The sequence below is a fragment of the Ningiella algicola genome, assembly GCF_028401415.2.
Lineage (GTDB): Bacteria > Pseudomonadota > Gammaproteobacteria > Enterobacterales > Alteromonadaceae > Glaciecola.
Map to the genome: position 1 here is coordinate 4,477,672 of NZ_CP171821.2, position 230,686 is coordinate 4,708,357.

203 protein-coding genes, 3 tRNA genes and 3 pseudogenes (2 of these 209 running past the window's edge) are annotated in these 230,686 nt (G+C 44.2%); 104 read left to right on the forward strand and 105 right to left on the reverse strand.

What is annotated here, in order from left to right; translation table 11 throughout:
• Nucleotides 1-1,106: the 3' portion of a GGDEF domain-containing protein gene (locus tag PN836_RS19560; RefSeq protein WP_395341620.1), read on the forward strand. Its footprint begins 655 nt before the window's first position; only the last 1,106 of its 1,761 coding nucleotides appear in the window; its start codon lies beyond the left edge, outside the window; the stop codon is at nt 1,104-1,106.
• A 113-nt stretch (nt 1,107-1,219) separates the two neighbouring features.
• Here PN836_RS19560 and PN836_RS19565 read toward each other — a convergent pair whose 3' ends face one another.
• From PN836_RS19565 to PN836_RS19645, 17 genes are all read right to left on the reverse strand, one after another.
• Entirely contained in the window at nt 1,220-2,944 is a 1,725-nt protein-coding gene (locus PN836_RS19565; protein ID WP_395341623.1) for an SLC13 family permease, read from the reverse strand.
• 186 nt (nt 2,945-3,130) lie between these two features.
• Nucleotides 3,131-4,537, reverse strand: coding sequence for a sulfate adenylyltransferase subunit CysN (cysN, locus tag PN836_RS19570; protein ID WP_395341625.1), 1,407 nt, complete (start codon nt 4,535-4,537; stop codon nt 3,131-3,133).
• Between the two features lies 1 nt (nt 4,538).
• The gene (gene cysQ, locus PN836_RS19575; protein ID WP_395341627.1) at nt 4,539-5,336 is read right to left on the reverse strand and encodes a 3'(2'),5'-bisphosphate nucleotidase CysQ; all 798 of its coding nucleotides are present in this window, start codon (nt 5,334-5,336) and stop codon (nt 4,539-4,541) included.
• Nucleotides 5,333-5,929, reverse strand: coding sequence for an adenylyl-sulfate kinase (cysC, locus tag PN836_RS19580; protein ID WP_395341629.1), 597 nt, complete (start codon nt 5,927-5,929; stop codon nt 5,333-5,335). Before cysC ends, cysQ begins: the two co-directional genes overlap by 4 nt.
• The gene (cysD, locus tag PN836_RS19585) at nt 5,930-6,844 is read right to left on the reverse strand and encodes a sulfate adenylyltransferase subunit CysD (protein ID WP_395341630.1); all 915 of its coding nucleotides are present in this window, start codon (nt 6,842-6,844) and stop codon (nt 5,930-5,932) included.
• A gap of 427 nt (nt 6,845-7,271) precedes the next feature.
• Nucleotides 7,272-8,636, reverse strand: coding sequence for a right-handed parallel beta-helix repeat-containing protein (locus PN836_RS19590; RefSeq protein ID WP_395341632.1), 1,365 nt, complete (start codon nt 8,634-8,636; stop codon nt 7,272-7,274).
• A 218-nt stretch (nt 8,637-8,854) separates the two neighbouring features.
• The gene (locus tag PN836_RS19595; protein ID WP_395341634.1) at nt 8,855-10,948 is read right to left on the reverse strand and encodes a polysaccharide biosynthesis tyrosine autokinase; all 2,094 of its coding nucleotides are present in this window, start codon (nt 10,946-10,948) and stop codon (nt 8,855-8,857) included.
• A gap of 1 nt (nt 10,949) precedes the next feature.
• The gene (locus PN836_RS19600; protein WP_395341637.1) at nt 10,950-11,477 is read right to left on the reverse strand and encodes a polysaccharide biosynthesis/export family protein; all 528 of its coding nucleotides are present in this window, start codon (nt 11,475-11,477) and stop codon (nt 10,950-10,952) included.
• 161 nt (nt 11,478-11,638) lie between these two features.
• Nucleotides 11,639-13,492, reverse strand: a complete 1,854-nt coding sequence (locus PN836_RS19605; RefSeq protein ID WP_395341639.1) for a polysaccharide biosynthesis protein — start codon at nt 13,490-13,492, stop codon at nt 11,639-11,641.
• Nucleotides 13,492-14,667 (reverse strand): DegT/DnrJ/EryC1/StrS family aminotransferase, encoded by a 1,176-nt coding sequence (locus PN836_RS19610; protein ID WP_395341642.1) that lies wholly within the window; start codon nt 14,665-14,667, stop codon nt 13,492-13,494. The genes PN836_RS19605 and PN836_RS19610 overlap by 1 nt, the downstream gene beginning before the upstream one ends.
• A 20-nt stretch (nt 14,668-14,687) precedes the next feature.
• A complete protein-coding gene (locus PN836_RS19615; protein ID WP_395341644.1) occupies nt 14,688-15,329 on the reverse strand; it encodes an acetyltransferase in 642 nt (213 codons plus the stop codon).
• Nucleotides 15,326-15,943, reverse strand: coding sequence for a sugar transferase (locus tag PN836_RS19620; RefSeq protein WP_395341647.1), 618 nt, complete (start codon nt 15,941-15,943; stop codon nt 15,326-15,328). The genes PN836_RS19615 and PN836_RS19620 overlap by 4 nt, the downstream gene beginning before the upstream one ends.
• Nucleotides 15,940-17,145, reverse strand: coding sequence for a glycosyltransferase family 4 protein (locus PN836_RS19625; protein ID WP_395341649.1), 1,206 nt, complete (start codon nt 17,143-17,145; stop codon nt 15,940-15,942). Before PN836_RS19625 ends, PN836_RS19620 begins: the two co-directional genes overlap by 4 nt.
• Complete coding sequence (locus tag PN836_RS19630; RefSeq protein ID WP_395341651.1) at nt 17,142-18,317, reverse strand: glycosyltransferase; 1,176 nt, start codon at nt 18,315-18,317, stop codon at nt 17,142-17,144. Before PN836_RS19630 ends, PN836_RS19625 begins: the two co-directional genes overlap by 4 nt.
• Before the next feature lie 30 nt (nt 18,318-18,347).
• On the reverse strand, nt 18,348-19,736 hold the full coding sequence (wzy, locus tag PN836_RS19635; protein ID WP_395341653.1) for an O-antigen polysaccharide polymerase Wzy: 1,389 nt from the start codon (nt 19,734-19,736) through the stop codon (nt 18,348-18,350).
• Nucleotides 19,737-19,743: 7 nt separating this feature from the next.
• Entirely contained in the window at nt 19,744-20,844 is a 1,101-nt protein-coding gene (locus tag PN836_RS19640; RefSeq protein ID WP_395341655.1) for a glycosyltransferase, read from the reverse strand.
• On the reverse strand, nt 20,813-22,123 hold the full coding sequence (locus PN836_RS19645; protein ID WP_395341657.1) for a hypothetical protein: 1,311 nt from the start codon (nt 22,121-22,123) through the stop codon (nt 20,813-20,815). Before PN836_RS19645 ends, PN836_RS19640 begins: the two co-directional genes overlap by 32 nt.
• Before the next feature lie 313 nt (nt 22,124-22,436).
• Here PN836_RS19645 and PN836_RS19650 point away from each other — a divergent pair, with 313 nt between their 5' ends.
• Together PN836_RS19650 and PN836_RS19655 are read left to right on the forward strand one after the other, a co-directional pair.
• Nucleotides 22,437-23,507: an acyltransferase family protein gene (locus PN836_RS19650; protein ID WP_395341659.1), complete on the forward strand. Its 1,071-nt coding sequence runs from the start codon at nt 22,437-22,439 to the stop codon at nt 23,505-23,507.
• A gap of 75 nt (nt 23,508-23,582) precedes the next feature.
• On the forward strand, nt 23,583-25,319 hold the full coding sequence (locus tag PN836_RS19655) for an outer membrane protein assembly factor (RefSeq protein ID WP_395341662.1): 1,737 nt from the start codon (nt 23,583-23,585) through the stop codon (nt 25,317-25,319).
• On the opposite strand, the gene PN836_RS19660 is transcribed toward PN836_RS19655, so the two are convergent.
• The 4 genes from PN836_RS19660 to putP are packed head-to-tail and all read right to left on the reverse strand — an operon-like array spanning nt 25,302 to nt 29,820.
• Complete coding sequence (locus PN836_RS19660) at nt 25,302-26,027, reverse strand: hypothetical protein (RefSeq protein WP_395341664.1); 726 nt, start codon at nt 26,025-26,027, stop codon at nt 25,302-25,304. The genes PN836_RS19655 and PN836_RS19660 overlap by 18 nt on opposite strands.
• A 10-nt stretch (nt 26,028-26,037) precedes the next feature.
• Entirely contained in the window at nt 26,038-27,021 is a 984-nt protein-coding gene (locus PN836_RS19665; RefSeq protein ID WP_395341666.1) for a polysaccharide deacetylase family protein, read from the reverse strand.
• Nucleotides 27,022-27,065: 44 nt separating this feature from the next.
• Complete coding sequence (locus PN836_RS19670) at nt 27,066-28,286, reverse strand: EAL and HDOD domain-containing protein (protein ID WP_395341668.1); 1,221 nt, start codon at nt 28,284-28,286, stop codon at nt 27,066-27,068.
• 7 nt (nt 28,287-28,293) lie between these two features.
• The gene (gene putP, locus PN836_RS19675; protein ID WP_395341670.1) at nt 28,294-29,820 is read right to left on the reverse strand and encodes a sodium/proline symporter PutP; all 1,527 of its coding nucleotides are present in this window, start codon (nt 29,818-29,820) and stop codon (nt 28,294-28,296) included.
• A gap of 301 nt (nt 29,821-30,121) precedes the next feature.
• Here putP and PN836_RS19680 point away from each other — a divergent pair, with 301 nt between their 5' ends.
• Together PN836_RS19680 and PN836_RS19685 are read left to right on the forward strand one after the other, a co-directional pair.
• Complete coding sequence (locus PN836_RS19680; RefSeq protein WP_395341673.1) at nt 30,122-30,313, forward strand: hypothetical protein; 192 nt, start codon at nt 30,122-30,124, stop codon at nt 30,311-30,313.
• Between the two features lie 425 nt (nt 30,314-30,738).
• The gene (locus PN836_RS19685; protein ID WP_395341675.1) at nt 30,739-31,263 is read left to right on the forward strand and encodes a hypothetical protein; all 525 of its coding nucleotides are present in this window, start codon (nt 30,739-30,741) and stop codon (nt 31,261-31,263) included.
• Between the two features lie 352 nt (nt 31,264-31,615).
• On the opposite strand, the pseudogene PN836_RS19690 reads toward PN836_RS19685, so the two are convergent.
• The 3 genes and pseudogenes from PN836_RS19690 to PN836_RS19700 all read right to left on the reverse strand — a co-directional run.
• Nucleotides 31,616-31,894: pseudogene (locus tag PN836_RS19690) on the reverse strand (ISAs1 family transposase); the annotation flags it as partial.
• Nucleotides 31,895-31,949: 55 nt separating this feature from the next.
• Nucleotides 31,950-32,651, reverse strand: a complete 702-nt coding sequence (locus PN836_RS19695; RefSeq protein WP_395341677.1) for a DUF3379 family protein — start codon at nt 32,649-32,651, stop codon at nt 31,950-31,952.
• Nucleotides 32,644-33,156, reverse strand: a complete 513-nt coding sequence (locus PN836_RS19700) for a sigma-70 family RNA polymerase sigma factor (RefSeq protein WP_395341679.1) — start codon at nt 33,154-33,156, stop codon at nt 32,644-32,646. The genes PN836_RS19695 and PN836_RS19700 overlap by 8 nt, the downstream gene beginning before the upstream one ends.
• Nucleotides 33,157-33,784: 628 nt before the next feature.
• Between PN836_RS19700 and PN836_RS19705 the strand changes: the two genes are divergently transcribed.
• The gene (locus PN836_RS19705) at nt 33,785-36,814 is read left to right on the forward strand and encodes a choice-of-anchor Q domain-containing protein (RefSeq protein ID WP_395341681.1); all 3,030 of its coding nucleotides are present in this window, start codon (nt 33,785-33,787) and stop codon (nt 36,812-36,814) included.
• A 43-nt stretch (nt 36,815-36,857) separates the two neighbouring features.
• Here the strand turns inward: PN836_RS19705 and PN836_RS19710 are convergent, their stop codons facing one another.
• Entirely contained in the window at nt 36,858-37,322 is a 465-nt protein-coding gene (locus PN836_RS19710) for a hypothetical protein (RefSeq protein WP_395341684.1), read from the reverse strand.
• 164 nt (nt 37,323-37,486) lie between these two features.
• Here PN836_RS19710 and ltrA point away from each other — a divergent pair, with 164 nt between their 5' ends.
• Nucleotides 37,487-38,755, forward strand: coding sequence for a group II intron reverse transcriptase/maturase (gene ltrA, locus PN836_RS19715; protein ID WP_395341189.1), 1,269 nt, complete (start codon nt 37,487-37,489; stop codon nt 38,753-38,755).
• Nucleotides 38,756-38,844: 89 nt separating this feature from the next.
• On the opposite strand, the gene PN836_RS19720 is transcribed toward ltrA, so the two are convergent.
• The 7 genes from PN836_RS19720 to PN836_RS19750 form a co-directional block, all read right to left on the reverse strand.
• On the reverse strand, nt 38,845-40,725 hold the full coding sequence (locus PN836_RS19720; RefSeq protein WP_395341687.1) for a DUF885 domain-containing protein: 1,881 nt from the start codon (nt 40,723-40,725) through the stop codon (nt 38,845-38,847).
• 26 nt (nt 40,726-40,751) lie between these two features.
• Entirely contained in the window at nt 40,752-42,518 is a 1,767-nt protein-coding gene (locus PN836_RS19725; protein ID WP_395341689.1) for a BatD family protein, read from the reverse strand.
• Entirely contained in the window at nt 42,518-44,551 is a 2,034-nt protein-coding gene (locus tag PN836_RS19730) for a vWA domain-containing protein (protein ID WP_395341692.1), read from the reverse strand. Before PN836_RS19730 ends, PN836_RS19725 begins: the two co-directional genes overlap by 1 nt.
• Nucleotides 44,523-45,581: a vWA domain-containing protein gene (locus tag PN836_RS19735; RefSeq protein WP_395341695.1), complete on the reverse strand. Its 1,059-nt coding sequence runs from the start codon at nt 45,579-45,581 to the stop codon at nt 44,523-44,525. The genes PN836_RS19730 and PN836_RS19735 overlap by 29 nt, the downstream gene beginning before the upstream one ends.
• Nucleotides 45,574-46,116 (reverse strand): DUF4381 domain-containing protein, encoded by a 543-nt coding sequence (locus PN836_RS19740; protein WP_395341697.1) that lies wholly within the window; start codon nt 46,114-46,116, stop codon nt 45,574-45,576. Before PN836_RS19740 ends, PN836_RS19735 begins: the two co-directional genes overlap by 8 nt.
• Nucleotides 46,113-47,141, reverse strand: a complete 1,029-nt coding sequence (locus tag PN836_RS19745; protein ID WP_395341699.1) for a DUF58 domain-containing protein — start codon at nt 47,139-47,141, stop codon at nt 46,113-46,115. The genes PN836_RS19740 and PN836_RS19745 overlap by 4 nt, the downstream gene beginning before the upstream one ends.
• Before the next feature lie 97 nt (nt 47,142-47,238).
• The gene (locus tag PN836_RS19750) at nt 47,239-48,207 is read right to left on the reverse strand and encodes an AAA family ATPase (RefSeq protein WP_395341702.1); all 969 of its coding nucleotides are present in this window, start codon (nt 48,205-48,207) and stop codon (nt 47,239-47,241) included.
• Nucleotides 48,208-48,566: 359 nt separating this feature from the next.
• On the opposite strand from PN836_RS19750, the gene fadI reads away from it, so the two are divergent.
• Both fadI and fadJ read left to right on the forward strand, forming a co-directional pair.
• Nucleotides 48,567-49,877, forward strand: coding sequence for an acetyl-CoA C-acyltransferase FadI (fadI, locus tag PN836_RS19755; protein ID WP_395341703.1), 1,311 nt, complete (start codon nt 48,567-48,569; stop codon nt 49,875-49,877).
• A complete protein-coding gene (gene fadJ / locus PN836_RS19760; RefSeq protein WP_395341706.1) occupies nt 49,877-51,985 on the forward strand; it encodes a fatty acid oxidation complex subunit alpha FadJ in 2,109 nt (702 codons plus the stop codon). Before fadI ends, fadJ begins: the two co-directional genes overlap by 1 nt.
• A gap of 342 nt (nt 51,986-52,327) precedes the next feature.
• On the opposite strand, the gene PN836_RS19765 is transcribed toward fadJ, so the two are convergent.
• Nucleotides 52,328-55,036 (reverse strand): family 78 glycoside hydrolase catalytic domain, encoded by a 2,709-nt coding sequence (locus PN836_RS19765; RefSeq protein ID WP_395341709.1) that lies wholly within the window; start codon nt 55,034-55,036, stop codon nt 52,328-52,330.
• Between the two features lie 194 nt (nt 55,037-55,230).
• Complete coding sequence (locus PN836_RS19770; protein WP_395341711.1) at nt 55,231-57,984, reverse strand: insulinase family protein; 2,754 nt, start codon at nt 57,982-57,984, stop codon at nt 55,231-55,233.
• A gap of 104 nt (nt 57,985-58,088) precedes the next feature.
• Here PN836_RS19770 and sixA point away from each other — a divergent pair, with 104 nt between their 5' ends.
• Both sixA and PN836_RS19780 read left to right on the forward strand, forming a co-directional pair.
• The gene (sixA, locus tag PN836_RS19775) at nt 58,089-58,589 is read left to right on the forward strand and encodes a phosphohistidine phosphatase SixA (protein WP_395341714.1); all 501 of its coding nucleotides are present in this window, start codon (nt 58,089-58,091) and stop codon (nt 58,587-58,589) included.
• Nucleotides 58,590-58,621: 32 nt separating this feature from the next.
• Nucleotides 58,622-58,795 carry a hypothetical protein gene (locus tag PN836_RS19780; protein WP_395341717.1) on the forward strand — a complete coding sequence of 58 codons (174 nt, stop codon included), beginning with the start codon at nt 58,622-58,624 and terminating at the stop codon, nt 58,793-58,795.
• A gap of 24 nt (nt 58,796-58,819) precedes the next feature.
• On the opposite strand, the gene PN836_RS19785 is transcribed toward PN836_RS19780, so the two are convergent.
• Nucleotides 58,820-60,118 carry an HlyC/CorC family transporter gene (locus PN836_RS19785; protein WP_395341719.1) on the reverse strand — a complete coding sequence of 433 codons (1,299 nt, stop codon included), beginning with the start codon at nt 60,116-60,118 and terminating at the stop codon, nt 58,820-58,822.
• Between the two features lie 42 nt (nt 60,119-60,160).
• Nucleotides 60,161-60,961, reverse strand: a complete 801-nt coding sequence (locus tag PN836_RS19790) for a cytochrome C assembly family protein (protein WP_395341721.1) — start codon at nt 60,959-60,961, stop codon at nt 60,161-60,163.
• 154 nt (nt 60,962-61,115) lie between these two features.
• On the opposite strand from PN836_RS19790, the gene ffh reads away from it, so the two are divergent.
• Nucleotides 61,116-62,489, forward strand: a complete 1,374-nt coding sequence (gene ffh / locus PN836_RS19795) for a signal recognition particle protein (RefSeq protein ID WP_395341724.1) — start codon at nt 61,116-61,118, stop codon at nt 62,487-62,489.
• Nucleotides 62,490-62,771: 282 nt separating this feature from the next.
• On the opposite strand, the gene PN836_RS19800 is transcribed toward ffh, so the two are convergent.
• The gene (locus PN836_RS19800; protein ID WP_395341726.1) at nt 62,772-62,996 is read right to left on the reverse strand and encodes a PGPGW domain-containing protein; all 225 of its coding nucleotides are present in this window, start codon (nt 62,994-62,996) and stop codon (nt 62,772-62,774) included.
• Nucleotides 62,997-63,257: 261 nt separating this feature from the next.
• Between PN836_RS19800 and PN836_RS19805 the strand changes: the two genes are divergently transcribed.
• The 7 genes from PN836_RS19805 (at nt 63,258) to rplS (ending at nt 68,560) form a co-directional block, all read left to right on the forward strand.
• A complete protein-coding gene (locus PN836_RS19805) occupies nt 63,258-64,280 on the forward strand; it encodes a YncE family protein (RefSeq protein ID WP_395341728.1) in 1,023 nt (340 codons plus the stop codon).
• An 18-nt stretch (nt 64,281-64,298) separates the two neighbouring features.
• Nucleotides 64,299-64,973 (forward strand): SDR family oxidoreductase, encoded by a 675-nt coding sequence (locus PN836_RS19810; protein WP_395341730.1) that lies wholly within the window; start codon nt 64,299-64,301, stop codon nt 64,971-64,973.
• A gap of 12 nt (nt 64,974-64,985) precedes the next feature.
• On the forward strand, nt 64,986-66,431 hold the full coding sequence (locus PN836_RS19815; RefSeq protein ID WP_395341732.1) for an MFS transporter: 1,446 nt from the start codon (nt 64,986-64,988) through the stop codon (nt 66,429-66,431).
• A gap of 140 nt (nt 66,432-66,571) precedes the next feature.
• Nucleotides 66,572-66,820: a 30S ribosomal protein S16 gene (gene rpsP / locus PN836_RS19820; RefSeq protein ID WP_395341735.1), complete on the forward strand. Its 249-nt coding sequence runs from the start codon at nt 66,572-66,574 to the stop codon at nt 66,818-66,820.
• Between the two features lie 45 nt (nt 66,821-66,865).
• Nucleotides 66,866-67,393, forward strand: a complete 528-nt coding sequence (rimM, locus tag PN836_RS19825) for a ribosome maturation factor RimM (protein WP_395341738.1) — start codon at nt 66,866-66,868, stop codon at nt 67,391-67,393.
• A 1-nt stretch (nt 67,394) separates the two neighbouring features.
• Entirely contained in the window at nt 67,395-68,180 is a 786-nt protein-coding gene (gene trmD, locus PN836_RS19830; protein ID WP_395341740.1) for a tRNA (guanosine(37)-N1)-methyltransferase TrmD, read from the forward strand.
• A gap of 20 nt (nt 68,181-68,200) precedes the next feature.
• Nucleotides 68,201-68,560, forward strand: coding sequence for a 50S ribosomal protein L19 (gene rplS, locus PN836_RS19835; protein ID WP_395341741.1), 360 nt, complete (start codon nt 68,201-68,203; stop codon nt 68,558-68,560).
• 74 nt (nt 68,561-68,634) lie between these two features.
• Here rplS and PN836_RS19840 read toward each other — a convergent pair whose 3' ends face one another.
• Together PN836_RS19840 and PN836_RS19845 are read right to left on the reverse strand one after the other, a co-directional pair.
• Nucleotides 68,635-69,942, reverse strand: coding sequence for a hypothetical protein (locus PN836_RS19840; protein WP_395341744.1), 1,308 nt, complete (start codon nt 69,940-69,942; stop codon nt 68,635-68,637).
• 42 nt (nt 69,943-69,984) lie between these two features.
• Nucleotides 69,985-70,848, reverse strand: coding sequence for a hypothetical protein (locus tag PN836_RS19845; protein ID WP_415926381.1), 864 nt, complete (start codon nt 70,846-70,848; stop codon nt 69,985-69,987).
• A 352-nt stretch (nt 70,849-71,200) separates the two neighbouring features.
• On the opposite strand from PN836_RS19845, the gene PN836_RS19850 reads away from it, so the two are divergent.
• On the forward strand, nt 71,201-72,040 hold the full coding sequence (locus tag PN836_RS19850; protein WP_395341748.1) for a PEP-CTERM sorting domain-containing protein: 840 nt from the start codon (nt 71,201-71,203) through the stop codon (nt 72,038-72,040).
• A gap of 83 nt (nt 72,041-72,123) precedes the next feature.
• Here PN836_RS19850 and PN836_RS19855 read toward each other — a convergent pair whose 3' ends face one another.
• The 8 genes from PN836_RS19855 to PN836_RS19890 form a co-directional block, all read right to left on the reverse strand.
• The gene (locus tag PN836_RS19855) at nt 72,124-73,065 is read right to left on the reverse strand and encodes a glycosyltransferase family 2 protein (RefSeq protein WP_395341751.1); all 942 of its coding nucleotides are present in this window, start codon (nt 73,063-73,065) and stop codon (nt 72,124-72,126) included.
• Between the two features lie 4 nt (nt 73,066-73,069).
• Nucleotides 73,070-73,543 (reverse strand): FKBP-type peptidyl-prolyl cis-trans isomerase, encoded by a 474-nt coding sequence (locus PN836_RS19860; RefSeq protein ID WP_395341754.1) that lies wholly within the window; start codon nt 73,541-73,543, stop codon nt 73,070-73,072.
• 127 nt (nt 73,544-73,670) lie between these two features.
• Complete coding sequence (locus PN836_RS19865; RefSeq protein ID WP_395341757.1) at nt 73,671-74,543, reverse strand: substrate-binding periplasmic protein; 873 nt, start codon at nt 74,541-74,543, stop codon at nt 73,671-73,673.
• A gap of 143 nt (nt 74,544-74,686) precedes the next feature.
• A complete protein-coding gene (locus PN836_RS19870; protein WP_395341758.1) occupies nt 74,687-77,866 on the reverse strand; it encodes an efflux RND transporter permease subunit in 3,180 nt (1,059 codons plus the stop codon).
• Nucleotide 77,867: 1 nt separating this feature from the next.
• A complete protein-coding gene (locus tag PN836_RS19875; RefSeq protein ID WP_395341761.1) occupies nt 77,868-78,947 on the reverse strand; it encodes an efflux RND transporter periplasmic adaptor subunit in 1,080 nt (359 codons plus the stop codon).
• Between the two features lies 1 nt (nt 78,948).
• Nucleotides 78,949-79,440, reverse strand: coding sequence for a GbsR/MarR family transcriptional regulator (locus tag PN836_RS19880; protein WP_395341763.1), 492 nt, complete (start codon nt 79,438-79,440; stop codon nt 78,949-78,951).
• 130 nt (nt 79,441-79,570) lie between these two features.
• On the reverse strand, nt 79,571-80,023 hold the full coding sequence (locus tag PN836_RS19885) for a hypothetical protein (protein WP_395341765.1): 453 nt from the start codon (nt 80,021-80,023) through the stop codon (nt 79,571-79,573).
• Nucleotides 80,024-80,151: 128 nt separating this feature from the next.
• Nucleotides 80,152-81,108, reverse strand: coding sequence for a chemotaxis protein CheV (locus PN836_RS19890; RefSeq protein ID WP_395341767.1), 957 nt, complete (start codon nt 81,106-81,108; stop codon nt 80,152-80,154).
• 107 nt (nt 81,109-81,215) lie between these two features.
• On the opposite strand from PN836_RS19890, the gene PN836_RS19895 reads away from it, so the two are divergent.
• The 7 genes from PN836_RS19895 (at nt 81,216) to PN836_RS19925 (ending at nt 85,164) form a co-directional block, all read left to right on the forward strand.
• On the forward strand, nt 81,216-81,704 hold the full coding sequence (locus tag PN836_RS19895) for a sugar O-acetyltransferase (protein ID WP_395341769.1): 489 nt from the start codon (nt 81,216-81,218) through the stop codon (nt 81,702-81,704).
• Between the two features lie 356 nt (nt 81,705-82,060).
• A complete protein-coding gene (locus PN836_RS19900; RefSeq protein ID WP_395341771.1) occupies nt 82,061-82,285 on the forward strand; it encodes a class IIb bacteriocin, lactobin A/cerein 7B family in 225 nt (74 codons plus the stop codon).
• An 80-nt stretch (nt 82,286-82,365) separates the two neighbouring features.
• Nucleotides 82,366-82,545, forward strand: coding sequence for an IS66 family insertion sequence element accessory protein TnpA (gene tnpA / locus PN836_RS19905; RefSeq protein ID WP_395341772.1), 180 nt, complete (start codon nt 82,366-82,368; stop codon nt 82,543-82,545).
• Between the two features lie 93 nt (nt 82,546-82,638).
• Nucleotides 82,639-82,974 carry an IS66 family insertion sequence element accessory protein TnpB gene (tnpB, locus tag PN836_RS19910; RefSeq protein WP_395338414.1) on the forward strand — a complete coding sequence of 112 codons (336 nt, stop codon included), beginning with the start codon at nt 82,639-82,641 and terminating at the stop codon, nt 82,972-82,974.
• 23 nt (nt 82,975-82,997) lie between these two features.
• Nucleotides 82,998-84,581, forward strand: coding sequence for an IS66 family transposase (gene tnpC, locus PN836_RS19915; RefSeq protein WP_395341774.1), 1,584 nt, complete (start codon nt 82,998-83,000; stop codon nt 84,579-84,581).
• A gap of 7 nt (nt 84,582-84,588) precedes the next feature.
• The gene (locus PN836_RS19920; RefSeq protein WP_395341776.1) at nt 84,589-84,924 is read left to right on the forward strand and encodes a hypothetical protein; all 336 of its coding nucleotides are present in this window, start codon (nt 84,589-84,591) and stop codon (nt 84,922-84,924) included.
• A 69-nt stretch (nt 84,925-84,993) separates the two neighbouring features.
• Nucleotides 84,994-85,164: a hypothetical protein gene (locus tag PN836_RS19925; protein ID WP_395341778.1), complete on the forward strand. Its 171-nt coding sequence runs from the start codon at nt 84,994-84,996 to the stop codon at nt 85,162-85,164.
• Between the two features lie 101 nt (nt 85,165-85,265).
• Here the strand turns inward: PN836_RS19925 and PN836_RS19930 are convergent, their stop codons facing one another.
• From PN836_RS19930 to PN836_RS19950, 5 genes and pseudogenes are all read right to left on the reverse strand, one after another.
• A complete protein-coding gene (locus tag PN836_RS19930; RefSeq protein ID WP_395341781.1) occupies nt 85,266-85,898 on the reverse strand; it encodes a hypothetical protein in 633 nt (210 codons plus the stop codon).
• 40 nt (nt 85,899-85,938) lie between these two features.
• Nucleotides 85,939-86,670, reverse strand: coding sequence for a hypothetical protein (locus PN836_RS19935; RefSeq protein ID WP_395341783.1), 732 nt, complete (start codon nt 86,668-86,670; stop codon nt 85,939-85,941).
• A 346-nt stretch (nt 86,671-87,016) separates the two neighbouring features.
• Nucleotides 87,017-87,187, reverse strand: a complete 171-nt coding sequence (locus PN836_RS19940; RefSeq protein ID WP_395341785.1) for a hypothetical protein — start codon at nt 87,185-87,187, stop codon at nt 87,017-87,019.
• Entirely contained in the window at nt 87,184-87,615 is a 432-nt protein-coding gene (locus PN836_RS19945; RefSeq protein WP_395341787.1) for an Lrp/AsnC family transcriptional regulator, read from the reverse strand. The genes PN836_RS19940 and PN836_RS19945 overlap by 4 nt, the downstream gene beginning before the upstream one ends.
• Before the next feature lie 77 nt (nt 87,616-87,692).
• Nucleotides 87,693-88,553: pseudogene (locus PN836_RS19950) on the reverse strand (IS982 family transposase).
• A gap of 199 nt (nt 88,554-88,752) precedes the next feature.
• Here PN836_RS19950 and PN836_RS19955 point away from each other — a divergent pair.
• Together PN836_RS19955 and PN836_RS19960 are read left to right on the forward strand one after the other, a co-directional pair.
• Entirely contained in the window at nt 88,753-89,079 is a 327-nt protein-coding gene (locus PN836_RS19955) for a hypothetical protein (RefSeq protein WP_395341789.1), read from the forward strand.
• A gap of 1 nt (nt 89,080) precedes the next feature.
• Nucleotides 89,081-89,251: a hypothetical protein gene (locus PN836_RS19960; protein ID WP_395341792.1), complete on the forward strand. Its 171-nt coding sequence runs from the start codon at nt 89,081-89,083 to the stop codon at nt 89,249-89,251.
• Between the two features lie 94 nt (nt 89,252-89,345).
• On the opposite strand, the gene PN836_RS19965 is transcribed toward PN836_RS19960, so the two are convergent.
• Entirely contained in the window at nt 89,346-89,777 is a 432-nt protein-coding gene (locus tag PN836_RS19965; RefSeq protein ID WP_395341794.1) for an Lrp/AsnC family transcriptional regulator, read from the reverse strand.
• Between the two features lie 145 nt (nt 89,778-89,922).
• Here PN836_RS19965 and PN836_RS19970 point away from each other — a divergent pair, with 145 nt between their 5' ends.
• The 5 genes from PN836_RS19970 (at nt 89,923) to tyrA (ending at nt 95,914) form a co-directional block, all read left to right on the forward strand.
• Complete coding sequence (locus PN836_RS19970) at nt 89,923-90,663, forward strand: tryptophan 2,3-dioxygenase family protein (protein ID WP_395341796.1); 741 nt, start codon at nt 89,923-89,925, stop codon at nt 90,661-90,663.
• 1 nt (nt 90,664) lies between these two features.
• Nucleotides 90,665-91,822: an aminotransferase class V-fold PLP-dependent enzyme gene (locus tag PN836_RS19975; protein ID WP_395341798.1), complete on the forward strand. Its 1,158-nt coding sequence runs from the start codon at nt 90,665-90,667 to the stop codon at nt 91,820-91,822.
• Between the two features lie 60 nt (nt 91,823-91,882).
• A complete protein-coding gene (locus tag PN836_RS19980; protein ID WP_395341799.1) occupies nt 91,883-93,421 on the forward strand; it encodes an AbgT family transporter in 1,539 nt (512 codons plus the stop codon).
• Between the two features lie 273 nt (nt 93,422-93,694).
• Nucleotides 93,695-94,780 (forward strand): 3-deoxy-7-phosphoheptulonate synthase, encoded by a 1,086-nt coding sequence (locus PN836_RS19985; RefSeq protein WP_395341802.1) that lies wholly within the window; start codon nt 93,695-93,697, stop codon nt 94,778-94,780.
• A 57-nt stretch (nt 94,781-94,837) separates the two neighbouring features.
• Nucleotides 94,838-95,914 (forward strand): bifunctional chorismate mutase/prephenate dehydrogenase, encoded by a 1,077-nt coding sequence (gene tyrA, locus PN836_RS19990; protein ID WP_395341804.1) that lies wholly within the window; start codon nt 94,838-94,840, stop codon nt 95,912-95,914.
• A 39-nt stretch (nt 95,915-95,953) separates the two neighbouring features.
• On the opposite strand, the gene pheA is transcribed toward tyrA, so the two are convergent.
• From pheA to yciH, 3 genes are all read right to left on the reverse strand, one after another.
• Nucleotides 95,954-97,150, reverse strand: a complete 1,197-nt coding sequence (gene pheA / locus PN836_RS19995; RefSeq protein WP_395341806.1) for a prephenate dehydratase — start codon at nt 97,148-97,150, stop codon at nt 95,954-95,956.
• An 88-nt stretch (nt 97,151-97,238) separates the two neighbouring features.
• Nucleotides 97,239-98,045, reverse strand: coding sequence for a response regulator (locus PN836_RS20000; protein ID WP_395341807.1), 807 nt, complete (start codon nt 98,043-98,045; stop codon nt 97,239-97,241).
• Nucleotides 98,046-98,079: 34 nt separating this feature from the next.
• The gene (yciH, locus tag PN836_RS20005; RefSeq protein WP_395341809.1) at nt 98,080-98,403 is read right to left on the reverse strand and encodes a stress response translation initiation inhibitor YciH; all 324 of its coding nucleotides are present in this window, start codon (nt 98,401-98,403) and stop codon (nt 98,080-98,082) included.
• 310 nt (nt 98,404-98,713) lie between these two features.
• On the opposite strand from yciH, the gene PN836_RS20010 reads away from it, so the two are divergent.
• The 19 genes from PN836_RS20010 (at nt 98,714) to PN836_RS20100 (ending at nt 114,408) form a co-directional block, all read left to right on the forward strand.
• Nucleotides 98,714-99,694, forward strand: a complete 981-nt coding sequence (locus PN836_RS20010) for a Fe(3+) ABC transporter substrate-binding protein (protein WP_395341812.1) — start codon at nt 98,714-98,716, stop codon at nt 99,692-99,694.
• Nucleotides 99,695-99,742: 48 nt separating this feature from the next.
• Nucleotides 99,743-101,410 carry an ABC transporter permease gene (locus PN836_RS20015; RefSeq protein WP_395341814.1) on the forward strand — a complete coding sequence of 556 codons (1,668 nt, stop codon included), beginning with the start codon at nt 99,743-99,745 and terminating at the stop codon, nt 101,408-101,410.
• Nucleotides 101,403-102,464, forward strand: a complete 1,062-nt coding sequence (locus PN836_RS20020; protein WP_395341816.1) for an ABC transporter ATP-binding protein — start codon at nt 101,403-101,405, stop codon at nt 102,462-102,464. The genes PN836_RS20015 and PN836_RS20020 overlap by 8 nt, the downstream gene beginning before the upstream one ends.
• A 179-nt stretch (nt 102,465-102,643) precedes the next feature.
• Complete coding sequence (aspS, locus tag PN836_RS20025; RefSeq protein ID WP_395341818.1) at nt 102,644-104,440, forward strand: aspartate--tRNA ligase; 1,797 nt, start codon at nt 102,644-102,646, stop codon at nt 104,438-104,440.
• Nucleotides 104,441-104,447: 7 nt separating this feature from the next.
• Nucleotides 104,448-104,915 carry a dihydroneopterin triphosphate diphosphatase gene (gene nudB / locus PN836_RS20030; protein ID WP_395341819.1) on the forward strand — a complete coding sequence of 156 codons (468 nt, stop codon included), beginning with the start codon at nt 104,448-104,450 and terminating at the stop codon, nt 104,913-104,915.
• Complete coding sequence (gene ruvC / locus PN836_RS20035) at nt 104,912-105,433, forward strand: crossover junction endodeoxyribonuclease RuvC (RefSeq protein ID WP_395341821.1); 522 nt, start codon at nt 104,912-104,914, stop codon at nt 105,431-105,433. Before nudB ends, ruvC begins: the two co-directional genes overlap by 4 nt.
• A gap of 56 nt (nt 105,434-105,489) precedes the next feature.
• A complete protein-coding gene (gene ruvA / locus PN836_RS20040) occupies nt 105,490-106,125 on the forward strand; it encodes a Holliday junction branch migration protein RuvA (protein WP_395341823.1) in 636 nt (211 codons plus the stop codon).
• A gap of 88 nt (nt 106,126-106,213) precedes the next feature.
• Nucleotides 106,214-107,218 (forward strand): Holliday junction branch migration DNA helicase RuvB, encoded by a 1,005-nt coding sequence (gene ruvB, locus PN836_RS20045; protein WP_395341825.1) that lies wholly within the window; start codon nt 106,214-106,216, stop codon nt 107,216-107,218.
• A gap of 274 nt (nt 107,219-107,492) precedes the next feature.
• Entirely contained in the window at nt 107,493-107,897 is a 405-nt protein-coding gene (gene ybgC, locus PN836_RS20050; protein ID WP_395341827.1) for a tol-pal system-associated acyl-CoA thioesterase, read from the forward strand.
• A complete protein-coding gene (gene tolQ / locus PN836_RS20055; RefSeq protein WP_395341828.1) occupies nt 107,887-108,567 on the forward strand; it encodes a protein TolQ in 681 nt (226 codons plus the stop codon). The genes ybgC and tolQ overlap by 11 nt, the downstream gene beginning before the upstream one ends.
• A 31-nt stretch (nt 108,568-108,598) precedes the next feature.
• Nucleotides 108,599-109,018 carry a protein TolR gene (gene tolR / locus PN836_RS20060; protein WP_395341831.1) on the forward strand — a complete coding sequence of 140 codons (420 nt, stop codon included), beginning with the start codon at nt 108,599-108,601 and terminating at the stop codon, nt 109,016-109,018.
• Between the two features lie 59 nt (nt 109,019-109,077).
• A complete protein-coding gene (tolA, locus tag PN836_RS20065; protein WP_395341833.1) occupies nt 109,078-109,848 on the forward strand; it encodes a cell envelope integrity protein TolA in 771 nt (256 codons plus the stop codon).
• Nucleotides 109,848-111,212 (forward strand): Tol-Pal system beta propeller repeat protein TolB, encoded by a 1,365-nt coding sequence (gene tolB, locus PN836_RS20070; RefSeq protein ID WP_395341835.1) that lies wholly within the window; start codon nt 109,848-109,850, stop codon nt 111,210-111,212. The genes tolA and tolB overlap by 1 nt, the downstream gene beginning before the upstream one ends.
• Before the next feature lie 29 nt (nt 111,213-111,241).
• Complete coding sequence (gene pal / locus PN836_RS20075) at nt 111,242-111,817, forward strand: peptidoglycan-associated lipoprotein Pal (protein ID WP_395341838.1); 576 nt, start codon at nt 111,242-111,244, stop codon at nt 111,815-111,817.
• A 19-nt stretch (nt 111,818-111,836) separates the two neighbouring features.
• Entirely contained in the window at nt 111,837-112,712 is an 876-nt protein-coding gene (ybgF, locus tag PN836_RS20080; protein ID WP_395341840.1) for a tol-pal system protein YbgF, read from the forward strand.
• A gap of 121 nt (nt 112,713-112,833) precedes the next feature.
• Nucleotides 112,834-112,909 (forward strand) — tRNA-Lys (locus PN836_RS20085).
• A 35-nt stretch (nt 112,910-112,944) separates the two neighbouring features.
• Nucleotides 112,945-113,020 (forward strand) — tRNA-Lys (locus PN836_RS20090).
• 134 nt (nt 113,021-113,154) lie between these two features.
• Complete coding sequence (gene nadA / locus PN836_RS20095; RefSeq protein ID WP_395341842.1) at nt 113,155-114,195, forward strand: quinolinate synthase NadA; 1,041 nt, start codon at nt 113,155-113,157, stop codon at nt 114,193-114,195.
• A 122-nt stretch (nt 114,196-114,317) separates the two neighbouring features.
• Nucleotides 114,318-114,408 (forward strand) — tRNA-Ser (locus tag PN836_RS20100).
• A gap of 460 nt (nt 114,409-114,868) precedes the next feature.
• Here PN836_RS20100 and PN836_RS20105 read toward each other — a convergent pair.
• Nucleotides 114,869-115,000, reverse strand: a pseudogene (locus tag PN836_RS20105) (IS5/IS1182 family transposase); the annotation flags it as partial.
• 229 nt (nt 115,001-115,229) lie between these two features.
• Between PN836_RS20105 and PN836_RS20110 the strand changes: the two are divergent.
• The 3 genes from PN836_RS20110 (at nt 115,230) to PN836_RS20120 (ending at nt 117,635) form a co-directional block, all read left to right on the forward strand.
• Entirely contained in the window at nt 115,230-116,021 is a 792-nt protein-coding gene (locus tag PN836_RS20110; RefSeq protein ID WP_395341843.1) for a hypothetical protein, read from the forward strand.
• Nucleotides 116,022-116,571: 550 nt separating this feature from the next.
• Nucleotides 116,572-117,141, forward strand: coding sequence for a type II toxin-antitoxin system MqsA family antitoxin (locus tag PN836_RS20115; RefSeq protein ID WP_395341846.1), 570 nt, complete (start codon nt 116,572-116,574; stop codon nt 117,139-117,141).
• The gene (locus PN836_RS20120) at nt 117,141-117,635 is read left to right on the forward strand and encodes a hypothetical protein (RefSeq protein ID WP_395341847.1); all 495 of its coding nucleotides are present in this window, start codon (nt 117,141-117,143) and stop codon (nt 117,633-117,635) included. The genes PN836_RS20115 and PN836_RS20120 overlap by 1 nt, the downstream gene beginning before the upstream one ends.
• Before the next feature lie 127 nt (nt 117,636-117,762).
• On the opposite strand, the gene PN836_RS20125 is transcribed toward PN836_RS20120, so the two are convergent.
• On the reverse strand, nt 117,763-118,404 hold the full coding sequence (locus tag PN836_RS20125) for an acetyltransferase (RefSeq protein WP_395341848.1): 642 nt from the start codon (nt 118,402-118,404) through the stop codon (nt 117,763-117,765).
• A 111-nt stretch (nt 118,405-118,515) separates the two neighbouring features.
• Here PN836_RS20125 and PN836_RS20130 point away from each other — a divergent pair, with 111 nt between their 5' ends.
• The 4 genes from PN836_RS20130 to PN836_RS20145 all read left to right on the forward strand — a co-directional run bounded on the left by PN836_RS20130 (nt 118,516) and on the right by PN836_RS20145 (nt 124,454).
• Nucleotides 118,516-119,388, forward strand: a complete 873-nt coding sequence (locus PN836_RS20130) for a DUF7281 domain-containing protein (protein ID WP_395341850.1) — start codon at nt 118,516-118,518, stop codon at nt 119,386-119,388.
• 64 nt (nt 119,389-119,452) lie between these two features.
• A complete protein-coding gene (locus PN836_RS20135; RefSeq protein ID WP_395341851.1) occupies nt 119,453-122,338 on the forward strand; it encodes a hypothetical protein in 2,886 nt (961 codons plus the stop codon).
• A 24-nt stretch (nt 122,339-122,362) separates the two neighbouring features.
• The gene (locus PN836_RS20140; RefSeq protein ID WP_395341852.1) at nt 122,363-123,868 is read left to right on the forward strand and encodes a hypothetical protein; all 1,506 of its coding nucleotides are present in this window, start codon (nt 122,363-122,365) and stop codon (nt 123,866-123,868) included.
• Nucleotides 123,861-124,454 (forward strand): condensin complex protein MksE, encoded by a 594-nt coding sequence (locus PN836_RS20145; protein WP_395341854.1) that lies wholly within the window; start codon nt 123,861-123,863, stop codon nt 124,452-124,454. Before PN836_RS20140 ends, PN836_RS20145 begins: the two co-directional genes overlap by 8 nt.
• 173 nt (nt 124,455-124,627) lie before the next feature.
• Here PN836_RS20145 and PN836_RS20150 read toward each other — a convergent pair whose 3' ends face one another.
• The 3 genes from PN836_RS20150 to hrpB all read right to left on the reverse strand — a co-directional run bounded on the left by PN836_RS20150 (nt 124,628) and on the right by hrpB (nt 128,218).
• Nucleotides 124,628-125,230, reverse strand: coding sequence for an AAA family ATPase (locus PN836_RS20150; RefSeq protein ID WP_395341856.1), 603 nt, complete (start codon nt 125,228-125,230; stop codon nt 124,628-124,630).
• Nucleotides 125,214-125,645, reverse strand: a complete 432-nt coding sequence (locus tag PN836_RS20155) for a TA system antitoxin ParD family protein (RefSeq protein WP_395341858.1) — start codon at nt 125,643-125,645, stop codon at nt 125,214-125,216. Before PN836_RS20155 ends, PN836_RS20150 begins: the two co-directional genes overlap by 17 nt.
• A gap of 80 nt (nt 125,646-125,725) precedes the next feature.
• Nucleotides 125,726-128,218, reverse strand: coding sequence for an ATP-dependent helicase HrpB (gene hrpB / locus PN836_RS20160; protein ID WP_395341860.1), 2,493 nt, complete (start codon nt 128,216-128,218; stop codon nt 125,726-125,728).
• A gap of 195 nt (nt 128,219-128,413) precedes the next feature.
• On the opposite strand from hrpB, the gene PN836_RS20165 reads away from it, so the two are divergent.
• On the forward strand, nt 128,414-129,559 hold the full coding sequence (locus PN836_RS20165) for a PQQ-dependent sugar dehydrogenase (protein ID WP_395341862.1): 1,146 nt from the start codon (nt 128,414-128,416) through the stop codon (nt 129,557-129,559).
• A 68-nt stretch (nt 129,560-129,627) separates the two neighbouring features.
• On the opposite strand, the gene PN836_RS20170 is transcribed toward PN836_RS20165, so the two are convergent.
• Complete coding sequence (locus tag PN836_RS20170; protein ID WP_395341863.1) at nt 129,628-130,155, reverse strand: YkvA family protein; 528 nt, start codon at nt 130,153-130,155, stop codon at nt 129,628-129,630.
• Nucleotides 130,156-130,303: 148 nt separating this feature from the next.
• Here PN836_RS20170 and PN836_RS20175 point away from each other — a divergent pair, with 148 nt between their 5' ends.
• The 14 genes from PN836_RS20175 to PN836_RS20240 all read left to right on the forward strand — a co-directional run bounded on the left by PN836_RS20175 (nt 130,304) and on the right by PN836_RS20240 (nt 146,258).
• Nucleotides 130,304-131,332, forward strand: a complete 1,029-nt coding sequence (locus PN836_RS20175; protein WP_395341864.1) for a hypothetical protein — start codon at nt 130,304-130,306, stop codon at nt 131,330-131,332.
• Between the two features lie 87 nt (nt 131,333-131,419).
• On the forward strand, nt 131,420-132,517 hold the full coding sequence (gene proB / locus PN836_RS20180; RefSeq protein WP_395341865.1) for a glutamate 5-kinase: 1,098 nt from the start codon (nt 131,420-131,422) through the stop codon (nt 132,515-132,517).
• A gap of 26 nt (nt 132,518-132,543) precedes the next feature.
• Nucleotides 132,544-133,596 (forward strand): purine phosphorylase, encoded by a 1,053-nt coding sequence (locus PN836_RS20185; RefSeq protein ID WP_395345760.1) that lies wholly within the window; start codon nt 132,544-132,546, stop codon nt 133,594-133,596.
• A 35-nt stretch (nt 133,597-133,631) separates the two neighbouring features.
• Nucleotides 133,632-133,793 (forward strand): hypothetical protein, encoded by a 162-nt coding sequence (locus PN836_RS20190; protein WP_395341868.1) that lies wholly within the window; start codon nt 133,632-133,634, stop codon nt 133,791-133,793.
• 69 nt (nt 133,794-133,862) lie between these two features.
• Complete coding sequence (locus tag PN836_RS20195; RefSeq protein WP_395341870.1) at nt 133,863-135,563, forward strand: hypothetical protein; 1,701 nt, start codon at nt 133,863-133,865, stop codon at nt 135,561-135,563.
• A gap of 522 nt (nt 135,564-136,085) precedes the next feature.
• Nucleotides 136,086-137,024 (forward strand): DUF4143 domain-containing protein, encoded by a 939-nt coding sequence (locus PN836_RS20200; RefSeq protein WP_395341873.1) that lies wholly within the window; start codon nt 136,086-136,088, stop codon nt 137,022-137,024.
• 102 nt (nt 137,025-137,126) lie between these two features.
• Nucleotides 137,127-138,887 carry an ABC transporter ATP-binding protein gene (locus tag PN836_RS20205; protein WP_395341875.1) on the forward strand — a complete coding sequence of 587 codons (1,761 nt, stop codon included), beginning with the start codon at nt 137,127-137,129 and terminating at the stop codon, nt 138,885-138,887.
• Nucleotides 138,888-138,950: 63 nt separating this feature from the next.
• Complete coding sequence (locus tag PN836_RS20210; protein WP_395341878.1) at nt 138,951-139,226, forward strand: HPr-rel-A system PqqD family peptide chaperone; 276 nt, start codon at nt 138,951-138,953, stop codon at nt 139,224-139,226.
• Between the two features lies 1 nt (nt 139,227).
• Nucleotides 139,228-139,686 carry a lasso peptide biosynthesis B2 protein gene (locus PN836_RS20215; protein WP_395341881.1) on the forward strand — a complete coding sequence of 153 codons (459 nt, stop codon included), beginning with the start codon at nt 139,228-139,230 and terminating at the stop codon, nt 139,684-139,686.
• 277 nt (nt 139,687-139,963) lie between these two features.
• The gene (locus PN836_RS20220; RefSeq protein ID WP_395341884.1) at nt 139,964-141,205 is read left to right on the forward strand and encodes an outer membrane beta-barrel protein; all 1,242 of its coding nucleotides are present in this window, start codon (nt 139,964-139,966) and stop codon (nt 141,203-141,205) included.
• Nucleotides 141,206-141,327: 122 nt separating this feature from the next.
• Nucleotides 141,328-141,819: a polysaccharide biosynthesis/export family protein gene (locus PN836_RS20225; RefSeq protein WP_395341886.1), complete on the forward strand. Its 492-nt coding sequence runs from the start codon at nt 141,328-141,330 to the stop codon at nt 141,817-141,819.
• 23 nt (nt 141,820-141,842) lie between these two features.
• Nucleotides 141,843-144,071, forward strand: coding sequence for a GumC family protein (locus PN836_RS20230; RefSeq protein ID WP_395341888.1), 2,229 nt, complete (start codon nt 141,843-141,845; stop codon nt 144,069-144,071).
• Between the two features lie 137 nt (nt 144,072-144,208).
• Nucleotides 144,209-144,895, forward strand: coding sequence for a hypothetical protein (locus PN836_RS20235; protein ID WP_395341890.1), 687 nt, complete (start codon nt 144,209-144,211; stop codon nt 144,893-144,895).
• The gene (locus tag PN836_RS20240; RefSeq protein WP_395341893.1) at nt 144,885-146,258 is read left to right on the forward strand and encodes an O-antigen ligase family protein; all 1,374 of its coding nucleotides are present in this window, start codon (nt 144,885-144,887) and stop codon (nt 146,256-146,258) included. The genes PN836_RS20235 and PN836_RS20240 overlap by 11 nt, the downstream gene beginning before the upstream one ends.
• A 51-nt stretch (nt 146,259-146,309) precedes the next feature.
• Here PN836_RS20240 and PN836_RS20245 read toward each other — a convergent pair whose 3' ends face one another.
• From PN836_RS20245 to PN836_RS20315, 15 genes are all read right to left on the reverse strand, one after another.
• A complete protein-coding gene (locus PN836_RS20245; RefSeq protein ID WP_395341895.1) occupies nt 146,310-147,863 on the reverse strand; it encodes a glycosyl hydrolase family 28-related protein in 1,554 nt (517 codons plus the stop codon).
• A 154-nt stretch (nt 147,864-148,017) separates the two neighbouring features.
• Nucleotides 148,018-149,205, reverse strand: coding sequence for an O-antigen ligase family protein (locus PN836_RS20250; protein ID WP_395341898.1), 1,188 nt, complete (start codon nt 149,203-149,205; stop codon nt 148,018-148,020).
• Between the two features lies 1 nt (nt 149,206).
• Nucleotides 149,207-150,223: a hypothetical protein gene (locus PN836_RS20255; protein WP_395341901.1), complete on the reverse strand. Its 1,017-nt coding sequence runs from the start codon at nt 150,221-150,223 to the stop codon at nt 149,207-149,209.
• Complete coding sequence (locus PN836_RS20260; protein ID WP_395341903.1) at nt 150,223-151,206, reverse strand: glycosyltransferase; 984 nt, start codon at nt 151,204-151,206, stop codon at nt 150,223-150,225. Before PN836_RS20260 ends, PN836_RS20255 begins: the two co-directional genes overlap by 1 nt.
• Complete coding sequence (locus tag PN836_RS20265) at nt 151,199-152,413, reverse strand: hypothetical protein (RefSeq protein ID WP_395341906.1); 1,215 nt, start codon at nt 152,411-152,413, stop codon at nt 151,199-151,201. The genes PN836_RS20260 and PN836_RS20265 overlap by 8 nt, the downstream gene beginning before the upstream one ends.
• On the reverse strand, nt 152,414-153,388 hold the full coding sequence (gene murB, locus PN836_RS20270) for a UDP-N-acetylmuramate dehydrogenase (RefSeq protein WP_395341908.1): 975 nt from the start codon (nt 153,386-153,388) through the stop codon (nt 152,414-152,416).
• A 3-nt stretch (nt 153,389-153,391) separates the two neighbouring features.
• The gene (locus PN836_RS20275) at nt 153,392-154,669 is read right to left on the reverse strand and encodes a UDP-N-acetylglucosamine 1-carboxyvinyltransferase (protein ID WP_395341910.1); all 1,278 of its coding nucleotides are present in this window, start codon (nt 154,667-154,669) and stop codon (nt 153,392-153,394) included.
• 9 nt (nt 154,670-154,678) lie between these two features.
• Nucleotides 154,679-155,425 carry a WecB/TagA/CpsF family glycosyltransferase gene (locus PN836_RS20280; protein ID WP_395341913.1) on the reverse strand — a complete coding sequence of 249 codons (747 nt, stop codon included), beginning with the start codon at nt 155,423-155,425 and terminating at the stop codon, nt 154,679-154,681.
• Nucleotides 155,422-155,919 carry a glycosyltransferase gene (locus PN836_RS20285; RefSeq protein WP_395341916.1) on the reverse strand — a complete coding sequence of 166 codons (498 nt, stop codon included), beginning with the start codon at nt 155,917-155,919 and terminating at the stop codon, nt 155,422-155,424. The genes PN836_RS20280 and PN836_RS20285 overlap by 4 nt, the downstream gene beginning before the upstream one ends.
• Nucleotides 155,916-156,353, reverse strand: coding sequence for a hypothetical protein (locus PN836_RS20290; RefSeq protein ID WP_395341918.1), 438 nt, complete (start codon nt 156,351-156,353; stop codon nt 155,916-155,918). The genes PN836_RS20285 and PN836_RS20290 overlap by 4 nt, the downstream gene beginning before the upstream one ends.
• A gap of 94 nt (nt 156,354-156,447) precedes the next feature.
• Nucleotides 156,448-157,446: a nucleotidyltransferase family protein gene (locus PN836_RS20295; protein ID WP_395341921.1), complete on the reverse strand. Its 999-nt coding sequence runs from the start codon at nt 157,444-157,446 to the stop codon at nt 156,448-156,450.
• A 127-nt stretch (nt 157,447-157,573) separates the two neighbouring features.
• Nucleotides 157,574-158,980 (reverse strand): undecaprenyl-phosphate glucose phosphotransferase, encoded by a 1,407-nt coding sequence (locus PN836_RS20300; protein ID WP_395341923.1) that lies wholly within the window; start codon nt 158,978-158,980, stop codon nt 157,574-157,576.
• A gap of 72 nt (nt 158,981-159,052) precedes the next feature.
• A complete protein-coding gene (locus PN836_RS20305; protein WP_395341925.1) occupies nt 159,053-160,108 on the reverse strand; it encodes a hypothetical protein in 1,056 nt (351 codons plus the stop codon).
• 40 nt (nt 160,109-160,148) lie between these two features.
• Nucleotides 160,149-160,304 (reverse strand): lasso RiPP family leader peptide-containing protein, encoded by a 156-nt coding sequence (locus PN836_RS20310; protein WP_395341927.1) that lies wholly within the window; start codon nt 160,302-160,304, stop codon nt 160,149-160,151.
• A gap of 27 nt (nt 160,305-160,331) precedes the next feature.
• Nucleotides 160,332-160,997 (reverse strand): hypothetical protein, encoded by a 666-nt coding sequence (locus tag PN836_RS20315; protein ID WP_395341929.1) that lies wholly within the window; start codon nt 160,995-160,997, stop codon nt 160,332-160,334.
• Nucleotides 160,998-161,324: 327 nt separating this feature from the next.
• Here PN836_RS20315 and PN836_RS20320 point away from each other — a divergent pair, with 327 nt between their 5' ends.
• Nucleotides 161,325-163,274 (forward strand): asparagine synthase-related protein, encoded by a 1,950-nt coding sequence (locus PN836_RS20320; RefSeq protein ID WP_395341932.1) that lies wholly within the window; start codon nt 161,325-161,327, stop codon nt 163,272-163,274.
• Between the two features lie 102 nt (nt 163,275-163,376).
• On the opposite strand, the gene PN836_RS20325 is transcribed toward PN836_RS20320, so the two are convergent.
• A complete protein-coding gene (locus PN836_RS20325; RefSeq protein ID WP_395341934.1) occupies nt 163,377-164,084 on the reverse strand; it encodes a tyrosine-protein phosphatase in 708 nt (235 codons plus the stop codon).
• Between the two features lie 554 nt (nt 164,085-164,638).
• Here PN836_RS20325 and PN836_RS20330 point away from each other — a divergent pair.
• Nucleotides 164,639-165,601 (forward strand): GGDEF domain-containing protein, encoded by a 963-nt coding sequence (locus tag PN836_RS20330; RefSeq protein ID WP_395341936.1) that lies wholly within the window; start codon nt 164,639-164,641, stop codon nt 165,599-165,601.
• Between the two features lie 20 nt (nt 165,602-165,621).
• Here PN836_RS20330 and PN836_RS20335 read toward each other — a convergent pair whose 3' ends face one another.
• From PN836_RS20335 to PN836_RS20355, 5 genes are all read right to left on the reverse strand, one after another.
• Nucleotides 165,622-166,848 (reverse strand): threonine/serine ThrE exporter family protein, encoded by a 1,227-nt coding sequence (locus PN836_RS20335; RefSeq protein WP_395341938.1) that lies wholly within the window; start codon nt 166,846-166,848, stop codon nt 165,622-165,624.
• A gap of 13 nt (nt 166,849-166,861) precedes the next feature.
• Complete coding sequence (cheB, locus tag PN836_RS20340; protein WP_395341940.1) at nt 166,862-167,998, reverse strand: chemotaxis-specific protein-glutamate methyltransferase CheB; 1,137 nt, start codon at nt 167,996-167,998, stop codon at nt 166,862-166,864.
• Nucleotides 167,991-170,345: an efflux RND transporter permease subunit gene (locus tag PN836_RS20345; protein ID WP_395341942.1), complete on the reverse strand. Its 2,355-nt coding sequence runs from the start codon at nt 170,343-170,345 to the stop codon at nt 167,991-167,993. The genes cheB and PN836_RS20345 overlap by 8 nt, the downstream gene beginning before the upstream one ends.
• Nucleotides 170,346-170,503: 158 nt before the next feature.
• Nucleotides 170,504-173,686: an efflux RND transporter permease subunit gene (locus PN836_RS20350; protein WP_395345762.1), complete on the reverse strand. Its 3,183-nt coding sequence runs from the start codon at nt 173,684-173,686 to the stop codon at nt 170,504-170,506.
• Between the two features lie 25 nt (nt 173,687-173,711).
• On the reverse strand, nt 173,712-174,884 hold the full coding sequence (locus PN836_RS20355; protein ID WP_395341944.1) for an efflux RND transporter periplasmic adaptor subunit: 1,173 nt from the start codon (nt 174,882-174,884) through the stop codon (nt 173,712-173,714).
• Nucleotides 174,885-175,213: 329 nt separating this feature from the next.
• Between PN836_RS20355 and PN836_RS20360 the strand changes: the two genes are divergently transcribed.
• Nucleotides 175,214-176,143, forward strand: a complete 930-nt coding sequence (locus tag PN836_RS20360) for a hypothetical protein (protein ID WP_395341946.1) — start codon at nt 175,214-175,216, stop codon at nt 176,141-176,143.
• A gap of 102 nt (nt 176,144-176,245) precedes the next feature.
• On the opposite strand, the gene asnS is transcribed toward PN836_RS20360, so the two are convergent.
• Nucleotides 176,246-177,643 (reverse strand): asparagine--tRNA ligase, encoded by a 1,398-nt coding sequence (gene asnS, locus PN836_RS20365; RefSeq protein WP_395341948.1) that lies wholly within the window; start codon nt 177,641-177,643, stop codon nt 176,246-176,248.
• 50 nt (nt 177,644-177,693) lie between these two features.
• On the opposite strand from asnS, the gene PN836_RS20370 reads away from it, so the two are divergent.
• The 5 genes from PN836_RS20370 to PN836_RS20390 all read left to right on the forward strand — a co-directional run bounded on the left by PN836_RS20370 (nt 177,694) and on the right by PN836_RS20390 (nt 182,375).
• Entirely contained in the window at nt 177,694-178,146 is a 453-nt protein-coding gene (locus tag PN836_RS20370; protein WP_395341950.1) for a hypothetical protein, read from the forward strand.
• A 346-nt stretch (nt 178,147-178,492) separates the two neighbouring features.
• Nucleotides 178,493-178,801: a hypothetical protein gene (locus tag PN836_RS20375; RefSeq protein WP_395341952.1), complete on the forward strand. Its 309-nt coding sequence runs from the start codon at nt 178,493-178,495 to the stop codon at nt 178,799-178,801.
• 204 nt (nt 178,802-179,005) lie between these two features.
• Entirely contained in the window at nt 179,006-180,406 is a 1,401-nt protein-coding gene (locus PN836_RS20380; RefSeq protein ID WP_395341954.1) for a sensor histidine kinase, read from the forward strand.
• Nucleotides 180,407-180,408: 2 nt separating this feature from the next.
• Entirely contained in the window at nt 180,409-181,017 is a 609-nt protein-coding gene (locus PN836_RS20385; RefSeq protein WP_395341956.1) for a hypothetical protein, read from the forward strand.
• A 2-nt stretch (nt 181,018-181,019) separates the two neighbouring features.
• Nucleotides 181,020-182,375 (forward strand): sigma 54-interacting transcriptional regulator, encoded by a 1,356-nt coding sequence (locus tag PN836_RS20390; RefSeq protein ID WP_395341958.1) that lies wholly within the window; start codon nt 181,020-181,022, stop codon nt 182,373-182,375.
• A 42-nt stretch (nt 182,376-182,417) separates the two neighbouring features.
• On the opposite strand, the gene bioA is transcribed toward PN836_RS20390, so the two are convergent.
• A complete protein-coding gene (gene bioA, locus PN836_RS20395; protein WP_395345764.1) occupies nt 182,418-183,692 on the reverse strand; it encodes an adenosylmethionine--8-amino-7-oxononanoate transaminase in 1,275 nt (424 codons plus the stop codon).
• A 128-nt stretch (nt 183,693-183,820) separates the two neighbouring features.
• Here bioA and bioB point away from each other — a divergent pair, with 128 nt between their 5' ends.
• The 7 genes from bioB (at nt 183,821) to PN836_RS20430 (ending at nt 190,651) form a co-directional block, all read left to right on the forward strand.
• Nucleotides 183,821-184,939, forward strand: a complete 1,119-nt coding sequence (gene bioB / locus PN836_RS20400) for a biotin synthase BioB (protein ID WP_395341960.1) — start codon at nt 183,821-183,823, stop codon at nt 184,937-184,939.
• A 72-nt stretch (nt 184,940-185,011) separates the two neighbouring features.
• Nucleotides 185,012-186,265, forward strand: coding sequence for an aminotransferase class I/II-fold pyridoxal phosphate-dependent enzyme (locus PN836_RS20405; protein WP_395341962.1), 1,254 nt, complete (start codon nt 185,012-185,014; stop codon nt 186,263-186,265).
• A complete protein-coding gene (locus tag PN836_RS20410; RefSeq protein ID WP_395341965.1) occupies nt 186,259-187,293 on the forward strand; it encodes a methyltransferase domain-containing protein in 1,035 nt (344 codons plus the stop codon). The genes PN836_RS20405 and PN836_RS20410 overlap by 7 nt, the downstream gene beginning before the upstream one ends.
• A 42-nt stretch (nt 187,294-187,335) precedes the next feature.
• Nucleotides 187,336-188,043 carry a dethiobiotin synthase gene (gene bioD / locus PN836_RS20415; protein ID WP_395341968.1) on the forward strand — a complete coding sequence of 236 codons (708 nt, stop codon included), beginning with the start codon at nt 187,336-187,338 and terminating at the stop codon, nt 188,041-188,043.
• A gap of 133 nt (nt 188,044-188,176) precedes the next feature.
• Nucleotides 188,177-188,647 carry a low molecular weight protein-tyrosine-phosphatase gene (locus tag PN836_RS20420; RefSeq protein WP_395341970.1) on the forward strand — a complete coding sequence of 157 codons (471 nt, stop codon included), beginning with the start codon at nt 188,177-188,179 and terminating at the stop codon, nt 188,645-188,647.
• 23 nt (nt 188,648-188,670) lie between these two features.
• A complete protein-coding gene (locus PN836_RS20425; RefSeq protein WP_395341972.1) occupies nt 188,671-189,702 on the forward strand; it encodes a FecCD family ABC transporter permease in 1,032 nt (343 codons plus the stop codon).
• A gap of 163 nt (nt 189,703-189,865) precedes the next feature.
• Nucleotides 189,866-190,651, forward strand: coding sequence for a hypothetical protein (locus PN836_RS20430; RefSeq protein WP_395341974.1), 786 nt, complete (start codon nt 189,866-189,868; stop codon nt 190,649-190,651).
• Between the two features lie 173 nt (nt 190,652-190,824).
• Here PN836_RS20430 and glpK read toward each other — a convergent pair whose 3' ends face one another.
• Complete coding sequence (glpK, locus tag PN836_RS20435; protein WP_395341977.1) at nt 190,825-192,318, reverse strand: glycerol kinase GlpK; 1,494 nt, start codon at nt 192,316-192,318, stop codon at nt 190,825-190,827.
• A 76-nt stretch (nt 192,319-192,394) separates the two neighbouring features.
• Here glpK and PN836_RS20440 point away from each other — a divergent pair, with 76 nt between their 5' ends.
• The 3 genes from PN836_RS20440 (at nt 192,395) to PN836_RS20450 (ending at nt 195,559) form a co-directional block, all read left to right on the forward strand.
• On the forward strand, nt 192,395-193,273 hold the full coding sequence (locus PN836_RS20440) for an ATP-binding cassette domain-containing protein (protein ID WP_395341980.1): 879 nt from the start codon (nt 192,395-192,397) through the stop codon (nt 193,271-193,273).
• Between the two features lie 262 nt (nt 193,274-193,535).
• Nucleotides 193,536-194,042 carry a YcxB family protein gene (locus tag PN836_RS20445; RefSeq protein WP_395341983.1) on the forward strand — a complete coding sequence of 169 codons (507 nt, stop codon included), beginning with the start codon at nt 193,536-193,538 and terminating at the stop codon, nt 194,040-194,042.
• Between the two features lie 170 nt (nt 194,043-194,212).
• Nucleotides 194,213-195,559: a class II 3-deoxy-7-phosphoheptulonate synthase gene (locus PN836_RS20450; protein WP_395341986.1), complete on the forward strand. Its 1,347-nt coding sequence runs from the start codon at nt 194,213-194,215 to the stop codon at nt 195,557-195,559.
• 46 nt (nt 195,560-195,605) lie between these two features.
• Here the strand turns inward: PN836_RS20450 and PN836_RS20455 are convergent, their stop codons facing one another.
• Nucleotides 195,606-197,390 (reverse strand): ABCB family ABC transporter ATP-binding protein/permease, encoded by a 1,785-nt coding sequence (locus tag PN836_RS20455; RefSeq protein WP_395341989.1) that lies wholly within the window; start codon nt 197,388-197,390, stop codon nt 195,606-195,608.
• 193 nt (nt 197,391-197,583) lie between these two features.
• Between PN836_RS20455 and PN836_RS20460 the strand changes: the two genes are divergently transcribed.
• Nucleotides 197,584-199,602: an EAL domain-containing protein gene (locus PN836_RS20460; RefSeq protein WP_395341991.1), complete on the forward strand. Its 2,019-nt coding sequence runs from the start codon at nt 197,584-197,586 to the stop codon at nt 199,600-199,602.
• Between the two features lie 24 nt (nt 199,603-199,626).
• Here the strand turns inward: PN836_RS20460 and PN836_RS20465 are convergent, their stop codons facing one another.
• The 11 genes from PN836_RS20465 to dnaK form a co-directional block, all read right to left on the reverse strand.
• Nucleotides 199,627-200,085: a hypothetical protein gene (locus PN836_RS20465; protein WP_395341994.1), complete on the reverse strand. Its 459-nt coding sequence runs from the start codon at nt 200,083-200,085 to the stop codon at nt 199,627-199,629.
• Nucleotides 200,085-201,272 carry a hypothetical protein gene (locus tag PN836_RS20470; RefSeq protein ID WP_395341997.1) on the reverse strand — a complete coding sequence of 396 codons (1,188 nt, stop codon included), beginning with the start codon at nt 201,270-201,272 and terminating at the stop codon, nt 200,085-200,087. Before PN836_RS20470 ends, PN836_RS20465 begins: the two co-directional genes overlap by 1 nt.
• Before the next feature lie 11 nt (nt 201,273-201,283).
• Nucleotides 201,284-201,733, reverse strand: a complete 450-nt coding sequence (locus PN836_RS20475; RefSeq protein ID WP_395341999.1) for a hypothetical protein — start codon at nt 201,731-201,733, stop codon at nt 201,284-201,286.
• Nucleotides 201,733-202,917, reverse strand: a complete 1,185-nt coding sequence (locus tag PN836_RS20480) for a hypothetical protein (protein ID WP_395342002.1) — start codon at nt 202,915-202,917, stop codon at nt 201,733-201,735. The genes PN836_RS20475 and PN836_RS20480 overlap by 1 nt, the downstream gene beginning before the upstream one ends.
• Before the next feature lie 182 nt (nt 202,918-203,099).
• Nucleotides 203,100-203,960, reverse strand: coding sequence for a 3-keto-disaccharide hydrolase (locus PN836_RS20485; RefSeq protein WP_395342005.1), 861 nt, complete (start codon nt 203,958-203,960; stop codon nt 203,100-203,102).
• A gap of 11 nt (nt 203,961-203,971) precedes the next feature.
• Entirely contained in the window at nt 203,972-204,607 is a 636-nt protein-coding gene (locus PN836_RS20490) for a gluconate 2-dehydrogenase subunit 3 family protein (RefSeq protein WP_395342007.1), read from the reverse strand.
• The gene (locus PN836_RS20495) at nt 204,604-206,286 is read right to left on the reverse strand and encodes a GMC oxidoreductase (RefSeq protein ID WP_395342010.1); all 1,683 of its coding nucleotides are present in this window, start codon (nt 206,284-206,286) and stop codon (nt 204,604-204,606) included. The genes PN836_RS20490 and PN836_RS20495 overlap by 4 nt, the downstream gene beginning before the upstream one ends.
• Before the next feature lie 194 nt (nt 206,287-206,480).
• Nucleotides 206,481-206,807, reverse strand: coding sequence for a chaperone modulator CbpM (locus tag PN836_RS20500; protein WP_395342013.1), 327 nt, complete (start codon nt 206,805-206,807; stop codon nt 206,481-206,483).
• 3 nt (nt 206,808-206,810) lie between these two features.
• A complete protein-coding gene (locus PN836_RS20505) occupies nt 206,811-207,770 on the reverse strand; it encodes a DnaJ C-terminal domain-containing protein (protein ID WP_395342016.1) in 960 nt (319 codons plus the stop codon).
• A gap of 82 nt (nt 207,771-207,852) precedes the next feature.
• Nucleotides 207,853-210,453, reverse strand: coding sequence for an ATP-dependent chaperone ClpB (gene clpB, locus PN836_RS20510; RefSeq protein ID WP_395342019.1), 2,601 nt, complete (start codon nt 210,451-210,453; stop codon nt 207,853-207,855).
• A gap of 135 nt (nt 210,454-210,588) precedes the next feature.
• Nucleotides 210,589-212,496, reverse strand: a complete 1,908-nt coding sequence (gene dnaK, locus PN836_RS20515) for a molecular chaperone DnaK (RefSeq protein ID WP_395342022.1) — start codon at nt 212,494-212,496, stop codon at nt 210,589-210,591.
• 605 nt (nt 212,497-213,101) lie between these two features.
• On the opposite strand from dnaK, the gene PN836_RS20520 reads away from it, so the two are divergent.
• On the forward strand, nt 213,102-213,842 hold the full coding sequence (locus PN836_RS20520; protein ID WP_395342025.1) for a Crp/Fnr family transcriptional regulator: 741 nt from the start codon (nt 213,102-213,104) through the stop codon (nt 213,840-213,842).
• Between the two features lie 165 nt (nt 213,843-214,007).
• Nucleotides 214,008-215,426: a phospholipase D family protein gene (locus PN836_RS20525; protein ID WP_395342028.1), complete on the forward strand. Its 1,419-nt coding sequence runs from the start codon at nt 214,008-214,010 to the stop codon at nt 215,424-215,426.
• A gap of 11 nt (nt 215,427-215,437) precedes the next feature.
• Here PN836_RS20525 and PN836_RS20530 read toward each other — a convergent pair whose 3' ends face one another.
• Complete coding sequence (locus PN836_RS20530; RefSeq protein WP_395342031.1) at nt 215,438-216,841, reverse strand: MBL fold metallo-hydrolase RNA specificity domain-containing protein; 1,404 nt, start codon at nt 216,839-216,841, stop codon at nt 215,438-215,440.
• A gap of 130 nt (nt 216,842-216,971) precedes the next feature.
• Here PN836_RS20530 and PN836_RS20535 point away from each other — a divergent pair, with 130 nt between their 5' ends.
• Nucleotides 216,972-217,403, forward strand: a complete 432-nt coding sequence (locus tag PN836_RS20535) for a hypothetical protein (RefSeq protein WP_395342034.1) — start codon at nt 216,972-216,974, stop codon at nt 217,401-217,403.
• Here the strand turns inward: PN836_RS20535 and PN836_RS20540 are convergent.
• The 5 genes from PN836_RS20540 to PN836_RS20560 all read right to left on the reverse strand — a co-directional run bounded on the left by PN836_RS20540 (nt 217,390) and on the right by PN836_RS20560 (nt 221,581).
• Nucleotides 217,390-218,454: a M35 family metallo-endopeptidase gene (locus PN836_RS20540; RefSeq protein WP_395342037.1), complete on the reverse strand. Its 1,065-nt coding sequence runs from the start codon at nt 218,452-218,454 to the stop codon at nt 217,390-217,392. The genes PN836_RS20535 and PN836_RS20540 overlap by 14 nt on opposite strands.
• Nucleotides 218,455-219,223: 769 nt before the next feature.
• Nucleotides 219,224-219,367 (reverse strand): hypothetical protein, encoded by a 144-nt coding sequence (locus tag PN836_RS20545; RefSeq protein WP_395342039.1) that lies wholly within the window; start codon nt 219,365-219,367, stop codon nt 219,224-219,226.
• Between the two features lie 557 nt (nt 219,368-219,924).
• Nucleotides 219,925-220,464: a serine hydrolase gene (locus PN836_RS20550; RefSeq protein WP_395342041.1), complete on the reverse strand. Its 540-nt coding sequence runs from the start codon at nt 220,462-220,464 to the stop codon at nt 219,925-219,927.
• Nucleotides 220,361-221,161, reverse strand: a complete 801-nt coding sequence (locus tag PN836_RS20555) for a prolyl hydroxylase family protein (protein WP_395342043.1) — start codon at nt 221,159-221,161, stop codon at nt 220,361-220,363. Before PN836_RS20555 ends, PN836_RS20550 begins: the two co-directional genes overlap by 104 nt.
• A gap of 108 nt (nt 221,162-221,269) precedes the next feature.
• A complete protein-coding gene (locus PN836_RS20560; protein WP_395342045.1) occupies nt 221,270-221,581 on the reverse strand; it encodes a TraR/DksA family transcriptional regulator in 312 nt (103 codons plus the stop codon).
• A gap of 449 nt (nt 221,582-222,030) precedes the next feature.
• Here PN836_RS20560 and PN836_RS20565 point away from each other — a divergent pair, with 449 nt between their 5' ends.
• A complete protein-coding gene (locus tag PN836_RS20565) occupies nt 222,031-222,399 on the forward strand; it encodes a DUF3718 domain-containing protein (RefSeq protein ID WP_395342047.1) in 369 nt (122 codons plus the stop codon).
• A gap of 96 nt (nt 222,400-222,495) precedes the next feature.
• On the opposite strand, the gene PN836_RS20570 is transcribed toward PN836_RS20565, so the two are convergent.
• Nucleotides 222,496-223,347 (reverse strand): hypothetical protein, encoded by an 852-nt coding sequence (locus tag PN836_RS20570; RefSeq protein ID WP_395342049.1) that lies wholly within the window; start codon nt 223,345-223,347, stop codon nt 222,496-222,498.
• A gap of 222 nt (nt 223,348-223,569) precedes the next feature.
• On the opposite strand from PN836_RS20570, the gene PN836_RS20575 reads away from it, so the two are divergent.
• The 6 genes from PN836_RS20575 to metH form a co-directional block, all read left to right on the forward strand.
• On the forward strand, nt 223,570-224,694 hold the full coding sequence (locus PN836_RS20575; RefSeq protein ID WP_395342052.1) for a sensor histidine kinase: 1,125 nt from the start codon (nt 223,570-223,572) through the stop codon (nt 224,692-224,694).
• Nucleotides 224,687-225,457 carry a LytR/AlgR family response regulator transcription factor gene (locus PN836_RS20580; RefSeq protein WP_395342054.1) on the forward strand — a complete coding sequence of 257 codons (771 nt, stop codon included), beginning with the start codon at nt 224,687-224,689 and terminating at the stop codon, nt 225,455-225,457. The genes PN836_RS20575 and PN836_RS20580 overlap by 8 nt, the downstream gene beginning before the upstream one ends.
• Nucleotides 225,458-225,595: 138 nt before the next feature.
• Complete coding sequence (locus PN836_RS20585) at nt 225,596-225,832, forward strand: TIGR02647 family protein (RefSeq protein ID WP_395345766.1); 237 nt, start codon at nt 225,596-225,598, stop codon at nt 225,830-225,832.
• 1,043 nt (nt 225,833-226,875) lie between these two features.
• Nucleotides 226,876-227,796 (forward strand): homoserine O-acetyltransferase MetA, encoded by a 921-nt coding sequence (metA, locus tag PN836_RS20590; protein ID WP_395342057.1) that lies wholly within the window; start codon nt 226,876-226,878, stop codon nt 227,794-227,796.
• Between the two features lie 46 nt (nt 227,797-227,842).
• A complete protein-coding gene (locus PN836_RS20595) occupies nt 227,843-228,895 on the forward strand; it encodes a homocysteine S-methyltransferase family protein (RefSeq protein WP_395342059.1) in 1,053 nt (350 codons plus the stop codon).
• 28 nt (nt 228,896-228,923) lie between these two features.
• Nucleotides 228,924-230,686, forward strand: partial view of a methionine synthase gene (metH, locus tag PN836_RS20600; RefSeq protein ID WP_395342062.1) — the 5' portion only. Its footprint extends 874 nt past the window's final position; the window shows 1,763 of its 2,637 coding nt (coding positions 1-1,763); the start codon lies at nt 228,924-228,926; its stop codon lies beyond the right edge, outside the window.

The window sequence follows — 230,686 nt, forward strand, 5'->3', positions numbered from 1 at the left end:
GTTGCGATTTGGCCGGTGAGGGATTTGCGGCACTCAATATTGAAAATCAATTAGCCACGTATTACTTTAAGCAAGGCAACCCTGATAGAACGCTGGATATTCTAAACGCTAATCTTGATGCCATTACAAGCAGCAGATATAAGCCGCTGATAGACGAGTCTTATATGTTGTTGAGTCAGGCTTATTTCGAGCAAGGGGACTTTGAATTAGCAAGTGAATTTGCCAGTCTAATTGTCGAAAATAAGCAAGAAGTGAGTCTGCTATCTGTGGCTGATACGGTCGGGTATAAGGTTTTACAAAAAATTGCGGAAAAGCGGCAAAACTTCGAACAGGCACTCGAATATCATAAAAAATACTCTGACGCTAAATCTCGCAACATTACCAGCGATAACGCGAAAATGCTGGCTATCCAGAAAGCACGGCAAGACAGTGAACAGAAAAGCAATCAAATTGCATTGTTAGACGCTGAAAACTCTCTATTGAGAACGCAAGCTCAGCTAGATCAAGAAGCCGCGAACAACCGGCTGCTTGTAATTGTAACGATGACTATGCTGCTGCTGTTTATTTGCTTTTGGATATATAAGAAGCGCAGCAATTATCTAAAATTCATGGAAATATCGCGCAAGGACAGCTTAACTGGCATTGCGAATCGCCATTTTTTCACTAGTTCGGCTCATGAGTCAGCTCAAAAATGCAGTAGCGAAAATATACCCATGAGCCTAGTACTGTTTGACTTAGATGACTTTAAACAAATAAACGATACTCATGGACATGCGGTGGGTGACGATGCGCTTAAAAAGGCTGTTGACGCAAGCAAACTAGGCTGCAGAACAAATGATCTTATCGGTCGCCTCGGTGGTGAAGAGTTTGGAATTATCTTAGAGGGCTGCGCCATGGATAAAGCCTTGCTGATAGCGCAAGCTTGCCGCAAGGAAATTGACCGAACAAACGCTTCTAGTGAACAAGACTACACATTGACAGCCAGCTTTGGAGTAGCAAGCTCTGAAGGATGCGGATATAGCTTTGATAAGCTATTTGATGCCGCTGACAAAGCCTTATATCAAGCTAAGCTCAAGGGTAAAAATGGTGTTGAACATCAGCGTTAGAAGACCTCGATGTTAATCTAACAAGTTCCGTTACACACATCAAAATTGAGCATACGGTTACTTATCCAGTACTTCATAATGTTCATTACCTCAATCTTTTGCAGCAACAAGCTCTATAGATATACGAATGTGAGTAAACTCAGCACCACCGCGCCATATAAGAATGATACTGGCAGACCCATGCGTATAAAGTGAGAAAATTTATACTCAGACGCACTGAAAACAAGCAGGTTTGTTTGATAACCATATGGTGATATGAAGCTAGCGCTGGCAGCAAATGCAACCGCTAATGCAAAGGGCATGATGGGCAAGTTCATGGCAATGACCAAGCCGTAGGCAAACGGAAACATCAGGGCCGCAGCGGCGTTATTGGTAACAAATTCAGTTAACAACACTGTCATTACGTATATGCACACTAGAGCATAGGCAGGATGCATGTCGTGCAGTAGTGGGCTTATATGTGCGGTAACACTGTCTATAACGCCTGAGTTTTCCAGCGCTGAAGCCAGCGACAAAGCGCCGACAATAACAATGATGAGATTCAGCGGAAGATTACGTTTAATTTCAGAGATTGAAGATATCTTTACGATCGTCAGCGCCGCTGCAAAGAACAAAAGACCAAGTGCGAGCGGTATGATTGACATGGCGGCGAGTGCAACCACACTAATAAAGCCCGCTAATGTGAAGTACTCTTGCCACGAAAGAAGCTTTCTTGTGAGTTTTTGCTCGGATACTACAAAGAAATGGCGAGAAATATTTTCGCGCCTTTGAAAATCACTGCCAGTGGCGAGTAATAAAAAGTCACCCGCTTGCAGCTTCAATTCACCCACTTTTCCGGAAATTGATTCCCCATCTCGGCGAATTGCCACTACAGCTGCGTCGAAAAGCGCGCGAAACCCGACTTGTTTTAAAGTCTTGTTAATAATTGGAGCACGATTTGAAACAATCACTTCGGTGAGGTTTTCACTCAATAAACCATCTGCTTCAGCAAACATTGTGAGCCCTTGAATATGCTCCAGGCTATCCAGTTTTTTCACGTTGCCGGTAAATATGAGCTTATCATGGGCTTGAATCATAAATTGAGGGGAGACAGGGGAGATGACTTTGTTGTCTCGCACGACCTCTATCAGAAATAACTCGGGCAAGTTTCGAAGGTGATTTTGCTCAACCGTTTTGCCAATCAATTCCGACTCTTCTTCTACATCCGCTTCAATCAAGTAGCTGTTATAATTAGATTCTGAAGCGCCAAGGTTTGGCAACAGTGGGGTCATTAAAAAAAGCAGTACACCGCAAATAAGACCGGCGCTTAAGCCAAACAGAGTAAAGTCGAAAAAGTTAAACCCGGGGTGACCGTGCTCAATTAAGAAACTATCCACAATCAAGTTAGTTGAAGTCCCAATTAGGGTAACCGTGCCGCCTAAAATCGCAGCGTATGAGAGTGGAATGAGTAATTTTGACGGCGCATGCAGAGTATTTTGTTTTATTGGCCCTATTAGGCTTGCGACGACAGCGGTGTTATTCAGTAAAGCGGAAGAACTAAAGGTGATGGCAAACATCTTGATAAAGCTTCGTCGATAAGAAGGAGTAACAATTGCCCGTCCTAAACGCTTTATAAACGCCGTTTTGTCAATAGAGTGACTAACGACTAACAGCAATACGAGTGTGATAAGTCCTGTATTGGTAGCATTCGCTAGCACGCCATCAAAATCGACTTGACCTGTGAGTAGCAGCATCAAGGTCGAGACCGCAAATACGCCTGATGGACGTTTGTTGGTAAATATCAGTGTAACAATCGTCGCAAAAAAAATAGCGATGACGGTGAGTTGAGATAATGGCATTTATTTTTGTTGTTACCGTGTTGGCATTGCTTAACCGTGAGCGTTTAGACTAAAAGTAAATCTCAACTTAGTCTACCAAAAAAGATTACGCTCGAAGCAGTCTCACAATGCATAGCGCCCAGCATGAAAGGTCCAACAATAAAAAAGCGCAGAAAAATCGCGCTTTTTTATTGCTAATACGATTACTCAAAGTTTTGTAATGTCAGCTGCGCCCCAATGTGGGAAATGTTTCCTCACCAGAGCATTGAACTCAAGCTCAAAGTCTGAATAGTTGCTTTGTTCACCAGCATGCGCATTTTCGCTAATCACCATGCCTGCGCCAACGGTGCCGTTGGTCAGACGATCTATAACAATAAATGCGCCAGTTGCGCGATTGTCAGTATATGCATCGCACGCAACTGCCTGTGTTAAGCGAATGTCTACTATGCCGATTTCGTTGAGATTAAGGTGAAGGGCATCACTTTTTTCAAGCGTGTTTACGTCAATGTTGCAGTCGATGTTAGAAATACTGCCGCTGACCATTTTGGTAGCAAACTTAAAGCTGTATTGCTTATTTGGGATCATCGCATCTTCAGACATCCACACCATATGCGTTTTATACTGATTGCCATGCAGTGGGTTACTGCCCGTTTTTACAATCATGTCACCGCGCGAAATATCAATTTCATCTTGGAGGGTAAGTGTTACCGCGTTGGGAGCCTCGCCTACAGATAAGTCGCCATCAAATGTGGTAATTGTTTTTACTTTTGAGGTTTTGCCCGAGGGCAGCACCTTAATCTGATCACCTACAGAGACCTCACCGGACACAATAGTGCCCGCAAAGCCTCTAAAGTTCAGATTAGGGCGATTAACATACTGAACAGGAAATCTAAAGTCTTCCGTTCTTTGCGGCGTAATTGCAATGTCGTTAAGCAAATCCATTAATAGCTCACCTTTAAACCAAGGTGTTTTTTCGCTTCGATTGACTACGTTGTCACCTTCAAGCGCTGACAGTGGAACAAATCGAATATCAGGAATATCAAGCTCTTCACTAAATTTGGTGTAATCAGCCTTTATCGTCTCATATACATCTTCGCGATAGTCCATTAAATCCATTTTGTTGATTGCTACAATCACGTGCTTTATGCCCAGCAGTGAGACTAGGAAGGAATGGCGTTTTGTTTGGGTCTTAACACCTGCACGCGCGTCAATCAGTATAATCGCTAAATCGCAGGTTGATGCGCCAGTGACCATGTTTCGAGTGTACTGCTCGTGTCCAGGGGTATCGGCAATGATGAACTTGCGTTTATCGGTACTAAAGTAGCGATACGCTACATCAATAGTAATGCCTTGCTCTCGCTCTGATTGCAGACCGTCGACCAAAAGCGCCAAATCAACCTTTTCGCCGGTAGTTCCCACTTTTTTACTATCTTTAGTGATGGCGGCAAGCTGGTCTTCATAAATCATTTTAGAATCGTGAAGTAGGCGGCCAATGAGGGTACTTTTCCCATCATCTACGCTGCCGCAGGTTAAAAACCTTAAAAGGTCCTTTTTCTCGTGCTGCTCCAAATATTCTAGGATATCGGTTTTTAAAAGTTCGTTTTCGTTGTTCATATCAACTGCTTACCATGAAAAAGGGATTTAATACGGATTCTTTTTGGTTATATCGAAGCGGATGTGCATCAGCGTCAAGCGGCTTGTCCACATTGAGCACGGTGACTTTTCCACCTGCCGCAAGCACTACCGCGTGGGCAGCGGCTGTATCCCATTCGCTAGTTGGGCCAACGCGCGGATAAACGTGAGCAGTTCCATCGGCAACGCAGCATAGCTTGAGTGAGCTGCCCATGGCGATAAGTTCGCTGCTTCCACCTAATGCTTCTAGCACTTTGTTAATTTCTGGACTTTGATGGGAGCGACTGCCGACTACTTGCCAAGTATCACCCGCTTGATGGGGCTTGCAGGCAATTTCAGAACGAGCGCTCTGTTCTAGTTTGTATGCACCTTGGCCCACCCAACCAACGTAGGTACGCTCAAGCACGGGCGCATGAACCACACCTAAGGTTGGCTCACCATACTCAACCAGTGCAATATTTACCGTAAACTCTCCGTTTTTCTTGATGAATTCTTTGGTGCCGTCAAGTGGGTCAACGAGCCAGTAACGTGTCCACGATTTGCGCGTTTCCCAGCTAATGTCCGCAGACTCTTCGGAAAGAATCGGAATATCGCTCACTTTGCCAAGGCACTCTACAATGTGTAAATGCGCCGCTAAGTCAGCTTCGGTTAGTGGAGAGGCGTCATTCTTCTCATAAATTTCAAAATCTTTTGAGTAGATTTCCATAATGCGGTCGCCCGCCTCTTGACATACTTTCACCACGTCATCGACCAGCCCTTGTGTTATTGTAAAATTGCTCATGACACATATCCTTGTTGCTTTAGCAATTCGTACAAGCGCTCAGCGGTTTTTTCAGGCGCCTCATCAACATATTCCAAGTGAACCTCAGGTGACTCCGGTACTTCGTAGGCTGAATCAATTCCAGTGAAATGCTTAATATCGCCCTGCCGCGCTTTTTTATATAGACCTTTGGGATCGCGCTGTTCGCACACCGCTAATGGGGTGTCTACAAACACTTCAATAAACTCGCCTTCTTGCACTAATGAGCGGCAAAAACGTCTGTCATCTTTAAATGGAGAAATGAATGCGGTAAGCACAATTAAACCAGAATCTACAAAGAGCTTTGCGACTTCGCTGATGCGGCGAATGTTTTCAACGCGGGCTTTATCATCAAAGCCCAGATCGCCACACAAGCCGTGACGCACGTTGTCACCATCTAACAAGTAAGTGTGATGTTGCTTCTCAAATAGCTTTTTTTCTAGCAGGTTAGCCAGCGTTGATTTACCTGAACCGGATAAACCCGTGAGCCAAATGATGCTGGGTTTCTGACCGAGCGCTTTTGCGCGTTCAGCTTTATCAATAGTGTGTTGATGCCATACGACGTTCTCAGACATTTAGAAATATCCTTCCATTTTTTTCTTCTCCATTGAGCCAGAAGAATCGTGATCAATCACGCGCCCTTGGCGTTCGGAGGTTTTGGTTAATAGCATTTCTTGAATAACTTCAGGAAGCGTATCAGCGGTTGACTCAACTGCGCCCGTAAGCGGATAGCAACCAAGTGTTCTAAAGCGTACCGACTTCATCATCGGTTCTTCGCCTTCATTGAGCGGCATGCGATCATCGTCAACCATAATCAACACCCCGTCTCGCTCCACAACTGGGCGAGGTTTGGCTAAGTATAACGATGGGATCTCAATATTTTCCATATAAATGTATTGCCAAATATCGAGTTCAGTCCAGTTCGACATGGGGAATACACGTATGCTCTCGCCTTTGTCAATTTGCGAATTATAGATATTCCAAAGCTCGGGTCGCTGATTTTTAGGATCCCAGCGATGATTTTCGTCCCTGAATGAATAAACTCGCTCTTTGGCACGTGACTTTTCTTCATCACGACGCGCACCGCCAAAAGCGGCATCAAATTTGTACTTGTTAAGCGCTTGCTTGAGCGCGCCTGTTTTCATGATGTCGGTATGTTTCGCACTGCCTACAGAAAAGGGATTGATGCCCTTTTCTACGCCCTCTTGATTGGTGTGCACGAGCAAATTTAGATTGTGCTGTTTCGCCATACGGTCGCGAAATTCAATCATTTCCCTAAACTTCCACGTGGTGTCAACGTGTAACAGCGGAAACGGAATAGTGCCTGGAGAAAAAGCCTTACGCGCTAAATGAAGCAGCACGGATGAGTCTTTTCCAACCGAGTAAAGCATGACTGGGTTATCGAATTCTGCGGCAACTTCACGGAAAATATGAATACTCTCCGCTTCAAGTTGCTTTAGGTGAGAAATAATAGCGGCGTCTGCGCTCATTACAGCAAGTTCCTTTTGTTATATTGAAAGTGAATAGCGTTACAACTGAATAGCATAGAACTTTAACACAATAAATCATTGCGAATTATGACAAATTGGTATTGTTAATTACTAATTGATAACTAATTATTCGGTTTTGTTATAAGCATGTTAAAAACAAAAATATCGACTCATCTTCGCCTTAGTTCGCGCTTATTAGATGTGATTTCAGATGAGCTAATAATATTCTCGCGTATCAAATTGGAATACACTAAGTCGAGATAAGTTTTTGTTTGACAACCTTCGGTTTTTTCCAAGTCATTGATAGATATAAATATGTTTCAGACCGCTAGACATAGCGCTTTCAGAAAACTTTCCATTCTTGGAGAGTAAGGTGCTACACATAAAGCCATTTGACATTGGCTTTATGTGCGGCGCAAGTAACACGCTAGGGTGTGCAGCCAGTTGTTGCCTGCAGGTTGTCGGAAACAATCGTGTTAGTTCCAGAAACGGTTATCTGCGAAGAGGTATTGCAACGTAAAAAGTTATTCTTAAATATCCCGTCAACTATCTTAGTAGCGTAAATCCCAAAACGAGTAGATGGATTAGGGAGTTCGTTATCGTTACCGATTGTATTGCCTGTAACGATTGCGCCGTGAACACCTAACAAATACAAACCAATTGAGCTACCTGCTGTTTCGACGCCATTATTGATCAATGTATTGCCTGTTACGTGAATACCTGCGACTGTGCCATCCGATTGTCCTGAGCGAGTTTGCACTGTGATTCCTCGAGCCTTATTAGAGCGAATTTGGTTATTTGCGATGGTTAGATATTTAACCGCACCTTTTGCCCATATCGCTGCATCTGCAAAGGACGCATTCCGCACAGCACCTTCTATAATATTGCTTTCAACTATGATTGAGAAATTCGCTTCACCGGTGTCCAGATTTCCATGCAGTACGATCGCACTGAAAAAGGTATCGCTGATATGATTATTTGCAATAATAATGCTGCGCGAGCCTAGATTTGACGAGTCAGGAGATACACCTTTTATGTCAAAACCGATACTTTCGGTACCGCGTACAATATTGTCAGTAATAACGAGTCTTTGACCGCTCCATTGCGTGTCTATAGCGTCTTGCGTTTCGGTTGACTGAACACCATTTCCAACGTTAATAAATTGGTTTCCAGAAATAAGCACATAGCCATCATTCTCGCGCAGACGGATAGCATCTCGCAGTGAATTACTAAGTATGTTGTTACGAATATTTACATTATCTGTCGAGTGTAGAAAGATAGGCCTGACGTAACCGTTAAATGTATTGTCATTAATCATAATACCGGTAGCAGGGATGACGTGTGGCTGCCCGCCAACTGCTGTATCATTCGCACCGCAAATCGCGCTATATGTATTACCTTCAAAATGATTTGATTCAATTCTTACATTACGACTGCCGTCGGCTAATTTAACATCACAGTTTGGTTGGCCAGACACCATTTCAGGTCGGAAGGTCACATCTTCGATTCGAACATTATTGCCCTTTACGATCAGTCCATAAGTCGAGCTTGCCGCTTTGCAGATCGTACCTTTACCTAAAATCGCTTCGTTATCAAACAATTCGAGTTCATCGACGCGCCACGTTTGCCCAGCCGGAATTTCTGCAACTCCATCAACGTCGAGCATCGCACGAAGATTTGCAGACTGATCGTTCAAGGAACTACAAGCAGGATTAGCCCGCGCGATTGACGTAATGCTTGCTATCAAAACACAAATAGCGACGACTGCACTGGCCGAAAATAACGTATTCAAATTGTTTCTCCTAAAAAATGGCACGCAACAATATCAGTTGTCCTTCACTGACGACAAGGTCAAATGAGTATCGCTTGTTGATAAAGGGTATATCCTAGAGCACATGAAAGCGCATGTATTGTTTGTGCGATTATGACGTAATGGGTTTACCGTGGAGCGACTGGTTAATTATTAGATAAATATACCTTAAGATAGCATTTACATTTTCACCATGCGATTTACCTCAACCCTCTAACCTTCGTCAGGACTACACCCAGAAGAGGAATATCGGCATCTTTTATTTGCCTGATAGCGTCCACCATATCGGCGATTTCTGTTTTTTCAATATCGCATTCTAATACTAATCCATGCGTATTTTTTGCAATTACAAGCGCATCTAAAAATTGAGTGATAGAAGGTGCGCAGAGAATAAGTCGGTCAAAGGCTTTTTCCAGACGATTTAAAACACGGTCAAAACGTGGTTTTGACACATAATAAGTGGGATCTTCTTTTATCGATCCAGTCGGCATGATCATCAATGAGAGTTTTTCGACAACTTTTATGCATTTTGAAAACTTTGTTTGATTGTCAATTAAATTGGCTATCCCCATATGATTATCAGGCATATCGTAAGCCTTAGCCAACCATGGCTGACGAAAGTCTAGGTCAGTAAGTAGTGTTCGCTCTTGTTTGGCAAATGATTCTGCAAGATACTTTGGCAGAGTAGAGGCTTGTTTCGACTCACCTATTCTGGTGATTGTAATGGTGCTGATCGCTTTCTCTCCGGATCGTATCATTAACGATGAACGCAGTGACCTAATAGATTCTGAGAAAATATATTCTTTGCGACTTTGTCGATAGAGCCGTCTGGTCAACTTGCCATGGTGCGGGCGAGGCTCTCTTGGAACCGTCGCGAGTACCGGGACTTTCAGCCTGCGCAGTTTTTCAATCATTCGTGTCTTTTTGTCGCTTATAAGATGCAATAACAATAGCACGGAAAAACTTAACAAAGCGGCTAAAACGGTTAAAACCGTCATTAAAAGTGAAATTCTTGGTTTCGCGGGGCTCATTGGTCGACTTGCAAAATCAACCACGTGGAAATTATCTTGTTCGCCCAAATCTTTCATCAGTTCAGTTTCTTGTAGACGAGACAGAAAGACCTCGTATAGCTTTTGCGTTGACTCCAATTTCCGCTTTAGTTTGTCGAGTTCTAGCTCATGCTGACCTAACGCGCTATGAGCTTCATTCGCCAGTTGAGCCTGAGCGGCTAATTCATCATTTTCTTGTTTTGCGACTCGGTACGCCTCTTCAAGGTTAGCGCTCAGTTCTAACAGTAAGGCGTTGTATTTTGTCTCAATCTGATCTAGCTTGGCCAGCGCAGCTTTGTATGCGTGATGCTTTTCTTTATATCTTTTGGTGAGTGCCACAAAAGCCTGTCGTTCAGCAAGGCGTTGCCGTCTGAGTTCCCGTGCCAAAGTATTTTGTAATATCCAATCAACGTTAGACAGTTTGTCAGGGTCGCCATCGGCAGCCTCTACTTGTTGCAATGACGACGAGAGTGCAAGCAAGGCTTTATCACTATTTAGTTTTTCGCGGTTAATTGCAGATATCTCTATTCTTGCCAGTTCCATTTGGCTGTTGAGGTCGACAATTCCGTTTTCCTTTAAAAAGCGTTGCAGCTCGTCCTCAGCGTTTTTCAGGGAGCGTTGAATAACAGCCAATTGCTCGTTGAGCCACAGCGATGCATTGTCGGCTTTGTCTTTGTTTTTCTCTTTGTGAAAGTCAAAAAATGCTGGGCCAATGCGGTTTGCTATTTTTTCAGACAATTCGGGAGATGAGCTTTCAAAGCTTACACGTAACATACTTGTTCCGGTAACTTTGCGTAGACTTAATCTTCGTTGAAACTGGCTTGCAGCATACTTTATTCGTTCTTCTTCGTATGCGCGTGCATCGTCGTATAGGGTGTCTGAATCTGATGATAGCTTGATGGCAGACGGTGTATCTATCCAGAAGTCTAACTTGTATTCTAAGCCTAAATCCGTTACCACCTTTTTGGCAAACTGATGCGAACGCAGAAACTCAATGTGCGTATCCATCTTGTCTTCTTTGCGAGCAGGAGAAAGTAGGTCTGCTTGTAAGGTGAATTTATTGTCTGACTCTTCAAGGAGAAGTGTTGCCGTAGCGATATATGTTTTGGGAATATTCAGAATGAAATAGCTGCCAAGCAATATCATCAATAAAGTACTCAACAGCAGTTGAAACTTTTTGTGCCATAAAAAAGATATTAAGTCCGCAAGTGAAAACGGAGAGGGTTGGAAATCTTTGTCGTCCATCTTAAAAGAAGCTTTCCCCAACTTCGACGACATCGCCAGGCATAACCAAGGTGTCTTTATTTGCTTTTATCCGTTCGCTTTTGCCCTCTCTGAGTATTAGCCACTGATTTTTAGACGCCCGTTCTGACAAGCCTCCAGCGATGGCAAACGCTTGCTCCACCGTCATACCGAAGCTGAATGCGTATGCGCCGGGTTGGTTAACCCAACCTCGGATATAGAATGGACGAATCGACTCAACTACGACTGATACACTTGGATTGACTAAATAGCCATCGTAGAACATAGCTTCAAGTTCGCTGCCTACTTCTTTCGCGGTTTTTCCAATAACTCTGATATCACCCACCAAGGGCAATTTGATCAAGCCAGAGCTTCCGACCTTTGCGTTTACAGATAGGTCAGGCTCGTTGTATACCGCAATCGCAAGTTCGTCACCAACTCCGATAGCAAACTCGTCGTCGTTTGCAGATACGTCACATGAAGCAACACCGAGAATCAGTCCAAAAACAAAGTGAATGAGTGCATTTCTCATAAAAGTCAACACAGTTACTCAAAGCAAGTATGGTAAAGGTGGTGTGGCGCAAGAAAGATGAAAAGTACCTTAAAACTCGCGCAACATGTGACCATATACCATTGTTAATCGTTACAATAGATATCGGCCATACAGTAAAAATCTGAACGTTCTTTGAACTTTCAGTTGTGCATTGCTGGAGCGTAGGCGAGGGGGGCTTCTTGTAGTAGTTCGATGGAGCGCTCTGTGTTATTTCCTAACAATTCAATATTTAACTCCGCCAATAAGCTAACCACCTCCGAAAACGGAATCTTCTTCTCATCAGCGGCAATAATTCTCGGGTGCTGCGTTTCGGTGTCGCAATCGCTGATTAAAAGTTCTTCATAGAGTTTTTCGCCAGGTCTCAAGCCACTGAATGCTATGTTAATATCGCCATCAGGTTGTTCATCGGTAATAACTCTTTTGCCCATAAGGTGCGCCATTTTTATCGCTAAATCGACAATTTTAACTGGCTCACCCATGTCTAGCACAAACACCTCGCCGCGCTTGCCCATTGCGCCAGCTTGGATCACTAGCTGTGAGGCTTCTGGGATTGTCATAAAATAACGCGTTATTTCGGGATGCGTCACCGTGATTGGCCCACCAGCTTCGATTTGTCTTTTAAATAAAGGCACAACGGAGCCTGACGAGCCTAGTACGTTTCCGAATCGAACAATCGCAAATTCAGTTTTAGGGTTAAGCTCAGCGATACCTTGTATGTATAACTCCGCTAGCCGCTTAGTCGCTCCCATGATATTAGTGGGCCTGACGGCTTTATCCGTGGAGACCAATACGAACTTGTCGACTTCGCACTCCGCTGCAACTTGCGCAACATTTGATGTGCCAAAGGCATTATTTCGAATACCGATAATTGGGTTGGCTTCAATCATCGGAACATGCTTGTATGCAGCAGCATGGTATATGGTTTGTACTTTATGCTGTTTAATCGTGTCGCGCACTGAGTATATATTCAGGATAGTCGAAAGTACTGGCACAATGTTGAGGTCGGGGAAATTGCGTGTCAATTCGTTTTCGATTTGATAGAGGTTGAACTCTGACACTTCAAACAAGATCAATTTGTTTGGTTTGCCCTTAGCAATTTGTCGACAAAGCTCACTTCCTATTGAACCGCCGGCGCCGCTGACTAGCACGTTTTTATTGAGCACATTCTTATTCAGGAGCTCATCAATAGGGGGAACGGCTTCTCGGCCAAGCAGCTCCTCAATTTTTATCTCGCGCAGTTCATCAATCTTGTGTTTGCCAGAAATTATGTCAGCTATGTTTGGCACACTTAAAATTTCAATTGCATAGGGCTCTAGTGCACTAAGCAGTTCTTTGCGTCGTTCAATGGAGCTATTATTCACCGCGAATAATAGTTTGGTGACACCGTGTCGTTCTATAATCGCTGCAATATCCTCGCGTTTTCTTACTGGGATACCCGCAATCTCTTGCCCGTGATATCGGCTTTTATCATCTATGAAGGCCACAGGCACCAAGTCTCGCCCCTCCAACAGACCAATCGCAAGTGCTCTGCCAGCCTCCGCTGCCCCAAAAATTATGCACTTTTCTCTGTTTCGGTAACTATGCGACTGAACCCCTAGTTGCAAAACAAAGCGAGGGACAGTGAGTGATAAAAATGCGATCCCCCAAAAGATAAATGGGACACTTTTGGGAATAAATGCAAGCCCAAGTAAATCTGCAACGAACAAAAACAAACTTGCTGCAAGCAGAATAGCTGCAACCTTATAGGTTTCTTTATGTCCGATGTGGCGCACGATTTGGCGATAGTATCCATCTAACCACAAAACAGAAATAACAAACCCAGTGATCGCAAGACTTAGCCACCATTGTTCCTGTTTGAAATGGATCCCCTCTATACCCGAACGAATGATGTAAGCGAGTATTAACGCAAGCATTATGGAGCATGAGTCCCACAAAAGGCTTAAAAACAGCTTGCTTTTACTGGTGAGTAAAAATAGCTTTTTTGTCACGTTCATCAGACGCAGGCCTCTTGAAAGACTTCTTCAATTACGCGACAGGTTTTTTCTATTTCCTTCTCAGATAGGGTGGGGTGAACCAGAAACATCAGTGAGGTCTCTCCCAGCTCTTTTGCGATGGGTAGCGATTTTTTCGGTCGAAACGGAGTGTTATCGAACGCTTTTTCTAAATAGACTTCTGAACATGATCCCGAAAAACAGGGTACGCCACGCTCGTTAATACTCGCCATTATCTTATCGCGATCCCAGCCATCCCGAAGGTGTTTTTGTTCTACGAATACATAGCATTTGTAAAATGCGTGCACCACGTACTTGGGGACGTCGGGAACCCGTATTGCTGAGTATTTGCGCGCTACGTCAAGTATCGCCGTTGCGTAATGCCTTCGCTTTGTGGTCCAGTCAGGCATTTTTTGCAGTTGAATACGTCCAACTGCGGACTGGATTTCAGTCATACGCCAGTTTGTCCCGAATGACTCATGCAACCATCGAAATCCTGGCGGATGCGATTTCTCATAAACAGCAGAATATGACTTCCCATGGTCTTTATATGACCAAATTGTTTCCCACAAGGATTTATCATTTGTGGTAACCATTCCGCCTTCGCCAGCAGTAGACATTATTTTATCTTGGCAAAATGACCATGCTCCTATATCCCCAAAGCTGCCCACTGAGCGACCTTTATATTTGGCACCATGAGCTTGTGCACAGTCTTCAACCACGAACAAGTTATGGGCTTTAGCTAACTCTAATATATCGTCCATTTCACACGGCCAGCCTGCCAAGTGAACACACAAAATACATGCCGTTTTTTCGCTGATGCATTGCTGAATGGTATCGTAAGTCACGTTTTGTGAATCCCGCGAAATATCCGCGAATACGGGCACGTAACCAGCTAAAACAATTGAAGAAACGGATGCCAAAAAGGTACGGGAAGTGACAATGATTTCTGAGCCAGGGGGCATATCGAGTGCCTTCCAAGCAAGATCAAGTGCTACGCTGCCATTTGCTACGGCAACGGCATAATTTGTATTAGCGAAGTGAGCAAATTCCTTTTCAAACTCTCTGCCGGCCGTGCCAGTCCAATAGTTCACTTTGTTGGAGTCAAGAATCGCCATCACTGCATTTTTTTCTTCATCACAGTAAGATGGCCAAGATGAGAATGGTCCGTTGAGCATAGTCTTTTCCTAAGAATAAATTACCTTAATGTTTTTGCAGGGGTTCCAACTACTGTTGCATTTGGCGCTACGTTACTGATAACGGTCGCACCCGCGCCAATTGTTGCGCTTGCACCTAGCGATAGATTCGGGAGTACTGATGATCCTATTCCGATTAAACATTCGTTACCTATATCTACCCCACCCGCGACATTGGCACCTGGTGCAATATGAACAAAATCACCGAGGCGGCAATCATGATCAACACTTGCATTTGTGTTAATAATGCCGCCATGACCGATACTTGAAAACCCAATCACTGATGCATTCGCGCAAATCAAACAACCATGTCCCAACTCAGTTCTATCACTCACATAAGCGCTAGGATGAACGAGGCTGGCAATCGGCAGTGAATATGACTGTAAAAGCTTGAACATATCGCGACGTGCTTCATTGCTGCCAATCGCAATAAAGAAATCAGTATGCTTTGACGAATACTTCATACAGTCCTTCGGCGTACCCACTATTGGCCATTGTTCTACGCATTGTTGCTCTGGGCATGATTTAGCGTCTGCCAACTTGTCAAAGAAGACAATATCGCTATAACCACCCATTTCTATAGCGGTAACCGCGGCCACTTTTCCGTGCCCGCCAGCACCGACAATGCAAAGTCTGCGTTTCATTGTTTATTTTCGCTATAAGTGATATCTGTGCCGGTAAACCGTGTCATCGTGCCTGTCTCACCTTCATTTATATCGGCGCGTTTTATCACTTTGTATACCGTCAAAAATAAAATCTTAAAATCTACTGCTATAGACTGGTTATCGACATACCAGACATCTAACTTAAACTTTTCTTCCCAGGAAACGGCATTTCTACCATTTACTTGTGCCCAGCCCGTAATGCCGGGTCGCAGTTCGTGTCTTCTTTGTTGAAATGGTGTATACAAAGGCAAGTATTCGACCAGCAATGGTCTGGGGCCAACCAAACTCATGTCTCCCTTAATAACGTTTAAAAGGCTTGGTAATTCATCCAAACTAGTGCTTCGCAAAAAGCGTCCAAAGCGGGTAAGTCTATGCTCATCAGGAAGGAGCTTGCCGTTGGCGTCCCGGTGGTCAGTCATTGAGCGTAATTTAAGCAAATTGAAAATAACGCCATTTTTGCCGGGCCGCGCTTGCTTGAAGAACACAGGAGAGCCCAGGTTGACTTTCACCAGTATCAAGACCAGAACAAGCAGGGGTGACAAAACAAGCAAGGCTAAAAGGCTAATAAAAAGATCTATGAGTCGTTTAGTCATATCGATTTATTCCTATAATCGCATAGTACATGCTGATAGAAGTCGAGTACTTCTTTAGCATTATGTTCAACGTTCATTACTTCTTTTACTTTTACAAATCCCTTCGTCGCAAAATCGCGCAACTTATCCTGATTCTCGATGGCATATATAATTTTTTCAGCCAGTGCCTCTGGATTTTTCGCAGGCGCTAACAAACCTGTTTCGTTATCGCAAATAAGGTCAGGAAATCCTCCCACATTACTCGCAAGGGTAGGCGTTTTCGCATACATAGACTCCACTGCGCCACCTACATTTTCTGAGTGAGAGGGATGCACCGCAAGGTTAAGCTGAGGATAAATTGTTGGTACGTCAGTACGGACTCCAAGAAATACGCATGCCTCTGGCGCCACCTTTTGAGCGTATGCCTTGACCTTTTCAAAATAGCGCTGAGCAAAAGCCCATGGACCGCCGACAAACACACACTTGGTTTTGGGATAGGTGCGACAAACGATGGCCATGGCATCAATAAGATCTTCATGACCTTTTAATCCTCGCCGTTGGCCAAGATAGGGTTTAGGTGCATAAAAGTATGCAATCATTCCAATTAAAAAGCTTTCATCATCAATATTAAGTTCTTTCCTTAGCGAAAGAGTCGTGGGTTCGGGTGCTGTGAAGTCGCCCTCGTTCACGCCGTAATATGCAAGGCCAACGCGCGCTTTATTAACGCCATAACTGCGGTAGGCATTCTTCGTCCATTTACATGAGGCTAGCCAGTAGTCTTGGGCAGTGGCTGCTGATAAGTACTTTGCAGATAAAAGGTCAAGCTGTCTAAATATAAGATGCTCAAGGTGTAAGGGACCTGGCACGTGGAAGATGCGTGGAATATCCAATTTGCGCAAAGACCAACGCATGAGTAGCGTTGTCGCTACAAAATGGCTGTGAATTATATCAGGTTGAATGTGCTCTACCAGATTGCGAAGCATCGCAGAACGAGCCCGATTGCTAAAAATAGATGTGACTGAAAATGAGGGATCAAACACATGCGTGACCACACCCGCTTGCTCGTACTTTTTAACCATTGGACCTTCGGGCAACACGATATGCACCTCGATACCCAGCGCAATAAGCTCTCGCGTTTGCCTCAGAGCCCAACCGGCCCCAATTGAGGTTTTGATAAGATGCAATACTCTAATGTTTGACTTACTTTTATTCGATAACTTCACGATTGGCTTTGCTCATAAATGGTTTGATACATTCGCTTCCGTCTGTCTTGCAGCGCAGTGTCCTCATACTCTTTTGCCTTTAAGTAATTGCGATTTGCAATCTCTAGACGCTCATTCTCGCTAAGCGCATACATGCCAAGTAATTTTTCGCGTAAGGCTTCAATATCGTCTCGCTCAATAATGAAACGCGGATCTAATAACTCTTTTACCCCACCCACATTTGTGGCGATGCATAGTCTTGATCGCGCCATAGATTCAATTAACACGCGTGGAAGTCCCTCTTGTCTTGAACTCAGCACAAACACATCGGCACTATCAATAAGCGCACTAATGTCTGCCCTCTCGGCAACGTTGCCCATGAAATCAACGGCCTCAGATACATTTAATTTCTTTGCCAAAGTTTGCATTTCATTTAGCAATGCGCCCCCGCCCACCCATTGAAGTTTGGCCTTGAGAGAGTCTTTGTTGATAAGTGCCAAGCACTTAAGCATTGCATCACAGCCCTTGTAAGGTTGTGATAAATTGCCAATGCATATAATTTTCATAGGTGATTGGAGTGAGTAGCTGTCAACAGAGTTAAAGTCGTCATCCAGCAACTTGATTGATGAATAGTGCGTTGAAAACCTTCTGGGGTGAGGTGGATAACGCTCCTGAAGACTTAATTGGGTCACGTAGCTCGTGGCATCTGCCTCTAAGCATTGCTTCTTTAACAAACGGGTGAAAAAATGGGCAATAAAAGGGCGCAAGGGATGCTTGCTTGCCGTTGCTGAAAAAGTGTCTAGAGGATCGCCTACTATCTCTGCGGCAAACGCTTGCCCGCGTTGCATTGCAAAAAATTGATACATTAGCGAAAGAATACCGGGCACCCTAAGCACGACAGCGCGCTGTATTGAACGTCGCTGGCAGAGTCTTCGATAAATCGTTGGTATGTTTCGAATAAAACCGAGGGGGCCAATGTATATGGGAAGCTCATGAAAAGACACTCTGTCGCCATCCACTCTATGCCACTCTTTGTTTGGCTTATCTACGTGCGAGACACGAGCCACAATAGCAACGGCTTGAAATACTAATAAGTACCTGGTCCAAAATGCGTAAGAAAAGGCGTTTTCTGTCCAATAAAAGTGATTAGAGCAACGATAAAACCGCTGTTCTATAACGACATCAACCAACACTCAGCGTTCTCCTTAAAAAGTGTTTCAAAGCTATCTAAACCGGCCAAAAGCAAATATTGCCGCGTGATAAAATAACCATGGAATTCCCACGTGCCATAGAATAAACCTCCCCACGCCGAGCACCTCGCCTCGAGGCCATAGCATTAATCCTATAAAGCAGGCAAAACAAAATGCGGTATTAATGGGATTGGTTTTTACGATGGCCAATCGCGTTGTAAAATATCCAACAACAAAAAGTGCGAGCATGCCAAACCAATTAAAATTTAAATACATCTCGGCAAAAATTGAAAAGCCATATCCACCTCCAGCTTCAGCTATCCAAGGGTTTACCTCATGTACTAGCCATTTTGCCAAGCTGCCTTCTTTTGCTGGGTGAACATCCCAAAAAAAGTTGGGCATCGCGGTTGTGAGGGCCAGATAGAAGCTATGGCCATAGAGAAAGTCGTAGTCGGTGGGTACTCTTTGAATTGTCCATGCCAAGGGGCCGATGCTGTCAGACATTTCTTTGATGATATTGAACAGTCCGGAACCTGATTCATGTGGGGTTGTAGCTTCTCCAACGCCCGTTCTAAACACCGAAAGCGCGGGAAAGACTATGCTTATCATGATAGCACTGGTTGCATATATGAAGGTACGATTAAGACGGCGTATCGTTACATCCCAGAGGCTCATTAAAACAATAAACGGAATTAAGGCATTAAGCCTTCCACCCATCGCTAGGCGAACCAGCGTGTAAATTACCGCAAAAATGATTATTGCGTATACCAAAGCTTTGTTTTTTCGAAATGCAATAATGCTTATAAAAAGTGAAGGAAATAGAAAATACGAGAGCACTTTAACAATACCCGCAGCACCATAAGTTTGCTCCGTGCTGTAGAGTGCGAAGTAACCACCTTGTAGCACAAGCAGCAACATTGCTTGCAGGTCTATGATTGCAGCGGGGACGGAAACGAGCATAAATACGCCCCCTGTTAATTGCGCAGCAAAAAGCTGGATATTGGTAGGTGCGACCTGTTGAGGCGCTTTAGTATATTGCGTCAGCAACATCGCAGATGAAAGCACCAGCATCCCCACCAAAGAATATTCAGAAGCTTGCACGATTAGCTGATAATCGTTTTCGTTAAAAAAGGTGAAGAAGGATATGCTTGAAAACGGATAGAACACGAACAACAGTGACTTGCCGCAATTGAATATAAACACCATTAGGAAAAACACATATGCGAGGGACAAGTCGCCGCCGCCCTGTCGAAACCATGCTGCAGAATGAGTAAGCACAAGGGTGAGCGCAACGACGCTTTGGGCTAAGAGAACATTATGTAGATTATCGCCACCGTCCAAGACACGAAAGAATATAACCGCTGCACACATGGCGATATTAAAACTGATAACGAATACTGTTCCTGCTCTTACCAGAAGCATGCGTGCCTCAATCTGTGCTATATAAGTCTTTTAGCTTTTGTAGATGATTGGGCATGTAGAAATCGGTTTGTTTGTACAAACTAGTATCAGGTGATTTCACCTGCCGTGCCGACTTAATAATGCGTTGAGCCCAAATATCTACTGTGTCGGAGTGGGACAAATAACGGACTTTTGTGTTATCAAATATCGCCTCCTTGGTAAGGTTGTCGGCCATTACAACAGGAACTCCAGCAGATTGTGCTTCAACAACCGTTAAAGGCAGGCCTTCATATAGAGATGGAAAAGGCATAACGTCGAAAAGTGAAGCCATGATATCTACAGCGTCGTTTCTGGCGCCTAGCATCAATACTTTATCTGCAATGTTTAATTCCTGAATTTTTTTCACTATTTCGGATTTAAGCTCGCCATCTCCAATTAGCACCAGGTGCGCATCGGTTTTTTGTAAAATTGCACCGAAAATATCGAGTAAAAAGCTGTGATTTTTTGGCACGGACAGGCGACCGATGTGCCCCACAACTATTCCTTTGTGAGTCAAATTGAAATCGTCCCGAATGAATGCTTTTCGGTCGATTTTATCTAGATGGCCAATACCGCAATAGAGTATCTGGATACTTGGTTTCGACACAACAGAACCAAACAAAGAGAAGCTTGCCTCTTGGCTCACGGCAATATAATTCGTTGCAAACCAGCGTATCAAGAACTTCATTGCTTTTAGATACCAAGCTCTGACGCCAGTTTGAGGTTCAATTTGTGAGCGATTGCTGTGACTATGCGCAATTCTCTTTTTTACGCCTGACATCCAAGCTATGAATAAGACCAAGCCACTAAAATGATGTACATGACTATGAACAACATTGTAGTTGCCTTTCCTTAAAGCTTTAAACAATCGCAATGAATAGACAAACGGATTTTTGCTATGTTTGCATACTACAATGTTTGAGCCACATTGTTTAACTAAGGCATCATACTCGCCCGACTCTTCGCTGTGCACCAACACATCTGTTTTGATGTCTGAATCAGCGAGCGCTTGCACGACACCCACTAACCACCTTTCTACGCCCCCTGGATTAAGGCGATTAACTATGTGAATGACGCGTGGTGAGTCCATTTCCTATCTCTCTGAAAACCTTGATTGAAAAACATATTGCTGTAAAAAAAGCAACGACAGCACATGCGAGCATCGCAGCAATCGTCAATGGAAATTGCATATCTGTATGCTCAACAATCAGCGGACGATGCCCTATAAATAAAACGCTTATTGCAATGCACAAGAGCGCAGAAAAACTCATGATTTTCAATTGCCAAGCAAATAAGCCTTTAGCGGTTAAAATAATTCCGCCAACCGACTGAATGGCTAAAGCCATATTTAATGTGGCAGCGGCGATAACAAGCGAATGCGTGTCAATAAAGGCATTACCATATAGCAGCACTGTCACAGACTCTCCAAAAAAGTAAGCGATCATGATGCCGATAACACCGTATGCCAGTGCAAAAGCATATGACCTTGCGCTAAGTTTCTTCAAATTGCGAAATGAGGACTGCTGAAAATAGCGCAAGAATAGCGGTGACAGAACCTGCAATAAAGATTGAAGCAGTAAGCTGGCAGCAGTCACATAGTAAAATACAGAAGAGTAGATACCTAAAGACGTATCGTTTGCATATTCCCCCAGCATAAAAAGAGGAAAACTGACCGTGAAAACAAGAAGCACAGAGCTTATTCCCATCGGATAGGACTGCTTTACGATATGAAAGCCATTTTTAAGATAATGCCCGAGGTCTGTTTCCAGTTTGGACGCTTTATTTCCGGAAGAAGGTATTTGTTTGCGCGGAAGCGAAGGGATGAGCTTTGTATCAACAAGTAAAAATACGATGACCCACGCTAGCACAATTGCTAACGCAGCAATTGAAATATTCCCAGTCAATGTGTATGCCAAGATGAACAAAGTGGGGGTTAAAATAGACCGAATTATCCGAGAGATTGCTAAGTCTGTGTTTTTAAATGATCGAAGTGCAAAACCGTGTGCAATATCTGATAAGTTCTCAAAATACTTAGCTAATCCCAGTATTAACACCAGAGTTATGAGGGCGATATCAATCGTAAATGTAGAGATGATCGCCAAAATAAACAACGCCAGGAAAGAGGTAATCACTCGGGTAGGGAACACAAATTGCTCGTCAGCTTTGGACATGCGGTCGGACATGAGGTACTGCCTAAGTCCCACATGGCCGAGACTTAAAGCTAGACCAGCAAGCGCTAGGGAATAAGCATATCTTCCGACATCATCTACATTTCCGCTTCGATTGAGCCACGCGATGACAGCCCATTGGGATAACGCCATTGCAATATTCGCAATCAGAGTAATGCTAACCCCATGCTTAAGATTCATTCAGCATTACCGATTCTTGACCGCAGGCGTACGCAGATTTGTTCAGATGAAGAGCAAGCGTATTTGTTAAGAATACGCAGCATTTTTAACTCTTTGTTTGTCATTGAGCATTTTTACAAGTTTAATAATTATTGAAACTATGTGATCTTATCGGCCAAAATCATCTAAAGTTAGTTTTTTTAGTGGTTAAAAACTAAAAAGTTCTCGTAAATCGTGTTGACGGTGTATCCGTTTTAATTATGCAAGCGGTGTTTCTTATAAGTGGCGGATAAAAAGGAGGAGTAGTGTGGATAAGACGCTAAGCGCAACGCTTATGGCGATTAATTTGCTTGCAACCATCATGGTCGTGGCTATTCATTATAACTCCAAAGCCTTTATTGATGTTTCCAGCGGCTACGGTATCAATTACCTTCTGCAAGAATTTTTCGTAAACGGCATCAGTCGAATAGCCGTTCCAATTTTTGCTTTAGTATCCGGTTTTATTATCTGGGAAAAACTTTCAACAAAAAACACGTATTTTTCATTGCTTAAAACCCGAATTAAGTCGCAGCTGTTGCCTTACCTAATTGCTTCATTCTTCATTTTTGTTTCGTACAGCCTCATCACGTATGTGTTCAAGCCTCAAGAGTTTATCCCAATAGACTTCAATGTGATCCTATATAGAAGTGTCGTTTCACCGCTATCCCCGCAACTTTGGTTCCTCCGAGATTTGATGTTTCTCGTTTTGCTTTCACCGATATTGTTATACAGAGAATTTTTCATTCACTCTGCTCTTGTTTGCGCTTTCGGCGCTTTGTGGCTGCTAAATGCACAGGTCTTTCCAATTGTAGGTGACTATTATTTGATGAACATCGAAACGGTTTTTTTCTTTAGTTTGGGTGGTTTGCTCGCGCGTAAAAGTTTAATAGTAATGTGGCTTCTCAATTTACAGAAGAACGCTAAATTAGCTGTCCTTACGGCATGGAGCTCATTAATTTTGATTCGGATATATATCGACCCAACTATCGACCTTTGGTATGTCGAAAATTACACCTTAAGCTCTTTATTGCTTTACAAGCTTTCTATTATTATTGGATTGGTGGCGATCTTCAGCTTGTGTAAACCTCTAGCCTTTAATAGAACGGTCGTCTATTGCTCGGGGCTGACGTTCTTCGTTTTTATGTATCATCTCGTTCCGCTTTCGTATTTCAGAATTCTTACTGAGAAATTATTTACAAAAGAGCTCTCATTTTTCCTTAATTTTCCTATTGCATTAGTGTGTAGTTTTTATGCGGCGCACGTTACAGCTAAATATTTTCCAAAAGTTTTTGCAGTGTTGAGTGGTGGTCGGAATCCAGATAAGGCTCTGATGCGCGCCGATGCCTTAAACAAAACGAGTTCATAATATGTTCATAAATTCTCTTACTCTTAGCGTTTGGCGCAATAAATTTGATAGTCATTTAGGGTTGTCACTCCTGTAATGAAGACAAGCACATACTCATCTGCACATATCGGCTTTGTAATTGCTTTATTGGCGCTTTGCTTCTTCGCTTCTGGGTCTCCAAAACTGGACGCTGACGCAAAAGGTTCATTCAACGCAAAAGTAAATGAATGTACTCCTTCTCTTAGCGAAGACTCGCGGTTTACCGTTGGAAAGATTGTTATCAACCCACAGCCAATTTTCAACGAAGAGGCATCCGACGCAATCGCTTTGCACAGATGGGCCAATGCGCTGCACATTATCACAAAACCTTTTGTTGTGGCCGAGCGTTTACCCTTTGATGAAGGGGATAAAATAACGCCCGCCGATATTGTTGAGGCAGAAGCCTTGCTGCGACGTGAGCGATATATCGCAAATGCTGATATTAAAGCTGAGTTTGACTGTGCATCACAGATGGTGGACATACAGGCGACGACATACGACAACTGGTCTCTGATCCCAACGCTTTCTTTCAGCAGAAGCGGCGGAGAAAATAGCACCATCGTAGGCGTGAGGGAAGACAACTTGCTGGGTCTGGGGATCCGCAGCACCTTGCGTTATAGTAAAGATGAACAGCGTTCAGGTTATCAATTATCGCTGCGCTCTGCCTTTCCATGGGTCAGACACTCCAACATTTCGCTGGGTCTTGCAGACAACGACGATGGAGAAGCCTACTTTTTAGCTTTTGATAAACCATTTTATCATTTAGCCAGCAGCTACAGCGTGTTGGCGCTTGCCGAAAATAATGAGCGAATTGACGATATTTTTCAAAATGGTGATACGCGCAATAGCCTTTTAATTGATGAATTAAATTTGCGCGCTGCATATGGTATACAACTTAGCTCAAATAACCAAGAGACACAGCGCTTGCGTTTAGGCCTTCATCGTGAACGGCTCGTGTTTTCATCAGGCCCCGATACGCTAAATGAGCAAGCTGAGTTTTTTGAAAACACCGCGCTTATGGATGGTGTAATGCGGGCCGAAGATAAGCTCGCCTTTGTTCCTCAGTCGCGTGACTTTATTTATCCATGGATTGGCTACGAATTCGTGCAAAGAAACATTCAGGTTATGCAGGATATTTATCTGATCAAGCAACCGGAAGATATTAATTTGGGCTGGGAGTTTTATGCCCAGTTAGGCCTTGAGCTTAATGACGAAGCAGGTGGCTTAGGCACACACACTCAATTGCGCCTGAGAAAAGGCGCTTATTTAGGCGAGGGGTTGATACTGCTCAATGCAGACCTACAAGCCATTCTGAACACAGACATTGCGGATTACATGCGCATAAATGGCCAGGCCGAATACTTTTACCGTGCATCCCCATTGCTTGGCATGTACGCGCGATTTTCCGCTACATTATCCGACAATCCCTTTCGTGATCGCCCCATTGTCATTGACGATGACAATGGCGTGAGGGGATATCCGCTTCAGTACCAACATGGTGATAATCGATTCTCTGCAAGCTTAGAAACCCGTTTTTATACAGGCTATAGTTTTTATCAATTATTTGAACTGGGTTTTGCAGCCTTTGCCGATGTAGGAAGAGCATATGGTGGGGAATTTTCTGATTTGAACGAAGATGGCGATATTCTGGCAAGCGCGGGAATCGGTGCGCGCCTATATTCCAACAAAGCAAGCAATCCGGGGGTGGTGCATATCGATATTGCGAAACCCTTAGGGGAGGGTGAAAGTGTCAATACTTGGGAATGGAGTATTCAGCTACGGCGCGGTTTTTGATAATTTTAACGATACATCAAAGCCCGTGGCCTGCCACATTTTAGCAACCTGATAAAACATGGCTACCATGAATACCGAAAACCACCATTCATATGCATTCTCCCAGTTATCCCAGCCTTCATCCCAAAAGAAACCAAGTAGTGCGCTAACAATTGCGGTGCTCACTAAAATAAAACAAATCCATGTTAAACGCTTTTGATAAAGCGATATACAAAGTGAGACGGTATCGAGTTTTTCCAGGTGGCGCAGCAAAATAAGGTGAGCGAAAGCAGTGAATGCAAAATAAAAAATGACACCTATTCTTCTTGCTAATGCGTATGGCTCTCCCTCAGCACCGAGCGTTACGGTATAGACAATCAAGGCAAACGCTGCAAACAGTCCCATGATCGTAATTGACCTAGGCTTAATCATCCCGTTGCTGATACTTTTCAGCCAATAGTTAAGCAACAGCCAATAGGCAGCCATGAACACCGCAGTAGGAATAAGCAGGCCTTTAAAAAAGAAAAATTCGGGGTATTGACGGCCAGTTGCACTGATGGAGTGGCATTGCTCCCAATAAGGCATGCAAAGACTCAAATTTTGAAAATAAACCGATATTGCAAAGGTTAAATGGACTGATAAAAAAGGCAATAAAACGCATATTAACGCAACGATGTAAGGCAGATTAGCACTGGGCGCAGAGCTTATTGGCTTTTTTGTAGCAAGCATAACATCCCGCTTAGTCTTCTAACACCATCTCATAAAATATTGTATTCAGACCTTCTTGGGTTAAAGAGGTTCGCGCGGGCCATATGTTTATGCCTCTATCTAGCGCAATTTCATCAACTCTGCCAGGGTTAAAATCGTAATAAGCTGGCGTTTTATAGTTTGAAATATCGTCTGTGTAGGCTTCTTCATTGGAGATGATTGTCCAACCTTTTGCACGTAAGGCATCCGCTAAATCGCCAGTGAACAAGGCGGCAAGGTCGGTTTCATGCATTAACAGTAGATGTTTGGGGGAACGATTGAGAACCTTCAATGCTGCTTTATAGTCTTGTTCTGCGCCATCCACAATGGTCTCAACGTAAAAGCGTTTCACTCGCTCTAAATCAAGCTGAGGGTTCTCTTTTATCGCTTGTTGAAACAGCGACTCCATATACCAATCATATGTGTCTATGGTGGTATAGCCGTTAATGTAGCCTAAAGACGCAAGGTGCTTGCGCACAGCGTCGCGCTTTTGAAGCGTGTTACCTTCGCGTAAATAGGGAAATCGAAACCAGGGTTTGAAGGTATCAAATTGGCGCAGAATTTGGTCTGCTTTATCAATTTCTTTAATAAAGTCTTGTGCGCTTGTCTCATTAAAATTTGCGTGCGAATGAGTATGATTGGCAATGATATGTCCCGCATCGCTATAGCTTTGCAAGCGTTTCATGCCTTCACCATTTGGGTCATCAAGCTCAAAGGTATTCGAAAAGAACACCACGCGACCGATGTCATGATCTTCTAACTCCGCAATCAAGCGTTTCGCGCGGGTGGGGCCGTCCATGAATCCGCGCGCAAAGCGCGGTGAGTCATCGAAACTAAACGCAATTTCTTTTTTGTGTACCTTCGTTGGATTTGTATCATCGCTTGCTGAACTGGCAATGGAAAATGATGGTAAGCAAACAAGGACTATGCAGAGCAGCACGCCATTATAAAAGCGATTGAATACTAATTTATACATTGGACATATTCCTCTACGAATTTGCACAGTAGATATTCGCGCGTCTAGCTCAGCATTTGCATACGCTGTTCAGACCATTTAATTGCTTCATCGAAGTCGGTGAGCATAGTTTCATAATCTATTGAGTATTTATCACAGCCTGCGCGCATAGCTTCCCAATTCGCTAGCTCAAATTGTTTACTTAGCGCAATGCAGTCTGCTAGCCAACCTTGCTCTCTCACCAAAGCAATTTTTATTTCTGCTGATAAAGGCAGTTGACTGATCACGGATGCCAAATTGGCATCTAACATCGCGTCAAGTAACGATAGCATGCCAACCAGAAAGGCAGAAGATAGCTTGCCTTTATGCGGCGTTTTATCCGCAAATATTTCACAAAACTTCGCACGTTGTAAAGAAAGGCGAATGAGTTCGTTAGGTTTATTTTCACCAAAAGTCGCTGCAAATAAGAGGGTGATAAATCGCTCAAGCTCTCGTTTACCTAACATGACGACTGCTTGGCGAATGTTCTCTATTTTTTTATTTCTCTGAAAATACGGGGATTGGGTGTAGCGCAATAGCTTAAATGAGAGTCCCGGATCAAGCTCAAACAATTTTACAATTTCATTAAAGTTAGGCTCTGGCTTACTAATTTCGCTGAGTAGAGAGTTCAGCAGCGTTTGTGAGGATGATAAAGAGACGCTTTTGATCACTTCAGGTTTGCTAAAAAAGTAACCTTGAAACAAGGTAAATCCGAGTGCCTTATATTTCTCAAATTCTTCGATGTTTTCCACCTTTTCGGCCAATAACTGAATGTGAGGATGGCGTTTTGGGATCTGTACCACTGCATCAAGCTCGATTTCGCTAATGGCCAAACAGTCTATTTTGATAATGGATATTAGCGGATAAAAGCGCTCCCAAGGCGTTGAATGGACAAAGTCGTCCAACGCCAGAGTATAACTTCGATCCCTCATTTGCTTGAGGCATGTGTAGACCTGATCAGTGGGCTCAACACTCTCAAGCACCTCGACGACAATTTCTTGGTTGGGCAATAGCGCTGGATGGCCTTCAAGTATGGATGCTTTGGTAAAGTTGATAAACGCGAGTTTGTCAGAAGCAATTCTGTCTAAACCCAAATCAAGGTACAAACCCTCGATCATTTTGGATGTCGCCTTCTCTTCGTCGACGTTCGGGAATGCGTTTTCCATACTATTTCTAAACAGCAGTTCATAACCGTAAAGTACTTTGTTGAGGTCGAGGATTGGCTGCCTGGCAGCGAAAAAAGCCATTTATATCTTACTTGTTTCCAAATTCAGTGTTCTTTAACTCATTTTTATAATTTGCATAGAGCGCTTCCACTTGTTTATCAGTGCATGGTGCAAGCATGCTTAAGGCATAAATAGCAATAGAACTGATCACAAAGCCTGGAATAATGGCGTACATGGTATTAAATATGCTCTGCGGGTCATCGCTAATAGGAACATATATCCATATCAACACAGTAGCCGCGCCTGAGGCTATTCCGCCAATTGCTGCTCTTTGCGTCATCTTTGACCAGAATAAAGAAAATAGCACTAAAGGACCAAAAGCTGCGCCAAATCCAGCCCATGCATGACTCACCAGAGACAATATTGTTTGATTTTCTCCGAACGCTAAAGCAATGGCCGCTACTGCAACCACCAACACTGAAATACGGCCTACTAAAACTTGCGTTTTCTCAGAAGCCTGAGTATTCAAAAAGCTAACATAAATATCCCGCGTCAGGGAGCTTGAAGTCACTAAAAGCTGTGAGGAAATGGTACTCATAATTGCAGCCAAAATGGCAGCGAGTAAAAAACCACCTATCAGTGGATGAAAAAGCAGTTGCGACAGCACAATGAAAATCGTCTCGCTATCGTCCAGATTTGTGTTGGTTTGGCTGATATAGGCAAGGCCGAAAAGCCCTGTCATTGCCGCACCAAAAAGCGATACTATCATCCAAGACATGCCTATACGTCTGGCAACAGGTATTTGTTTTAAGGAGTTGATTGCCATAAAGCGAACAATAATATGCGGCTGACCAAAATAACCTAAACCCCATGACATTAAAGATATTATGGCAACGAAGCCAAGTGTTTCACCGGTACTGGCATTGGTAAAGAGTTTCAGTAAATTCGGATCGATGCTTGATAAGGCGTCTAGGGTAGAGTTAATACCGCCAAGCTCAAACATCACCACCGTTGGCACCATAACCAATGCGATAAACATGATACAGCCTTGGATAAAGTCGGTTAGGGAAACTGCCATAAACCCTCCGACTAATGTGTACGCGACAACTACACCCGCGGTGATGAATACGCCCCAATAAAAACTGAGTCCAAACGAGCTTTCAAAGAGCTTTCCGCCAGCCACTACGCCTGATGATGTGTACACCGTAAAGAAAATAATAATGACGACGGAGGCCACGATACGCAGTACGTGAGAGTGGTCAAAAAAGCGGTTTTCAAAGAAATCCGGAAGCGTAATTGAGTCGTTTGCCACTTCAGTAAACACGCGAAGACGCGGCGCAACCAGTAAATAGTTAAACCATGCACCGATGCATAAGCCAAACACAATCCAAAGTGATGAGGCGCCGGACAGATACATTGCACCGGGCACGCCCATGAGCATCCAACCACTCATATCGGATGCACCAGCCGATAGCGCTACCACAGGCGCAGAGAGCTTTCGCCCTCCTAATAAATATCCAGACGCACTTTCTTCATTAGTGCGATAGGCATACAGCCCGATGCCAAGCATGGCGATGAAATAAAGCGCGAGAGAAATGTAAGTACCAAACTCCATTAAAACCTCATGTGTTTAGGTGTTTTATTATTCGATCAGTTTTTGCCTGCGGTATGGTAACAGCTTGAGTATAAATCTAAAGGATAGTTAGGAAATCTTTATTTAAAATTAAGGGCTTGTTTTGACTTGTGTCTGATAACCATGCACTGCGGACTTAGCGGAAATTTCTCAGGGTGTAGTATTACATCATCTATAAGGTTTGACATAGTCTTCGCTTCGACCGCGAATGTCTGCTTTGTACAATATATGCGATATGTGGAAATGCGAACATATCATTTTGATGATTCCAATATGAGGTGACATGATGGCGAAAGTCGAACAGACTTTGACTATCAATCGCGCTCGAATCTTGCTTGTTGAAACTTCCGGTTTACCTGAGTACCAATTAACCAGAAATTTCTATCCAAAATGCGGATATACACAAGTTGCTGTGATCCCGGAGTATTACGACGAGGGAGACGATAAAGTAGTTTTTTGGAAATCACTGAAATAATGACCTAGCTACAATCGAGCGGACACTTTTTGATGTCCACTTTGTTCTAATGTAGCGCGTCAACGCAAATCGAAACCTTTGCGCCAATGTGTCAGATTAAATATAAGCGACTACACTCTATTTTGTTAACACCAAGCGACTTTGTCGTATCTTAATTACCAAGCGATTCTGTCGTAATCGCTAATTACCAAGGGCTGATAGATAAGCCTGAGCATTTACCCTCATAGCATCAAATACCCTAGCAATTCACAACTATGAGTAGATCACTAGACCGCGGCTGCAGCAATCCTACTTGTTCTTAATATGTCGGGAGTTTTTACAACTTCACGTGTTGCATTTTTAAGTCTATGATTTTTATTGATTTTAAATTTGGCATAGCTTATGCAAACAGACCCACCAAGTGAATAACGACAAACGAGATGAAAATGAAAGCACTAAAATTTGCTACCTTCGCACTTACCTTTTTAATGTTTAGCAGTGCACAAGCCGCCCTGATCAAGTTTAATGCTACCGGTGTAGTTGGCGTATCTGGATTCGTAGAATTCGACGATAGCACCTTTGATGGTTCAAGCGATCAGTTTTTGTCTAATACCGCCATTACTGACCTGAGCCTGAATGTCTTTGGAGAGGTATTTTCTTTAGCTGACGTTGCTACAGGTGATTCTACTATTATGGATTCAAGCGGCCTATTTCCCATTATTGTAAACGGGGCAGGCAACTTAGCCGACAACGGTAACCTTTCTATCGCATTCTTCCCAGATGGATTTTCAGGCACTGCTTCCGATGGTGATGCGTCATTGAGTACCGGTCCAGGTGGTGCTTTTGCTGATGATGAGTTCTTTGCAGTTAAGTGGGAATTAGACGCGGCTGAAGTTTCTGCACCAAATGCACTATTGCTGCTTGGAAGTGGTCTGTTGTTTCTTTGTGCTAGACGCACCAGAAAAGCGTAAGACAAAAGCCAAACCCTACATAGTGAAAAACGCCTGAAAGCTTTATGCTTTCAGGCGTTTTTTTGCGCTAACTGTTTGCTCTAAAGCTTCGACTGGCGGTGCTCTGGTATTGTTGGCAGTGAAGGGTGAGCCTTGTTTGTCTAGATATGACATTTTTCACATTCGGTAATATCTATGTTAGAGACCCGCTCTTACTAGCCGGCTACCGGCCGCTAAGCCCAACTCATGCCTCTTGCATGATAGGGTTTATCAGACGGTTGTTCCTTATCTGCGAGATCTGCCAGTTTAGGGCTATTTTTTCCACGTTGCGATGCAGTCACCTTCGATTATCGTGCTCGGTGTGCGCACATTTTTCTCGTTCTACTTTGTGGAAATAGGCTTTCACCTCTTTATGCAAGCCGCTCTGATTGCCTTTAAGGGCAATCACATAGTCCGCCTTTTTCGCTGTAATAGTCTGAGTGATAGTTTTTTGGCAGCCCATTTCATCTAGCGTAATGCAGCCGTCTTCGATATCTAATAACTCAAGCAAAGCGGGAATAGCCGTGATCTCATTCGACTTACCGTCGACTTTTTGCTGCCCTAATACCAAACTATGCTCACAGCTCCACGCACTAACCATATGAAGGGAATTACAAAAAAGCCCCCTTAATCTGATTAGCAGGGGGCTAATATTCTTACTGCGAAGCTTAGATAGAGAACGAAAGCAAACGCTGCGCTTTTTCTTTCAAAGACGTGACTTGCTCACTATCTTCACCCACAACAATGACTTTTGCAGATTCTAGGAAAAACGAAGCACCTGAGTATTGTTCATTACTGAATGATTCATCAACTGTTTCTGTGATTTGTGACGGCAAAACAAACAGGCTTGAGAGTCCGTTTTCGCCTTTAATAATTAAATGCAGGCTCTTTATGGAATCAAGGTAGCAATAATTGGCTGAAACAATGTCGCCCATACCTTCTTCCACACTGCCATTGTAGGTCGCTAGTTTGTCATTCACCATCGCAAGATCAACTGGCGAATCACCCTTCACTTCATACTCTACATGAGACATGTGTGCGAAAACGTCAGCGGTCAAGTCACTGTCTGACTGCGTCACAACGCCTACAGTGAGCAGGCTTGCTAATACAACCGACGCGGCCATTGCAAAATACCAAGGTCTGCGCTGTTTTTGTTCTTTGTAGTCTTTCATCGACTGACGCAAAATAAGTTTATCCGCTAAGTCATCAGGTACAGGCACGTCCATTGCCTGCTCTAAAGATGCTTCCATTGCTCTTATTTCTTCCCAAAAAGCTTGCTTCTTTGGATCTTGCTTGGCGGCCTCAACAACCTCTGGGTCTTGTGTGTAAGGGTCAGCATAAATAGTACGTCTAAATGTAATCTCATCCATTTGACTGCGCTCCGAAACGGGTGTCTTTTGTCATAATCTCTTTAATTTGACTGCGCGCTCTAAACAGGCGAGTCATTACCGTATTTTTGTTTAAGTCTAGTTGCTGGGCAATTTCATCGCCGCTAAAACCCATAATCACTTGCATAACTAAAGGCTCTCGATATTCGTCACTTAAAGAAGCAATAGCCCGACGTAAGTCTCTGTTTTGAGCATTTCCATCGCTCGTTGCGACCGGGTCTGCTACGCTAACATCGTCTATATCGACTAAATCAAATTGTTTGCGCTCAAAGCGCCTAGCGTTTTCGCGCCTTAGTATGGTGATTAACCACGATTTAGCGGCCGATTCGTCCTGTAGTGAGTCTAATGATTTCCATGCGCGAAGGAAGGTCTCTTGTACCACGTCTTCGGCGATGGCCCTGTCTCTAATAAGCCAAACTGCATAGCGAAATACATCAGCGTGCAATGCTTTCACTAAGGCTTCATATCTTCGTTGTTTTGTCATCATATCTGTAGAGACCGAGGACTCAGTGTTTTTATTTCCCAACATTTTTAAAAAACTCACTTTTCTTGTGAAATATCTCACGCGAAATACTGGCATCGCTGAATATTAATCCCAATAGATTCTGCTAAGTATAGGTGTAATGCCTAGAATGTATATCTCAAATTGCTTCTTAAAAGGTGCCCAAGCATGACCTGAGGCAAGAAACAGAACAAAATTCCTTATGCAATTGTAAACGCACGATATAGTCTGCTGAAATAGCTCGCCTGCTTAATATAAACAAATAATTATTGTAATAGCCTCATCGCCGCAATAAGTTTAGACAAAAGCAAAACTCTTATCAGTACGTAAATATTGACCTACTACTCAAGTATGAGTCATGGCGACAACAAAATTCCATAAAGTCAGGATAATCAAAAATAATACAACGCCGAAATAATTATAGAAATTAGCGATATTTTTATAGCAGCACCACTAAGTCCTGTATACAGTTTATTAACATTTATTTTACGTTGGCCGCTTTGATACATTGTGCGCCATAAATAAGTGATGAGATGAGTCGCTTTACGCCTTAAGCCCTCATATTAATGACATAAAGTTTAGCCTCTAGTTTCTAAGGGCTTTGGATACTTACATGAACACGCCAAAAACCACCTCACTCAAAGTATTGCTTTGTTTATTTTTAATTTGTTGTTTATCTCCTTTGCAGGCCTCAAACCGTGGCCCGGTAATTTGGGATGAAGCGAACGAAACCATCACTACCGACACTGGCGAAGCCTTTATCGGCGTAGACTTTTTTATTGATATTTATGATATCGCAGATATGAAAGCCAAAGAGAGCGACTATGAGGCATACCTGAAAGACCTCATCACTGAAAACGACGCTAATGTTGTTCGCATAGCGCCCTGGATGGGATACTGGGAAGATATCGATAGCAGCTCTTATTGGTATGATACTCATTTAAATGATTTGAGCTACGCGATTGGTAAAGTGGTGCAGTGGGCGGATGAGCTTAACGCATATGCTGTCATCTCTTATGGGCCAATGTCTGACTATGTGCGTGCAAACGCTTTTTTTGACGATGTAGCAGTGGGATATAGTTCAGATACACACGTTTTATTTGAAGTCACGTCCAATCCTGATATTAGCCTTTCTAGACTCAAGCTCGACAGAGTTGATTCACATTTAGCAAACGTGGCGCCCAATACTCACGTAATTTATGAACCAACGCGTCAGTGGGAGAGAAGGCGTCAGGCCGATCAGTTCAGAAAATACGGCGCGATTACGTTTCCAGAGCGGGTGGCAACTGCAGGTGCTGTGGCCGATTATATTGACAGTTTAGTTCCCGCTATTGACTACGTCATTGAAACGACATTACCCGCAACCACGTCTAACCGTTGGGACAGTGTTTCGGGTGTAGCCTTAGATGAAACCTTATCAACAGCTGACTTTGACAGCCTTACGTTTGAAATTAAGGCGCAAATACCGCAAAGCTACTGGGTCTATTTACGTGATTCAGGTAATAACGATTTGGGTGCACACTACAACACCTATACTGGAGACGCGTGGAATACGGTTACTTTAAATAGCAGTGATTTTGGCACTTTGGGCAGCGGTGAAATTGCTAGCGTGCAGTTCTTTATTGGAAACGATCCAAGTTACGATGATCATTCGGGTAACGTATTCTATTTTGATAATTTGTCACTTTCCGACGGCTCTGTGCAATATAGCGAAGCGCTAGGCGCGGTAGATGAAGCAGGAAGCGGTTGGACAAGCGTTGGATATAATCAAGACTCGGTCAGTATTACCCGCGAGTTAGCCGATAATCCGGTAACGATTGGTTATGCATACAAAGCAGAACTAAACGTTGCTAGCCCAGCGAACCGTTGGGATAGTGTACCGGCGCTTATATTGGAAAATTCATTCGCGCGTGATGATTTCGAAAGCATTTCGTTTGATGTGAAAGCTGATACAAATCAAGGCTTCTGGGTGTATTTGCGAAATGGCAACAGTAAAGACGCCTTAAACCATTTCAGCACTTACGCATTTGAAGAGTGGACGCGTATTACACTTTCAAAATCAGACTTTGGCGAATCCAGCGGCTGCACAGATGACGGCGATTGCAATATATCAGAGCTGCATTTCTTTATTGGGTATGATGCGAGTAATGACTCTACACCAGAAAACGCTTTCTACTTCGACAATATTGTTGTCACAAGCTCAAGTGGCGAAGAGCAGGGCGAACGCGGCGCAACAGATGCAGTAGGCACAGGCTGGTTTGAAAAGGGTTATGGCATTACTGGAAGTATTGTTGAGCGCATAGAAGAGGGCGATAACACCACTCCCCCTCTCACCGAAGTGCTCTATGACATTGAATATGCGCGAATCGGTGGCACAGACTATTACGTCTCTCCTGAAGGTAACGATAGCAATGATGGTCTTACTATTGAAACTGCGGTTTTAACGCCACAAGTAGGCGCAGATAAGCTTAGCGCTGGCGACAAACTTATTGTAATGCCTGGGGAGTATTACACGCCAGGTTACGGCACAAGTATCAGCATTAGTGAGTCAGGTACACCCGATAATTGGATCAGCATTGAAGCCTTCGAACCCGGCACGGCTCATTTCATTGTGAGAGGACCCTACGGCGTCGTCGCAGATGGTGCAGCTTATCTTCGTGTGAAAGGACTCAAAATAAGCGGATTGGCAGATACCTTGACGCCCGATGAAGCTGAGGCGCTTCGTGAGGTCAATTGGTACGCCGAGGGCTTAGTAGGTGTGGGTATTGGCACCGAGTCGCGAGAAGTCGACGGTACTTATTATTATCCACACCACTTGATCATTGAAGATAATCACATTTTCAATATGTCTGCCGGCGGCATTGCAATGAAACGTGCGGACTACATTTTGATCAAAGGCAACTTGGTGCATAACAACGCCTATTACAATGTTTGGGCGCCAAGCGGCATTTCGGTATGGGAAAACCACAATCATGACGACGCGACAGACAAGTATCGTACAGTAATTACGGGCAATATATCGTACGGCAATTACAACTACTTTAATTTCTACGCAAGTAGTTCGCCTGAACTCCAAGAAACGGTCACCGACGGTAATGGCATTATCATCGATGCCCTTGCCATTGACCAAGGTTACACTGGCGATGGTTTGGTGGGTATTTACAGTGGACGTACATTGATTGAAAACAACATCACTTACAACAACGGTGGTCGCGGTATCAATCTGTATGCCTCTGACAATATCGATATTATTCACAACGTGAGCTATAACAATTCTCAGCATCCGGATATTGGCAGCGAATCGGTCTTCGGTAATGTGAAGAATGTGCGTATGTACAATAATATTCTGTACGTAGATGCAGGTGAAAATACCTTTGAAGAATACTTATCATCGAACATTGATGTTAGTCACAACATCATTGTCAAAGACGGCGAGTTTACTGACGACGATCGTCTAGGTTTGGCTTCAGACACCATTTACGACTCTGCGCAGTTTGTTGATGAACTTAACTTTGATTTTAATCTTATGCCAAGTTCACCAGCAATTGATGCGGGCACGGATATCTTGAAGTCTTTTGAGGATATCAACGGTATACCACGCCCGCTCGGTGGAGCTGCAGATATAGGTGTGTACGAGCAGTAGTCCTTACTGGAAAGCTTAGTCTTCCTGGGTTTTCAGTGTATGCTCATAAAAAAGGCTTAAGCAATTTGCTTAAGCCTTTTTTGTGGTGCGCCAAGTATGGCGCGTAGCGCCTTAATGGTGCTGTTCTGATACGCATGGTGGCGATCAGATGACTTGGTGGTGAAAGTCCACTATTAGCCCGACAAGGGGAATAATTAGCTGAACGGCAAGGGTGTTCATCGTGAGGTGAAATCTGAAGAAAGCCGAAAGCAAAGCACTGGCCTGACGAACAGGAATCGTATATGAGGCGGTCGCAGTGGGTGAGAAGGCCATTATCTTCAAAGCCCAATACTTGTCCAGAAACTGCGGACGTAGATACGGCGGGCATAAGTGTGAAGGTCACGCGCATTACCTTGGGAGGTCTGTTTATCTGCCACTGGCTATTAATATCGAGAGGTATTGAGATGGGTAAACAGAAGTCAGCCGAGGCCATAGTAGGTTGATTGCCGTCAACTGAAGGGCTGAACATGTTAAATGGTTTGAGAGCCAAGTGCTCGATGAGGGTAGAAGGAGCAGAAACAGCTACTGAGATATAGCTGATTATCGCCAAGGGGTGCAGACAGTATCTGCAAGAGTAGGTGAATAAGGCTTCAAGCCACGCGGCGCACAAGGATTTACTCTCATGAGGAGACGATGACCTTACTCGAAAAGATACTATCAAGACCTAATATGCAAGGTGCTTATCAGCGAGTTATGCGCAATAAAGGGGCGGCAGGAGTTGACGGTATGAGTGTAGATGCGCTTAAAGCGTATCTGCAAACACGCTGGCAAGACCACAAAGCCGATTTATTGGCAGGGCGTTATTGTCCACAAGCGGTGCTTAAGGTGAGTATTCCTAAAGCAGGCGGTGGGCAACGCGAATTAGGCATCCCAACGGTGTTGGACAGATTGATTCAGCAAGCGATACATCAGGTATTAAGTCCTATATTTGAGGAGCAGTTCTCAGAGAATAGTTATGGATTTAGGCCGCATCGCGATGCAGGGCAAGCTGTTCAACAAGCGCGAGCCTATATCGAGGAAGGTTATAGATGGGTGGTCGATATCGACTTGGAGAAGTTCTTCGACAATGTTAATCACGACATATTGATGTCGAGAATAGCGCGCCATGTCAAGGATAAAGCGGTGCTTAAACTCATTCGTGCTTATCTGAGGGCAGGTGTGTCACAGAATGACAAAACCAGTCAACGGGTGATGGGGACACCTCAAGGTGGACCATTATCGCCGTTACTGTCGAACATCATATTGACCGACTTAGATAGAGAGCTTGAGCGCCGAGGGCATAAGTTCTGTCGCTATGCTGATGACTGTAATATCTACGTCAAAAGCGAGCGTGCAGGACATCGTGTATTGAAAAGCGTGACGAGTTTCTTAGAGAGCACCTTAAAATTAAAGGTGAACAAAGAGAAAAGTGATGTGGGTCGACCGTGGCAACGAAAGTTCTTGGGGTATAGTGTCTGTCATCGCAAGCAAAATGTTCGATTGCGAATAGCGCCTGCGGTGCAAATGCGTTTTAAAAAGGACGTAAAACATACACTGCGCAGTGCAAGAGGATGGTCAATTCACCGTACGGTGGAAAAACTGAACCTGAAACTGCGAGGCTGGATAACTTACTTCCGACATATAGACGTCAAAAAGGTACTTCTTGACTTGGATGGCTGGCTTCGCCGACATCTACGCAAGATTTTATGGCGTCAATGGAAACGTGTTCACACACGCATTAAGAGACTAATCGCATTGGGTATTGATGAAGCGAGGGCGGCGACAAGCGCGACGAATGGCAGAGGACCTTGGTTCAACTCAGGGGCTTCTCACATGAATCAAGCACTACCTAAAAAGTTCTTCGACAGCCTAGGTTTAATATCATTAATGGACTATTATCATCGTCTCAAGTATTTAACATGAACCGCCGTGATACGGAACCGTACGTCCGGTGGTGTGAGAGGACGGAGAGTGTAAACTCTCCTCCTACTCAATTCTTCTGATAAATCAACTCATGCTTGGTTTTCAGCAACCCACTGGTCTATTTTTTCTTCAAGAATGTTCAATGGAATAGGGCCGTACATCAATACTTGGTCATGAAAACCTGCATAGCTAAAGTTATCGCCTAGCTGTGCTTTAGCTTTGTCACGTAATTCCATGATTTTTAGCTTGCCAATCATATAAGCCGTAGCTTGACCGGGTAGTGCAATATACCGCTCTATGGCCTTTACAGCATCATTTTCGGGATTGGGTGTATTGGTAATCAAGTAATCAATCGCCTTTTCTCGTGACCACTGCATATCATGAATGCCAGTATCGACCACTAACCGACAAGCACGCCATAATTCCATTGCGAGGCGTCCAAAGTCAGAATATGGGTCTTGGTAAAAGCCCATATCTTTGGCCAGCTCTTCGGTGTAGAGTCCCCAACCTTCGGTATACACGGTAAACGAAACATACTTTTGAAATTCAGGAATGCCCTCTAGCTCTTGCGCGATTGCGCGCTGCATGTGATGCCCTGGAATACCCTCATGATAGGCAAGCGCCTCCATTTGATAGGTAGGCATGCTGCGCATATCGTACAAATTTGCATAGTATGTTCCGGGCCTTGAGCCATCTCTTGACGGAGATTGATAAAATGCTTTGCCAGCCGATTGTTCTCTAAATGCTTCGACGCGTTTGATAATCATATCGGCTTTTGGGGTAAGTCCAAAGTACTCTGGAATTTTCGCTTCCATGATATCAATGTATTCTTTCGCTTCGCGCATGTAGCGCTGACGATCTTCCTCGGTGTTTTGGTAATAGAACTGGTCGTCCTCTCGCATAAACACAAAAAACTCTTGCAGGCTGCCTTCAAAATTTACCTGTGTCATGATTTCACGCATTTGCTCGTGAATTCGCTGTACATGTTCAAGCCCCAGTTTATGTACCTCAAGCGCGTTTAAATCAGTCGTAGTAAACCATTCTAGGCGGTTTTGATACCATTGCTTTCCTTTCGCTAAACGCCAAACTCCATCACCTTCGGGCGACAGCTTTTGTTGTTCGCTAAGCACTTCTATAAGCTTCTCATAGGCGGGCTTGACGCTTTGGTTCAGGGCATCTTCGGCACGAGCAACCAGGCCGCTGATCTCGGCATTGGATATCCCTAGCGCATCTAATTTGGATTTGAAATCCGCAAGGATGCTGGAATCTTCAGATGATTCAGCAAAGGGATTGCCTTTAATCACGTTGTCTGCGGCTTGAATCATCTGGTCATATGCCCAGCGAGGTGGAAATGTGCCCGCTTCTTCACGCAGTTTTAATTGTGCAAAAACCTGCTCAAACAGCGGCTTCACTTTCTCTAATCGCGAAATGTAATCCTCCGCATCCTCAATTGAATTGATGCGATGAATATTTATGAGAAAACTCGGCACGCCTGTATGCCAACCGCGAAATTGGTTCATCACGTAAGTGTTAAGACGAAATTCATCATTTGCCAAGCGTCTGTTAAGGTCAGTTTGATAAATGCGCAGGCTTAAGCGCTCTTGCTCAGACAACTCGTCGAGCTTAAACACCTTAGAGCGCGCTAGCCGCTCTTTCATCAGTGCAACTCTGGCCTCCTGCGCTTCGGGTGACACATCATCCCATTTATCATAATCCCATTTAAGCCCTAAACGGCTTTGTCGCATGGGAGACATTTCAAGATCTTGCTGAAATGAGTCTTCAAAAAACTTGGCTAGCTTTTGTGATTCGCTAGCGTTTTCATCCAATACTGTTTCGCGTTGCACTTGCTTAGAACCGCTAGCTTGTTTGCCTTGAGTTGCCGTGTCGTCGTTTTGCTTTGTGCATGCGCCCAATGTCATCGAGATGGCAATGCAGGCCGCTGATAGTATAAATGCTTTGTTACTTCTCATATCGTTCCCAAGATTTTTGCTTATCGTCAGTGGATAGGATACATACTAGTATGCTTTTGCATATCACGCGTGTTTTGGAGCTTATCTCTTACTGCATTCAGTTGCGTTTTGAAGTCTTGTATTGAGTCGGGATGGCTGTCTTTGCTTTGTGAATATTGTGACGCAAGCGTTTCATTGTAGGTCCTTGCGGCATCCTCAGCTTTTAGCTGTCTAAATGCTGCGTTGATTGAATGGATGTCTTTGTTAAGTATCAAGCTCAACCAATTGCGCAAACACAGCTGCAGCCGTGCATGGTTATTGCTATCTATTGCATCGCCAAGCTTCAACCATGCATCCTGTTCGTTAGCGACCAGCGACACCTTTGCAGCACTTTGTTCTTCGACGGGGGGAGTATTTCTTCGGTATTGATATGCGTTTCGCATGTAAAGCATTATCAGCGACAGTATTACAAGTGCCAGCATGAGAATGATATGCAAAAGGTCTAAGCCAAATAGCACAATAGGGAAGCGCGATGTGTCTGTATAACCTCGTTCGGTTCCCGAGCCTGTTTGTATCGCTTCATCAAATACCGATGCACTCATATCTTCGTTCATAATGTCGGGTGTTGTGACGCCAACTGTTGCAGCCGGGGCAACTACATTTATTGTACGAGCGGGTAGGGTGGCAAATCGCGTTTCTCCTGAATTGACATCAAACCAGGGTACCGATATTTCTGGAAGAACAAAGCTTCCCACTTCGCTTGGGATAATTGCTGTGCTCTGCACTAGTTGGGCAATCAATCGATTGTTTCTTTCCACGGTGGCTTTTTCAGCCTGCTCGGGATAGGTTTTAAAACTGGGGTGGTAACGTGGCTCAATCATAGGCAACTGCTCTTCAATCAAGCCAAGCGCAGTTAGTGTGACCGTTCGCGTAATCGGCTCTCCCTGAACGAAATTATCGTTTGAACCTTGCCATTCTTCGTCGATTTGCACTTGCTCACTGGGAAGCCATGTGTATTGGTAGCTCTCTGGTATCGGTTTTACAATAATGTTTTGCGGCGGCGCGACTCGGCTAATCGTTTTGCTACGATTAAAAAATGCAAAGCTCTGACGCGTATTGCTCAATACCTCAGCTTGGAATACCGGACCATCAATGGTGTATACACCACTGGCTTGAGGAAGCACCGCAAAATTGCGTTCAATGACGCGATATCGTACACCGTTTAATAATTCTTGATATTCGCTGTCTTCACCAAGCTGTTCAATCACGGCGCCATCTAGCACCGGCTCAGACAGGCTACCGCGCTGAATATCCCCGGCAAGATAAATTTTTACCGTGTAAAGCACCTGCTGTTGTAAAAATACTTCATCTGATGTCACGCTCGTAGTAACGAAAAAATCGCGCGGTTGAGCTTGTGTGGCTTGACCTACAGGCAAGACATCCATAATGATTGGTGCGCTCGCCTGACCATCTATAGCAAAGCTAGGAATGGTCAGCTTGCCCTCTCTTCGCGGGAATAATTGCAATGTCCAACTGATGGTTTGGGTGCGGTTAAAATTGATGATTTGAGTCGATTGACTCACTGAAGGCTGACTGACTCTAAAATCTTGTGTCAATACAGAAAAGTCAATTGCGTCTCTGTCGGCGTCTCCGGTGGCGCTAACTTGCAAAGTGACCGCTTCATCGGCAAGAATTGGATTTTTGCTCACAGACGCAGTTAGTTCGCTTACTTGCGCAAGAGCATGCCAAGTGCTGAAACAAAACATCAATGCAGTAAGTTGTAAGACTCGATTAAATGTAAGTGATGTGTACATTACCATTCCTGCTCTTGGGTTTGAGGCGGACCATATTGCTTGCGTCTTTGAGCCTCAATCATCATTTTTCGTTGTAATAAAAACGCCGGATCATCGGGCACTTTGTTCATTAGCATTTGCATACGCTGCATTTGTTCTCGTTCTTCTGGTGTCAGGTCACTCTCTCTGATTGCCTGCACACTACCTGTCTCAGCGTCCTGCTCTTGTTCTTCCGCTTGTGCATTTTGCTCCCCGGAAGATTGACTTTCCTGTTGCTCCTGATCTTGTTCCTGCTCGCCAGCTTCCTCGTCATCAGGACTGCGCTCAGCGTTAGATTGCTGTTGGTCAGCTTGTTCGTTTTGCCCAGTTTGGCTGTCATCGTTTTGTTGAGCATCCGATTCGCTTTCGCTTTGTTGGTTTTGTTCTTGCTCCTGCTCCAGTTGAGACTGCTCACCGTCTTGGGACTCACCACTGTTTTGCTGGTCCTGTGACTGTTGCTCTTCGGATGATTGGTCTTGTGATTCTTGATCCTGGTTTTGCCCATCTTGCTGTTGATTTTCTTGCTGCTGCTGTTGCTCCAGTAAATCCTCCACAATGGCTTTGTTGCGGGCCGCATCTTCATGATCAGGGTTTACGTTAAGCACTTTGTTATAGGCATCAATTGCTTTTTGGAATTGACCAAGTTTTGCCAGTGCATTGCCTTGATTATAGATGCTGTCGAGCCCATCGCTTTGTTGATACAGGGATAAAGCGCTTTCATAATCACCTGCTTTATATGCCGCCGCAGCCCGCCAGTTCGTATCGCGAAACAGGCTTTGCGCCTTATCAAATTCTGCAGATTCATAAGCCCGTTTAGCCCGTTGGTCTTGATTTAAAAACGCATCACGAAAGGCTCTACCCAAAGCGCTGCCCGCACTTTCTTGAGGACCTTTTGTATTTGCGCTTTGCCCTACAGAAGTATCCGTTTCTTGCGCAAGCGCACTGTTGTGCGGTGGCATCGTGAATAGGAAAACACTGAGGCACAGCGAAAACAAAAGGCCTTTTCTGAATAATAAGGCGCAAATAGGCAGCAATAGGAGTACCAAATAGATGCCCGCATCCTCATATGCATCTCCCGTGCTCTCTTGCGTTTGTTCCTGCCTTACTTGTTCCAACCGATTACTGGTTAACAGCATAGACTCTATATCGCTTGCGTTAATACTCATGCGAGTAAACCTCGCGTTTGAGGGACTGAGCGCTTGTCTAAGTTGAGCAGCGTCAAGCTGAGGAATGACAATTGCGCCTCGATTGTCTTTCAATAGACTACCGTCGCTAAGTCGAATCGGAGCACCTTCTTCGCTGCCAATTAACAACGCAGAAAATTCAAATGGACTGTCATTGATGAAGTCGCGAATTGGCTTAACATCGATATTCTCAATGCCGTCGGTTATCCAATAAATATGCCCATACTGATAGCCAGCGCCTTCGAGTAAGGCTTGAGCTTGCTGTAAACCGGCGATGGGATTGCTGCCATCGCTTGGCATGATCTCAGGGCTTAGTGCGGGAATGAGATTTTCTAAATTGCTAATATCTTGGGTCAACGGACTGATGGTGAAGGCGTCAGATGCATAGGCAACCAAACCCACTTCACCGTCGTTAACTTCCTGAATTAAATCAATGGCTTTAAACTTTGCACGGGCTAGGCGACTTGGACTTACGTCGGTGGCGCGCATGGATAGAGACATATCCATAACTAGAACGCGGCCAGAGTCGGTTTGATACACTGGTTGCGGTAACTTCTGCCAAGCGGGACCCGCTAAGGCAAAACAGCCAAGTGTCAGGGCAATCATGAGCCAAATATAGGCTTGTTTGCTTTGTTTATTACCCTTTGACGCAATTAAAACGCTATGTAAATGAGCGGGTAAGATATGTTGCCATCGGCTGTTAGCCATTTTGACTCGCATCCATATATAGCTCACTGCAATAACCAGCGGTACCATCACCAGTGCCCAAGGTCGAATGAAGTGAAACGATGTCATGATCCCGTCAAGCATAATCACCTCGTTTCTTGTCATTGGGTGAGGGTTTTTGTCCTGTCGGCTTCTGGGTGTTTTTTAAACTTAAGACTTTCCTTTTCAACACACTGGCGAATATCGCAGTAAGCACAATAGAGATGGCAGCGCCTAAGGGGTAATAAAATAGTGCAGTTTGAGGCCGCATTTTCTGAGAGCTTCCTTCGACAGGCTCCAGACTATCCAGCAATTGGTAAATACTAACAAGCTCCTGAGTGTCGCGTGCTCTGAAGTACTGCCCTCCGGTTTCTCTGGCAATGTTGCTTAACATGCGCTCGTCCAAATCTTGTGATGGGTTAATCACTCTGCTGCCAAACAAGCTGCTTACTACCTGCTCATCAGCCCCTACACCAATGGTATACACGGTGACTTTATTGGCCTTTGCTAATGAAAGTGCTTGCTCGGGAGTGATGTTTCCGGCTGTGTTTTGGCCATCAGTTAGCAAAACAAGCACGCGGTTAGACTCTTCTTTTTCGCTAAACCGCTTTACGGCAAGCCCAATTGCGTCACCAATGGCGGTGCGCTCACCCACTAATCCAATGACGGTTTCGTTTAAAAGCGTTCGAACCGTTTCTCTGTCGTAAGTCAGGGGTGCTTGAAGATATGCGGTATCAGCAAATAAAATCAATCCAAGCCGATCGCCAACGCGTCTTTCGATAAAGTCTTCGAGCACGTATTTGATCATCGTGAGACGGTTGACTTCACGAGCGTTTATGCGCATATCAGCCTGCTTCATACTGCCAGACAAATCCACTGCAATCATTAAGTCTCGGCCTTCATTAGGAATTGCAACCGCGTCACCTAACCACTGCGGACGTGCAGAAGCGCTCACAATAAGCACCCAAATGAGGTAAGCAAGGATACTGATGGCCACACTGGGTTTTGCGCTGCGTTTTTGCGAATAAGATAGACTGTGCAATGCGGGCACTTTTAGTGCAGCCGACTGGTTACCCTGTTTTGCAGGCAACAAATAGCGTAATAAAAAAGGCAGCGGCAGCAACAAAAAAGCTAAGGGCCAAACGAATTCAAACACTGTTTGCCTCCTTAGCATTTACCGCAGGATTCTTCATATTCTTTGTGACTATTGCCTGCGCTTTTGGTGGTAAGCAAAGTGCCATCCATTCCATCGCAGCATTATGTATTAACTGATTATCAGGCAAGTCAATTCGTTGATCATATTGCCAATTCGCTAGCGCGATAAGCGTCTCAATTGTCTCGTTAGAAGCGCTTCGTTTTTTCCTCAAAGAATATTGATCATGAATAAAGTCCTGCCATGCCGTTGACGACATTTGCAATACGTTTTCTTCAGGGAGGTAAGCTTGCACCGACTTTTTCAGCACTTGATGGATTTGTGCTTTGGCGTTCGCATCTTTGAGATCAATGGACGCCATGGTTACTAAACTGTCCTTTTTAGCCGCAAGTCGTCGCTTCCGGCGCATTATTTGCCATAGCGTCAGCGCAAGGGCAAGGATAATCAGCGCCGCTGCAATCCAGTAACCCATCGCCAGCGGCCATACGGAAATGTTATCTGGCGTTCGAATATCGGCGAGTTGGTCAAGCGGGTTCATATTACTTCCCCCACTTCGAAACCTCTTTTGTGAGCAACTAACTGCTTATCAAGCGCTACTCCTGCGCTTACTAAGCGTGGTTTGATACGGGCTTTTGCAAAGTTATTTTTAAGAAAGTCGAGTCGAGAACGGTGTTGCTGCTCGTAGTGTTTGCCGTAGTCGGCGTCACCAAGCAGCACGCTGCCTTTACGCTCACCGTCGGTAACATTTAAGCTTTGCACAGACTCAGTGTGCGGTAGCGATTGCTCGAATGAATCTTGCACTAAGCTCACTTTAATTTCGCAATGGCGACTAATATCACCCATTAATGCAAAATGTGACTCAGTAAGCTGGCTTCCGTCAGTGATAATGTGAATGAGGCTGCCGGGTTTGGCTAAAAAATGCATGCGTTGGAGTGCAGACATGCATGCCGATTCAGCACTTGCCTTATCGGTGTCATTTATTTGTGTGGAATCTGTATTCATAAATTCGCGCGCGATGTAAGTATTTTGTACTTTAGACACTGAATGTAAAAAATGGAGCGCATTTTTGGTTTGAGCCCGTGGTTTACACTCAACATCTTGATAGTTGTTAAATACAATGCCACCCAGTTTGTCGCCACGACCAACCGCTGCCCATGCAACCAACGCTGCAATATGCGCTGCCTGAACGGCTTTAAATAAAAGCTCAGTACCAAACTGCATGCTTGGCGACAAGTCTACAAACAAAAATACCGGGCGCTCTCGCTCTTCTCGAAAAATTTTTGTGTGGGTGCGACCAGTGCGCGCCGTGACACGCCAGTCGATACTGCGAATGTCATCGCCCGGTTGATAGTGCCGAGCTTCGTCAAACTCCATTCCGCGCCCTTTAAACAGCGAACGCTCAGCACCTGCCAATTGACTCATGGCACGTGAGCTTGGAGACAAAGAAACCATATGCGCAAGGGATTTAAAGCGCACCAATTCCGGCATTGACACATGAATACCATCGCTTTTTAAATGTGCCAATCTGGCTTGCACTGAATCGTCTGTTTGCGTTGTAATCATGACTCGTTAATTAACATAAGTATAAAAGAGCTATCATCTTTGTGGTTAAAAGTGTCGTCTCACATCTTTTGTATTGAACACTGCAAATAAACATTAATTAGGGGATCGGCACCAGTTGCATGATTTGTGCAATTACCTTATTGGCATCAATACCTTCTGCTTGGGCCTGGTAACTTAATATCAGTCGATGACGCAGCACGTTAAACAGCATGGCTTGCACATCTTCTGGTGTCACAAAATCACGTTCGTTCAACCAGGCATGTGCTCGTGCGCAGCGCTCCAGAGCAATCGTTGCACGAGGGCTAGCTCCAATTTCTATCCATTCTCGTAACTGTTCTGAGTAGGCTTGCGGTTTACGCGTTGCCATAATGAGTTGAACAATATAGGTTTCAATCGCTTCTGACATGTGAATTTCGAGGATGGATTTGCGAGCTGACATAATGTCTAGCTGCGAGAGTTTCTCAATGTCTTTTGGCAAGGCGTGATTCATGTCATCAAGCGATTCGCCTCGGTTGAGTTTGAGAATTTTTAGCTCGGTGTCTGCATTGGGGTAGTCAATTTCAATGTGCATTAAAAATCGGTCGAGCTGCGCCTCTGGTAAGGGATAAGTACCCTCTTGTTCAAGCGGGTTTTGCGTTGCCATTACCAAAAATAGCTGAGGGAGATTATAGGTTTTACTGCCTACAGTGATTTGACGCTCGGCCATGGCCTCAAGCAAGGCAGATTGTACTTTGGCTGGAGCACGATTAATTTCATCTGCGAGCACGAGGTTATGAAATAAGGGACCTTGTTGGAATACAAACTCTCCGGTTTCTGGTCGATAAATATCGGTACCGGTCAAGTCAGCAGGCAACAGGTCTGGGGTAAACTGTACGCGATGGAAATTCGCATCTATACCATCGCTAAGTGCATTGACTGCTCGAGTTTTGGCCAGGCCGGGCGGGCCTTCAACCAATATATGACCATCTGCTAACAGCGCTACAATAATACTTTGCGTTAATTCGCTTTGCCCAATCACCTGCGAATTCAAGTGATTTAACAGCTGCTTGATTTGATTCACTGCCATGTATTGACCTACACCTATACAATTAACAAAAGAAGTGGCGTTTATCGCCCATTTTCATTCGGCATTCAGATGCCATAACTCGATATCTTGGATATAAGGCTTATGCGCATTTATTCAAGTTTTACATTTTGCGCTATTGATGGACTCTTAAAATGTATAAGGGTTCGATTTTACAAAGATCAACTTCCAATCGCTTCTTAAAACTTTACCTTGCGCTTTGTGTAATCATTTGTGACAATTCTACTGCGTGGTCTGACCAGATGAGTGTGCCTGTTTAAGTTTTGACCCGTAGCTTTATTGACAAAGCACACCTATAGTAAACGCATTAGTCTTAATTAGCGCGCAATCGAGGAATATATATGTCGAATAAACAGAATTTAGTCACAGGCTCTGGTGACCGAATCGCTATTGTTGCAGGGCTGAGAAGTCCTTTTGCTAAAATGGCGACTTATTTTCATGGTGTGCCGGCCGTTGATATGGCAAAAATGGTCGTTAATGAACTTATTATTCGAAATGACCTCGATCCTGCCTTGGTTGAACAAGTGGTATATGGACAAGTAGTACAAATGCCTGAAGCGCCAAACATTGCAAGAGAAGTGGTGCTTGGCACCGGCATGAGAGTGCATACTGATGCCTACAGCGTATCTCGTGCTTGTGCCACCAGCTTTCAGTCTGCAGTGAATGTGCTTGAATCTATGATGGTAGGAAATATAGAAGTAGGCATTGCGGGTGGCGCAGATTCTACTTCGGTTTCTCCCATTGGCGTGTCCAAAAAATTAGCTCGCGCTTTGGTAGATTTACAAAAAGCTAAAACCATCGGCCAAAAATTTAATATCTTTAAGAAACTGGGCATGAAAGACCTGCTTCCAGTGCCGCCAGCCGTGGCTGAATACTCAACAGGTTTATCGATGGGGCAAACGGCCGAACAAATGGCAAAAACTCACGGTATCTCTAGAGAAGATCAAGATGCGCTAGCGCATCGCTCCCATTCCCGAGCCGCCGAAAACTGGGAAGCTGGCAACCTAGATAATGAAGTGATGACTGCCTACGCGGAACCGTATAAAGGGGCGCTTTCTCGCGACAACAATGTTCGCTTTGACTCTACCTTAGAAGGCTACGCTAAATTACGCCCTGTTTTTGACAAAAAGCATGGTTCCGTGACCGCCGCCAATGCGACGCCACTTACCGATGGGGCATCTGCGGTGCTGATGATGACTGAAAGCAAAGCAAAAGCACTCGGCTACAAACCCTTAGGATTTATTAAAAGCTATGCCTTTGCGGCAATCGATGTATGGGAAGACATGCTAATGGGGCCATCCTACGCTACCCCAATTGCGCTTGAAAGAGCAGGTATGAGCTTAAATGATCTCACCCTTATCGAAATGCACGAAGCCTTCGCCGCGCAAACCCTTGCTAATGTGAAAATGTTTGCCAGTGATAAGTTTGCAAAAGAAAAGCTTGGCCGAAGCAAAGCTACGGGTGAAATAGACATGGATAAGTTCAATCAAATGGGCAGCTCCATCGCTTATGGGCATCCCTTTGCTGCAACAGGCGCGCGAATGATAACGCAGATGCTAAACGACCTAAATAGAAAAGGAGGGGGCACAGGATTGTTAACCGCATGTGCCGCTGGTGGCTTAGGTGCAGCAATGATTGTGGAGACCGAATAATGAGCGCATTTACACTAGAGAAACGTGAAGACGGTATCGCCATTTTAACGATGGATGTGCCCGGTGAATCAATGAACACCCTCAAAGCTGATTTTGGTGATGAGATTGTCGCGATTTTGGACGAGATTGACCAAGACAGTGCCGTCAAAGGTGTTGTGGTAGCAAGTGGTAAAAAAGACTCATTTGTAGCAGGCGCTGATGTATCAATGCTTGCTGCCTGCGAATCTGCACAGGACGCTCAGGCCCTAGCAACTGGCGGTCAGGAAGTATTTGCTCGCATAGAAAGGATGACAAAAACCTTTGTCGCTGCCATTCATGGTCCAGCGCTGGGCGGTGGACTTGAGCTTGCGCTGGCTTGTCATTATAGAGTGTGCTCCGATAGTAGCAAAACCCAACTTGGTTTGCCGGAAGTTCAACTTGGACTGCTTCCCGGTAGCGGCGGTACTCAACGTTTGCCAAAACTAATTGGTGTGCAGCAAGCGATGAAAATGATGCTGACGGGCTCACCTGCGCGAGCCAAGCAAGCGAAAAAATACGGCATAGTGGATGATATGGTGCCCGAGTCTATTTTAATGGATGTAGCGATTAAGTTGGCATCAACACCCATTAAAAAACGTGAGAGCAGCAAGTCAGTCACAAACAAAGTGCTTGAAGATACGGGCTTTGGTCGCAAAATCATGTTCAAAAAAGCCCGTGAAGCAACCCTGGCGAAAACGAAAGGCAATTACCCAGCGCCTATGTACATCATTGATAGTATTGAAGCGGGCTTGGAAAATAGTCATAAAGGCTACGAGACTGAAGCGCGACTTTTTGGCAAGTTGGTGATGAGCAAAGAGTCAAAGCAGCTTAGAGAAATCTTCTTTGCCACCACAGAAATGAAAAAAGAAAATGGCGTAGAGGGCGTAACACCGCTACCGATAAAAAAAGCTGGCGTGCTTGGCGGCGGATTAATGGGCGGCGGGATTGCCTTTGTCACAGCTACTAAAGCGAAAGTACCTGTGCGCATTAAGGACATAAGCGAAAATGGTATTGCAGGCGCAATTAAATACAGCTACGACATTTTGAATAAAAAAGTAAAACGAAGGTTTATGCGTAAGTCTCAGATGCAGCAGCAGCTTTCTTTAATTACTGGTTGTTTGGATTACAGCGGTTACAAGACTAACGATATTGTGATTGAAGCGGTATTTGAGAACGTAGAGTTGAAGCAACAAATGGTGGCAGATGTCGAAAAGCAGTGCCATAAGAACACCATATTCGCCTCTAACACGTCTTCCATTCCCATTGGGGAAATAGCCGCAAAAGCAAAACGTCCAGAAAATGTAATTGGTCTTCATTATTTTTCACCAGTAGATAAAATGCCTTTAGCAGAGGTGATTCCGCATGAAAGTACATCGGATGCGAGTATTTCAACGACGGTTGAGTTTGCAAAAAAACAAGGTAAGACACCCATTGTAGTGAAAGACGGTGCCGGGTTTTATGTTAATCGAATCCTTGCGCCTTACATGAGTGAGGCAGGTTACTTGGCGATGGAAGGGCAACCGGTCGACGCCATTGATAAGGCGCTTGTTAAGTTTGGGTTTCCAGTGGGTGCATTTAAGTTACTTGACGAGGTGGGTATTGATGTAGGGACAAAAATAATTCCTATCTTAAAAGCACAGTTTGGAGAGCGTTTCAGTGCGCCGGATGCCTTTGATAAGTTGCTTGAAAATGATCGAAAAGGTAAGAAAAACCAGTCTGGTTTTTACGATTATCAGGGAAAAAGCAAAGGTAAAGATGTAGATGAGTCTGTATATGACTTATTAGGTATATCGCCGGTTACAAAGTACACAGATGCGACGGTAGTGGAGCGTTGTGTGTTGCTCATGCTAAACGAAGCGGCTCGGTGCCTAGAAGAGGGGGTGGTTCGTAACGCAAGAGATGGTGATATTGGTGCAATATTTGGTATAGGCTTCCCGCCATTCTTGGGCGGCCCGTTTAGATACATGGATGAGTTGGGCATTGAACATTTGGTGAGCCGCCTGGAGCACTATGCATCAACATATGCTGAGAAATATGCGCCTGCTCAAATACTGTTGGATATGAAGGAAAAGAAAGAAACGTTTTACTGATATGTCATTATGACGTTAGTAAACTGTTAAAAAACCGGCTTAAGCCGGTTTTTCTCTCTCAAATATCCATTATTCATGTTTTTTATGCGGGATTATTGTAATATTTAACGACTTAATTTGTAGGCGGAGAGTGACATGGTAACGTTTTTTATTGTAATAAGCTTTATACTCTCATGTATGTATATTCATGTTGAATCAGTTGTGTATGGATTGGCAAAACGTAAATGGACCATTGCGGCTGTCGTAATGGGGCCAATGCTATTGCCTATGTTCCAAATTTCAAAGCACACGGCGCTTAGAAAGGCTACTGGCTACAATAATGTTTACCTCAGCGCATAAGACTTATAAATCAAGCTTTGCGGCTATATCGTAGCTGCCCGGTGCTAAGTTCACCAAGGCATTTGCAGAAACAAGTGAATGCCTATTCAGTCTAAGGGTAGAGTAGGTCTCTTCAGGTAAGACTATTGTTGCAGATGTATTTTTTGGAACAACGACCTGCATTGAGAGTTGCGAATTATGAATTTTCCAATCGACGATTACTTCGCCCTGTGGCGTCATATATCCCCCTTTCGCATGGGATAAATGCGTCGTAAACTGCGGTTCAATCGTGATCGTCTTAAAGCCTGGTGAGCTCGGCCTGATGCCCAATATCCCTTCGTAAAACCATTTTGCTACCGCGCCATATGCGTAATGATTTAAAGAATTCATGCTCTCATCACTAAAGCCATCAGTGAGAGAATACGAGTCCCAGCGCTCCCATGTTGTAGTAGCGCCATTGTTAATTGAATAAAACCAAGAGGGGTAGCTTTCTTTAAATAGGATTTCGTACATTAGGTCACTTCTACCGATCTTTTGCAGAACGGGCGCCAACAGTGGTGTTCCCAAAAACCCAGTGCGAAGATGATTGTCTGCGCGTGCAATCTCATCAAGCAAATGCTGTTGCGCTTTTTTTGCATCCTCGACAGAAAAAAGATCGAAAGCTAGTGGGAGCAAGTAACTAGTTTGCGTACTGGATGTTTTGGCCATCAAATTGTTGTCGTAAAAGGTTTCCCTAAACGCTTTTTTCACCCGCCTAAACTCTTCTGAATACTGATTAGCGTCTTGCTCGAGCCCTAGTACTCGTGCTGAACGCGATATATAGTCAAGTGCTCTTGCATAGTAGGCTGTAGAAATAAGCTTTCGTGGCGTATCTCCCCTGAGCTTTTCCCACTTACCCGTTCTTTGAGAGTGCGGCTGTAACCAATCTTGAAAGCTATCCATGGATGAAATGTGCTTGTTAGCGTTCGATTGGTGAAAGTCTAGCCAGCCCTTCATCATAGTGTAATTTTCAGCTAATATTTGGGTGTCGCCGGTCAGTTGATAAAGTTCATAGGGTACAATGATGGCGACATCGCCCCATCCGGAGGATGCTCCTTTCGTGTGCTTGTTCTGTTTAGTTGGAACGAAGTTCGGAATTCTTCCATTCGTATCTTGCTCCTCCCGAATAGACTGCATCCAAGCCGACCAAAAACCGTAGACATCTGCCATATACATGGATGGCGCAGAAAATACTTGCGCATCTCCTGTCCAGCCCAAGCGTTCATCACGTTGTGGGCAGTCTGTGGGAATGTCCAGAAAATTACCTCTCAATCCCCATACGATGTTCTCTGATAGTTTATTCAGTTTGTTGTGTGAACTGGCGAAGCTAGCAGTAACATCAAAGTCTGAATGCTGAACTCGACCCTTTACCCAACTTAAATCAGGTGTTTTCGTCTGATCATAGCCAGAAATTTCGACATATCGATATCCATGAAATGTAAAGGTAGGTATATAATGGATAATGCCGCTTTTGGCGGGGATGTAATAATCAGTCGCTAGCGCACTTCTTAAATTCTTCGTATAGAAGCGATTATGCTCAAGGGCTTCAGCAAATCGTATGGTTATCTTTTGATTGGCAAGGGCAGGAATATGAACCTCCGGCACCCCCAGCATATTCTGACCCATATCAAAGACCACAACGCCCGCTTGAGGGTTATCCACAGCTATGATGTCTATTGCATCAATAATGGCTTTCGTGGTTGGCGCGGTGTGGCGTTTCGGTTGCAAAGCAAGGTCGGATTCAATATCGTCGGTGATGACATCTAGCCAGTTTTCTTGGTCAAACCCCGCCAATTTCCATCCAGGCATTTTGTAATTTTCGTCATAGGTCTCACCGTCGTAATTACTCGCTAAACGGATAGGACCTTTGATACTTGCCTTCCAGTTTTTGTCGGTGCTGATGGTCTGACTGCTGCCATCAAGATATTCTATTTCTAATTGCAATAACAAGGCTGAAGGCTTCACCTCCCTTGGCTCGGGCGATAGTATTCGTCCTGTATGCCAGCCTTCTGCAACAATGGCAGCAAGTGCATTTTGTCCGTCAGTTAACAAGCTTGTGACATCATAGGTGAGGGTTTCGATGCGCTTTAAATAGGGCGTCCAGCCAGGGGTCATAACATCTGCGGACACTTTCGTTCCATTGATAAAAGAAGTAAAAACACCTTTAGACGTAATATAAAGTCGGGCTTTTTTGACTCCCGGCTTTACCCTAAATTCTGTGCGCAGATATTGAGGTCGATAAAGCGCATTTTTAACGATGTTTCCCTCATATTCTCGAACGTAGCTTTCATTAGCCTCAGGATGGCGAATCCATTTTCCTTGCCACTGCTGATTATTTAGCAGACCCATCTCTATCGATTGGGGTTTACTCCAATTGGACACGCGCATTTGCTCATCCCAAAATCTCACGCGCCAATAAACACCTTGACGAGAGCTCAGCGCTTTTCCTTCATACTTTATCCACGACGTTTCTGCAGACAGCGTTTTTTTCGAGTCCCAAATGTCAGCGCTGTTTTTATCAAACATATTGGATGCGACTTGAATCTGATAAGCAGATTGAGACTGAGACAACGATTCAGGATGGATTTTCCAGGAAAACCTTGGCATAGGTTCATAATATCCAATTGGGTTGTAGAATCCTTCGCCAACCGATAATTTGATGGGGGCTTGGACTAAATGTTGGCTATTTTGCATGCTTTGCTGGCATGCATATAGAACGGCAAGAATGCTAAATGCGCAAACAACTTGGATTGATTTGAGTAAGATTGGTTGCATGTGAGTCAAACTGATTGAGGGTGATTACTAAAGCTTGAAGGATTCATCTACAGATTGCAAACAAATACATTACCAACATGCGCTGACGATGACACAATAATTAAAGCCTAAGCTCAATTATGGAATGGCTGCTGCACAAAGCCAGATAGCTTGGCGTTGTCTATTGGTACAGCAGTGTTGCTTAAAAATACTTGTCCCTGCGACGCGTCGCGCATTTTTGCCAACCATCCTTTAATTTCGTTTGGCTCTATGTTCAATACTTCTTGTTGTAGTCGCTGATAGGAGTAAAAAGCATTATCTTGCTCAAAACTACTCCAGAGTCGACGCGCAATGGCAGAGATATTTTTGTCTGCTGGTTGGCATTGCTCAACTATTCTGGGCCTAAGCTTCTCAAGTTCTCGACAGGTAGCGTCCCAATCGCCCATCAAGTTATCGAATACAGACTGGAAACCTTCATAAATCTCTTCGGGCCTCGCATGTGACGACTGCAGGTATATCACAACACCCGCTTGCGTATTGATAGGCTTGTATCCGACACCCACTAAATAGCCAAGTTTTTTTTGTGTTCTTAGTTTAAGAAACACATGTGGCCCGAGGATATGTTCAAGCATTAAGCAAATAGCTGTCGCATGCTCGGGAAGATAGATATAGTCTTCGTTAAGTTGCACCACTTGTTGGTATAGCACCACAGAGGTGTCGGGCGACGACGGTTCTTCCCAGCTCGGTAACACAGGCATAGTAGCTTGACTCAATTCACGCGCCCTGATGCTCGGCTTTTGCCAAACGCCCTTGGAGGTAAGTCGAGATTGCAATTGCTGGTGCAGGCGAATAGCCGCAAACTTTCTCCAGTTTCCAACCAATAAGGACTCAACGCACACGCTATCAAAAAATGAACGTTGATGGGTGTTTAGCTCATCAAAGTTACTGGCTTTAAGTGCGGCCACTTGTTCATGGATAGAATAAGTGTCGCCTTGCACCATGGTGTTTAAATTGGCTAATAATTGGTTAATGGATTTTTGTACCAGTCGATTCGTTAAACGCGCAATGATGCGTTGTTTAACGTGTTCAAACTCATGTGCATGTAAGCGAAATGAAATCATGCAGTTAATAATTTCGATACACAACATAAGCTGTTTTTCACTAAATCCGGTGGTATGGATGCAAAGACCGTGCTGATGACCATAAACTCTAAAGCTGATGCCAGCTTCTGCGGCTTGGTAGAATCTGCGATCAATATAGTGCGATAAACCCTCAACCCAGATCTTTTTGCTCATTGCATGTGAAATACTATCGCACATTTGCGGGCTGTTAATGGAAACAAAGCAATCTCCGCAAGGTTGTTCGTTATCTAAAATTTGAGCAAATTTTAGCGTCACTCCATGTTGATTCATCACTTCGAGATGATCATGCTGAAGCTCTTTAGATACCAGTAAAAGCTGCTCTGGTAAGTAGGTGTTCTGTGCACTAAGCATAAAATGGACTGATTGGTCGGGCGCAAAGCCATGCATCTGTCTGGCCGAGTAGCCTACATTGTAGAATTCGCTGGTATGACTTTGCTGTGCATGTGTACTGATAAACATAACTTGTTTAGGTGCTTCAACTAAGTGCTGTAGCACCCCGTTCAGGCGTGTTTTTATCTCACCAATTAGCTGAGCGGGGTTGTTATTCTGAATTATTTCATTGCCATGGAGGCTCTGTGCGATCTCTATGCAAGTCTGTACAGGATCACCAGTGTTACCATACTTTTCAAGCAGTTGCGTCTGTTTGAATAGCTCGATAAAGCGCCAGTTTGCTAAGTTTGAACGAGCTAAGAAACCTAAGAAGCCTGCGACCACGTTAATAACGTCGATTTTGTGTTCAGCGCCATCGGAAGAAAGGGCGCAGTGAATTTGGATCTCTTCAAAATGGGCTTGCTCAATGCCGCCGGTGACCTTAATACTGGTCACCCATTTTCGAGAAACTAATTCATCGACTAAGCCGTTTTTATGTTGGCTTTCAATAAGGTGGCGCAGCATTTTCAATGCTTGATGATCGATTACCGAGTGTTCAGTGGGTATAAACCAACTCAATATTAATTGGCAATGTGACTGAGTAGAACGGATATCAATCCAGTTGCTCTTTTCAGAAAATAAATGCAGTTTGGGAAGGGTTAGCGCCGCGTTAGATTCTTTGCTTATGATGGTTTGCGCAAGCACCTGTTTTAGCGCTTGCACCAGCTTTGTATAGTCACCCGTTACAGGGACTTTTAAGCAGACTGTGATGTTGCCGGTGTGAAAATATCGTTCATGATAGTCTTTGAGCATAGCCTGCAGGGCTTGGGCACTAAATGCTGAGAAGGTGTCTTTATTGCCTACAGTAAACCGAGAAAATGGGTGGTCAGGATTGCAAATTGCTTTTTTAACTGAGAACAAGCCACGAATGGGGTCTTGAAGCTTTAAGCGAAACTCTTCATCAATGGCGCTAATTTCCGTTTCGATGTCGTCTATGCGAAAGCTTGGATGCGCAATTTTGTCGCAAAGCATTGTCGCAGCCTCTAAAAAACCGTCTTGATGACAACTTAAATGAAAGTTTGTATGGCAGGCGTGGGTCCATCCATTTATGTAGCCGCCGTATTGGCTAATATGTTTTTCGAGTGCATCAGAACTGTTAAAGTTTTGACTGCGATGAAAAATCATGTGCTCTAAAAGGTGCGCGAAACCGTAACACAATTTCGTATCATCATTCGATTGCTCATGATAATGACCAACGTTTACAGATATAGAAATAATAGGCACAGACGTGTTGACGCTTCGCAATGTCGCTATTTTTAGCTTGTTGGGAAGCGTATCGATAATAAGGTTTCGTTCAGCGTCTTTTAATAAATACACATATACCTCTTGTTGCTAGCATAACGCGATGTAAAGTAAGTGTGCAAATTGTCGTTAATACTGAAAGGGTTGGCTCAAATAATAGTGCTTAAGTTGAAAATAACATGCTCATAATTTTAATGCGTCATGGTGAGGCGGTGCCGTATCAGACGAATGATCAGTCCAGGCAATTGACTGACTTTGGTATCAGTCAAAGCTTGTCTGCTGGCTTGCGCCTAGCCGAGCTTCTTAAGTCGCGAGATGTACCATCTTCCGTGGACAAAGCCCTAGTCAGTCCATACATTCGCGCGCAGCAGACCTTTTCAGCGGTGCGAGAGCATGTGAAGTTCGAAGATATTACCGATACTGATGCAATTACACCCATGAGCAATTTACAAAGCGTGCACGATATTATTGATGGCTATGCGCAGGGCAGTTCCCCTCCTGCGCATCTTATGTTAGTCACGCACATGCCATTGGTGAGTTTGCTTGCCGATAAAATATGTCATGGATTTAATGGAAAAATTTTCGACACGGCCGATATCCTGATAATAGAGTATGATCCTGACACACATACAGGCTCTCAAGTGGCGCTGCTAGAAAGCGTCAAAAAGACCACTAACTAGGTCGCAATAACGGTATGCAAGAGATTCAATTTATGCCAAAAATGTCATTGCCAGTCGCGTTGCGCATGGCCTTGAAACAGCATGTCATGTCGTCCGATATTCAGGAGGACGACGAGCTGCGTGGCATTGTGGATAAGCTTGAAGACTTGCAAGAAAAAGTGGAGAAAGTAAAACGCAAGGCGCTTGAAAACAGGCAGAGGCGCTAAATTTACATCGCCTCTGGGCCTGAACTAGTCACTAAACTCATCGACACCCGCTGAATCTTGATAATACTCAGGCTGTATTCTCACAGTCTTGATCATATTGCCATTGATATCCACAATTTCCACGGGATAGCCAGCTAAACGAAGGCTAATGTTGTTTTCAGGGATTTCTTGCAGGTATTCTAAAATGAGGCCATTGAGCGTTTTGGGGCCATCTGTGGGGAAATTCCAATCAAGTTCTTTATTTAACTCTCTGATATTCACACTGCCATCGACTAAAAAACTGCCGTCTTGTTGGGCAATGGCCTCTTTGTGATAGTCGGGCAACATACTGGTGGTAAAGTCGCCGATTATTTCCTCCAAAATATCCTCTAAGGTGACTAGTCCTTGAATATCGCCATACTCGTCTACAACCAGACCGATACGCTCTCTTTCAGCTTGAAACTTGTACATCAGGCTATGCAGCGGCGTTGAATCGGGGGTGTAATAAACTTCGCGCACCGCCCGCAACATTGTGGCTTTTGTAAATTGGTCTTTTGACAGCAAACGCAGAGCGTCGCGCACATGCACAAAGCCCACTGCATCATCAATACTATCTCTAAACAACAGAACTCGGGTGTGCTGTGAATGTGTCAGCTGTTTTTGAATGAGTTTCCAGTCGTCATTGATATCGATTGCAAAAATCTCACTTCGAGGCACCATAATATCTTCAGCAGTCACGTTTTCTAAGTCTAAAATACTCACCAACATATCTTGGTGTTTTTTGGGGATCATGGTGCCCGCTTCGTGCACAACCGTTCGAAGCTCCTCGCGACTAAGCGCATCGCCCTCGCCACCTTTAGGGTTAATACGAAGTAGCACCAGCACACCGTTAGTTATTGCGTTTACAAACTTTACGAAGGGCGTCATTACCACCGAAAGCGGCAGTAAGATAAAAGAGCTGGGGAAGGCGATTTTTTCGGGGTAAAGCGCAGCGAAGGTTTTCGGGGTAACTTCGGCAAACACCAAAATAATGAGGGTGAGCCCGGCGGTGGTGACGATTGGGCCATAAATAGGACCGAATAAGCGCAGACATATTTCGGTAGCGATAACCGTGGCCGCAATGTTCACAAGATTGTTACCTATCAAAATCAGGCCAATTAATCGGTCGGGGCGCTCTAATAGTCTAGTGACACGCTTTGCACCGCCTTGTCCTTCATTTGTAAGATGCTTCAGGCGATAACGATTAATGGTCATTAAGCCTGTTTCAGAGCTTGAAAAGTAAGCTGACATAAATATGAGCACAACTAGCATAATGCTCAATGTGGAGAGGTCTATTTGATCCAAGGAATGTGTCCTATGCGAGTGCTTATCATAATTTTGGGGGCATTAGCTCAGTAACCATTCACGTACGACTCGGCTCCCGAAATAACCGAGCCCGAGAAGGACGACACCTACAATGTTGAATATGACCGCACTTCGGGCCTTCAAACCAATGGTGTAATGTGCGCCAAGCGCGATTACAAAGGTAATAAGCGCAATTGTACTTAGAATAGTTTTATGAGCGTAACCGTCGGCAAACATGTTAGGTACAAATACGAAGCCGGATACCAGCGCAACGAGCAACAATATGCTGCCTAAACTCATCAGTTTGTAAAGAATGCTTTCGACTGACATAAGCGGTGGCAACGCGCTATGCAGCATCATCTTGCTTTTGTGCTTTAGTTGATAGTTGATAAAGCTTAACTGGCACGCATACAAAGTGCTAATACCCAAAACTCCAAATGCAATAAGTGAGAGCAAAATATGGCTAACTAAGCCAATACTCATGTTTAAGCTAATGCCGGTGGTGGCTGGAAAAATGTAATGCAACAGTACAAAAACAGCTGAGAAAAAACAAACGATGGGTAAGAACACCAGGTTTCGAATAAAGCGATTGGCGACAAACATGGTCACGGTGATTAGCCATGCAAGTAAGGCTGATACGAAGGTAAGACTTAGTTGTTCATTCTGATGCCCTTGGGTGGCTAATATTAAAACAAACAAATGTGCAGTTGCCGCGAGCATCAATGCATAGCTGGCATACCTAAGGTGACCGCTATGTTTGACGAAAAACTCGCGAGCAAATATCACCCCTGCTGCGAGATATAAAACGATGCTTAATACTGACAAGAGCGTACTCAACGTCATTCATTGACCTTTTTTCTTAAAGCGTAATAAAGAAATGCAAAATTACTACTGACTAAAAATAGCGCAATTCAACAAATATGTCGCAAAAATTCCGATTGCCATACGCTTTATTGTATACTCTGCGCACCTTGAGAGAAAAATTATTTACTACCCTATGTTTGAGAACTTAACCGATCGATTGGGCCAAACGCTTAAAAATATTAGCGGGAAGGGCCGTTTAACCGAAGATAACATCAAAGAGACCCTTCGAGAAGTGCGCATGGCGCTGCTTGAGGCGGATGTTGCTTTGCCGGTGGTCAAAGACTTTATCGGCAAAGTGAAAGATCGCGCGCTTGGCGTGGAAGTATCGAAAAGTCTCAAGCCTGGCCAGATGTTCATCAAAATCGTGCAAAGCGAACTTGAACAAGCCATGGGCGATGTGAATCAAGGGCTCAACTTGGCTGCAGCTCCTCCCGCAGTTGTGATGATGGCGGGTTTGCAAGGAGCCGGTAAAACCACCAGCGTAGGTAAACTTGCTAAGCACCTGAAAGAGCGGGACAAGAAAAAGGTCTTGGTGGTGAGTGCCGATGTGTATCGACCAGCGGCGATCAAGCAGCTTGAAACCTTGGCATCTGAAGTGGATGTTGAGTTTTATCCATCAAACATCATGCAAAAGCCGGTAGATATCGTAAATGCCGCTATTTCGCATGCAAAGATGCAGTTTATCGATGTGCTTTTGGTTGATACCGCTGGTCGATTAGCGGTAGACGAGGCTATGATGAACGAAATCAAGGCCTTGCACGCAGCGGTAAAACCTGTCGAAACGCTGTTTGTTGTCGACGCGATGACCGGTCAAGATGCTGCAAATACAGCTAAAGCCTTTAATGAGGCCTTGCCGCTGACAGGCGTGATCCTGACAAAAGCAGACGGTGATGCTCGCGGCGGTGCGGCGTTGTCTGTCAAACATATTACTGGCAAACCGATCAAGTTCTTGGGTATGGGAGAAAAGCTTGATGCGCTTGAACCTTTCCATCCTCAGCGTATTGCTTCACGTATTCTAGGCATGGGCGATGTGCTTAGCTTAATTGAGGACGTAGAACGCAAAGTCGACAAGAAAAAAGCGGAGCAACTTGCTCGAAAGGTGCAAAAAGGTAAAGGCTTTGACTTGCAGGATTTTAAAGAACAACTTGAACAAATGCGCAACATGGGCGGGATGATGTCTTTGATGGACAAAATGCCGGGCATGGGTGGAATGTCTGCAAAAATTAAAGACCAAGCCAACGACAAGCAGTTCACGCAGATGGAAGCCATCATTAATTCAATGACACCTGGTGAACGCAAGCGTCCTGACGTAATCAAAGGGTCTAGAAAGCGCCGCATTGCAGCCGGCTCTGGTACGCAAATTCAAGACGTAAACCGTCTATTGAAGCAATTCACTCAAATGCAAAAAATGATGAAAAAGATGGGCGGTGGCGGCATGAAGAAGATGATGCGCGGCATGGGTGGCATGATGCCCCCTGGCGGTATGGGTGGGTTTCCTCCGCGTTAGAGGCGGTTTCCGCCTGATTGTGTAAAGCGATATGCAGGGCTAGCATTTGAAAAAGTCGCTCGAGCACGTCCGTGTGGCGCTTGGCAATCGGCGTCCATGCCGATTGACACTTTTTCATTGGCGAGGACCCCGGACAACAACATGCTCTATTCGGTGGCACGCGAGCATTTCTTGCGTTTAGGGTTAAATTAATTTGATGCTTTCACCAACTTCTAAAAATGGCGGAACTAGCCTACTTTAAAGCTCAATCATCATGCCAATGCAGGTGAGGGGTATTCTCGATCAGCGAAAGTACCGGCGCCTCGTGATCTTGCTATCAAGCCATCGAGCCGACTGGCTAGCAAATTTCTGACATTTTTTAAGCCACGATCTTGCTAGCGGATAGTCGAAGCTCAACAGCATTAAGCCCGGTATCAAAAAAATTAAAGAAGGGCCTGGGATAAGAATGAAGAGGGCACCTAGGCCCACTAGACTTGCACCTGCTGTCGTTCTTATTGTTTTTTTCATACATATTTACCTATGTGTTCGTAAGTCTATTGCTTGGATACCGTAGACATAGCAACATTTGTGCAAATCCATAAGCCTATGATTTTTCATGCATTTAAAAATATCGAAAATTTAGGAGTTAATCTATTTGACGATAATTTGGTGAATAATGCCTACGCATCACCTATGACAACAAAAATTTTCATCCAAAAGAATTTCGTTTACCCTTAAATTTACGTATGTTTAGACTACGCTTAACGGGCGTCTACATTGGAGTCTATTTTGAAACATCACTTAATAAGTCTTATTTCGATATTTTTGTTTATTGTGCTGAGCGCTGATGCTGATGGTCGACAGCTTGACAATATCGGACAGGGTCTCTTGGCGGTTGTAAATAAGTCTGATAACAGCATTAGTGTTGTTGATATTAAGAGTCAAAAAATCGTTGAGACTCTGCCAACGGGCGAGGGCCCACATGAGTTGGTGCTATCACCTGATGGTGAGCTAGCAGTAAGTACCGATTTTGTCGGTGGTGATAGTCTCACCGTGTTTGATATGAATGAACTTGCTATGCTGCGCCGAATAGAACTTACAACGCTTCCAGGGCCGCACGGCATTCAGTTTTTGAAAGACAGTGAGCACGTTATTTTTACTTCAGGTCGTTCCGGGCAGGTGGGTATTGTAAATGTGCGATCTGGAAAGCTGATAAGCAGTATTAAAACTAGTCAATTTACTTCTCATATGCTTGCCTTAACTGAAAATGGGCAACTTGCTTTTGTGACGAATATTCGCTCGAACAGCATTTCGGTGCTTGATATTCAAAAACGCGTGAAACTCAAGGACATTAAAACCGAAGAAATGCCGGAGGCGATTGCTCATCGCCATGCATCAAAACAACTTGATAGGGATGCGGTGGGTGAGCTGTGGTATGGCGCAAACAAAGACGGTTTGCTAACGGTAATTAATCCGATGACTGAAGAAGTATTGGCGCAATTTGACGGTTTTTCATTTCCATATAGGATCTTGTTTAATCATGAGCAGAGCGTTGCCTTAGTGCCCGACTTTAGGCAGCATAATGTAAGATTCTTTGACGCTAGAGCCAAAAAAGAGATTGGTCTTATTGCGCTTGAAAAAGAAGCCGGGCCTCAAGGGATTGTGCTTCACCCAACAAAAGATATTGCCTTCTTATCGCTTAACCTAAAAAACAAGATTGTGGCGATAGACATCAATACGCAGTCAATCATTGCTGAGTACCCCACTGGCAATAATCCAGATGGTGTGGTTTTTATCTCACTCAGCCAGTAATCAATCATAAGGAAAAGCATGAGCGAAACGTCAAAAAATGTAGTTATTATTGGTGCAAACCGCGGTATTGGGTTGGAATTTGTTAAGCAGTACACTGAAAACGGCGCGAAGGTGACAGCAGTTTGTCGTAAAGCGAGTGATGCATTAAAAGCGCTGGATTGTGCCCTGATTGAGGGAGTAGATGTTACTGATAATGACTTGCAAAGCCGCTTAATCAGTCAGCTCGCAGTAGATAAAATTGACACGCTTATTCACAACTCGGGTATCTTAAAGGGCGACAGCTTTCCAGACATTGATGTCGAAAATATGAAGCACCACTTTGACGTCAATACGCTTGGGCCTTTGCGCACCATAATGGCGCTTAAGTCAAAGCTCCGGGAAGGAAGTAAAGTGGGCATTGTCAGCTCGCGGGTTGGCTCAATTGAAGATAATTCGAGTTCACATAATTACGCGTACAGGGTGTCGAAAACTGCGGTAAACATGCTTGGTAAATGTTTGAGTATTGATTTAAAAGACAATGGTGTTGCAGTCGCTTTGCTGCATCCTGGCTATGTCCGTACTGAAATGACAGGAAACAATGGTCATATTGAGGCTGATGAGGCGGCGCGAGGGTTAATTGCGCAAATGAATGAGCTGAGTTTGAATTCGACCGGGATTTTTGTGCATAGCAGTGGTGAGCTTTTACCGTGGTAAAAAGCGTTATTCTTGTCTAAATTAAGCGCTTCTAATTCGGCATCTTCATCCGAACATTCGAGTGCAAGTAGCACAACCAGCGCCGCGCTTATAGCAGTATGCGCTGGGTATTTGATTGCCCCAATGGGGATGGCCTCGGTCAACGTTGCCATTCCTGCGCTTGCTGACGACTTGCAAGCCAGTGCAGCCAAGGTGGCCTGGCTTCCTACGCTCTATATTCTAGCCAATGTCGCGTTGCTATTACCGTTTGGAAAGTTAGCCGATAATTACGGGCGAAAGCGAATCTATGCGATGGGCTTAGCCTTAAATGCGCTCGCTGCTGGGATGTGTGCCGTTGCCAGTAATATTGATTGGATATTGTTGTGGCGCTTTGTTCAAGGGGCATCAGGCGCCATGATTTTCGGCACAGGGATCGCAATTATTACGTCTGTTGCTCCTAGTCATAAGCGTGGCTCTGCGCTGGGTATTGTAGCCGCCTGTGTTTATATTGGTCTTACCTTAGCGCCTGCCGTGGGCGGCTGGCTTACGGAGTTTCTGGGGTGGCGAGCCGTCTTTTATTTTCAAATTCCCTTTGTGTTTGCTCTGTTAGTATTTATTAAGCTTAAGTTACCGGCAGAGTATAAAAACGATGAGCACTCGCGTTTTGATTACCTAGGCGCATGTATTTTTGTCATGTTTGCCTGTTCGCTGGTGTATGGCCTAAGTAAGCTTCCAAGTATTTTGGGTGTCATGCTTTTGCTTACTTCATTTGTATGCCTGACCGTATTTGTCCTCCATCAAAGCCGTGATAAGCACCCTTTAATTCGCGTACAAATGTTTAAAGAAAGTCGAGTGTTTAGCTTATCGCTGAGTACTTCATTTTTAATGTACGCCAGTAATTTTGCCATAATATTCTTACTCAGCCTTTTCTTGCAGTATATCCAAGGGCTAAGTCCTGCGAAGGCTGGACAAATACTGTTGCTTCAAGCGCTGTGCATGGCTGTGATGGCACCAATTGCAGGGCGACTTTCAGACCGATTTGAGGCGAGGATTATCGCAAGCCTTGGATGCGCTCTTGTGGCCTTTGGCTTTGTCTTATTAAATCAAATTGATACACAAACAAAGCTTAGCTTTATCGGCGTGGCGCTGTGCGCGCTAGGACTTGGTTTTGGTTTGTTTTCGACGCCTAACAACAGCGCTATTATGGGAGCGGTGAGCGAAGCCGAAGTGGGAGTAGCCTCGGCGTCAATGAATCTCTCGAGGACAATTGGCAACTTGGTCGGTATGAGTTTGGTGAACCTGATGATGCAAATTCTCATTGGAGAAAATACGTTTGGCCCTGAACAGAATCCAGCGCTGATGTTAACTATTTCCATAGCCTTGAAAGTATCACTTTCTTTCGTGTTGCTCGCATGCATATTGTCCGCGCTAAGAGGCAAGGAGAATGCACAGACTAAGCACCGTAAACACTTGCAATAGCGGCGTATGTGCGTATAATTCGCGCACCTTTTTACCGCTAATGGTGTTTCGGATTGGTTTTCTATTCGCTTCTCTGTTCGCTTTTTTGCTCGGTAATAAGGCATTGTTAACGGTAACGCTACAACGAGTTTGAGGCATATATGGTTACTATTCGTTTACAGCGTGGTGGTGCAAAAAAGCGCCCATTTTATCAAGTGGTTGTTGCTGACAGCCGTCGTGCTCGCAATGGCAAGTTCATTGAGAACATTGGCTTTTTCAATCCAACTGCACAAGGTCAAGCTGAAAGGCTTCGTTTAGATCTTGAGCGTGTTGAGCATTGGGTAAGCCATGGCGCGGGTCTTTCTGACCGTGTTGCACGCTTGGTAAAAGACGCAAAAGCGGCAGCTTAAGCTGCGCTTTTGTTGTATAGGTTTTTTGCATAATGCGGAGTGAAGATGAGTGTTGCGTCTGACACATTAATTGTTGGCAAAATTGGAGCGCCTCACGGCGTCAAAGGTTGGGTCAAAATTAACAGCTTTACTCAGAATGCAGAAAATATTTTTGACTATGCGCCTTGGCAACTTGGGGCAGGTGAAAAAACAAAAACAATCAAGGTTGATCAATGGCGTCAACATAACAAAGCCCTTGTAGCTAAGTTAGTTGGCGTTGAGTCTAGAGATGACGCTGAGCTGATAAAGAATCTCGATATCAGCATTCCAGCATCACAGCTTCCAGAGCTTGAGAACGATTTTTACTGGAAAGACTTAATCGGTATGCAGGTTATGACTACTAAAGGTTATGATTTGGGTAAGGTTAAGGAATTGTTCGAAACAGGCTCAAACGATGTGATGACGGTAAAAGCCAATCCCAATGACGCATTTGGTCAAAAAGAACGTTTATTGCCTTTTATTTACGATGAAGTCGTTATTGAGGTAGATAAGCAGGCGAACACCATAAAAGTGGACTGGGATCCAGCGTTTTAAAATGCATAAGGGTCCGCGGTTTTGTCCTAGGTTTTGCGTAGTCACGCTTTTTCCTGAGATGTTCACTAGCTTTGTAGAGCAAGGCGTAGTGGGCAGAGCAGTGAAAAAGGGCTTGATTGAAGTCTTATTGGTTAATCCAAGAGACTTTGCTCACGACAAACACAGAACCGTAGACGACCGACCATACGGCGGTGGTCCTGGAATGCTGATGATGGTGCAGCCCCTTGCAGACGCAATTGCAAAAGCGAAATCGCTTTTAGCCAGAGATGGCAATGAAAATAGCAAAGTGGTTTATTTGTCCCCGCAAGGACAAGTCCTCAATTACGAGGGCGTCAAATCACTCGGTCGGCATCAAGACTTAGTGTTGATTGCAGGCCGATATGAAGGTATCGATGAGCGCGTAATACAAACCTTAGTTGATGAAGAATGGTCAATTGGAGATTACGTATTAAGCGGCGGTGAGCTTCCGGCCATGGTCCTAATAGACGCAGTGGCTCGATTGGTTCCCGAGGTATTAGGGCATGCAGGTTCTGCCGAAGAAGATTCGTTTTCTAACGGCTTGCTAGATTGCCCACATTATACTCGACCTGAGACCTTAAATGATTTGAGCGTTCCGTCAGTGTTATTGAGTGGCGACCACGAAAAAATTAGACAGTGGCGACTTCAAGCGTCTTTACAAAGAACGCTGGAGCGACGCCCTGATTTGTTAAATAACCTAGCTCTGACTGAGGAGCAACAGCAAATACTTGATTCATTCAAGCGCGCTGATGCAGCAGATGACAGTTAATTCTAGGAAGTGAGGATTCGATGGCTAAAGTTAATCAAGACATCATTAAAAAAATTGAGCAAGCACAGCTCAAGACTGATTTACCTGAGTTCGGCCCAGGTGATACAGTGGTAGTCAAAGTGCGCGTTAAAGAAGGTGATAAAGAGCGTCTTCAGGCATATGAAGGCGTAGTTATCGCAAAACGTAATCGTGGTTTACATTCTTCGTTTACGGTTCGCAAGATTTCAAGCGGTGAAGGTGTAGAGCGTGTGTTCCAAACTCATAGCCCTGCGATCGATTCTGTTGAAGTGAAACGTCGCGGTGCAGTTCGCAGAGCTAAATTGTACTATCTTCGTGAGCGTTCAGGTAAATCTGCACGTATCAAAGAAAAACTTAACTAAATTTAATTTGCTGTTACCGTTAACAATAAAAAACCCGCCAAACGGCGGGTTTTTTCATGCCATGCAACAACGCACTATTCCACTGTCATTTCCATATTTAAATACATTTGCGCGTTTGCATCTCCTTTAGTCTCGCTCAGCTCCACCCTGATAATGCCATTGTTCGGCTTTGGTAGTCGAGAGGTAAGGATACGCCACGTGTCGATTTTGCGTGTGCCCGGACCGCTTTCGCAGGTTGCACAAATGGGTATTACATCCAAGGGAAAAAAGTGCTCAAAAAGCTTAGGAGCAACAAGGCCAAACCTCAAATCATTGTCACTCATCAATCCACTAGCTCTTATCCTTGGGTTTGCCTCGCGTAATAGCGCGTCTGCACTTGAGTAGCCATAGCTTATACTGTCGAATTTAAATCTGGCACGTGAATCTAAATTGCCCACACAGCTTCTTTCACCGACCTGTACATCTTTAATACTGTACAACACATCCTCGCCCTTTAATTCGCCTACACTGGCGAGTATTTCCGGTCTTAACACATGTTCTTTACCTGAGGGATCATTGAGGAATAAAAACGGATATACAGAAGCATTTAAATCCTCATTACTCCCACTAAAGCCCCAATCATCACTCTCAATTACGCATACATTTCCCACTTCAAAATTGACCTCTATCACGGTGGGAGCTGTGTAGGGCGCGGGTGATGGCGAAGGTTCGCTTGGTGCTTCAGGACGCTCGGTTGCTGCAATAAACTCATTGTCTTTGAGTGAGAAAGTGGTCACAAAAAAAGGCGTAGAATTTACATCTATCTGCGTATTGATGCGACTCCCTGAGGCATCGTTACCAACAAAGCTTATCCTTTGTTTTTCGGATGGGTTTGACGTCTCCACCTTCAAGGTTTCTGAATTGAATAATAAGCTTGGCGCGGTAGCAATACTTGAACCGTCAGATGCGCCAATGCTTGCAACGCTGCCACTCCAATAGCACGCTAAGGCAAGCGTGCCATTGTCTGCTAAGGTGTCAAACACTTGTTCAGAAAAAACAGATGCTCTAGGGCGTGCCATACCCTTTCTACCTGCTGATGCGCTGGGGCGCCCCCCTTTTTCACCTGAAAGTGTGTACACGCCCTCAGCCTCACCATTTTCATTTAGCGGTATTTTTCGTTTGATTGCCTGACTCAAAAGGGGCTCAAGACGTTTTCCTGACTCAGCAAACAGCTCACAAGTAAACTCAAGTGCTGACACATTTGCTTCACTTCCCAAATTAATTTTGTATGGGATATCGATTTCTATTTTATTGATCGCGTGAGCTTGGCAAGTCAGTGCGCTCATGCCGAGCACCCCTGCCATAAGGGCCATTCGACTCTTTAAGTGCTGCATCATTTCCATAGTATCTTTCTCCTATTGCCAACCATCTTGTTGGCTTTACTGTTAATCTAATATTGCTTCGTCACTAAAGGCTTTGCAGACGGCATCGGTATTGCCTGACAGCATTGCCACCATATTTCGCTGGACAATTTGCATAATTTTTTGCTCGGCGGCATAAGTGCTTTCTCCATCTGTGTACATTTGCTGAAGTGTCTTTTGTAAATTATGAATGGCTGGACAGTCAGTAAACGGTAGTAAGCCGTTCAAGCCGAAATCAAAATTCATCGCATCTAAAAATGCCTGATCCGGGCAATGCGAGGTTTCGCCCAAATAGTATTGAACTGCTTCACAAAAGGTCATTTGAGCTGACCAACCGCTGTTCGCCACTGTTGCTTTTGCATTGCGCACATCATGTTTCACGGCGCATGTGTATAAGTGGGGACATAGGCGTTGGTTAGTGGGGGAGGCGAAGGGGAAGTTTTTATGCCCTGAGTCGACAGTAGCGGCATTAGCGTTTTCTTCAAGCATAAATGCAGAAAGTCTTGAAGTGCTTATTGCAAACAAACGTGGTGTGGCAATTGCGGTGAGCGGCTTGCTGGTAATCTTTAATACGCTGTGGCTGTTTGTGGCGCTAAGTAAAGGCGTAGTGAGCTCAAATTGTTGCGCTTGTTTCTCTGCTAGAAGGCTTGGAGCAGTCACTTTGTATACCTGTCTCTTTGCTCGTGCGACGATAGCGGGCGTGGTGATTTTGTAATCTGAACGCGCAGTTTGTGCGTTTATTGTTGGACTAGTCAGCTTAAAACTATTGCTGCGACTGGCTTCACGCTCAGCTGGCACGAAGAAAAATGCTTGCGCTTTTGACAGCGCAGTGGGTGCGATGCAAAGCGTGAGCATCAGTACAATCCATGTCATTTTTCGCATATCCAAAGAAAATCCCTCGACCAACTAATAATTTGCAATCAATATCTGAGCCGCTCGCGTTCTAGCGTGCATTTGTTAGCAATTAGTAATTACTTAGATACGATGCTAATCAAGCCTCTCTAAGGGCGCATACCCCATATGGCTTATGTCTAATAAAAAAGTCGTGAGTGGTTTTCATGGTCAATATTTCACTGAGTAATTATTTTTTTGTTTGCTGCAACTTTTGCATTTCATCGTCGTAATTCGGTTGTGAAAGGACACATGCATGTGTTTATTGAGAAAAACTTTAATTAGAAAGCAAAGTTCACAAGCCTTTCAACAAGACGTATACAAACATTTCATGGAACTAGGAAAGAACATGACTGCTTACAAATCAATAAAATCTATTTTACTCGCAAGTACAGCAATACTATTTGTTAATACCTCGCACGCCGCATTGATAGGTGATACGCCCAATATTATTTTTGACAATACGGTTAATTTTGACACCCCCGACGAGTTGCGTCCTACCGTTGATGCCTTCCGCGATATATTGGGCCCATTAAATGCAAATGCCCCCGTTAACGGCGATCCAAATGGTCGGCGTCAAATTAACTGGGACGCGGCACCTGATGCAATCTCTGACCCTAACCCATTTCCCGGTGATTTCTTCAACGGTGATTCAGCACCTCGTGCTCGAGGCATCGAATTTCGTGAAACTGGAGATACCACGGGATTTGAGCTGAGTGCCACAGAAGATTCAGGAACTGCACCGCTGTTTGGTTTGCCAACTGATTTTCAGGCCTTCTCACAAGAGCGTATTTTCCGCCAAGTAGGGGGCGATACATTTGATGTGTTGTTTTTTGACCCCTCTGATCAAACTACACCAGCGCTTACTTCAGGTTTGGGCGTGGTATTTACCGATGTGGAGCTGTTTGATACCGCCTTTATGGTGTTCTACGACCAGTTTAATAATATCTTAGCTGAACGCAATGTAGCGCCAGGTAACGATATAGGTCTTTCGTTTTTAGGATTAGCGTTCGACGCCCCCATCATTTCTCGAGTATCTTTCACCGTAGGTGGTGGAAATGTTGCCATGGACGACTTTATCTTTGGCGAGCCGATTGCCATTGCAGAGGTGCCAGTGCCTGCAACTGTTTCTTTGTTATTGGCGGGTATAGCATTAAGCTTTGGGCGTAAAAAGTTTCAGATGAAATAAAGCAGTGCTCATCTGAGGTCATTGATACTAAGCGCTATGCCATGCATAGCGCACATCGTATGCTTAGACATCTTCGGCCGACCTCAAGCTTTACGAAGCTTTTTGACCATGAAATGCGGCAACAAACAAGCAATAAAAACACTCCAAGCCTGTTTAGTCATGCGCATAGAAAGGGATTTTCTAAACAGCCGCCTTGCCTCGCTAATGTCTCCGTGATCCAAGTAAGCAATGCCTAACCAATAGGTTAGCACCGCTTGTCGCCTTACCACGGCATCTTCTTTTTCAAGCCCCGTGCCTTGGATGTTTTTGCTAAGCACGGCAAGCTCTTGGGTTAACATGCCGCGTCGATCCAAATGCCCTTGTTCGGAATGCACGCGATACACCACGAGTTCTTCGTCTAAATAGGAAAAAGCAGCCCGTTTCGCCACGCGAAGCCATAAATCATAGTCTTGGCAGGTATTGCCTTCTATGTTGAGGTCGATGCCGTTTAGCTCATCAACAATGGCTTTGCTTACGAGCACGCTTGAGTTATAAATATGGTTTTCTTTAAACAGATTTAAAAAGCACATGCCTACTAAGCGTTCTGGCTTGGCGTTAGGGTTTATATTTTCTCGAAACTGCTTGGTAGACTGGTCGAAGGTTTGTACTGCGGTATGCACCAGTCCCACATTAGCATCGGCTTGAATAGCCTTAACTTGCTTTTCAATTTTGGTCTCTAACCACCAGTCGTCTTGGTCTAAAAATGCAATGTATTCGCCCTTAGCGACTTTCAATCCATGCGTGCGAGCGTAGGCAACACCCTGATTTTCTTGATGAAAATATCTGACTTTATCGCCAAAGCTGTGTATGACCTGTGCCGAATTGTCTGGTGAGCCATCGTCAATACAAATTATTTCAATATTTTTGTAGCTCTGCTTAAGCACGCTTTCAATGGTGTTGTGTATAAAGCTTTCACCTTTGTACACTGGAATGATTGCGCTAACTAGAGGCTTTCGTTCGGCTTCCTTGCTTTGATTATCTGACATAGCGTTACGCTTCTATATCCAGTAGTTCAACTTCAAAGATTAGCAGCGACCCAGCGGGGATGGAACCGGCGCCTCGATTCCCATAGCCAAGCTCAGCAGGGATAAAAAACTTAAACTTATCACCCACCACCATAAGCTGTAAGCCCTCTGTCCAGCCTTTAATAACTTGATTTAACGCAAAGCTGATTAGCTCACCGCGCTCAACAGAAGAGTCGAACACAGTGCCGTCTACGAGCGAGCCGTGATAATGCACTTTAACCGTGGACCTAGCGCTTGGGTGCTCATTCCCTTCACCTTTTTCTAATATTTGATACTGCAGGCCTGAGTCGGTTTCAATCACTCCGTCTTTCGACTTGTTCTCGATCAAGAAATTACTCGAGATCGTTGCATTTTCTTCGGCCTGCTTTTTATTCGCAGAGCTTCTAACAAAAAAGAAAATAACCAGTGCAATAACTATCCCGACAACAATAAACTTCATCTTTTATCCTAAGCAGACCTTAATGTAACAAGTCTATCATCACGGAAATTCTTTGGTAAGGCTAAGCAGCCCAAGCCATGAAAAGAAATGGCTTGAGTTTGTATATAGACACTAGGGCTTGTTTTAGTTATTTCTTGTATTTGTTAACGGTATCGGTGTATTGAGCACTGTTTTTAAAGTCCGTTAAGGCCTCATCAAATCGCTCGACTGTAGTTGGGTCGACTGATGCCTTGCTAAACATCACATAGATATCGCCGGTTTCAATGGTATAGCCGCTCTCAACAATGAGTCCGCTTAAGGCTTTTTGCCTGAGCATAGATGCGCCAACAAACTCATCTTCTAAAAAGCCATCAATATCCATGTCGAGCAAACGGGCGATGTTTAACTCTCCCATAATACTAAACACAAATTGATCGGCAGTGTTTTCACCGTCAAAGAGGGCAGAAACTTGGTCGCCGTAAAAATAATCGCTGACCACGCCAATTTTTTTGTCGCTATCGATAAACGAATTGATATCGCTTAGTCCTGCAATGCTTTCGTCATCCCTTCTCACGTATAGTGCGAATGTTTCCATGCGGTAAGGCTCACTGAAAAAGGCAAACTCTTCACGGGCTTGGGTTTTTGATGCGCCAAGCAAAACATCAACATCACCGTTTCTCAGGTCATTGAGCAAACTTACCCAAGTACCCTGAACAAACTCTACGTCGCATCCCATTGTGTCAGTCACGCTGGTCACAATTTCAATGTCTAAGCCTCGCACATTGTCGTCAACATCAACATATTGATAGGGCGACCAAATATCGAAGCCCATTCGCAAACTGCATTCTGGGAGTGGGGGAGGTATATCAACAGTGGGCTCAGGTATGGCTTGAGTGGCCATGTTGGTTTCGCTAGCGATTGGTTCAGAGCTACTTTCTTGTTCGCTTTGTCTCTGCTCTTGACTGCAAGATATGAGGGCAAAAGACAATACTATGAGTAACATGGATAAAGATGCTTTCATAACTAAAGTCCTTACATTGTGATCATGTAAGTTGCTCAGTTCGCACAATGCGACTAAAGCGACATCATGATGATTTGAAGTCTACTCTAGATTCTCAGTTATTGCCAGATTGTAAAAAGATTGTAAAAAATGTTGATGTGGGTTTAGCTTGTCTCGGTCTTCTTAGCCAAACTTCCTTGAAAACGAGCTTTTAGTTCATCCAATTTGTTTCGCACTGAGATTCTCAGCATTAGCAGACTAGGTGTAACCAATAAGGTAAGCGCTGTTGCAAAGGTTAGCCCCCCTGCAATGGTGCTCGAGAGCATAATCCACCATTGAGCAGACGGTGCGCCTGCGTATATTTCTCTGTCAACAATATCAATGGTGAGGGCAAATACCATTGGCATTAGCCCTAAGATGGTGGTGATAGAGGTTAGCATCACAGGGCGAATACGTTGTGCACAGGTACGCAAAATGGCATCTTGAATACTGCTTGAGTGCTTGTTGAGTTGATTAAAGGTGTCAATCAATACAATGTTGTTGTTCACAACAATACCCGCCAGAGCGATTACGCCAATTCCCCCCATTACGATGCCAAACGCTTGGCCCGTGGCTAATAAAAACAACAGCACACCTGCCGTTGAAAACACAATAGCGCTCATCACAATCATCGCTTGGTAAAAGCTATTGAACTGAGTGATAAGAATGACCAACATCAAGAATATCGATGCAATAAAAGCGTTGCTTAAAAAGGTCATTGCTTCTTGCGAGTCTTCATCTTGACCTTTAAAACTAATAAGCACTTTGTTTGCGATATTATCGGGCAGGGGATTTTGTTCCATCGCTGCGCGTAGCTTTTTTACCTGTTCGTCTGCGAGCAAGTCTTCGTTAACGCTTGCCTTAACCGACATGCTTCTTTGACCATCGCTACGCGTTATTCGCCCCGTTTTTTGAGCAGGTTCAAAGCTGACAAAATTACGAATAGGTACCGGACCTGCGTCAGTTGGGATACTAAGCGCATAAAGCTGCTCCAAATTGCGATTTTCGTCGGGGAAGCGCAAGCGGATGTCGACTTCGTCTTCTACGTCATCGGGACGATATTCCGCTAAAAGTACGCCATTGGTTACCAGCGTTACGGCATTGCCAAGCAAGGATACGTCGACGTTGAATTGGGCGGCCAGTTCACGATCTACCTTTAACCGCCACTCAACGCTGGGTAGCGCGCGGCTATCCTCTACGTCTATAAAGCCACCCACTTCTCGCATGAGCATTCTAATGTGTTCGACCGCCGCTACTAATTCGTGCTGGTGCACCGCGCTAATATTCAGCTGAACGGGCTTTCCTGTAGACGGACCCGCTTGTTGCTCACGAATCTGCACTTTGATGCCGGGGATATCGCTTACGTTTTCACGCATTTGTTCAATAAGTTCATTGGCACTAGGACGAAGCTGCCAGTCGGCTAAATCAAGCTGAATAATGCCAATAACATCTTCCGGCATATCAGATTGCGCCTGCATGCCGCCGCCCATGGTTTTGGTGTATACAGAATCCAGATGCTCTTGCATCAGCATGCGCTGTTCAACTTGGGCAACCAGCGCGTCACGCTCTGAAATGGACATATCACCGCGCGCCTGAACTTGCACTTGTAAAAACTCAGGTTCAGTTTCTGGAAAAAAGGTCACTCCCATGCCGGATTGAAAATATCCAATGTACGCTAGCACAAGCGCAACTAAAGCTGTCAATGCGGTCTTGCCCGGGCGCGCTAAGATCCATCTGAGTATAGACAAGTAGCGTCCTACCCAGCCATCAATGGCATCTAAGTCACCGCTTTCAGCGGCCTGAATGGATATGGCAGATGCTGATGTCGTATTTGAAGCCTTTCGGCTTAGCAAACTGCCAAGCACAGGTATAAATATGAGCGCCATAAGTAGAGACGCAATTAAGGTGATAATCACTGTGATGGGTAAGTACTTCATAAACTCGCCAACCAGACCTGGCCAGCTAAGTAGCGGCACGAATACCGCAAGCGTTGTGGCAGTAGAAGCCGCAATGGGCCAGCTCATGCGTTTAGCGGCGCGAGCAAAGGCGCTTGAAGGCGGTTCACCTTCTTGTAGGTATCGGTCGGCAAGTTCTATGGTAACAATAGCACCATCTACGAGCATCCCCACCACCAGAATTAAGCTAAACAGGACGACGATATTCAAAGTGTAGTCAAAGAAATATATCACCATCATGGCTGACAAAAACGAGCCGGGAATGGCTAAACCCACTAGTATTGATGGGCGAACGCCCAGAGCAGCAATCACAACAATCATAACCAGCACAATCGCTGTAATGACGTTGTTTTCTAAATCGCCCAGCATGGTTTTGACCTGGTCGGATTTATCTTGCAAGTATCGGACTTTTAAAGCGTCAGGCCATCGTGTTTGGGCTTGGTTCACAATGGCGCGCACCTGCTCAACCGTTTCTATGATATTTGCGCCTGTGCGTTTTGACACTTCTAATGCAAGTGCAGGCTCACCTTGAATGCGGGCAAAAGTATTCGGATCTTTGAATGTGCGCCGTATGCTGGCAACGTCGGCAAAGGTGACAACCGTATCGTTTACCCGTTTTACTGGCAGGGTGGATAAATCTTCAAGCGACTCAATCACACCCGGTACTTTAAACACCATGCGACCTGCGCCAGCATCTAGCGCGCCTGCGGCCACAAGGCGATTGTTAGCGGTGACAAAGTTAAGCACTTCAGCAAAAGACAGGTTATAGGTTTCAAGTGCTCGCGGGTCAACAATGACCTCGAGGACTTCTTCTCTATCCCCGCCAATTTCGACTTCTAGTACGCCAGTGAGCCCTTCAATTCTGTCTTTTAGGTTTTGTGCAATTGCCAATAAGGAGCGCTCGGGTAGCTCTCCGGACAAAATCACCGTAATCACCGGAAAAAGAGAAAAGTTTATTTCGGTAACTCTTGGTTCTTCGCTACCAGGCGGAAGCTCCGCTTTCGCGATATCGACTTTTTCTCTTACATCTTGTAAGGCTTTGTCGGAGTTAAAGCCAGGGTCGAACTCAAGGGTAACCGAGCCAAAACCTTGTGAAGCGTTCGCCGATATCTCCCTAAGTCCTTCGATGCCTTGAAGCTCCTTTTCAAGAGGGCGAATTAATAAACGTTCTGAATCTTCAGGTGCAATGCCCTCATAGCTTACCGACACATAAACAATGGGGATAGTGACATCAGGCTCGGCTTCCTTTGGAATGTTTAAGTACGCACTTGCACCTGCAATTATGAGCATGACAAATACCAGCGCTATGGTGCGTGATCGCGCAAATGCGGCGTCAATTAGTGCATGCATGCTAGCGATTACCGCTCGTAGTAAGCTCTTCGGTACGAACTTCGTTACCTTGTGTCACAAAGCCTTGTCCGCTCACGATAATATCGGCTATTGCAGGCAAACCCGTCACGTATGCGCCGTCAGACAATGCCTGTACAATTTCAATTTCATGGAAATGTACAGTGTTATTCTGGTCAACCGTTTTGACGCCTAGTTTTCCGCTGTCATTAAGCGAAATCAGCGCTGGTGAGACAAAATGCGCGGAAATATCGTCCAACAAAATGCTTACTTTAGCGCTTACCCCAGTCTTCAGCTCTTTGCTAGGATTATCTATTGTCAGTTCAACGGGAAAGGTGCGAGTTTGAGAATCAGCGCGCGGTGGAATATAGCTTACCCGCGCATCCACACTCTCTCCTGTTGCCAATTCAATCATCGCTTTTGCACCAAGCTGGATTTTCTGAATATCTTGCTGTGCAATAGGTGCGGTAACGAGCAAAGATGATGTATCTAAAATCACAGCAACGGGTGTATTCACCTGAACAAAATCGCCTTGCTCAACGAGCAGACGTTCAAGCGTGCCGGCAAATGGAGAGGAAATGCGGGTGCGTTCTAAATCTAACTTAATTCTGGCTATGTTTGCCTCAGTTGCTTTTAAGTTCGCAAGCGCAAGTTCCAGTTCGCTTTGGGATTGATAGTTTTGAGTGGCTAGTTGTTGCAAACGCGCGTAGTTTTGCTTTCTGGCGGTGAGTAAGGCTTGTTGCTCAACAAGTTGCAGTTCGCGATCATCTAGTGCAAGGCTGACGATGCTTTGGTTCGCTTCAACGAATAACCCCTCGAAGGTTTGAGCAACCTCTTCCACTTCGCCTTCGGTTTGGGCGCGTAGCTGTAACACACGACTTGCTTCAACTTGCCCATGTGAAGTCACGCGCAGCGGCACCATTACCGCCTCCGCACGAGTTACAGCCACTTTAAAAGCTTGCGCTTGAGTGGATGCTTGTTTTGCTTCAGCGTCAGCATCATCACTCTTAAATATAACGCCGGATCCCATCCAGAGTATAAAAACAACCGCGCATATGAGCGCAATACTATACGAACGCGGCATATTATGAGTCTTCCGTGTTTGTTCTAGCAGATGATTGAGACAGCGACTGTGGGGAGGCTAATGGCCTGATTGCGCGTTCAAATGATTCATAAAATGTTTGAATATCATCAAGTGAGCGCATGGCGTGATCCATCTCCTTGGGAAGCGCTTGGCGCGTTTCTTTAATCACTAATTTTGCCCGTTGCATGCGACTTACAATGCCTCCTAACAACGATTCAAAAGGATTTGCAGCGAGTGAGAAATAGTCCTGCCGCTCTCCGCGTTTGCCTATTCGTTGAATAATGCCTAAATGCAACAAAAGGCGTGTGTTGGTTGAAATACTGGCGCGACTTACGTCAAGTCTTTCACTAAGCTGCGAGAAGCTTAAGGCCGCTTCTTCCATCATTAATAAGCCCATGACCCGCCCAGCAATTCTAGGCATGCCATCGTCTTGGGCGATCAAACCCATGTTTTCAACAAAGTCTTCAATCAACTTTTGCTTAGATTTGCCCATTAGCGCCTCAGAATGTGTGCTTTCTTAGATATCAGTTTGTTCAGTTTAAACTAAACAAAATAATTTAGCTAACACACCACCTACGTTCTTAAGTGAAAATTATTACCTTGAGCTTTTTTAAAGAGGAGGCTTACCCTTTAAATTGCCTGACGAACTTAGGCAAAGGCTTGCCGTTGCAGCGGATGTAGTCGCTGTTAATCTTATATTTCTTCTCTACCTGAATAACACCAATAGTCAAGGCCTCTAAGCAGATTTGCGATTCTCTATCGTTATTTTTAGCAACAACTTGCACAGTTGAGGGCTGGGCGTCGGCTGCCACTGCTTGAGAATATTTTGCGGCAAAATCGTTTAACGACATATCGTTGCACGTCAAGATTTTTTTGAACTTAGAAAATGATAATCCGTTGCGTCTAACAAGCTGCTTAGCAGCGTCTAAGCCGCCGGTGGCAGCGGCTTTACAGATTTTCGACTCTAGGTGATTGTCAGCAGTTTCAAACTCAATTGTGTTTGCGTCGCTACTTGCAGACAACACTAACGCGCTGGCACCTAAAGCAAGTACTAAAACACCTAAAAATTTCTTCATGCTACCTACCTATTTTCCTAGTTTAACTACTATATTCGCTTAAAATGACATGTAAAGTCTTTATGCGCTTATCAATGGTAAGACTTCAATATCTCGTGTGATAACACCGCTTAGCGAAATTCATGCCATTACGCGCTCTGGCTCTCTAGTACTTCACGCATGCGATCCTGCAACACGGTGACTAATAAATCGGGCTGAAACTTTGATATGAGTCTGTTGCACCCTACTTTTTTGACCATTGCTTCGTTAAAGCTGCCGCTCAAAGACGTGTTTAGCGCGATAAATAGTTCGCTCATACGTTCGTCTTCACGGACTTCAGCGGTCAGTCGATAGCCGTCCATTTCTGGCATTTCTGCGTCGGTGAACATCATTAATATTTCATCTTCAATGTTTTTCCCTTCATCCGCCCACTTCTTCAAGCGTTGCAGGGCATCGAAGCCGTTCTTTTCCTCAATTGTTTCAACGCCGACGCGATTCAAGGTTTCCCTTACTTGCCAACGTGCTGTAGAAGAGTCGTCAACTACCAACACTTTTTTGCCAGCTAGTTGTGTTGTGATTTCGTCATCCAGAAGTGCCTGGCTTACGCTTGTATCGTAATGGATAATTTCGGCTAATACTTTTTCAACATCGATAATTTCAACTAGCTCTTCACCTTCTGTTGAAGGAATTCGAGTGATTGCAGTAAGATAGTTGTTTTTCCCCGCGCTGGTAGGTGGCGGTTGAATATCGCTCCACGAGGTGTTGACGATATTCATAATTTGGCCAATTAAAAAACCTTGTACGGAACGGTTGTATTCAGTAATTATGACGTTGTCGGCTTCATAATTGTCTCTAGCGCCACTAAGTTTGATCGCGTCTCTTAAGTCGATAATTGGAATTGATTTGCCTCGGTAATTTATAACGCCACTGATATGATGATGCGCGCCGGGCATTTTGTTCATTTGCGGCAGCGTTAATACCTCTCGCACTTTAAACACATTGAGCGCAAAAGTATGCCGTGAACCAAGCTTAAACATTAGGATCTCAAGGCGGTTTTCACCCACAAGCTTAGTGCGTTGGTCGACCGACGATAGTAAATTCGACATGCATGTTTCCGAATAAAATGTATAAATAATAGTGTTTATCGGCGAGGATTCGATTTTTCTTAGTATCGTGTCCGGTGCACATAAATGGCGCAGATAGGATTGGCGTAATGACAGAATCTGAAAAAATGCATGCTGGCGAATGGTATTTCGCAAGCGACAAAGGTTTAAGTGCACAAAGAATGGATGCTAAGCAAGCTTGTCATGCACTGAATGCTCTCGCGCCTGACAATATTAAAGCCCGTAAACAGGCCTTAAAAGCCCTGCTGCCAAATGCAAAAGGTGCATGGATTGAGCCTAATTTCTTTTGCGATTATGGCTACAATATTCGTGCGCAAAACGGTTTATTTGTTAACCATAATGTAGTGATGCTAGATGGCGCCACTATCAATTTTGGTGCAAATGTGTTTATTGCGCCAAACGTGGTGATCTCAACAACTTCTCACCACATGGATGCGCAAAAGCGCTCGCGAGGCTTGTGCCGTTCAAAGCCCATTTGTATCGGAAACAATGTGTGGATAGGGGCAAACGTTAGCATTTTGGGTGGAGTCAATATTCCTGACAATACGGTCGTGCCTGCTGGTAGTGTGTTGCGATAACAATGAAAAATGGATTCGCCTTGCTCTGAATGAATAATCACCAAAGATAGTTTCCTCCCCGTTAGTCCATATTAAGTCTTTATAGCGACTAATTTGGCGTGCTAAAAATTATGATATTCTTTTACTATGTTTAAACAGTTTTTCGTAAGCTTAGTTCTTTGAACTTAGGGTATGTGATCATCGCGAAAGGCTTGGCTATTAAACTACGGACGTAAGTCATGTCAAAGCAGTAGCAACAATCGAGTAGTAGTGCCTACATTTTTTGCTATGTAATTTATACTTCTAAACTCATGTTCAGTAGAAGAATGTTTAAAGAATGGTAAATTTTAGCCTCTCTTAACAAACAAGGAATGATTATGAATAGCGATATTTTAGACCCACAAACATTATCAGAACAAGAGGTAGATTCAGTTCATGGCGGTCTTGGATTAGTCGGCGGTGTAATTGGTGCGGGAGCTGGAGCTGTATTTGGGTTTATATACGGAGCATCTCGAGAGGCTTTTGGTGATGGAAGCAAATCTGTTCGCGCATCAATGGCGTCGATTGCGGGCTCAGTAGTCAGCAGTGCCGTTGCGGGGTAAGCGATCAAAATAGACCGTTCTTCACCCACTCGTAAGCATAATTTAAGATCGCGTCATTGATAAATACAGGAGACCTATCAATGACCAGACGAACAAGTGAAGAATGGCAACGCCTCATCGACGAGCAAGCCGTTAGCGAGATGACAATCCAGCAGTTTTGTCAGTCGCGCAACATCAATCAATCTACGTTTTACCTGCAACGCAAAAAGCGCAGTGACAGTCACTTAGCGGTAAGCGCCATCTCAGTGGTTGCCGATTGATACGAAGTCAATGGCCTTGCCAGAAACGCGCCAATGGCAAATTGAGCTAACGCTACCAAACGGTGTCGTGCTGAATATGAGTACTGATGGCTGATGTTGTCCTCTACCAATGCACGCATTTGGTTGTATTTGGGCATTGCCGATATGCGCAAACAGTTTGACGGCTTGGCGGCCTTGGTGAAACACCAGATGCAACTGCCTGCGCATGCAGGCGATTGGTTTGTGTTTGTGAATCGTAAACGCACGATGATGAAGGTGCTGTATTATCATCAAGGTGGGTACTGTTTGTGGTCAAAACGACTGGAGCGCGGCACCTTTGCCAAGGTGGCGGGTAACGATGGCAAACTATCGCTCAATGCCGCGCAACTGCAGTGTTTAATAGATGGTATTTATTGGCAAAAAGGCAAACAAAACAAGCGACTTAAGTAGCTGAATTTGCTATACTTCGCGGCATGAAAAGCGCCTCAACCAGTATACAAAACAGCACGCATATTCCTATCGAAGAATATGAAAAAGTGCGTGCGCAAATGGCAGCATTACAGCAACAAGTTGACTGGTTTAAACGCCAATTGTTTGGGCGCAAATCAGAAAAACACATCATCGATAATCCTGACCAAGCCAACTTGTTTGGTCAAGCTCAGGATGAAGGTTTACCGTCTGCGCCTAAAAAAGCCGTCAAAGGCTATGCGCGTTCAGTCAAGCAAAAAGATGAAAATAACGTCAATGACACTGGTCTTCGCTTTACTGATGATGTACCGACAAAAGTGATTGATGTCCCATGTCCGGAGCTTGAAGGTGAAGATGCAGATAACTATGAGGTCATTGGCGTAAAAGAAAGCTATCGCTTGGCACAATTGCCAGGTAGTTATCAAATTCTCATTTACCGCAAAAATGTACTCAAGCACAAAGACAGTGGGGATATCCAATCGCCTAAGACACCACTTAACATACTAGAAGGCACGTATGCGGATGTATCATTGCTTGCTGGCCTAATGGTCGATAAAGCCGTGTATCATTTACCCCTTCATCGTCAGCATCTGCGGATGTTGCAATCGGGGGTCACGCTATCACGCGCTACCCTAATTAATTATGTTAGCCAAGGGATTGATTTACTGACCCCCATTGCCACCGCCGTGCTGAGTAATATCCTCACCGGGGGGAACATCAGTATGGATGAAACGCCGATGAAGGCGGGTCGACAATCCTCGACTCGCCGCAGCCGCACATCAAGCCAACCATCAAAAACAATGAAGCAAACGTACTTCTGGCCGATGTATGGTGAGCAAGATGAAGTGGCCTTTACCTGGTCGTCTTCTCGCGGTAAACAACATGCAATGGAGCAACTAGCAGGCTTTAACGGCACCTTGTTAAGCGATGGTTATGCGGTATATAGCCAAGTCATTGATACGCTTAATCATCAAGGTCAAACAATTACCCATGCAGCGTGCTGGGCGCACACGCGCCGCTACTTCGAAAAAGCATTGGATTATCACCCTAAAGAGGCGCAATACGCCTTGGCTGAAATACAAAAGCTATACAAGATTGAAGCGCACATACGAAAACAGGCACTTAATGCCGAGGATACCGTGCAATATCGCCTTAAACACAGTGAGCCTATCATTACTGCATTATTCAAATGGATATACGAGCAGCGCCAGAGACCTGAATTACTGCCTAAAGACCCGTTAACCAAAGCACTTGCTTATGCCTATGAGCGCCATCATGAGTTAAAAACTTACCTCACTCATGCGCAAGTCAGCATCGATACGAACCACTTGGAGAGAGCCCTGCGCGTTATCCCTATGGGAAGAAAGAATCACTTGTTCTGTTGGAGTGAACTAGGCGCAAAACAGCTTGGCGTCTTGCATACACTCACCGTGACGTGCAAATTACACAACATCAATCCGTATCACTACTTGGTGGATGTACTGCAGCGCGTCTCACAACATCCGGCAAAAGACGTTATCGATTTAACCCCTCGACGCTGGAAAGTCCTGTTCGCAGACAAACGCCTGCTCTCAGATATAGAAAAGTAAGCACACCATGACAAATAAAGACATCAAAACCACGATAGACATCAGCCATTTATCCATTGACCAACTATATATACTCAATCAATTTGTATGTGAGCGCATCGATGAGCTACAAAAGCAGCAAGACGAAGCCGCGATTGCCATCTTACGACCTGGTATGAAAGTGCAATTTACTCATGACGGCACGACAGTCACCGGCACGTTACTTAAGAAAAACCGAAAAACGGTGTTGATTGCCAACGACAACGCAAAAACACATCACAAAGTACCGGCAGGCATAGTCAGGCATATTAGCGCTGCACCACTAGACCTAAATCAAACGGTTGTAAAGAACGGTCTAAAATGATCGCTTACGCGATAGGTGGCGTTGGTGCTGGTGATTTGGTAGAAGCAAGCCTTCACAAAGCAGACTGACATGAAAATCAACTACTTCGGGTTGGCGCTAGGAATATTCGCTGGCGCTCTCGTCGGCGATCTTATGGCATCTTTTATATTGCCACAAAAATACGAGTGGGCGTCGACAGTGGTTATTGGCGTGAGCATTTGGGCGGGGGCTTATATCGGTGCATACAAACTACCGAAATAATCAAATAATCCTATGACGACTAGTCATAGGATTTATTCTTATATGAATATTTTAACTATTGAAATATCAATTTAGTTGTTCTAACTAACTGATCTGGCATATTAAACCGAGTTAGACATATTTACCAGACTACCCTCTAAAACACTTTTTCCATTAAGCAGCTTTCTTTCCATTTTGAAAGTTGCAAATGTCCCGTCATAAAACCTCACATCAACATTGAAAGAAAACTCTAGAAGGCCCGAAACATTCAAACCTAATTTAGAGGATATATTCTCGCTGACGGCTATTAAACGTTGGTTTTTTGAGAGAAATAAAGCAACAAAATCAGCTTTTTGTGGCTCATCTATGAGCTGCTTAGATGAGAGCACTGGCTTATTCACATTTTCGTCAAAAGATTCCGGAATCTCGATGATCAGCCCCTCACTTTCTGATGAAATCGTGTCATTCACAAAGTTAAGCACTGATCTTGAGTCTGAATCTACTTTTTTCGATAAGCGTTCTGTTTTCCCATAGCTGGTGCTAATCTCTTGCGTTACGTATGTTTTAGCAAGTGCACCCTCAATGTCCAAAACTACAAATTTCCCTTCTAATTTCTCCTGGTATTTGAGAAGCGATGCATAATTATCTATATCTTCACAACTTGAATTACACGCATAAACTGGAAAATCAAAATCTGAAGAATAAGACTTGATTGAAAGTAATAGTAAAAATAATAATGCTAGATGTCTAAACATGCTAAACCCCTGAGAAAAGTAGGCCTTTCGGCCTACTATTCTAGTTACATTGATACTCGAGGTCACATTCGAGGCCATCACTAGTTTCTCGACAAGACGATTTCTTTACCTTGCACTCGGGATCGGCATCTCTGTTTCCAAGTCCTTTGAACCTCACGTTCCAAAGCGCACCCAATCTAATGAATCCTGTCGCATCACTCTCGGCACTAAAAAACCAGTTACCGACGACGTTACGATTTGTTGGAACCTTGCTGCCATCTGAGAATCTCGCACTTCCTTCAATAAATTCAGCTTCACCAATTGCTATACCGTTTTGATTTTTGAATTCAATTTGGTAAGCAGCTGTAGACGAATCACTAAATTTTATGACGATTTCTGTTTGCAATTCCATTCCTGCTAATTTTTTTAACCCAAGTTCCGCAAGCTCACCCACAAAGGCTTCTAAGCTAGTTTCTAACGAAGAGTTAGTTGTCAAGTATTGTCCAATCCACTCACTAAGTTGAGGGTTTTCAATCAGCTGCCAAGCGGATGTTACGTCCCGATATCCAGCTATTCGGTTGTAATTAGTTGGTACGTCGATTGGGATTACACCAAAATCTCTCTTGTAGTCTAAATAACTAGAGCTTACAACCCTTGCTCTGTTTGTTGTTGTTACAGGTTGGACAGTTTCTACCAATTCTCCAAAATGGTCGATACTTTTAATTGCTTGATATGATCTTGGACTTCCGTTCTTTAGGTCAACAACCGAAAAAATTTCGCCTTGATTATACATTATTGAATATTCACGAGCCTTTCTTTCAACGTTTGTTCAAGCGTAGTCGCATGCGTAAACGTCTTCCGCAATTGCTTCGGTTGAATTGAGCATTATAAAGAGTGATAGTAAAAGAAAAACAACGTTAGTTTTAAAAAGTTTCATATTCATCCCTAATTCCTTTGAAATTTAACTCCAGATATTGGAAAAACCAACATAGCATCAGTAAAAAGTCTTTTCAATGTAAGTGAAGTTTAGACTTTTGCTTTGTAAACATAGATATACATGTAGATATAAAAATAAATAAATCTGTAATGTCAAACAGAGCTTGTAGCAATCGTGCACTGTCATGCACTTCGGAATTGACTTAATTGTTCAAAATACTGAAATACAACCATATTAACCAATGGTTCACCATTGCAACTTGTAAATTGGTCCAAATAGACACTTCACGAAGTCCAAGCAAAGAAACAGCGTCTCCACTATTATCGTATGGCTGGTCCAGAGTCACCGTAATTTGCACTAACCTGTCAGTCATTTGCGCGCTTTAACTTCTCTAGTCGAGATACTCGTGCTAAATCGCTGTACCCCAGGTAATCTAGATAAATCGGCACGCAGTAGCGCGTCGAATTCCAGCATGTCTTTCGCTGATACTTCCAAAATATAATCAAAATCTCCAGTTACGGCAGCGCATCGGATGACTGAGCTGTGATCAACGGCCGCTTTTTCAAAGGCTGAAGACATTGAAAAGTCGATTACCACATGGATCATAGCTCGAATTTGCATGTCCAGCTTTTGCTCGTCTACCCATGCGCCATAGCCTTTAATCACCCCAGTATCCTCCAGATGCTTCACGCGATTCCAGCAGGGCGTTTTTGACAGACCCACCTCGTCTGCAAGATCTGATAATGAAATACGTCCATCTTCTTGCAGCACTTTCAAAATTTGAATGTCTGTTTTGTCCATCTGTTCTGATCTTTTTAGTAATTTTTCAATTTCGTTCTAAATCTTTAGCATAAATTAACCTCAGATCTGCATAAGAATTAAAGCCGAGTCACATTGATACTCGGCTTTTTCATCTTAAAGGTATAAGCAATCAGTGCAGCCATGACGTTTACCATGAAAGATATACAACTGCGATGCCTGCTATGGTCAATCTGGGCTAGGTTCTTGAGTTGATCAAAGACCGTTTCGATGATGAACCGTTTCGATAGCATGGCTTTGTCCCAAGCAGACAAATTCTGAGGTTTCATGTTGCTACGTTGACCCGTAATAAAATCGATTCCCTGTTCGGCTAACTGGACTTTCAGGTTCGCGGACACATAGCCTTTATCACCATAGAGTTTACCTGTAACCTTACCCGCCATATCGGCTACAGGCTTTCTATCATCTACATTTCCTTGGGTGACTTTTACGCCAAGTAATCCGCCTTCGTCATTCATAATCAGGTGTAGCTTGAATTCATAGAACCATCCCATTGTTCCCTTGCCTCTCTCAGCTATGCCATCGAACACCTTATGACGAGGAATGCATAAGTTATGGCAAACTTTGAGTGTCGTGGAGTCAATAAACGCAATACCAGTGGGCTTTGAAAAACGTTGCTTCAAATAGCTACACAAGGCAGGTAAAACGGTTTGTAGCAGTTTTAGCATGTGGGTATAGCTGACTAACTCAGGAAAATACTCTTGCCAATAGCGACTGACAAACTGTGTGTAATACGTTTTGAAATCACGAAAACCGGAGTGGTGGAAGGCAATGAGAATAGTCATTACTTCACTGGAGGTCAGGCGAAACGGTTAGTTCCGCTGCTTTTCTCCTATCTCAATTAGATGAGCCCGCCACTTTGGTTCAAACAGTAAATTAAAATCATCGACATCAACGTAAATTGCTTCTAAATTAGTAATCATGCCCTTGCCTCAGGTGTTCTTTCTTTTTTCGTCGAAAGATCTGATCACCGCAAGGGCATTTCGTTCACTTTTCTTATGCGCAGCTCAGGTTAAGTATCATTTTATTTTGGTACCGGATAATTCTGGACTCTTGTTCAGTCGAGAAATCTTTAAAAAGTGATAAATTTGAGTTGCTCTTAACAAACAAGGAATGATTATGAAGAAAGATAATATTGAAACACAAACACTCTCAGAACAGGAAATCGATTCAGTTTACGGAGGTTTTGGATTCGTTGGCGGGGCAATTGGAGCGGGAGCAGGCGCCGTATTTGGTTTTGTGTATGGAGCGTCCAGAGAAGCGTTTGGAGACGGAAGTAAATCGGTACGTGCGTCGATGGCATCAATTGCTGGTTCAGTTGTAAGCGGAGCCGTTGCAGGTGCTTCTATTGGATCTGGGGTCGGAGTGGCAGGTGCCGTTGCAACTTCAATCGGTGGTTTGGCTGCTGGTGATATAATTGAAGCGAGTCTTTATCAAGCAGATTAATATGAAAATCAATTATTTCGGATTGGCACTAGGTCTGGTTTTTGGCGCTTTAGTTGGAGATCTCTTTGTTTCTTTCGTATTACCGCAAGACTATAGTTGGGCAACTAATGCTATTGTTGGTTTAGGAATGTGGGCAGGAGGGTATATCGGCGCGCGCAAACTCCCGAAATAATATCGTTTGGGATGAGAGATAAGGAAGCGTAGAGTGAAACATGTGTGTTCAATGATAATGATCTAGCGCTCCCTCCTCTCTTTTAGGTTTTCAATTACCGACGCGCTTTCACTTCCCGAGTCGAAATACTCGTGCTAAATCGCTGAACCCCCGGAAGTCTAGATAAATCTGCACGTAATAGCGAGTCGAATTCCAGCATATCTTTCGCTAATACTTCCAAAATGTAATCAAAATCGCCAGTTACGGCAGCGCACCTTATAACTGAGCTATGCTTAATGGCAGCTTGTTCAAACTCTTCGGACATGGAAAAGTCTATCACTACGTGAATCATTCCTCGAATTTGCATGCCAAGTTTTCGTTCGTCTATCCGAGCGCCGTATCCTGTAATAACACCCATTTCTTCTAAATGCTTCACACGATTCCAACAAGGTGTTTTAGTGAGGCCCACTGCATTTGCAAGGTCTGAGAATGAAATACGTCCGTTTCGTTCTAACAAGGAAATGATTTTGGTGTCGATTTTATCCATTTGTTCTAACTTTAAAATAGTTACAATACTTTTGTTCTTAATAATTAGCACAAATCAGAATAATAGGAAACAATGTCCCGCGCTATATCGTGCATACTAATGGTCAACATAGGGTTTAAATGTTTTCATACTAGGTGAATGACATATGCAGCGAAAAGAATACTTCGACATTATCGAACAACCAGAAATGCTGGATTACGGAGTGTATTTACAATGCGATAAGCTCTTGGCTTGTCAAAAACCGTTGAATGACTTGTGCACGGCCGATGAACTGCAATTTCAAATCGTGCATCAAGTCGAAGAGCTTTGGATGAAGTTAATGGCTTTCTCACTGGTTGAAATCCTCGATTATATGAAAGCGAAACAGTCCCATCGCATTTTGACGCTGTTTAAACGCGTACATGCTTTGCAGCGCATGATGATTGAACAACTCGACGTGCTAGAAACCATGTCGCCAAAAGAATATCAGCAAATTCGACTACAGCTGGGTAACGGCAGCGGTCAGGAGTCACCGGGATTTAGACTACTTCTCAAAATTCCACCTGATTTGTGGGAGCATTTTGAAACATACTATCTGGATGAAGGTGCACTAAGCGTGCAACAGATTTATGATGACGAGTATTCCCATGATGAGCGGTACGCCGTGGCAGAGGCACTCATAGAGTTCGATGAGTTATTTCAGCGCTTTAGATGGCGTCATTTGTTCTTAATTAATCGCTCAATCGGTATTTCAGCTAAGTCACTTAAAGGTCGCCCTGTAGATTTACTCAAACGTGGGGCAAGTCAACAGTTTTTCCCTGAGCTTTGGAATGTGAGAAGCGAAATGACGGACTCGTGGGGCAGTGAACATGGCGTAAAACGCTCCTCCATCAGCGGCAAATCTTAATATGAACGGGCACAAAAAGTCTGCATCAATCAACGAGCGTGATGATGCATTCATCAAGCCTGATGGAGTTTATTTGTTAAACCACTCGGCCGGACCATTGACTCATGCAAGCGTGCAGGCAAATAACAAATATTTACAGTTGTGGCAAGAAAAAGGCGGTGATGCTTGGCCGCATTGGCTTGATGAACTAAATACTTTTTCAGTCAATCTAGCCCAATTATTGCACTGTGATCCTGCTACCGTATGTCCACAACCAAGTGTCTCAATGGGCTTTACGCAATGGCTCACTGCGCTGTGTACACTGCGTGACAGCCAAGGCTCGTCATATCGGCACCGCAAACACATTATCATGCATCGCAGTGCATTCCCTTCGCTTGGCTTTGTGGTAGAGGGTTTGGCAAAGCGCCATGGCTTGGAGTTGGTACTGCTTCAAGGCCCAGTGAACGATTTAGATGCTTGGCGTGAAGCCATGGAAAATCCGTCAGCGCTGTGTTGTTTATTCACCCATGTGCACTCAAATACGGGCGAAGTAAGCGATATCGCTTCGCTAAGCGAACTGTGTAAAGCGCACAAGGTATACTGTGCCGTGGATATTGCGCAGTCAGTGGGGATTATGCCAATCAATTTAGCTAAGTGGCAGGCCGATGCAATATTTGGTTCATGTATTAAATGGTTGAGCGGCGGCCCAGGAGCAGGGTTTTTGATCAATAACCTACCCATTTCGCGCAATTTCATGCCTGATCACCTTGGCTGGTTCTCTCATCAAAATCCCTTTGAGTTTGACATCGAACATTTTGTTGAAGCGAAAAATGCCAGCGTGTTTTTAGGCGGAACGCCCAGCGTGCAGCCTTTCATGGTAGCTAGCGCCTCGATAAAGGTAATTAGCGAGATGGGCGTTGAAAATAGACTCGCATGGACAAAGCAGCTGCAAAAAATGCTGATGAGTCAGTTGGACGCAAAGTTTCAACAAAATCTCGAACAAATAGGCGGGACGCTTTGTATTGATTTACCACAAGCCAATCTAAATGGAATTCAATACGCACTATCAGAAGCCGACATAAAATGCGATTTCAGAGCAAGCGTAGTTCGCTTGTCCTTTAACTCGCTCAACACAGAAGAAGACATCGCCTTAGTTGCCAATTGCTTGCAATCTCGCTGAGTTCTCGCATAATCAAGTTTCGAAACAAAATAAATAATAAAAATTTCGGAGCAGCCTAGGATGGAACAAGCTAAATCAACGTGGGTAACCCGTGCCCTCGATAAAGTGGAAGTTGTCGGGAATAAACTTCCCGACCCGGCTATCATATTCTTTATATGTTTGCTGATCATTTGGGTATGCTCAGCCATATTCTCACAATTCACGTTTGCCGCAATTGACCCAAGAACCGGCGAAGCCATCGTTATCAACAATTTGCTTACCGGCGCATCGCTTGCCGACTTTATGAGCCGTATGGTTACGATTTTTACTGGCTTTGCGCCATTGGGCGTAGTACTGGTCGCGATGTTAGGCGTTGGCGTTGCTGAACACTCTGGTTTTATCAGCGCAGGTTTAAAGCGTATGTTAGACGGCACGCCGAAAAAGCTATTAACCCCAATGGTGGTGCTGGTGGCTATTGTGAGCCATACCGCAACTGATGCAGGCTATGTTTTGGTTATTCCTTTGGCAGGCGTCATTTTCTACGCAATGGGGCGCCACCCACTAGCAGGCATAGCCGCCGCTTTTGCTGGCGTAAGCGGCGGATTTTCGGCGAATTTTGTGCCCTCGGCTATCGATCCTTTGCTACAAAGTTTCACTCAAGAAGCCGCACGCATTGTTGACCCCGCCATTATGGTGAACCCTTTAAACAACTGGTTTTTCAACTCAGCGTCGTCACTGCTGGTGATCGGGATTGCTTGGTATCTAACCGACAAAGTCATTGAGCCGCGTTTGAAGAATGTAGAAGTAGACGGAGACCCAGACGAAATACCAAAATTCGAAGACCTTGATCCCAAACAAACACGCGCACTTCGATGGGCAACCGGCTCCATGGTATTGGGCATCGTATTATTAGTTGCGGTGCTAGTGCCTGAAAATTCCCCTATGCGCGATGCTGATGGCGTGCTGACCAGTTTTACAGCGCCCGCAATGCAGTCCATAGTGCCTATCATCTTTTTACTCTTTCTTATGCCGGGTGTGGTATACGGATATATGTCAGGTACCTTCACGTCCACCAAAGACATGATAGACACGATGACCAAAGCCATGCAGGGAATGAGCTACTACATTGTAATGGCCTTTTTCTGCGCGTTGTTTATTGATGCATTCGGTAAATCCAACTTAGGTGCTCTAATGGCACTTGAAGGGGCTGAGGCATTGAAATCGCTATCCTTACCGCCAATGATCACAATTGTTGGCATCGTATTTTTAACCGCATTTGTCAACTTATTTGTCGGCTCTAGCTCGGCTAAATGGGCCTTACTCGGCCCTATCTTTGTGCCTATGTTGATGCAGTTAAATATTTCACCTGACCTTACGCAGATTGCCTACAGGGTAGGAGATTCATCCAGTAACATTGTTACGCCTTTGCTACCTTATTTCCCACTTGTGGTGGTATATTGCCAGCGTTATGTGAAGTCGACTGGGATTGGTACTTTACTATCCATGATGCTGCCTTTCTGTATTACCTTGCTTATTTGCTGGACGAGTTTCTTGTTGCTCTATTGGGCCATTGGACTGCCCCTGGGTGTTCAGGCTAGCTATATTTATCCTGCGCCTTAAAGCAATATTCAGCTACATTCGCAGTGCTTATAGTCCGAATTAGCAAATAATTCGGACAAAAGCATTGCTGTTGCTGTGGATGTTTGTTAAAACGCTAGCAACGATGATAAACACACAAAACCATCGATTCGCAGTAAGGGACACATCATTTCCGACAGAAAGTAGCCTGCCGCCAAAATGAACTTGGCGCTTGATACATGAATAACAACAGTATCTTTACTAAAAATAAATATCGCGCTTATCCAGCGCACATAGAATGACAATCATACTCACATGCAAAAAGACAGTGTAAACAATTTACATGTTGCCTCGGAACAAGTCTTGGTAACACCTGAGCAGCTATCACAAGAGCTTCCCGCTAGCGACAAAGCCCTAAATTACGTAAAAAGCGCCAGAAGCGTGATTTCAGATATTATTCACGGAAACGATCACCGTTTACTGGTAGTTTGCGGGCCATGCTCCATTCACGACGTTGACGCGGCAAAAGAATACGCTTTAAAACTCAAAGAGCTTCACGAATCTTGCAAAGATACTTTATATCTCGTGATGCGCGTTTATTTTGAAAAACCTCGCACCACTACTGGCTGGAAAGGGCTCATTAATGACCCACATATTGATGATTCTTTCGACATCGATACTGGCATTCGCCGCGCCAGAGAGTTACTGAACTTTTTAGCTGAACTGGAAATACCCGTAGCAACAGAAGCTTTAGATCCCATTAGTCCTCAATATTTGTCTGAGTTTTTTGCTTGGGCAGCCATTGGTGCGCGAACCTCAGAATCGCAAACCCACCGTGAGATGGCCAGCGGCCTATCCATGCCGGTAGGCTTCAAAAATGGCACGGATGGCTCATTAGATATTGCTATTAACGCGTTAAAATCAGCCGCCTCAGGTCATAGCTTTATGGGTATTAATAAACAAGGCCAAGTCAGCATCATCAAAACAGAGGGTAATCCCGACGGGCATATTATTTTGCGAGGCGGCAAGCAGCCAAATTACGATTCTGTATGCGTTGCCCAATGTGAAGAGGATTTAAAAGCAGCAAATGTCACTGCGCCGCTTGTGGTGGATTGCTCTCATGCGAATTCAGCAAAGGACTATCGACGCCAGCCTTTGGTTGCCGAAAACGTGGTCAATCAAATTTTAGAGGGCAATCAGTCTATCATTGGCATCATGCTGGAAAGCCATTTGGTGGCAGGCAATCAAGGCACTAAAGGCAAAACGGCTGAGCAACTCACTTACGGACTATCGATCACCGACGGCTGTATTGATTGGGAACAAACCCAAAAAGCGATAGTGGCTGCCCGCGAGAAGTTAATTACTGTGCTTCCCCTACGAATGCAAAAGCGAGAGGCATAGTTTCTGAGTAACTTAGACCAACTGCGACAGCAAATTGATAGCATCGATAGCGAGCTTGTGGCTTTGCTACAAAGGCGTGGTCAAGTCACAAAAAAAATTGGCGAGCTTAAGAGCAAACAAGCTATGCCAATTTATGTGCCTGAACGTGAGAAGGCTTTAATTGAGGCTAGACGCAAAGAGGCTGAAGCGCTTGGCGTATCGCCAGATTTGATTGAGGACATTCTCAGGCGCATGATGCGAGATTCGTATCATTCTCAGCACGCCAAATATGCATGTGTGAATAATGACATCGAAAAAGTCGTGATACTGGGCGGTGGCGGCGCATTGGGCAAGGTACTGGTTTCCTTATTTAAAAACAGCGATTACCCTGTTGAGGTGCTAGAACAAGCAGACTGGCCAAACGCAGCAAATATACTAAAAGACGCAGATTTAGTGATGGTTGCCGTGCCAATTAATAGCACATGCGAAATCATTGAAGCTCTCCCCAGCTTAAAACCTAGCTGTATACTCGCGGATGTCACTAGTATCAAACAAGCACCGTTAGATGCCATGATGCAAGTACACTCAGGCCCGGTCGTAGGTTTACATCCCATGTTTGGCCCAGACTCGCCAGGCATGATTAAACAAGTGGTTGTAGTATGTGAGGGAAGGCGGCCAGAGCAATACCAATGGTTGCTCGATCAAATGTCGCTTTGGGGCGCATCGCTATATCACAGCAGTGCGCAAGAGCACGATCACGCCATGGCCTACATACAAGTCATGCGCCACTTTTCTACTTTCGTATATGGCCAGCACCTTCAGCAAGAAAACCCAAAACTAGAAGAGTTAGTCGCGTTCAGCTCGCCCATTTACCGTCTCGAACTGGCCATGGTAGGCAGGCTATTCGCACAAGCGCCTGAACTATATGCGGATATCATTTTTAGCAACGAGCAAAGCGTTGACTTACTTAAAGGGTTCAACCGGCGTTTTGAAGATGCTATTTCGCTGCTCGAATCGGGAGACAAAAAAGGCTTTGTTGAGCGCTTTAAACAAACTGCACAATGGTTTGGTGATTACGCGAAAGTGTGCATGGTAGATAGTAAAAAGTTGCTGTTGAAAGCGGATGATAGTCACTTGCTTCGCAAGCTTAAGTAGTCATTCCGCGATATAAATCGTAATACTCATATTTAATGATTATTTCTCGGTAAGCGCATTCACTGCGGCAACTTTTGTGGGGGATACTTCCTCTACTGGATAGCAACCCAGGACTTTGAAATAGCGTGTCATGCCGCGAAGCGTATCAATGGCTTGCTGAACCGGGCCGTCTTCAATATTGCCCTCCATATCGACATAAAACATCTCCTCCCATGGATTACCATTAATTGGACGCGATTCCAATTTGGTCATGTTGATATTGTTTTGCTTCAATACTGTTAACGCATCCACCAAAGCACCAGGGGTTTGTACTGTAGACATAATAACTGTCGTTTTCGCCGGCACTTGCAACGGCACTTTTATGGCATTGCTTGCTACTACAATAAAGCGACTGTGGTTTTCTTTCTGGTTAGCCAAGTTAGATTTTAATGCTCTAAGATTATAAAGCTTCCCCCCCGCTTCCGAGCCAATAGCCGCGACATTTGGGCTTTGTAATTCGTTAACGGTCAACATTGCAGAAGAACTGCTGTCGCAAGGTTTGATTTCAAGATTCCCTAGCTCTGCTAAATAATGGCTGCACTGAGTAAATACCTGAGGATGTGCATAGAGCGTTCTAATATTTTGCAATTCCACAGGCGCTTCCAGGTCATTGTGAACCAGCAAAGCGTGGTTTATCGGGTGAGTGAGTTCTCCAATGATGCTTAATCGCGTATGCTGAAGTTGGTCGTAGACCTCGTTTATGCTACCCGATGATGTATTTTCAATCGGCAAAACCGCAAAGTCGGCTTCACTACTTTCTACTTTCTGTATGATTTCGGCAAAACTGCTGCATCCTATTTCCATCAGCTCACCGCTTCTTCTGGCAAAGTACTTTTGCGTGGCAAGATAGCTGTAAGACCCCTTTTCACCCAAAAACGCAACGCGGTTTAACGGAAATTGTGATTCAGGATTCGCCCACTGAGATAGCATAGACTGCTGATTGAGCACGCTATCTTCAATAATGACGTGAAATAATTTAGTGACAAAATGCGGGTCTAGCCCTACCGATTGGCCTTGCTTAATTAAGCGTACCAGTAACTGCTCTTCGCGCGCTTGGTCACGCACCGGTATGTGGTTTTTAACTTTCGTTTTCGCTACCTGCATCGTCAGGGTTTGACGTTTAGCAATGATTTCAAGTAACGATTGATCGGTATCGGTGATTGCTTTGCGCAATGCTTCTAATTCTTCAGTAGACAAGTCAATTCCCTAGTGTCACATTCACTTTATTCAGCTGTACCAGCCGAGCTTGCCTCGAATGTATGCAAGCAGGTCATTGATGTCAATGCTAATCTGCGTGATCGAGCAATCTCGCTAAGATGTTACGCACTTCATCCGATTCAAAGGGTTTGTCGCAAAGCGCATTCACACCTGTTTGTTGAATATTTGTCATGTGGGTAGAGTTGGTCGACTCTGAAGTCACCATAATAATGGGAATATGCGTGGTTTCTGGGTTGAATCGAATAAACTCAGAGAGCTCACGTCCATCCATTTCTGGCATGTTGTAGTCGGTTACCACTAAATCGAAGGCTTGGTCTTTCAAAAAAGTAAGCGCGTGCGCACCGTTTTCTGCCTCAGTAATAGCCTCAATGCCCATGTTTTCAAGAACACGCCTAATATGATTACGCGCAAGTCGGCTGTCATCTACCAACAAGACTCGAACGTCTCTAATGTCGAACAGGCTTAAATCGAGTTCTTCAGTATTCAATAGCTGCAGGCTGGCGTTGAGCCCGCGTTGCAAGTGAATAGGCTCAAAAGGCTTAGGTAAAATCGCGGCCACGCCCGATTGCTTGAAGTTTTCCAACTTCTTGAGGCTACTTTCACTGGATACCAACATAAAGGGAATATTACTCGTCGCGTTTTCTGCTTTTAAGTGTTGCAAAATATCAAGTCCGCTACCATCTGCCAAATACATGGCGCTAACAACAACATCAACATTGTGCTTTTGGATTTCATGCTTCGCTTGCGCCACATTTTTGACAATGTCGACACCGTTCACATCTTCTTTATTAAGCAGCGATTTAATAATTTTCGCTTGTGTATCAGACGGTTCTACTAGCAATATGTGTAAATCAGAAATCGACAAAGTTTGCATTCAGTTCTCTCTTGTAACCCTAAGCTAAAGCTGGCTATCCGCCAGCGAGTTTTACTTTATAACCTTGTTGCTCAAGTAGTTGTTTAAGCTTTTCTCGGACATCGCCTTGGATTTCAATGGTGAAGTCTTTGACTGAGCCTCCGCATCCACACTGTTTTTTCAGTGTTGAACAAAGCGACTTAAGTTCATCTTTCGATAAGGGCAATCCTTCAATACTGCTGACGCCTTTACCTTTTTTTCCTTTAGTAATGCGTTTGATACGCACAATGCCGTCGCCTTTTGGCGCAGAACTCGTTTCGCGGTCGTCTTGTTTTATGCGTCCCGTATCGGTCGAATAAACTAATCTTGAGTTGTTCATGGTTATCTCACTTGGGATGTATTAGCAATTTAGATGCCAAGCATTTTTCCAATGCTAAGATCAACAGGCCCCACATATATGCTTATGAATTACAATGGTATTGAGATGCTACAATAAAGCTCAAAGCCTTTTTACATTTTTTTGATTCGCTTATAAAACTGTTGAAAGAAATATGATACTATTTTCTAAATGAGACGTATTATCAATAACGAAAAATGATATGCCAAGGCATGAATATTTACTTAACAATAACTGGAGGTGGGTTATCAAAAGTTTTACGTTTGCTTTATATACTTTATGTGTAGGAGTGATGCTTGGAACAACGGCGAACAGCTTCGCAGATGAAGTTAACGTGTATTCGGGGCGTCAAGAGGCCTTAATAAAGCCATTGCTAGACGAGTTTACTGAACGCACGAATATAAAAGTAAACTTGGTGACCGGAAAGGGCGATGCACTGATTAGTAGACTTAGCTCAGAAGGTGAGCTTAGCCCGGCTGACCTGATCTTAATGGCGGATGCGGGACGCTTAGTCAGAGCCAACAAAATGGGACTGACGCAGAGTATTGAAAGTGCGGTGATATTGCAACGAGTGCCGCAAGCATTACGTGCAAGCAACAACCATTGGATAGCGCTTACCAAACGTGCTCGCCCAATCATGTACGTGAAGGGCAAAGTTGACCCCGTTAGCATAAGCTCTGTCCAAGATTTAGGCGACGAATCCTTGAAAGGGCAAATTTGTATTCGCTCATCAAGCAACATCTACAATCAATCCATGCTGGCCTCTATGATTATGCTCAACGGCGAAAACGAAACCCGCGAGTGGGCAAAAGGGGTGGTAAAGAACTTTGCTCGCACGCCTAAAGGCGGTGACCGAGACCAAATTAAAGCGATTGTTGCGGGTGAATGTAATTTTGCAGTTGCCAATACGTATTATCTTGGCGGCATGTTAGCGTCGCAAGACGATGAAACACGTGAGATTGCTGAACAAGTGGGCGTTATTTGGCCCGATCAAGAGGGGCAAGGCACGCACGTAAATGTGTCAGGTGCTGCCATCACAAAATATGCGCAAAACAAAGACGAAGCACAAATGCTGTTGAGTTTCATGCTAGAAGAAGCGTCACAGCGTTGGTATGCCGAAGTTAATCACGAATACCCTATTATTGAAGGGGTGAAATGGAGTGATGAGCTGACGTCTCTGGGTAAGTTTAAAGCGCAAAGCATCGATTTAGAACGCATGGGAGAGCTCAATGCACAGGCGCTTAAGCTGATGGATCAAGCCGGCTGGAGATAAGTCATCCAATCCAAAAGGCGCAAAAGCCCGTTTCTACAGACTTCGGTAGTGCTGTTAAGTGCACTGATTGTTTTACCGCTACTGGTTGTCGCCAGTAGCGTTTTTGTATTCGATACAGAACTTTGGGCGCATGTGTTCGCAACCGTACTGTCGGATTATGTCATCAATTCAATTGTGTTGGCTGCAAGTGTGGGTATTGGAACCATTATTGTCGGGACATACCTTGCTTATATTATGGTGAATTTCGAGTTTGTGGGAAAATCGATGCTCACCTGGCTAATTTTGCTTCCCCTTGCTATGCCAGCCTATATTATCGCGTATACCTATACTGGCATTCTTGATTTTTCTGGGCCTTTACAAAGCTTTTTACGGGACACATTTGAATGGACGAGAGCTGACTATCAGTTTTGGGACGTGCGTTCTTTAAGCGGCGCTATCGCGATGATGATTTTAGTGTTTTACCCCTATGTGTATATCCTTGCGCGCACCGCCTTTGCAGAGCAGTCTTATTCACTTTATAAGGTAAGTCAGCTTGCTGGACTCTCGCGCTTAGCGCATCTGCGAAAAGTTGCCTTTCCACTTGCTCGCCCAGCTATCGTTACTGGTGCGTCGCTTGCAATGATGGAAGCATTCGCTGACTATGGAACCGTAGCGTATTTTGGCGTGAGCACCTTTAGTACCGGAATATTCAGAACCTGGTTTGGGATGGGAAACGTGCAAGGCGCCGCGCAACTCGCCAGTTTACTTTGCTTATTCGTTTTGGTCTTGCTTATTCTGGAAAAGCGAGGCCGCAGAGACGCTGCACACTATGTGAACGTTTCTGGCTCAGCAAACGCAGCAAAACATGTTCATAAAGTATCAAGCTTTAAAGGCCTTGCTTTGTTTGTGCTATGTCTGTTGCCCGCAGCATTAGGGTTTATCATTCCCTTTATCCAGCTTGCAATATGGAGTATTCAATTCGCTGATGTGGGAGACTTGGGCGCATTTACCGATCTTGTGGTGAACACTTTTTATCTCGCGTTTTTAGGTGCGCTCATTATCGTGGCAATAGCGCTTTTGGTATCCTATGCCAAAAGAATGCTGCCAAATAAAATCAATCAAACCGCTGAGCAAATGCTCTCGCTCGGTTATGCACTACCCGGTATTGTAATTGCCGTTGGCGTATTGATGGTTGCAGGCTTTTTCGACAGGCAACTTAATGCCTTCACTATGTTGGTGTTTGACTACCGTCCCGGTCTTGTGGTGTCGGGCGGTGTGGCAATTCTGATCTTTGCCTATGCTGTGCGCTTTGTGAGTGTTGCGCTACAAAACACCGAAACGGGGCTTGCGCGTATTTCGCCCAAAATGGACAGTGCCGCTTTGTCGATGGACGGACGAAGTGAACGTTTGTTGCGACGCATTCACGTCCCATTGCTGTCTGGTTCGTTGTTAAGTGCATTGTTACTCGTGTTTGTGGACATTTTAAAAGAACTGCCTGCCACTCTTGTGCTTAGACCTTTCAATTTTAACACCCTCGCGGTGAGAGCATACGAGCTAGCGTCTGACGAGCGGCTTATTGATGCTGCTTTACCTGCAATCAGTATCGTATTGGTCGCACTCATTCCCGTAATGTTACTCACGCATCAAATGACTAAGCAAAGCGACCGCTCCAGTCACAAAGTGCGCCCTACACAGCCAAACGATACGAATAAAGGCAGGTCAGTGAAGTATGCTTGAAGTACAAAGCTTAAGTCTGAACTACGACGATACAACTGTGCTCAGTGAGGTCAGTTTTTCCTTAAGTGCTGGCGAAATCGCCTGCGTGCTTGGTCCATCAGGTTGCGGAAAAACAACGCTCTTACAATCTATTGCAGGTTTTCATGTGCCAAGCCACGGTCAAATCCACATCGACGGTCAAATTGTTGCGAGTGACGATACTGACCTTGCACCTGACAAACGAGGCATCGGCGTGGTGTTCCAAGACTTTGCCTTGTTCCCTCATATGAGCGTACAAAAGAACGTTGAGTATGGCCTACATAAACTGAGTGCAGATGAGAGAAAGGCGCGCGCGCTCGACATGCTTGAGCGAGTCGATTTGGCCGAATATTCACAAAGCTTTCCTCATGAGCTATCAGGCGGTCAGCAGCAGCGTGTTGCCATTGCAAGAGCCGTTGCACCAAAGCCACGACTGCTGCTGTTAGACGAACCTTTTTCAAGCCTTGATCCAGAACTACGTGAACGGCTAGCGGTAGAAATACGCAATATTATCAAGCGTTTGGGGATCACTGCGCTGATGGTGACCCATGACCAACACGAAGCCTTTGCGATGGCCGACAAAATAGGCATCTTTGCACATGGACACTGTCAGCAGTGGGATACCGCTTATAAACTATACCATGAACCCAACACGCGTTTTGTGGCCGACTTTATCGGCGAGGGTGTGTTTGTGCCTGGCACCGTGGAAGAAAGTGCAGGGCAGTTATTCGTCAACACCGCGCTAGGGCGCTTAGATTTAAATCAGCAACACAGTTTTGCCGCAGGCCAAACGCTTGATGTATTAATTCGCCCTGACGATCTTTCATTAAACGCAGCAAGCAAAATCGCCACAAGCTTGACTGCCTCTGTACTCGACCGCCGATTCAGAGGTGCCAGCATTCTGTACAAATTAGTGCTTAAGGACGAAAACCAAAAACTGCTTTGCCTTGCGCCCAGTCATCAAGATTTTAAGGTGGGTGAGCGTGTTTCTTTGCGTTTGGATATTGAGCACTGTATCTGTTTTACAAAGGCGTAATTCACGCTTCCTAGTCGCCAAAATCTTATTTGCGCGATGCTAATTATAGGCTTTAAGTAAGCCCTCAAGCTAAGTCATTAAATAGATACCAAAATAAGTGCCGAAAATGCGAGCTTTCATTTATATTTGCGTAAGCTTTCGTTTATAATCCACGCCTTTGAATTTACATGGGCCATCAGATGCGCACAGACTATTGTGGAAGAATAGACAAACAATACATCGACCAAACTGTCACCTTAAAAGGATGGGTGAATAAGCGTCGCGATTTAGGCGGCGTTATTTTTATCGATCTTCGCGACCGCGAGGGCGTTTTGCAGGTGGTGATTGACCCAGATACTGAACAAGCGTTTGCCAATGCCAGCGAGCTTCGCAACGAATTTTGTATTGAAGTAGAGGGGCTTGTCCGAGCGCGCCCAGATAGTCAAATAAACAACGATATGTCTACAGGTCAAGTCGAGGTCTTAGGCAAGCAAGTCACCATTATCAACAGAGCGCCTGCACTTCCACTTGATTGGAATCAAGAAAACTCAGAAGAACAGCGTCTCAAATATCGCTATTTAGACTTACGCCGCCCGCTTATGACAGAGCGTCTTGTATTTAGAAGCAAAGTGACTGGTGCGGTGCGACGTTATTTAGAAGACAACGACTTCTTAGATATTGAAACGCCCATATTAACTGCTGCCACACCCGAAGGAGCGCGCGATTATTTAGTACCAAGTCGAACCCACAAAGGCGAATTTTTCGCACTGCCGCAATCGCCACAGCTGTTCAAGCAACTGCTGATGATGAGTGGAATGGATAAGTATTATCAAATCGTAAAGTGCTTCAGAGACGAAGACTTACGAGCAGATCGCCAACCAGAATTCACGCAAATTGATATTGAAACCTCTTTCTTAGATGCTGATGGCGTAATGGCGATCACCGAAGGACTCATTAGAGATATCTTTCAAAAAATGCTGAGTGTAGATTTAGGCGACTTCCCTCGTATGAGCTACGCCGAGGCCATGCAGCGCTTTGGCAGCGATAAGCCCGATTTGCGTAATCCACTTGAAATCGTAGATGTGGCAGATATTGTCAAAAACATTGAATTTAAAGTGTTCAGCGGACCTGCCAACGATGAAAACGGACGAGTTGCGACAATCTGCGTACCCGGCGGCGCATCACTTTCGCGCAAACAAATAGACCAATATGCCGAATTTGCCGGTATTTATGGTGCAAAAGGCCTCGCGTGGATGAAGGTGAACGAAATTGCAAAGGGCATGGATGGGATCCAATCGCCCGTTCTTAAGTTCTTCGATGCACAAAGTGTAGAAAAATTGCTTAATGCAACAAATGCCAAAGACGGTGATATTCTACTGTTTGGTGCAGATAGCTATCATGTTGTTACCGAAGCACTGGGCGCACTTCGTTTAAAACTCGGCAAAGACTTCGATTTACTGCAAGGTGAGTGGAAACCGCTTTGGGTGGTAGACTTTCCGATGTTCGAAAAAGCAGATGGACAGCTTCACGCTTTGCACCATCCTTTTACTGCACCTCGAGATAGTTCGCTAGAAGCGCTCAAAGAAAGCCCGGAAACTGCGCTTTCTAATGCATATGATATGGTTCTGAACGGCGTCGAACTTGGCGGAGGCTCAGTACGTATTCACGATATGGATATGCAAGCTTTGGTCTTCGAACTTCTCGGTATAGGCGAGCAAGAAGCCCAAGAGAAGTTTGGTTTTTTACTTGAAGCGCTTAAGTATGGTACACCACCGCACGCAGGCCTTGCGTTTGGATTAGACCGATTAGTCATGCTCATGCTCGATGCCGAGTCTATCCGCGATGTTATGGCATTCCCTAAAACGACAACGGCTGCATGCCCGCTAACCGGTGCTCCAGGAAAAGCCAATCCTCAACAGCTGCAAGAACTCGCCATTGCTACGCTCGCTAAGGACGCAAGCACAGCAGAGAAAAACGAGGCTGAGGAAAACCAATAGAGTAAATATGACTTTTAAACTTCCTGAGTCGGTTATGGTTGTGCTGCATACAAAGGTGCAGACAAGCAACTGTGCTCAGGAAAGTGCAGAAAACAGTCAAGTTTTACTTTTACAACGCATGGATGATCCGGATTTTTGGCAGTCTGTTACCGGCACCATGGAGCCAGGGGAGTCGCCCATTCAAACTGCTTATCGGGAAGTGGCTGAAGAAACGGGTATTGAGCTTAGTTTTTCCAATCATGATATTGTTGACTGCCGTTTAGTTAATCAATACCAGATTCGAAAGCAGTGGCGGTATCGTTATGCGCCAGGCACCTCCTTTAATAATGAGCATGTGTTTTGTGCCTGTGTAGATATCAATACGCAGGTAAAACTCACCGAGCATTTAAGCTACGCGTGGATGAGCAAAGAGCAGGCAATGGCCAAAGCTTGGTCGAGCACTAACAGGCGCGCAATAGAGATGTTCGTTCCATGAAAGTTATTCTTGGCATTGATCCTGGCTCGCGAATTACCGGATATGGATTGATTAAGGTGGTCGCCAATAAAGCTGAATACCTTGCAAGTGGCTGCATTCGAGTACAGGATGAAAGCCTGTCAGCCCGATTACACAATGTATTTACCGGCGTGAGCGAAATCATTCGCCAATTTTCGCCAACGGAGTTTGCCATCGAACAAGTATTTATGGCAAAAAATGCAGATTCTGCATTAAAGCTTGGGCAAGCAAGGGGCGCCGCTATTGTGGCGGCTACCAATAAATCTCTGCCTGTTGCCGAGTATTCAGCCCGTCAGATCAAGCAGTCGGTTGTCGGGATTGGGGCAGCCGATAAAACGCAGGTTCAGCACATGGTGACGTATTTGCTCAAGCTCACAAAAACACCTCAAGCAGATGCAGCAGATGCGCTTGCAGTTGCGCTGTGTCACTTGCATACTGAGCAAAGTTTAATTCGCATGTCGGGGCAGGCCAGTAAAACGGTTCGAAAACGCTTGCGATAGCACTCGCTTATGCGCTAACACTAAATAAAATATAACAATAAGAGTTAAACTACGACATGATTGGATTGCTGCGCGGCACACTACTTGAAAAGCTCCCTCCGGATATTTTACTGGATGTAAATGGGGTGGGTTATGAGGTGCAACTGCCCATGACCAGCTTTTATGAGCTTCCAGAGGTTAACCAAGCGGTCACCCTCTTTACGCATTTTGTGGTTCGCGAAGATGCTCAGTTGTTATTTGGCTTTATCACACGCCAAGAGCGCAGCCTTTTTAGAATTCTGATAAAGGCCAATGGAGTTGGCCCTAAGCTAGCGTGTACTATTCTCTCGGGTATGTCAGCGGCCCAGTTCGTGCAAGCGGTTATGTATGAAGATATTACCGCAATGGTTAAAATGCCGGGCGTAGGGAAAAAGACAGCCGAACGCTTGGTAGTAGAGCTTAAAGATAAGTTGAAAGACTTAGATGTGGCGCATGCATCTACGCCAGCGGCTGGTCAAGGCCCGAGTATTGAGTCTGCGCCTAGCGAACAAACGATATTGGCGCCTCAGCTTTCGTCCAAAGAAGAGGCTATTAGTGCATTGGTCGCACTCGGATATAAGCCTGCACAAGCCGAAAAGTCAGTGAAAGGTGTATTTTCAGAGGATGCGAGCAGTGAACAACTTATTCGAGATGCTTTAAAGTCGATGGTTTGATTGATAACACGCATACTTACTGCTTTCGCAATAGTGATGACTGCAAGTGAAAAGCGAAACTCAATAATATTATAAAAGTGCATACAAGATGATTGAAGCGGACAGATTAATACAAGCAAATGAACAAGGTGAAGATGAGGTAGTTGACCGCGCCATTCGCCCTAAAATGCTCGGCGATTATGCCGGGCAAGATCACGTATGCGAACAAATGGAAATATTTATCCAAGCTGCGCGAAAGCGCGAGGATGCACTGGATCATTTGCTTATTTTTGGGCCGCCGGGCTTGGGCAAAACAACGCTGGCAAACATCGTTGCTAATGAAATGGGCGTAAATATCAAAACGACATCGGGGCCGGTGCTTGAAAAAGCAGGGGACTTAGCTGCACTGCTCACCAACTTAGAAGAGAACGACGTTTTATTTATCGATGAAATTCACCGCTTGAGCCCCGTTGTTGAAGAAGTGCTTTATCCGGCAATGGAAGACTACCAGCTTGATATCATGATAGGGGAAGGCCCCGCCGCTCGTTCTATTAAATTAGACTTACCTCCGTTTACATTGGTTGGCGCCACAACGCGCGCAGGCTCACTGACTTCCCCACTAAGAGATAGGTTTGGCATTGTGCAGCGTCTTGAGTTTTACAATGTAAAAGACTTAACCAACATTGTGATTCGAAGCGCAGCTTATCTGAACTTAAATATGCACCAAGAAGGTGCTTTCGAGATAGCCAAGCGCAGTCGTGGCACACCTCGAATAGCGAATAGATTGCTGCGCCGGGTACGCGATTACGCAGAAATTAAAGCAGATGGTGAAATTAGCTCTCAGGTAGCTGCAAGCGCGCTTAATATGCTGGATGTAGATAAGCAAGGTTTTGATTTTATGGATCGAAAACTGCTGCTGGCGATTATTGAGAAGTTTTCAGGTGGCCCCGTTGGGCTTGAGAATGTCGCCGCTGCCATTGGCGAAGAGAAAGAAACAATTGAGGATGTGATTGAACCCTTTTTGATTCAACAAGGCTTTTTGCAACGCACTCCGCGAGGGAGAATAGCGACTGAGCATGCATATTCGCACTTAGGGTTTTCAATTAAAGATTAGGAAAACACGCTTGAAAATAGCGAGCAAAAAAAAAGCCCGCAAAAAATGCGGGCAAAAAATATATCAACGGAAGGGATTCCATGAAACACGAACAAACACAATCGGTTTACTTCGTACTTGCGACGCATTTTACGAATTTTTCAGGGTAGGACAATTGAATAAAATTAGATTTTTCTATTAGAAAAACTAATGCTAGATATAAAATCGAACTTTCCAATCGTTATATATACTTGATATTAGCAATTTTTTAACAAATATAAACGAAAAGTAATACATGAATAAATTTGATATCAATGTGCGGGTGTATTTTGAAGATACCGACGCAGGTGGAATTGTATACCATGCAAACTATTTACGTTACTTCGAACGGGCGCGCTCGGACTGGGTGAGGGCCTTAGGTGGTAACCAAGCGAAGCTGATGGAACAATCAGTCGCTTTTGTCGTCAAAGATCTGAATATGATTTATCATAAAAGCGCTAAGTTAGATGAGCTCTTAACAGTTAGCTGTGAGCCCATTACAATAAAGCGTGTGAGCTTGTTATTTAAACAAGCCGTGTATAACAATAATAATGAATGTTTGGTTGAGGCTACGGTGAAGGTTGGGTGTATTAATCCAATCACAAAATCACCAAGTCGAATTCCAGACGACCTGTTGAGGGAAATGCGCCGTGAGCAGTGATATGTCCATTGTCAGCCTAGTGCTGGCTGCTAGTATTCCAGTTCAATTTATCATGCTATTGCTTTTAGGCATGTCAATTAGCAGCTGGGCCTATATATTCCAAAGAAATTCCGCCATAAAATCTGCATTGTCAGAGCTTCGAGAATTTGAAGACACTTTTTGGTCGGGTGCAGACTTAAACAGTTTGTACAACGAGCTTTCTCAGCGCGAAAACCTATTCGGCGCTTCCTTAATCTTTTGTTCTGGTTTTAAAGAGTATGTTCGCTTGCGTAAAACCTCAGGTGTGACGCCAGAAGCCATCACTGACGGTTCATACCGAGCGATGCGCGTGGCCATGTCGCGCGAAGTCGATGAGCTTGAGACGCGCCTTCCCTATTTAGCTACCGTAGGTTCTATCTCTCCCTACATTGGATTATTGGGCACGGTTTACGGGATCATGACAGCCTTTATTGCGCTGGGGCAAGTGAAACAAGCCACCTTACAGATGGTAGCGCCGGGCATTGCCGAGGCACTGATTGCAACGGCAATAGGCCTATTTGCTGCTATTCCGGCGTATGTCGCGTACAACCGTTTTATGGCAAAAGTTGAGAAACTCGAAAACGCCTACGGTAACTTTATGGAAGAGTTTTCCGCCATTCTCACTCGCCAAAGCTTAGCTAGCAGAGCTTAGCCAGCAATAAACCATAAGCTGAGGATAGATTATGTACCAAAGACGCAGACGTCGCCCGGTATCAGAGATGAATGTAGTACCTTATATAGACGTAATGCTCGTTTTGCTCATCATATTTATGGCAACCGCTTCGGTCATTGCGCAGGGTGTAAAAGTCGACTTACCCAAAGCCCAAGCGCAAACGCTTGAGACTGAAGAAGAAAGCATCATGATTGTCTCGATTGACGAGCAAGGGCAATATTATCTTAACGTGGGCGACAACCCAGATTCGCCAATGGGCGCTAACGAGATTGCGTCCATTGTAAAAACACGTCTAGGCGTTGACCCTACAATTCCCGTGGTTGTAAATGGTGACAGAAGCATAAGCTACGAAAAGGTTATTGATATGATGGTGTTATTGCAAGGCTCAGGTGCAGCATCGGTGGGTCTGATGACCGACCCAAATAGCTAAGCTGTGAAAGACAGCTCACGAACAATAACGCATGAAAGAAAGCTGATGAAAGCAAGCTTATGAAAGAAAACAAGGCAATGGCAATATCTGCAGGTATTCACATAGTACTGATTGTGCTGTTGTTGGTGTCTGTCGATTTTAAACCAAAGCCGACCGTGAGTTTTGCTTCTGCCGCGCAGCCCATACAGGCCAGATTTATTGATGCACAAGCGATTGCAGACAGACAAGCCGAGCAACAGCGCCAGCAACAGGCTGAAGCACAGGCACGTCAGCAAGCATTGCAGCGTAAGCGAGACCAAGAACAGCGCGCCGCAGCAGAGCGAGAAAAACGTCGCATAGCAAAAGCTGCCGAGGAGAAAAAACAAGCTGAAGAGCAGCGCGAAGCGAAAGAACGAGAACGTCAGCGCACGCTTGAAGAGCAAAGAAAGCGCGAGCAAGAAATGCAGCAAAGGCTCGCAGAAGAAAAACAGAAGCAAGCAGAATTTGAAAAGCAGCTTGCTGATCAACTTGCACAAGAACAGCAGGTGCTCAGTGCAGCGAATCAAAGGCGCGTAATGAGCGAGGTCGAAAAGTATCAAGCGCTGATTCAACAAACCATTATGCAAAACCTCTTTGATATCGAGAGTTTTCGTGGAAAAAGCTGTCGCTTAAATGTTCGCCTTTCTCAAAGTGGTTTAGTGATTGATGTGCGCATCTTAGATGGTGATGATGCGTTGTGTAGAGCTTCGCAAGCGGCCGTATTGAGACCAGCAACGCTGCCTGTTTCGAGTGATCCTGCCGTGTTCGCTGAGATTAGAGATTTAAACATTACTGTAATACCGGAGATATAATGATTTATAAGCGTTTGTTACATGCGTGCCTGCTAATATCGCTAGTATGTTGCGCGAGTTTTGCGCAAGCGAAGTTGGAAATCGTGATCACTGAGGGCGTCAACAATGCTCGTCCCATTGGCGTTGTGCCATTTAGATGGAACGGTGATACCGTTTTACCTGAAAATATCTCCGACGTGATCACAAACAACCTACTGCGCAGTGGTAAGTTTAATCCCATCGCCATGAGCGAGATGCCGCAGTTCCCAACGCGAGACGATGAAATCAACTACGATGCATGGGCCGCGCAAGGCATCGATACCATTTTGGTTGGAAACATTGAGGACAGTGGAGCAGGCCAATACGAAGTATCTTTTGAGCTGGTGGATATTCTTAAAGCTCAAAATACGGGCGGGCAGGCGCAATCACTGCAAAATGGCCAGTTAGTATCTCGTTCAGACCATATTGTTGAATCGCGTAAAAAAATCATTAATGCGAGTGACTTTCGTCAATATGCACACATTATTAGTGACATTGTGTATGAATCGTTAACAGGAGAACGTGGCGCATTTTTAACTCGCATTGCTTATGTGATTGTTCGCGACAGAAATACCAATGACTTACCTTATCAACTCGTGATTGCTGATTATGACGGTGCAAATGAAACGCGTTTGCTATCGTCTCCTGAGCCTTTAATGTCGCCGTCATGGTCGCCGGATGGAAATAAGATTGCCTACGTGTCGTTTGAAAACAAGAAGTCGCAAATCTTTATTCAAGATATTTATACGACTCAACGCCAAATGATCACTGATTTTCCCGGCATTAATGGCTCGCCAATATTTTCACCCGACGGCAAAAAGCTTGCTATGGTGCTGTCTAAAGACGGTAATCCAGAGATATATGTGATGGACTTAGCCAGTCGTCAGCTAGAAAGAATTACGCGAAATCGAGCTATCGATACTGAACCAAGCTGGTCGCCTGATGGTAAAAGCCTTATCTTTAGTTCAGAACGGGGTGGAAAACCTCAGATTTATCAAGTAAATTTAGACACTAAGCGCTCACGCAGGCTTACTTTTGAAGGGGAAATGAACCTTGGTGCCGCAATTACGCCAGATAACCAGAATTTAGTTGTCGTAAATCGGACGCAAGGCGATTACCATATTGCACGTCAAAATCTGCAAAATGGTAATATGTTAGTATTGACTCGGACATATTTGGATGAGTCGCCAAGCATCGCGCCAAACGGTAGCATGATTATCTATAGCACGATGCATGAAGGTGAACAGGTGTTATCACTCGTATCGCTGGATGGTCGGTTTAAAGCGCTTTTACCTGCTGCAGATGGACAGGTAAAATCGCCAAGTTGGTCACCATTTTTATTATAATAATTGAGTACATTTTTTAAGGATTTAGCATGCTTACTAACAACAAACTTAGAACGCTACTAATTGCGCTGCCGGCTATTACATTGATGGCTTGTTCATCTGGCCCAACCGATGAAGAACTTGAAGCGGAACGAAATCGTGTTGCTGCAGAACAACAAGCGCAAGCAGATAGAGATGCTGCTGCGGCTGAACGTCAACAAGCGGAGGCTGAAGCCGCTGCTGCCGCAGAACTTCAACGTGCTAGAGATATGTTGGCAAATGAAAAGGCAGAGTTAGAATTACAGCAAACCGTTTTCTTTGACTTTGACCGCTCAAGCATCAAATCAGAATTCTTCCCAGTACTGCGTAGACACGCAGAGTTCTTAGTTAGAAATCCTAATCAAAATGTTGTGATTGAGGGTCATACCGACAGTCGCGGTACCCCTGAGTACAACATTGCACTGGGCGAGCGCCGTGCTAAAGCGGTTGAAACCTTCCTGCAAAATGAAGGTGTATCTGGTCGCCAAATTGAAGTGGTTTCTTACGGTGAAGAAAAGCCTGCGGTTATGGGTAGCTCTGAGTATGCATTTGCGCAAAATCGTCGCGCAGTTGTAGTGTATCAGTAAACCTTAAATCGAGTTGTTGATGAATAGATTGATGCTTAGAGACAGTGAGTCGAACAGTAAAGTGAAAAGCGCTTCGTTCAAGTTGGTGACGGGTGTGATTGCTTGCTGCTCATTGACCGGATATAGCTTTGCGCAGGCGCCAGTTATTGATGTAAACACCAGCAGTCAAAGTGTGTTGCAAAGCGCTGGCACTCCTTCATCAGGCGATCTTGAAGCACGTCTTGCGGTGATTGAGCGCATTGTTGAATCGCGCTCAAACACTCAACAGCGTATGCAGCAGCAACTTGATATGCTGCAATCTGACGTAGACAGCATTCGCGGCTCTATTGAGCTTCATAATCATCAGCTCGAGAAAATCTTAGAACGCCAGCGCGAGCTATTTTTAGAGCTCGACAGGCGTTTTGAAAATTTACAGGTGCAAAGTGCAGGCGTTGGAAGCAATATTGCTTCTGCAGGCGGTACGCCTTCTGCACAGTCGGGTTCAACCAGCAACACACCGACTGTTTCTGTGCCGGTTACAATGGGCGAACAAGACGCTTATCAAAATGCGGTCAATCTCATTCTGCAAGAGCAAGATTATGAAAGAGCCGTTCCTGCTTTTGAAAACTTTTTAAGCCAGTACCCAAATTCAGACCTTACCGATAATGCACATTATTGGTTGGGGCAACTGTTGTATAACAGCCAGGATTGGGATGGGGCGAAAGAGCAGTTTGCGCAAGTTGCTGACAAGTTTGCAAACTCACCTAAACGTGCTGATTCTTTGCTCAAGCTTGGCATGATTGCAAAAACTCAAGGTGATGCGAATTTAGCGCGACAGTATTTCGAAAAGGTCATTGCTGAGTACCCAAATACCACGCCAGCACGACTCTCTAACGAGCAATTGGCGCAAGGCTAAATGGGCGACAATTGCCTCGTTAATTATTTTACCCAGTTAAATCATAAAAATAGCGATTAAAAGCTTGCACCAAGGTTCTATTTAAGTATTATATGCGCCCGTTGCGGCAGTAAGTAAAGATGGGTCGTTAGCTCAGCTGGTAGAGCAGTTGACTTTTAATCAATTGGTCGCTGGTTCGAATCCAGCACGACCCACCATCCTTTCTCGCAGCGCTCAAAAAACCAATCTTTGTGGGTCGTTAGCTCAGCTGGTAGAGCAGTTGACTTTTAATCAATTGGTCGCTGGTTCGAATCCAGCACGACCCACCACCTTTTCTTATTTCTCCGATTTTTGCTTGTTTTTTGGTTCGTTAGGGCAGTTTTTCTGATTTATTTACAAATCAATGAACTTTTCAAGATGAGCGCGTATAATACTCTAACGTTTTTACTACACACTCGTTCACATGACAGTAGCAGAGCGCATTGCGCCGATTTCATTTCCCTTTCCTGAGAAGCCTAAAAAGCTTAGTGCTGATCGCACACAAGTCTTGCGTGAGCAGATTAAGCGTTTGTTAAAAGAGCAAAACGCAACGCTCGTGGCGCATTACTATACTGACCCCGTAATCCAAGCATTAGCTGAAGAAACAGGTGGATGCGTGTCTGATTCGCTCGAAATGGCGCGCTTTGGGCGTGACCATAGTGCTCAAAGCCTTGTGGTGGCGGGCGTAAAGTTTATGGGCGAGACGGCAAAGATTTTAAGCCCTGAGAAAAAGGTGATAATGCCCACGCTTGAGGCAACCTGTTCACTTGATTTAGGTTGTCCTGAGAAAGCGTTTACCGAGTTTTGTGATGAGCACCCGGATCGCACAGTGGTAGTGTATGCCAATACTTCAGCTGCGGTTAAAGCGCGTGCAGATTGGGTCGTGACCTCTTCAATCGCCTTGGAAATAATTGAACACTTAGACAGTGAAGGCAAAAAGATCATATGGGGCCCAGACAGACACTTGGGCGCGTATATTCAAAAACAAACCGGCGCCGACATGCTGATGTGGAACGGTGAATGTATTGTGCACGATGAGTTTTCGGCGCAAGCGCTTAAAACAGCCAAGCACCTACATCCCGACGCGGCGGTATTGGTGCATCCGGAATCACCCGCAAGCGTCGTGGATATGGCCGATGCTGTTGGCAGTACATCACAGCTTATTAAAGCCGCTCAAAGCATGTCTAACGACACATTCATTGTGGCGACAGACAAAGGCATCTTTTACAAAATGCAGCAGCTAGCGCCGAATAAAACGCTTATAGAAGCTCCCACGGCAGGCAATGGCGCAACGTGCAAAAGCTGTGCAAACTGTCCGTGGATGGCAATGAACGGCTTAGAAGCCATGCATAAGGCATTGCTCAATGCCTCAGGTAAAGAAATTTTTGTGGACGAAAGTTTGCGCGCGAGGGCAATGATTCCGCTCAATCGTATGTTGGATTTTTCGGCAAGTTTAAAGGCTTAAGCCTAAATATGGTTTTGAGCAAGTGACGCCAAGCGATAATCAAAGCTTGAATAGCAGCGCACTTTTCCCTAACATACGCGCTCGCTAAATATTGTATTTTGGTTTTTGCATAGTAAAGCATCGGAGAGATGGCTGAGTGGCTGAAGGCGCACGCCTGGAAAGTGTGTAAGGGTTTATAGCCCTTCGAGGGTTCGAATCCCTCTCTCTCCGCCATAAAATTTTAAAAGCCCCGTATTTAGGGGCTTGTGAGTATCTAAATCTTATCAAAGAGAATCACTCTGTCACAACTTTACAAAAGGCTGACAGAGCAAGATGCAAAAAACACATTCTACTTGTCTATATAAATTCAAAAACTCATCTAACTATTTTTTTCCGGTTCCGCGCGGGAATTTTTAATCAAACGACATAAATTATCATTTTGATCGAGCATCGAGACGATAGGGCCCTATTTATTTAACCAATCTGCAAGGACATTTTCTAATTTACATACTAGGACACTATGTTTATTAGGCTCTCGCATAAGCCTTTCAATATTCCGTAACTTCCATTTAATTGCTGGTGAGTTTGCGATTGATGGCTCGTCAAAGAGAGTCCAATGAGGAGCCCCACGCTTGAATGAGAGTAGAAACTCCGCGTCTCGATTATCAAAATGAGATTGGAGTGCCATTAGCATACCCGTTCGCATCCGGTACAAAATACCTTCAAGTGTCATTCGGTGTTCAGGCTTATTGTAAATTCGACCTGTTAAATACATGATTCTGGATAGCAGTTTCCAGCTATCATCTGTTAGCATAAGTCTCGGCATTTGGGGAAGTTAAATTGTTTTTTGGCGAAATCATTATAACCGACCCAATTGCTGATTACTTTTCATACTGCAAAGATCAACACGCTCTAACCCACTCAATGCGAATTTTAACAGAAAAGAATTTCAAGCACTTTGGAATCAAATTAACAAAAGGGCGGTTTATAAGGTCGACTTTGAATCTCAAGAGCTGATTAATAACGCTATTTCTGCCATCAATAAAGAGCTCACCGTGACTGAAATTACCTATCGTATAGAATCGGGTGAAATGAATAGTGGGTTATCAGACGATACACTTAGAGACGGGAAGGGCTTTATTATTAGGGAAAGCTTTGATGATAAAACCAGCGGTAGCGTGCACTCTAGGGTTGAATATGATCTCTTGGGTAAAATTGGCGAAGCAACCGTTCTTACGCGTAAAACGGTGGCGGCCATATTAACGGGTATAGAAGACTACAAATTCGGCTTATTCAAAAAGAACCCTGAGCAGTTCATATCAGAAGTTTCTCGCCTTATTAAGGAACAAAAGGCCAGTATCATTATTAACAAACTCAGTTACGATGAGACCGATCAAAGCTTCGATTCTGATATATTTACGGCATCACAAAGCAAACAAGACTTCAGTAACGCCACAGAGCCACTCAAGCGCCACATATACGACTATGTCATTACCGACTCCAAGGTCGAAAAGGCTTTTGCTGAAAAGTTAGATGTAAGCGATGAGGTAGTTGTATACGCAAAATTACCGGGTGGTTTCTTTATCCCCACCCCCGTGGGCGACTACAACCCTGATTGGGCAATCTCCTTCAAAGAAGGTGCCGTAAAGCATGTATATTTTATTGCCGAAACGAAAGGGTCAATGTCGAGCTTAGATTTGCGCGGGATTGAGGGTAAGAAAATTGACTGCGCTCGAAAGTTCTTTGAAAAGCTGGAAGCGGCCAATGCAGGTGAAAAGGTCAAATATGATGTCGTTACGGATTACGACAAGCTTATGACTGCAGTGGGGAAGCCTGCAACTGTTTAAATTAACCAAATATGAGTTTATATATTTGAAACATAGTCAATTTTTGATCTTTATATCAATAATTCAGAAAATGATAACGAAGTAAAACTTGAAAAATGGAGTAGACTTACCATAATGGTAAATGATAGGATTCTCAGCCGTTTTAGTGACAGTCCTCCCGCCAAGTGGAATGACGACAAGGACCGAGCTATTCAAAACGGGCCACTATATGGCACTGATGACGTTAATGCGTTGATTGACGATGCCGATAAAATAAGGACTATGACAAGAAGGTGTATCAACGATACACAAACGTTAGGCCTAGACACCGAGGGGCTCAAGGATCTAATTAGGAGTGCTTTGAGGCGAGGTAGGTATATCAACTCAGTCTGGTGTCGTATTAACGACAAGTCGATTGCGGCATGCGATGCGTATGAAATCGTTCGAAGTGAATGTGTACCTGCGACGAGAAACGAAATGGAATTCAATTATTACTTGAAGTTTGCAATAAATAGTCAGGGCAAACTTCTATTGATGGTGTCATGCCATCTTTCAAATTAGGAGATGTAACATGAGAAAGCAGTCAATGTTGTGCGACTTATGTGGGGAAGGAATCTTAGAAGAAAAACAGGGTACAAACAAAGTTGAATACAAATCAGCTACAAAAGATTTGATAGTTGATTTTTGTGAATGTAACGAGTGCGGAGTAGAGACGGCTTTGCCTGTGCAGACGCGTAATAACAAACGCAGAATGATAGCGTTTAAGAAAGAAGTAGATGGCTTGTTAACGGGTGCCGAGGTTAAAAAGTACCGAGAAGCGCTAAAACTTAAGCAGTCTGAGGCGGCAAAGGTATTTGGTGGCGGAGTTGTAGCGTTCTCTAAATACGAAAACGATGATGTGATGCAGTCAGATGCTATGGACAAATTGATCCGTGTCGCCTTCGCTTCGCCAGAAGCATACAAGCTTTTGCTCGCTAATGCGTCAATCAATATCAGTACGAATGTCGTGTATCCAGTGGAGTGGCGCGCAGTGCCAAAAGAAGATAGCGGTAAAACGTTTAGCATTGATTCGATAGTAAACGATTCAATGAATATTCCAACAATCAACCCTAGCCAAGCTGATTGGAGAGATTGTCAATAATGTTAACTGAAGGATTACAGAAGGCCATCGAAAATTTGTTTATTAAGGACGTAGCCTTTGATCTTATTAATGCATCTAAATTCGGTAAAGAGTTTAATTTTGTAGAGGGTAACTTTCATATCCAGCAGAAGTTTGGTTTAAAATCATTAGAAGTCAAAGAACTAGATGATCAACGCATGGCTCATTTCACCTTCGAAGCCGGTGTTAGGTGGATATCAGATGAAAATTCACACGACGATGGCTCAGATGAGCTATCTGATAAAGAATTAGATATTATTGCTCACGTTGAATGCACAATCACGGCTATCTACGCACTTAAAATTGAATTGGATAAGGAAGCCTTAGATGAGTTTGGTATGAAGAACAGTGGCATTCATGTTTGGCCATACTGGCGTGAGTTTTTAACGACAAGCTGCGACAGGTTAAGACTGCCAAGAGTTATGCTGCCAATGACTCAGTTTCAGGCGGTGCCTGAGCAAAAAGACGAAGATTAAGCGCTGCGTTACCACTTATTAGTGACAAATTATGCCATATAAATGCCGCATTAAATTCAAACCAGCGGCTCACCGTAAGATCTTCAAAATTGTTTCCTACCCTTAACTGATTACTTGCTTGTTGTCGTTACTTTCGCCCCAATTTGCTGACCGGATTTCCAATATAAACTCCCTCTTCATCTATGTTTTTGACAACAATGCCGCCCATTCCTATGGTTACGTCGTTACAAATTTTGATCCCTTGTCGCACGGATGAATTTGTTCCCAAATACACGTAATCGCCAAATTCGCAATTCCCACTGATATTAGTTGCTGGTGCGGTCGTGAAATAGTCACCAATGGTACAATCGTGTCCAATGGTTGTATGTAAGTTTATATGTGCGTGCTTACCAATATTGATATTACAGGTCAAAACTGCTCCTGCTGTAATAATACTTCCTTGCCCAACTTCAACCCATTGTGAAATTACTGCACTTGGATGAACAATTGAGGTGAATTCCGTTTCTGGTGGTAAAGCTTCAACCACTTTTTTCCGCGTTTTTGGGTCGCCTATTGCCACTACTACTTTAAAACTTTGAGGAACAAACTCATTTTTCTTAATGACAGGGATGCCCATCAAAGTTGATTCTTCGCAGGAGCCATCTTCATCTAAAAAAACAACGGCGTCTTCAATTTTTAATGCTGTATTGGACATTACATCAATCAGGCAGGTTAGCGTTTCCCTACCAAATCCGCTCGTTCCGACGATACAAAATTTCTTTTTTTCCATACTTTTCTATGGTTTGCTTAACTCTTCAGCATGTTAAGGTATTTTATGTTTATAGTATAGTTGCTACCTAGCGCAGAGCGAAACATCGCTCGTACAAGTGGATTTAGCTTTATGTCACTTTATCAAATTCTTTACACTATCAGTCAAGGCAAGCCTATAAACCTTGGTTCTTTGCACAAAGCACTGCCGAGCAATATCAATCCGCAAGATATATTTGGCAACAATGAGATGGTAGCAAAAAACAGATACAGAGTAGATGTCATTGACCAATCACGTTTTAATGACTTGCTGGCTCAAAGCAAGGCACCTACTACTCGAAGAGAGGCTGCCAGCCATGCTTTGCAGTCTAGTCACTATAAAGCTTGCGACTCGGCTTATATGCTTTGTTTTCCAGTAGGCGCAGAACACACAAAGGAGTTGGGGCACAATTATGAGCTTGCGCAAGGCCATGACAGCTTAATAACAGATGATGAAGCACAAGCACCGAGGCAATTATTATCTGTGGCAAGCGTTCGCTCTAAAGCATTGCCCATGCAATTCACATCGGCCAAATATGCGGTTTTAATTGAAAATCAAGACTGCTTTTTTGATTGGCAATTATTAATGCGGCACTTTGGTACGAGTGTAAATGTGAGTGAATGCGATATATATTTTGCAGGCGGAAAACGCATTCTCAATCCAGCGCTTGCGGTATTTCTAAAGCAATATAAAAGGCTTTATTGTGCATTTGACTACGACTTGGATGGCTTGAAAATGGCAAAAAGCATAATCTCAAAACGATATGCCACCACGCAGGTACTTATTCCAGATAGACTTCTTGAGCTTTGCAACTTGTTTACTTTCAAGCCTTCAAGCACCGCGATTTTTGTTGAGGCACTAAAACAGTGTGACGACATGAACTTGGCTGAGTTAAGTGAGGTAATTCGTTCAACACAACATTTCATGGAACAAGAAGCTTTGCTAAGTGTGTTAGAGCCTTCATAATGTCGCGCTGTGGTAGCGACTTGATTGCTGACAATGCGCGGAATTAAGAAATAAAGGATGATTAATGAGTAATTTGTTTATAGGCGTAAAACGGATTGTTGCGGTTGACTCCAGTGAGTTTGCTTACGCTGAACTAGAGGTCGATGAGCACAGCATGCTGGTTGCTCAGGGCAATGTCGGTAAATCAAGCTTAATTAATGCCATTCGTTTGTTCTTTTTACCTGAATGCTCCTTAGCAAAGCAGGCTGTAAATTTTGGGTTTTCAGATAGTCACGGTGAATTTTATAGTGCAGAGGAAACCTTTAACCACTACTTCCCAAGCAAGTATTCTTTTCTAATTTTGGAGTACGAAAAGCGCGTTTACGATGGCCCGCATTGTTGCCAAATTATTTCTGCCTCACAAACGGGTAGATTAAAAATTGAGCGCATGTTTACGCAACTCCCTTTTGCTCAGCTACGACCTTTGTTTTGGCAGGAAGGTGACGACGCAGACGGCATTGGTCAGCGTGTAGACAGTTTATCGAAACAGCGAATATATGACTTCATCCAAAAGCATGATAAGCGCTATGAAATCGCAAAAGAGCCAAACAAGGTTGCAGCTATTATTTACGAAAGTGAGCTGCAAGCCAGCCGCTACACGCTTTTTCCATTGCGTGAGCGCAATACGCAAACGATTAACAGCTTAAGGGCTTTAATTAAGCTCTTGTTTGTTGCCTCAGGAAAAAACAAAAAGCCTTTTACGGATGCGATCGCCAATATCATCGAAAGCGCTAAAAAGACCAGTCAAGATCAGTTGGGCTTTGATATTGCCCAATTTAAAGCGCAGCATGAGAGCCTCAAACTACAAGAAAATCAGCTCAATAAAATCATCAACGAAGAGAAGCTATACCTTAAAATATTAAAAGATCGCGAGGATTTCACGGCTTATTTAGCAATGCTAGGTGATGTAAAGCCTGGCTTAATATGGTTGCAAAACGGTCTTGACAAATTGCAGCAAGAGCTCAGTGAGCATGCCAATAAGAATGGTCAAGCTCAGAGTGCTTTTGAGATTGCAAATAAAGCGCTCACTGACCTAGAAGGCGACTTAAAAAGTGAAAAACGAAAACAGCGCGATATAAGCAAGGATCTAAAACAATTTGAGCAAACCACCCAGACTGTTGCTCGGATTAAGCATGAGTTTCCTGGGCAGAGTGTCGAATTCATCCAGCAATCAATCCAAGACGATTTGGATGAGAAACAACATGAGCTCGATATCGTTGAGGGCAGGGTAGCGCGCGATGAGGCCATTGCCAGTCTTGAAACCAAGCTTACTCAGCTATGTGCACGGCGCGACAAGCTAAGGTTTGCCATAGACAAAAACGAATTTAGCTTAGAGGCGCAGTTGCCTAAAAACCAAGTAGATTGGCTGCACAGCATTCATCCTGCGCTTGCAAACGCTAATGCAGGGCATGAGTTAAGTGAACAAGAGCGTACGGTGTTTGAGCAATTTTTTAGCCTGTTTGAATCTCATCCGTCGCACTTTGCATTTTACGATCGCCGTGTCGAATTTAAGGCGTTTATGAGGGTCAATCGCGAAGCCGAGTTAGAAAAACTGACTCAAGAAATTGAGAGTGTTGAAAAGCAGCTTAAAGAAATATCAGGAGATGCACCAAGCGCGCTGCATCAAGAGCAATCGATTAAACAGCTCCAACAGCAAATTCTCCTCAATATAAAAGACCTGGAAGCCTTAAGTAATGATGACTATGCCCAAAGGCGTGTATCTGAACTTGTTAAGGATGCGGACATCACAAACTCCAGTATTGAAGCTTTGGAGTACTCCATTGCTGCGGCGCTGAAAAAGTGTGAAACAGCACGTGCAAAACGTGAGTCAATAAAAGCACAGTACAGTCAGTGCAAGGAGAGTATTGCACAACACAGCGCATTGCTAAAACAGTTGAAGTCATTCGCCTCTACCAATAACAAATGGTTAGTGCTATTGCCCGATGATCAAGAATTGTCTGGCTACATTAACGAAAACACGCTTGAGTTGTTTCAAACAAGCGCAAGTCATTTGGAACAGTTGCAATACGCCTTGCTAAGCCAGTTACGGTCATTTATTGATGCAAACATTATTGATGATAAACACGGTATAAAAGGCGACGCCCCTTTTTGGCACGAAATCAGCAAATGCGTTGACGACGTGTCTGAAGTGTATGGTAACTTGGATACCCAACGTTCGTTACTCGGACGGCAAATTGAAGAGCACAACCACACTATTGGCACAAAAAAAGAAATCATTGTGCAAAACTTCAAAATCATCAAAGCGTTTGAGAAAGAAATCAATCAGGCCTTTGCTGGTATCACAATCAATAACGTGGAATCTGTTGAATTTGAAGTGGGAATTAACAAGCAGTTTTCATCTTTGGTGAATGAGTTTGCCGAAACCAACTTATACAGCAATCAGATGCAGTCTGACGACTTCTATCAACGTTTGGTGGCCTTTGCTGAGCGCTTCTTTGATAAGGATGATAATTTCACGCTTACGATGGATCGGGTCATTGACTCTTTTGAGCCGCGCGTGCAGTTAAAAAACAAGCGAGGCAGAGAGGATAAAAAGCAAAGTAACTCTACTAATGCCTTGATTAAAATTAAGCTAGTGCAGTTGCTCCTAAAACGTTTGATTGCACATAACTGCGATACCTCGTTGCCAATAGTACACGATGAAATTGCCAACATCGATATTGGCCAATTCGATTGGTGGCTAAACGATTTAGCTGAATCTGGGTTTAAGCTAATGGCTGCAGGCACCCATTCAACGAGTGCTGAGCTACAGGCAAAAATTGGGCGCCGACATGTAATGGATGCACTGACGACCGCCTTGCCGTATCACGCAGAGCGAAATCGTGTGTATTGGAAAGGGGCTGAAACCTTTACTTCACTCGAAACTGGTGAACAAGCAGAGTTAATATGAATCGGTTTACGATAAGCAATGCATTTGGGCAACACTAAGATGTCGGCAAACCTGCATACCCAAATCTATAACCAGAGCGAGCTTAAGCAACTTGGTACGGTTGAGACGCTGAGCGTTATTCTTGAGCACCGAAAAATCATGTCAGACTGCATCAAGGAGATGGATGCAAGTGGGGTAAATTACATTACCGAACAAGCGGTATTTCAGCGCGTTAAAGCCTACACAGAGCTGGTAAAGCCAGAGCTTAAACGGCGTCTGCGCATTGCCTTTTCGACTAATAATCTCATGCAAGCACACATTGTGATGGATGTGGATAAGAGTCAAGGTGAGCATCGCTTATATTTTCAAAGTTCGGTGTTAGATGTTGTTAGGCTGTGTGATGTCTCGCTATATAAGAAGCTGACTGACGTTCAATTGCAGACCCACCTTGCTTTTCTGAATCAAGCATTTCAACAAATGTCATCCGGTAGTTTGAACTTCATCGATAATGACGATGACTTTGTTGAGTACATCGACAATCTATTTATGAATATTGGGCGCTTGCTTAGCGACATTCGCCAAAACGTGGTAAAGATGCAATCGCTTGGTAAAGAGCTAGAGAAGCTTACCGCTAAGAGCGTAAAGGCCGATATTGACACACATCAGTACATAGAGGCAAAGCAGCACTGGCTAGATGAGATAGTCAAGCTTTACGAGCGTCATATTTTGCCCGTGCTGCTGTTCCTAAATCCTGATACAAGCTATGAGGGTATGGATGGATTACACTCGATATTGTCGAAAATTAGTACGGTACTTGAAAACAACATGCAAACGCAATTGGCCAACAGTTGTCAAGCGTATGCGCTAAGCCTGCTTAATTTTTATCAACCCATTGAAAGCACTGCTAATGCGGTAAATCGTTTTATCCATAAACAGCGCGACAGTATTAAACGTTTTAATGCCATTGAGCACTTTTATCAAAGCCGAGTGATAGCAGAGCTACAAAAAACGCAGAGCCACAATCTAAACAAAAAACTTTTGAGCGATGAAGCAATAGTATTGCCACATTTTTCACCCAGCATAAAAGCATTCAGCCGGCCTATGGGCTATGCATTTAATGACTCTCCAGCGTATTATAAAAACTTGTTTAATGAGCTGGAAGCTCGCATTCAAGACATTGACGTGCTGGGTGATTTGAGTGCGGTAATTTCGCAAGGCAGCAACGATAATGCCTCTGAGCTGCGGCTTCAGCGTTTTTATGCGCTACAAAATGTATTGTCTACCATCACCCTGCGCGACACCAAGGACCTAACCAAGATGTTGCACCAGCGATTGAAAGATGACTTTCCAGACTATCGTTTATTTGACTTGATTTCTGCTGTTCAGTTTTTTGCCAACAAGCGGGCGGCGGTGCATCTAAAACATACCAATCATTTTGCATCGGCCCAATACAATGATCAGGAATATCAATACCGAAAAGTTCGCTGCGAGATACCAAAGCAGCCATCTGCATCACAAACAAAGATAAACGAGGGCACACAGCATGACTGAGCGATACCCTGAATCTTCACAGTTAAGCTTTTCAAATTTAAATCAGCATATTAGCGCTCGTATCTATCAACGCTTTACGCAGGGCAAAATCATTCCCAAACTCGGTTACGATAAGCTTAAATCGAGCAGCTTTGAAGATAAGGACTATACCTACCTGTTTCGATATGTAGACGAATTTTCGTTATTGTATCGTTTAATTGGCAAGCAGCTGGAGCATAACCCTCAGGGAGAGTTTTTTTATATCAGCAGTGCATCCGACAATGATGAGGATGAGGCCGATGAGCACGCGCTAAAAACACAATCCATTTTACTTGTGCTGGCGCGTCATTTTGAGATGTCCGGCCGCAGTATCGATAATCTTAGTGTCGATTCACTTGGCTTTAACGATGAAGACATTGCAGAGCTTGCAGCAAACGACGAATACAGCGCAATATGCAAAGCGCTTAAAATAGCGAGTTGGCCCAAAGCGATTGAGTATTTGGTAAATAGAGGCTTTGCCTTTGAAACCAGCAGCAACCATTACTTTTTATCAAGCGCAGGTAAGGCGTTTTGTGAGTCGGTTATTGAGGCTTATGATAATAAGTGAGCGAGTACTTCTTTGAATAGCGATGCTGCTGTTTCACAGCTAAGGTATCTAAAATACCATCTCACTATTTAGTATGATAGTGCTGAGTCATAAAGCCGAAAAAAAGCTACGATACGCGAAAGTAATTGACTGGGCTAAACGCTTTCCTCGAAACTGATTGTAAACGTCTTTTCCTAATCAAAAAAATCGACCTGTGTATAGTGCATACCGATACAATCATGCACCCACTTTGGTAGCAAGGGCATTTGATGCAAAGTGCGGTCAGGCATCAGCACCGCCACGCGTGAAAAGGGGTGCAAGGCACTACTATTATCAAAAAAGGATACCGAATCGCAAATTGGAACTGCGCGAGTTACGTTTTTCAGCATACGGGGGATGCGCTCAGTCACTTTGGTGTCGGGAACCGTATGCCCGCCATGTTTTTTACGATTCTTTATTCGGGCAATATTAACACTTGGGTCGCTGCCTATATGAATAACAAATAGATTAATAGAGTAGCCATAGGCTTTTGCTAATCCAATAAAATCCACCTTCGAAACGTGTGAAAAAACAGTTTCGAAACAAAAGCTCAAACCATTCGCTAAAAATAGCTTGCGTTTTTCTTCAATTTCGCTGGCAGCTTCGTAGCTATGCTGTTCAGGATCATCCGGCCATTTTTCTTTTGCCAGCTCATCTGCATTTAAAAAGGGAAGTCCACGTTTTGCAAGAAAGCGATAATAAAAAGTACTTTTGCCGCTACCATTCCCGCCTACAATAATATTAAGCTCTTTTGGCAAGCGTTTGCTTCCTTAAGGGTTTAAATTCGCCATCCACAAAACTCCCAGTCTTGACGGTACCGTCAGGGAGATGCGCCTCTAAAATACCGCCACCCTCTGGCGTGGGAGAATAAAGTGTTTGGCCTTGCTTGAGAAGTTCCTTTGATAGTCGGCCAGACTGACTATCAGCCTCTACTTCATTGGCAAGCGCAAGCACATCGAGCGCTGCATGGTCAGGTATTTCTACCTTTAGCTCGCCTATGCCAGTCATGATTTGAATCGTTTGGGCGGGCGTTAATTCAGCACTCACTCGCTTCCCCAACTCAGCCCAGTATTCAATCTGCTGGGCGGTTGAGCGATTTTGCAGAGCCGACATAGTCTTCGCTGCATCAACAAGATCAGCGTTTAATCGCATTGGACTTGTATGTTTTGCCATCAAAAGAACCTTCTACTGGATAGCGAGAGTATAAATTGTAGCAATATGCTACATAAATACAACTAGGATGCACTATACACCTAGCTCATTCGCTTTTTCGTCATCGAAGTAGCCGGCGCATTTATCGGCTCATCTGGCCAAAAATGCTTCGGATAACGCCCTTTCATTTCTTTTTGTATTTCGCGATAGCTACCCTTGAAAAAGCTCACGATGTCTTGCGTTACCTGAAGCGGTCGTTGGGCCGGAGATAGCAATTCTATTGTGAGAGGAAGCCTGCCACTTAACAGCGTCGGGTGTTCATTTAAACCATAAAACTCTTGCATTCGCGCTGAAATTTTAGCGCTACCGTCGACGCTATAGTTAATATTCACTTTACGTCCAGTAGGAATGCTGAAAGATTCCGGTAAGGCCGCGTTTAAGGCCTGTTGTTGCGGATAACTGAGCATCTGATAAACAAGCTGATAAAAGCCTAAGCCACAAAGCTGCTGCCAGGTATGCTTATTATCTAGAAAGGGCAGTAACCATTCGTCTATTGTTTGTTCAAGCCTCTTCAGGCTCAAATCAAAAAGGCCTTCGCTAGGTTTATTTTTATTCAGAATGGCTGAGCGAACTAGCAGTTGCTCAAGCCGCTCGCCTAGGGGGATTTCATCAATTCCTTTTTGCAGAATATGGGTTTTCCAGGCCTGAGCCAACGCCTCGTTCGAGGGCTTTTGTATTGCGCTTGAGCTTATCAATAGTTTCTGAAAATAACGGTTTTTAGTGGCGCGTACTCTGTGTTTTTGTGCGTCCCACGTCACTTGCTCCTCATCAAAAAACAGCGCTTCGAAATGATGCACGATGTTTTCATAAGGCAAAGGCTCTGCATAGCGAATAATGGCATTCGCGCTCAAACTGCTGGGCGTATCGATTAAGTGCATGTGTCCTATAGCAAGCCACTTAGCGTCACTTGTTTGCATCTGGCTGAGCATATCGTCATCATGATGTAGACTTGCTCCGCTGCCGTTAGCAAGAGCAAAGCGTCCTTCTCCTTTGTGTTTCGCAATCCAATGGACAAAGCCAAGCGCGAGCACCAGCGATGATTCTTCCAGCGACCATGTTGCTTGTTTTATCCCCAGCTTTTTGTGCCAATGCTTTATCGCTTGCCAAATGGGATGTTGTCGGTTTTCTAATAAAAAACGCAAACGTAAGGCAATAGAAACGTTGTTGCTGTTCTTAATTGGGTCTTTATTTTCGAGCAGCGCAGCAATGGCGCAGGCCATACTCTGATGCGCAGGACTTAGCATTGCGCTTTTGTGCAGCATAATCGCAATATTGATATCTGCGCCAATTTTATGAATGGCACTGCCTACAGGTGTGAGTTTTTCACCTTTATCAACAACACCTGCGTGCTGCAGTTTTTCCATAGCATGAGATTGCTGAGCCTTACTGGGTGGGTCAATTAATGCAAGTTCGTTTATATTGCTGCCCCAAACGCTCGCTTCGAGTACCAGCGAGGATATGTCTGATTGCAAAATCTCCGGTGTGGACTGCCGCGCCAATCGATGTGTTAAGTCTTTTGACCACATGCGATAACAGGTACCAGGCATCAAACGTCCAGCGCGTCCCGCTCTTTGTATAGCAGAGGCCTGCGAAATTTTTTGCAGCTTAAGCAGACTTAAATCGCGCTTTAAGTCAAATACGGCGGTCTTTTCCAGCCCACTGTCAACAACAACCTCTATACCTTCGATGGTTAAACTGGTTTCGGCGATGTTTGTCGCCAGCACGACTTTTTGCCGTCCTTCAGGACTTGGCAAAATCGCTTTTTGCTGCTCGTCTTTTTTCAAATCAGCAAATAAGGGGAGTACGTCTACGTGGGTGGGCAGTTTTGCAGTTAGCAATTGTGCGCATTGCTTAATTTCACGTGCACCGGGTAAGAATATGAGCCAATCCTTGCTGTGATTTTCAAAGCGTTCTAGCACTATTTTGCAGGCGTCATTGGCAATGGTTTTCGCGTTACAAGCGCCGTGGTACTCAATGTTTACTTCATGCTGCTTGCCCTCACTTTTAAGAAGGGGGGCCTTTGGCATAAATTTGCCAAGCGCTTCTACATCCAATGTGGCTGACATTACAAGCAGCTTTAAGTCATCTCTTAAAGCTTGCTGCACCTCCAGACAAAGCGCAAGCGAAAAGTCTGCGTGTAAATTGCGTTCATGAAACTCGTCAAAAATAATAAGACTCACCCCTGGCAACTCAGGGTTTGCTTGCAACATGCGCGTCAATACCCCTTCTGTGACAATTTCAAGCCTTGTATCAACGCTTACTTTGCTCTCTCCTCGCACTCTGTAACCCACCGTTTTTCCTAGCGGCTCGTTCAACTGCTGCGCCAAAAACAGTGCAATATTGCGCGCAGCGATTCTTCGCGGTTGCAACATAATGATTTTTGCATCGTTAAATAAGGGTAGAGTAAGTAAAAACAGCGGTAAGCCGGTTGATTTTCCCGCTCCGGGAGGGGCTACTACTATGGCATTGCCAACGCTCAGTTGCTGCTTTAATGCGGTGAAAATATCTTCGATGGGTAGTGTGCTGTTGTTCATTGCCTCAAAGATCCCTGCATCTGGCTTGCCATTTTTTGCCTATTATAAACAGGATTCAGGTTATTATAGTCAGCATTTTCATTGAAAGGGTATGACTAAGTGTTTACCTCTATCAAGAGGATGAACAACATTAGCGCTAAATACGTATCATTAATAATTGTTATTCGAATACAACAGGAAATTAAAAGGTTAGCTATGTTAAACAATGTCTTAAAAACGACAGTTCTTTTATCCGCGATGGGCATGAGTGCATGTTTCGCTAATCCGATTGCGTCAGTACCCATTGAAGCGAGTGCGGCAGACGATGCTTATGAACTTGTAAAAATCACAGACGGTGTAGAGGTGCCTTGGGGCATGGTGTGGCTTAGTGAAACTGAGCTATTGGTAACCGACCGCAACGGCACGCTGCACATGATAAGCGACGGTAACTTGCTAGAGCAAAAGATTTCAGGCGTGCCCAAAGTGGATGCGCGCAACCAAGGGGGGTTGCTGGATATTGAGAAGCACCCCAACTACGCATCGAACGGTTGGTTATACATTGCTTATTCTGGATTCGAAGGCGAAGAGAAGGGGAGCAATACCTCACTGGTTCGCGCCAAGCTCGATAAAGAAAATATGGCCTTAAGTGACGTAGAGCTGCTGTTTGATGCTTCACCCAACACCGACAACACACGACATTTTGGTGCCCGCATTGAATTTGATAATGAAGGTTTTTTGTACTTAAGCATTGGCGACAGAGGTGAGCGTGATGTCAACCCTCAGCGCTTAGACAGAGACGCCGGTAAGGTCCATAGACTAAACGACGACGGCAGCATTCCACAAGACAACCCGTTTGTGGGCAATGAGCAGGCAAATGCTTCCATATATTCATACGGGCATAGAAATCCGCAAGGCATGGCCAAACATCCAGAAACGGGTGGCATATGGACGCATGAGCATGGCCCTCGCGGCGGTGATGAAATTAACCTTGTGAAAAAGTCAGTCAATTACGGTTGGCCAGTGATTTCGTATGGCATCAATTACAGCGGCACAAGTTTTACCGACATTACTGAAAAAAGCGGCATGGCACAGCCAAACTGGCAGTGGACACCTTCAATTGCGCCCTCAGGCATGGTGTTTGTGACAGGTGAGCGATATCCGCAGTGGCAAGGCGACATGTTGGTAGGCTCTCTTAAATTTGCGCAAGTGGTGCATGTAGACATGGATGGCGAAAAAATTGAAGGTCACAGCAAGCTCTTTGAAGGAATCGGGCGAGTGAGAAGTTTGAGCATGAGTCCAGACGGGTATTTGTATATCGGTACTGATGCAAACGGCATATACAAAGTGATGCCGAAAGCTTAAATCAGCGTTCATAAAAAAACGCGAAGTCATAGTGGCTTCGCGTTTTTATTTGACTTACGTTTATTGCTTTATCGAGAGAACAAACGTCTTCTTCTGCGCATATTAGAGCGAAGCTCTGTGCGTTTGCCTGACAGCCAACTCTCACGGTTCACGTTTGCTTCGCTGCCGCGGCGCTTCTCTTCAATGCTTCTGAAGTTACAAAACTGCGTGTAAGCATCGAGGTCTTGAGATAGGTCCTGAATCACCAACTCAATCATAATGGCATCGTCAACATAGCCCAAGCCAGGGATGTTATCGGGGATCAAATCATGAGGCTCACTAAAATAAGCTAATGACGTAAGAATTTCAGCCTTTTCGCTTTCTGGCATTTGCCATTCAGGATCTTCAAGGGCATTAATCAGCGTTTCGAGCGAGTTTAGCCGAGTTCTAACAAAATCCGGCAGGCTTGCGCTTTCCATTTCACCGCACACAGCCCTTGCTTTTTCAAGCACCTCTTTTGGCGAATACTCACTTGCCTTGTCACTTGCGACTTTCATTAGCGCTCTAAAGTGCTCTAAGTCGGCATCTGAGAGCTCAAAACTGATTTCTATACTCATTTTTTGGTCCGTTGTTTTTATTAGTAAGCTAACATTAAAGAGCTACCGCGATTCTGTCAATCATGATCTTAATGGATATCCTTGTTTATTCATGTTTGAATCGAGCAGGTTAATGTCTGTCGCAAACCATAAATAAGGGTGTTCAAGCTTGACAAAAGAAGTTATTAATCAAAACTCGCAGCCGAGCGAAACACGCTCATCCTTGTATGAGAGAGTCAGCAACAAAGTTAAGTCACTCAGTTTAAACAGCTTAAAACCGGACCTAAATAAATATAACTTTTCTCAGCGCTGTTACTTCGCCGGTGCACTGCTGTTGCTGCTTGATTATCTTTTTGTTGACGGTTTGATATTCATTGTGTTTTTAATTGCGCTCGCAGGGCTGGCGCGAGAGCTCAACGGACTTTTTCTTAAGCTATGGCAATCTAATATCGGAAAAAGCCTCATTCTAGTGCTTTACGTTGGGGCAGCGAATGTAGCCTTGGCCTTTGCTGCGGTGCAAATCAATCAAATATCGGGAATTGAACCGCAGCCATTTATTTTTACAATGGGCTTTGCCACGCTCGTCCTAACACCATTTTGGGTAGCGATTGCCAGCGTCTTGCTGCTGTCGTTTGCAATTATTCTCATCAATTTGTGGCTGTTGCTGTCAGTTGTGGTCAAAATATTTGGGATCAAGCTCAAAGCACATTGGGAGGACGAACATCGGGCATGGCTGACTATGGTATTGAGACTTATTCTAGTACCCATAGTTTGCGCAGGCTTAATCGCACTTGCTATTCCCTACCTTGTCCCTTTAGACGAGAACAATGAGTTCAAAATGGCGTTTAATCAAAATACGACTGAGCAGCTTGTTGATGCTGATATCTTAAGCATTTCCATCGGTAATGAAGCTATGGAAAATAAGGAGCGCGTTGACTTTGGCTTCTTCGAAATGAATGAGGATGACATGCATAAACACCATCAGCTCAGACGCCTAATTGCGCACTTCATGTTTTATCTCGAATCTTACGAATATTCTGCTTGCACAAAAGCGGATGAACAACATAGCGTCATCATAAACGAAGATCTCATATTGTTGATTACAAAAGACAGTGAGCAAGTGTATGGATATCGCTATGAAGTGGCTCCTTGTGAGCCGGCATTTAAAGCGCCAATTGAAAGCGATAGTGGCCAATAACGCGATTAACATCAAAAATGGTATGAATTTGCTGCATTTTATGTGACATTCTTTGCATAGTATCCGAACGATCATTCAACAACGTTTATGCAAAGCTTTTCATTCAAGCGCGCTGTACTGAAAGTAGGTAGCGCGCTTATCTCTCCTGACGGACAGGGTTGCAGTGGCGAATATGTGTTGCCCATTGCCAAGTTTATCAGCGACAGTCGCAAACAAGGTAAAGAAATTATCTTAGTGTCGTCTGGCAGCGTGGCTGCGGGGCGCTCTCAAGTAAAATCTCGGCAACGCCCAACTGTCGCTGAAAAACAAGCCATGGCGTCAATTGGTCAAACGCAGATGATGGCAAACTGGGCGCGATTTTTCGACTTCTCTTGCGCGCAAATGCTCATAACCATTGACGACCTAAACGATCGCCGGCGCTATATCAATTTTAAAAACACCCTGAACGCGCTGTTAAGTAATCAAGCGCTACCCATCATTAACGAAAATGACACCATTGCAGTTGACGAAATCAAAGTGGGTGACAACGATAATCTTGCGGCTCACGTTGCGCTTGCTACACAAGCCGATACCTTAATTATTTGCAGCGATGTAGATGGTCTGTTTACCGCAAATCCTCGCATCGACAGCAGCGCAAAGCTCATCTCGTATGTTGAAAACATTGACGAACATACGCTTTCTCTAGCAGGTGATGCAGGTTCTAGCCTAGGTACTGGCGGCATGGTCACGAAACTGCAAGCTGCACAAAAGTGCACGAAAAGCGGCGTTCAAACCATGATTGTGAGCGGCTTAAAGGCCAGCGCTTTCACCCACCTTGCAAATGAGCAGTGTCCAGGCACCTTATTTGCGGCAACATCTAAAGCCTCAAGCGCGCGAAGGCATTGGTTAACGCACACAATAAAAGTAAAAGGACAAATTATTATTGATGAAGGCGCTTACAATGCGCTTTTAAACAAAGGTGCATCGCTTTTAGCCGTGGGGATCACGCAAGTGTGCGGTCAGTTTACAAACAACGATGCAGTCGAAATTTGCTTTGAAGGCAAAGCAATTGCAAAAGGCATTAGCGCCTATTCAGCACAAGAACTTGGGCAGATTCTGGGCTTAGGCAGCAAAGAAATTGAAAGCACATTGGGGTTTCACTATGGCGAAGAAGTTGTGCATCGTGATAACTTAGTGAGCATGTAGAGCCAAAAGCGAAACGCTAGATGCCAATGACTTCTTTTACCTCAATTTCACTTTTTACCCGTTTAACGCTGGCATTGTGCTGTGTGTTTATTGTTTCTATCCAAGTAGTTGATGCAAAGAACAATACATTCTCAAACTATGGCCCTCGAAGCTTCCCCGATACCGAAAAATGGACCGCCATTGTCGCTGCTTATGAGCCTGAAATTAAAGCGATTAAAGCAGCCTTTGAAGCAGCAGAAGACGTGCACATTAACGAAACCGTCTCAATAAAAGGGGTGAAATACCAGCTTGGCACATACAAAGGCGAGCCGGTCATTATATTTACGACTGGGATCAGCGTACCCAATGCCGCAATGACGATGCAAATGGCGCTTGACTATTTCCCCATCGATACGGTGATCATGATGGGTATTGCAGGCGCGATAAACCCTGAGTTTGAGCCCGGTGATATTGCTATTCCAGAGCGTTGGTATTTTCATGACGAGTCGGTGTATGTGAATCCTGATGAAACTGGGTCAAAATACATTCTCCCAGTTTACTATGAGCAGGCATTAGCGCGTTACAAGGCGCGAGAGAAGGCAGACCCTCATGCACCAAAATACCAGAACTTCGGCATTATTCACCCCGAAGAAATGAGCATTGTAAAAGACGGCTGGGATAGCCCGCGTCAAATGCCATATTTTGAAGTAACGCCACGTTTGCTTTCACTTGCTGAAAAAGCGTCGACCACGATTGAGCCGATTACGCTGCCTTCAGGCAAGGCCATTAATATTGCGCTTGGCGGCAATGGCGTAACGGGTTCAGTATTTGCCGACAATGCAGAGTATCGAGTATGGCTTCAAGAGGTGTATAGCGCGCAAGTCACTGAAATGGAGTCGGCTGCGGTAGGGCAGGTGTGCTTTGTTAATGAAGTGGATTGGATCATCATCCGCTCAGTGAGCGATTTAGCCGGTGGGCAGGAAGGGCAAAACGACGAAAACGTGTTCGACGCTATAGCCTCAGGCACAGGCACCAAAATGATGATGGGTTTATTGGATCAGTTGGTGGTTGCTTCGATGGCCAATTTGAAAGATCATTGATTATGACGACACATGAAAAGAAAAAAGGCACGGTAATGACTAATCCACCTATAATATTAGTTAAAACCTGGTATGAGTTACTAACCCAATCAGACGATGACGCTTCAAAAGAGCATGCAGAGCGCATGCTGATGGGCGCGTTTGGCAGTCACCAAGCGATATATGATTATCTTAAGCAACATAAGATTATCGATTAAATCTATAATGTGTGTTTAGTGTTAGCCGTAAAATGCGGATATTATTAAGCCAAGGATAGCGCAATGGACATGTCTAACTTACCACGAGTGACGTCAGTACGCTTTTTTCCTACGGGCGTGATAAACATGCGCCATAGCTCTTCAAACGGCAGTAACGGCGTTTTTGCCATATCCGAAAATAAGCAGCACATTTGGTTTGCCAGTGCGTCTAAAATCACTCAGTACGCCATGCCCGATAAGTTCGACAATCCTGCCAAGCCCGTTTCGCAAGTAGAGATGCTCAAATATGAAAGTCATGTTGATTTAAATCAACTTCGAGGCAAGCGCGTGGATCTTGGCAAATTGCCCGCCAATCAGCTTCGTATTGTTGGCTTACTGGAATTGCAAGGCAAGCTGGTGGTCAATTTTGTTGCCTATTACGACACCAGGCAGTTGCCCCAAACTACTATCGCATTTAGGGTGGCGACTGATTTAAAAAATAGCGCAATTGACGGACCATACACGCGCGAGGGGCGAGCAAGGCGAACAGGCGCCATGCATCATATTCCAAAAGCCTATCAAAGTACCTTTGGTGGCGAAGCCATATCGCTCGCCGGTAAAGAGTCCATTGCCTCACGTTACGATGTTGGCCCAAGTATGCAGCCTTTTGATTATTCACAATTGCGCGAGAACAAGGGAGCAGTTTCGTTTGACGCTTTACCAAGTATTGGGAAAAAGTCGCGGATGTTCTATCCGCGTGAAGATTTAAGTAAACAAAGCTCCGACAGCTTCAAAGACTTTCACAACCGCCATGAGTATGCGGGCCTGCTTGACCGCAGTAACCGAAGTCGAAACATCCTCGAAAGTAATATCACTATCAAAAAACCCGACGGCTCAGATGCTAACAACGATTGGTGGAATATTGAAAGCAAAGCCTTGTTTGCTTTTCCCATTGCGGGCACGCGCACATACTTAGTAGGAGTAAATGTGACAGGCGCTTTTAAGGAGCCTCGATGGAAGGGAGCGGCGACGTTACCCGATGACACTAAAATTGCCGTAGGTAATTCAAAAAAAGGCGAAGCTTATAACTATAAAGAGCGGGGCTTGGTGTATAAGCGCAGGCAAGAGTGGCGCTATAACCTTAGAACGAATCAATACAGGCTGGTGGATATTGTTGGCGATGGTTACGGCGATATTATTCAAGGTAATGCCATTGTCCGTTTGTTTTACTTTGACCTCTTGGATTTACAAAAGGTAAGCAAAGGGGAAAAAGACGCGTGGGACGTCTACCCATACGCAAGCAATTATATGTGGGGCGTTGATGTAAGCATGTTTGTGGGCTGGCCTAAGCGAAGAGACGGCAACGCTTGGCTTCAGGGGCGGGCACCTGGCTCCATGCATTTTGACTATGAGCGCAACAAAGCGTATTTCTCAATTCAACGCGCCGCAGGCTATAAAACCCAAATTTGCCCCTTGTTAGTCGAAGCAGAAATGGCAATAACCCTCAACACCGACGAGTATGAAGCGCCGGAAATTGAACTCTACGGCGATGCGCCAGCAAGCATAGGTGACAATATCTACATTAATGCGCTTGTGACCGGTGGCAATAAAGGCAATCATCATCAATACCAATGGCGTCAATTCAAAGGCGATCGCGCACCCTTTAGAGTACTCTCTCAATACGACATTGAGGTACAAACACAAGGACTTGCGGCACAAACACTAGGCTTTGAATTTGAAGTGGACGATGGTGTGAAGCGGCACTTTGAACGCACTGAGGTGGGAGTTTGATGTGACCAAGAGTGCTGGCGCTTATGCGATTGCCTACAGTCCCATCGTATTGCTTAACATCATGAAGATACTTTGTGCGCTTTTATTTATATCGTAAAAAATACCAAATCTACTCGTATTTTCTTCTTAAAAATACCAAAAATGCCAAATTTCAAGTCGAAAAAAATACCAATTGCGCTAGTATAGTATGTCTGTCATTTATAGAGCTCTTTGTATTGAATATCTTTTTCAGAAACTATGACTCATATTTTATCGAGTGGAAAAATTCGATAGATAGAAAGCCTATTTTGTTGGCAGGAGCACGACAAGTTGGTAAAACAAGTTCCGTAAGAAAGTTTGGCCATGAAAACTATAAGAGTGTATTTGAGCTGAATTTTATGCGCGATCATCAAATTCTTTTATGAAGATGCGCCAGAAATCCATCTGATTGCTACGGGATCTAATGTTGGATTGTTTAAGAATTACCCTGTAGGTAAAACCGAAAGGATCACAATGTATCCTATGACCTTCAGGGAGTTTTTGGTGGCAACGAACAACTCAATGCTATTAGAGTTTGTCGATACACCTGACTATTCAAAAGTGCCTACTGTAGCGCATAACAAATTAATTGATTTAGTTAGTGATTATTGGTTTGTTGGCGGAATGCCGGAAGCTGTAAAAGCATGGAATTCATATCCCGATATTGAACCATTAAACCGGATTAAAGCGGTCGAAAAAGTCAAAGCAAATCTATTGGTGGATTATAAAAATGATTTCGGAAAGTTTTCCAAAGAACACACTGCAACAACTTTGAATATAAAACGCGTATATGAAGCAGTAGCAGTCAAGATGGCTGAAATTGAGGATAGTACTACTCCAAAATTTAAGTTCAAAGGTGTGTTAGGGAACACAAGTGTGAGCTATGAAGATATTGTTGCGCCGGTAGATTTTCTCGAATGCCTAAAGCTGATCCATAAAGTTTTTATTTTAGATGGTATGAACAGCAGCTTTAACATGAGCTTTCAAAAGAAGGAAAATATGTTCAAACTGCTACCCCATGATGTTGGAATTTTGACAAGTATGATTGGAATGACATATCAAAATATCAAACAAGGAAAAGATGCTTATAAAGGGTTTATAGCCGAGGCCTTTGTCCTAAATGAGCTGGTGAGTAGCATGGTTTTCCCTGACGAAGAAAATGAGCTATGTTGCTTTAAGCGAGGGAACTCAATGGAAATTGAGTTTTTATTAAAGTCATCGGAAGGTGGATATGTCCCGATAGAAGTTAAGAGCGGAAAAAGTAAGCGTTCCATTTCGTTGACAAACTTTGTCGAAAAATATAAACCTCAAAGAGCGTTCAAGTTTTCATTCCGTCATGTTGAGAATAATCCTGAAAGAGTAGTGCAGCACCTGCCTATATACAAAGCAAGAGCCACCTATGCTGAACACTTTAAGCATGGCGATAATATTGAGTTTCGCTGAATCAAAGGGTTCTCTTTGCAAATCTACAGCAACACAGAGTACACTTAAGCTACCTACCGGCTATCTTGCCTTATTCATATGGTATTCGCCTAATTTGCATTCATGTATCTGTCTTTTTTTTCAAACTACTTAAGGCCATATAAGCCACAATTTGCCCTTGTACTCGTGCTGATGGTATTTGAAAGCATTGTTAGCCTTGCCATCCCCTTTTTTATTGGACAGTTTGCAAGTTCAGTGTTGCAGGAGCCATCGCCTGGCAGTTTTGCTTCAAGCTTTGGGGTAGACTTTTCAAGTATTGATTACAGCGTGATTGTGGGTATTTGGCTGGCCTTGATTGTGCTGCAGTCGCTTGCGCGTTTTCAAATTGGCTTTCGCGTCAATATGGTGGGTGCGCGCATACTCACCAACCTCAGTTGCAGGCTATACGATCATGTGCAAATGCTGCCTATGGATTACTTCTCAAAGCGCAAAAAGGGCGAAATACTCTCGCTCATTAGCAATGACGCAAACGTTATCGCCTACTTTTTATCGGGTGTGCTTACCGGGCTAGTGCCAAGCTTGCTGATTGCCGGTGGCGCCATTGTGTTAATGGCCAATATCAATTGGCAACTTGCGCTTATCATTGTGCTCAGCGTGCCCGCCTTTTTTGTGCTGCTAAAATTTTTAGGACGAAAGATAAGGCCGCTATCAGAGCAAATTACGCAACAGCAAGCGGGCATTGTGTCGATTGCTGCTGAGAACTTCTCAACTATTAAGCTACTTAAATCCTTCAGCAAGGAGCAAAGCGAGAGCCGTAAATTTAAACAAAATGCCCACGACATGCTGGCGCTTCGTAAATCGCAGTTTAGAATTCAGGCGCTTATCTCGCCGCTTATTCAAATGCTGATATCCATTGGTATTGTGCTTGTTGTGTTAGTTAGCGCGTTAAGTTATCGCTCTGGTGACTTAAGTATTTCGCAGCTTATTACCCTATTGATGTACGGGCTATTGTTTGCAAAACCCATGAGTAATTTGGCCAATATGTATGGGCAGGTGCAGCAAGCTATGGGCGCATCAAACCGCATTATTGATGTATTTAAAGTGTCACCTGAGGCTGACGACAGCGGCAAAGACGTGCTGGAGTACAAACACGGACACATTCAACTCGAACAAGTCAGCTTTGCGTATGACGATGCTAACACCGCTTGTGAAGGTCGCGTATTGCTAAAAGATGCATCAGCGCAATTTCTGCCCAAGAGCGTCAATATTATTGTTGGCGCTAACGGCAGCGGCAAAACCACGCTCATGCATTTATTAATGCGTTTTATCGAGCCAAAGTCAGGCGCTATATATATTGACGGGCAAGATATATCGCAGTGCACGCTTCGCTCTTTGCGCAAGCAAATTGGCTTAGTATCTCAAGATGTTGCCTTAAGCCACGGTAGCATATTCGACAACATCGCCTACGGACAACCCGACATTAGTTCAGAACAAGTAGAAGCAGCCGCCAAAGCAGCGGGGGCCCACGCCTTTATCCAAAGCCTTGAAAACGGTTACGATACGCATGTGGGCGACAATGGCGTGCTGCTATCGGGCGGACAACGTCAGCGAATATCACTTGCGCGCACCTTGTTACTTGATTGCAAGATCATTATATTTGACGAGCCTACCTCGTTTGCAGATAGCTTGGGTAAGCAAAGCTTTGCAGATTTACTGATGAACGAGCTGAAAGAGCATACCGTGATTGTAGTTACGCATGATGACGATTTAAAACAACTTGTGATAGAGCAAAGTGGTGACAATGCATCACTTAACGCTATCAAGCATAAAGCGAAGGGCAGTGTATTTGCATTAAGTGAACAAAGCCTGAAACTTATCCAGTAGTCGAAACGTTTAGCGTATTACTTGTTATACTTAGCACAACCTGACACTAAAATAGGGAAGAAAATGTTGGAAAAGAACACGGAAATTACTGTCAATCAAAACGCACTCGTGCAAAAAGTCAGTGACGAGATGGTGATCTTAGATTCAGAGTCGGGCCAGTACTACACACTAAATGAAATGGCCACCAAAATGCTTGAGCACGCACAATCGGGTAAAACGCTGGGTGAAATTGTGCTTAGCATTTGTGACGAATACGACGCCAGTGAGCAAGAGGTAGAGCAGGATCTAAAAGACATGATTGCACAACTTTTGGATAAAGGACTGGTGCGCGCAGCCTAACATGCTCAAGCAGCTTAAAATTCTCCTTCGAGGCTTTACTCGCTATAATCCACTGATGCTCCTAGAGGCGATGCGCGACCTACATCGATGGGACAGGGTGCTTAGTGAAGAAAGTTACGAGAGCTATAAACACGCGCTTAAAAACCCAAGCGAAGATACCAAGCAAAGTAAACATACCCTTGCCACTATACGCGAACTGCATCGACATTTGGATGCAGTAGTACGCCATCACAACAAAGATATGAACTGTATGCGACGCTGCTTAGCCCTAAAATCGATGATTGAACGCAGAGGCGAGCAGTGTAAGTTGCATATTGGCGTTAAAATGGATGCAAGCAAACCATCACCGCTTGCTGCCCATTCATGGATCACCTACAAAGGCGTGCTTATAAATGACAGCGCCGACGAAATTGCCCAGTACAAAGAAATTACCAATGAAGAATTTAGAATGGCTTGGTAGCAAAAAGGCGAACTGATCCATTTGGCATAAAAGCGCTAGAAATTTCTCGTAAATCCGTTATATTCATCACAGTGATGTGCCTATTCACGAAACTAACATGCTGATACGTCACACTCTGGCAAGCCATTCAGCATTGAAGTAATTATCTTTCATATCAGTGCATGCTGGTATGTTCAGTTATGTTGCAATATACAGACAGTATGCAAGGTTAGAAGCTTTTGGTAGACTAGCTTTGATAAAAATCAGGCACTTAAGTAAGTCTAAGAGGAAATGTTAAGTGAAAGGATTAGTACAGCAAGCCAAAAACGCCTCCAGTATTGACGTTTTCAGTCGCACATCCACATCAATAATGAACACATCAACCCTGAAAGCTAGCGCCATTTCTTTAGGTCTATGCCTAGGAATGTTAGCCAGTTCAACAGCTTACGCTCAAGAGCAAGGTGTAGAGTTTGGTGCTGAAGCTCGTGTAGTATTCGACGATAACATCTTTCGTGAAGTAGACGGCGAGTCAGATACGATTTTTGAAGTATTGCCGACGATTGGTTATGTGGGTTTATACGGCAAACATAAGCTTACGGCTGAGTATGATGGTAAGTATGCGTTGTATACGGATAATTCGGATGTGAATTATGCGAATCATAGGGCGCGAGGACAGTTAGACCTTGATCTAACAACCAGATGGAATGCTCGTCTTGGTGTTTTGGTGATTGATGAAGTGGAAGAGCCAGGCCTCAATAACTTTCAACTCAATGGTGCGGAAGAATTCACTGAGTTTGATAGTGTTCGCTTAAGTGCCGAAACCTCTTACGGTCAGCGCCAGAGTGCAGGGCAGTTTGTCTTTAAGTACGCAAATCAAAGCTTTGATTATGAGAATAATAATCAGGCCTTTCGTGATAGAACAATAGACGAATTGACAGGTACATTCTTTTGGCGTGTGTTTCCTCGCTCTCGCGTTATTTTTGAAGTGCGTTCTTTGATGTCTGATTCGGACAACATCGTTGGTTTCAACCAATCCTTTGACCAACTCAGCTACCTTACCGGATTAACGTGGGAGGCAACCGCTAAAACGGAAGGGGAATTCAGGATTGGTTATCAGAATACTGAGTATGATAATCCTCTTATAGACGATTTAGACGGATTAAGTTTCTTTTTAGACGTTGACTACAAGCCTGACAGCGACTCCTTAGCAAACTTAGCTATTTCGAGAACTACTCGCGACAGTGCCGAACTAACACTTGCTGGCCTCGAAACTACGGACATAGTTTTGAGTTACAAAACGCCACTTGCAGGTAGATTTGCAATGGAGGCTGAGTATTTGTATAGATTAGATGACTTCGATGGCGCATCGAATCGAAGCGATGATACAAATCGAATTAAAGGTCAGCTCTTGTACGATGCATATAATTGGCTAGAGGCATATGTTGGTGTGGAGTATTTGACTCGTAGTTCAGACCTAGAAATCTTTGAGTATGACAACACTCGCTTTTTAATTGGTGTGGAAATTTTATTTGATAACTAGAGTCGTAAACAAACAACTCATTGTAATAAGTTATCGAAGGGTGAAAAATGAAAATAAAGGTTCGGTTTATAGTTCTCGCGCGAAGTGTAGTTTCAATTTCTTACATAATGCTCTTGCTCGTTATGGGATTGCAAATAGCTCAGGCGCAATCCGAGCAACAGTATAAGTTGTCAACAGATGATGTGCTTTCGGTCGCTGTCTTTAACGAGCCTGACTTAGACGTAAACGAGGCCAAAATTTCTGAAAATGGAACAATCTCTGTTCCATTGCTTGGGCAAGTTGCAGTTAAAGGCTTAACCGTTAATGAAGCAGAAACTTATCTTACAGAGCTTTTTTTGGCAGACTATTTAAAACAACCTCGAGTCACGGTAAACATTGTTGAATTTCGTCCCTTCTATATTAACGGGGAAGTCGACGAACCGGGTAGTTATCCATATCGAACTGGTATGACAGTGCAGATGGCAATTACGATTGCTGGTGGATTTACGGAAAGAGCCTCAAGAAGTGCGATATATTTATTGCCCGAAAATAGCGAAACAGCGCCCGTTCGAGTAGAGCTAAATGCTGAAGTCCAGCCAGGCGATGTAATTACGGTCGAAGAGAGTTTCTTCTAATTTAATAAAGAGCGATTTAACAAATGGATTTACAGTCTTTAAGGCACCCGGATAACCATTCCGGACAAGAGAGAACAATTGACCTCGCTCAGTATTGGAGAACAATCAAGCGTTCAAAGTGGTTGATAGCTTTATCGATAATGATCTTTTTAGGTCTAGGCTTTGCTGTGGCGATCACGTCCACACCTATTTATCAGGCAACATCAAAGATTCTCGCTGACCCTCAGCAGCCATCCGCTAATAGGGATGAGCAATATATTGCGTCGGCTTTAGTCTTTTTGTTTTATGAAACGCAATACGAAATTATTCAATCTAGAGCCATTGCGGAGACTGTAGTTGATAAGTTAGGTCTGGTAGAAAGATATCGACAAGAGCAGCGAGAACTAGCGAATGAACCATCATCACTTTTTTCTTTTCAGGAAATTAAAAAAGAAATAAAGGCGCTTATGGGTAAAGAGGGCGAGACAGCAACAAGCGCTGAATTATCTGATGAAGACCTTAGGGTAATGCTTGCTACAATGATTCAAGCAAACATAATGGTAAGCGGCGGGAAGCAAAGCCAAATAATCAATATTAGTTATGAGGATAAGGATCCGCAGCTAGCAACGGATATAATTAATGCGGTAGCGACCGCATATATTCAATTTGGCCTTGAGTCTCGCCTTGGCGAAGTTAAAAATACAGAGGCATGGCTCTCGGAACAATCTGCGGATTTAAAGGCCCAGTTAACCGCGTCTGAAAATAAGCTTCAGGAATTTAGGATGCAACAGGGTATCATGGACTCTGATCTGCAAGAAAGAGATTCAAATGTACGTATTCAGAATTTAAGTAATCAACTCTTAACAGCTCAAAGTAACTTTTCTGAGAAAAAAGAATTATATGATGAAGTAAGTTCTTTACCTGAGGGATCTACCGCATTTTATTCTCTGACGCCAGTACTAGATAATCGAACAACAGGCGACCTCGTAAAAGAGGAAGCACGTCTGCAAAGCCGCGTAAACGAGTTTTTTCAACGGTATAAAGAAAAACACCCGAAAATGATAGCTGCCAGAAGCGAACTTGAGAGCGTTCAGACAAGCCTCAATCAGGAAATCGCTAAAATTGTAGAAAGAATCGAATCAGATTTCAGATTAGCGCGTCAACAGGTCGCCAACGTTCAAAGGTTACTCGACGAGGAAAGAAATAGCATTCAATCGCTACAGGGCTCAAATTTTACTCTCACGGCGCTAGAGAGAGAAGTTGAAAATAATCGTAGAATCTATGAATCATTCTTAAATCGACTAATGGAAACAAATATAAAAGGCGATTTCACGGCGTCTAATGTTCAAATTATAGACACTGCAACAGTTCCTCAATTCCCTGTCAAGCCAAACATTACTCTTATTCTTGCTGCATCAATAGTCTTAGGGGGATTCTTTGGTGTTGTAATTGTTTTCTTGAGAGAAGCAATGCACAACACGTTTAGAACGCCAGAAGCAATCGAAGAGCAACTCAAATTGTCTACACTCGGAATGACTATTAAATTAGCAAAAAAGGAAGTCACACATATTCCCGAATTGCATTATCTGCAAGATTCTCGTTCTGTTTTTACAGAGAGCATTAACACTATAAGAACTGGATTGATGTTCTCGAATATTGATAACCCTCCTCGGTCTATCTTAGTTACTTCTGCGACAGGTTCCGAAGGAAAGTCGACGCTTTCCATGAATCTTGCTGCAGCCTATGGAAAAATGGGAAAGACTCTTCTTCTTGAAGTTGACCTGCGAAAGCCAAGTGTTGCCAAGAATTTAAAAGCGCCTCCTCGCTCCGGTCTCACAGACGTTTTAGCAGGCAGCTTAGATTTAAATGAGGCTCTCTTGAAACCAAGCGAGCACTCGGATTTTAGAGTTCTCACCTGCGGAACAATACCTCACAATCCTATTGAAATGCTAACATCCGACAGATTTATTAAAGCTCTTGATGCTTTAAAGAAACAGTTTGATTACATCATCCTTGATGGACCCCCAATCCTGCCAGTTAGCGATTCAACTATCCTTGGCACTAAAGTTGATGGTGTTGTACTGGCGGTGAGAGCGGAGGAAACAAAAATCAAAGCAAGTGCTGAAGCATTGCAAAGGCTTAAACGATTAGAGGCAAACGTCATAGGAGCAGTTCTTACCCTTGCTGAACCACAAAAGATGTCGTACTACGGCGATCATTACTACGGTGGCGAATACTATGGGGTCGAAGAGAAAAGCAGTGCTGCGGCATAGATAACTGCATCCTGTGTTGAGTATCACTCAAACTTGGTGTAATACATCTTCAATGTGTAATTGATGGCAATGAATTGCTAGCTTAACATACGCTTTGAAAAAGACCGTGGTGTTAAAATGTCAAACCTTCCGCATAGATGAACATAATTATTAGAGTAATATTTTTGCTTTGCCTTTTTGCCATCCTTTTTTGGACTGTCAAGCTTTTAGTCGTAGAGGTATTAGCAGCTGCTCCATCACACTACATATCGTCTTCCGCCCATTCGGACTTCGCATCGGAAAAAGCTAAAAATTATCGAGAGAGAGTTTTAAAGGCTATCGGTTTAAGTAATACCGATGTTCGTTTGAAACGGTTGCTAGTAGAGTATGATAATGCTTTAGTTGAAAATGATTGCCAGCAAGATGAACAGCCCAGCAATTATCATTTGGACGCGGCGATTTCATTAGAGCCAAGCAATCACTTCATTAGGACACTTATTGCAAAAAATGCTTGGTGCAATTATCTCCGTAACAAAACAAATGAAAATCTAACTGTTTATAAAGCGACTCTTAACTCGGCTATTTTTTTTGGGCGATATGAAGAGTACACGCAACACCACTTGTTGTTAACTGCGATCGAAAATTGGGATTTGTTCGAACGCAACTTAAAAGCAAATATCATAGAAATGAGCATCCATGCCCTAAAATTCCATCATGGTTTAAAGGAAGACATCGTCGATGCTATTGTACGAAATAATTTGTCGGGAGAGTTTCTTCCTCATGTTCCCCAAAATTGGCAAAAAAGAAAGCTAAAAAATGTAATGACCGAGCGGTATGAACACTAAAAATCGAGACTTTGATGCTTCCAAGGTGATTACATGTATTGGAATATTTGCTTTAGTGTGGTTTCAAGGAGGCGAGCAATTGTGGCAGTTCGCCATTTTTTCCATCTTCGTTATAGTATCTTCCATCATTAATGTGCTCAGTATCGATGATCGCGGCATTAACAACATTAAGATGCTAAAAATACCCATGTGTATTGCCTCGCTGTTCTTACTTTACCTGATTCTTTATTTGGCTCCGCTTCCGTCAAGCCTTCTAGAGTTGACGGCCGAGGGTTTTGATACAGGTAACTTAAACAAGTCAGTAATACCTTCCACATACACAGTTTCTCCGTTCTTAACCTCGGTAGCGATATTTAAGTATATTATTTATGCCCTCTTCTTTTTAAATTTGTTTCACTTGTATAAACAACTAGAAGAATTGATCAGTTTCCTTAGATATATATATGCTTGTGGGTGTCTATTTGCATTGTATTCACTAATTAACCACGTAAGCGATGGAGGATACGAACTTTTTCCGGCCTTAGAACCGTGGGGAACTGATTGGTCAGAAACAATAAGGGGAACATTTAGCTACAAAAATCACTTTGCCGCGTTTTTGCACTTGCTTATTCCGATAGGTTTTTACCTCGCATACCTTGAATTCAAATACTATAAAGTAGAAGGCGATAGGGTAGCCTTTAACAAAGGTATGCTCATAGTAATAAACCAAATATTCTTTGTTTATTTAGTAATCGCGAGTGGCTCTAAAGGTGGATTTCTTCTGTTAGTGGCTTTCCCGCTCCTAATTCTAAGCTTATGCGTTATAAAGAAACTAGTAAATTCTCGTCTTCAACTGTGGATTAAAACTTTGCTCGTTGTATCGATACTAACAGCATCAATGCTATTAAGTTCCTCTGCACTTAATTATTCACAAGGTGAGCAGTCTCTATCAAACGGGCGAGATTTTATGTACACGAGTATGACGTCTATTATCGCCGAACGCCCAATATTTGGAACAGGCCCGGGTACATACGAGATTTATCAAAATAAATACAAAGACAAACGCTTAACCATTTCCAGAAAATCAATAAGAGCACATAATGAATATCTCGAGCTTCTGACAAACATAGGTATAGTTGGATGTTTCTTAGTTGCTTGTTTATTCGTCAGTTTATTGAATGTCAAAGCTAAAGTACACGGCGAAAAGCATTCCATCGCGCACTACTGCAGCGAGGGAGCGTTACTCATTATTCTTATTTATGCTACGTTCGACTTTGTATTGCAACTTCCCGCAATAATGGTCTTGGTCCTATCGATGATGGTTATGTATATTCGCAGCGGTATAGATCCAGTCAATAAGTCGATTGGTTTAAGCAGAAACTAGCGACGTTCAGAAAATCTAATTTGATACCCTGACTAAGCTTTCACTCTCCTGCTATGGTTTTTCTGTCGCTGTTTGAGCTTCGTGAAGCTCTTCTGGCAGCAGGTCAGCGGTGCTTTCAATCCATACATCAAGCTTTGAAGTGTCCTTCAAGGAGCCCTCCGCCAATGGCTCGCAATTGTGTTTTTTCCAGTTCGCCCTGTTCATTGCGTTACTATGGGGATGAGTCTTGTTTATTTGTCCTATGAAATTAATTTGAGGCCATTTCGGAGGTTCGGGGATACATTCTCCATTGTAACTTAACCCCCAAAATGTCGATCGAACGGCCGAGCGCGGTCCCCTTGATTCTCTGCCACCGCTATTCCAAATTCTAAATGGATCGCCAACATGAATGTTGCTAAATAAGTTTTCATAAGGAGCATTTCTATGATGATCAAAATTAATAGCTTTTCCTCGACCGTTTTTGAACACATTTCCATGAGCAAATCCTTCTACAGAGATATCATGCACAAATTTAGTATTAATCTCGAAATTGTCGAACACACATTCTTGGGTGTGGTTCTTTGCCCACAGTGCATGATGACCTGTGAATTGCTGCTTTCTATCACTAATAATCGAAACGTTTGAAATGTGACAATGCCTTGCGCCGAAAACAATCAAGCCATTATCGGCATTGTTAATTGTCACATTTTTTACTTCAGAGTTTATTGTATGCCTAATCATAATCGCGTTGAAACCCTCTTCGTGAAGATGGCGACGTTTTTTGACCTTGGGGAATTCGATGTGAATATTTTTAATGATGACATTCTCAGCGCTTGACGAATAACTCCACAGTGTAGGTTTCCAATCAAGGTCAATATCGGTGCGCAGAGGCCGGTCAATATGGAGTTTATTAGACTCAATTTTATTGACCTTAAATATAGTGTCTATCATGTATTCAAATTCGTCTAAGGTATCTTCGCCAGCTTCAACACCATTATGGATATGGAGCCCTAATTCTTCTGAACTCTCCATCGTAAGTCGCAACAGTTGCCCAATGCGGAACTTACTTGAATCAGTAACATAAATTATTTTATCTCCCCGCTTTGCGTGCTTCATCAATGATCCAAGTTTCCTTGTTTCTTCTTTCCCCTGAACAGAAATAAACGCATGGCTAAAGGCGTACTTATTAAAACTAGTATCTCCTAGCTTTTCTTCACCAAGGAGTGTGGAAAGTGACATCGGAATATAAATAGTAGGGGGGTTATTCGCATCTCCACTTAGAGTAATATTGCTTTTGGCAATTATAATTTGTTCCGAAACTATGTATCGCCCCGATGGGATAAAAATCTCAGCATTATTAGCAGCTTTTATTGCAAGTTTAAATGCTCGGGTATCATCAACTTTGCCTTCACCTGTTGCCCCAAAGTCTTTTACGTTCAGAGTCTTTCTATCTTCGCGCTTTGGAATGGCAAGCAAGCCGGAGTTGGAAAAATCTGGTAGTCTGCTAGTCGAATTCCACAGTTCCCCCTGTTGTCCCCACAGTTGTGAGTGTCCACTTTTAGCGAGAGTTGTGGTACCTAGAGAAAAACCGAAACAGAGGAGCAAGAGAGCTTTTGTGCACCGCATAAATTTGTCCTGCATTATGATTAGCGAAAACACATTGTAGTGATACATGGTCTCCAAACCACCTAATTGTGGTAGGTAGCGCTTAAGTCCTTAAGTATTATCTCTTGAACTGGAAATGTAGTTTTAATGAATAGTCAATGGTTATGACCATGCCTTATTTGGACAGTTCGTTTTTTTTGACTATAGTACAAGCGCTCGAGATGATGAAAACGACCAAAAGTGCAGTCCCAGTCATTTTAGAACCGAAGATTATTCCCATCATCCCACATAAAACTGAGAAGAATATTAGGTAAGATGCGAGCCTATTTGCAGATGATGTATTCGCTAAAGATAACATCCAGACAATTAACAAGAGTGTGCCAATTTTTCCTGTCTCAAAAAGTGAATGCACAAAAGTGTTGTGTGCGTGAGGAGGGGAATAAGACTGAAATATTTGGTTTGCAACCCCTTCTTCAAGAAAAGAACCAAACCCAAACCCAAAGTATGGCCTCTCCTGAGATCGATACAAGGTGTGTTCCCATATTGTCGTTCGGCCAGAAAGTGTCTGATCATTCGCGCCTCTAGAAAATTTATCAGCAACAGTCGAAGACACTCCATAGAAACCAATTGCAGCGACCGCCAGAATCATAACTGAAATGAGTTTTTTAAATCCCTTTGACTCAACGACGTTTATTACCCCAATAACTAAAATGACAAAAATAGTGAAAGCTCTTGCTTGGGTCGCGAGCAGAGTGATTACAAATATTGCCAATGAAAATAGAATTGTAGTTCTTGACAGTTGCAACCTATAGAAATAAGAAAGGATAATTCCAATACCGCAAAACAACGCTAATCTTTGCTCATGTGCCATTATTCCCTTTAAACGCCAAGCGACGTCCTTATCAGACAGCGCTGCTCCACCAGCTACTGCATAGAACACCCAGGAAAGCACACATATCATTGCGATAGCTTTTATGGTGTTTATGGCAACGTATTTCAAAGGTACTGCAGGTCCAATAGTGCAAGTTAGGATAAATAAACAAAAAAGTGCGCCGTACAGGAAGCTTTGAATGGGTGCTACCGACCAAATTGCGGAGCTTAATAGAAACCCAAAATATAAAAGTGCGGGAACCGTCAGTAGAGTTGTTACGACAGTAATTCTAAAGTTGGTAGAGTATGCAACTCCTACGATATAGAAGACCGAAACGAGCACGCTAAGTAAAAGCTCTGCCCTAAAACCCGCTATTCGCCCAAGTTCAGTCTCGAGTAAGAATGCAATAAACAAAATGCAATATACCTTGAATGCACTTAATCCATTTGTAGTGTCAGCATTGAATGATATTGCTCGCGATGCGATAGCCATTTTATAACCAACCAGCTGCTTTAATTATATCGTGCATACCATTGTCCGATTTAGACAAGTGAAGTTCGCACTCCCTTATTGAAGCCAATGCTCCAGGCAATTTGTGTAACGAAAATCTAGAATCACTTTCAGCTTCCGTAGACATGTATATTTCTAGTCTACGCCGCCAATCAAGAAATAATTCGTCTTTTGAGGAACTGATACCCAGTTGAGAATAGCCAGTTCTAAGTAATTGCAAAAAGTCGAAATCTAGGCAGTATGGAACATCCTCCATAAACCCGTCCGCTTCAAGTATTAGCTTCTCAGCATATGATATAAGCCGATCTAAGCCCTTGTACTTTCTGTCTATCGCGTGGTATATCCAAGTAATATGCACTATACCACCTATCTTACCGTGTTCAGGATTGTGTCTAATTTTATATAAAACATCAAAAAGTGATTGTATTGGTGCTGCTGCACCGAGATCAATTAAACCGTTTTTGTTAATTATGTTGTGTTCGTAGGAGTCAATCATTCTTTGAAACAGGTTCTGCTTATCAATATCTTCATCATGTATTAGATTTAAATTGTAAACTATTGATAAAACTCCACCAAGCCAATGGCTTACACGCCATGGATGTAGCTTGTACTTCAAAGGATATTTCGGTATCAAATTGTTAGAAAGTTTTTCATTTAGTATCCACTGCTTAGCGGGTAAAGAAAGCGAATACTTCGTTTGTAACAGCCTGAGAGAACCAAGTAAGTAAGCGGACAAATGCGGCGACAAGAGTGTTTGATGCAACGAGTTTTCTTTTTCTCCGTACAAACAAACCGATCTATACAGTCGGACTGTGCTATCTGACATCGCAGAATTAACTTTATCAAAATTATCGGATAGGTAAAGGCTATAGATAACATCACACATCGCGAGAATTTCGTTTGGAGTAAGCTCCTCAGTTTCGTTCTTAAAACTAGAGTATGCTTCCGCATATCGTGTGGAGAGCAGCTCATGTGTGATCGCCTTTAAAGTTGATTTCATTACTCAATTCCAAATTTTTTATTTACCAATGTGCGAACAGGGGCTCCTATTTTCGAGCCGTAAAGACCAATAAACGTTAGAAGAAAAACTCGTTTAAGTGCACTAGTTACTCCAACACGAGCAAGCTCTTTAGCAGTCTCATAATACCCCCATACGGCAGAACGAAGAACGGCTTTAAACATTCTGCTCTGAATTCTTGATTCCTCAAGGCTATACAGGTCTTCGATCCCAGATGAGTCAACCCGAGACAATAATTGTGCTTGTTCTTCAAGTTTCAGTTTGCTCATATCTTTTGCTAAAAAAAAGTATCGAGATTGATTAAGAAAGCTTTTTGGATTGTACGACACGCCATCAGTCCTCACAAAACGTTTGTATAGATTCTTTTTCACTGTGAAAAACTGTCCGAATTTAATCATTCGAAGCCATAGATCGTAATCTTGACAATTTACAAATTGAGCGCGATACCCACCTGCCTGCTCATAGTGAGTGCGTCTAAACATAACTTCACCATGAGAAAAATAATTCTCTTTTTGCAATTGTTCGAAGCTAATATCATCGCTTACCTTTTTTCTTTCTCTTTCCGCCCCGTTTTCTTCAACTACATTTGAATAGTACGAGCCCACTACTGCAATATTGGAGTTTGCATCAAGCACGGCTGACTGTTCTTCTAAACGAGCGGGCTCTGAAATATCGCCAGAACCTTGTACACATATGTACTGACCTTTTGCGATATTTACGGCATCGATCATGCCTTGGACAAAACCTTTGTTTTGCTCATGGTGGACCACCACTACTCGATTATCGTCTAAGCCTTTGACTAGGTCATCTAGTAGTACTTGTGTGTTATCTGTTGAACAATCGTTAAATATTATAAATTCAAAATCAACAAAGGTTTGATTCATTATTGACAATATTGTTCGTTCAAGCACATCAGCTCGGTTGTAATAACCGGTTATCACACTTACCTTTGGCGCGTTACTCATAGTCGGTCTTCTTTATTAGAGTGTAAAAATAAATTGCAAATGCGAGACAACATATAATTTGCGCTGAGACGTAAGCGATTTCTGCAAAAAATATGCTTTCAAGTCTGAATAATGCAAAGTTGAAAGCTGTTTGAAAAATGATGACCCCAAGAAGGATGTAAATACATACCAAAGGTCCAAATCTTCCGGTTATGTAACCATAAGATATTTTACAAAAAGCAATGAAGGGCGCGCCGAATAATAAAATTCTAAGAGATTCAAAACTTGCTGCATAATCTGGCAATAGCCTAGCGCCAAAATTGAATTCCAAAAGGATTATTCCTGTAAGGCTAATTACTGAAATTACTCCAATAACAAAAGCGCTAGATTTTAAAACTTCTCTTATGGGCACGGTTTGCTTTTTGTTCGCGCCGCTACTAAATAAAATAAGTGAAAACGCAGTTGCCGCTTCCAGCACAATATCGTTTATTCTGAGGGCTGCAAAGATAATTCCTACGTCTTCAGAAGTGCTATGGAAGCTCGCTGAAAATATTGGAATGCGCGTATTGAGCAGAATCAAAGATAATCCGATACAAAACAATATGCCACTTTTGATTGCTTTGATAAGAGAGACTTTATTTTCAGTTTTTGAAGCTTTTTTTAGAAATAAAACACTACAAACAAGGAGCAACGATAGAACGTAAAAATATAAGAGTTGCTCTTTATATTGATAACCTAGAAACCAAAATAAAGTAATTACAACAACCAAAAATATGAACTTAGGAGCAAGCTCAAGATAATTAAACTTTCGGATGGTTTTTTTACCTAAATATACTCCTTGGTATAATGTGATATATAAAAGAAGTAAAGATGAAAACACTGTTACGAAAAAAAAGCTTAAGTCAGCAGAGGGATTGACTAAGTATGTAATAGTAGCTGAAATGATGAGAGTAACGACGCAAAGGTAAGGTAGTAACTGATGCAAAGCGTTTTCATCTTCGAACAATTTTTCGCTGTTTGCAGCGGTTATTACTAGGTGTTGCTTAATCCCCAAGTTTCCAAAAGCGACAGCTAAATAAATGATCGAAATGAACAATCCATATTCACCCATTTGTGCAGGGTCTAGCAGCAATAAAAGCACGGTAATTGTAATTACCCCGATTGCCTTTACCATAATGCGAGTGATTACGACGCTGAACATCTCCGCCATTAATAAAGACTTTGCCAACTAAATATCCTTAATATCGAACGTATGAGCGGGCTTTATTTCGCCGTTGGTCGATACCAAACGAACTTCGCAGTCCATTAGATAGTTGGTAGCTTCGTAAACCCTATTGCGCGCCAAATGAATCAAATAAAGTACGTCATTGGCCGTTGCATCTCCGCGGTTGACGATAAAATTGGCGTGAAGAGGAGAAATTTCAGCTCCACCTCTTCGAGTGCCTTTTAATCCTACTTTTTCAATTGCGAAACCAGGTGGTCCAATTTCACTGTACATTTTGGGGTTGGAAACAAATACTGAACCACAATTAGGTTGCTTCCTAGGAAATTTTTTGCGGCGCGATGATAATATTTCGAGCATTGTTTTACGAATTTTTGTCTTAGGTGCTGGCGCAAGCTTGAATGACGCTCCAAGTATTATGTGGTTCATCTCTTGGAAGGGAGAGTACCTATAAGACAAATTAAGATCTTTTTTAGCAAAGTCTACTAAATCACCTTCAGTAGTTACGGTATTTATTGTTACTGCGTTTTCACCTATGGCTTTACGCTGGCTTCCGCCATTCATGTACAGTAATCCGCCAACTCTACCGGGAATTCCACAAGTGTGTTCGAAGCCAGTCAAACCTCTTCGATAACATTGGTAAGCTAGTTCTGGCACCCATACTCCTGCCTGAGCTTGCACCATCGTGTCATTAAACTTTATTTCTGAGAAGTCATTTCCAAATTTTATAATAATGTAGTTATAAAATTCGTTCTCAAATAGCAGGTTTGATGTATCTCCGATAATCAAATACTTAATCTTCAACTCGTTTATAAGTCTAATAGCATCAACCACTTGTTCCTCACTGCTCGGCGAGATGACGCATGCAGCGACCCCTCCAATTTTCCAATAAGTCAACGTAGCCAAATTAACATTTAACTCTATATGTCCGCTGTAACGACTTCTAAACTCCTCTAGATTCGAAGAAATTGTGCGTTTCACCGATTAATCCTCTAAAATCTTGATATCGGCACCCAAACCCTTAAGCTTTTCGTCCAAGCGATTGTAACCTCTTAGTGCCATTTCAACCCGTGTAATGACTGACTCACCTTCTGCACAAAGCGCCGCCATCAGCACGGCCATGCTACCCCTTAAATCTGTCGAATGGACGTTAGCTGCCTTAAAATTAACTGGTCCAGTTACTGAAATTTCACCGTGTACTGCACTAATTTTGCCGCCATTGATTTGCTTTTCCAACTCGTATGCATATTCAATTCTTTTCGGATATCGATAATCAAAAATCTTTGAATTACCATCAGAAACGAGTGCTAACAAGGTATAGAAAGACTGCATATCTGAAATAATACCTGGATGCGCTCCACATGCTATGTCGAATGGCTGTGGATTCTTGTAAACACAAAATTCGTGGCGATAGTATATGCTTGATTCATTTTGCATAAAGTCGATGCCAGACTCTTTTAAATGCAGCAATGGAACCGTCATATCAGAAAACGGAACGTTTTTGATTAACAGCGACGATTTGGACATAACTGCCAAGACGAGCCAAGTTAATGCCTCTATTCTGTCGTACATGATGCGTTTGACGCAGCCCTTAAGGTGATCAACCCCATTGATAATAATTTTGCTAGACCCGATCACTGTAATGTCAGCCCCCATTCTCTCCATGAAATCAATTAGATCTTTAACTTCAGGTGTTATGTAAGCATTCGAAATTTCTGTTTTACCTTCCGCAATTGCGCCGCAGAGGATTGCACTTTCAGTTCCGCCAACCGTCGAAATAGGAAACTTGATGTTCGCACCTTTCAATGAGTCGTTTGCTTTAATGTGTATAAAGTTTTCATGTTCTGTAACGGTGCATCCCATTTTTTCCCACACCATTACATGCAGGTCATATCCGCGAGCACCGATTTGACAGCCTCCTGGATAGGGGATGCGTGCTTCACCATTTTTCTTTAACAAACACGGAGCCAATAAATATGTGGTACGAATTGGAAAATTATAGTTGGTTAACTCTTCGTTTCTTAAACTGCTTGCGGATAAGGTCAAATTTTCTTCTGTTCTGTCAACAGATATATTGATCCCTATTTCCTTTAAAAACCTTATTTTATGGTTCACGTCGACCAACTCAGTAGGAAAGTTGGTCAGAGTTACTTCTTCGTCACTCAGACATGCTGCCGCTAAAACACGGGTTGCGGAATTCTTAGCCCCACTAACTGATACTTCGCCAGAGAGTTTCTTGCCGCCATTGATAATTGCTTTCACTTGTTTTCCTTACTTACTATTAGTCAGCATATAAAATATTGCTTTAGGATTTGTAATTAAATATCGCCAAAAGTACTTCCTAGGTTCGTTGAGCATTCTGAAAACCCATTCTAAACCTGCGTTTTGCATCCATTTAGGTGCTCGTGATACCGAACCAGCAAGAAATGCATATAACCCTCCGCAGGTTTTCAACCAACCCACATTTAATTCCGAACGCATTTTCATGCACCAAAACTCTTGCATGGGCTTGCCTAACGCTACCCATACAACGTCAGGTTTTAACTCATTTATCTCGTCAATGATCTCGCTTTCTTCTTCTTTCGAAAAGTAGCCATTTCGCCGTCCTACAATTTTCAAATTAGGGTAAGCACTTTTAATATTCTCAACTGCAATTTTGTTTTCCTGCTCAGTTGCGCCGAACATATAAAATGTTAATCCGGATTCTTGTGCGGCTCTCGCCGCATCGTGAAAGAAGTCGGTGGTTGCAATTCTTTCGGGAATTGTGTTTTTGCATAGTAACTTCGATGCAAATACAACCGACTGACCATCAGCGTGAATAATATCTGCCGACTTCATTGTACTTTGGAATGAAGGATCACTCCCGAATAAAGCTATCCCTTGACCGTTTGACGAAAATACAACTTTTGCTCGTTGCTTCGTTTCCCTCGCGGCTAAGCAATCATTGACCATTTTTTCTGCTAAAGCGGTGTTGCTAACGCAAACTGTTTCCATACCACCAACAACTGCTGTTTTCACGTTTCTAACTCCAAACTATTAATATGATCTTTTAAATTATTGGCAAAGCTTAATAGCTCTGCTGTATTCCATTGTGCAGCACTTAGGTTATCCACGCTATTTAGAAGCGATCTGCAGTGCTTCTCGTTTTCGGCGATATATACGCCCTCTATAGGCGACAAGTATTCTACCGATTTTTCCTGATGCTCGCTTCGATGTTCACCCTGCTCAAACTTTCGCGCGAGTACAACTGCGGGTTTGTTGAGCTTTTTTGCTAATAGAACGGTGCCTATGCCCAAGTGCCCAACAATAACATCTGACATTGACGCTAACTCAAGCATTTTAGATTCGTCGAGTGTTGAGAAATTAGTAAATCGTTGAGTTGTCACCAATTCCTGTAGCGTTTGAGCCATACAGTGATAATCATCATTATTTTCGACGAAAGTGCGAACACAGTTAATCAACCTTGGAAATGGAAATTGAGTTCCTACACTTAAGAATATCGTTTTAGTCAAAATATAGAGCCTATAAACTTAGTTCGTGATGATTCAAGGTGCCGCCATTGAGTAAAAGCCAAGTCAACAAAAAATGACGCTAAAAATCCACTTCTAGATAGCTGATCTGTATTCGCAATGCTATCGACCCAGATTGTTCTTATACCCAAGAGCTTTGCGGCTGATACTGAGACTAAACCAGGCGCAGCACCTGTTGTTATGACTAATTCAGGTTTTTCAGCCCGTAAGATTTTGAAAATTTGGAAAAAGCTTTTCAAACAATCTATTTTGCGTGAAACGTTGCAGTCCTGAATCAGATAATCGTATGGTCGAAGCTCGCTAGAACAAGACAATTTAGTGGCGACAGTGATAACACTAGGTGCCTTAAGTTGTTCAAGTATTAACTCAAGCTCAGACCAGTGTCCCCCGCTCGATGCAATTGCCAGTATTCTCATATCAGTATGAATAAATCCATTTTAAACTCGTAAAAATCAAGATGTATAAAAATAGTGTGAAATCTGCGCTTCAACTCCCATCAACGAATACTATTTAATTCAGTACGCGTGCTTTAACATATTGCAGTTGAAGCTTAAGCGCTCTTAGTGGACTATCAGACATAAAATACTGCAGTAACAATTGTTGAATCCGTCTCTTAAGTGAGTGCTTTCGATATCTATGTTTTAGTATTTTCCGTAACAAAAGCATCTTAGAGTTTTTAACTAGAGACGCAGATTCAAGGGTTATTTGGGGGAAAGTGCTATTCAATTCCAAAAGTAAAAAATCAAAGGCTGTTCGACACCCCCACTTCATTGAATTGTATCGAGCGGCCTCTATGTTTGGTTGCAAGTTCTTAACTAGCATAGCGGCGTCTAGGGATGAATGATGTGGAATATAGCCATCTGAGAAAATATGCAATGCAGAATGTAGCATGTTATGTTCCGAGCAAAGAATTCTAATACGGTCGCTATGAAACGCAGGATGTTTTGCGGATTGCAAGAAAAGGCCTGCATGATCGATTTTAAATAATGCTGGATTTATTAAAGCGAAGTGCACATCGATTATCACGGATGCGTCATTATCGCTAATCCAAGTCGATTCATACGAGTTATCAAGAGGCCTCGCTATCTTCGGCGCGAAGGGGCGTGCGTACTTTGCAATTATATTACCAAACTTATGAAAGTCCTTATCAAGTACTAGAATATCAATATCCGAATTTCCGCGCGGTGATGAAGAGTGGTATAGGCTACCGTTAAACGCAGATGACTTGAGCAATATTATAGTCATTTGGTTCTCTTCAAGGTCCGATACAAGAGTATTGATAAATGATTTGTGCTTTAAGTGCATTGCGACAAGTTGTGCATTAATGTGCTTTAGTCTTTCAAGCGTTTTTGGTGACTCAATTAAATCGCGGCAGTTCGCAAAGAATACGCCAGCGAGTCGTCGCATCTCATCATTTAAGAAGAGCAAGTCGAGGTCGTATTCTGCTTTATGCTCAAGAAAAAAAGTACGAGAAAGGCAGCTGTTTGCAACAAAATTAAAAGACTTCATATTGCAGCTAGCTCGGGAGCACATGCAAGGGTGACCGAAGACGCTATTAATAAATATTGCGTTGGAGTTGACACAGAATACATTCCCTGGTTAGTAAGACACTGAGAGCTTGATTTAATCAACATTGCTAATAAGCATTTTTATCCGTAAAACTTCTAAGCACCGTAAACACCAAAATCTTAAAATCCAACCACAACGACCAGTTGCGGATGTATTCCAAGTCAAACTCAATGCGTTTTTGCATTTTATCCACGGTGTCAGTTTCCCCTCGCCATCCGTTCACTTGCGCCCAACCCGTAATACCAGGCTTAACTTTGTGCCTTAGCATGTAGTAGCTCACGAGTTTACGGTAGGTCTCGTTGTGGGTTACGGCGTGTGGGCGTGGCCCAATTACCGACATATCACCTTTAAGTACATTAATAAATTGAGGAAGTTCGTCTAGCGAAGTTTTTCTTAAAAATGCGCCAAGCTTAGTAATGCGCGGGTCGTCTTTGCTGGCTTGGGTAACCACTTCGCTGTTTTCCATTACCTTCATGCTTCTGAATTTCCACACTTTGATTTTGCGGCCATTCAGGCCATAGCGGTCTTGCTTAAAAATAATGGGGCCGCGTGATGTGCATTTAATCGCAAGCGAAATTGCGAGCAGCGGTATGGCGAGCAGAATCAACGCAATGGTCGACAGTACAATATCTTCTAAGCGCTTTATCACCGCGATACCGCCGGACATGGGGTTGTCGTAAACGCTAATGGTCTGCACGTTGCCTAAATGCGCCATTTGACCGTGCATTAGGCAGTACATGAACAAGTCTGGTACCACATGCACCGTCGCTGTTGTATCCCCAAAGGCTTCTAGCATGCCTTGAATGCGATGTTGCGCCTGAATAGGGAGAGCAATGTAAATTACGTCAAATTCGTTATTACGCGCTGCCTCAACGCCTGCGGCGACGTCGCCTTTTATCATATAGTGGTAGTCGGGGTCGAGGCGCGATATTTTTCGGTCGTCGTAAATGGCATTAAGTTTGTATCCAATTTCGGGGTTGTTTTGTGCTTCTCGCGCTAGGCGAATGCCTTTCTCAGATAAGCCGAATAGGGCAATGCTGCGCGTGTTTAACCCGCGTTTACGCATACTGTGCAAAAATTTCTTAAAAACAGCTCGCCAACCAATAAGTCCGGTAAACCCAACGAGAAACCAAATGCCTAATACGACGCGAGAAAAGTCTTCCGACATTTTGGTGAAGAATAAGCCAACCACCACCAATGCGCCCGCAAGCGACCACGATACAAGGGTGTAAAAGGTAATTTCTGCGAATGCGCCGACGCGCCAACTACGATAAAGAGAGAATGATTCGGCAATTAATGCAAAGCCGATAGAGCCAATGAGCGCCAGCATAAAATACTCGCGCGAATAGTCTTGTTGATACATCAGTGTGGCAAGGTAGATACTCGCATGAATGATGCAAATATCTACTAATCGATAAACAGAACCAAACGTATTGCTGTTATCTTTTATTATCCCGCCTTTAATTCTATCCATATGCTTACTTCCAATGTTATAACGTGCTGCGCGGGTGCATATGCTTCGCACAGCTAAACAAAAGCATCAACTTCATAGTCGACTACTAATTAGTTCGTATACTGCGTCTAGGCTATTGTAATCATTGTTATAGTGTATTTGTGTGACACCTAGCGCATTAACAAACTTGCACATATTGTTAAAGCGAGATTTTTCTAAACCTAGAGGCGAATAAGCGTCTCCAAGCATACTATTTTGCAACATTGCCATAATGGCCATGCTGCTGTTAATCGGTTTTAATCCAATGCCTTTTTCTATCGAAGTCAGATAACCTAGTTTACCTGTAGTTGTAGAAGCTGTCATCAAACGTGTGTTCTTTTCTAGAGAGGCAAGTTTTGCGCCGTTACGGTTCAATACGTATACATCACTAAGCACATAGCCTTGATAAGCGTCTATTTCGGGCAGTTCAAGCTTAAGCTTTGAAAAGCGCTCATGCACTTTACCGCTAGTGCTTGCACTAATATCACCCAAGTGTTGCACAGAATCGGGCCACATACGTGCTCGCGGCCAGCTTGGGTAAACCATAAACCCGCTGCTGGCGTTTGGGTTTTGTGAAGGGCGCGGGTGTAGGGCCAGCATGTCATCTGTTAACCACTGAAATCCGCGTTCTTGCAAATAGGCGCTTAAGGTCGTTTTCCCCATGCCGCTTGGTGCAATCAGTGCAATACATTTGTCATCTTTCACTAGAGCATTGGCGTGAATGCAAGGTATTGCCCGCAGTTCCAACCATATAGCAATTGCAATGGTTTGAAAGTAATGCGATGCATCAGTGCCTGATCTCCAATCGATCACTATTTGCGTATTAGATAGTTTAAACTTGCCGCTACCTTCACACTCTACGTCCAGCACTAAGTCTTGCGATTTTGCACTTTTAAACAGTGATAATTGTGTGTGGTACTTTTCACCTTTGTCTAATAGCGTCCATATCAATGTTGCATCAGCGCTGAGTTCAACTGTGCCTTCTGATATTTGTAAAGAGTAGGGAAGTGGCTCACGCTTATCTGCGTTGAAGATCTTTGATGAGGACTTTTCATCAGGCAAAAATAAATCAACGCCGTGTAACGGCGTTGAGAAGTCTTTATTTAGCATGTCTTAGAAGCGCTGCTAAGCAGCGCACCTATTTTGAAGCTTATCCTTGGAAAGGATTGCGCTTAGTTTGACCGCCTTGCTCGTCTGGAATGCTTCCAGAAAAACCTTGTGTAAGTTCTGCCAAGTCACCAGGGTTGGTAACTACAGGCTTAACGTACTGCTTTTTGCTTTCGTGCGTTGTATTGCTGTTATTCATTTTACGTTACCTTGTATTCTGTCCGTCTTATGAGAAGATTTTTTTGCGAGCTAGTAATAATACACCACCTAGCACCAAACCTAAAGTAGCAGGAGCAGGAACTGATACTGCGTCGGTATCCATTAGGAATACAGCAGATGCACCGTTGTCCAGGCCAGCGCCAAAATCAATGTCAAGCGTATAGAATAAATCGCCTGCGCCACCCATAAGAGGGCTTGAAGTTGTGAACACTGCTGTCATAAAATCAGATACAGGAGGACGACCAACGCCAGAACCTGCAGTACCTTCTTCAACTGGAAGTACGTCAAATACAATACCGCCAGACTCGCCCAACCAACCGTTGATAGAAATACCGGTAATCACTTGCGTTGTATCGTTGTCTAATACCCAGTCACCGAAGAACGAAGTACCGTCAAAGTCACCGAAGGTGTTTCCAGCTTGAGATAATGACCAATCTGCACCGATTGCTGCACCGCTCATGCCTTCAGCATCTACGATTGGGTTACCGGTAGTACCCATTGTAGTGCCCGTAACTTCCCATACTGCGGTACCTGTAGAACCATCGCCGAAGGTAGCCGTTACGGTAATACCAGCCATGTCTGCACCGGTAACGCTATCTGTTACGATAAACGCAGCGCTTGCCATCGAAGATGCGGCCAAAAGGCTTAAACCTACCATTGCTTGTTTCAACATAATAAATATCCTTGTTTAAGTGTGGTATTACGACACCACGTTTTAAATACTACGAGTACAAATAGGTGTGCAAGTTCTAAGCCGTTTTAAAAAAAGTTATAAAATTCATATGGATGCAGCTGGTTAGTCCAGTGTTGCAGCCTGTTAAGTCAACTGGTTGTAAAAAAAACAGACACTAAAAAGTGACGCAAAACAGCGACATAGCGATTAGCGTCATTGCAATGTGGGAGCAAAATGCTCATTATGAAATCATCGTCTATCAGCGACGGCGTTATGCTTATTCGTCGCGTACATACCTCCCACGAATTTATGGAAATTACCGATTAAATGGAAATCAGCTACAGCGTTTTTGGTTCTCAAGCACAGTATGCAATCAAGGCTCTACGTAAAGTCTTAAACAGTTGTGAATATTTGACTCAAGTATCTGGTTTAAAAGTTCTTTCTCGCATTTCATTAGATACCTTCTCAGCGCTTAACGATTCAACCCTGGATGCAATCGCATCAACACTTTCGCATCAAATTAGTGATAAGCGCAGTGCTCAACAAAGCACCAATGAAGGTAATTACGCCAAGCAAGACGCACAAGTTGCAGCCATTTCAATGCAAGTTATGCCTGAGCACTTGAATCGCCTGCAGGGTGACTTCCGCTTAATGTTTGTTGATCAAGCCACGGGTAACTTGCATTTAGCGGTCTCAGCATTTAACCCGCAAACGCTATTTTACGCGCGCTTACCTGACTTTACAGACACTTATATTGTAAGTAGCGACATAAGCCTCGTGCTGGACCTTGTTCTCCCTGAGGTTGACTGCACTTCGCTTGCAATGTGGCTAGCAGGGCGTCCCGATCCTAATCGTTCGATGTTTGAGAACATTCATCAGGTCGCTCAGGGCACCTGCGTATCCATGCATATGCATGCTTGCAGAAATGCACGTTCAACGAATCAAAAGACCACTGAAATAGAAGCACTACACTCTGTAAGCATTGCAAGCCAGCGCTTTTGGGATATTGACGCAAACACCTTGCGCAATGTGCCTGAATACAGTGACAGCGCGCTCCCTTCAGAATTTGCCTCTCGATTAAACACGAGCGTACAAAGAAATTTATCAGCGTATACAAGTAAGGAGCTAGCGGGTGACAACAATGAAAACGTGTTTACGCAATTAAGCGGTGGCATGGATTCAACCTCCGTTAGTGCATTGGCTTATAGTGTTTTGAGTAATGCAGACGCGCGCCTGCACAGCATCTCGCATACTTATCGCGATACAAAAAGCTGCGATGAGAGCGATAATATCAACGCTATGATCGCGAAGTATCCTTTTGCGCAATCACATTTTATAGAGCTGGATAAATACACAGAAAAGTCCTTTGCAGAGCTGTACCCAACCCATCCTCAAAGCCCGGGCATGGTGCTATCGCCCAAATATCACGAGGAGGCAAAGTTGATGCAAGCCTGTAATGCCAAGTTATTGCTAACGGGAAACGGGGGCGATGAAATGTGTTGGGGGCATAGCTTTGTCTATTACGACCGTTTAAAGCGCGGTGATATAAAAGTATTGTCAGAAGTGATGAAGGGCGCTCGCGAGCTAAAGCTGTCGCGCTGGCAGTCGCTCAAATCGGTGTTTTTAGGGCCAGTGCTACACTTTGACATTTTGCCCATGCTGACATTCAGCGAAAAGTTCAAAGCGTTGTTTGAAAAAACGCTGCATATTCCGCCATGGCTCAGCCCACACGGCGAAAGCATGGTGCGTGAGCAGCAAAACGCCATGGCAAATGCCAACCCATTCTCTGATGGCAAGCATGGTTTAACGCGCTACGCTCGCTACGAGGGCTTATTTAATACCTCTACCTTCAACAGCATGCGCTCCTATCAGGCAGTGTTTGATACCTATGGTTTGCAGGTGCAGCATCCGTTTTTCGATAAAGACATTGCTGAATTTAGTTTTGCGATTGAGCAACACCAGCATATTAACGGCAAATATCCGAAACTGCTGCTTCGAAAAGCGATGACCGACTTACTCCCCGAGCAAGTGTGTTGGAATATGCATAAAACGGTGTTTGATCAGCATTTTGCAAAGCTTGTTCAACAAAATGCAGTGAGTTTGCGTAAACTGCTGGAGCACGAAGGCTTACAGGACCTAGGTTTGGTAAACAACGAGCACTTATTAACTATCTTCGACGCGCTCGTAAATTCACCCCAACCGTCACTGAATGTCGATTTGCTTTATGCGATCTTAGTGCAGTCTTGGTATCAGACCCACATATTGAAGCTTGAATAAATTACTTAGCATTTCACACGGGTGTCAAGATTTTTTACACCATTCACTTTGTTTATGCGAGTATTTTTTTTAGTGATTCAGCTTGATTAACCAGAGTTCGGGTTAATTAAACAGACGCGCAGGATTATCTAGCGTTAATTTCTTTACGGTAGCCGCATCAAGGTTTTTTAAATCATGAACTGAAGCCAAATCGGGTGCACGACCTTTGAGATTATGACAGTCTGAGGCAATTGCAAAGACTTTATCCTGCTCTATTAAATCAAATGCCATGGCTTTAACGTCTTCTCCAAATTTACCTCTTAAGCTACTCGCCGTGACCTGCAAAGGACAGCCGAGCTTAATGAACTGTTCGAGTTTTTCGGGATGATCAACAAAGGTACGGTTGCGTTCAGGATGCACAATAAGCGGCATAATGTTTTGGCCGATTAGCCAGTTAACCAAATTGTCGCTTCCGTGAGGCACGTCTATTCGCGGAAACTCAAGCAAAAACACTTTTTTACCGTCCAGTGTGCCAAGCCATGGAATTTGGTTTTGCATAACAAGCGGCATTATTTCAGGGCCAATGCGCACTTCTGCTGCAAGACGCAGATGAATATTGAAACCTGCATCTTTTACATTCGCTTGAAAAGTATTAAAGCTTTGTTCAAGCGCGTGTTGGGTATTGTCGTAACGGCCAATATGTATATGGGGAGTGAGCACCTGTGTATGCACGCCTTGGTCGACAATTCGATTCAGCATTTCAAATGACTCGTCTATTGTGCGAGCCCCGTCGTCAACGCCAGGCAGAATGTGGCTATGAATGTCAATCATCGTATTGTTTTACACCTGTCAATAAGCTATTAAATTGGTACACATAGGTATCTCGTCTAATACAAAAGTATTGTAAAAAAGTGCCTGTTTATCATAATCATAGCGCTTTAAATATGATTATACACGATGTACACTACTCGCGCTTGCTGTGAATTTATGGAAAGCTTACGCAATTGCGTTTGGCTTGTTGTTCCTAACGATAATAATAGCAAAACTGTTTACAGACAGCGCAAAATAAGAGGGCGAGTTCGTAAATCGACCATCAGAAACACTCATTAGTCGATGAAATTTTCCCCATGTTGAATATATTTTTAACGTTGAGCCAGGCAATTTTAAACGCATATTTGAGAAATTCTTTATGCGAATAACAATAAATTAAAATGCTTTGCCGCACGTTTTCTTGCTTAGACAGTGTTTCACTCGCCTCAATTATCTGGCTTATTGCCCGATATAATATATGTGAATGCGTTTGTATTTAAACGCCATATAGAAAAGGTGAACCTATAAACACTCAACAAAGCGCACTATACAAAAGAGCAACCGACAGCACCATTATGCTAATCATAAGCGGTGGGATATGTCTTGGTATCCTCCCTTTTGCTGTTTACCGGGTTACCACGGGTGATCACGAAATAGCGCTTTTAAATTGGATCATAGTGCTTGGCACGGCATTTATTTTCCTGCATTTGTGGCTCACCAATAATAACAAAATCGCCCGTGTTGGTATTTCATTGCTGACGATTTTCGCAATGACCACAACCATTTATTTGAAGGGCGCGGCAAATGTACATTGGGTCTATCCTGCGCTCACCGCCACTTTTTTCTTGTTATCTCCGATTCGTGCTGCATATATGACCTCCGTGTTCTTGCTGGTGATCCTCGCGATGATTTATCGTGAAGTGAGCTTTTTGTTTTTATTGACCTTCGCGGTATCAGCAGGCGCCACGTTTTTGTTTTCGTTTGCATTTTCTAGACGAATGGGTAATCAGGCAAAATTTTTAGAACAGCTCGCAACCACAGACGCGCTGACCGGAATTGGCAATCGACGCAAACTAGAAGAGAAGCTTTTGGATATCATCCGCCGTATAAAGCGATATCCTAACAACGCTTGTTCACTGATTATTTTTGATATTGACTACTTTAAGCAGGTCAACGACAAGTACGGTCATGCCAGCGGTGATATGGTCTTACAAGGTTTTGCCCGCTTAATAGAAGAGCGCATAAGAGAAGCTGACAGTCTATTTCGTTTGGGCGGAGAGGAATTTGTACTGGTGCTTGAGAATACGCATCTGTTCGAAGCAAAAAGCCTAGCCAAAAAAATTGCCCGGGAAGTGGAAGAAGCCAGATGGGATATTGGTGACTTGACGATTACCACTTCCGCTGGCATTGCTGAATATTCTGAAGATGAAAGCACTTACGATTGGATGAAGCGCGCCGACGACGCATTGTATCGCGCAAAAGCTGCGGGCAGAAATCGCTGTATCAGCACTAACGACTTGCTCGCTGTAAACGCTTAATACCCATACCCCTATAATTTTTAAAGGGCTTTGCGCGTTGGCATCACCACGTTCGCAAAAATCAGACCCGCCACTAAAGACATGAAAATCACAAAGGTTTCCTGGCCAATATGATCGGCATGCATGAAATCTTGGCCAGACACGAAGGAGTTAAGTCCAATATAGGTTTTTGAGCCCGGTACAAGCACAATCAGCCCTTGCATCAATACTATTGATGCAGGTGCATGGGCAAAGCGAGTGAATAAGTTCGCAAATACGCCTACCGCAAAGGCTCCCACAAAGGTGCCTAAGCCGAACTCTAGGTATTTAGATGCCCAGTATGTGCCAAAATAACCGACAAAACCGCACATGATGGCCCACGGTGCATGCTTTATCCTCAGCTTAAAGATAACAACAAGTGCACTACAAAGCGTGAGTACGGCAACCCAAATCGCCCATTTAGGAGTGGGTTCAGTGGGTACCATTGCCACTTCTGAAAACCACCAAAAGCCAATCGCAATGCCTAAGAATGCACCAAAATAAAGCTTAAACAGCTGCATGAGTGCGTCCATTACCCTAGCTGTGCCCGATACCAAATTGCGCGATGACAGTTCAGCTAAGCCAATGGTTAGCGCCAGTCCAGGAATAAAGATAATGATGGAGGAGAGCACAACCAAACGAATATTGATAGCTGGCTCCACAAGCGCACTAATTGCGCAGGCACACACCCCGGCTACAAGTGCAGCCGCAGGCTCCAGCATCAGATTGACGCGCTTTGAGTGCAGCGACCAAAAGTATATAAGGTACATTATGCAGCCAATTGCGCCTGCGGCAATGGCATCATCAAAACTTGAGCCCATCACAATGGCAAAGGAGCCGGTAGATATCCCCATTGCGAAAAACTCAAACAAGGGGTGATAAAAGGCAGGTAGGTTGTCGATGCGGCTGAGTTCTTCGTCTGCCTCGCTTAAATTGAGTTCAGCACTTAGCAGTCGTGTAACCAGCTCGTCAGTTCTCGATAGGGAGCCTAAATCTAGTTCGCCGGGCTGAACGCGCGCTGCATGATTATATTCGTCTTCTCGCTTGTCGCTCCAGATGACGAAGGTGAGGGAGGTAGGCGTTGAAATAAAGCTTGCATTCACGTTAAGGTAGCTTGCGACTTCAAGCAAGTGTGCTTCTAGGCGATGCGCAGGCGTACCGTACTTGTGCAACATTTTGCCAAGCTTGACGATAAATCTTCGGATTTGTTTAAATTCTTGTTCGTCCAATATGGCTCTTCAGCTACAACAGCGACATAAGGGTTTGCGCTATCTCAAAATTTGGCAGCACTTTACTCGCTCCGCCAAATTTTACAAGCTCTTTTGGCATCCCGTATACCGTGGCCGTTTGTTGTGACTCTGCAATGGTAAATGCGCCCTTCTGATGGGCGGTTGCCATGGCCTTCGCGCCGTCATTGCCCATGCCTGTAAGCTGAACACAGCAAAGCTTGCTTGGGGAGATATGCTTGAGTGCCGATTCTACTAACAAGGTAATGCTCGGTTTCCAAATTAGTGGGGTTTCACTTGTGTCGGGTGAGGCGCTTAAACCATTGTTACGTTTATGCAAAATCACATTTGCATCGCCTTGCGCCACGTAAGCATTGCCGGGCATTAATCGTGTTTCGGCATTTAATTCGTGCACGCTTAGCTTAGACATTTTGTCCATTCGCGTGGCGAACACTTGCGTAAAACGTGAAGGCATATGCTGCGCGATAATTATGGGAACAGGATAACTGGCGGGAAGCTTGGGAATAATCTCTTGCAAACACACCGGCCCGCCTGTTGATACACCAATGATCACTAGTTCAAGTTCTCGCCGTTTGGCAGGACGCGAAGGGTTAAGCAAGCGAACGCTTCGAAGCGTATCCGTATTATTTGTTGTAAGCTTTGGCGAAGCTGTGTTCACCACATTTGGCGTGGCGGGGTATTTGGCTGCGGTAAAAGATGAATTTGGTTTATCAAGCGGTTTAGACCGAGAAACCTTCGCCGCGTTTATTACCTTGCTGACCAGCATATATTTGGATTTATTCAAGGTCAGTGATACCGGCCCATTAGGTTTGGCAATGTAGTCCAACGCGCCTATTTCAAGGGCTTTTAAGGTTTCATTCGCATGCTTTTGAGTCAGTGATGACACCATAATGACTGGGGTAGGGCACTGCGCCATGATTTTTTCAAGACAGGTCAGTCCGTCCATTACCGGCATGTTGATATCAAGCGTGATTACGTCGGGCTTAAATCGGGTAATTTTTTGTAGGCATACTTCACCGTTTTCGGCGGTATCGGTGATCATGCCGTGCTCTACTAGCGCACTGCAAATATGCGTGCGCATTAAGTTTGAGTCATCTACTACGAGTACTCTGAACGCGCGATTATCAGGCATTTTTCTCCTTATTTGTGCTAACGAGAAGTGCAGGGAGAAGCAGCAAGTCGACAATTAAGGCCGCCGCAATAATAATGGCAGTAAGCGTGCCCATATCGGAGTTTATCGCAAAATCCGAAAGGGCAAGCACAGTAAAGCCAGCACACAAGACCACTGTTGTGATAAGAAGCGCCTTGCCTACGTTCTCGTAAGCGAACTGCACGCTTTTTCTCGCACTAAGCCCTTGATCCATCCCGGCTTTGTACTTACTTAGAAAATGCACGGTATCATCAACAATAATCCCAAGTGTCATGGTCATCACCACTGACAGCGCCATACTGATTTTGCCCGATATCAAAGCCCACATTCCAAAGCCAATGAGCGCAGGCATTAGATTAGGCACCAAGCTTATGAAACCAAGTTTAATGTCTTTTAGTGCAACAAATAATAAGGCCGAAATGAGCACCAGAGCGATAACTGCACCGGTCATCATGCCTTGCATATTGGCTTTGCCAATGTGCGCGAAAATGAGCGGCAGGCTAGCAGCATCAATGCGATACTCTGGTGCGCGCTCATTCATCCAATTTTTTGCGCGCTGTTCAAAGCCGGTAAAGTCTTCACTGCCTAAGTTTTTCAAGGTCACCATCACGCGCACAGCGGATTTATTGATATCAATTTGGTTATTGATATCAAGACCATAAGGCAATGACATCTCATAAAGCAGTAAGTATTGAGCGGCAACGTCGGCGCGTTCGGGCAAGCGGTAAAAGCTTTTGTCATCGGCGTTTAAATTCATGTTCAAACGCTTCATTGTGTTTGAGAAGCTTAAAACGTGGTCAACTTCTTCTTGTTCCTCGAGCCAGAGCGTAAATGCTTCAATGCTTTGTAAAAACTCGGGTGTCGTAATGGCATTCTCTTCATCGGTGTAAATGGCAAAATCGATGGTGCTAAGGCCGCTTAGTTTGTCTTGTTGGAAGTCAGCGTCTTGCCTGAAATCATTTCCTTTATTGAAGTATTCAATGGCGATGTCGTTAAGCTGATTTTGTGACGCTAAGTAGGCGCTGATGCCCATTAGCGCAAAACAGGCTATTAATAAGACGCGATACCATTTAAATACCCAGTCAGAGAGTTTTTCCCAGTTTGAAGCTTTGGCCTTATCACTATCTGAGTATGCTTCTATCTCATCTTGGTCAATCTGATAGGAAACCGGCATGATGATCAACATGGCAGGCAACAGCACTAAAGAGGTAATGCAGGCCAAAGTCACACCAATCGCCACCAAATTGCCTAGGTCAGAAAGAATAGGCACCTTTGCAAAATTGAGCGTTAAAAAGCCGATGGCGGTCGTTACGCTGGTGATCATAATGGGTTTGGTATTCAGCGCAATCGATTTTTGTAAGGCTTCGATTTTATTTAAGCCTCGCATCATATTCACGCGAAAGCCTGATACAAGATGCACGCTGTCGGCAATCGCCAAGGTCATAATAATAACAGGCACGTTAGCCGTTGCGATATTCATAAACATACCAAGCCATCCACCAATGCCCAAGGTGGCACTTACGCACACGCTCACGATAATCAAGGTGGCGACAGTGGCGTATACCGAGCGCATTAACACAGCAAGCAGTACGCTAATGATCAAAAACATGATAGGGAATAGCGTCGCAGCGTCTTTAATAGCGGCCAAAAACATGGCGTCGGTCATAATCACAATACCCGATAAACGAATATCATGTTCTGGATATTCAGCTTGATAAGGCGCAATCATGTCGCGTACGTATTTGCCAATTTCTGTTATTTCTTTTGTTTGATCACCGTCTGGCAACTGCACGGTTACGTTGATCATGGTGATATCACCATTGGGCGATATCAACTTATTGAGCATATCGGGCTCGGCAACGCTGACTCGGCTGATGGTATCAACGCGCTCATCGTCTAAGTCGTCAAGCTGTAAGAGCAAGTCTTCGACTATTAAATCGTCGTCAAGTGCATAGGTGTGCTGAAAATTGGTGATGGAATCAACCCGAGTAGACAAGGGTATTTGCCAGCTGTCTTCGGTGAGACCTTTAATTAATGTCAGACTCTGCTTATTGAACAGCGATTCGCCATTTTTATAAATGATGATGCTAACGGTCTCATTTTTGGTAAAAATGCGCTGCATGTTCTCATAGGCAACGCGCTGAGGGTTGTCTTGCTCGAAAAAGACTTTGTAATCCCCTCTGAAATACAGGTTTTTCGCCCCAATTGTCATACCGATAATGCAAAGAATAACGACCGCAATAACCGTTTTAGGATAGCTAAATATATAACGTACCCATGCTGGCTGCATGTTATGCGTTGTTTGCTCTGAAGCATTGATTTTTGCCATCGTAAAACAGGGCACCGTTTTTGGGAGTTTCTATACCTTAGTGTAACGGAGGATTTGGGAAAAAGTTAAGCATATTTGTACACCGTATCAGCCTCTAGATATACAAAAGGCCTCACAACTCAGTTATGAGGCCTTTCGATTCTGTTTGCTTCGCTTAATTAGTTGACGTTTACAGGCTTACGTGGGCGTTCATTAGAACGTGTGAACAAGCCTTTGATGAAGTGAAACATCCTGCGGAACACCGCGCCTATGTCGGATAAAATCATATACAAACAAGGGACTAAAATAAGTGTGACCAGCGTTGCGTAAAGCACCGCAAAGCCAAGTGCGACTGCCATGGGTATCACAAAACCTGCCTGCAAGCTGGTTTCAAACATGATGGGGAGCACCCCCGCAAAAGTGGTAATGGAGGTTAAGGTTATCGCTCTAAATCGCGCGCAACCTGCTTCAATCACCGCCTCTCGCACGCTGTATCCTTGAGCTCGCCTTTGATTGACAAAATCAGTCATGACCAGCGAGTCGTTAATGACAACCCCGGCAGCAGCTATTAAGCCGAAGGACGAGAACATGCTAATATCCATTCCGAAGATGAAGTGCCCCCAAATCGCACCCGTAAAACTAAAGGGGATCACCGACATGATGATGAGTGGCTGAGCGTAGCTTTTAAGGGGTACCGCAAGTAACACATAAACCATCACCATACCGGCTACGAAGAACAGCATTTGTTCATCCTGTTGCGCTTGCTGTTCTTCTATTTTACCGCCAAGCTCGGTTTTTACCGATGGGAAAGCCTCTTTCAATGCGGGCAAGATGTTGTCTTTGACATTATCTACCACTTCATTTGGCTCAATCACTTCTTCGTCTATGTTGCCCCAGATATAAACGCTTCGATAGCCGCCTTCGCGGCGAATGTAGCTAATACCGGGTGCCTCATACAAATCTACCACGTCACCCAACATCACTTCTTGTCCGCTTGGCGTGGTGATAAGCGCGTATTTTAAGTCAGCAAAGCGCTCTCGCGTAAGTTTAGGGTAACGCACCATCACGCGGACTTCTTCACCATCACGCAATACGCGCTGGGCTTCACCGCCGTAGAAACTGGCGCCAACTTGGGCTGCAATGCTGGTTAAATCAAGACCTAAGTCATATGCCACTGGTTTTAACTGCATTTGCACTTCTTTACTGTCGGGGTCAATGGTGGAGCTAACATCAAACACGCCTGTTTGTGTTTGCATTAGCTCAATCATGTAGCGGCCTGCAGCATTTAATGTCGCAATATCAGAGCCAAATAGCATGTAGCCGAATTCCCCGTCTTGGCCGCCGCCATTGACATCGTCTTGAATAGTAAATGACTTCATACCGGCAATTTCTGGCATGGCTTCTCGCCATCTTCTGGCAAGTTCGAAGGTGTCGAAGTGACGTGCATCTTCATCCACCAGTGGCGCCATTAAACGGCCTTCGGTTCGACCTTGGTTCCAGACAAGAATGTCTCTTACCATGCCACTTCCGTATTCCTCAGCAATTTCATCATCCACCGACATCACAACCGATTCAATGGTTTTAAGTGCATTGATGGTCACCTCGTCTGATACGGTTTCGCTCATTTCAATTGTGATGCTCGGGAAGTCATGAGGAACTTTAGGCTCTGGCACCATGCGCACGTAGTTAGCGGAAATGAGTCCCCAGCTTACAATCAGCATTGCAATGAAAAAGCCTAAAACAATCCATCGTTGGCGAGTACACGCAGTGACAAAGCGTTTATACGGGCCGTGAATAAAACCAAAATAGCGATTGTTGAAGCGCTCTCGCCAGCCGTTTTTCTTTAAGGGTTTAAAGCTAGAGTGGGCAATATGCGCCGGAAGAATAAGCTTTGATTCAATGAGAGAGAAAATCAGGCACAGGATGGCTACACCTGCAATATTGATAAAGAAATCGCCCATCGGGCCGCTTGCAAAGGCAAAGGGTGCGAAAACGGCAATGGTGGTCAAAACACCGAAAGTGGCAGGCGTTGCGACGCGTTTGGCACCAATGATAACGTTGCGCACGCCGCCGCCTTTTTGCTCAATTTCAGTATAGGCGCTTTCGCCTATGACAATGGCATCATCCACCACAATCCCCAGCACCATAATAAATGCAAACAGTGACAGGATATTGATCGTGATACCCAATGCAGGCATCAGCATCATTGCGCCTAAAAAGCACACAGGCAAGCCAATCATTACCCAAAATGCAAGCTTAAAGCGCAAGAAAATCGCGAGCATCAAAAATACCAGAATGCCCCCTTGCAGCATGTTACCAAGCATCATATCCAGGCGTCCGTTTAAGTAGTAGGTCATATCCACCAATACTTTTAACTGCACGCCTGCTGGCAAGGTTTTATTGCGCTCTGCGATATAGTCGTTGACCGATTTCGCCACCGGGATAATATTTTGGCTGCGCGTTGCTTTTACGCCCATGTAAATGGCGTTTTCGCCGTTGTATTTGAAGTAGCGCTCGCCCTCAGTAAATTCATCTTTGATATTGGCCACATCTTTAAGCAAGACCTTCGCGCCACCATCGCCAATTTTTACAGGAATATTGCGAAACTCTTCGCCATTGTAAAACTGGTTTTCAACGCGCACGGCAATCATGCCGCTGTCAGAGCGAATTTGTCCGGCTGAAAAGTTCGCTGAGAAGCGACGAATAGCCTGCGTCACATCTTCAATCGTCAAGTTGTATTTGCGCAGCATTTCCGGTTGAATTTCAATCCCAATTTCACCGTCTGGCACGTCTGCATTAACTATCTGGACGTTGCCAAGTTGCAGTAACTCTTCTTCAATCTGATTGGCGAGCGGCTTTAGTTCAGTAAGCGGTAAATCTGCGACCACCGACATTTCGATAACGTCTTGCTGCCATTCTATTTGCGAAACAGTAATGGGCTCCATTAAAGCGGGGAAGGTCGCTATGGAATCAACACGCGCTTTGATTTTGTCTAATACATCAGGCAAATGCTCATCTGGATGAATTTCCATGGTGACTCGACCGCCACCGCGCCAGGAGCGCCCAACCGATTTCTTGATTTCAGTAACATCGGTAATCGCTTCTTCAATTTTGATGACAATGTTTTCTTCAATCTCTTTTGGCGATGCGCCAGGATAGCTCACGTATGCATTGATGTAGTTAATTTCGATGTTGGGGAACATTTGTTTTTGAATGGTGAAATAGCTCACAATCCCCATAATAATAATGAAGCCCATCAAGAGGTTGGCCGCCACCGGGTTTTGCGCGAAAAATGCGATTAGGCCGCGCGGCATGGGTTCAACTTGAGGTGTATTTTCGCTAGATTTGTTTTCGTCAGACATACTTTCGTTAGACATGATGCTCTCCTTAATCCATGTTGTATGAAATTAAGGCTTGGTCAGGCGATTTTACTTTTACCTGCATGCCGTTTTGTGGATACTCTGGTAGCTCTTTTACCATTCTGTCATCAGCATTTACGCCGCTTGATATAAAGAAGTAGCTACCTTCTTCACGAATCACTTCTACCTGATGAGATTCCAATTCGTCATTTTCATTAAGTACCCAAAGTTTGCGATTGTTCACGAGAGATTGCGGTACTTTAAAGACGTTCTGCAGTTGCTTACCTGCTATACTGACTTCCACATAGCTGCCAAACTTAAGTGCAGGTGCGTTGCCATTCAGACTGTAGGGGTCTTCGACTCGCACCACTAAATGAAGCATGCGAGTGGCATCATCTAGTACACCTAAATCGCGAGAAACAAAGCCGGCACGCTGAATAGGGGCTCTGTCTTTTGTGGTAATAACCGCTTCGTTTCCGCGCATCTCATCAAGCAAAAAAGGACGGTCAAAGCCTGCGATGGGTAATACCACTTCTGCCGTTTCAACATTACTTAATGTAGCAACAGTCATACCCGGGGTGACATATTGTCCTGAGCCGATTTGCCTAGACATGACTAAGGCGTCATATGGAGCGGTTACTTGCGTCTTGTTAAGGTTTCTTTTGGCAATTCGCAAAGAGGCTTCGGCTGATTTAAGCTGCGCTTGTGCGCTCAACACTTGAGGCTTGCGTAAGTAAAGGTCAGATACTTGATTCGCCCCTAAGTTTTTAGCTTCACGTTGCGCGACTTTTTGACGGGCCAGCTCTTCGGTTAGTGTTGCCTGTGCAAGGGATACTTGTGCTTCAGCTTGCAACACTGCCGCTTCATAGGCGTCTGGCTCGATCAAAAAGAGAATATCGCCTCGCTTAACTACACCACCCTCAACAAAGTTCTCGTTCCAACTTAAGACTTCCCCCGAGACTTGCGCAGCGAGCACGGTTGTTTCAAGCGGCTTTACTTCTCCGAAGCTGGAAATCACCACATCATGATTTAGAGGCACCAGTGCCTCTACACTAACGGTAGGGCGAGTGTCGACAGGTTCTTTTTCGTCTTCGTCCTCAGCGGTGGCTTGAATGCCCGTGCTTATCCCTACAGCAACTGCAATAATTGCAAAAAAGCCTATGGCCTTGAGCAGATTAGATTTCAGTGAGCTACCTTTCATTGTTTTGGTTCCTTGTTGAGTACACCACTTATTATATGCTTTGTGTATTTACAAGGTATGTGCCAAATGTAACTAAATATATGATTTTTTACTCAAAGTGCACAAATCGCGGCGATCAGCGTCTGGTAAGATGAGTTAATTTTGTCTTTTGCTGATTATTAGTGGTTTATTTGACTAATGATTTGGTGAAAATTGCAATATTTTGGTTGATAAGTCGCCCGGAATCAGATTGTTAGCGCGCCTTGCAAATCATCTTCATCCTTGTTTCATGTTCGCTTTTCATCCAATTGCTGATAGTGTTACGAGCATAATAAAAAAGGATACTCGCCATGCACAAACGCACCTTTACACTTTGTTTGCTACTGCTTATTTTTTTAGCTATGCCATTGAGTTTTGTCGCTCATGCCCAAGGCGAGCAAAACGCCGATTCGATTCAACCAGTTGAGCGAGCCTATAACAGCCAAGTTGCCGATTCGATGAAAGCCGTCGAGCAAGTGCCGCCAGTCGTTACTGTGAATCAGGCTATGGACGACTTGCCTGATGATTTTCAGCAAATAGTGGTTCGCAGAAAAAATATTTTGTTGTCAATCAACCGCACCAATTCTCAGTTAGCCATGTTGCAAGGCGATATGTATTCTTATGCTTACTCTTCGCCAGAGATGCTGCAGCGAGAGCTAGATGAGGCCAATACACGACTTGTTCAAAACAAGGCATATATAACGCAGCTAGAAAACAGGGGAACTAGCCTGAGCGCGGAGGAGGAGCAATCCATCAAAGCTGCGCTTAGCTATATCGATATTGACGAGGATTCCATCAAAAGACTCGAGCGCGACATGCGAAAACTTCAGGAAGATGAACAACGCATCCAAAAGCTTAGCAATGATTTGCTGTCATATGAAAACACACTGACTGCAATCGAGCTAAAACTCGGCAATATGTTCAACTTAGAAAAAGAACGCAACAGCTTTAGAATGATGACGAGCATCGCCTTTGTCGCGTTGGTAGCGATAGTCATCGTCGGGTTTTACATTATTGCGCTGAAAAAAGAAAACATCGCAGAATCTATCTTTGCTGGCGAAAAGGGTATTCAATTTGTCACTATTTTCTTAATTGTTATTTCAATTATTTTATTTGGCATTATGGGCGTGTTGGAAAGCAAAGAATTGTCAGCATTGCTTGGTGGACTATCAGGCTACATTCTTGGAAGGGTCAGCACCTCGACCGACCGCAAAAAAGATGAGGCAGTGCAGCAGGAGTAGTCAATGCAGAATGCGCTCCACTGAGCGTTAATAAGTAGGCGTTAATCGCACCTAACGCCTACTTGAATAATAATGCGTGTGGAATGTTTAATTAAATGCGCCTTAGTAATTTGCATTGCCAGGGGTACGTGGGAAGGGGATCACATCTCGTACGTTTTGCACGCCAGTAACATAAGCAACCAGCCTTTCAAAGCCTAAGCCAAAACCAGCATGTGGCACAGTGCCGTAGCGGCGCAAATCTCGATACCAAGCGTAATCTTCAGCATCTAGATTCATCTCAGCTAAACGACGGTCGAATACGTCTAAGCGTTCTTCCCGCTGAGAGCCACCGATGATCTCTCCTATGCCTGGTGCGAGCACATCCATAGCCGCCACGGTTTTATTGTCGTCATTAATGCGCATGTAAAAGGCTTTGATGTCTTTTGGATAGTTTTGCATAATAACAGGCGCATTAAGATGTTCTTCCGCTATGTAGCGCTCGTGCTCAGACGATAAGTCCACGCCCCATTCAACAGGAAATTCAAATTTTCGCCCGCTTTTTTGTAAGATGTCGATAGCATCCGTATAGTCCATTCGAACAAAATCAGAATCAATGACTGACTGCATACGTGTGACAACGTCTTTGTTCACGCGCTGTTCAAAAAAGGCCATATCGTCTGCGCGCTCTTCTAGCACGGCTTTGAATACATATTTTAAAAGGTCTTCAGCCAATTGCGCGACGGTAGATAAGTCTGCAAACGCGACTTCAGGCTCAATCATCCAAAACTCTGCCAAGTGGCGACTGGTGTTGGAGTTTTCCGCTCTAAAGGTTGGGCCAAAGGTGTAGACCTTAGACATAGCAGTGCAATAGGTTTCAACATTTAGCTGACCAGACACGGTCAAAAACGTTTCTTTGCCAAAGAAGTCTTGGCTGTAGTCCACTTGTCCCTTGTCGTCTTTTGGCACGTTCATCATATCCAAAGTAGACACACGGAACATTTCGCCTGCGCCTTCGGTATCGGAGGCGGTAAGGATAGGGGTGCTTATCCAGCAATAGCCTTGTTCGTGGAAAAAGCGATGTATGGCTTGAGACAGGCAGTTGCGCACGCGCGTTACCGCGCCAATGATGTTGGTTCTTGGGCGCAAGTGCGCGTGTTCACGCAAGTATTCGATGCTGTGGCGTTTTGCCGCCATTGGATAAGTATCTGGATTCTCGACCCAGCCAATGACTTCAATTGAGCTGGCCTCTATCTCAATGGCTTGTCCTTTGCCTTCGGATTGTTTTACCACGCCAATGGCAGATAATGAACAGCCGGTTGTGAGCTTGAGTACTTCGTCGTAGTTGGGCAAGGTATTTAGTGCAACCACTTGCACAGGATTAAAACAGCTACCATCATGTAAAGCGATAAAAGAAAGGCCAGCTTTTGAGTCGCGCTTGGTGCGAACCCATCCTTTGATTTCTATCGTGCTGCCAATTTCATGCTTTTTTGCTAGCACGTCGGCGACTGGTGCCGTGATCATAAAAAAAGTCTCCCGTGTTGAGTAGGCGCTTAGTATACTGATGGAAATTAATGATGCCACTACAAATGTTTACTGCATCTGTCTATAGGATGAATTTTTTTAAAACAATGACTGAAGACGAATTAAACATACCGAATAAGACGCTTGATCGGCGCAAAAAGGGGCGCTCTAAAGATCGCTTTTATCAAACGGTTATCGGCCTAAATTCGCTGGCATGGTTGCTGTTAATTGCGGCGCTCATTGTATTTCATTTTGCTCGCCCTGAATTCATCACGGGCTTACAAAACTATTGGGGCATAGAGGGCAGAGAGGTGTGGTCACAGAAACACCTTGAGCAACTTCTCGGCATTTTGCAACTTTGCCTTGCCTTGAGTTTACTCGTTGTGGTGTTACGGCGGCGCAGGAGTCGGCGAAAGACCGACCCCTTCGGCCTAAATGAGTGGTTTTTGCTAGTCATTGCCGGTGTGAGTCTGCTGACTTTGTATCTCACTGTTTTATCGTAATATATTGCCTTTTAATCACTTGTTCTTTGCTGTTTCAAATCAGCTACATACGTCCACATCGCGCTTTTAAAAGCGTGCAGGGCGGCGGTTCATATCTTTCGCATTATTTTTAAATATTGCTGTCTGCATAAGCAGACACTTTCAATACCTCTCTTAAGCAAATGTTTCATATTAAATTATGTAAGCATATGAATTTAAAGAAATTAAAAATAGTGGCACATATCGTGTATTGAAAGTGGATAATTGGCTTCATTGACCGGTACAGACTCGCTACAGAAATTGTGATTAGGTCAAATTGGTTAAGCCAAGCTAAACAAATGAAAATAATAAGAAGAGCACAGACAATATGAAAGTAAACATATTAATTGTGTGCATAGGGATAAGCGCATTAGCAATGCAGGCTGCAGCTGCATGGAACGAAGAGAGTGTTGGTCGTGCCTCACAAGTATCGGAATTAATCGAATACTTTGGCAACGTTGATAGAAACCAAGACGGCGTAATTTCTCTAAGAGAAGCATCAATGCAGGTGCAATTGTTAAAAGATTTTACTCGCGTTGACATCAACCAAGACGGTTACGTCAGCTTAGAAGAATTAGAGACTAGTTCGTTTTCAATTGGGTCATTTTCTCAATTAGCGATTGAAAAAACGAGTTAGCAAAGTTAGTGGGGCGTTTGCTTTGCGAGTGGCAGGCGTCCCCTTTTTATTTGTACCGCAAGTTAGCAACGCTACCCCTTCAAACTCGGCGCTCTTGATAACTAAGTTGTTGATTTAAAATTATTTTATTCAATGTTCACCCATAAGCAACTTGCTCTGCTACTATATGCAGTCTGAAAAGGATGTTAGGAGTTAACCCCCAAAGTGCAAATTCGCTCGCTACGACAACTTGTTCTGGGCTGCTACATGGTGGCGCTTGTCCCTTTGATTGCCTTACTTTGGCAAAGTCAGCAAGATTTTGATGACGTCAGCTATATCACCACCATTAATACGCAGTTTTTTGTGTCAGTTGCAAGTGAACTGAGAGACTTAGAGCTGATTGGCGAGGACGTTGAGCGTTTAATTAAGCAATATCAGGTGCTGCCAAACCCACAACTCGACGAATTGGCTGATTTCGCCATTGTGAGGTTCGAAGATAAACTAGCCTTTTTATGCGACGTACTAACGGATTTAGCAGAATGCAGCATCATGCAGGGGCATATTAGCCAACTGCGGGATTATGCCGATTTTAACGACACCTTATTAGTTGATTCGCATTTAGCGCGCTTCTCAGATTCAATAGAAACCGTAAAAGAGCAAGTGAATGAGGCGGTCGGATTTCGCATTCGCGACCAACAAGAGTACCTAGATAATATCCAGCGTCGACAAGGTTGGTCAACGGGTTTGCTAGTGCTTATGTCACTTGCGCTAATTTTGCTTGCCGCCAGCTTGATTGTTAAGCCAGTACAAAAACTACAAGAAATAATTCACGCGATTGCAGCCTCAAGCCAAAAACTGCCGAATAAATCCTCCTCAGCGCCTAAAGAGTTAATGGCGGTTGAAAAAGACTTGTTTTGGCTAAATGATCGAATTTTACAGCTCGAAAAAGTGCGCACTGCGCTGTTAAGGCACGCATCACACGAGCTAAAAACGCCGCTTGCAAGCATTAAAGAAGGTTGTGCTATTCTAGAGAACGAGGTGGTGGGTAAACTATCGCCAGGTCAGCAAGAGGTGGTGGGTTTATTAAACTCCTCTACGGAGCGTTTGAACATGTTAGTGGTCAAACTACTTGACTATAACGCCCTGCTGCAACAAGCCGAGCCAAGTTTTGAAAAACTTGATATTGTGGACTTAGTATCAGAATGTGTTGAACAATATCAGCTATTACTCAATCAAAATGAGCAACATATAGATTCACACATTGACGAAACTATAGTGCTCATGAGCGACGAGGAGTTGCTCAGGCGTATTATGGATAACTTAGTGTCAAACGCCATTGCTTATGCTAAAAAACAAAGCGCAATTGTGGTTTACGTGAGTCAAAATGAGCAGCATGTCGTGATTGACGTATGTAATGATGGGAAGCCCATACCGGATGAGCTTAGGGATGAAATTTTTGAGCCGTTTAAACGCGGTAAAGATAAGCGTAACGATATGGTAATAAGCGCTGGATTAGGCTTGTCCATTGTGGCGGACTGCGCTCGCTTACTAAATGGCGATGTGGCCATTGTTGATGTGGAGCATGCTGACGTGTGTTTTAGAGTCAGACTTCCTAGGAGCCAATAAGCATGTCGAATCTGATTAAAGTCATTATAACTGTTACATGCGCGGCTGCGCTCAGTGCATGCGAGTTATTGCATATACCTGGCCCTCAAACCCCGGTCAATGACGCGCCGGTTGAAGACGCCAACGCAACCTACCTATGCAAAACGGCAGATACTTTAGAAAAATTCAATGACTATTGCCAACTTGATCGCTGGAGCGAGTTCTTACTCAATGTGGATGGCATTAGCTGGGTAGAGCGCAGAGAGATTATAAAAACCCTCAGTGAGGCACCTGCCGATAGGCTTCAAAAGGTATTGCTGAGTCAGGCCGAAGACACGCCATATGCCAATCGACTGCGTGCGCAAAACTGGATTAGAGCGCTTAAGCCAGTGATGGATGAGCAAATGCAAAAGGTGATCACGGTAATGGTGGAGCAGCCTTCGCAACAGCTACTGGAGCTCGAATCAGCCATTACCATCTTAAGCAGAGTGAACACGCGCCAAGAAAAAACAATCAGTGAATTACAAGAAACCTTAGAAGCGCGCCGCGAAGAACTAGAGACGCAACGCGACCAAGTAGAACAGCTTTTACAAATTGAAGCGAATATGTCAGATGAGAAAAGGGGTAATTAGCCTTGAGTTTTGAATTACAAGATGGAAAAAACCCGCGCCTGTTGCTAGTGGATGACGACGAAAATTTACTTAGGCTAATGTCTATCCGTTTGGAAGCCGAGGGCTTTGATGTCACGAGCGTTGATAACGGCACTCAGGCTTTGAGGTTAATGTATAACAACGAGTTTGACGTGGTGCTCAGTGATTTACGTATGCCAGGAATGGACGGCCTTGCCTTATTTGACGAAATTTTGCAGCAGCACAGAGATTTACCGCTTATTTTAATGACGGCGCACGGGACCATAAAAGAGGCAGTAGCAGCAACTCAGCGTGGTGTGTTTAGCTTTTTGACCAAGCCCGTAGATCACGACGAGTTGCGCAAAATCTTACTTAAAGCCATTGCGCAAACTCAAAAAAATGAGCTGGGTGAATGGTGTAGCGATATTGTGACCCGCGCGCCAGAAATGATTAAGCTACTCAAACAAGCTGAACAAATTGCAGATAAAAACGTGTCGGTGCTGATAAATGGCGCAAGCGGAACGGGTAAAGAGCTGCTTGCAAAGGCGATTCATAAAGCGTCAAAGCGTGCCGACAAGCCTTTTGTGGCCATTAACTGCGGAGCATTGCCGGAAAATTTACTTGAATCAGAGTTGTTTGGGCACGCAAAAGGCGCATTCACGGGCGCCGTTCAAGCCAACCCAGGCCTGTTCAAAGAAGCCGATGGTGGCACCTTGTTTTTGGATGAAATTGGCGATATGCCAATGAGTCTTCAGGTAAAGCTGCTAAGAGCGCTACAAGAACGCTGCGTCAGGCCGGTGGGCAGTACTACCACGGTTGATGTTGACGTGCGATTGATTTCAGCAACCCACAGAGACTTACAAGAAGCCATGCAGGACAATGAGTTCAGGGAAGATTTGTACTATCGCTTGAACGTGGTGAATCTAGATATTCCGCGTTTGAAAGATCGCTTTGAAGACATTCCATTACTTGCCGACTACTTACTCAAAGAAAGTGCGAAAAAGCATGATATTAAGGTCGTGAAGTTTGCAGATGACGCCATTAATATGCTCACAAAAGCGGATTGGCCAGGGAACGTCCGACAATTGGTGAATGTGGTAGAGCGCTGCGTGGCGCTGACGAACTCTAAAATTATTCCTGCTTCTCTTGTTGAGCAGTCTTTGTCGCAAGAGACCGAGTATTGGCCAACCTTAACCGAAGCCAGGGATTCGTTTGAATATCGATATTTATGCCGATTACTGCAATTGACTGACGGCAACGTTACGCGAGCGTCGGACATGGCAGGGCGTAATCGCACTGACATGCACAAGCTCATGAAAAAGCATGGATTAAATGCTGCGGACTTCCGCGCCAGCGAATAAGGGCAAAATGCGCGAGTGCTTGAATAAAATACCAATTAGATTTCAGGTGCAGCGCTCAATACCGTACTTAATGGCATTGCATAAGGTACTGATATCTCCACCGCTGCTAATAAATGGCGGCATTACATAAATCAGTTTTCCAAAGGGGCGTATCCATGCCCCTTTTTCAATGAAGGCTTTTTGGATGATTGCGACATCTACTGAGCGTTTCATTTCAACTACGCCAATTGCGCCTAAGCATCTCACGTTCTCAACTTGCGCTAAATCTTCAAGAGGCATTAAGCCTTGTTTAAGCTGCGTTTCGATAGCTTTAACAGCTGTTTGCCAGTCTTGATTGAGTAAGACTTCAATGCTGGCATTGGCGACAGCGCACGCCAGCGGGTTACCCATGAAGGTAGGGCCATGCATAAAAACGCCGGGCTCGCCTTCACATACGCCTACCGCGACTTGCTCGGTGCACAAGGCTGCGGCCAATGTCATGTACCCTCCGGTTAGCGCTTTACCCAAGCATAAAATATCGGGTGTGATCTTGGCGTGATCACAGGCAAAAAGCTCTCCTGTTCGCCCAAAGCCGGTGGCTATCTCATCGCAAATCATTAATACGTCAAATTCGTCGCACAGAGCGCGGCATTGTTTTACATACTCAGGATGATATAGACGCATACCGCCAGCACCTTGCACAATCGGCTCTAAGATAAGTGCTGCAATATGTTGATGGTGTGTTTCAAACATTTCCCGCATTGGCGCAATTTCATCAGGGTGCCAAGCCTTATCAAAGCCAATTTGTGGCGCAGGGGCAAACAAGTGCTCAATCAGGCTTTTACGAAACAGACCGTGCATGCCGTTGACTGGATCACATACCGACATTGCCGCAAATGTGTCACCATGATATCCACCCCGGGGTGTAATAAGTTTTGACTTTTCACTTCTGCCCTGACAAGCCCAATACTGGATTGCCATTTTAATGCCCACTTCAATGGACACCGAGCCAGAGTCAGCAAGAAAAACGCGATTAAGGCCTTCAGGGCATATTTCAAGCAAGCGTTTACTTAAGCTCACAGCAGGTTGATGGGTAAGCCCACCAAACATCACATGAGAAAAGCGGTCGATTTGCAAGTGCGCTGCCTCATTGAGCTGAGGATGATTATATCCATGAATAGCCGCCCACCACGAAGACATGCCGTCTACAATTTTTTCACCACTCGCTAAATGCAACTGTGTGCCGCTAGCTCCAATCACCTCATAGCAGGGCAGTGGACTAATGGCAGAAGTATATGGATGCCATATATGCTTGCGATCAAATTCGATATTGGTCAATGAAGGACTCACAATGATAGTGGTTTGTACAATAATTAACCGTTTGTAAAATTTATGTGGGTGCATAGATTGACAACGGCTTGAGTGCGCATAGACTAGTGCTAAATATCTTTTGAGTAAACTCTTTTATGTCTCATTCACAGCCAAAGCAAGAAGCATTTGAGCCTCGTCACGACTGGACGCTTGAAGAAGTAAACGCATTGTTTGCCCTGCCGTTTAACGATCTAATGTTTGAAGCACAGAGTGTGCATCGTCAGCACTTTGACCCAAATCATGTGCAAGTGAGCACCTTGTTGTCAATTAAGACGGGCGCGTGTCCAGAAGATTGTAAATATTGCCCTCAAAGTGCACGTTACGATACGGGGCTTGAAAAAGAACGCCTGTTAGAGATCGAAAAAGTCATTGCACGAGCAAAAGAGGCGAAAGCGGCGGGCTCAACGCGTTTTTGTATGGGCGCAGCGTGGCGTAACCCAAAAGACAGAGATATCCCATACGTGGCTGAAATGGTCAAAGAAGTTAAATCCTTAGGCCTTGAAACCTGCATGACGCTGGGTATGTTAAGTCGTGATCAAGCCATCGCGCTAAAGCAAGCTGGTCTTGACTATTACAATCACAATTTGGATACCTCACCTGAGTTTTACGGTGAAATTATTACCACTCGTACCTACCAAGACAGACTCGATACTTTGCAGCATGTGCGCGAATCTGGCATGCATGTCTGTTCGGGCGGTATCGTCGGCATGGGAGAAAGCGCCAACGACCGTTCCAGTTTGCTAATGCAGCTTGCTAACCTACCGCAGCAACCAGAAAGTGTGCCGATTAATATGCTGGTAAAAGTTAAAGGTACACCCCTTGATTCAGTGGACGACCTCGAGCCCTTTGAGTTTATTCGCACCATTGCAGTGGCTCGCATCATGATGCCTAAAAGCTATGTGCGCTTATCGGCCGGGCGCGAGTCTATGAATGAACAAATGCAGGCGATGTGTTTTTTAGCGGGCGCAAATTCTATCTTTTACGGTTGCAAGCTGCTTACCACCTCAAATCCAGAAACACATGAAGATGTGCTGCTGTTTAAAAAGCTGGGCATTAATAGCCAGCAAGGTAAGAGTTATTCAGATGAAGCCTATGCTGCCGCGCTTCATGAAGAGATTGAGCAAGTAGCAGATGAGACTGGTGCAAGCGACAAAGCACCGCTGTTTGTTGATGCGACTAAACGCTCTTTATCTGAACTTGAAACTGTAAAATAGCGAGTGTTTTCGTCCCTTAGCGCCGCCCTTGACGCAAGAACACAATCTGGACTGCATCGCAAGCGCACCGTAGTGAGTCACTCTCATAACGGTGTGACAAGTATTGACGGACAGCCTTGTCTGAATTTTGCCAGTAACGATTACCTAGGTTTGTCGCAAAACCAAGAAGTTTTGCAAAGCTATGTTGAAGGTTTAGCCCAATACGGCGCGGGTGCGGGCGCATCATCAGTCGTTAGCGGCTACATTAAGCCGCATTACGAGTTAGAAAACCTCATTTGCGAACTATTTAACAAGCCCGCCGCGCTGCTGTTTAGCAGTGGTTTTGCTGCCAATCAGGCCATTGTTGCTGCACTTTTTGCCAACGGTCATAACGACGATGCCATTGTGTGCGATAAGTTAATGCATGCCTCTTTTATAGACAGTGCGTTGGCGCAAAAGGCCAAGCTTTTACGCTTTAAGCATAACGATTTAAATCACTTAAGTAGTAAGCTCAAGTTAGCAAGCGGCAATACTCTTGTGGCTACTGAGGGCGTGTTCAGCATGGACGGTGACATGGGCGAGCTAGCGGCGATTGCCAAATTAGCGACCGTACGTGCGCCAAAACTCGATAGCTTTACCACTCAAAAAAGTGTGCACTCTGTACATACTATGCTTATGGTTGACGACGCCCACGGCTTTGGCGTGGTGGGCAAAAACGGCCTCGGCGTTTGCGATTTGGATGAGGTAGAGCCAAATGATATCGACGTGATAATGGCGACCTTTGGCAAAGCAATAGGCACGGCTGGCGCATTCGTCGCTTGCAGTGAAGCCTTAGCCGACTATTTTGTCAATTTTGCAAAGCACTATATTTACAGCACCGCCGTTGGGCCCGCGCAAGCGCTTGCGAGCATCAAAAGTATACAGATTATGCAGCAAAGTCATTTACGCGAGCGATTACATGAAAATATCGCCCATTTTAGAACTCTTGCACTCGAGCACGATTTGCCACTGCTTCGTCATAAACGGCGCGACGCAAACACAGCAACTGCGGCGGGCGCACAAGCGCTTGGCGCCACGATAAATACCTCTGAATATAGCAGTAGCGCAATTCAGCCAATTCTAATCCGTCCTCAAAACGATAGCGGCGGCATCAGTCAGGAGAATCTTTGTGTAAGAGCCTCCAAAGCCTTGATGGCGCTAGGCATTTTTGTGCCAGCTATTCGCACGCCCACGGTGCCCAAAGGCATGGAAAGGCTGCGAGTCACGCTAAGTGCGGTGCATACAAAAAAAGACATTGAGGCCTTGATAGATGCGCTTTGTATATCGAGGACGCAATTAGGGTGGTAGCCACAACAATGTCCATGCTGCTTGAACAAGAGCAAGATGCAAAGTCTCAAACGCACCATGATCCACAACCAGCGGACGGGCTTAGTACGGACCTTAATCGCGCCGATGCGAATGAAGCGGGCGGCTGCACGCTTGAACAAATAGAAAAATCGGCTATCGCCAAGAATTTCTCAAACGCCGCTTATCGCTATGACCAAAACGCGTGGCTTCAGCAAAAAATAGCACAGTCACTCTTTAACTGGGGTAAGATTACTCACGCACTCGCATCGAACAAAAAAGACACGCGCTTTTCCATTTTGGATATGGGTTGCGGGACGGCCTACTTAGCGCGTTTGTTTGAATCACTCGCCGCTCAGCATACAAGTGTAAAGCAACACAACTTCAGAACCAGTGACATTCACTGGACGAATTTAGACCTGTCCCTGGATATGCTCTTTCAAGCTCGGCTGGGCCAAGCGCAAGCCAACGTAAATGGATTAGACTGCCTGACATCCCTATCCTACATCAGAGCAGATGCTGAATGTTTGCCCTTGAAAAACAACAGTCATAATTTGATTGTTTCGAGCATGGCACTGCAGTGGTGTAGCGCCCCCAAACGGATTATTTCAGAAATAAAGCGCGTTATGTCGTCTGGCGGTAGAGCCTTACTGGCCATCATGGTCGCGCCTTCATTTTCTGCGCTTGAGACGGTTACGCAATCGATTGGATTACCGTCGAGAGTGAATCATTTCGCTAGCCACGGTGATTGGCAAAACATCTTGGATGCCAGTGGTTTGGAGTATCGTGCGTCTCTTAAAAGCTTTGATAGTGCGCATGAGACTGCCTTGTCAATGCTTAAGTCGCTCAAAGGCGTTGGTGCAAATACTCGACTGCGCGATTCTGTAGTACAAAACGCTGTTCAATCTGCACCTCAGGCGGCTATTTCAAAGCAAGAGCTAAACGCTATCGAAACTCACATGCGCTCATCGCAAGACGGGCTGCTTCATCTAAATTACGAAATATTGTTTGTAGACATAAAGGCGGCTTAGACCATTTTATAGCTTAACTTCAATGCGAGAATAATGAGTATCATGACGACAAACATCGCTAACAATCAGTCATTCTTCGTCACCGGCACAGATACCGATGTCGGTAAAACCTTTGTAAGCACTCTGCTGCTCTCGTCACTAAATGAGATGGGGTATAGCACACTTGGCTTCAAACCCATTTCTGCAGGTTGTGAGCGCACACAAGAAGGCTTACGCAACGAAGATGCTTTGCTGCTTAAAGCGGCAAGTTCAGTTGAGGCTGATTATGATCACGTAAATCCTATCGCCTTTGAGCCTCCTATTGCGCCGCATATCGCGGCTCAAGAGCAGGACGTCATTATTAACCTTTTAGATTTGCAGTTACACTTTGAAAAAATAAAAGAATATGGCGCTCAGCGCACTCTAATAGAAGGCGCAGGTGGCTGGCGATTGCCAATCAACGATAAGCAGTATTTGTCTGACTTCGCGATTCAAAATCAGCTGCCGGTTGTGTTGGTAGTGGGCATGCGTTTAGGCTGTTTGAATCACGCGATGCTAAGCTATCAAGCGCTTGTGAGTGACCAGCTAAATTGCGTGGGATGGATTGCAAATCAACTAAGCGCTGATATGCCGTACTACGAGCAAAACAAGGCGACACTTCAACGCGCCTTGGGCGCACCTTTACTCGCGCAAGTGCCATTTGCCGAGTCAGCCGACAAAGCGGTTTTAGAAAAAACCGAATGCTTTGACGAGGTATTTCGTTGTTTGTAGCGCTGATTGTGCGCGCGGCAATATTCATCATCTTTTTCCATGCAAATTAAAGTAAGTGCAAGCGTGCTTTGTATCGCATATAATTTATGCAATATGTTCACTCAAAGGCCGCCAATACCGACAAGGAAGTAATGTGGAAAGTCAGCAACAACCCTCTATTTTGTTCGTTTGTTTAGGAAATATATGCCGTTCTCCAACCGCCGAAGGCGTGTTTCGTGACAAGGCAAGAAGAAGCGGTGTAGAGGTGATTATAGATTCGGCCGGCACGGGTGGATACCACACGGGCGCGCCACCTGATAAACGCTCACAGCAAGTGGCTATGGAGAGAGGTTACGATCTTTCCACGCTAAAGTGTCGCAAAGTAGCCGACGAGGACTTTGAGAAATTCGACTATATCATCGCTATGGATGAAGCAAACGTGCGTGAATTAAAGCGCAAATGCCCAGAAGAGCATCATTACAAAATCTCCTTGTTTTTGTCACATTGCGACAGCGAGTTTAATGAGATCCCCGATCCTTACTATGCAGGTTTAAAAGGTTTTCATTTGGTTTGTGACTTAATCGAAGAAGCGGCCGAAGGATTACTCCTTAAATTGGCAAGTTGATTTGAGAGCTAGGCACTCCACCAATGGCGCTTGCTAAATCATCTAAGTCGCACGTAAACACGCCCTTATTCGCTAAGCTTATATTCGCTTACTTTGCACTATTAGCGATGCTGTGTGCTGTTTTTATTTTACCGCCAAACCTGGCCTTTGACGCCTTAGAGCAACACATTCTCATTAACATTAAGCTCCCAATCTTGACTACGGCCGTGGTGGTCGGTGCGAGTATTGCAGCCGCCTCTGCGTGTTTGCAAGTCTTGCTGCGCAATCCGCTGGCTGACCCGGGCATTATTGGTATTAGTAGCGGTGCTTCGCTGATGGCAGCGTGCTTGTTTCTATTAGCTGGCGCCCCACTTCTCACAAACACCACGCTAGGTTCAAGTTTATTTTCATTGCTTCAAAATAATATGGTGTATGTACTGCCGCTGTTGTGTTTCGCCGGAGCGTTGATAAGTGCCTTGTTGATTTTTGCTATGGCAAAATGGATGGGCGGGGCAGTGGGCTCAGTCATTCTGGCAGGTATTGCTATTTCAACCCTGTGTAGTGCACTGATCGGCTGGATGTTTTTAGTGGCTCGCCCTGAACAAATGCAAAGCTTAACCTTTTGGCTCATGGGCAGCTTTAGCAATACAAACTGGCATACCTTGCTATTCAGTGCACCCATTGCCGCATGCGCGCTTGCCTTACTCATGAGTCAGGCTGCTAAATTCAATCAGCTATATTTGGGAGAGCAAAGTGCCCAGCTTGTTGGCCTTAGCGTAAAACGCTTTCACAAACTCGCTTTAGTGCTTATCGCAGTGTTAATTGGCGTCAGTGTATCCATTGCCGGCTCTATTGCCTTTTTAGGCCTGCTAGTACCGCACTTTGTCAGGCGCTTGCACGGTAATGATAATCGCAAAACCGTGCCTATTAGCGCTCTTTTGGGTGCCAGCGTGATGATAATATGCGCGATAATCAACGCCCATTTAGCTGACACAATACTGCCCATCTCCATGCTAACCGCCAGCATAGGCGCTCCGCTGTTTATTTACGTGATGATTAAGCAGCGGCCGGTGTAGACAGCAGGGCGGGGGGCGATTTTCGTTGTTTGCTAATTGAGGTAACATAAAGAATTACGGTCTAGGGCTGGAGTAGTTTTATTACGCATACTATGCTTTGGAAACCCATTAACCAAACACGCTGTAATTAGCCACAACTAATGTGGGATGTAATAAAACATGGATGAAGATATTGCTATCACTTGAAGAAATGTTGAAGCGTCGCGTTCCCGATATTGACGCAGTCGAACGCATAAACAGTGCGCTTATTAATAAAGTACCTTTTTCATTTATTAGAATGAATGACGGTGAAGCAGCGATATTGGGTGTGGGTCATGAACATGATCATGACCAAGCGGAATTCTTTTATCATCATTGGTGGGGAGACACTAATTTTGACGTGAACTACACTAAGTGGCTTCAATCCGAATTGGTAAAATCGGCTGAATCAAGTGACATACTCGGCTTTTTTGATATGTGTGATAAAAAGCCTCTAAAATTCAAAAGAACTGGGGGAATGTTACGCAAGGGAGCCGATTTGTCCAAAGTAGATTTGTTTGTGACACCCGAAGCGCATTTGAATTGGCATAGTGACGCGCTTTTTAAGCATATCTTCGATGGATTGGACCAAGTTACGCTTATTTCTTGTTACGACATATCAAAAGCGATTAAACGTGCATTTAGTTTCAAAGATGTGACACATATCAGAATTCCAGGACATGCCAAGTACTCAAATCGGTCAAAAATGATGGCGAGTCATCCGCACGACAGATTTCCAGCAATCATGCGCAGACTCAATGCAGAGGCACAAGGACGAGTTTATTTAATTGGTGCTGGCGTATTAGGCAAGCTATACGCCAATACCATTAAGGAAGCTGGAGGGGTAGCGTTGGATATTGGCAGTGTGTTTGATAGTTGGGTAGGGAATAAAAGTAGAGGATCCGTGCGAAAGTATAGAATCGGCTTTTAATCAATCACATTAATTGGCCAACAATGAAGCACCCTTCTCTTCATAACAATATTGCCGATAGCGATGCGCTGCATCACGCCAATAGTTAATACTTCCAGTCTTAAGAAGAACTGTAATCTATCGGCATGCGATCACACTCGTTAAAATTCGCCCTAACATAACAGATTAAAAACTCATGACGCAAAGCTCAGCGTTGCATCCACGGTCTTTGTCCATTTTTTGATGAGTTTTTCACGAATTGTTGCGTCAAGCTTCGGACTGAACTGCTTTTCAATTTGCTTGTGGCTTGCAATGTCTTCGAGGCTGTCGTAAATACCATGTTGTAAGCCAGCAAGATAGGCAGCACCTAAGGCGGTGGACTCCATGATTTTAGGCCGTTGCACCTGCATATCGAGCATGTCTGCTAAAAACTGGCATAGCCAGTCATTGCCTACCATTCCGCCATCCACCCAGACATTTTTCGACGCCATGCCATCATTGTGCATGGCAGTGAGTAAATCGAGGGTTTGATAGCACACAGCCTCTAGTCCTGCGCGTGCTAAATGGGCTTTGGTGGTATCTCTGGTCATCCCGAACAAACTTGCTCTTGCATTAGGGTTCCAGTGAGGCGCGCCTAAGCCTGCGAACCCTGGCACCATAAACACCCCATGCTCATAAGATAAGCTCTCAGCAAGGGCTTTGGTTTCTTTGGCATGCTCTATTACGCGTATACCGTCTCTGAGCCATTGAATATTGGCACCGGCGGTAAAAATAGCGCCCTCAAGCGCATACGTTGTTTTGCCTTTAAGCTGATACCCCACGGTTGTGAGTAGTTTATGTGTAGACGTGACGGCTGTGTTACCGGTATTGAGTAAAGCAAAACAGCCGGTTCCGTAGGTGGACTTCAGCTCCCCTGCTTCAAAACAGCATTGTCCAAACAAGGCTGCTTGTTGGTCGCCGGCAATACCGGTAATAGGAATGCTATGACCGAGAACATCGATGCTAGCGCTACCAAAATCGTCCGCACAGTCTTTCACCTCTGGCAACATGGAGCGCGGAACATTAAATATATCGAGCAGTTCGTCGTCCCATTCACCGCTGTGAATATTATACAAATTGGTGCGTGATGCGTTGGTCGCGTCAGTGACAAACGACTGGCCTTGGGTTAAGCGCCAGGTCAAAAAGGTGTCAACCGTTCCGAACGCCAATTCGCCTTTTTCGGCCAGTTCGCGGGCGCCGTCAACATGGTCTAATATCCATGCGATTTTTGTGGCTGAAAAGTAAGGGTCAAGCAACAGACCGGTTTTGTTTCTCACGGTATCAAGATGGGCACTGATACCCTCACAAATGGATGCGGTACGTCTGTCTTGCCACACAATTGCGTTGTAGATGGCTTTGCCGGTATTTTTATTCCAGACTAAGGTGGTTTCACGTTGATTAGTAATACCAATACAGGCAACCCTGACCCCTTTTGCATTTGCAGCGGCAATGGCGTCTTTACTAACAGCAAGGCTGGTCTCCCAAATTTCTTCCGGGTCATGTTCTACCCAGCCATTTTCAGGATAGTGCTGTGTGAACTCTTGTTGAGCGCTAGTAAGCTGTGTTCCATCTTTTAAAAATACGATTGCGCGAGAGGAGGTTGTGCCTTGGTCAATCGATAAAATGCCAATTTGCTCTGTACTTGCCATGAGTCGTTCTTTTTGATTGCGTGTGCATAAATAATGACATAAGTTTGCCAAACTAATCTAGCGCAAAGAGAGAGTCGTGCTCAAATTAAGTTCAGTTTCAGTAGAGGGGCGGATTAGCGACATTGCTTTAGACATTGAAGCGGGTCAATGGTGGACCTTACTTGGCCCAAATGGGGCGGGCAAAAGTTCTTTATTGTCTGTGTGCGCGGGTTTAGAGCAATACGATGGAAATATTGCGATTACACCCCGCTTGACCCTGCAGACGCAAGCCCACAGCGATAAACCCAATAGCGATAAAACCAATAGCGATAAAACCCATAGCGATAAAACCAATAGCGATAAAACCCATAGCGATAAAACCCATAGAAATAAACATTGCGCAGCACTACGTGATCTGCCGCTTTCACAATTGAGTGCATTTAGATGTATGCTCACTCAGCAACATCAATTGCAGTTTCACCTAAGTGTGAGCGAACTATTTTCATTTTTTACCGCTCTCGATAATATTCCCGCGCCGATTGATGATGCTTTATCGATCACTGAGCTAATTGATCAAGCTTTTCATCAGCTCTCAGGTGGCGAGCAGCAGCGGGTGCATTTAGCGCGCAATCTTATGCAAGTGTGGCCAGCAATCGAAACTGGCTCAGCCCTTTTAATACTTGACGAGCCCCTTCAGCAAATGGATGTGCGCATACAAATAAAAAGTTTGACGCTCTTCCAATCTCTTGCCTCTTTGGGCAACACAATAATCATGAGCGACCACGACATCAATCATGCTTTGCATTTTTCGACTCACTGCTTGTTACTCAAAGGTGGACGCCAACTCAAACATGGGCCAAGCCAAGAGGTGTTAAGCCTTGAGAATTTAGAAAGGCTCTATCAGCATAAATTTGAATGGATAGAACGGGCAGACTCCCACACTGTGCGCAAGTATTGTGTGGCGCGCGCCGATTAAATGCTGATTCGCTGGTATCAATCGGCAGATCCAAGGCACCGCTTTTGTCTAAGCCTACGCGCGAGTTGTCCCAATGACTGCCTTGCTGTCCCTGCCAGCCATTGCTGAGTCGACGCAACAGGTACACTTGCGTATTTCCGTTCTCGTCATACCAATGCCTTTCTATTGATGATAGTAGGTGGCAAACTCATCGCTAAACATCTATTTAAGCTGAGCATTTCTCTATAAACTATGGACTCAATTGGAGAACCAGCCACTATTTATGGAAACACCTTTTCAATATTCCACAACCTACTCTTTAGACAAAAGCCACTTTAGCGAGACCTTTGACGAGTCAATGCCGAGCAAACGTTCGATGTCGGAGTATTTCAAGGCAATAGCTCTAGTCTTATTTGGGGCGGCTATACTCGTGTTCACCTCGCTTAGCGGATACGCGGCTTGGTTTATTATTGTACTGGGTATTGTGGACGCGCTCGGCGTCTATTTTAAAAAGCCATGGTGGCTGGCAAGGCAAATGATCAGTCGAGCGGCAAACACAAAACTCACTCTTAGCATAGATGAAGAGGGCATTAGCAGCCGCTCAACGTCGATTTCCAGTAATATTTTGTGGGCCGATATTCAGCAAATTGAAAAAACTAAACGAGGCTGGATGTTGCATCATAGTGCAGGCCGCCATTATTTGTCTGATCGATGCCTATCAGACGAAGCAAGCGCTTTCATTAAAACGAAAGCGTCACAGCGCTCCGTTCACTCTTATAAGGCGCGCTAGCATTGAGCGGGAGAACAAAAAACGTCGCAAAGAAGCCTCAAATGAACAGTGCCTTTTTACAAAAGCGAAGACTTTTTGCTTAAGCCACCTGCAGATTGTGGTAACCTTTGCGTCATTAATTAAGTCATCAAACCATCAACGCGTTTAGAGAAACACCATAGGGAAGATTTGTGAGTAAGTGGACAATCGATAGCTGGCGTGACAAGCCCATACTGCAACAACCAACATATAAAGACCCAGCCAAACTGCAAGAAGTAGAAGCAAAAATTACAAGTTATCCGCCCCTTGTATTTGCTGAAGAAACACGGCAATTGTACAAGAACTTAGGCGAAGTCTGCGAAGGAGAGGGCTTTTTACTCCAAGGGGGGGATTGCGCAGAGTCTTTTGACGAATTTAATGCGCCTAAAATTCGCGATACGTTTAAAGTGATATTGCAGATGGCGGTGGTGCTTACCTTTGCAGGACGCTGCCCCGTAACAAAGGTGGCGCGTATGGCTGGGCAATATGCAAAGCCGCGTTCGGGAGATTTTGAGACAATTGACGGTATCAGTTTACCGTCTTACCGAGGCGATATTATCAACAGCTTCGAATTCACCGAAGCGGCACGCGAGCCTGACCCAAACCGCATGCTGGATGCTTACCATCGCAGCGCATCTACGCTGAATCTGCTGCGCGCTTTCGCACAAGGCGGTCTTGCAGATTTGCATCAGGTAAACCGCTGGAATATGGCGTTTTTAGAAAACAATCCTTTAAAAGAACGCTACCAAGATTTAGCGACTCGCATTCAAGACACCCTTGGATTTATGGAAGTTATTGGACTGAACAGCAGCAATACAGCGGCGCTACACGAAACGTCTTTGTATACCTCGCATGAGGCACTTTTGCTTAACTATGAACAATCCTTAACACGTATCGATACTCTGACTGACAAACCCTACAACTGTTCTGCACATATGCTGTGGATTGGTGAGCGCACACGTCAGTTAGACCATGCTCATGTAGAGTTTTTCCGCGGGATCAACAACCCCATCGGCGTCAAAGTAGGGCCAAGCATGCAAGAGGATGAACTCATTTCTTTGATTGATGCTTTAAACCCAAACAACTCGCCAGGGCGATTGACCTTGATTACTCGCATGGGGGCAGACAATTTAGCGCAAAACCTTCCTCGTTTATTGCGTCGCGTAAAAAGCGAAGGTCGTAAGGTTGTGTGGAGCTCAGACCCTATGCATGGCAACACATTCAAGGCCTCCAGCGGCTACAAAACGCGTAACTTCGATGCAATTTTGAAAGAAATAAAGCAATTTTTTGATGTGCACAAAGCAGAGGGTACGCATGCCGGTGGGATTCATTTGGAAATGACAGGGCAACACGTGACAGAGTGCACAGGCGGCGCATATAAAATCAGCGATGATGATTTAGCGCAGGCTTATAAAACCCAGTGCGATCCTCGTTTAAACGCTGATCAAGTGCTTGAAATGGCGTTTTTAGTCGCTGACCATATAAAGAGCGCGCGGTAAACCATAAGCAATTATCATTGTTAAAAGAGGCTTGTTACTATGTTTATCAAGCCTCTTTTTGTTGAGCTTGCCACAATTTTGCGTAAATTCCTTGAATAGCCATAAGCTGTTCATGACTGCCTGACTCGACAATATTCCCCTGATCCATAACCAATATTTTATCGGCATCTACAATTGTCGATAACCGATGTGCAATGACCAGCGAAGTGTGGCCCTGTGCTAGATCGCGAAGGGCACTTAAGATAGCCTGCTCTGATTGTGAGTCTAACGAGGATGTTGCCTCATCAAACACCATAATAGGAGGGCGTTTTAGAATCGCTCGTGCAATCGCGACTCGTTGCTTTTCACCGCCTGAGAGCTTAAGTCCACGCTCGCCCACTTGCGTGTCTGTTCCGTCAGGAAGTTTTGCAATAAATGCCTCAAGATGTGCCAAACGAATGGCTTCTTGGATATCTTCATCAGCAGCATCAGGACGGCCATAGCGAATGTTTTCATACAGCGTGTCGTTAAAGAGCACGGTGTCTTGGGGCACGATGCCAATATTCGCTCTAAGGCTGTCTTGTGATACTTTTGCGATGTTTTGATCGTCAATAAAAATGCTGCCTTGATCTAAATCGTAAAAGCGAAATAAAAGCTTCACTAAGGTGGATTTGCCGGATCCGCTCTCACCGACAACGGCCACTTTTTGTCCCGCATCAATGCTAAAGCTAATATTGTTAAGAATCTGGCGCGACGGGGTATAGCCAAAACACACATTTTGAAAGTGCACGATCCCTTTATTTACCTGCAAAGCTTCACTTTGCGCAGCGTCATTAATTTTCGGAGCGCGGTCGAGCAACATAAACAAGTTTTCAATATTCGTTAGCGAGCCGCGAATTTCACGATACACAAACCCTAAAAAGTTAAGCGGCATGAAAATTTGCATGGTAAACGCGTTCACCAACACAAAGTCTCCAATAGTCATGTTGCCATTGGCTACTTCAAACGCGGCGAGTGCCAGCATGGACGTCATCGCAAGCGCAATGATAAAGGCTTGTCCGCCATTTAAGGCAAATAGAGATAATCGGTTTTTTCGTCGTGCGGTTTCCCAAGCGGCCAGACCAAGATCATATCGATTGGCTTCAAAGCGCTCGTTATTAAAATATTTTACCGTTTCAAAATTCAATAAGCTGTCAATAGCCCGCGTATTTGATTGGTTGTCGGCCCGATTCAGCTCCTTAACAAATTTTGTTCGCCAGTCGGTGGCTCGCATGGAAAATACGACATAAATCACCACAGCGGCTAAAATAACAGTCGCAAAGGTAAAGCCATAATTGTAAAACAAAATGCCTACCACCATGGCTATCTCAAGCAAGGTAGGTCCAATATTAAACACCATAAAGCGCATCAAAAAGCTGATGCCGCTAGTGCCGCGCTCCATGTCTCTGGATAAGCCGCCAGTTTGCCTTGATAAATGAAAATCGAGTTCTAAATTATGTAAGTGTTTAAATACGGTCAAGCCAAGTCTTCGCATGGCGCGCTCAGTGACTCTCCCGAATAAAGTATCGCGAATCTCGCCAAACAACACATTGGCCAAGCGCAGCGCGCCATATGCCACAATAAGCGCAAGAATAACCCCCATTATCTGTTCTTTCGCAGTATCTAAATTCAGGTTGTCAACGATATGCTTCAAGATAAAGGGCAGGGTGACGCTAGCCAGTTTCGCCGCTATCAGGCAGCTTAGTGCTAACCAAACGCGGGTTTTAAATTCGGCTAAATAGGGCCACAGGTTTGCGAGTATGCGCCAGTTAAACTGTGCTTCTTCGTTAACTGGAAATCGGGGCGTTCGCATAAAGTTACATTCCGCTTAGGATTATCAGGAGGGCTAAGTATAGACACTCGATGTTAAAAGGGTTTATTTTCAGATACCTATTGTACCCTCGGTATACTGTTGCATACTGTTAATCGAGGGGCAATTCGATTACATTCTACTCATGCTAACGACTATCCGATCATCCTTAACTCTTGTAAACAGCGCTTTAATTGTGGCTGCGTCTATTGCTGTGTTGCTATTTTCGATAGTGACGCATGAAAAACTCTTTACCGAGTCAACGGCGTCTGACTTAAATGGACTGGCGGTGAATATTGCAAATGATCTGATGCTATCGATGACAAGCGATGAGCCAAATCTTTTTGCGATCAAAACCACACTTCTGAAACTCGACCCTTACCAAAATGTGAAGTACGCTGCTGTGCTCGATACTGAGGGCGCGATTGTGGACAAATACAGAGGCACTGCACAGACCGTGATTGGCGCTCAGCGCAGTGTCGATGAACAAGTGGTGCTTGATACGTTTAACCGTTCAGCCGACGGCGTCACAATAAATGAGCAAGAGGTGATTGCAAAAGTGCTCATTGGTGACAAAACGCTCTCTTTTGGATACTTGCTCATTGTAAACGATTTATCTGCACCGATGAATGAAAGTAAATCAGAGCTTCTTTCAACCGTTGCCCCTTTGATGATCATTGTGATTGCCCTTGGCGGTACTTTGTCAATGTGGCTCAACCAACAGTTTTTATCTCCTTTTAGACAGCTCGCAAGCTTCGCTAAGCGCATCAAAAGTACCAATGACTACTCAATCGATGTCAACGTGTCGGGAAAAAAAGAAGTGCAAGACTTAAGCGCCGAATTTAGCTCCATGATGCAGACTATCTACACCACCGAAACGAAAAACAAACTGCATGCACAGCGATTAGAAGATCAGCGAGAGCAAATGGAGTATTTGGCGAATTACGACGAGCTGACTGGATTGATGAATCGTCAGTGCTTTGTAAAAGAGCTCAAAAAAGATTTAAGTGACGCCAAAATAGCGGGCTCCAATCCAATCCTTTTCTATGTTGATTTGGATGAGTTTAAAGGGATTAATGATAGTCACGGGCATCATATTGGCGACAAGCTATTAAAGTCAGCTACCTCTCGAATGGAAGCGGTGCTTAGTAGCAAAGTAAAACTATGCCGCTTTGGCGGAGATGAGTTTTTAATTGAGTTTCCAGAGGGCGGCGACATTGATTTTATTACGCACAACGCAAACACCATTATAAATGCCCTTTCTAAAAGCTTTTCCATAGAACAGTGGGAAGTGGAAATCAGTGCAAGCATTGGTGTGTCGTGTGCGAAAGGCTCGGACTATGAGCTTGAAAAATTTCTGACAAATTCTGATATGGCTATGTATGCTGCCAAAGCCAGAGGTAAAAATACCTTTGTGATTTTTGACGATTCAATGTCTGAGCAAAACTTGCGTAACTTACAAATTGCAGGTGCTTTAACAACGGCCCTTAAAAACAAAGACTTTAGTCTGTACTATCAACCAAAGGTCAATAGCCAACATGTTATCGTAGGCTTTGAAGGCCTTATCCGATGGATTCATGATGATTTGGGGTTCGTGCCGCCGGATGAATTTATTCTCATTGCTGAGAAAACCGGTAAGATCAATCAAATCACGCATTTTGTGATTGAGCAGGCATGCAAAGATATTGGCGCATTAACCAAACAGTTTGGTGAGAACATTGTACTGTCAGTTAATTTATCGTCTCACGATTTGCGTCAAGCCAGCTTGTCATCTTTTATCAAAAAGACCTTTATTGCGCACAATGTTTCGCCTCACAATATTGAGTTTGAAGTAACCGAATCTGCTTATTTGGAAAACTTTGAAGAGGCCAATCGCTTCTTCCATGACATGTCTGAGTTGGGATGTTCAATAGCCTTGGACGACTTTGGTACTGGATATTCTTCGCTGAGTTACCTCACAAAAATTGATGTAGACACATTGAAGATTGATAAAGAGTTTATCGATAAATTTGGTACCTCTAAAAGAGATACCTTGGTCACTAAATCGATTATCCAGCTTGCTAAGCAATTAAATTTGAAAATTTGTGCAGAAGGTGTGGAAACCAAGCAACAAGCTAAACTGCTACTTGATGAGGGCTGCGACCAACTGCAAGGCTACTATTTCAAAAAGCCAAGCCCTTTGCTCGACCTCATGGACATTGAACAGGCTGTGTAAGGGCTAAAATTTAGTACAGGACATCTACAGTCTATTCGCTGAGGCTTTTAATTCATAAACCACTTGCATGCCTTCCGGCACTGGATAGCTCGCTGAAATGTAGGCAATAACGTCTTCATTGCGTTGTAGATACGCCAATACGTCTGCTTCAGACTGCATCATTTTAGGCGGCTTCATGCGCCCTGAAAATCGCATCTGCGCCCAGTAAGACTGAATTCTCGCTTCGGTTAAGCCAACTATCATGGTATTAAAAGCGGCTCTGCTGTGGCTTGCATGCGATAATTCCACGGGTTTTAAATCGTAACCTGAGCCTCCGCCCATAAATAAGTTTACGACTTCTTGTTTGCTCAGTTGGCCAATCGCATGTTCAGAGTTAGTGATGACGCGCAAGCCTTCGAAAGCGCTAACGGATTTAGTAAACGCCATTGCACACACAAGTGATGCAGCGAGAATGGTGGTTTGAAATAGTGCTTTAGATGTCATCAGAATACCCATTCGACAGCGAATTGTAGTAGCTGTCCTGATTGCTCTTCATTATTACGAGGGACTTGGTCAAAAAAGCCACGCGTGCCCTGTTCACCCTCAATATGGGTAAGTTCAGCTTTTATGGCTAAGTTTGTCCGCATGTCGTAACGTAAACCCAATGTATATTGATAGCCTTCATCTGGAGGAACTTGACCCAGTACAAAACCATATCCGATGGCTAGCTGGTCAAGCTCTGGGCTTAGCCCAATGGGAATTTCACTGGGTGCTTGCCCAACGCTAGAAGTCCCGTATGAGACGGTGCCATGAAAGGTAAATGGATATGCATTGATACCCGCGCTCAGGTAACCGCTTTTTCTAACCGCAATTAAAAATGCGTCTGAGCGAGTAATGGTGTATTCCCCGCGTAAAAAATAATCGATATCTTCATAAGCAAGACCAAGTTGGCTAATACTTACAGGGTCGTTAATTAATAGGGTGTTTGCAGATTCAATAAAGCCTAATTGAGATAGGGTCTGTGAAAAAGCGCTTAGCTCTGCCTGTTCAACTTTGGTATCTCCGATGTGGTGAGAAAGTCGCAAAGAGAATTTGTTGCTAGATACGTTAATCAATACACCGGCTATGTTGTCTACGTCAGCATAGATGTCTTCTGAAAAGAGCGTGATATTGCCATCAAACTGTCCATAGTAAGCTTCTGCATAAGCGTTGAACCGGGAGTTACTGAAATTATAACGTCCAAGCAGTCCATCAAATTCAGTAAAAAGATAGTTGGTGTAGACCGAAATTGGAGGCGTTATCCAATGGTATGCAAAACCCACGTCAATGACGTCGCTATATTGAAAAAACGGAATACGCTGGCGGCCAAATTTAACTGAAATATATCGACTCGGACGGTAATCCGCGTATAGCCACTGTATGCCAGAGTCTCTAAATTCATTGCTGTGGTAAATAGCCTGCCCAACAAGCGAAATTGATTGGCTTAAGGCGCAGTCCCCCCGAAGGGCAACTAAACTGTCGTTGTCAAAGCTGATACTGTCATCATAGCCTCTTAAGCTATTGTCATCTTGTAAATACTGCCCAGCAACGAGACGCGCAAAACCAGAAAATTCAAAATCATCGCTTGCATCAACATCACATGAGAGTATCAATGCCAATAGACTTGCACTAACCGATAAGAACTTATTCAAATTAAACGCTCCTAATTCGACAAGTGAATTTCAAAGATGACTTGAACGTTTTCCGGTAGCTCTGCCGCGCTCGATACATAGGCGATTGTGCCTGAGTTTTGGCGTACATAAGCGAGAACATCTGACTCATCGTCTAACATCATGGGTGGTCTCATGCGTCCTGAAAAACGCATTTGTGCCCAATATGATTGAATGCGGGCTTCAGTTAAACCCACCACCATAGTATTGAAAATGGCTCTATGCTCATTACCTGGAGGCAACTCAAGAGGACTCAAATTGAACTGAGAGGCACCACCCATGAAAAGATTGACAATTTCTTGCTTGCTAAGCATTGGCAGCTCTTGATCCGCATGCGCAATGACACGCACACCATCGCCGGCATAAGCTTGATTGAAGCATGCAATGAGGCCGATAAAAGAAGTAATAAGAATATAGTGTTTAGTCATAATTAACAGTTTCATTAGAACACCCACTCTGCAGCAATTTGAAACAGCTGTCCTGATTGTTGTGTTCGATTGGGCGATGGAATGTCTACAAAGCCACGTGTGCCCTCTGAGCCTTCAATAAATGAGACTTCTGCTTTTAATGCTAAATTTGTTTTGATGTCATAGCGAACACCAATGGTATATTGATGGCCTTGGTCCGGCGGAATACCATCCAAAATGGCGTTGAAGCCTGCCGTGAGTGCATCAATTTGCGGGTTGATACCGAATCTGAGTTCATTAGGTGGATCATCTAAAACAGCTTTACCGTATGCAGCGGTGACATGATAGGTAAAAGGGTAGTGATTGATGCCAGCGGTAATATAGCTCGCTCGGCGTTTCGATACCAAGAACGCATCAGATGTGATAATCATATGTTCTGCTCGGACGAAATAGTCGAGGTCTTCATACGCAAATCCAATTTGTTGAATGCTTGCCTGGTCGTTTATTCTCAAGCTATCGGCCGTTTTAGTGAACCCAAATTGTTTCAACACCTGTGCAAAGCCCTCGAGACTTTCTTGTCTGACATCAGCGTCGCCCTGATGATGAGATGCACGAAGTGTTAATTTTCCTTTTCTTGCTTCAAAAACAACGCCGCCTACATTCGTGACGTCTGCAGAAATGTCTTGCGAAAAAATGTTTATGTTACCTTCGTAGCCGCCATAATACGCTTCGGCGTATCCGCTAAAGTAACTCGTGCCAAAATTATAGCGTCCGAGTAAACCGTCAAATTCAGTGAATAGAAAATCTGAATACATCGCTACAGGCAAAGTGACTTGTGGATACGCAAAACCCACGTCAATTACGTCGCTGTATTGAAAAAATGGAATGCGCTGACGACCAAGTTTTAGGGAGAATGAACGTGACGGTGAGTAGTCCAAATACAACCACTGAAGGCCAGAGTCTCGCAATTCACTGCTATGCAATAAGCCCTGTGCAACAATGGACAAAGAGTCACTGATTGAATAGTCGCCGCGAAGGGCAATAAGGCTATCTTCACCGAATTCAAGTTCGTTGGTATAACTGCGAAGTACGCTGTCGTCTTGATCATAATAACCGGCGACTACGCGAGCAAAACCAGAAAACTCAAAGTCATCACTGAAATCTGCAGATGCGCTGATTGGGATACTTACGCATAATATTAATAATAGTGCACGTATCAAAGTATGTAATCCTAATGTGTGTTCAAAAATTCGATCCGTTTTTTGTTATTGTTCGAACGGAATCGCATATACACATCAGATATCGGAATAAACCTAGATTTCTTTATAAGGGATAAACAAAAGCAGTGAGATTTGGACATAAAAAAGCGCGTAAAACGCGCTTTAAGCTTGAGCAAGTTACTTTACAAGCGTTTTAATTTGATGTTTCTAAACCATACTGGGTCGCTATGGTCTTGTAGACCAATGAAACCCGACTGGGGTACTTTTGACCAGGTTGGATTCAAGCCGGGGAACTTGCTATCGGCAATCATAGCTTCCCATTGTGGCGTGTCCATAGAATACTCAACCACCACCTCACCGTTTTGAATATGCTTCACCGAACGGTTTTGAACGTGGATTTCAACCTCGTTCCATTGTCCTACGGGTTTGGCATTTTGCGGCACAGCAGGCACTAAATCGTATAGTGATCCTGCCTGTCGATTACCCTCTTTGCCTTTGCTTGCGTCAGGGTGACCATCATTATCGAGCACTTGCATTTCTGGCGCTGTTAACCAAATAAAGGGATATTGCGTGTCTTCTTCGCTTTCTTTGCCTAAATAGAAAATCCCTGAGTTACCATTTTCGGATATCTTCCATTCGAGCTTAAGAATAAAGTTATCAAATTGCTCATCAAAAATAATATCAGCTCGGTCGGTTTCTTGCGCTTGAGTAAAGTTTGCCTCGCCAATCATATGAAGAGCATCGTCTTGAATAACCCATGTGCTGGGTACGTCAGTGCGATTAAAACCACGCCAGCCTTTGAAGCTTTGACCGTCAAACAAAAGCTCAAAGCCTTCGGAGCGCTCCTCGTCACTCAATTGATTGACGATGTCATTTGATTGCGCCGCAGGTTCACTGTCACTTGCGGAGTTTGTTGATGGAGCGTCGGAGCAGCCTGCAAACAACAGAACGAATGATAGACAAAATGACGCGCTAACCATTGAAAGCCTTGCCTTTCTCTTATTCAACAAATGAGCCTTGTTCAACAAATGGGCCTTATTCACTCATTTCTCCTTTAATTAATTGACCAAACGCGGGTGTTTTCATCAACATCCATTTCTGGCTCCCAGCCTCCGGGCACGGGCAAATACGCGAGCACTTTTTCTCCCACAAGCTCTGACTCAAAGTAACCCTCTAGCGTCAATACTCTTAAGTTATAGAGAAAGTGGTACAAATAGTATTGGTCTTCTTGGCCTTCTGGCGCCTCTGTTTTGTCGGCTAGCCAAATCATGGATTGCGCTTCATCTTTTGGAAGCTCATATACAGATTTAACGAAGCTTTCTCTTTTTGCGATGCTGGCGTCGCTAAATGGCTGTTTATGTTCATCAGCAAACGCGGCCTCTGCCACTTCGAGTCCACGCAAAAACTTCTTCCGTTGATTGTCATCCATTAGTTGGCTGTACAAAGCGTCAATAAAATTGACGATGGGTACGTCTTCTGCACCAGGCAAGTCTGCAGATTTTGGAATGATCACATGGGTCATTAGCGCGATGGATTTCGCTTGAGCCTTGCTTAAAAATGTGAAGCTCGCTGCGCCATCAGCCGTATTGGCATATGCTGTATTGAGTACTGCCAGAACGCTGGTTGAAGATAAAACAACGCCTGAACCTAAAGCCAGCGACTTTAGCGCCTGTCTTCGCGTCATATTCATATTCTATTCTCCTTAAATGCTTTAATCGCATAGTCGGCGGCACGCGCGGTGAAGGCCATATAAGTCAAAGAAGGATTTTGGCAAGCAGCGGAGGTCATAAAAGCGCCGTCAGTCACAAACACATTCGGCACTTCGTGAATCGCGTTGTACTCGTTCAACACTGAGGTCTTCGGGTCACGGCCCATGCGAGCCGTGCCCATTTCATGAATACCTAAACCAATTCCGTACTGATTTTCGAATACCTGAACGTTTTTATAGCCTGCCTTTTCGAGAATCATTTTCGATTGCTGGCGCATGTCTTCACGCATGTTGATTTCGTTTTCTTTTAGCTCTGCAGAAAAAGTGACCGTTGGAATGCCCCATTGGTCACGCTTATCAAAATCAAGCCGCATGTGGTTGTCGTGATGAGGTAATATTTCCCCGAATGCCATCATGCCAATGCGCCAAGGCCCTGGGGCAATCAGCTCTTGCTTGAGTGGTTCACCGATACTGAGTTCGCGAATACCTCGGGTCCAGTTTGTGCGACTTGCGCTGCCTTGGAAACCATAACCGCGAATGAATTTATCTGAGGTGCTTTGTTCGTCCATATTGCTAAATCGCGGGATGTAAAAGCCGGAAGGGCGGCGGCCTCTATAGTACTTATCGTCAAAACCTTCAATTTCGGCTGACGCGCCAATGCCTAAGTGATGATCCATAATGTTATGACCTAACTCACCTGAGTCGTTGCCCATGCCGGTGGGGAAGCGTTCTGAGCGGGAGTTAAGCAATATTGCCGTTGAGGCCATTGATGACGCACAGCAAAAAATAATGCGTGCATAAATGGTAGACTTTTCTTTGGTTTCTGCATCAATCACGTTGACGCCGCTGGCACGCCCTGTTTTCTCGTCATATTCGATAGAGTGCACAATGGCGTTGTTTTGAATGGTCAAGTTGCCGGTGCTTAAGGCGGCAGGAAGCGTCGATGATAAGCTGCTAAAATAGGCGCCATAAGGACAACCACGATTACAGCGAGATCTAAACTGACACTTCACTCGCCCCTCAAATTGTTTATCTCCCGTAATATGCGCGGTGCGACCGTTGGTCATAAGGTGTGAGGTACCCCAAGACGCCATTTTTGCCTGCAGGTCTTTCTCAACCACATTTAGCTCCATAGGCGGGAGCAGCTTGCCATCGGGAATTTGTTCAATGCCGATGTTTCGACCCGATACGCCAATAAATTCCTCAACTTTGTCATACCATGGTTTAATGTCGGCATAGCGCACGGGCCAATCAACCCCTACGCCTTCTTTCCTATTGGCTTCAAAATCTAAATCGCCCATGCGATAGCTTTGTCGACCCCAAGCAATGGTGCGCCCGCCAGTCTGATAGCCGCGCATCCAGTCAAAACGCTTTTCTTCGTTATATGGATGCTCAACATCATCAACAAACCAATGCGCCATTTCAGGGCGCGTTGTGTATCCGGTTCGAGCTTGTTTAAACTGTCTATCTTTGGTGTCAGGGCGAGGGCGACCTTTAAGATCGTAATCCCACTTGTCGTCGTTCATGGTGACATAATCTTTCACATGCTCAACTTTGCGACCGCGTTCGAGCACCAGGGTTTTTAAACCCCCTTCACATAATTCCTTGGCAGCCCATCCACCCGACATACCGCTACCAATTACAATTGCATCGTATTTCATTTGAGATTCCGTGTTGTGCGCTATCACCCATTAGCGAAGTAATGGCCGAAAAAGGGAATAGCGGCAGACTGTTTACGCTAAATTTACAGTCAGTAAACAAAGCAATAACGAGACTACAATAAAACGGCTTGCAAATAAATTTTTTAGCTCAACACGGCGCAATTTTTTGAGTGTGGTGGACATCCTTATTTACCCTATGGTTTATTGAGCAGGTGTTCAAAACGTTGCGCCCTTGCTCTAAGTGCTTCCAACTCATCCATTAACTCAAGCACTAGTGCAGCTCCTGCAGTGTTTAAACCTAAATCGCGCTTTAGCCTCAATGCTCTTGTGACTCTATGCAAACATACACCGTGAAAGTATACCGTGTTAGACCGTGCCTCAGTCGGCTCCAACACACCATATTCCATTAGCTCCATGATTTGATCTGCGTTGACCCCACAACTGCGGCACACCTGGCCTAAACTTAAGGGCTTGTCATCGATAATTTCTGCAATATGCACGTCAACTTTTGTTTTACTCATGCTTTACACTCCCATGGACTGGCGAGGGTTGAAGTTAAGCGCCTCTTTAAACGCTGCATAGGCCTTTTGCGCTTTGTCATTATCTGCTTTAGGCAAAACAACATTTAAGACTAAAAATAAATCGCCGGGGCTTTTTGCCGGAATACCGCGTGATTTCAAGCGCATTTTTTGCCCGGTTTTAGAGTTTTTCGGTATGGTTAAGTCTACCGTTCCGCTCGGGGTGGGTACGTTGATTTTATCTCCCAAGGCGGCTTCCCAAGGTGTGACTGGCAGATTTACATACACGTCTTTACCTTCAACCGAAAAGCGCGGATGCGGATTAAACTGTATTTCTAAGTACAAATCGCCCGGGCTACCATCACCCATTCCGGTCTCACCTTGACCGGCAAGGCGAATTTTTTGACCTTGTTTAACGCCTTTCGGTATTTTTACATTTAACGTGCGTGAATCAGGCGAGTAGCGTCCATCACTCCCGAGTTTTTGATGCGATAAGGTCAGGGTTTTATTTGCGCCTTGATAAGCATCTTCAATATCTATACTGACTTTGGCATGAGTATCTTGACCATGAGCATGAAAGCCGCCATGGGAATGTCCGCTTTGCCCGCGTCCGTGTGCGCCTCGTCGTTGTCCAAAAAGCTGCTCAAAAAAGTCACTAAATTGGGCTGCGTCGCCGTCGGTAAATCCGCCGCCGTCAAACTCAAAGTCTTGCTTGAAGCCCGGTGGAGGTTGGAACCCTTGGTTTTGATCCCAGTTACTACCAAGCTGATCATAGGCACTGCGTTTTTGTGGATCTTTCAGTACCTCATAGGCCTCACCAATCTCTTTAAAGCGCTCTTCTGCATCAGACGCTTTACTTACATCCGGGTGATATTTGCGTGATAGCTTGCGATAAGCGCTTTTTATGTCATTTTGGGTAGCATCGCGCTCAAGTCCCATAATTTTGTAATAGTCTTTAAATTCCATATTGGCCCTTATCTAAGTAATGAAGAGACTAAGGCAGATAAGTGACTATCCGAGCTCGCTTATCTGCTTTGTGCACTTACACCTACGCGGCGTTTTGTTCACGCGCTTTGCAATTAAATGTAATCTTGTCGTTTTCGCATGCAATTTCAAGCTTATCTTCGGGCTTAACTTTGCCTGCCAGAACCAGTTTAGAGAGCTCTTTTTCAATGCGTGCTTTTATGACACGTTTGATGGGGCGAGCACCATACACCGGGTCAAAGCCCGCCTTGCCAACCAAATCTAACACTTCTTGGGTGACCACAAGCTCAATATCACTTTCGGCCAAACGCTGGCGTAAGTAGTCTACTTGCACACTGGCAATCTCTCGTATTTGTTCAAGTTTCAATGAGTGGAATACCACAATATCGTCTAGGCGATTAATAAACTCTGGTCTAAAGTGTCCGGATACGACTTCCATTACCTGAGACTTCATCTGGTCGTAATGCTCATCACCTGACAGCTCTTGAATTAAATGACTGCCCAAATTAGACGTCATGACTATCACTGTATTGCTAAAATCTACCGTGCGGCCTTGCCCATCCGTAAGGCGACCGTCGTCTAAAACCTGAAGTAGAATGTTAAACACGTCAGGGTGCGCTTTTTCTACTTCATCTAGTAAAATAACAGAGTAGGGTTTACGCCGAACTGCTTCAGTTAAGTAGCCGCCTTCCTCGTAACCGACGTAACCCGGTGGCGCTCCAATCAAACGAGCAACGGAATGTTTTTCCATAAACTCAGACATGTCAATGCGCACCATTGAGTCTTCTGTATCAAATAAAAACTCCGCTAAGGCTTTGGTTAGCTCGGTTTTGCCGACTCCAGTTGGGCCTAAGAACAAGAAGCTTCCGTTAGGGCGTTTGGGATCCGCCAAACCGGCGCGTGAGCTTCGAATAGCATCAGCAACTGCAACAATTGCCTCGTCTTGACCAATCACTCGCTTATGAAGCCCTGCTTCCATATTCAGCAACTTTTCGCGTTCGCCTTCAAGCATTTTAGATACAGGAATCCCGGTCCAGCGGGACACGACTTCGGCAATTTCTTCATCAGTTACCTTATTACGAAGTAAGGTCATTTCTACTGATTCAGCCTCTTGTGCTTGCGCCAATTCTTTTTCTAACTCTGGAATGCGGCCGTATTGTAGCTCCGACATGCGACCCAAATCATTGGCGCGCTTTGCTGCCTCAAGCTCTGTGCGCGCATGATCTATGGCCTCTTTTATACTGCTTGCTCCTTGTAATGAGGCTTTTTCTGATTTCCATGTTTCGTGTAAATCTGAAAATTCGCGTTCTATTTTTTCAATGTCTTGCTCAAGTATCTCCAAGCGCTTTTTGGAAGCCTCATCCGACTCTTTTTTGAGCGCTTCGCGTTCAATTTTTAATTGAATAAGGCGTCTGTCGAGCTTGTCCATTGCCTCTGGCATTGAGTCAATTTCCATACGGATACGTGAGCCGGCCTCGTCTATAAGGTCAATGGCTTTATCGGGTAACTGGCGGTCAGTGATGTATCGCGATGATAGCGATACCGCCGACACAATAGCCGAATCTGTAATATCTACGCCATGGTGAATTTCATAACGCTCTTTCAAGCCGCGCAATATTGCCACCGTGTCTTCTTGCGTGGGCTCATCCACCAGCACTTTTTGAAAACGTCGCTCAAGAGCAGCATCTTTCTCGATGTACTGACGATATTCGTTTAGCGTGGTCGCGCCAACACAATGCAATTCACCGCGGGCGAGGGCGGGCTTGAGCATGTTTCCGGCATCCATTGCGCCTTCCGTTTTTCCTGCGCCTACCATCGTATGCATTTCATCAATAAATAAAATGACCTTGCCCTCTTGTTTGGCAACATCATGAAGTACCGCTTTTAATCGTTCTTCAAATTCGCCTCGGTATTTTGCGCCTGCAACAAGCGCAGCCATATCAAGCGACAATAAGCGTTTTTCTCTTAAACCTTCTGGTACTTCACCGTTAATAATGCGCTGCGCTAAGCCCTCTACAATGGCTGTTTTGCCCACGCCGGGCTCACCAATTAGCACTGGGTTGTTTTTGGTTCGGCGCTGTAGCACTTGTACAACGCGTCTGATTTCATCGTCGCGCCCAATCACTGGGTCAAGTTTGCCTTGCTCTGCACGCTCGGTTAAATCGAGGGTGTATTTTTCTAAGGCTTGTCGTTGCTCTTCAGCGTTGGGATCATCAATGTTTTGCCCGCCACGCACTTGCTCAATGGCTGACTCAAGCGATTTTGCAGTAGCCCCCGCGTTGCGTATTAATTTGCCTGCGTCACTTTTGCTGTCTTCAACCATGGCTAAAATAAAGAGCTCGCTTGAGATGTATTGGTCATTTCGTTTTTGACTGAGTTTGTCGGTAAGGTTTAACAACCGGCTAAGGTCGCTTGAAACATGGACTTCACCCGACGTGCCTTGCACCTGTGGTAAGCGCTCTAAGGCCTCGCCTGTACTTGAGCGAAGCTGGTTCACATTTACACCTGCTTGGCTAAGTAAAGGTCGAACGGTGCCGCCTTCCTGATTTAGCAGCGCCATGAGTAAATGCAGTGCTTCTATATATTGATGATCGCGTCCTACAGCGAGACTTTGTGCGTCGCTTAAGGCTTGCTGAAATATACTGGTAAGTTTGTCCATTCTCATATTCGTTTTCCTCTTAAATTTTTCTCAGACGCTCACATGGATAATACGTGATTGCTTTGTATGCTTTTGGTTCAAAGGCCTAGCTCAGCTACAGCGTATGAGCACCTTGCCAGCTAGGCCACGTTCTGTTGATGTTTAGCCGTTAGACACATCTTCAAAGTCAGCATCTATCACATCGTCGTTCGCTGACTGGCCTGACGCTTTGGCATGTGCTGTCTCAGCTTTACTTTCATCAGCGCTTTGCGCTTGTGCGCGCTGCATAGCGCTGTCAAAAGTGCCTTGCAGTGCTTGAAGCTTTGTGTCGATGTCGGCTGCATTGTCAGTCTTAATGGCCGTGTTAAGGTGCTCAATCAAGGCCTTAATTTCGCTTTGATCTTCTTCTGCCAGCGCGTCCATTGAGCCTTCTATTGCGTGTATCGCATGGTCAGCCTGATTACGTTTTTCAATCAATTCACGCTTTTGCTTGTCTTCGCTCGCGTGCTGCTGGGCATCTTTTACCATGCGATTTATTTCATCCTCGCTTAAACCGCTTGAGGCGGTAATGGTAATGCTTTGCTCTTTGCCGGTTGCTTTGTCTTTAGCCGACACATGCAAAATGCCGTCTGCGTCAATATCAAAGCCCACCTCAACTTGCACCGAGCCTCTCGGTCCTGGCGTAATGTCTGTTAGGTTAAATTGCCCTAAGGACTTATTATCGCTTGCCATTTCGCGCTCACCCTGAAGTACGTGCACGGTTACCGCAGGCTGGTTATCTTCAGCAGTTGCAAACACCTGTGATGCCCGTGTAGGGATAGTGGTGTTTTTGTCAATTAACTTAGTCATCACGCCGCCGAGGGTTTCAATACCTAGCGATAGCGGGGTGACATCTAGCAGTAGCACATCGTCAACGGTTCCTGATAGCACGCCTGACTGCACCGCGGCACCTAAAGCAACGGCTTCATCAGGGTTGACGTCTTTGCGAGGTGTTTTTCCAAAGAATGATTCAACGGCCTCTTGCACTTTTGGCATGCGTGTTTGACCACCCACCAAAATGACTTCGCTGATATCGTTAATGCTCAAACCAGCATCTTTCATGGCCTGTTCGCATGGTGCAATGGTTTTTGAAATAAGCGATGCGACTAAGGATTCAAGCTTCGCTCTCGTTACCTTCACATTTAAGTGTTTAGGACCGCTTGCATCTGCTGTGATGTAGGGCAGATTAACTTCAGTTTCCATCGCTGATGAAAGCTCAATTTTTGCTTTTTCAGCCGCCTCTTTAATTCGCTGTAAAGCTAAGGCATCAGAATGCACGTCAATGCCGGTGTCTTTTTTGAACTCATCGGCAAGGTAGTTAATTAAGGTAAGGTCAAAGTCTTCACCGCCTAAGAAGGTATCGCCGTTGGTGGCGAGCACTTCAAATTGCTTTTCACCATCGATATTGCTGATTTCAATAATCGACACGTCAAAGGTGCCACCGCCCAAGTCATACACGATGACTTTTTGCTCAGCGTGACTAGTTTTATCTACGCCATAAGCCAAAGCGGCTGCAGTTGGCTCGTTAATTATGCGCTTTACGTTCAAGCCGGCAATTTTGCCCGCATCTTTGGTAGCTTGGCGCTGGGAGTCATTAAAGTAAGCGGGCACAGTAATAACTGCGTCTTTTACGGAGCTGCCCAAATAGGCCTCTGCATCCTTTTTGAGCTTGCGTAACAGTTGTGCTGACACTTGCTGAGGCGACATCGTTTTTCCATCGACCTCTACCCATGCATCGCCATTATCTGCCTTAATGATTTTAAAAGGCGCCAGTTTAATATCTTTTTGCACTTCTGCATCGTCAAATTTGCGGCCAATTAGGCGTTTAATCGCAAATAGCGTGTTTTTAGGGTTGGTGACAGCCTGTCGTTTTGCAGATTGTCCCGCGAGTGTCTCGCTGCCGGTATAGGCAACAATAGAAGGAGTGGTGCGATTACCTTCTGCGTTTTCAATAATTTTTGATGTGCCGTTTTCCATCACTGCCACACATGAATTGGTGGTGCCTAAGTCGATACCGATACTTTTAGTCATAATAATTGCCTCTGGTTGTGTTCATCGGTCAAGGCAGACTGTTAAAACTTCTGACTGCGCATTAACCATCCGTAAAAATGCTAAGCAATGAAAATTCGAGCTTGGGCATTTGTTTGATGGCCGTATCATACGCCGCAGGTATTTATCCATCTGTCACATAGGTGACACTCGTTGAAAGAAATTTAATGGCGCTCACAGCTAAAGTAACCCGAACTCTGGATAAGAGACAGCGCTCAGCAGCCCTAATGGCGCGGATTACTGCGTTATAAAAGTGAGCAATAGAATCACTATTACGTCACTTTTACGCCTTGTCCTCCACGCCATTAGGACTACTGAGTCTAACAATCTGAAATCTCAGCACTTTTTAAATTCCTGCACTGCCTCTTATCCAGAGTCCAGGTTAAGTAAAAATGTGGGTATGAACATGACGAGGATCAAAAATGAAGCAGTCTTGGAATAGTGAGCTTTGAAACAGGAAGCCCAACCATAGGAAGTTCTCTTCTATTGTGAAGAAAAGATGCAAGCGCAGCAAAGTTCAAAACACCACTGCATCAGTGCTACTATTACCTAATATCTAATATCGTAGTAACAGACAGGGTGTTGTTATGTCAGATAATACTATCTTGTTACCTCAGGGTGTAAGTCCCAGTTTGGTGCAGCAAGTCAATGTATTTGCTGATTTGCCAGCGAAGCTTGTGCAAGAGTTCGCATTTAGTGAATGGAATGTGGGCGACTATATTAATCCTCAGATTCTTACTGAACGGTTTTTCATCATGCTTGATGGGCAATTGGAAATTAAGCAGTGCAACCCAGAAAGTGGAAGAGAAATTACACTAGACATGCTCTTTATGGGCGATTGTTTTGATCTGATGGTGTTACTTGATGGTCAACCTCACGATGTTATTTTATCACCTCTGAGCAAAGTAAAGCTCATTTCTGTTGCTTTAAACAGCATGCGGAAATGGCTTTGGACCTATCCTAAATTTAATCAGCAGTTTATGCCTTATTTAGCAAAAAAGATGCGCGAAAAAGAGCGACAGGCTAGTGATTTAGTTCTATGCGATGTGACGGTTCGCCTTAGTCGTATTATTTTAGATCAGGTTAATAAAATACGGCTGTATGAGGGCCCCCAAGATCATGAGCATCGTTATCACTTGGTTAATGGCTTTAGTGATGAAACACTGGCTAGAATGACGGGCTCGGTGCGGCAAGTGGTCAATAAACAGCTGCAATACTTAAAGCGCAAAGGCATTATAGACAAAAAGCGTAATCAGTTGATTATTAAAGACTTAGAAGCGCTCAGAAAAGAGGCGCAATATACCCACAGCATAGTAACTAATGCCTAAATAAATAATACGCGGATAAGGTTCCAGGCGGCTGAGTAGCTTGCCATGGAACGCATCGCTAAGGTTTCGGTTTGAACACCCTGCTACTAATGAGGCCTTCCTTTGCCAAGCTCTGAGTTCAAGGCACAATCGCCTGAAAAAACGACTAAAGAGGAACTCAGTTCCATGCTAGTCAGCTCTGTTGCACCTTTGGTAGCGCAACACCCCAATAAGAGCGGAATTAGACTACTGGGCGACCCTAAAGATGCCTTCGCCGCGCGAATGTTATTAGCCTTAAGTGCCCAACGAACCTTAGATATTCAGTATTACATATGGCAGAACGATATTACTGGCGCGCTGCTGTTTGAAAGTATTGTTGAGGCCTCGAATCGAGGTGTTCGCGTGCGTTTGCTTCTTGATGACAACGGCGTTTCTGGTCTCGATGAGGCGCTGTTGTCATTAGATAGACTGGATAATGTTGAAGTGCGCTTGTTCAATCCCTTTGCTCAGCGCAGATTTAAATGGTTAGGCTTTATTACTGATTTTTCGCGCGTTAACCGGCGTATGCATAATAAATCGTTCACAGCAGACAACAGCGTCACTATTGTTGGCGGGCGAAATATTGGTGACGATTACTTTGGAGCAACAAGCACTATCCTCAAGCAAGACCTTGATATTGTGGCGATTGGTTCGGTTGTTAATGAGGTATCTCTAGATTTCGACAAATACTGGACGAGCACTTCGGCACATCCTGTTAACGATATTTTGTTTAGCAATAAAATAAGTAAGTACTGCACATCAGAGTACTTGCCTGCACAAGTAACAAACCCAAAGCGAGACGCATACATTACAGCGCTGGAACGCTCTGGAGTCATGCACAGCTTATTGGCTAACGAAGACTTATTTGAGTGGGACACAGTCACCATGATAAGTGATGACCCAGCCAAAGGCGCAGGTCGTCAGTCTAACGATGCGCTATTGTTTACCAAGCTAGTGCAAATTATTGGTCGTCCACAATCAAGTCTGCTTCTGGTTACTCCTTATTTTGTGCCAACAAAGGAAGGGGTAGAGGCCTTTATAGATTTAGCGAAAAGCGGGATCAAGATAAATATAGTGACTAATTCGATGCAAGCGACTGACGTTTTGCCGGTTCATTCAGGATACGCAAAACATCGTAAAACTTTACTAAAAGCCGGCATTAACCTGTTTGAGACAAGGCCTAATGCTTCAGACGAGCAAAGTAGCGAAAAAAAGAAAAGACATTTTAAGAGCTCTGCGTCAAGCTTGCATGCTAAGACCTTTGCGATTGATTCAAAGCGACTGTTTGTCGGCTCATTGAATTTCGACCCTCGCTCAATGCATTTAAATACAGAGCTAGGTTTTGTGATTGAGAGCCCGAAGATTGCTAAGCAAGTCGAACAAGTCTTTGAAGCGCAGGCCGCTTACGCATCTTATCGCTTGAGCTTGGATAAAAAGGGTAAAATTAATTGGATAGAAACCAACAAGGGTCGTGAAACCGTTCATAAGACTGAGCCGGGCATGACGATATTTTCACGCGCTGCACTGGCACTATTGAGCCTACTTGCAATTGAATGGTTGCTTTGAGTTTGATTGCGTTAAAACGCGATACACTCGCCACGGGTGGCAATAATAGTACTTATCCCTTTTTCTTCCCATAATGCATGGGATAGTTTATCCAAGGCCTCACCATCTCCATGAACTAAAACAAGCTTTGGTGAAGTCGAAAAGTGTGAGATCCATTCTACAAGCGCTTTTTGGTCGGCGTGCGCTGAAAAACCACCAAGTGTCTCTATATTGGCTTTGACCGCAATACTGTCATTAAAGATTTTGACCATTTTTTTGCCATCGACTAATAGCCTTCCTAGCGTTCCCATGGCTTGAAAGCCACAAAAAATTACGGTGTTTCGACTATCCCAAAGGCGATTTTTTAAATGATGCTTTATTCTTCCTCCATTGCACATGCCGCTGCCCGCTATGATAAGCGCACCGCTGGCAATCTTATTTATCGCCATTGAGTTTTCGGGTGTGACAGACAAAAATAAGCTGGGAATAAAGTCTTTTATAATGGAAAGTGCATTAGGGGTCGCTTGGTTTATATCTTTTTGATCCAAAGATGAAAACCAGCTGTCATAAATTTTTGTGACTTCTATTGCCATAGGACTATCTAATATTACTTGCCAGTTTTGTAGTATACCCTCGCGATGCAGTTGACCAAGATAGAACAATATTTCTTGCGTTCGACCAACAGCAAAGGCTGGGATCATGATGTTGCCTCGGCGCGTTTCAGCTTCTTTCAAAATCTCTCGTAGCTGTTGAACGGTATCTTCAATGGGTCGATGATTTCTATCGCCATATGTGCCCTCCATAAGCACAATGTCAGCTTGTTGCAGATAGCTTGGGTCTTTCATCAACACCGCGTTTTTATTACCCAAATCCCCTGAAAATACTAACGTTTTAGTACTTCCTTTCTCTGTTATCTGGATTTGCACGATTGCAGAACCCAAAATGTGTCCGGCATCGAAAAATGTGCAACGAGCATGGTCGGATAGGTTGAAACTTTCTGAGTAGTCTTTAGTGACGCATAGCAACAAGGTTTTATATACATCATCTTCAGAATATTCAGGCTCTAGGGGAGCATTACCTTTGCGCAGACGCTTTCGATTTTCTCGCTCTAAGTCGCCTAAATAGATATTGACTGAATCTAGCAACATGATTTTCAACAAGTCGGCTGTGGCATCCGCACAATAGATTGGGCCTTGAAAGCCTAGACTCACTAATTTAGGCAATAAACCACTATGATCTAAATGAGCATGCGACAAGACAACCGCGTCTATATCATGAGGTTCGAATGCAAAATGCTCCTTTCCCAGTCGCTTAATAGAGTTCGCTCCTTGGTGCATGCCGCAATCAAGAAGTACTTTTCCTAAAACAGGTGATTCGACTAAATGACAGGAGCCAGTCACTTCTTGTGCAGCGCCCAGTATTTTAACGGTAGCCATTTTTACTATTCCTATTTTGTGGAATTATCAATTGCCACTTCCATTGTCGTTCTGCCAACTGCTATTTGAACGAGATACCTTGCTCACGACACCAGGCAATAGGATTCTGCTTAACTGAAGATAGCCGCTGATGATCGCGGATACAAGTTTATCGCGAGAAGTCCTTGCACTATTGCGTATAGCACAAGCATGGATGGGGACCTACACTGGATTGCTTCAAGTATCATTTTTAACGCACAGCATTGTAAAAGGGCGATTAGTTATGACATCAAAAAAAACCGAAAAGCAGCTTAAATCAACTTATCAAGCCATGCTCGATGCGCTTGAGGAATTTGTAGAGAAGGAAGGAAAAACCTTAAAAGATGCTTTCCACGGGGCAGAGAAAAAGCTTGAAGAAGCGGCTGAGCACAGCAAAGAAAGCATTCAACACGCCAGCGATAGTTTAAAAGCGCATTCTGATGCCGAACATGAACACGAAAAGACCATGCGCAAGGCTTACGCAGTTGTTTTATACTTTAGTGGAACGAACGCGAAATGGGTTTGGCACCTTAGCGATGTTTAGGCACTAAATAACGCGCCCTTTGGGTGTCAGTTAAATTGAAGGAAATATCAGTCACAAAGTAGGCCCATGTGTCTGCGTTGTCGATGGCCTGTTTTGCACTTATCCCCGTGTTTGATGGCTTTAAGCCTTGCCATCCATAGCTGTGGTCTTTTGTTTTGAGCACACGATGCGAAACCTCATGTATAATCGTTTTTGCACAGTGCCATTCAGCGGGTTTTCCGTCGTGTGCTTCAAAATCATTTTTAATGTATAAAACATCCATTTTTTCATAAGGGTATACGAAGCCAGCTACGCCAGCTGGCAAAGCAGTAGTGTTACCGAACTTTGGATGATAGGAAAATATTAAGGTATTGCTGTTGAGTAAATTGATCATCTTCTGCAGACCAATGTTTACCTTCTGCATTATGTTTCGTTTAGCGGCTTTCTTGACTCTTTGATCGTTTCCTAAAAACCAATTAGCCACTGTAACGTCTTTATATATGCCACCGGTAGCCAGCGCATTGTTGCACCACTGCATTGCTAACTCGGATGCGCTGCCAATAATATCTCGTTGCTCCAAAGTGAAATACTCATCACGTTGATTAAGCTTATCAATCATTCTTGTGGGGTCACTTTTGAGTGCAGCATATACCCAACTTTGATTAGACACAGGCGGTGAATACACCCACACGCCTTGAGCTCCTCTTTTGCGAACAAAATAGAGGTGATAGAGCATTTTCAATGCGCCTGCCCGACTTAAATTAAATGCGTATGGTGAAGGCATGCGTTGCCGTGCTTTTGCTGCATCATTTACCGACGCGATTAGCGCACCTAGATTAATTCGCGAGAAGATAACTTCGTCGTTTAGCTTATTGCGAAGTTTTGCGAGCGCTTGCTCATGAGCATGATCAAGTTTTTTTGCTGAAAGTAAGAGTTGCATGGTGCAATCGGTTTTCAGCACATGTTGCCAATTTATCTCTCTTCCGTTCGCTTGCGTTTTATGCCAGCGTTTTTTTGATATTGTTTTTCGTGTTTTTTCATAAACCTCTGAAAAGTGTAACATCGGTTGCATAAGTGACCCTGCGCATAGCACGCAATAAAAAGTTGACTATATAAATCGATGTACGACGCGATGCGGGCTTGTGGGTGCATAAAAGACGGTTAAAAAGATAAAAGCTCTACTAGCATCGATGCTATGCACGGTGATGATATCGGAATTAAGATTGGGATTTATAGGACCCTCGGCAACGCGCCGCCCAAAAGTTTCTGAATGCCGCTTAAAGAAGTTCTGTGAATTTCTGCTTTTCAAAATTGGAGGATTAGAAAAACAAACAGTGTCTTTATCGAATCAATTGTCTTTTGTCTGAGACGACAAGCCAAAGACACGATAAAAATATTGATGTATCAGATAGCTTAGTGACATGAACATCGGCGCAGCGATGATGTAACCAGCAACTATAATAGGAGAAATATAACCTTCCAACGTTGCAAGCTCCCATTTGTATAGGCAATACATAGCCAGATATGGGTGGCTTAGAATAACTACAAGCACCAACATCGAGTTTCGCTTCCGGAATAGCCAAGACACCAATAGCGAAACAATCAACATAATAATTATCGAAAACATTGTACTAAACTTCCTCCAGTCAGCGGTTTTCCAAAACTGTTTGTAACCCACCGGATGCTTCGTTTGCATAAATTCTGAGATGATGACGTCAAAGACGATGTTGTAAGGTGACCCTCCCATTTAAAGCTACTAAAAATGAGTGGGTTACAGAAATAGTTCATCGATAGATGCTTGTCTTGCTTTGTTCCCTGCTTTTTTTCTATATTTACGTTGGTTAGATGCCTACCTTTTTACGTTTCCGGCGTTTTGTTCTGAATTCGCTAGCGTCATTAATTAAAAAAGGATGAATGTCAATGAACAGAGCAACGGTAACTGCAATATGCTCAACGGTCGTTTCTTCTATCTTAATTATCGGCACTTTATTTTCTTTCCACAAGGGATATATTTGCAGTGCTGAGTTAGAACCTAAATAAGGTAAAGCGACCTTAGGAGCCTGTGATGTCGATATCTAATACTTATATATAGTTGTTTTTTGCTGGTTTATTGATCACTCAGTCTATAAATGGTTCTTATGCCAATGTCGGTGCAGAATACTCGACATTGGAAGGCGAGGTCTACTCGTTTGAAGACAATGCCACTACAATACGAATGAATACTTCGTATGTAAAAGTTTTACGATGTGATTTCGGTCAGTTCTGCATTGAATTTGACGACACTAGGATTAGTATCCCAAGAAACAAAGTTTTAGACAGTGTTGAAACGAACTCCTTATTTAAGCATCATGCATTTTCAGACAAGCGTTACGTTCAGGTCTTAGAATTGAAGGAGATGAGGTTTTTCAACCAAGAATTCAAAGGATACCTTATAAAGTAACCGATCATTTTAGACCGTTCTTTACAACCGTTTGATTTAGGCATAGTCAGGCATATTAGCGCTGCACCACTAGACCTAAATCAAACGGTTGTAAAGAACGGTCTAAAATGATCGCTTACCCTTTGAAAACGCACGCTGTGTCACCTTTGGCAGTTTAAATGCACTATTTGGCATCTCGTCCTTCAAATGAATTTCAAAAAGTGACTGAAGCGACATATCTGTCTTAAGCTCTATAAATTTTTGCAATAGCAAGTATGCTTCGCCAGAGTATGAATGAAAGCTTCCAGGGGTGTGAATGAATTCAATATTGTCAGTTCGGTCATGGTCTCTGGGGTCGCCAGCCCAGTTGGGTAATCCACTTCGATGCATCAAAATAAGTTTAGGTGTTAGCTTTTCAAAATAGCTGGCATTTGAAATTCTAGCGTATTTAAAACCAGCCTCATGTAAGCTTTTATCTATATCAATTACTCCTTTTTCGGTAAGCGCAAAAACAATCCATGCAAAGACAGGTTTTGATAAAGAAGCAGCACACCAAACACTACAGCATTTCTCTAAACCATTTCGTGATAATGAATTTTTCGCCGCTAATAACGGGCGTGCCCGCGTGAAGTGTTCGTTTATTTGGCGTGCCAAGCGCGTCAAGATTGTTCCACACTACGGCCGTTCCCCGCTTTGGCGCTACGCTCAATTTAAGTTGAGGAAAGTATGTTTCCCCACCTGATTCAACATTACTTAAATATACCATAAACGTCCATGAGCGTTGCCCTCCATTTTTTGCATTTAAAGCAAAGCCATCGGTGCCGGGCATGAAAAAATCATAATGCGCTTTGTACTGTTGATTGGCTTGATAGCGTTGAATCTGAATGGATTCTGATCTGACTTGTTTTGCTAAACCTAAGGTTTTTATAATTTTGTGGTCAATGCCCGATATTACATCGCTACTGCCAGGCTCAAAATGGCAAGTCGAAGAGGTTCTAAAGCCACTGCCTGCTTCAGGATTAAGTGTAACAGACGGTTCAAGCCTACCTTTGCCGGCATTAATAATTACTTCACATTCGTCTTGCGACAAAAAATTGTCTAGTTGTAAAACCGTGGCCCTCTTGCCTTCGAGTATTTGCACTTCTTCATTACCCATGATTTTAGGCTTCGCTAGGCTGTTGTAATATGCTCGATCGCGCTCTGGTTTAAAGTCGCGAATATGCTTCTTGTTGAAGAGTGTTGCACTTACCTCAAACGGCCATCCAGATTCAATTAAATGTGCCATTAGCGCGTTAGGATTATCGCCTCTTTTAAGGCCAGTTTTGATTGTATGTTTTATTTGAGCAGGTATCGCAGCCATTGATTAAGTTCCCCATTTTAAAGTCAGGTAATAATCTCAATATCAGCAGGATCTGTGCCAGAAGTTATATTAGAAGTCCATGCCCTATTTAACCTGATGTAGAACTTACTACGCAGCGCAGGCCTTGCACTGAGCAGCAAACGGCACAGCATCAAGGCGTTCGGGGCTGATGTCATTGTGGCATTTCTCGCAAATACCATATAAGTCTCGTGACATCTTAACTAAGGCCCGGTCAATTTGTTCCAGTTCATACAAGGCTTCATTTTTCAGATTTAACAGAACGTCGTCGTTTTGCCCATCAACCACTTGCTCAGAAAACTTTGTGCTACTGGTTCTGCTGTGCAAGTCTTTGTCAATTTTTGAAATTCTTTCGCTCAGCTCTTTCTTAAGGGCTAGCATACGCTCTTTTCTATCTGTCATATGGACACTCCGTTAATCAAAATTATATAGATGCAGTGTAAACCAGATGTAAATAAATGAATTGATTTGCGTCAAGCTATTGTTTAGCTTTTGTATATTTAAAGCATACTCGCCAAAGCATCACAGTCGGTTTGGCTATGGTAATACTGTTATAGCGTATTCGAGATGGCAACTTTGGGGTAGTTGAAAAACGAAGACCAAGGACGTTTCGACTTGTGTAAGTTATCGTACTTTTTGACAGGTGTTTATTGCCAGATGTAAAAGATTCCAATTATAAATGTGGCGCTGGTTTTCTTAAGTCCATGAAAATTAGCTTGATTAAGCTTGGTTCAATGCAAGCATGCAGACACATTCCCTTACATCCTCACATGCAAAATAGATAACTTTTTTAGATTTGTTAGCGACTATAGATATGCGAACTGTCGCAAGACAAAAATCTGGAGAGTGTTATGAACATCATCAAAACCGCATTAGCTACCTCACTAATTACCTTAAGCGCTGCAAGTATTGCGCACTCACCTAAATACGAAGCCAGTGATAATTCCTACGAGAGCCGTCTTTGTGTTGCTGTTACACAAGATAGTAAAGGGAAAATCCGAAATATGATTAAACAGGCACATCCTTCGAGATTTATGAGCGAAGATTATTCAACAGCGGTAAATGGCATCACCTGCAACGGCATCAATATCGCCGATTTTGCGCGCGAGGCAGGCAATGAGAAAGTTGCCAATCGTCTTGATAAGTATCGCGTACGTTATGGCAAAATCTACGACATTGCGCGCACGAAAAACGGAAAGATAATTCGCTCAGAGGGTTAGTGCAAGTCGTGCTTAGTGACAAATAACAAATGCATCTAGAAAACAAAAGGCGCTCATTTTAAGAGCGTCTTTTGTTTAATTTGAATGCTTAGTAGATCAGTGCTGTTTCGGCAATCGAATTCTATCGAAGCCAAATGACGCTGCGAATGTATTGGTAAAAATTACTTCATTTCGCGTTGCATCAAGGGCAATACCATTAGGAAACTCGCCCTCTTTAACAATATCTCTTGCTCTCACGCGTCCATTGTTTCTGATGATGTAAATAAGCTGATCAATAAGGCCTGTCGCAAACAAACGATTATTGGCATAAACCAAGTGGCCGATGGCAAAACCGTCCGGTGAGGGAAACTCGGCCATCAGGATTTGCTCACGTTGAGGCGTAATCTTAATGATCTTTCCATTGTTAAAGTTAGCCACATAAAGATTACCTAAATCATCCATTGTAATTCCGACAGATGTGTCCAATAGACCGCCTTGGGCATAAACTGATACTTCACCGTTTGGCGTAATTTGATAAACTGTATCACCGCCGCCTGCTAGAGAGCCGTACTGAGAGACGTATAAATTATCGTACTCGTCAATCGTGATGCCAGAAGGACCTAAATCGGTAACTGCGAATTCACTTGTTGTGCCGTCGGGCTCAATTTTTGTGATAACAGGCTTATTGAAGTTCGTTACAAATAAATTGCCTGCACTGTCGCTGGTAATATCAATAGGGCCGGCAAGTCCAGTCGCAAACACAGTAATAACGCCTTTATCGTCTACCTTGTAAACATTCGTGCCATCGGCACCATCTGCCGCGTAGCGCGTGCCGTCAGCCGCAACATGCAAACCGTCAAAGCTAAGAAAGGCAATAGGGAGTTTGTTTTTCGCTTGCGCGCCGAGGCATATCAATATAGCCAGTATAAACGTAAGCAATGTTTTTACGATAAGTTGTATTCTGAGCATTGGAATCATCCTTTGAATGAGTTTTATGAAACATGGGTGACCTTTGATCACGACCTCACAGTGAATGACATCGCTCAAAGCGCGCAATAAGACAGGGACAAAATCAATAGCTTTGGTGACTAAACGCCCAATGATGTGGATGAAAGCTAACGCAGAGGAATAAGCGCGAAATTGTTAAGATAAACCCTTGTATTCAAAGGCTTACTTTTTCATACTGAGGGCATGAAAGGACAGAGTGTCACCCCACAAGAGCTAATAAACACTTGGCTAATCTCATTAGGCGTTTGGCTTGTGATTGCCTTTTCGCATTTACTTACCGGTCACTTCGATGCGCTCTCGTATCAGGCCGACAAAACACTTAGTTTGCGTGATTTCTTATATTATGGGTCTGCTTATGCCAGTTGGGCAATATTGTGCACCTTCTTATACGTCGCCCTAAAACGTTTTTTTGATTTGGGGATAAAGCGGCTATTTTTCGCGCTGGGAGTCGTGTCAACGTTCATATGGCTCCCCCTGTTTTTTGTGTACGACGGTGTCGTGTATGCGTATTTTTATGAACTACCCGAGCGTAGCGCTTCCGAAGTACTTGCTCAGACCCCAAAGGCCTTGATATTTCTTTATACCATTTTAGCGCTCTTTTGCTTGGTGGCATGCACAGCGCTCATCGCCTATCAGCGCTCCAAACAAACCGCCATTGACGCATTAGCGTTGGCGCAAAAAGACGCTGAAAATGCCCTGGTGCTATCGCAACAGAAGCTTCAGCTTTTGCAGTCGCAACTGAGCCCGCATTTTTTGTTCAATTGCCTAAGCGCAATCAGCGCGCTCGTGAGAACGGACGATAAAGACAAATTACTGTCAAGCGTGAGCAGAGTAGGCACCTTACTTCGCTATGCAACAAAAGCAAGTAAGGAGCCGATGGTAATGCTGAACGATGAACTGGAATTTGTGAATGACTATGTTGCCTTACAAAGCCTGCGGTTTGCAGAGCGCTTTATATTTGATTTAAAGCTCGATATTCAAACCAATAACCAGTTGGTGATCCCCTTGCTTTTGCAACCTTTAATTGAAAATACCTTCAAGCATGGTGTTGCTCACACGCAAGAGCAGGTGAGCATAGGATTAGTCATTAGCGAAATACACAGCGAACAAGGTAAGTATTTAAATATCGAAGTGCGAAATACGTACCCATGTGGCAGTAGCGATGGCGGGGGTTCAAGTATTGAAAATCTTCATGACAGACTAAACATCGCTTATCCATCCCAGCACACTATCAGCACATCGGGTGATGAGGATGTGTTTATCCTCAAGCTTTGTATTCCGGTCACCGAGTATAAACGATATGACTAGTCTTAATGTGATGATTGTGGACGATGAGGCGCACTGTCGTTTGAATTTACGAGAGTCTGTGGCGCAGCATACATCGTGGAATATTGTCGGAGAATACAAAGATGCGATTAACTTGCTAAAGAATATCGCGGAACTTACGCAAACAACTAGCGTTGATTTGGTCTTTTTAGATATTTCTATGCCTCAGCTTTCAGGCATAGAAGCCGCGATGCAAATCGTCAATTTAAGCAAACCACCTATGATTGTATTTGTCACCGCGTTTGATGACTACGCTATCGATGCATTTGAGATATGTGCCTGCGACTACCTACTTAAACCTTTTGACACTGAGCGATTTAAAAAATGTGCAAAGCGGGTAAATGAATTGTTCGCGCAACAAAGCAGGTATCAACAGGGCTTAGATGTGCTAAGCGGAAAAGAATATTTATCGCGCATTGTCATAAAGTCGATGACTTCGGTACGCGCAATCCCCACAAAAAACGTTCACTATCTAGCCTCAGCGGGTAACTACGTTGAAATTTATCACGATGACGGATGCGACTTGCTTCGAAGTAGCTTAAGTCAGCTGTTTTCTTATTTAGATCCCGATGAGTTTTGTCAAATTCACCGCCAGATTGTCGTGAAGTTTACTCAAGCGAAAGAGCTTGTCACCACGCCTGAAGGCAAGCATCAGCTAATACTATTGAGCGGCAAATCAGTGCCCGTCGGAGACACCTTCAGAGCTGACTTTTTGCAGCAATGGCTGGCCAGTCCTGTTCAATAAAACCACTGCGGTAAAACTTGCCGTAACAATCGGTTGACGCAAAGCATTTTTTCACCAATGATGATGCTTCTATTGTCAAAAAGCTGTGCAGCGATACACTTACAAACACTTGCACTCATCAGTAATAACGAGGTCACAATGGCGCTAAACCCAGAACAGACACAAGAGCTTAATCTTATTCTAAAGTTTCCAAATAAAAGCTTAATGCAAGGCCTCAAAGTGCATAAAGATGCTGCTCCCGAAGTCGTTGCCGCGGCTGAGCGTCTGTACGCTAAAGGCATTGTGCAACAGCCGGACGGTGGTTACTTGACTGATTTAGGACATGATTTGCTGGAGCATGCACAGATTATTCAATCCGCGCTTACGTCCAAATAAATGAACAGCTAAATTTAGACATGCTGCACTTTCCGTTTTCTGTAAAGCGCGCGGCGCGTTAAATTCCTTATTTCTGAGGTTTATCATAATGCTGCGATTTCTTTGAATTTAAAAAGTGCATTCTGCAAAAGCGTCAGTTGGAATTTTCCACACTAAGAACAAGTATCTTGGCTGAAGGGAGTTCAACGCATTTTAATGTAAAGGTTGGCTCACGCTCTGATCGTTAGCCGCAACTCATGGTGCGGTTGTTACGTGACATCCCAGAGTTGCAATGTTTACCTTTTGATTAGTCGTATGACCAGTAGTGTAATGAACGTGACAAACAGCATAGCCAAGTACACAAGAACCACTCCGATGATATGCAACGGTATATCCTTCACTAGTTGATCAGGGCCATCATAAGTAATCTTAAAAAAATATGAGAGCAAGATAGAGCTTATACCGCAAGCTAGCAAACTGGACTTCCATGGAAATGCTTTGTGGAAGTACCCTGATAACGCCAAAGCAATTATGACGCCTACTACACCAGTAATGATCACATTTTCATTCGGCATTTTGCACACCTTCAAAATTTAACCCAATAAGTGCATCCCCCTCAGAGGCGGCCCCAGTGAAGTCTGCAATCATGCACCCCAAGCCTCTGCCGCCACCAGGAGATATTGAACCGCTGCCACCGTCACCTGCAGGCTCTATTGGCTTACCGTTGCGTCAGGGAAAGTAACGACGCCAGTTTGTGCATAAAAAATATACAACGCAGAGTTAGATTAGTTTAAAGTCCAACTATTGGTCAATGCGCTTACATGACTTTCATAAAAGATTAAATCGATCAATTATTAATCAATTTTTCGATGTTAACTTGAGGCTTTACATCAATTTTCTGTTAGGGAACTGTGAAAACAGATTTAGTCAATAAAACGGCGAAGAGGATGTTAATAGAATAAACGTTTAGACGTCTAGACGTTTATCTTGACTTTTATCGATATTCCTACAAAATAACAGGCATGTTTATTTCAATGGCGATTTTTGGTGCCAATTAGCTTGCTATGCCAATAAAAGTACCCGCTGAATTACCGGCTTTGGATGGTCTGTCTGCAGAGAATATCTTTGCGATGGATACTCAGCGTGCTCAGGCGCAAAATATTCGTGCGCTCAATGTGGGTATTTTGAATCTTATGCCAAACAAAATTGAAACCGAGCTTCAAATTCTGCGTTTGCTTTCAAATACGCCTTTGCAAATCAATATTGATCTCATCCGCATTGATGAGACTGCGCCTAAAAACACACCGGCGTCTCACATGAACTCCTTTTATCACTCCTTTTCGCAAGTGCGCGACAAAAAGTACGATGGCTTGATTATCACTGGCGCACCACTTGGAAACATTGAATACGAAGATGTGAAGTACTGGGATAAGATGACGGAGCTGATGGATTGGAGCAGACGCCACGTGCAATCTACCATCTTTCTGTGTTGGGCAGCCCATGCGGCCATGTATCATTATTATGGTGTACAGCGCGAGTTGAGAGATGCCAAACTTTCAGGCGTATTTGAACATAAGGTCTTAGATGAACATGACGAACTGATGCGCGGTTTCGATCCCTACTTTTGGGCGCCACATTCCCGCGTTGCCGAAATTCCGGTCAGTTCATACGAAGCGGTTAAAGGTTTGCGCGTGCTCGCAAAATCAGATGAGGCTGGCGTTTACATTGCTGCCAGCGACGATAAACGGCTTGTGTATGTAACAGGGCACCCGGAGTATGATCCAAATACCCTTGACCAAGAATATCGGCGCGACACAAAGGCAGGTATTGCACCATCGATACCGGCAAATTATTACAAACATGACGACCCGTCAGAGCCGGTTATGATGCGCTGGAAATCTCATGGGAACCTATTTTTTACCAACTGGTTGAACTATTACGTTTATCAAACCACCCCTTACGATTTGAACGAGCTTAGCTCATAATTTTGAATGTTTAATTATCTGCCGCTCTCGCATTAAGGAGTTCGAATTGGCCGACATTGCTAAAAAAATTCAATCCATTGCTGTTGAGCGTATTTTGGTGCTCGATGGCGCTATGGGCACCATGATCCAAGATCATAAGCTGGAAGAAGCAGACTATCGAGGCGAGCAGTTCAAAGACTGGCACAGCGACTTAAAAGGCAACAATGATTTACTCTCAGTCACTCAACCAGAGCTCATCAAAAACATCCATTTGGATTATTTGAATGCGGGCGCCGATATTATCGAAACTAATACCTTCAACGCCACGGCCATTTCGATGGCTGACTACGATATGCAGGATTTTGTTGAACAAATTAATCTGGCCGCAGCAAGCTTAGCGCGAGAGGCTGCGGATGAAATTACTGCAAAAAATCCCGATAAGCCGCGGTTTGTGGCCGGTGTATTGGGTCCAACCAGCCGAACTGCTTCAATATCGCCCGATGTAAATGATCCGGGCAAACGTAATGTTGATTTTGATGAACTCGTTGAAACTTACAAAGAGGCTACACGAGCTTTAGTAAGAGGCAAAGTCGATATTATTATGCTTGAGACGATTTTCGACACGCTAAATGCCAAAGCCGCCGCTTTTGCTGTTGATGTCGTTTTTGAAGAGCTTGGTTTTAAGTTACCGGTGATGGTGTCAGGCACCATCACAGACGCATCAGGGCGCACTTTGTCGGGTCAAACAACCGAAGCCTTCTATTACTCTTTGCGCCACACAAAGCCTGTATCCTTCGGACTCAATTGCGCCCTTGGCCCTGACTTGCTGCGTCAATACGTTGCTGAGTTATCGCGGGTATCTGAGTGTTTGGTATCTGCCCACCCCAATGCTGGCTTGCCTAACGAGTTTGGTGAGTATGATATGCAAGCGGATGAAATGGCAGAGCATATCGAAGAATGGGCAAAATCAGGTTTGGTAAATATTGTAGGCGGGTGCTGCGGTAGCACACCCGAGCATATAAAAGCCATAAGCGACGTTGTGAGTAAGGCTACACCAAGAAAGCTTCCCACAATAGATATCAAGCTCAGGCTCTCGGGTCTAGAGCCTTTTGTGCATTAATCATAAACCTAACAAAGAGACTAGCTAAGTGAGCAGTGAATTTTCGACTTTTGTGAATGTGGGTGAGCGAACCAACGTTACGGGTTCGGCCATGTTTAAACGCCTCATATTGTCAGAAGACTACGAAGCGGCTTTAGATGTGGCGCGTCAGCAAGTTGAAAATGGCGCGCAGGTTGTCGACATCAATATGGACGAGGCCATGCTGGACTCTGAGGCTGCCATGGTGCGCTTTTTAAACCTTATTGCATCAGAGCCTGATATTTCACGTGTGCCTATTATGATTGATTCCTCAAAATGGACCGTGATCGAAGCGGGCTTAAAATGCGTTCAGGGCAAAGCGATTGTGAACTCGATTAGCTTGAAAGAAGGCGAAGAGCAATTTTTGGAGCAGGCCAAAAAGATCCAGCGATATGGCGCAGCCACAGTGGTAATGGCTTTTGATGAAAAAGGCCAGGCCGACACGCAAGCGCGCAAATTTGAGATTTGTAAGCGCAGTTACGATTTACTGCTCAATAAGCTCAATTTTCCGCCAGAAGATATTATTTTTGACCCCAATATTTTTGCGGTGGCTACCGGCATAGAAGAGCACAACAATTATGCTGTCGATTTTATAGAGGCAACGCGCCAAATTCGCCAAGAACTGCCGCATTGTCATGTGTCTGGCGGCTTATCCAACATATCCTTCTCCTTTCGCGGAAATAATCCAGTGAGGGAAGCGATGCACTCAGTGTTCTTATATCATGCTATTCGAGCCGGTATGGACATGGGGATCGTAAATGCCGGGCAGTTAGAAGTGTATGATGAAATACCGCAAGAATTAAAAGAAGCGGTTGAAGATGTGATCCTCAATCGAAGTGAGCATGCAACTGACCGACTGCTTGAGCTCGCGCCAAAATACCAGGGCGATGGCAAAGCGGCCGCGGTGGAAGACTTAAGCTGGCGAGAGCATGACGTGAATAAACGCTTAGAACATGCGCTGGTTAAGGGGATTACCGAATACATTATTGATGATACTGAAGAAGCTCGCTTACAAGCCGAACGTCCGCTGCACGTAATTGAAGGTCCACTTATGGACGGCATGAATGTAGTAGGGGACTTGTTCGGTGAAGGTAAAATGTTCCTGCCTCAGGTAGTAAAATCGGCGCGCGTGATGAAAAAAGCGGTAGCGCATTTACAGCCTTTTATTGAAGCAGAAAAGACTGAAGACAGTCGCTCTAACGGCAAAATTATCATGGCGACGGTAAAAGGCGATGTGCATGACATTGGCAAGAACATCGTTGGCGTGGTCTTACAATGCAACAACTTTGAGGTGGTCGATTTAGGCGTAATGGTGCCAGCGGCTAAGATTATTCAAACGGCGCTAGATGAAAAGGCCGATATGATTGGGCTTTCTGGGCTTATCACGCCATCGCTAGATGAAATGGTGAACGTGGCAACAGAGATGCAGCGCTTAGGACTCGACCTACCTTTACTAATTGGGGGAGCGACCACTTCAAAGGCGCACACTGCGGTGAAAATTGAGCACAATTACGAGCACCCTGTTGTGTATGTACCGAATGCTAGTCGCGCAGTTGGCGTGTGCCAAAAGCTGATTTCCAAAGAGCATCGACCAGCGTATGCCAAAGCAATATCGGCTGAGTACGAAAAAGTCCGTGAGCAACACGCGCGAAAAAAACCGCGCACAAAAGCCATCAGTTTTGAACAAGCTAGGGAAAACCGCTTCACCTGTGACTGGGAAAACTACGCAATCCCAACGCCCAATTTTACAGGCGTAAAAACCATTTCTGTAGA

What these genes read in the sequence shown, in the direction of transcription:
- PN836_RS20495 (WP_395342010.1), bottom strand. Translation starts at nt 206,286, where the DNA reads ATGAAATACGATGCAATTGTAATTGGTAGCGGTATGTCGGGTGGATGG.
- PN836_RS19880 (WP_395341763.1), bottom strand. Translation starts at nt 79,440, where the DNA reads ATGGGCAAATCTAAGCAAAAGTTGATTGAAGACTTTGTTGAAAACATG.
- PN836_RS20475 (WP_395341999.1), bottom strand. Translation starts at nt 201,733, where the DNA reads ATGAAACTGTTAATTATGACTAAACACTATATTCTTATTACTTCTTTT.
- PN836_RS20535 (WP_395342034.1), top strand. Translation starts at nt 216,972, where the DNA reads ATGATCGCGGATACAAGTTTATCGCGAGAAGTCCTTGCACTATTGCGT.
- wzy (WP_395341653.1), bottom strand. Translation starts at nt 19,736, where the DNA reads ATGCTTCTGGTAAGAGCAGGAACAGTATTCGTTATCAGTTTTAATATC.
- cysQ (WP_395341627.1), bottom strand. Translation starts at nt 5,336, where the DNA reads ATGAGCAATTTTACAATAACACAAGGGCTGGTCGATGACGTGGTGAAA.
- PN836_RS19685 (WP_395341675.1), top strand. Translation starts at nt 30,739, where the DNA reads ATGAAAGCACTAAAATTTGCTACCTTCGCACTTACCTTTTTAATGTTT.
- PN836_RS19605 (WP_395341639.1), bottom strand. Translation starts at nt 13,492, where the DNA reads ATGAACGTGACAAAAAAGCTATTTTTACTCACCAGTAAAAGCAAGCTG.
- nudB (WP_395341819.1), top strand. Translation starts at nt 104,448, where the DNA reads ATGACTTTTAAACTTCCTGAGTCGGTTATGGTTGTGCTGCATACAAAG.
- PN836_RS20565 (WP_395342047.1), top strand. Translation starts at nt 222,031, where the DNA reads ATGAACATCATCAAAACCGCATTAGCTACCTCACTAATTACCTTAAGC.
- nadA (WP_395341842.1), top strand. Translation starts at nt 113,155, where the DNA reads ATGACAGTAGCAGAGCGCATTGCGCCGATTTCATTTCCCTTTCCTGAG.
- PN836_RS20430 (WP_395341974.1), top strand. Translation starts at nt 189,866, where the DNA reads ATGAAGATATTGCTATCACTTGAAGAAATGTTGAAGCGTCGCGTTCCC.
- PN836_RS19615 (WP_395341644.1), bottom strand. Translation starts at nt 15,329, where the DNA reads ATGAAACGCAGACTTTGCATTGTCGGTGCTGGCGGGCACGGAAAAGTG.
- PN836_RS20130 (WP_395341850.1), top strand. Translation starts at nt 118,516, where the DNA reads ATGTCACTTTATCAAATTCTTTACACTATCAGTCAAGGCAAGCCTATA.
- dnaK (WP_395342022.1), bottom strand. Translation starts at nt 212,496, where the DNA reads ATGACTAAAAGTATCGGTATCGACTTAGGCACCACCAATTCATGTGTG.
- PN836_RS20385 (WP_395341956.1), top strand. Translation starts at nt 180,409, where the DNA reads ATGTCGAATCTGATTAAAGTCATTATAACTGTTACATGCGCGGCTGCG.
- PN836_RS20170 (WP_395341863.1), bottom strand. Translation starts at nt 130,155, where the DNA reads ATGAGTATAGAAATCAGTTTTGAGCTCTCAGATGCCGACTTAGAGCAC.
- PN836_RS19935 (WP_395341783.1), bottom strand. Translation starts at nt 86,670, where the DNA reads ATGTATAATCAAGGCGAAATTTTTTCGGTTGTTGACCTAAAGAACGGA.
- proB (WP_395341865.1), top strand. Translation starts at nt 131,420, where the DNA reads ATGCAAAGCTTTTCATTCAAGCGCGCTGTACTGAAAGTAGGTAGCGCG.
- PN836_RS20580 (WP_395342054.1), top strand. Translation starts at nt 224,687, where the DNA reads ATGACTAGTCTTAATGTGATGATTGTGGACGATGAGGCGCACTGTCGT.
- PN836_RS20215 (WP_395341881.1), top strand. Translation starts at nt 139,228, where the DNA reads ATGCTCAAGCAGCTTAAAATTCTCCTTCGAGGCTTTACTCGCTATAAT.
- PN836_RS20000 (WP_395341807.1), bottom strand. Translation starts at nt 98,045, where the DNA reads ATGCAAACTTTGTCGATTTCTGATTTACACATATTGCTAGTAGAACCG.
- PN836_RS20300 (WP_395341923.1), bottom strand. Translation starts at nt 158,980, where the DNA reads ATGGATAGAATTAAAGGCGGGATAATAAAAGATAACAGCAATACGTTT.
- PN836_RS20135 (WP_395341851.1), top strand. Translation starts at nt 119,453, where the DNA reads ATGAGTAATTTGTTTATAGGCGTAAAACGGATTGTTGCGGTTGACTCC.
- bioD (WP_395341968.1), top strand. Translation starts at nt 187,336, where the DNA reads ATGACGACAAACATCGCTAACAATCAGTCATTCTTCGTCACCGGCACA.
- PN836_RS20455 (WP_395341989.1), bottom strand. Translation starts at nt 197,390, where the DNA reads ATGCGAACGCCCCGATTTCCAGTTAACGAAGAAGCACAGTTTAACTGG.
- PN836_RS20165 (WP_395341862.1), top strand. Translation starts at nt 128,414, where the DNA reads ATGTTAAACAATGTCTTAAAAACGACAGTTCTTTTATCCGCGATGGGC.
- PN836_RS20190 (WP_395341868.1), top strand. Translation starts at nt 133,632, where the DNA reads ATGACTAATCCACCTATAATATTAGTTAAAACCTGGTATGAGTTACTA.
- PN836_RS19920 (WP_395341776.1), top strand. Translation starts at nt 84,589, where the DNA reads ATGACAAATAAAGACATCAAAACCACGATAGACATCAGCCATTTATCC.
- PN836_RS20310 (WP_395341927.1), bottom strand. Translation starts at nt 160,304, where the DNA reads ATGAATAACAGCAATACAACGCACGAAAGCAAAAAGCAGTACGTTAAG.
- PN836_RS19850 (WP_395341748.1), top strand. Translation starts at nt 71,201, where the DNA reads ATGACTGCTTACAAATCAATAAAATCTATTTTACTCGCAAGTACAGCA.
- PN836_RS20355 (WP_395341944.1), bottom strand. Translation starts at nt 174,884, where the DNA reads ATGAAAGGTAGCTCACTGAAATCTAATCTGCTCAAGGCCATAGGCTTT.
- PN836_RS19985 (WP_395341802.1), top strand. Translation starts at nt 93,695, where the DNA reads ATGCAAAAAGACAGTGTAAACAATTTACATGTTGCCTCGGAACAAGTC.
- pal (WP_395341838.1), top strand. Translation starts at nt 111,242, where the DNA reads ATGCTTACTAACAACAAACTTAGAACGCTACTAATTGCGCTGCCGGCT.
- PN836_RS19930 (WP_395341781.1), bottom strand. Translation starts at nt 85,898, where the DNA reads ATGTTTAGACATCTAGCATTATTATTTTTACTATTACTTTCAATCAAG.
- PN836_RS20185 (WP_395345760.1), top strand. Translation starts at nt 132,544, where the DNA reads ATGACTTCTTTTACCTCAATTTCACTTTTTACCCGTTTAACGCTGGCA.
- PN836_RS19965 (WP_395341794.1), bottom strand. Translation starts at nt 89,777, where the DNA reads ATGGATAAAATCGACACCAAAATCATTTCCTTGTTAGAACGAAACGGA.
- tolA (WP_395341833.1), top strand. Translation starts at nt 109,078, where the DNA reads ATGAAAGAAAACAAGGCAATGGCAATATCTGCAGGTATTCACATAGTA.
- PN836_RS20530 (WP_395342031.1), bottom strand. Translation starts at nt 216,841, where the DNA reads ATGGCTACCGTTAAAATACTGGGCGCTGCACAAGAAGTGACTGGCTCC.
- PN836_RS19855 (WP_395341751.1), bottom strand. Translation starts at nt 73,065, where the DNA reads ATGTCAGATAATCAAAGCAAGGAAGCCGAACGAAAGCCTCTAGTTAGC.
- PN836_RS19680 (WP_395341673.1), top strand. Translation starts at nt 30,122, where the DNA reads ATGATGGCGAAAGTCGAACAGACTTTGACTATCAATCGCGCTCGAATC.
- PN836_RS20290 (WP_395341918.1), bottom strand. Translation starts at nt 156,353, where the DNA reads ATGAGAATACTGGCAATTGCATCGAGCGGGGGACACTGGTCTGAGCTT.
- PN836_RS19725 (WP_395341689.1), bottom strand. Translation starts at nt 42,518, where the DNA reads ATGTACACATCACTTACATTTAATCGAGTCTTACAACTTACTGCATTG.
- PN836_RS20115 (WP_395341846.1), top strand. Translation starts at nt 116,572, where the DNA reads ATGAGAAAGCAGTCAATGTTGTGCGACTTATGTGGGGAAGGAATCTTA.
- PN836_RS20205 (WP_395341875.1), top strand. Translation starts at nt 137,127, where the DNA reads ATGTATCTGTCTTTTTTTTCAAACTACTTAAGGCCATATAAGCCACAA.
- PN836_RS19895 (WP_395341769.1), top strand. Translation starts at nt 81,216, where the DNA reads ATGACAGAATCTGAAAAAATGCATGCTGGCGAATGGTATTTCGCAAGC.
- PN836_RS20145 (WP_395341854.1), top strand. Translation starts at nt 123,861, where the DNA reads ATGACTGAGCGATACCCTGAATCTTCACAGTTAAGCTTTTCAAATTTA.
- PN836_RS20315 (WP_395341929.1), bottom strand. Translation starts at nt 160,997, where the DNA reads ATGTTGAAACAAGCAATGGTAGGTTTAAGCCTTTTGGCCGCATCTTCG.
- PN836_RS19655 (WP_395341662.1), top strand. Translation starts at nt 23,583, where the DNA reads ATGAAGACAAGCACATACTCATCTGCACATATCGGCTTTGTAATTGCT.
- PN836_RS19885 (WP_395341765.1), bottom strand. Translation starts at nt 80,023, where the DNA reads ATGAAGAAATTTTTAGGTGTTTTAGTACTTGCTTTAGGTGCCAGCGCG.
- PN836_RS20560 (WP_395342045.1), bottom strand. Translation starts at nt 221,581, where the DNA reads ATGACAGATAGAAAAGAGCGTATGCTAGCCCTTAAGAAAGAGCTGAGC.
- PN836_RS20225 (WP_395341886.1), top strand. Translation starts at nt 141,328, where the DNA reads ATGGGATTGCAAATAGCTCAGGCGCAATCCGAGCAACAGTATAAGTTG.
- PN836_RS19645 (WP_395341657.1), bottom strand. Translation starts at nt 22,123, where the DNA reads ATGAATCTTAAGCATGGGGTTAGCATTACTCTGATTGCGAATATTGCA.
- PN836_RS19710 (WP_395341684.1), bottom strand. Translation starts at nt 37,322, where the DNA reads ATGTTCAGCCCTTCAGTTGACGGCAATCAACCTACTATGGCCTCGGCT.
- ffh (WP_395341724.1), top strand. Translation starts at nt 61,116, where the DNA reads ATGTTTGAGAACTTAACCGATCGATTGGGCCAAACGCTTAAAAATATT.
- PN836_RS20230 (WP_395341888.1), top strand. Translation starts at nt 141,843, where the DNA reads ATGGATTTACAGTCTTTAAGGCACCCGGATAACCATTCCGGACAAGAG.
- PN836_RS20445 (WP_395341983.1), top strand. Translation starts at nt 193,536, where the DNA reads ATGGAAACACCTTTTCAATATTCCACAACCTACTCTTTAGACAAAAGC.
- PN836_RS20120 (WP_395341847.1), top strand. Translation starts at nt 117,141, where the DNA reads ATGTTAACTGAAGGATTACAGAAGGCCATCGAAAATTTGTTTATTAAG.
- rimM (WP_395341738.1), top strand. Translation starts at nt 66,866, where the DNA reads ATGAGTGTTGCGTCTGACACATTAATTGTTGGCAAAATTGGAGCGCCT.
- PN836_RS20345 (WP_395341942.1), bottom strand. Translation starts at nt 170,345, where the DNA reads ATGGCAAAAATCAATGCTTCAGAGCAAACAACGCATAACATGCAGCCA.
- PN836_RS20325 (WP_395341934.1), bottom strand. Translation starts at nt 164,084, where the DNA reads ATGATTGACATTCATAGCCACATTCTGCCTGGCGTTGACGACGGGGCT.
- PN836_RS19700 (WP_395341679.1), bottom strand. Translation starts at nt 33,156, where the DNA reads ATGATGACAAAACAACGAAGATATGAAGCCTTAGTGAAAGCATTGCAC.
- PN836_RS20255 (WP_395341901.1), bottom strand. Translation starts at nt 150,223, where the DNA reads ATGAAATCAACTTTAAAGGCGATCACACATGAGCTGCTCTCCACACGA.
- PN836_RS19790 (WP_395341721.1), bottom strand. Translation starts at nt 60,961, where the DNA reads ATGACGTTGAGTACGCTCTTGTCAGTATTAAGCATCGTTTTATATCTC.
- PN836_RS19940 (WP_395341785.1), bottom strand. Translation starts at nt 87,187, where the DNA reads ATGACTGACAGGTTAGTGCAAATTACGGTGACTCTGGACCAGCCATAC.
- fadJ (WP_395341706.1), top strand. Translation starts at nt 49,877, where the DNA reads ATGAGCGCATTTACACTAGAGAAACGTGAAGACGGTATCGCCATTTTA.
- PN836_RS19970 (WP_395341796.1), top strand. Translation starts at nt 89,923, where the DNA reads ATGCAGCGAAAAGAATACTTCGACATTATCGAACAACCAGAAATGCTG.
- PN836_RS19640 (WP_395341655.1), bottom strand. Translation starts at nt 20,844, where the DNA reads ATGGACTCACCACGCGTCATTCACATAGTTAATCGCCTTAATCCAGGG.
- ruvA (WP_395341823.1), top strand. Translation starts at nt 105,490, where the DNA reads ATGATTGGATTGCTGCGCGGCACACTACTTGAAAAGCTCCCTCCGGAT.
- cysC (WP_395341629.1), bottom strand. Translation starts at nt 5,929, where the DNA reads ATGTCTGAGAACGTCGTATGGCATCAACACACTATTGATAAAGCTGAA.
- clpB (WP_395342019.1), bottom strand. Translation starts at nt 210,453, where the DNA reads ATGAGAATGGACAAACTTACCAGTATATTTCAGCAAGCCTTAAGCGAC.
- PN836_RS20575 (WP_395342052.1), top strand. Translation starts at nt 223,570, where the DNA reads ATGAAAGGACAGAGTGTCACCCCACAAGAGCTAATAAACACTTGGCTA.
- rpsP (WP_395341735.1), top strand. Translation starts at nt 66,572, where the DNA reads ATGGTTACTATTCGTTTACAGCGTGGTGGTGCAAAAAAGCGCCCATTT.
- putP (WP_395341670.1), bottom strand. Translation starts at nt 29,820, where the DNA reads ATGGAGTTTGGTACTTACATTTCTCTCGCGCTTTATTTCATCGCCATG.
- PN836_RS19695 (WP_395341677.1), bottom strand. Translation starts at nt 32,651, where the DNA reads ATGGATGAGATTACATTTAGACGTACTATTTATGCTGACCCTTACACA.
- cysN (WP_395341625.1), bottom strand. Translation starts at nt 4,537, where the DNA reads ATGAACAACGAAAACGAACTTTTAAAAACCGATATCCTAGAATATTTG.
- ruvB (WP_395341825.1), top strand. Translation starts at nt 106,214, where the DNA reads ATGATTGAAGCGGACAGATTAATACAAGCAAATGAACAAGGTGAAGAT.
- PN836_RS19660 (WP_395341664.1), bottom strand. Translation starts at nt 26,027, where the DNA reads ATGCTTGCTACAAAAAAGCCAATAAGCTCTGCGCCCAGTGCTAATCTG.
- PN836_RS19875 (WP_395341761.1), bottom strand. Translation starts at nt 78,947, where the DNA reads ATGCCGCGTTCGTATAGTATTGCGCTCATATGCGCGGTTGTTTTTATA.
- glpK (WP_395341977.1), bottom strand. Translation starts at nt 192,318, where the DNA reads ATGGCAAGTACAGAGCAAATTGGCATTTTATCGATTGACCAAGGCACA.
- PN836_RS20260 (WP_395341903.1), bottom strand. Translation starts at nt 151,206, where the DNA reads ATGAGTAACGCGCCAAAGGTAAGTGTGATAACCGGTTATTACAACCGA.
- rplS (WP_395341741.1), top strand. Translation starts at nt 68,201, where the DNA reads ATGGCTAAAGTTAATCAAGACATCATTAAAAAAATTGAGCAAGCACAG.
- ruvC (WP_395341821.1), top strand. Translation starts at nt 104,912, where the DNA reads ATGAAAGTTATTCTTGGCATTGATCCTGGCTCGCGAATTACCGGATAT.
- PN836_RS19870 (WP_395341758.1), bottom strand. Translation starts at nt 77,866, where the DNA reads ATGCATGCACTAATTGACGCCGCATTTGCGCGATCACGCACCATAGCG.
- PN836_RS19650 (WP_395341659.1), top strand. Translation starts at nt 22,437, where the DNA reads ATGGCGATTAATTTGCTTGCAACCATCATGGTCGTGGCTATTCATTAT.
- PN836_RS20250 (WP_395341898.1), bottom strand. Translation starts at nt 149,205, where the DNA reads ATGGCTATCGCATCGCGAGCAATATCATTCAATGCTGACACTACAAAT.
- aspS (WP_395341818.1), top strand. Translation starts at nt 102,644, where the DNA reads ATGCGCACAGACTATTGTGGAAGAATAGACAAACAATACATCGACCAA.
- PN836_RS19720 (WP_395341687.1), bottom strand. Translation starts at nt 40,725, where the DNA reads ATGAGAAGTAACAAAGCATTTATACTATCAGCGGCCTGCATTGCCATC.
- PN836_RS20490 (WP_395342007.1), bottom strand. Translation starts at nt 204,607, where the DNA reads ATGAATATGACGCGAAGACAGGCGCTAAAGTCGCTGGCTTTAGGTTCA.
- PN836_RS20210 (WP_395341878.1), top strand. Translation starts at nt 138,951, where the DNA reads ATGTTGGAAAAGAACACGGAAATTACTGTCAATCAAAACGCACTCGTG.
- PN836_RS19975 (WP_395341798.1), top strand. Translation starts at nt 90,665, where the DNA reads ATGAACGGGCACAAAAAGTCTGCATCAATCAACGAGCGTGATGATGCA.
- PN836_RS20425 (WP_395341972.1), top strand. Translation starts at nt 188,671, where the DNA reads ATGGCGCTTGCTAAATCATCTAAGTCGCACGTAAACACGCCCTTATTC.
- PN836_RS19740 (WP_395341697.1), bottom strand. Translation starts at nt 46,116, where the DNA reads ATGAACCCGCTTGACCAACTCGCCGATATTCGAACGCCAGATAACATT.
- PN836_RS20020 (WP_395341816.1), top strand. Translation starts at nt 101,403, where the DNA reads ATGCTTGAAGTACAAAGCTTAAGTCTGAACTACGACGATACAACTGTG.
- PN836_RS20245 (WP_395341895.1), bottom strand. Translation starts at nt 147,863, where the DNA reads ATGCGGTGCACAAAAGCTCTCTTGCTCCTCTGTTTCGGTTTTTCTCTA.
- PN836_RS19860 (WP_395341754.1), bottom strand. Translation starts at nt 73,543, where the DNA reads ATGAAGTTTATTGTTGTCGGGATAGTTATTGCACTGGTTATTTTCTTT.
- fadI (WP_395341703.1), top strand. Translation starts at nt 48,567, where the DNA reads ATGTCGAATAAACAGAATTTAGTCACAGGCTCTGGTGACCGAATCGCT.
- PN836_RS19610 (WP_395341642.1), bottom strand. Translation starts at nt 14,667, where the DNA reads ATGCTCAACGGACCATTCTCATCTTGGCCATCTTACTGTGATGAAGAA.
- PN836_RS20155 (WP_395341858.1), bottom strand. Translation starts at nt 125,645, where the DNA reads ATGGCAAAACATACAAGTCCAATGCGATTAAACGCTGATCTTGTTGAT.
- tolB (WP_395341835.1), top strand. Translation starts at nt 109,848, where the DNA reads ATGATTTATAAGCGTTTGTTACATGCGTGCCTGCTAATATCGCTAGTA.
- cysD (WP_395341630.1), bottom strand. Translation starts at nt 6,844, where the DNA reads ATGAGCGCAGACGCCGCTATTATTTCTCACCTAAAGCAACTTGAAGCG.
- PN836_RS19620 (WP_395341647.1), bottom strand. Translation starts at nt 15,943, where the DNA reads ATGACTAAACGACTCATAGATCTTTTTATTAGCCTTTTAGCCTTGCTT.
- PN836_RS19765 (WP_395341709.1), bottom strand. Translation starts at nt 55,036, where the DNA reads ATGCAAAATAGCCAACATTTAGTCCAAGCCCCCATCAAATTATCGGTT.
- PN836_RS19865 (WP_395341757.1), bottom strand. Translation starts at nt 74,543, where the DNA reads ATGAAAGCATCTTTATCCATGTTACTCATAGTATTGTCTTTTGCCCTC.
- PN836_RS20505 (WP_395342016.1), bottom strand. Translation starts at nt 207,770, where the DNA reads ATGGAATTTAAAGACTATTACAAAATTATGGGACTTGAGCGCGATGCT.
- PN836_RS19750 (WP_395341702.1), bottom strand. Translation starts at nt 48,207, where the DNA reads ATGGCAGTGAATCAAATCAAGCAGCTGTTAAATCACTTGAATTCGCAG.
- PN836_RS20525 (WP_395342028.1), top strand. Translation starts at nt 214,008, where the DNA reads ATGCTAGTCAGCTCTGTTGCACCTTTGGTAGCGCAACACCCCAATAAG.
- ltrA (WP_395341189.1), top strand. Translation starts at nt 37,487, where the DNA reads ATGACCTTACTCGAAAAGATACTATCAAGACCTAATATGCAAGGTGCT.
- yciH (WP_395341809.1), bottom strand. Translation starts at nt 98,403, where the DNA reads ATGAACAACTCAAGATTAGTTTATTCGACCGATACGGGACGCATAAAA.
- PN836_RS20465 (WP_395341994.1), bottom strand. Translation starts at nt 200,085, where the DNA reads ATGACATCTAAAGCACTATTTCAAACCACCATTCTCGCTGCATCACTT.
- PN836_RS20320 (WP_395341932.1), top strand. Translation starts at nt 161,325, where the DNA reads ATGGAAATCAGCTACAGCGTTTTTGGTTCTCAAGCACAGTATGCAATC.
- trmD (WP_395341740.1), top strand. Translation starts at nt 67,395, where the DNA reads ATGCATAAGGGTCCGCGGTTTTGTCCTAGGTTTTGCGTAGTCACGCTT.
- PN836_RS19600 (WP_395341637.1), bottom strand. Translation starts at nt 11,477, where the DNA reads ATGAGAAATGCACTCATTCACTTTGTTTTTGGACTGATTCTCGGTGTT.
- PN836_RS20195 (WP_395341870.1), top strand. Translation starts at nt 133,863, where the DNA reads ATGTCTAACTTACCACGAGTGACGTCAGTACGCTTTTTTCCTACGGGC.
- PN836_RS19670 (WP_395341668.1), bottom strand. Translation starts at nt 28,286, where the DNA reads ATGGCTTTTTTCGCTGCCAGGCAGCCAATCCTCGACCTCAACAAAGTA.
- PN836_RS20570 (WP_395342049.1), bottom strand. Translation starts at nt 223,347, where the DNA reads ATGCTCAGAATACAACTTATCGTAAAAACATTGCTTACGTTTATACTG.
- PN836_RS20555 (WP_395342043.1), bottom strand. Translation starts at nt 221,161, where the DNA reads ATGGCTGCGATACCTGCTCAAATAAAACATACAATCAAAACTGGCCTT.
- PN836_RS19665 (WP_395341666.1), bottom strand. Translation starts at nt 27,021, where the DNA reads ATGTATAAATTAGTATTCAATCGCTTTTATAATGGCGTGCTGCTCTGC.
- tolR (WP_395341831.1), top strand. Translation starts at nt 108,599, where the DNA reads ATGTACCAAAGACGCAGACGTCGCCCGGTATCAGAGATGAATGTAGTA.
- PN836_RS20010 (WP_395341812.1), top strand. Translation starts at nt 98,714, where the DNA reads ATGCTTGGAACAACGGCGAACAGCTTCGCAGATGAAGTTAACGTGTAT.
- PN836_RS20330 (WP_395341936.1), top strand. Translation starts at nt 164,639, where the DNA reads ATGCTAATCATAAGCGGTGGGATATGTCTTGGTATCCTCCCTTTTGCT.
- PN836_RS20305 (WP_395341925.1), bottom strand. Translation starts at nt 160,108, where the DNA reads ATGCTAAATAAAGACTTCTCAACGCCGTTACACGGCGTTGATTTATTT.
- PN836_RS19595 (WP_395341634.1), bottom strand. Translation starts at nt 10,948, where the DNA reads ATGGACGACAAAGATTTCCAACCCTCTCCGTTTTCACTTGCGGACTTA.
- PN836_RS20375 (WP_395341952.1), top strand. Translation starts at nt 178,493, where the DNA reads ATGAAAGTAAACATATTAATTGTGTGCATAGGGATAAGCGCATTAGCA.
- PN836_RS19840 (WP_395341744.1), bottom strand. Translation starts at nt 69,942, where the DNA reads ATGGAAATGATGCAGCACTTAAAGAGTCGAATGGCCCTTATGGCAGGG.
- PN836_RS20500 (WP_395342013.1), bottom strand. Translation starts at nt 206,807, where the DNA reads ATGAGTAAAACAAAAGTTGACGTGCATATTGCAGAAATTATCGATGAC.
- PN836_RS20295 (WP_395341921.1), bottom strand. Translation starts at nt 157,446, where the DNA reads ATGAAGTCTTTTAATTTTGTTGCAAACAGCTGCCTTTCTCGTACTTTT.
- PN836_RS20585 (WP_395345766.1), top strand. Translation starts at nt 225,596, where the DNA reads ATGGCGCTAAACCCAGAACAGACACAAGAGCTTAATCTTATTCTAAAG.
- tnpB (WP_395338414.1), top strand. Translation starts at nt 82,639, where the DNA reads ATGTTGTCCTCTACCAATGCACGCATTTGGTTGTATTTGGGCATTGCC.
- PN836_RS19890 (WP_395341767.1), bottom strand. Translation starts at nt 81,108, where the DNA reads ATGTCGAATTTACTATCGTCGGTCGACCAACGCACTAAGCTTGTGGGT.
- PN836_RS20350 (WP_395345762.1), bottom strand. Translation starts at nt 173,686, where the DNA reads ATGTCTGACGAAAACAAATCTAGCGAAAATACACCTCAAGTTGAACCC.
- PN836_RS20540 (WP_395342037.1), bottom strand. Translation starts at nt 218,454, where the DNA reads ATGCAACCGATGTTACACTTTTCAGAGGTTTATGAAAAAACACGAAAA.
- PN836_RS19705 (WP_395341681.1), top strand. Translation starts at nt 33,785, where the DNA reads ATGAACACGCCAAAAACCACCTCACTCAAAGTATTGCTTTGTTTATTT.
- PN836_RS19565 (WP_395341623.1), bottom strand. Translation starts at nt 2,944, where the DNA reads ATGCCATTATCTCAACTCACCGTCATCGCTATTTTTTTTGCGACGATT.
- ybgF (WP_395341840.1), top strand. Translation starts at nt 111,837, where the DNA reads ATGAATAGATTGATGCTTAGAGACAGTGAGTCGAACAGTAAAGTGAAA.
- PN836_RS19810 (WP_395341730.1), top strand. Translation starts at nt 64,299, where the DNA reads ATGAGCGAAACGTCAAAAAATGTAGTTATTATTGGTGCAAACCGCGGT.
- PN836_RS20370 (WP_395341950.1), top strand. Translation starts at nt 177,694, where the DNA reads ATGATGCCACTACAAATGTTTACTGCATCTGTCTATAGGATGAATTTT.
- PN836_RS19955 (WP_395341789.1), top strand. Translation starts at nt 88,753, where the DNA reads ATGAAGAAAGATAATATTGAAACACAAACACTCTCAGAACAGGAAATC.
- ybgC (WP_395341827.1), top strand. Translation starts at nt 107,493, where the DNA reads ATGAATAAATTTGATATCAATGTGCGGGTGTATTTTGAAGATACCGAC.
- PN836_RS19745 (WP_395341699.1), bottom strand. Translation starts at nt 47,141, where the DNA reads ATGATTACAACGCAAACAGACGATTCAGTGCAAGCCAGATTGGCACAT.
- PN836_RS20235 (WP_395341890.1), top strand. Translation starts at nt 144,209, where the DNA reads ATGAACATAATTATTAGAGTAATATTTTTGCTTTGCCTTTTTGCCATC.
- PN836_RS20240 (WP_395341893.1), top strand. Translation starts at nt 144,885, where the DNA reads ATGAACACTAAAAATCGAGACTTTGATGCTTCCAAGGTGATTACATGT.
- PN836_RS19900 (WP_395341771.1), top strand. Translation starts at nt 82,061, where the DNA reads ATGAATAGCGATATTTTAGACCCACAAACATTATCAGAACAAGAGGTA.
- PN836_RS19800 (WP_395341726.1), bottom strand. Translation starts at nt 62,996, where the DNA reads ATGAAAAAAACAATAAGAACGACAGCAGGTGCAAGTCTAGTGGGCCTA.
- PN836_RS19980 (WP_395341799.1), top strand. Translation starts at nt 91,883, where the DNA reads ATGGAACAAGCTAAATCAACGTGGGTAACCCGTGCCCTCGATAAAGTG.
- PN836_RS19730 (WP_395341692.1), bottom strand. Translation starts at nt 44,551, where the DNA reads ATGACAAGAAACGAGGTGATTATGCTTGACGGGATCATGACATCGTTT.
- PN836_RS20360 (WP_395341946.1), top strand. Translation starts at nt 175,214, where the DNA reads ATGCACAAACGCACCTTTACACTTTGTTTGCTACTGCTTATTTTTTTA.
- PN836_RS20125 (WP_395341848.1), bottom strand. Translation starts at nt 118,404, where the DNA reads ATGGAAAAAAAGAAATTTTGTATCGTCGGAACGAGCGGATTTGGTAGG.
- asnS (WP_395341948.1), bottom strand. Translation starts at nt 177,643, where the DNA reads ATGATCACGGCACCAGTCGCCGACGTGCTAGCAAAAAAGCATGAAATT.
- sixA (WP_395341714.1), top strand. Translation starts at nt 58,089, where the DNA reads ATGCTCATAATTTTAATGCGTCATGGTGAGGCGGTGCCGTATCAGACG.
- PN836_RS19945 (WP_395341787.1), bottom strand. Translation starts at nt 87,615, where the DNA reads ATGGACAAAACAGACATTCAAATTTTGAAAGTGCTGCAAGAAGATGGA.
- metA (WP_395342057.1), top strand. Translation starts at nt 226,876, where the DNA reads ATGCCAATAAAAGTACCCGCTGAATTACCGGCTTTGGATGGTCTGTCT.
- cheB (WP_395341940.1), bottom strand. Translation starts at nt 167,998, where the DNA reads ATGCCTGATAATCGCGCGTTCAGAGTACTCGTAGTAGATGACTCAAAC.
- tnpA (WP_395341772.1), top strand. Translation starts at nt 82,366, where the DNA reads ATGACCAGACGAACAAGTGAAGAATGGCAACGCCTCATCGACGAGCAA.
- PN836_RS20520 (WP_395342025.1), top strand. Translation starts at nt 213,102, where the DNA reads ATGTCAGATAATACTATCTTGTTACCTCAGGGTGTAAGTCCCAGTTTG.
- hrpB (WP_395341860.1), bottom strand. Translation starts at nt 128,218, where the DNA reads ATGAACAACAGCACACTACCCATCGAAGATATTTTCACCGCATTAAAG.
- tnpC (WP_395341774.1), top strand. Translation starts at nt 82,998, where the DNA reads ATGAAAAGCGCCTCAACCAGTATACAAAACAGCACGCATATTCCTATC.
- bioB (WP_395341960.1), top strand. Translation starts at nt 183,821, where the DNA reads ATGTCTCATTCACAGCCAAAGCAAGAAGCATTTGAGCCTCGTCACGAC.
- PN836_RS19960 (WP_395341792.1), top strand. Translation starts at nt 89,081, where the DNA reads ATGAAAATCAATTATTTCGGATTGGCACTAGGTCTGGTTTTTGGCGCT.
- PN836_RS19925 (WP_395341778.1), top strand. Translation starts at nt 84,994, where the DNA reads ATGAAAATCAACTACTTCGGGTTGGCGCTAGGAATATTCGCTGGCGCT.
- PN836_RS19780 (WP_395341717.1), top strand. Translation starts at nt 58,622, where the DNA reads ATGCCAAAAATGTCATTGCCAGTCGCGTTGCGCATGGCCTTGAAACAG.